We start from the raw sequence: 227,757 nt of genomic DNA, 5'->3' as shown, positions 1-227,757 counted from the left end.
GCCCCGGGTACGACCGCCTCATGTCCTTCGGGGAGCGCTCCATCATGACGTGGCATGTCCACGGCTCCTGGACGCAGGCGCTGGTGTCGGGCCGTCATCGCTACCTGATCCCCGTGAACGAGGCGAAGGACGCCGACGGCCGTGGACTGCTCGGCCGCGACTGGCCGCGCGCCCGGGAGGTCGACGTCGAACGCCTGCGCGACGAGCACATCGATCTGGTGGTGCTGCAGCGCCCCGAGGAGATCGATCTGACCGAACGGTGGACCGGGCGCCGTCCCGGGGTGGACGTGGCCGCAGTGTTCGTCGAACACAACGCGCCGCGGCCGTTCGCGGTCGACAGCGTCCACCCGCTTGCCGACCGCGGCGACATCCCCGTCGTCCACGTCACGGACTTCAACCGGCTGATGTGGGACACCGGCAAGGCGCCGACGCTGGTCGTCAACCACGGCATCGCCGACCCGGGACTGCGCTACACCGGTGAGATCGCGGCGGCGGCGACGATGATCAACGAACCGGTGCGGCGGTGGCGAACAGTCGGCACGGACCTGCTGGCGCCGCTGGGCGCGCGGGTGCCGATCGACGTGTGGGGGATCGCGACCCCCGCACTGGCCGACCGGAACTGGCCCGGCGTCCGCGCGCAGGGAGACGTCCCCGGGCCGCAACTGTGGCAGGACGTGGCACGCCGCCGCGTGTACCTGCACACGGCGCGCTGGACGTCGCTGGGGCTGTCGCTGCTGGAGGCGATGTTCCTGGGGATGCCCGTCGTGGCGGTCGCCTCGACGATGGCTCCCCTGGTGGTGCCCGCCGAGGCGGGCGTGGTGAGTGCCGATGTCGAGACGCTGGCATCGGCCTTGGAGAGGTTCGTGTCCGATCCGCCCGCGGCAGGTGCCGCGGGGAAGGCGGCGCGAGATTTCGCGATGGCGCACTTTTCGCTCGACCGGTTCCTCGGCGACTGGGACCGGTTGATCGACGACTGCTGCAGATGACGTCGCGGGGAGGGAAGCCGATGAAGATCGCAATGGTCTCTGAACATGCCAGCCCGCTGGCGGCGCTCGGGGGCGTGGACGCGGGCGGTCAGAACGTCCACGTGGCCGAACTGTCGGCCGCGATGGCACGCCGCGGCCACGACGTCAGCGTATACACCCGCCGAGACGACCCGGATCTGCCCGAAAGAGTGACCACCGCAAAGGGTTACACCGTGGTGCACGTACCCGCCGGGCCTGCGCGCCGACTGCCCAAGGACGAACTCCTGGTCCACATGGGCCCGTTCGCGCAGTTCCTCGACGAGCAGTGGAGTGCCGACCGGCCCGATGTGGCCCACGCGCACTTCTGGATGTCGGGTATCGCCACCCAGTTGGCCGCCCGGCATCTCGATCTGCCCGCGGTGCAGACCTTCCACGCCCTCGGTGTGGTGAAACGCCGTCACCAGGGCGCACAGGACACCAGCCCCGAGGACCGGCTCAAGCTGGAGGCGATGGTGGCCCGCACCGCCACCTGGGTGGCTGCCACATGCACCGACGAGGTGTTCGAGCTCATGCGCCTCGGCCGGTCACGCAACCGGATCTCGGTGGTGCCGTGCGGGGTCGACCTCGACCTGTTCACGCCGGACGGTCCGCGTGCCGAACGCGGCGCGCGGCACCGCATCGTCAGCGTCGGAAGATTCGTGCCGCGCAAGGGTTTCGACGTGGTGGTCCGTGCGCTGCCCGCGATCCCCGACGCCGAACTCGTCCTGGTCGGCGGGCCTGACCGCAGCGAGGTGGAGGCCGATCCCGAGGCCCGCCGGCTGCGGGAACTCGCCGAGCGGCTCGGTGTCGGCGACAGGGTGGTATTCCAGGGGGCGGTGGCCCGAGCGGACATGCCCGCTCTGCTGCGCTCGGCCGACGTGGTCGCCTGCACCCCGTGGTACGAACCGTTCGGCATCGTGCCGCTGGAGGCGATGGCGTGCGGGGTGCCCGTGGTGGCCGCCGCAGTCGGCGGGATGCTCGACACCGTCGTCCACGACGTCACCGGGCGGCTGGTCACCCCGAAGCGCCCGGGGGAGGTCGCCGATGCGATCAACACCCTGCTGCACGACGAGTTCCTCAGGCAGAGCCTGGGCGCCGCGGGACGTGACCGTGCCAGGGCCCGGTACTCGTGGGACCGCATCGCCGCCGACACCCTGCGCATCTACGACCGGCTGGTGCCCGCCGCCTATCAGCCGCAGGCATCCAAGACGTCCGCGACGACCGCGTCATCGGTATGAGGGCGTCACCGGGACTCCAGCAGCTCGAGCGCCCGCTCGATCCGGTCGGGCAGACGTCGGCGCCCGCGCAGCACGGCAGGCAGACGGAGTACGGCTTCGCCTGCGGCCCTGGCGTGTTCGGTGTCGCCCAGCGCCGCGGCGAGCAGCGTTGCGCCGGCCCGCAGACAGTGGCCGACGGGTCGACGGAGCCACGTGGTCAGGACGTCGTTGCGCGTGACGCGGGCGGCCTGCGCGGCGGTGGTGGCCCGGACCTGCGACGGCTGGTGGACCGCCACCAGCGCCGGGCAGTAACACAGGTCCCACCCGAGCGTCGCCATGTCGACCGCCAGGAGCATCTCCTCGCCGCGGAAGTGCAGGATGCCGGAGAAGCCGCCGGCCTGTTCGAACGCGGCCCTGCGCACGATCGCAGCACACGACATGAACCCGAGGATCGCGGGGCCAGGCAGATGCGGCGGGTGACCCAGCGGACTCTCGGCGAGCATCCGGCTGAAGTCGTCCTCCTCGTCACGAGGCAGCACGATCGTGCGGGCCGCGAGCAACCCCACACCAGGATAGGAGTCGAAGGTCTGCTCGGCGATCACCGTCGCGTCGGGCTGCCACCACGAATCATCGTCGCAGAACGCCACATACGGGGTGTCGCTCGCCGCGACGCCGGCATTGCGCCCCACCGCGCCGCGATTCTCGTCCAGCGCGACGAGCCGTACCCGGCCCGCGGCGCGGGCTGCGATCCGCGAGATCCGGGCGACCGTGTCATCGCGGGAATCGTTGTCCACCACGGTGATAGGGCACTCGGTGGTGTCCAGCAGTCGGGTCACGACGGATGTCAGCTCGTCAGCCCGGTCCCGGCTGGCGATCACGAACGTGGTCCGCGGCGGATTCCGTCGACCCATGGCCGCTGTCCGTACCCGCCGGGGCGCACGGCAAACGGCGTTTTCCCGACTACTCCGGGGGTATTGCGCCGTGGTGTATGACATGACCCGGGCCCTGGTGCTGGGTGGCTGCGGATTCGTCGGTGGCCACCTGTGTGAACGGTTGCTCGCGAGTGGCGTCGAGGTCGTCTGCGTCGACGATCTGTCGACCAGTGCGCCGAATGCGGAGAACCTGCTGCGGGATCATCCGGGATACCGGTTCGTGCGCCACGACATCACCGAACCGTTCACGGGGCCGGGTCTACAGGATCCGGTCGACGTCGTGTTCCACCTGGCCTCACCCGCCTCGCCGGCGGATTACCTGCGCCTGCCGGTGCACACGCTGCACACCGGAGCGATGGGGACGGCCAACGCCCTCGAGATCGCCGAACGCCACGACGCACGGCTGGTGCTGGCGTCGACCAGCGAGGTGTACGGCGACCCGCTGGAACACCCGCAGACCGAAACGTATTGGGGCAACGTCAATCCCGTCGGTCCGCGCAGCGTCTACGACGAGGCCAAGCGGTACGCCGAGGCGCTGACGTTCGCGCACCGCCGGGAGCGGGGCGCCGACGTCGGTGTGGCGCGGATCTTCAACACCTACGGCCCGAGGATGCGGTCGCACGACGGCCGGATGGTGCCCACCTTCATCCGTCAGGCGCTCGCCGGTGAGGCGATCACCGTGACGGGATCGGGCCGGCAGACCCGGTCGTTGTGCTTCGTCGACGACACGGTCGAAGGCCTGCTCGCGCTTGCCCGTTCGGGCTATCCCGGCCCGGTCAACCTCGGCAACCCGCACGAGGTGACGGTGCAGCACGTCGCCGAACTCATCCGCGACCTCGCCGCGGCCGAGTCGGCCATCGAATTCCTGCCCGCCGTCGAGGACGACCCCCAGCGCCGCTGCCCCGACATCGCGGTGGCGCGCGAGCACCTCGGGTGGGAGCCGCGGGTGCCCTACCGGGACGGGCTGGCCCAGACGATCGGGTGGTTCCGGTCGGCGGATGCCGCGTCGCAATACGCGGTAGCGCAGTCGAAGACAGCGAGTTGAGGGAGCGACGGATGCGAATTCTCGGCATCAACGCGGTATTCCACGATCCGGCCGCCGCCCTCGTGGTGGACGGCGAGATCGTGGCGGCCGCAGAGGAGGAACGGTTCTCCCGCCGCAAACACGGTAAGCAGGCCGTTCCGTTCTCCACCTGGGAGATGCCGGTGCAGTCCGCCCGCTGGTGTCTGGAACAGGCCGGGCTGACACCGGGCGACCTCGACGCCGTCGGGTACTCCTACGACCCAAGCCTGATGGACGAGTCGACGACGGGGATGGCCGGACTCGACCGGGACTGGGAGTACCTGCGCACGCTGTATGCCGAACGGGCTCCGCGGTTCCTGCAGTCGGCGCTGCCCGGGCTCGACCCGAGCATCGTGCGCCACGTCCGCCACCACGTGGCGCATGCGGCGTCGAGTGCGCTGGCCTCACCGCATCCCGACTGTGCCGTGCTCGTGGTCGACGGCCGCGGTGAGCGGGCCTCCATGCTGGCCGGCACCTACCGCGACCAGAAGATCGACGTGCTCGCCACCCAGTCCCTGCCGCATTCGCTCGGGCTGTTCTACGAGGAGCTCACCGAGCACCTCGGGTTCGCCCGCTCCAGCGACGAGTACAAGGTGATGGCGATGGCGTCCTACGGCACGCCGAGGTTCGCCGATCGGTTGCGGGAACACGTCTACGCCACCGGCGACGGCGGGTTCCGCACGGAGCCGATCGACTGGGAGTCCTTCACCCCCAAGCGCCGCGCCGGTGCGGGCAAGGGCCATGCGCTGGACCGGCCCGAACCCGACCACGCGGACCTGGCGTGCAGCGTGCAGCACGTGGTGGAGGAGGTGCTGTTGGAACTGGTCGGCTGGCTGCGCGCGCGCACCGACTCCGACAGCCTGTGCATGGCGGGCGGCGTGGCGCTCAACTGCGTCGCCAACTCGAAGATCTTCGCCCGCGGTGGATTCGACCACGTGTGGGTGCAACCCGCCGCCGGGGATTCGGGGACCGCGCTGGGTGCCGCGCTCTCACTGGCCGGTGAGGCAGGCGAACCCATCAGGCCGATGCGGTCGGCTGCGCTGGGCCGCGGCTTCTCCGACGAGGAGATCGAGGCGACGCTGCGCGAGGCGGCGGTGCCGTTCGAACGTCCGGACGGCTACGCCGCCGCCGTCGGGGACGCCCTGGCCGACGACAAGCTCATCGGCTGGTTCCAGGGCCGGGCCGAGTTCGGGCCGCGCGCGCTGGGCAACCGGTCGCTGCTGGCCGACCCGCGCCGCATCGAGAACCTGGAGCGGCTCAACACCGTCAAGGGCCGCGAGCAGTTCCGGCCGGTCGCGCCCATGGTGCTCGCCGAGCGGGCCGCCGAGATCTTCTCGGACGGGCCGATCCCCAGCCGATACATGCTGTTCGTGCACGAGGTCGCCGAGCACTGGCGCTCCCGTATCCCCGCGGTCACCCACGTGGACAACACCGCGCGCATCCAGACCGTCGACGACAGTCAGCCGCTCCTGCACGCCACCATCAGCCGGTTCGCCGAACGCACCGGTGTGCCGGTGGTCGTCAACACCAGCTTCAACACCGCGGGGCGTCCGATGGTCGACAGCCCGCGCGATGCCCTCGAATGCTTCGGCAGCAGCCCCATCGACGTGCTGGCGATCGGGCCGTACCTGGTGCGGAGGCCGGTGTGACGTCCGCCAAGACCGCCTCCTTCTCGATCGTCGTCCCGACCATCGGCCGGGAGTCGCTGCACCGGCTGCTCAGCGCGCTCGAGGCCGAGCAGGGGCCGCACCCCGAGTCGGTGGTGATCGTCGACGACCGGCCGGCCCCGGCACCCGCCCTTCAGGTCGACAGCGGCCTCCCGCTGACCGTGCTGCGCAGCGCCGGCCGCGGTCCGGCGGCGGCGCGCAACACCGGATGGCGGGCCACGACCACCCGATGGGTGTGCTTCGTCGATGACGACGTGGTGCCCCAGCCAGGGTGGCTGGCCGCCCTGGCCGCGGACCTGCGCGGCGCCGACGCCTCGGGCGCCGCGGGCACCCAGGCGGTCATCGAGGTACCCGTCACCGAGGGGCGGCCGGCGACCGACGACGAGAAGCGCACGCTGCGGCTCGCCGATGCACGGTGGATCACCGCGGACATGGCCTACCGGCGCGACGTCCTGGTCGAGGTCGGCGGATTCGACGAGCGCTTCCCGCGTGCCTACCGGGAGGACTCCGACATCGCGTTGCGAATCACGCTGCGTGGCAACATCATCACCCAGGGCGCCCGGCGGTCCACCCACCCCGTCGCCCGGGCCACGCTGATGAGCAGTGTGCGGGCGCAGATCGGTAACCGCGACAACGCGCTGATGCGGCGTAAACACGGCAGGCGCTGGCGGGAGGCGGTCGGCGAGGGGCGCGGCCGGATGCCCGCGCACGTCGCCACGATCGCCGCGGCCGCCGTCGCCGCGATCGGCGCGCTGACCGGCCGACGCAGTACGGCGGGGTTCGGCGCCGCCGCGTGGGCGGCGCTGACCCTCGAGTTCACCGCCCGCCGCTTTTTCGCGGGGCCCCGCACGCTGCCGGAGGCCGGGCGCATGCTCGTGACGAGCGCGCTGATCCCGCCCGCGGCCGTCGGCCACCGCCTGCGCGGCGAGTGGACGTTCCGCGGTGCGCGGCGAGACCCGCCGCTGGCGGTACTGCTGGACCGCGACGACACCATCATCGAAGACGGCCCCTACCTCAACGATCCGGCAGGCGTGAAACCGATGCCCGGTGCCGCGGACGCCCTGGCCAGGCTCCGCGGTCGCGGCCTGCTGCTCGCCGTGGTGACCAACCAGTCCGGCGTCGCCAAGGGGTTGATCACCGACGACCAACTGGCGGCGGTCAACGCGCGCGTCGACGCCGAACTCGGGCCGTTCGACTCGTGGCAGGTCTGCGTCCACGACAACGGCGACGGTTGCGGATGCCGCAAACCGGCGCCCGGCATGGTGCAGGCCGCGGCCGAGGCGCTCGGCGTCGACCCGGAACGGTGCGTGATGATCGGCGACACCGGCGGTGACGTCGACGCGGCGCTGTCCGCGCGCGCCGATGCTGTGCTCGTACCCACAGAACGCACACTGCCACAGGAGGTTTCGGAGGCGCGCACGAAGGCGCGGGTGGCCGCGACGTTGACCGATGCGGTCGAGATGGTCCTGAGGGACACCCGATGAGCGCTTGCGCGAAGAGGAGACGGTCCCGTTGAAAGCTCTGGTCGCCCGACTCGACAGCGCCGGTGACGTGTTGATCACCGGCCCCGCCGTGCGCGCGGTCGCCGACCACCACGATTCGGTGACGTTTTTGGCAGGCCCCCGCGGCCGGGCCGCCGCCGAACTGCTGCCCGGTGTCGACGAGATCGTCGAATGGCAGGCGCCGTGGGTCGATTTCGACTCACCCGAGCTGACCGCCGGCCACGTCGAATCGCTGATCAAGCAGCTGCGCGACATCCGGCCGGACCGAGCGTTCGTCTTCACGTCATTCCACCAGTCGCCGCTGCCGCTCGCGCTGATCCTGAGGATGGCCTCCGTGCCGTGGGTGGGCGCGATCAGCGAGGACTATCCGGGCACCCTGCTCGACCTGCGTCACCACGTCGAACCCGGCGTCCCCGAGCCCGAACGCGCCCTGTCGCTGGCCGTCGCCGAGCGCTGCGGACTGCCCGCCGGCGACGACGGCGCGCTGCGGCTCCGGCCACCCGCACCGCTGCGCGGCGAACTCGCCGAGATCATCGCGGCGGGGCCGTATGTCGTCTTCCATCCCGGAGCGGCGGTCCCAGCCCGCCGCCCGAGCGCGCACCGCAGCGCCGAGATGGTCGGCGCGCTCACCGCCGCCGGACACCGGGTCGTCGTCACCGGGGACGCGGCGGAGAAGGATCTCACCGCGTCCGTCGCCGCGGGCCTGGCCGTCGACCTCGGCGGCCGCACCACGTTGCCCACGCTGGCCGCGCTGTACGCGGCGGCCCGGGTGGTGGTGGTGCCCAACACCGGGCCGGCGCACCTCGCCGCGGCCGTCGGCGTGCCGGTGGTGTCGCTGTTCGCACCGGTCGTCCCCGCGTCGCAGTGGGCACCGTACGGACGCAACGTCGTTCGGCTCGGCGACCAGGAGGCGCCGTGCCGGCTCACTCGCGCCCGCACCTGCCCCGTGCCCGGCCACCCCTGCCTCGACGGCATCACCGACACCGAATTGCTCACCGCGGTCGATCGTTTGGGAGGACCACCATGATCGAGACCCACATCTCCGCACTCGCGCATGCGGTGGACCGGATCGGCGTCGAGGCGCCCCGGCTCACCAGGTGGGGCCGTCACCTCGCCGAAGTGCTCCCGGCCGGTGGCCGGTTGCTGGCCTGTGGCAACGGCGGCAGCGCCGCCGAGGCGCAGCACCTGACCGCCGAACTCGTCGGACGGTTCCGCGACGAACGAATGCCGATGTCGGCCATCTCGTTGCATGCGGACACCTCCGCGCTGACCGCGATCGGCAACGACTACGGCATCGAGGAGATGTTCGCCCGCGGGGTGCGCGCGCATGGCCGCCCCGGTGACGTGCTGGTCGCCCTGTCGACCAGCGGCACCAGCCCCAACGTCCTGGCAGCCGTCAAGGCCGGCCACGAACTGGGCCTGACATCGTGGGCGTTGACCGGTCCGGCACCGAACCCGTTGGCCGCCATGTGCGACGACGCGGTCTGTGTCGAGGCGGGCACCACGGCGACGGTGCAGGAGATCCACCTGCTCCTGGTCCACGCGCTGTGCATCGCCCTCGACGACGTCCTGCTGGGCAGCGACCTGCTCGACACCCACGGCCGGCTGGAGGCTCCTCATGGCTGAACCCCTCGTCATCATCGGCGACTCGATGCTCGACGTCGACATCGAAGGCAGCGCCACCCGACTGAGCCCGGAGGCGCCGGTGCCCGTCGTCGACGCCGAACGGGTCTGGCACCGCCCCGGCGGCGCCGGCCTGGCCGCCGTGCTCGCCGCTCGTGTCGACCGCGACATCGTCCTGGTCACCGCCCTGGCCGACGATGCCGACGGGCACGCGTTGATGGCGCTGCTCGAGGAGGCCGGGGTGCGGGTGGTGGCGCTGCCGCTCACCGGGACCACGGTGTGCAAGACCAGGATCCGCGCCGAAGGCCAGTCGATGCTGCGGCTCGACCACGGCGACGGCACCGCCGCGGGCGGTGAGCTGCCCGACGAGGTGGCCGCGGTGGTGCAGCAGGCGCGTGCGGTGTGCGTGGCCGACTACGGCCGCGGTGTCTGCGCGCATCCCGGTGTGCGGCAACTGCTGACCGAGGTGGTCGAGCGGGTGCCGGTGGTGTGGGATCCGCATCCACGCGGGGCCGCGCCGATTGCCGGCTGCTGGCTGGTGACGCCGAATCAGTCCGAGGCGGAACGGTTCTCCGAGCGAGGCGACAGTGACGCGCACTCCGCCGAAAGGCTGCGTCAGCGGTGGCGGGCCCACGCGGTGTGCGTCACCCTCGGCGCCGGGGGAGCGGTGTTGGCCAGCGAGGCGGGCAGCGTGCACATCCCGGTGCCCGTGGCGGCGGGGGTGTCCACCGGTCGCCGGGACCCCTGCCGTGCCGGCGACCGGTTCGCGGTGGCGGCGACCCAGGCGTTCGGCGTCGGCGACGACGCCGCGGCCGCGGTGGCCGCAGCCGTCGAATCGGCAAGCCGGTTCGTGGCCACCGGCGGCGCCGTCGGCGTCTCGCGCGCGGTCGCGGTCGGTGGACACCGCCGCGGCGCAGGCCAATCCAGCGCGCTCACCGGCGACGTCACCGAGGTACGTGACCGGCTCCGCAGGCGCGGCGGCACGCTGGTGGCCACCGGCGGATGCTTCGACCTGCTGCACACCGGCCACGTGCGGCTGCTGCACCAGGCCGGTCAGCTCGGCGACGCGCTGGTGGTGCTGCTGAACTCCGATGAGTCCGTGCGGGCGCTCAAAGGGCCGAGCCGGCCCGTGATGGCCGCCGAGGACCGCGCCCGGGTGCTGGCCGCGCTGGCGTGCGTCGACGCGGTCGTGATCTTCGGCGAGTCCTCACCCGAAGAGGCGCTCGAACGGCTCCGGCCCGACATCTGGGTCAAGGGCGGCGATTACACCGAGAACGATCTGCCCGAAGCCGGCGTCGTGCGCAGGCATGGCGGTGAGGTGGTGCTGTTGCCCACCGTCGCCGGCTACTCCTCATCAAATCTGATCGCGGCCGCCAACTCGACGCACGCGGCGCGGTCGTGACCCGAAAGGACCACGCATGACCTCACAGGAGCTCGGCAACATCCTCATCACCGGCGGCGCCTCCGGCCTCGGCGCCGCCACCGTGAAAGCCGTACGGCGACACGGTGGCACACCGCTGGCGATCGACGTGAACCCGTTACCCGCGGAGCTCGGCGAGGACATCGCGTTCGCGCAGTGCGACCTGGCCGACACCGGCGCGGTCGACGCCGCGGTGCGCGAACTGGCCGAGCGGGTCGACGGCCGACTGCACGGGGTGTTCACCGCCGCGGGCACCGACGCGTGCGGCAAGCTCGGCGACGTCCCGGTCAAGGACTGGGAACGGGTCATCCACGTCAACCTGCTCGGCACCGCCGCGGTGGTGCGTTCGGCGCTGCCGTACCTGAGGACCACCCACGGCCGCATCGTCACGGTGGCGTCCACCCTCGGCATCAAAGCGGTCAGCGACGCCACCGCCTACTGCGCGTCGAAGTTCGGTGTCATCGGCTTCACCAGGGCGCTGGCCGCCGAGCTGGCCGGTGAGGTGGGCGTCACCACGCTGATCCCCGGCGGTATGCACACGGCGTTCTTCGACAACCGTGACGAGCAGTACAAGCCGCCGCCGGACGCCAAGCTCAACCAGCCCGAGAACGTCGCGGAGACAGTCGTGTTCGCGCTCACCCAGCCCGTCGGGTGCGAGGTACGGGAGTTGGTGGTGTGTGCCCCGACGGAGTCGTCGTGGCCCTGAACCACCCCGCCGCGGGCGACACCATCCTGGTGTTGCGGGCGCTCGGTCTGGGCGATCTGCTCACCGCGGTGCCCGCGCTGCGGGGTCTGCGCCGGGCCTACCCGGACGCGCACATCGTGCTGGCCACCCCGGAACGCTTCTGCGGTCTGGTCAAGCTCATCGGAGCGGTCGACGCGGTCGAGCCCACCCCGGGTCTGGGCCGGCTGCATCCGTTGCGCACCCCACCCGCGCTGGCGGTCAACCTGCACGGCAGTGGTCCGGAGAGCACCCGCGATCTGCTGGCCGTCAACCCGCGTTCCATCCTGACCCACCGCCACGACGCCTTCCCGGGACTGCAGGGGCCCGCGTGGAAGGCCGACACGCACGAGGTCGACCGCTGGTGCGGGCTCCTCGAGTGGGCCGGGATACCGTGCGACTCATCGGATCTCACGATCTCGCGGCCCCACGGCCACCCCGACCGCACCGGCGTCGTCGTCATCCACCCCGGCGCGGCGTTCCCCGCCCGCCGCTGGCCCCCCGAGCGGTTCTCCGCCGTCGCGGCCGCGCTGCACGCCGAGGGGCACGAGGTGGTGATCACCGGCGATGCAGGCGAACTCGACCTGGCCCGCGCAGTGGCTTCGGGCGCCGGTCTGCCCGCCGGCGCGGTGCTCGCGGGCACGGTCGGGCTGCTCGGCATGATCGCGCTGATCAGCGACTGCCGGCTGCTGATCTGTGGCGACACCGGTATCGGCCACATCGCCACCGCAACGGGAGCGCCGTCGGTGCTGCTGTTCGGACCGACTCCACCGAGCCGTTGGGGCCCACGGGGTTCGGGCCCCCACGTGGCGCTGTGGGCAGGCAGCGAAGGGGACCCCCACGGCGGGCAACCGGATCCGGGGCTGCTGGCGCTCACCGAGACCGACGTCCTCGACGCCGTCGGCACGCTTCTGCGGGAGCGGGTGTGACCACGCTCCGGGTCGGGGTGATCGGCGCCGGTTACGTCGGGCTCACCAGCGCGGTGTGCCTGGCCGAGCGGGGCCACGACACCGTCTGCGTCGACGTCGACGACGCCCGGGTGCGCCACCTCGCCGCGGGCGTCCCGCTGATCGACGAACCGGACCTGCCCGAACTGCTCGAGCGGGGACTGCGGACCGACACCCTGCACTTCACCACCCGCTATGCCGAGCTCGCCGACCGCGACGTCGTGTTCGTCTGTGTCTCCACTCCGAGCCTGTCCGACGGTTCGGCCGATCTGCGCGCGGTCGAATCCGCCGTGGACGGGCTCGTCGGCGTTCTGCGGCCCGGCGCGATCGTCGCGCTCAAGTCCACGGTGCCGGTCGGCACCACCAGGCGGGTGGGCGAACGTCTGCGCCGCAGCGGAATCGACGTCGTCTCGAGCCCGGAGTTCCTGCGGGAGAGCCATGCCATCGGTGACTTCCGCCATCCCGACCGCATCCTGATCGGCTCCGACGACGCCCGCCCGGCCGACGCGGTGGCGTCGCTCTACCCGCCGGGCCGGGTGCTGCGGACCAGCCCCGAGAGCGCCGAACTCGCCAAGTATGCGAGCAACGCGTTCCTGGCGGTCAAGATCTCCTACGCGAACTCCCTGGCCCGGCTGTGCGCACAGGTCGGCGCCGACGTCGCCGAGGTCACCCGCTGCGTGGGCGCCGACGTGCGCATCGGCCCGCACTTCCTGCAACCCGGCCCCGGCTGGGGCGGCTCGTGCCTGCCGAAGGACACCGCCGCGCTGCTCCACACCGGACGCGAATACGGCGTCGCGCTGCCCGAAGTGGAATCCGCCCGCGCCACCAACGCGGCCCAGTCGGTGCGCATCGCCGACACGATCGATCGCGCCGTCGACCCGCCGATCACCGAGGCGCGCGTGACGGCACTGGGGCTGACGTTCAAGGCGAACACCAGCGACGTACGCGACTCACCCGCGCTGACCGTGTGCGCCGAACTGGTCGCCCGCGGTGCGCAGGTCACCGCCTACGACCCGCGGCTCGCCGGGATCGACACCGAGATGCTGCGCCGCGCGACCGTCGTCGGTGTCGACGATCCCTACCTGGCGACCAAGGGTGCCGACGCGATCGTCGTGCTCACCGAGTGGCCGCAGTTCCGCGACCTGGACTGGGTTCGGATCGCAGAACAGGCGCCGGGCGCGGTGGTCGTCGACACGCGCAACCTGCTCGACGCCGCGGCGCTCACCGAGGCGGGGCTGACCTGCCTCGGCAACGGCACCCGCGGCGGCTACTGACTCTTCGCGACCCGGCGGATCAGCCGTGCGGTCGCCCGTTCGAGGACCGCCTGACGCTCGTCGGGGCGGGTGGCACGCTCGGCCCGCCGGGCGGCCGCGGCGATGGTCAAGCCCGACTCGTAACCGTTGACCACCCGTGGATCCACATATGAGGCACGCGCCACCGCGGGGGTGTTGCCGAGCGCTTCGGAGACCTCTTTCATCACCGCCGATTCCACGCGTTTGATCACGGTCTTGTTGACCGGCGGGTCGGCGTCGACGAACGCGGCGGCCGCCAGCACGGTGCCGTGCCAGGTGCGCAGGTCCTTCACCGAGTAGTCCGCACCCACCAACTCCTTGAACCGGGTGTTCAGGTCGTCGGAGTGGATCTCGGCCCACCCGTCGCCGTTACGGCACGCCAGCAGACGCTCGGGCCGGTCGGGGTGACGCAGCAGCGCCCGTACGGCTTTCACCACCTCCGGGTCGTCGATGACCAGGGTGCGGCGCACCCCGCTCTTGGCGGGGTAGTCGAACTCCACGGCCTGACGCTGCAGCTTGACGTGTTCGCACAGCAGGGTCGCGATGCCGAACGAGTTGTTCTCCTCGGCGTACTGGTCACCGCCCGCGCGGAAGTAGCCGAGGTCGAGCAGGTGCAGTGCCAGCCCGAGAACCCGGTTGCGTCGCCAACCCCGTCCCCCCAGATCCGCGGCGATCTGCCGCCGCATCTCGGGTAGGGCCGACGACATCTGCAGCACCCGGTCGAACTTCTCCTCGTTGCGTTCCTCCTGCCACCGCTGGTGGTAGAGATACTGACGGCGGCCCGCCGCGTCGGTGCCCACGGCCTGGATGTGTCCGTTGGGATACGGGCAGATCCACACCTTCTTCCACGCGGGCGGGATCACCAGGGCGTTGATCCGGTCGACCGTCTTCTGATCGGTGACGGTCTCACCGTTCGCATCCTGGTACGAGAAGCCCTTGCCGCGGCGCACCCGGCGCAGCCCGGGGCCGTTGACTACGCTGCGCCGGAGTCGCATCGGCACCTACCTGTGATCGGCGTTACGGGTTTGGCACCGGCGGTCGCCGGGGTATGGAAGGCAGACCATGGTGAGCACGAGGCCGGCGCGCGCGAGGATGCGGTCCCCGCGACAGTCGCAACTGCAGCCGTCACGGCATCGTCGGTGCGAGCATCAGGGACACCGTCGTCGCGACGGCGCTGTCATTCGGCTTCACGACCGGGTATTACCCGGTGAAATGCGGAGTCACACGTACGTACCTGCGACTTCCCCCAACGCCGATGGCTAGCCGGCGAAACGGCTGGGGTAGTCTCGCTTCGATATTGCCGGGAGGTCAGATGGCCGAGGTCGACAACCAGCGCAACGGGCAGGCCAATGCCGACCGTTCGGTGGAGCTGCGTGTTGCGGCGACGCTGGAGAATCTTGCGGTGCTGCGCACCCTTGTCGCCGCCGTGGGCACGTTCGAAGACCTCGACTTCGACGCGGTCTCCGACCTGCGGCTCGCGGTCGACGAAGCCTGCACCCGGCTGATCCGGTCGGCGGTGCCGAAGTCCACTCTCGTCGTCGTGGTGCACCCCAACGATTCCGAGGTCGTCGTCGACGCGTCGACGACCTGTCAGAACACCGACATCCTGGCGCCGGGGAGCTTCAGCTGGCATGTGCTGAGTTCGCTGACCGACGAGGTGCGGACCTTCTCCGACGGCCACGCCCTCGGCGACGGACAGGTATTCGGCATCTCGATGACGACGAGACGAGCGAGTTCGCTGCGGTGACGCCATCGTCGGCACAGGGTTCGTCGCCACGACAGAACTCTGAGTACTCGGACGTGGCCGCCATGTTCCGGGAGCTACAGGGGATCACCCCGGACACACCGCAGTTCCAGCGTCAGCGGGACCGGATCGTCGAACGCTGTCTGCCGCTGGCAGATCACATCGCCCGACGCTTCGACGGTCGCGGTGAACCGCGCGACGACCTCGTCCAGGTCGCCCGGGTCGGGTTGGTCAACGCGGTGATCCGCTTCGACGTGGACGCCGGGTCGGATTTCGTGTCGTTCGCGGTGCCCACCATCATGGGCGAGGTTCGGCGGCACTTCCGGGACAACAGCTGGTCGGTCAAGGTGCCCCGCCGGCTCAAGGAATTGCACCTGCGGTTGGGTTCGGCCACCGCCGAGCTGTCCCAGCGGCTGGGCCGCGCGCCGACGGCCAGCGAGCTCGCCGAGGAACTGGGCATGGACCGCGACGAGGTGGTCGAGGGCCTGGTCGCCGGCAGCTCCTACAACACCCTGTCGATCGACAGCGGCGGCAACAGCGGGAACGAGGATGCGCCCGCGATCGCCGACACCCTCGGCGACGTGGACCTCGGGCTCGACCAGATCGAGAACCGCGAGGCGTTGCGACCCCTGCTGGCGGCGTTACCCGAGCGCGAGCGCATGGTGCTGCTGCTGCGCTTCTTCGAGAACCTCACCCAGACGCAGATCGCCGAACGGGTCGGCATATCGCAGATGCACGTGTCCAGGCTGCTGGCCAAGTCGCTAACTCGGCTCCGCGACCAGTTGCAGTAGCGGACGCGTCCGATCCTGGAGGGCGGTGCGTGCCGCCTCGACGGTCTCCGCACACGGCAGCGTGGCGTCCGGATCGCAGATCCGTAGCAGCCGGCTCACCGCGGCGCTGGGCACCAGGACCCACGTGATGTCCGCTTCCGCGCAGCGGACGTTGAGCGTGTGCAGCGCGGAAAAGCCTGCGGTGCCGAAGAATTCGACTTCGGAGAGGTCGAGTATCAATGCGTCGGCGGCATGCTGCAGCGCGAAGTCGGCGAAGAGCTGGGCGTTGGCGGCGTCGAGTTCCCCGCGGGCCGTCACGACCGCGGTGGACGGCGGCAGGGCCGCGGCCTCGAAGCCGGCGGTATGGCAGGTGGCGGTGTGGCGGATCGCGGGCTCGGGAGGCGATTCCGTCTGGGTGATCGAAGAGGACGTCGAAGAGGACATTGTGACTCCATCAGTCAAGAATTCGTACTGTGGCTCACGTCAGGGAAATCGGCCCTGCTGTCTCAAAACCTTGGGTGCCAGAGCCGAGTCCGGCCCCGCTCCTACGTCGATGACGTTTGTAGCCGGCTGTGAACTCAACCTGCTCCGAACAGTACGCCGGTAGTCGCGCCTTAGACCGAATGTCGGGCATTTCTTAATCAACGCTTCATCGTCGTGGGGAGACTGTTCGTATGTCCCAGTCCTGGTCGGCCACCGGCGTGCTGCTCGCGGCCGGGGCCGGCACCCGGTACGGGAAGCCGAAAGTCCTTGCGGAGGAAGGGGAGTGGCTGCGTCGGGCGGTCGACGCGCTGGCCCGGGGCGGCTGCTCCGACGTGGTCGTGGTGCTGGGTGCGGCGATCGTGGGCGTGCCGCCGCCGGCACGGCCGATCGTCGCCCCGGATTGGGTCGAGGGCCTGAGCGCATCGGTCCGGGCCGGCATCGCCGCGGTCGGCACCGCGGCCGACGCCGTCGTTCTGCACACCGTGGACACCCCCGACGTGGGGGCGGACGTGGTGTGCCGGGTGATCGATGCGGCACGCACCGCCCCGGGGGGTGTCGCGAGGGCCGTCTATCACGGGAGCCCCGGTCACCCGGTGGTGGTGGCGCGGCGGCACTGGCCGGCGCTGCTCGCCTCCCTCGCCGGTGACGACGGTGCCCGGTGGTTCCTCCGGCAACGTGATGACGTGGTCGCCGTCGAGTGCGGCGACCTCGCCACCGGCGCCGACATCGACGAGGCGTGAGGCTCGGCGGTGTTTGCTGGCCGCGGCCGGCCGCCGGTCTAGCTGCAGCTGGAGTTGGGCCGCCGGACGCCGACCACGATGCTGGTCTTCGCCCCGATCGATCCACCGGCACGCGGTGACTGTGAGCACACGATCCAGTTGGTGAGGTTGATCTGTTTCTGGGGAGCGCCGGTGAGGTTGATCGAGTTGACCATCAGATCCTTCTCGTCGGTAACGCCTTTGATGGTGTCGGTCGCCTGCTGCAGGTTCATCCCCCGGACGTCGGGCATCGCCCACGGCGGCGCCGCCGCGGACGGGGCGGCCAGGGTGATCGCAGCAGCGGCGGCCATCGACACAACACCGGCAACAGCGCCGATCTGACGTTTCATACGTGAACACTCCCTCGGTCGGGGTTCACGATAACCGAGCTGATGGTTGCTCGGGCGCCGCCATCCGAAAGCTATCAAACCGTTACCAAACCGGGGTTCGCGTGCGCACCGATCCAGCCAGCAAACAACGGGGTAGCGTCATTCAGGCCGGGTCAGGGCGTCAATCCCCGAGATGGAGTGCGCTGGCGAACCGGCGGACGGCCTCGGCCGCGGCGCCGGCGGCCGCCTCGTGCCCTGTGCGGGCCCGGGAGGAGACCTCCCCGGTGGCCGGACGGAGCGCCACCTCGGCCAGCAGTTCACCAGTCGTGGGCTCACACACCGCCCACCGGTAGCGGCTGTCGGCCGACCACTCGGCGGCGGCTACGTGGACGTGATCGGGATCGGTCTCACCGAGTTCGGCCAGTGCCGGGCGGTCGTCCATCAAGGCATCGGCGCGCAGCGCCCGTAGATACCACGCACCCGCGTTGATCTCGACCGGTTCCACATCCTCGCCTTCCGGGACGCCCCGCGTGCACTGTAGCGAGCGCGTCAGGCCGTCAGGAACTAAGTTCCCCTCGGCGGCGTTGCTGCCGATGCGCGCGGCGGCCTGCCGTCCCGGAGAACGAGGAGAAGTGCAATGCCCACCATCACCACTGCCGACGGCGTCGAGATCTTCTACAAGGACTGGGGTTCGGGCCAGCCGATCGTGTTCAGCCACGGCTGGCCGCTGTCCGCTGACGACTGGGACACCCAGATGCTGTTCTTCCTCGGCCAGGGCTACCGCGTGATCGCCCACGACCGCCGGGGCCACGGCCGCTCCACCCAGACGGCCGACGGCCACGACATGGACCACTACGCCGACGATCTCGCGGCCGTCGTCGAACATCTCGACCTGCACGACGCCGTCCACGTCGGCCACTCCACCGGCGGGGGAGAGGTCGCCCACTACCTGGCACGACACGGCGAGAGCAGGGCGGCCAAGGCCGCGCTGATCAGTGCGGTCCCGCCTCTGATGGTGCAGACCGAGAGCAATCCGGGTGGCCTGCCCAAGTCCGTGTTCGACGATCTGCAGGCGCAGTTGGCCGCCAACCGCTCGGAGTTCTACCGGGCGCTGCCGTCGGGACCGTTCTACGGGTTCAACCGACCGGGTGTGGAGCCCTCGGAAGCCCTCATCCAGAACTGGTGGCGTCAGGGGATGATGGGCGGCGCCAAGGCCCACTACGACGGGATCGTCGCGTTCTCGCAGACCGATTTCACCGACGACCTCGCCAAGATCGGCATCCCGGTCCTGGTGATGCACGGCGATGACGACCAGATCGTCCCCTACGAGGACTCCGGGCCGCTGTCGGCGAAGCTGTTGCAGAACGGCACGCTCAAGACCTACGCCGGGTTCCCGCACGGAATGCCCACCACGCACGCCGAGACGATCAACGCCGATCTCCTGGAGTTCATCCGGGCCTGAGCCGCTGAGGCGTGGTGCGTGGCGGCGCCCCGCTTCTCCGGCTCTCGCCGGAGAAGCGGGACCGCTCCCCCTCGGATGGTGAGGCGAATTGTCCCTTTCCCGCCTCGTCACCTGGTGCCTGACGACGGAGTACCGCCGTCAATGACCATGTCCCTGCCTGGCCTCAGGCATGTAGCAAACTGTACCTGAGTGCAACCTAAGAGGCAATTGGGAAGATCCATTGTTAACTTAGTGCGTGCGAATGACGCTGAAGCAAATTTTTCCACGCGCTGTCGTTATTCGCTGAGGCAACGTTTACGAGCGGGGAACGGGTCGAGTCGGCAAAAGATCGATCCCCCGGCCCGTCGATGCGGAGTGGAGTGCTTCGCTCCCCGCGGAGGCGCACGGGGAGTTCGCCGCGATCCTCGTCCACCGGCATTAAGGCGCACTCTACGTGCTTCGCTGCTCTAACTGGAGGTTGCCGAAGAGGTGTCGAAGTGCCGTGCTGTCGGCGCGGTGGCACCGCGTCACCGCGCACGGCGGGAGCGCTGGCAACGATTTCCGGTACCAGCGGGCGGGGTTAGATTTGTAGTCCGTCTTACCTTTGCCCGTGTAAAGAGCACATTGCGAAATATGGGGTCATCAATTCGGTGAAGAGTGCGCTCGGGGGGCGGATCCCACCTCGAGATGGCCGTGGACGCAGCAAAATCCAGTAGTCCAAGTGGTGTCTGGCGGCCGACGGCACGGTGCATCACGGGCCGTGTCGGCGAGCCCACCGCAGGGGTTCTCGGCGGCACAAAAAGACCCGGCGCAGTCGTTCGGCCTGGGCCGGACGACTGCGCCGGGGGTGAGCGGAAAGGGTTACTCGCTGTCGCTCTTGATCTCGGCCAGCACGGTCCCCTGCGTGACGGCGGCACCCGCCTCGACCGCGAGTCCGGTGATGGTGCCGTCCTTGTGGGCGGTGACCGGATTCTCCATCTTCATCGCCTCGAGGACGACGACCAGGTCGCCGGCGGACACCTGCTGACCCTCTTCGACGGCGACCTTGACGACGGTGCCCTGCATCGGCGCCGTCACCGAGTCACCGGACGTGGCCGCGCCGCCGTGGGCGCCGCGCTTACGTGGCTTCGGCTTCTTGCGGACCACGCCGGCGGGGGCCGCACCGCCGCCGTTGCCGAGGACCAGATCGCCCGGCAGCGACACCTCGAGGCGCCGGCCGCCGACCTCCACGACCACGGTCTGCCGCGGTGCGGTGTCCTCTTCGTCGATCGGGTCTCCACCGGTGAACGGTTCGATGGTGTTGTCCCACTCGGTTTCGATCCACCGGGTGTGCACGGTGAAGCCGTTCTCGTCACCGATGAACGCGGGATCGCTGACGACCGCGCGGTGGAACGGGATGACCGTGGCCAGTCCTTCGACGTTGAACTCTGCCAACGCGCGCCGCGAGCGCTCCAGGGCCTCCTCGCGGGTGGCGCCGGTGACGATCAGCTTGGCCAGCATCGAGTCGAACTGACCGCCGATCACCGATCCGGACTCCACACCGGAGTCCAGCCGGACACCGGGGCCGGTGGGCGGCTCGAACTTGGTCACCGGGCCGGGGGCGGGCAGGAAGCCGCGCCCGGCGTCCTCGCCGTTGATGCGGAACTCGATCGAGTGTCCACGCGGGGTCGGGTCCTCGGTGATGTCGAGGGCCTCGCTGTTGGCGATCCGGAACTGCTGACGGACCAGGTCGATGCCGGAGGTCTCCTCGGTGACCGGGTGCTCGACCTGCAGGCGCGTGTTGACCTCGAGGAACGAGATCAGGCCGTCCTGACCCACCAGGTACTCGACGGTGCCCGCACCGTAGTAGCCGGCCTCCTTGCAGATGCGCTTGGCGGACTCGTGGATCTCCTTGCGCTGCGCGTCGGTCAGGAAGGGTGCGGGCGCCTCCTCGACGAGCTTCTGGAAGCGGCGCTGCAGCGAGCAGTCGCGGGTGCCCGCCACGACGACGTTGCCGTGCTGGTCGGCGATCACCTGCGCCTCGACGTGGCGCGGCTTGTCGAGGTAGCGCTCGACGAAGCACTCACCGCGACCGAACGCGGCCACGGCCTCGCGGGTGGCCGAATCGAACAGCTCAGGGATCTCCTGGATGGAACGCGCCACCTTCATCCCGCGACCGCCGCCGCCGAAGGCGGCCTTGATCGCGACCGGGACGCCGTACTCCTCGGCGAACGCCACGACCTCGTCGGCGTCCTTGACCGGATCCGGCGTGCCGGGGACCAGGGGCGCCTTCGCGCGTGCGGCGATGTGGCGGGCGGTCACCTTGTCACCGAGGTCGCGGATCGACTGCGGGCTCGGCCCGATCCAGATGAGCCCGGCGTCGATGACGGCCTGCGCGAAGTCGGCGTTCTCGCTGAGGAAGCCATAACCCGGGTGGATCGCGTTCGCGCCCGACTTCTCGGCTGCGTCGAGCAGCTTCTCGAACACGAGGTACGACTCGGCCGAGGTCTGTCCGCCCAGCGCGAAGGCCTCGTCCGCGAGCCGGACGTGCGGTGCGTCGGCATCGGGTTCGGCGTAGACGGCCACACTCTGCAGCCCGGCGTCCTTCGCCGCCCGGATGACCCGGACGGCAATCTCTCCTCGGTTGGCGACAAGCACCTTGGAGATCTTCGAGCTGGCGTGACTGGCCACTTCGCCTCCTGCTGATATGCCTTTCGGGCACTCACTTAAGAACGTCTTGAGAAACTAATGGGGGAGTTTAAGCGCCAGCCCTGTGGCGGTCGGTAACCGGTATCGGTTACTCGCAAGTAAGTTGCGCGTCGCCGCCGTTCGGGATGCTCAGCCGTCCCGCAGCCGGCGTTTGATCCGCGTCAGCATCGCCGACATCCCCCGCAACCGCAGCGGGCTGATCAGCGCCGCCAGGCCGAGTTCGCTGTAGAAGTCGTCGGGCACGCCGAGGATGTCGTCGGCCGGCTGCTCGTCGAGCCCGGTCGCCAGGATGGCCGCGAAACCCCGCGTGGTCGGCGCCTCCGCCGGCGCGCTGAAGTACAGCCGGACGCGGTCGCGGTCGGCGGCGTCGACGTGCAGGAAGAGCGGCGACTGGCATTCGGGCACCGGTTCCATCGCCGCCTCTTCGAGTTCGGAGGGCAGCGTGGGCAGGTCGTCGGCGAACTCCAGCAGCAGCCGGAGCTTGTCCTGCCCCTGCACTTCCTGGAACTCGGAGACGACCTCGGCGAGCGGAGCGGGCATCGTCATGACGACGCGGGGGCCTCGCCCGGATCGGGGCCGACCGCCACGGGCACGCGCACCGCGTTGCCCCATTCGGTCCACGAGCCGTCGTAATTGCGCACCCCGGGCAGGCCGAGGAGGTGGGTGAGCACGAACCAGGTGTGGCTCGAGCGTTCCCCGATGCGGCAGTAGACGACGGTCTCGTCGTCGGGGGTCAGGAAGCCGTAGAGCTCCTCCAGTTCGGCGCGCGGGCGGAACTGGCCGTTGTCGCGGGCGGCCTTGCTCCACGGGATCGACCGGGCGGTCGGGATGTGCCCGCCACGCAGCGCACCCTCTTCCGGGTAGTCGGGCATGTGGGTGCGCTCGCCGGTGTACTCGGCGGGTGAGCGGACGTCGATCAGCGGCTGCTCACCCAGGATCGCCAGCACGTCGGCGCGGTAGGCGCGGATCGGGGCGTCGTCACGTTCGACTACTGGGTACCCGCTCGTCTGCTTGGACGGCACGTCGAGGGTCGTGTCGCGACCGTCGGAGATCCACAGGTCCCGACCGCCGTCGAGCAGTCGAACGTCGGGATGCCCGAACAACGTGAACACCCACAGCGCGTAGGCCGCCCACCAGTTGCTCTTGTCCCCGTAGATGACCACGGTGTCGTCGCGGCTGATGCCCTTGCGGTCCATCAGCGCGGCGAACTGCTCGCCGTCGATGTAGTCGCGGACGTTCGGATCGTTGAGATCCACATGCCAGTCGACCTTCACCGCACCGGGGATGTGACCGGTGTCGTAGAGCAGGACGTCCTCGTCGGACTCCACGATGGCCAGGCCCGGGCGCCCGAGGTTGCTGGCCAGCCAGTCGGCGGTGACCAGCCGTTCCGGGTGGGCGTAGTCGGCGAGCTTGGGGCTGGGATCAGGTGGCAGCGGCACGGAATCGAGCCTACCGCCGACCGGGTTGCGCTGCGGCCGTGGTCAGTGCGTCCACAACTGCGCGACCGACAGGTCGATGCGCTCCAGCATGCGGCGCACGAGCGGAAGGCTCAGCCCGATCACGTTCGACGGGTCGCCGTCGACGCCGTCGAGGAACCAGCCGCCGAGTCCGTCGAGCGTGAAAGCGCCTGCGACGCCGAGCGGTTCGCCACTGTCGAGGTACGCGTCCAGATCCGCGGGAGACGGGGTGCCGAACCGGACGGTGGTGGCGGACGCCTCGTGTTCGCGTCGCTCGGCGACACCGTCGCGGACCCGGACGACGCAGTGGCCGGTGTAGAGCTCGCCGCTGCGCCCGGCCATCAGCTGCCACTGTGCCCGCGCGGCGGCCGCCGTGCCGGGTTTGCCCGTCAGGCGTCCGTCCAGCATCAGCATCGAGTCGCACCCGAGGACCACACAGTCTTCCGCGACATCGGCAGACAGGGCGTCCACGACGCTGGCGGCCTTGGCCGCGGCCAGCGCGCACACCACCTGGCCGGCCGGGGCCGCCGCGCCCAGGGCCGCGACGATCGCGTCCTCGTCGACCCCGGAGACCACGACGAGCGGGTCGATACCGGCCTGGCGCAGCACCTTCAGCCGGCCCGTGGAGGCCGATCCGAGGACGACTCGCGTCAAATCAGCGCCGCATGTTCTTCGCGCAAGCGCTCATCAGCGCCCGTGTTCTTCGCGCAAGCGCTCATCAGCGCCGCATGTGGGTGCGCTCCAGCAGCGTCACCCGCTGCCAGCTCGTCACGTCGTAGCGCAACTTGTCCACCGGATGACCCCACGGGTTGAACTCCTGCGGGCCCGGTTCGGCGTGCCCGCCACCGGCGCCGGCGAGCACGGCGGCCAGCGCGGCGATCTCCTCGTCGGACGGCTTCCCCTTGAGGATGTGAATGTGGGGATCGGCGGCGGGGGGTAGGTCGATGGTCAGCTGGCGGTGATCGCTGACCTCGGTGATGTCGGTGTCCTGCGACATGTGGGTTGCTCCTCTGGCGCGACTGCAGCTGAGATCTAGAGGGGAATATTGCCGTGCTTCTTGGGTGGCGTCTGGGTGACCTTGCGCTCGAGCAGCCGCAGCGCGGTGCCGATGTAACCGCGGGTGTGCGACGGCGGGATCACCGCGTCGACGTATCCGCGCTCGGCCGCGATGTACGGGTTGACCAGGGTGTCCTCGTACTCCTGCTGCAGCTGCAGGCGCAGGGCGTCGACGTCCTGCCCCTCTTTGGCCGCTTCCTTGAGCTGCTGGCGGTAGACGAAGCCGACTGCACCCGAGGCGCCCATGACCGCGATCTGCGCGGTCGGCCACGCGACGTTGACGTCACAGCCCATGTCCTTGGAGCCCATGACGCAGTACGCGCCGCCGTAGGCCTTGCGGGTGATGACGGTGATCTTGGCGACCGTGGCCTCGCCGTAGGCGTACAGCAGCTTCGCCCCGCGGCGGATGATGCCGTTGTACTCCTGCTCGGTGCCGGGCAAAAAGCCCGGGACGTCGACGAGCATGACGATCGGGATGTTGAAGCAGTCGCAGGTCCGCACGAACCGCGCGGCCTTCTCGGAGGCGTTGATGTCCAGGCAGCCGGCGAACTGGGTCGGCTGGTTGGCGACGATGCCCACCGGGCGGCCGTCGATGCGCCCGAAGCCGACGACGATGTTGCTCGCGTAGCCCTCCTGGATCTCCAGGAACTCGTCGTCGTCGAGGATGCGCGTGATGACCTCGTGCATGTCGTACGGCTGGTTCGGCGAGTCCGGGATCAGCGTGTCCAGCTCGAGGTCCTCGTCGGTGAGGGTCTCCTCGATCGGGCCGGCCGGCGCGGGCGAGGGGTAGCGCGGCGGATCGGCGTAGTTGTTCGGGGGCAGGTAGCTCAGCAGGTCCCGGACGTAGTCGAACGCGTCCTGCTCGCCGGAGGCGACGTAGTGCGCCAGCCCGGACTTCGCCATGTGGGTGTGGCCGCCGCCGAGTTCCTCCATGGTCACTTCTTCGCCGGTGACGGTCTTGATGACGTCGGGACCGGTGATGAACATCTGGCTGGTCTTGTCGACCATGATCACGAAATCGGTGAGCGCGGGGGAGTAGACGTGGCCGCCCGCGGCGGCGCCCATGATCAGCGAGATCTGCGGGATGACGCCCGAGGCCTTGATGTTGTTGTGGAAGATGCGGCTGTACAGGCCGAGCGAGACGACGCCCTCCTGGATGCGCGCACCGGCGCCGTCGTTGATGCCGATGAGCGGACGGCCGGTCTTGATGGCCAGTTCCTGCACCTTGACGATCTTCTCGCCGTAGACCTCACCGAGGCTGCCGCCGAACACCGTGGCGTCCTGGCTGAAGATGCAGACCTCGCGACCGTCGATCGTGCCGTAACCGGTCACCACGCCGTCGCCCGACGGGCGGTTGGCCTGTAGGCCGAAGTTGGTGCTGCGGTGCTTGGCCAGCGCGTCGAGTTCGACGAACGAATCCTCGTCGAGCAGCGCCAGGATGCGCTCGCGTGCGGTCAGCTTGCCCTTGGCGTGCACCTTCTCGACGGCGGCCTCACCGACCGGATGCTGGGCCTCTTCCGTGCGCTTGCGCAGGTCGGCCAGCTTGCCGGCGGTGGTGTGAATGTCGATCTCATGGGCGCCGGAGGGCGCGGAAGGATCAGTCACGCTCGTCATGAGGGTTGATGCTATGCGACCTGTCCGCGGCACTTTCACGATCCCCTTAGAAAACGGATCTGCCCGGGTGTCGCTGCGTTCTCGCGGCCGGCCGGAGGGCCGCCGGGGGCCAGCAAACCGATCGGGGGGTGGTGGAGCACAGTGGGCGGGCAACGCCAAAACCGGAGAAGTCGCAGAATCGGCCGTTACTTGAATGAATATTCGTAAACGCTCGCGGGTACGGGAAATACATGGCGCGCAGATTTAGCGAACGGACCGTTGACGGGCGCGTCGAATTGTGCCATTGACGGCAACGTAAGTCAACCTAGGCGGGTCGACGGTCGGAAATGGCGCAGCGTGGAGGCGTCTTTTGGGCTCGTCACGGCGCTGCCGCGAGCCGTAGGCCAAAACGGAAACATGAATTTACAAATTCATCGGTCGACTGCCGAGCGGTTCCGTGATCATCTTGAGATGATCGTGTGAGGTCGGTTAAAGTCGGGCGGGAGCAATTGAACATCGGGGGGGACCGCATGACCGCGGTGAATGACGATCTTGATCTGACAGCAAAGGTGGTAGCCGAGCCGGGGCGGGTGCCGCTCTGGCAGCGTGGCTACGCCCGCCGTCTGGTCGTGCTGGATTTCACTGCCGTCGCCCTCGCTGTCGGCGCCGCTCAGTGGCTTCGTTTCGGGAGCCTGCCCGGCGAGACCAACACCTACCCGAACTTCGCGTACTCGATCCTGTCGGTCATCATCGCCGTCGCGTGGATGCTGGCGATGTCGATCAACCGGGCCCGTTCCCCCCGGGTGATCGGTTCGGGCGCCGAGGAGTACCGGCGGGTGTGGCTGGCCACCCTCGCGGTCTTCGGCGGTGTGGCGATCGTCTCGATGCTGTTCAAGCTCAACATCGCCCGCGGCTACCTGATGATCGCGCTGCCGGTCGGCCTGGTGGCGCTGATCCTCTTCCGGTGGATCGCCCGCCGCGTCGTCGCCTCGGTGCGGGAGAAGTACGGTCGGTGCATCACCCGGCTGCTCGTGGTCGGCAACCCGCACGTCATTCGCGACCTCACCAAATCGCTTGCCCGCGAGACGAAGTCGGAGTACCTGGTCGTCGGCGCATGCGTCCCCAGCGGGTTCGCCAAATCCGAGCTCGAGGTGCCCGGCGTCGGCTCCATCCCGACATTCGGTGACGAGACGAACGTCGTCGGCGCCGTCACCGCCACCAAGAGCCACGCCGTCGCCGTGACCGCCACCGAACGGCTCGACGGCCGCGGGATGCGCAACCTGTCCTGGGAGCTGGAGAAGCTCGACATCGACCTGCTCGTCGCCCCCGGGGTCGTCGACGTCGCCGGTCCCCGTCTGACCATGCGGCCGGTGGCCGGGCTTCCGCTGATCCACGTGGAGAAGCCGCAGTACAACGGCGCGAAGCGTTTTCAGAAGCGGCTGTTCGACATGGTCTTCGCCGGCGCCGTCCTGCTGCTCGGTGCGCCGGTTCTGATCGCGGTCGCTATCGCGGTCAAACTGACCAGCCGGGGCCCGGTCTTCTACCGCTCCGAGCGCATCGGCCTCGACGGCCGGCCGTTCGAGATGATCAAATTCCGCACCATGGTCCAGGGCGCCGACACGATGCTGCCCCAGCTGGCCGCGCTGAACGAGAGCGACGGCGGAGTCCTGTTCAAGATCCGCGAGGACCCCCGGGTCACCCCGCTCGGCCGGTTGCTGCGCAAGTACAGCATCGACGAGCTGCCGCAGTTCATCAACGTGCTCAAGCGCGACATGAGTGTGGTCGGCCCGCGACCGCCACTGGCCAGCGAGGTCAAGACCTACGACGACCACGTCAAGCGCCGGCTGCTGGTCCGGCCGGGGATCACCGGTCTGTGGCAGGTCAGCGGACGTTCGGACCTGTCGTGGGAGGACTCCGTCCGGCTCGATCTCTTCTACGTCGAGAACTGGTCGATGATCTCGGACCTGCAGATCGCGTTCAAGACCGTCAAGGCGATGCTGCGCCATTCCGGCGCCTACTGAGCCGAAACCGCCGCCGCGCCCGCGCGCCTGAGTACAGTGCTGCCGTGGGTTATCCGGACAACGTGCTGGCCAGGGACGAGCAGGTGGTCCTGCACCGGCATCCGCACTGGAAACGGTTGATCGGCGCGGTGCTGGTGCTGCTGTTCACCAGCGCGGCCGCCGCCTTCGTGGCCGGTTACGTCAACACACTCGCGTGGGACGCCTCCGCCAAGAACGTCATCTTCCTCGTCATCGGCGGGATCTGGCTGGTGCTCGTCGGTTGGCTGTCGTTGTGGCCGTTCCTCAACTGGTGGACCACACATTTCGTCATCACCGACCGGCGGGTGATGTTCCGGCACGGCCTGGTCACCCGGGCCGGTATCGACATCCCGCTTGCGCGGATCAACAGCGTCGAGTTCCGGCACGGCCTGCTCGACCGGATCCTGCGCACCGGCACGCTCGTCATCGAGTCAGCGGCGCAGGACCCGCTCGAGTTCCACGACATTCCTCGCGTGGAACACGTGCACTCACTGCTGTATCACGAAGTCTTCGACACCCTGGGGTCCGACGAGTCACCGAGCTGATCGGGCCGGGTGCGCCTGCGGGACCGTCGCAAGGGGGTGACGGTGCCCTCGGTCCGGCTGGCGTGTTCGGCGACATCCTCCATCGCCTCGGCGATGCCGCCGCTGGTGAACGTGGACTCCAGCGCCTTGTCCGGGTTGCGGCCGAACTCGTCCGGGAACACCCAGCGCCGGAAGGCCCAGAACCGGAACGCCATCTGCAAGAGATTGCCCAGGATGTAGGCGGAGACGAAGTCGGCGATGTTCTCGATGGTCAGCGACACCTCGGGCACGCGCAGGCCCAACACGTAGCTCGAGAAGTACAGCGGGAGCATGCTCAGCAGCACGCCGACACCGCTGAACCCGAAGAACAACAGCGCCTCGTGATGTCGCTCACGTCCACCGCGATCGCGGAAGCTCCACTCGCGATTGAGGATGTATGAGGCGATCACGGCGACGATCCCGGCGATGATCTTCGCCGTCACCGGCTTGGGCTCGAGGATCGTCAGCTTGAGGGTGAAGAAGATGACCGAGTCGATGACGAACGTGGTCGCGCCGACGATCGCGAACTTGATCAGCTCATGATGCTGCTCGGCGTACGGCCGGATGGGCCGCGGCAGCCGCTTGATCGTCGCATCGGCGAAAGACACAAGGAAGAAGTCTACGGAAGACAGGGGCCCCCTGTCGTATCGCAGTCGTATCGCCGCTTCGCTCCTGGTCAATGTGGGCACGTCGGCCATGACACGATAGGCGGCGTGCCGAGTACTACCTCTTCGCCACCAGTGGTGGCCATGATCGGCGGGGGTCAACTCGCCCGGATGACCCACCAGGCGGCGATCGCGCTGGGCCAGAGCCTGCGCGTGCTCGCCACCGGTCCGCAGGAACCGGCCGCCCAGGTGACCCCTGACGTGGTGATCGGATCACACACCGATCTCGACGCGCTGCGGCGCGCGGCCGCCGGCGCGACGGTGCTGACCTTCGACCACGAACACGTCCCCACCGAGGCCCTCGAGGCGTTGGTGGCCGAGGGGGTGAACGTGGCGCCGCCGCCCACGGCGCTGGTGCACGCCCAGGACAAGCTGGTGATGCGCAGGCGTCTCGAGGCGATGGGAGCGCCGATTCCGCGCTACACCACCGTCGACACCGTCGACGACGTCGTCGCCTTCTCCGCCGAGGTCGGCGGACCCGTGGTGCTCAAGACGGTCCGCGGCGGATACGACGGTCGCGGCGTGGTGCTGACCGCCGATGCCGACGAGGCCCGCGATGTCGCCGCCCGCTACCTCGCCGACGGCGTGCCGATCCTGGCCGAGGAACGCGTGGAGATGCGCCGCGAACTCGCGGCCCTGGTGGCCCGGTCGCCGTTCGGCCAGGGCGCGGCCTGGCCGGTGGTCGAGACCGTGCAGCGCGACGGCATCTGCGTGGTGGTGCTGGCGCCGGCGCCGGAGCTGTCCGACGAACTGGGTTCGAGCGCCCAACAACTGGCGCTGAAGCTGGCCGCCGAACTCGGCGTGGTCGGGGTCCTCGCCGTCGAACTGTTCGAGACGGCCGACGGCCGGTTGCTGGTCAACGAACTCGCGATGCGCCCGCACAACTCCGGGCACTGGAGCATGGACGGCGCGGTCACCGGCCAGTTCGAACAACACATCCGCGCGGTGCTGGACTATCCGCTCGGGGACACCGCGTTACTCGCCCCGGCCACCGTGATGGCCAACGTGCTCGGCGCGCCGCAGATTCCGGCGATGGCGATGGACGAACGCGTGCACCACCTGTTCGCCCGCATGCCGGACGCCAAGGTGCACCTGTACGGCAAGGGGGAGCGCCCCGGCCGCAAGATCGGCCACGTCAACCTCACCGGGGACGATCCGGGGATGCTGCGTGAGCGGGCCGAGCGGGCGGCGCACTGGTTGTCCCACGCGGAGTGGACCGACGGATGGGATCCGCACGGCGAGGTCAGGGAAGGACTCTCGAGGTGAACGCACCCGCCCCACGTGTCGGGGTCATCATGGGCAGCGACAGCGACTGGTCGGTGATGGCCGACGCCGCCGAGGCCCTCGCCGAGTTCGAGGTGGCCTTCGAGGTCGGTGTGGTGTCCGCGCACCGCACCCCCGGTCGCATGCTCGACTACGCGCGCACCGCCGCCGACCGCGGCATCGAGGTCGTCATCGCCGGGGCCGGCGGCGCGGCTCACCTGCCGGGCATGGTGGCCGCGGCCACGCCATTGCCGGTGATCGGCGTGCCGGTGCCGCTGGCCCGCCTCGACGGATTGGACTCGCTGCTGTCCATCGTGCAGATGCCTGCCGGTGTCCCGGTGGCGACGGTGTCGATCGGCGGCGCGCGCAACGCCGGTCTGCTGGCCGTGCGGATCCTCGCATCGGCCGACCCCGCGCTGCGCGCCCGCATGGTCCGGTTCCAGGCGGACCTCGAACAGATGGTGCTCGAGAAGGATGAAGCCCTGCGGAACCGGCTACTCGGTGCGGACTGACCGCAGGTAAAGTTACCGGTGAGTAGCAAGGAGGCCACGATGGCTGGTTGGACCGGAAACCCGTCCTTCGACGTGTTCGGATTGCCCGAGGAGCACCAGGAGTTGCGCGCGGCGATCCGCGCACTCGCCGAGAAGGAGATCGCCCCGTACGCGGCGGATGTCGACGAGCAGATGCGGTTCCCGCAAGAGGCTCTCGACGCCCTCAACGCCTCGGGATTCAACGCCGTACACGTGCCCGAGGAGTACGGCGGACAGGGCGCCGATTCCGTAGCGGCCTGCATCGTCATCGAAGAGGTCGCGCGTGTCGACGCGTCGGCGTCGCTGATCCCCGCGGTCAACAAGCTCGGCACCATGGGCCTGATCCTGCGCGGCTCCGATGAGCTCAAGAACAAGGTGCTGCCGGACCTCGTGAACGGGCAGCTGGCGTCCTACGCGCTCTCCGAGCGGGAGGCAGGCAGCGATGCGGCCTCGATGCGCACCCGGGCCAAGGCCGACGGCGACGACTGGATCCTCAACGGCGCCAAGGCCTGGATCACCAACGGCGGCAAGTCATCCTGGTACACCGTGATGGCGGTGACCGATCCCGACAAGGGCGCCCACGGCATCTCGGCGTTCATGGTGCACATCGACGACGAGGGTTTCACCGTCGGACCGAAGGAGCGCAAGCTCGGCATCAAGGGTTCGCCGACCACCGAGTTGTACTTCGAGAACTGCCGCATCCCGGGTGACCGGATCGTCGGCGAGCCGGGCACCGGCTTCAAGACCGCGCTGGCGACGCTCGACCACACCCGCCCGACCATCGGTGCGCAGGCCGTCGGCATCGCCCAGGGCGCGGTGGACGCGGCGATCGCCTACACCAAGGACCGCAAGCAGTTCGGCACGTCGATCAGCGACTTCCAGGGTGTGCAGTTCATGCTCGCCGACATGGCCATGAAGGTGGAGGCCGCCCGGCTGATGGTGTACTCGGCCGCGGCGCGCGCCGAACGTGGTGAGGGCAATCTCGGCTTCATCTCCGCGGCGTCGAAGTGCTTCGCCTCCGACGTGGCGATGGAGGTCACCACCGACGCGGTGCAACTGTTCGGCGGCGCCGGCTACACGATCGATTTCCCGGTCGAGCGGATGATGCGCGACGCCAAGATCACCCAGATCTACGAGGGGACGAATCAGATTCAGCGCGTGGTGATGTCGCGCGCGCTGCTGCGCTGACGCGGCCGGCTCAATAGGCGCCCTGGCCGCGGGCGACGGTCAGCGCCGTCCTGGCCAGGATCCGCAGGTCCTGATCCATCGACCAGTTCTCCACGTAGTACAGGTCGAGGCGGACCCGGTCCTGTTCGCTGATGTCCGAACGACCGGACACCTGCCACAGGCCGGTCATCCCCGGTTTCACCAGGAGCCGGCGCTGGACGAACCCGGGGAATTCGGCGCCTTCGCCGTCGACCATCGGCCGGGGCCCGATCAGGCTCATCTCGCCGACGATGACGTTGACGAGTTGGGGCAGCTCGTCGAGGCTGGTGCGGCGGAGCCATCCACCGACCCGGGTGACCCGCGGGTCGCGGGCCCACTTGTAGAACGCGTCGTCGGACTTGCCGGACAGTGCGCGCACCTCGGCCAGGCGGGCGTCGGCGTCGGGGTGCATCGAGCGGAACTTCCACATCCGGAAGGGTTCTCCGTGCCTGCCGACGCGGGCGGGCCGGTAGAACACCGGACCGCCGTCCTCCAGTTTGATCAGCGCGGCGACGACGACGAACAGCGGTGCGGCGAGCACGAGGAGGACGAAGGCCAGGACCCGGTCGAACAGCGCCTTGCCCAGCGCGGACAACGACGAGTAGCCCGGCTCGTCCACCCGCAGCAGCGAAAGTCCGTTCAAGCGTTCCAGACTCAACTTCGGCTGGGCGATCGCGGCCACCCCCGGCACCACCATCAGGTCGATACCGTAGGGGTGCAGCGCCCAGCGCAGGTCACGCAGGCACTCGTCGCTCAATCGGTCGGCTGAGGTGATGACCACCGATTGCGCTCGACGCACCCGGGCCAGGTCCGTGATCTCGGCAGTGTCGACCGCAGGCTCGTCGACTCCGTCCGCACATACGGATCCGCCTGCGGCGCCGACCAATTGGGAGGTCCGCACGCCCAGCGCGTGGAACGCGACCACCTCGTAGCCGGCTCGCGCATCGCTGGCGACCGCCGCCGCGACACGGTCCGCCTCGGCGCGGGTGCCGACCAGCAGCAGGCGGGTGCGTTGTCCGTGCGGCCGGGTGCGCTGCCGCACCAGCACCACGGTGCTCAGCAGATGCGCCGCCACACATCCGCCGAGTCCGGTGGCGATCGCGATCAGCAGGGTCTGGCGAGGCAGCGGGCTGCCGGTGACCAGCAGAACCACGGCGACGAGTCCGAGGAGCTTGCCGGTGGCCACCAGGACGCGTTTGAACTCCTCGAACCCGCGGCCCAAGATCTTCGGGTCACTCGATCTCTGCGCGGCCAGCAGCACCGCCCACGCCGCCACCATGCCGACCCCGAAGGTGACGCGCACCCAGGTCTCCTGGTGTACGGCCACATCGGAGCTGACCGCGACCGCGAATGCGGTTCCGCCGGACACACTGAGGATCTCGGCGGCCTGCACCTTGGCGCTGCTGTCAAGCATTGGCCACCGTCCGGCGCGGGGCCGACTCACGGGTGTCGATCACCTCATGCACCACGCGGTCGGCCAGTCCCACCGACGAGTTCCAGCTCGTGACGTCGGGATAGATCTGCGCCGTGGTGGCCAGAAACACGTTCGTGCCACCGACCCGGCTCGCCGGCATCCGTTCGTGGTACCCCAGGGTCGGAATCGGTTCCACGAACGGCGCTTTGAACACGCGCACCTCCTCGACGGCCGCCGCATCGGCCAATCGGTCGGGGTAGAGCGCGCGCAGCTGAGCGGTCCAGCGGCGCGCGATCTCGGTGTCCGATTCGGCGAACAACGCCGAATCCCGCCCGCAGTAGTGCATCACGTACACCAGCGACCGTCCGTCGTGGCGCTCGGTGCCGGTGAGCGCCGACATCTCCACCACTCCGTCGAAGTCGGTGCCGCAGTTGATGACCGGCGCCCAGTAGTGACCGTCGAGCGGCCGGTCGAGCAGGAATACCGCGTTGACCACACCTTGGTAGTCGAGCCGGATCTGCGGCAGCGCCGACCGGAGCGGCTCGGCGGCCAGCGAACGCAGCAGCGGAATCGGCACCGTCGACACGACCGACTGCGCGACGATATCCTCGCCGGTGGCCAGACGGACGGTCGCACCGTCTTCGTCGGCCGCGACGCTTTGCACCCCCACGCCCAGATGAATGCGCCCACCGCCCGATTTGATGGCCGCCCGCAACCGGTCGACGATCGCGCGGTACGTCCCCGTCGGATATCCGCGGGTGGCGACGTTGCTCTCCCGGCCGAGGCGCTGATACAGGTACCGGGCAGGCACCTCGCCGAAGGCGTCGCCGAACTTCGCGCCGAACAGCGGTTTGAGCAGACGCTTCCACACCGTGGGCCCGTACACGCTGCGGAGCCAGTCCTCGGTTCTGGTGTTGTCGAGGTCCTTTCCGCGGCCGAGGCGGCGCAGCAGCAGCGAGACCGCTCCGAACCGGATCCGGTGGGTGAACCGCAGCGGGGTGAAGCGCAGCAGGTCCACGGCGCTGTTGAAGTCGAAGCGGTGACCGTCGACGTTCATGCCCATCGTCGTCTGCTGCCACCGGATGTCGCCGGCGAGCCCGAGTTCCTCGAGCAGGGGCAGCAGATGTTCGTCGGTCGGCATCACACAGTGGTAGAAGCGTTCGATCTCGACACCGCCGATCTCGCCGCCCATACCCAATCCGCCGAGCCGGCCGGCACTTTCGACGAGGTGGACCGGTACCGACGCGCGGGTCAGCCGGTAGGCGGCCGTCAGACCCGATATCCCGCCGCCGATGACCACCACGGGTCTCGGCTCGACCGCTGTGGACATCTAGACCTGCCGGTAGGGCGCGGGGGTGAAGGACTCGCGCACGAGCAGTTTGAAGTACTGCTTGAGCGTGCGTGCCAGCTTCAACTTGCTCGCGCCCTGCTTGCGGTCGTACTGCAGGACCAGGGGCACCTCGGCGATCCGCGGATTGCAGTGCCGCAGCTTGAGCAGCAGTTCGACCATGCAGGCGAAACCCTGCTCGACGACGAGCCGCTCACCCCAGTGGCCGGTGGCGCGGCGCAGCAGCGAGACCCGGTACGCGCGGTAGCCACTGGTGAAGTCGCGGACTCCGTCGACCTTGGCGACCGCGCGGAACATGTGAGCGGCCCCCCGCGACATCAGACGCCGCAGGGGCGGGGCCGTGGTGTCGTCACCCCCGTCGGTGAACCGTGAGCAGATCGCGATGTCGGCGCCGTTGTCGATCTCGCGCACCAGCGCGCCGACGAGCGTGGGGTCGTGGGTGTCGTCGGCGTCCATCACGACCAGCACGTCGTCGTCGGCGGCGACCGCGAGGACCGACCGCAGGCCGGTCTGAATGGCCTGTCCCAGGCCGAGGTTCACCTCGTGGGTCACCACCTTGACGTCGAGACCTGCCGGACCGCTCGCGGCGACCGCCGCGGTGCCGTCGGCAGAGCCGTCGTCGATGACCCAGACGGTGAGCGGCTGAGACGCCGCCAGCCGGTCGATGCGCTCGAGGAGCGGGCGCAGAGACCCCTCTTCGTTGTAGGCCGGCAACACGATGTGCACCTGCCCGAGTCGGACCGCGGTGTCGACGTGGTCGCGAACGAGCGTGTCTGTCATGGGAATCCTTCGGTGTTCGGCGCCACGCGCGGACGTGACGATGCGGGTGGGGTTCGTGTCGGGCGCGTGCGCGCGGGTGGTTCGGGGCGTCCTCGCAGACTCGGTGTCGCCGGGCCGCTCGGCTGACGTGCACCGGCCGTGGCAATGATCAGCGCTGTCAGCAGAGAGCTCCGTCGCCGGTGCCGAGGCCGTCCGTCGGCGCAGGCGGCGGCCGCCCGTGCCGGAGGGCAACCGTGGGTACCGACCGTGTTGGTGCTCGCATAGTTGTGTTCGCTCGCGCGAATACAGCTAATAAGTACACCAACCGAAGCGTCATCGCACAGCGGTGAGACTCATGTCACAGAATCACCTGGCAAGTTCTTTGCGTGTGAGGCGCTTTCCTGGCCATAAAACGCAGTGAAGTGCAGTTTATTGACGAGATCGGCCCGATGACGAATTGCCGAAATCACACGGACGCGTCAATTTCCGGCCTGGTGGCGCAGGCGACTTTCGATGACACGCGGCCGAGGAATCTAGCCTCAGCATCGATTTACGAGAGTGCTGGACCGGCGTCGGCCGATTGTGCGAGGGAAACCGGCCGGAGAGCTGGGAGTTTACAACCTCAAGGGAGTGACATCAGGCGTGCGTCGGAAACGTGACGCCGAGGTACGATTTCAGCAAATCGGTGCGGTGATGCGGGAAGGTCAGCCGTCGTGGGTGCCGGGGCTCGGACGCAGGTGGGTGATGTCCCCGGCGGCGACGGTGACCGACTCGCCGCCGACGGCAAGCGTCAGCCTGCCGAGATCGTCGATGTCGCGGGCCGTTCCTTCCAGGCGTCGATCACCCGGCAGAGTGGCGGTCACCCGGCGGCCCAGGGTCAGGCTGTGCCTGCGGTAGTCGGCGGCGATGGTCTCGTCGGCGCCTCCGGCGCGGCGCCACTGGGCGATCCGATCGCCGAGGTTGCGCAGTATTGCCGCGGCGAGCGCATTGCGGTCGTGATTCCGGGCGCCGAGCATGGCCAGCGACGTGGCGCGCGGATCGGGCGCCTCGGTGGCGCTCAACGTGACATTGAGTCCGATACCCACGATCACCACCTGCTGCGGGGCGGCGACTTCGGCCAGGATGCCGGCTAACTTGCCCTCGCCGACGAGTACGTCGTTGGGCCACTTGAGGCCGGCGTCGAGGCCGGACACCTCCGCGACGGCGTCGCGGACCGCCACGCCCGTCAGCAGCGGCAGCCACCCCCAGGCGTCGGGCGGGACACCGTCGGCATCCACCGCGACCGACATCGCCACCTGTGACCGCGGGGGAGCGGTCCACTGGCGACCGTGCCTGCCGCGCCCGGCGCTCTGGTACTCCGTGAGCAGCACGCGGCCGGCGACGTCCTCCCCGGCTGCCGCGCCCGCGAGGAGGTCGGCGTTGGTCGAGCCCGTCTCGTCGACGACATCCACCGTCCGCCAGCCTGGGCCGAGGGAGGCCCGTAGCAGGCCGACGTCGAGCGGCGGTCGAGCGGACTCGATGTCCATGGCGGGAGCCTAGCCGAGGGGGGCCGCCTGCTTGCGCGGCGACAGCGGCCCCGCCGAAGCGTTGTCGTCCGGGGGCCGGTCCGCGGGCGGGCGATGGGGGAACCGCCACGTGGCGGCGACGAGGAGTGCGATGCCCACGACGACGAGTGCCCGCATGATCCAGATCGTCGAACCATCCCCGAACGACAGCTCGAGGCGGTGCCATCGAGATGCCCAGCAGGCCAGCGCCAGAGCCGCGAGCCCGGGTGCGGCCAGGGCGGCGGCCCGCCGCCCGCCGGTCCGCAGCATCTCCGTGGCCGCCAGCGCCACCGGCGCGAGCAACCACATCGCGTCGTAACTGATGTGGTAGAAGGCAATCAGGCCGATGCTCAATCCGACGAGCACCGCGGTGTGGGGCAGCATCCGGCGGTGCAGCCGGCCTGCGAGCAGATAGGCGCCCGCCAGCCCCGCCAGCAGGACGACGAACGACGTCCAGCCCGGAACGGGCACGCCCGCGTCCAGCAGCGCCCCCACCAGGTCGACACGTTCGCCGAGGTAGTCGACGGTGCGAACCGCTTCGGCCGAGCTCGCGTTACCGAGCAGCGTCTGCACCCACGCGCCGAAGCCGCCGCCGCGGGCGAGGAACAAGGCCGTGGCCACCGACACACCCCCGGCCAGCGACACCGCGACAGCGGCGACGCGCCATCTTCGCTGGGCGAGCAGGATGACGATGACGAACACGCCGATCTGGGGCTTGAGGCAGGTGACGGCGGCGAGCTGCGCCGCCACCCAGGGCCGTCGGGTCAGCAACGCCGGCGCGGCCAGCAGCGCATAGACCACCGACGGTTGGCCGTGACTCGCTCCGTCGGCGGCGGTGCGGGCGAGCCAGACCAGGGCGACCCCGAGCGATCCGGCGCCCAGGAGTTCGGTCCGGCTCGGGGCGACGGGCGCTGACCACAAGCGCCTCACACGGATACCGGCCCAGGCGCCCACCGCGGCGACGACGGCGACGTTGACGAGGACGTCGGCGGCGGCCGCGACGTCCCAGGGCAGACCACCGAACGGTGACCAGAGCGCCAGGTGGGCCGGCGCGTACGTCGGATAGTCCTGCGCGTAGGGGAATTGCGCCGAGTACAGCGCGGTGTCGTACGGGTCGTGACCGGTGAGGAACCATCGGGTGGGCAACCACACCGTGTCGCGGAAGTCCACCAGGGTCCCGTCGAGGCACCCCGGCGTCCGGCACGGCGCGAGGGTGGTCGCGGTGATGCGTTCGGTCCACAATTTCGCCGCGTAGAACATGCTCAACGCGGTGGCCAAGGCGATGCCGACGACCGCCGTGAGGGTGCCCGGTGGCGGGCGACGAAGCACGTTGGGCACTATCGGGTCCTTCGCACATCGGGCGCCGGCGGGTGACGGTGCCTCGTTCAACATGAGCGGCTCCGCCGCGCGCTGTTCGCTCTCGTGCCTGACGGCAAAAGCTCCAATCGGCGATGCGGTCCGTGAACTGCGTGAGGAACACCTCGCGGCGCAGAGCAGCTTACCAATGATATTTTGCTCGAATGGCCGAAGAGTCCCGAACCGGCGGTGGACCGCTCATCTCGCTGGTCTGCTCCACCATCGGACGGCCGGACGCTCTGCGCCGGCTGCTCACGTCGGTGGCGGCCGCCGAGCTCGCCGAGCGCGTGGAGTTCATTCTCGTCGATCAGAGCCCGGACCAGTCCTGCGCGGCCCTCGTCGACGGCTTCGGGCTGCCGGGGCCGCACCGGGTGACCACGAGCGGCCTAGGCGTGTCGACCGGTCGCAACGCCGGCACACCCCTCGCGCGGGCACCGATCGTCGCCTACCCGGACGACAACTGCTGGTACCCCCCGGGCACCTTCCGGTCGGTCATCGAAAAGTTCGCAGTGCGAACGGATCTCAGCGGTGTCACCGGCATGCAGGTGACGGAGGCAGGTGTGCCGTCGATGCTGCGATGGCTGCCGGAACCCACGACGGTGACGCGGCGCAACTTCATACGGACTTCGGTCAGTTCGACGATCTTCCTGCGTCGCGACGCCCTGCCCTCGCCCACTCCGTTCGACGAGGGAGTCGGTGTCGGATCGCCCGGCCGACGGGGCGCCGGTGAGGAATCCGATCTGTTGCTGCGGTTGATCGCGTCCGGGCACACGGTCGAATACCGTCCGGAGATCCGGGTCCTCCAGGACGACGACCGCGACCAGATCACTGCCGCGTTCGTCGACAAGATGGCGAAATACGGTGTCGGACAGGGGTATCTGTGGCGACGTCACTCGCTGCCGGTCAGTGCCCTGGCCTACTACTCCGCGCGCAAGATCGCCGGCGCCGGTGTGCGTGCCGCCCGGGGGCAGACGCTGCACGCTCGCGCGGACCTGGCCTTCGTCCGCGGTCAGGTCGCCGGGTGGTTGGGCGTCGGAGGGTGACCGTCGCCGTCGGTGCCGCCACGTCGGAGATGCGCCGCAGTTTCGGGTGGCGGACCGCCGCCGCCGGGGCGGGTCTGCTCTCGACACTTCTGCTGACCATCGTCGTCTACCGCACCCTCGACGCAAGGGACGCGGCGGTCTTCTTCGCCATCCTGGTCGCGCTGTCGATAGGACCGCTGGTCGGCCGATTGGGTCTCGGTCCCAATGTCATTCGGCTGGTCGCAGCCGAACCCAGCCGACTCGGACGACGCGCGATCGCGTCGTCGCACCTGAGCGCCACCGGCGCGCTGTCGGTGATCAGTGCGCCGGTGATCGCGGTGTTGGCCACCTGGGCGCTGCGTGGTTCAGAGCACTACCTGCCCGTGGTGTTCCTCACGACCGCCGGGATCGTCGCGGAGTCGCTGCGCCTGACACTCAGCGACATCTTCGCCGCCACCGGCCGCGTCGGTGCGTCGGTGGCCACCACCCACCACATCCGGAGCATGCTCGTGCTGCCGGTGGTCGGCGCGATCGCGCTCACGGTGTCCGACCCGACGCTGCTGGAGGTGATGGTCACCTACACCGTCGTGTCGTGCCTGCAACTGGCCGTGGCGCTGGTGTCCGCCCGCCGCGACATCGCCGTGCGGGTCGCAGGAAGCGCGGCGACGATACGGCAGGCGCTGTCCGCGGGGGCGAGGCTCTTCACGCTCGACCTCGCGGCGTTCCTGTGTCTACCGGGCACCGTCTGGTTGGCCAACGTCGTCTTCGCGCCACAGACTGCTGCGCTGTACTCCGCAGCGGCGACACTGGCGCTGCAGGTGACCGTCGTCGAGAGCCTGGCCGCGCTGGCGGTGACGCCGGCGGCCGCGGGCCTGTGGGCCGCCGGAGAACGCGATCAGGTGGTGCGCGTGTTGTCGGCGGTCGCCACGCTCAGCACAGCGGTGACCGTTGCCGCGGTCGGCGTGCTGGCGGTGGTCGGCGCGCCACTGCTCGACGTCGCCTACGGGCCCACGATGCGCGGGGCCGCCGTCCTGCTGGTGATCATGGCCGCCGGCGGTATCGCCAAGACCGCGTTCGGCGTGAACATCACGCTCTTGATCATCAGCGGCCACATCGCCGAGGCCGCCCGGACGGCGCTGCTCGTCCTGGCGGCGTCGGTTCCGGTCGCCGTCACGGCCGGTGTGGCCGGCGGACCGGTGTGGCTGGCGGCGGCTTCCGGGGCGGCGACGACCGCGGTGGCCGTGACGCAGTGGTGGTCCGCCCGCCGGGCGGTCGGCGCCGGCCCGCGGGCGGGATGGCGTATCGGCCCAGCATGGCAAAGTATTCGACATTCGCCATGACGACATACGAACGCTCACGACCACGCGATGAATGCGGGAGTTACGACGATATACGGGTTTTTCAGGGGCGAGGTAGCCAGCCAGTCGCCAGTGGCATAGTATGCGGCGTGACAAACCAGCAATGACCCGAGAACCGTGGGGTCGACGCATGCCGATCCGTTGAGGAGCGCGAACCCGTGGCTGTCCAGCTTTCCCCGATCCAGTCGTCAGTCCTCTCGGCGATCACCCGGAGGTCCTCCCGGACGTGGCTTGTCGTGCTCGCGGTGGGCACGCTGATCGGCGTCGCGCTGGGTGCGCTCGCCGGAGGCGCGGTATACCTCAACCGAAACGCGGATCCGACCTCGAGCGCGCAGATCAGGGTGACGCCACCGGTCGACCTGGTCGCCATGGTGACCGGTGCGCGCATCGACTTCACGCAGAGCCACATCAGCGACTACGTCTCGGGTGAGGTGGCCTACCTCGACGGCGCCGGATTCGCCAGGGCGGTGAACAACCGGCTTCGCCGACCGGGCGCCGCGCACCTGACGATCACCCAGAACGGCACGTCACAGGTCCTGACGATCTCCTCGACCGGCGCGACCGCCCTCGAATCGACCAACACGGTGCGGACCGCTCTGAACCTCTACGAACAGCGGCTCCGCCAGCTCACCGACCAGCAGTTGGACAGCGCCCTCGGCGCGATCGACGAGCGCATCAAGGCGGTCAGGGCGACCCGCGACGTCGGTCGGCTCAACGACTTGACGCTACTGCGGTCCAACGTCGAACTGCAGGCCGCGCAGCCGACCGGGATGCAGATCCTCAACGCCCCGCTGACCGATTCCTCGGTCGGGTCGGATCGATGGCCGCTCGGAGCGCTGTTCGGCGGGCTCCTCGGTGGACTGCTCGCGCTCGTGGCGTTGGGCCTCTACCGGAGCCGCTCGGGCCGGGTCGTCGCCGTCACCGACATCGCCGACGCGGTCGACGGCATCCTCACCCCCGAGGTCAGCCTGCGCGGCAGCCGGGGCGCGAACGCCGCGGGCGCGCAACGACACGTGGCGCGGACGCTGTTCGCGCAGTGCCCCGATACGGCGCCCAACCGGATCATCGCCGTCATCGGGGCGTCCCGGTCCTCGGGCTCCGGACTGGTCGCCGCGCTGCTGGAGACGGCGGCCGCGGAACAGGGGCCGACGGTGCTGGCCACGTTGGCCGAGGGCTCGGTCACGCTCCCGACCGGATCCGAGCACGATCACACACTGATCCTCGACATCGGCGCGCTCGGCGACTCCCCCCTGGCCACCCAGGCCATCGCCGCGGCAACGGATCTGATCTTGGTGTGCCGCCTGAACGTCGACTCCGTGGCGGCGGTGTCCGCGGTCCGCGCCGCGACCGCTTCGAGCGCCGTGCCGTTGCGGGCGGTGGTCACCTACTGGCCCCTGTTCACCGTCGGCGGTCCGGCCGAGCCGCCGCGCGCCACCGGACACGCGAACACACCGGGCCACAGTGCGGCCGACCCCGCTGTCGAATCGGCCGCGGCCACCGCCCCGTGAGGAACGACGTCACCGCCCGTCGCACCAGGGTCTGGTGGGTCGGGCCCACGCCGGTGATCCTCATGGTGGCGACCATGTCGATCCTGCTGACCGCGGCGGTCGGTGACCAGCGGTTCCGCGCGCTGTGGAACACCCCCAAGTCGGTGACCGGCCATGTGCTGCTCCTGATGTTCTGCGGGGCGCTCGCACTGGCCGTCGGCGCCAGCGCGGTCGGGGCGCTGCGTCCGGTGCAGATCCCCGCGCAGCGGTGGCCGAACCTGAGCCCCGGGTCGGTCGCGCTGCTGTGCCGGGCCAGTTCGGTCCTGGTCGCGCTGACGGCCCTCGGTTACCTGGGGTTCGGGTATCTCCTGGCCCGGGCCGGCATCGGCTGGGCACAGATCGCCGGCGCCTCGGGCTACTCCGGTTCCGCCCCGATCAAGACTCTCGTCGGCACCATCCCCGGGGTGACCACCATGACGCAGTTCGGCATCGCCGCGGTGATCATCTCCAGCATCGTCCTGGCGCAACAGAATTCGCGGGCCGAACTCCTGAAGATCGTCGCCGTCGTGGGGATGTCCGTGCCGCGGGCCTTCATCTTCGCCGAACGGCTGGCCATCCTCGAACTCGTCGTCCCGATCGCGGTCGTGGCGTGCTACCGCGCCGCCGAGACGCCCCGCCTGCGGTCGCTCGTGCGGCTGGTGCCGGTGGTGGCGCTGCCCGCGGTGGTCGTCGTCTTCTCCGTCTTCGAGTACTTCCGCAGCTGGGAGTTCTTCCGTGGCACGGGGCAGAGCTTCTGGCAGTTCTCCTTCGAACGTGTCGCCGGCTACTACGCCACCGCGGTGAACAACGGCTACCTCGAGCTGAACCATCTCAACGTGGCGGGCAGGGAGCCCCTGACCACACTCGAATTCCTCTGGGACGCACCGGGTGTGCGTCAACTTCAGCTCTACGATCAGCTGGCCGGGAACTTCCCGGGGCGAAACGGTGTGGTGACCGACGCCGACTACGTCGCGATGCTCACCGACTACGGCAACCCGGAGTTCAACAACGCCACGGGCTTCTCGATCCCGTATCTCGACTACGGCACGGCGGGCGGGCTGGTGTTCTTCCTGGTCGCCGGGGTGATCGCGGGACTGCTGTACCGGTCCTTCCGCGAGGCCTCACCGGCCGGCCTGCTGATGTATCCGCTGTTCTTCGTCGGGCTGATCGAACTCCCGCGGTACATGCACTGGACGCAGGGACGGTCGCTGCCGTCGTGGGTGGCGCTGGGCGTCGTCGCCCTGCTGGTCGTCCGCGCCGATCGTCGGTGGCGCAGCACCCGACGAGGCGATGTTCAGGAACCGGTCGCCGCACTGAGCGCAGCAGCGGGCACGCCCAGCACCCGCGTCAGCACCGTCTCCGCCGAACGCTCCCACGAGTAGCGCTGCGCGTTGACGAGCCCCCGCTCCCGCAGGTCGCTCGCCAACGCGTCGTCGCGTTCGAGTTCGTCGAGTCGCTCGAGCAGGGCAGCGCTGTCGTCGGGGTCGAAGTACAGGGCGCCGCTGCCGCCGACCTCGGGGAGGGAGGCCGCCGACGAGCTGACGACCGGACACCCCAGCACCTGCGCCTCCAGCACCGGCAGTCCGAAACCCTCGTATCTCGACGGGAACACCAGCGCGCGTGAATTGCGGTACAGCCACACCAGTTCGGCGTCGGTGAGACGGCCGGCCACGGTCGCCGCCGATCCCAGATCGGACATGGCGGAGAAGACCTGGTCACGGCCGGCGGCTCCGACGACCACCACGTCGCGCCCGGACCCGGTGAGCGCGGCCACGGCGCCCGTGAGGTTCTTGTGTCTGGCCAGGGTGCCCACGACGAGGTACTGCCCGCCTGCGATGTCGAGGTCGGGGCGCACGGGTGCGATCTGCGCCAAACCGTCCGCGGCGCAGGGGGCCACGAGGAACCGCCGCCGGTCGACCCGCAGCACCGCGGCCAGTTCGTCGGCGCTGAATTCGGATACGGTGAGCAGCTGCCGTGCCGTGCGGGACAACAGCAGGTACATCACGAGGTAGAACGCGACGAACGTGCGCCGGAAGGTGCGCGGGTACCGGAACGCGGTCGCATCGTGCATCGTCACCAGCTGCCTGCGCTTGAGAAGCGGTGCGGGACCGGCGAAGTTGAGCAGCATCCGGCCCAGTGTCACCACCGGCAGGTACAGCTGCTCGAACACCACGCCGCCCACCGGGGCGCGGCGGATCTCCACGCGCCGCGCCGACGCCCACTCGGGCGCGTCGGCGCCGCTGGGCACATGGAGCACCAGATCCACCGCGCCCGCCGTGACGAGGCGGCGCACCATCTCGGTGGCGTACCGCTGTGTGCCGGTCAGGGGTTGGGCCAACCACTTGCCGTTGACGTGCACCGGATCCATCAGCGAGCCCCGGCGTACGGGCCGTAGAGCTCCTTGAGCGCCACCTGCTGGCTGCCGTCGCAGTTGTCGGCGAACGCGACCCTGGTCGCGTCGCGGGCGGCGGTCCGCGCGTGCGCGGTGTCGAGCGAGGTCAGCACGTCGGCGAACTGGGAGGGCGCTCCGACGGTCAACGGCAGCCGCAGCCCGTCGAGGTAGGGCCGTGCGCGCGCGACGACCGGGAGACCGGCCGCGTCGGCCTCGAGGATCGAGATCGGGAGTCCCTCCCACACCGCGGTGTGCAGATACACGTCCCCGCGGGCGAGTTCGGCGAGCGCCTGCGATCGGGGCAGCCACCCCGTCACCTCGATCTGGCGGTCGGTGAGGTACTGGACGTACTCGGCGTCACCGTCGCCGATCCACACCGCCCGCAGGTCGGGGTGCGCCATCCTGGCGTGCGCCACCGCGTCGGCGAAGAATCCGGGGTCCTTCTGAGGTCCCAGCCTGCCGTTGCCGACGACGCACAGGCCCTGCGCCGGCGCGGATCTCGTGCCCGACGGGACCGTGCACGGTCCGGCGACGTTGGGCACCGTCACCACCCGGGGCCGGGCCAGTGGCCAGCGGGACAGGGCCGCTTCGCGCGGCGAACAGACGCCGAAGCCGCTGGTGTTCAGCGACAGCGCCCATTCGGCGGCCCGGAAGGCCGTGCGCACCGGCATTCCGACGTCGCGGCGTTCGAAGGCGTAGCAGTGGGGGGAGTAGACGATCGGACGCCGGGCGGAGCGGCGCAGCGCGACGCGCGCATACACCCCGCCCTTGCTGGAGTGGGCGTGGATCACGACCGGCCCGCGCAGTCCCTTGGCGTAGCGGCGGAGGAACCGCAGTCGGGCGACGTGCCCGTCGGGCAGTTCGGCCACCGCGGCGAAGCCGACGAACTCCGCCGGGCTGACCGACGCCTCCGCACGGCGGGCGTACACGAGTCGGTGTTCGGCCGCGGGGTAGTTGCGCGCGAAGTCGCGGATCGCCGCCGCGGTGCCGCTGGCGAACGACTCGGTCACGTGCACGACGGTCAATGCTGTTGTCACGGTGCTCCTGGTGGGTCGGCTGGTCATCGGACGTCGACCGGTTCGCCGTTGACGGTGAAGTCGGAGGCCCGGACGGCTCCGGCGGGCGCGTCGACGAGAAGGGGTCGCAAGTCGCTGTCGCGCACTTGGATTCGGCTGAACGTGACGGCGTCGACGGACCCCGGCCGGGCGATCACGCCGACATTGCGTTCCGCGCTGGGCGACGTCGCGGTGATGGTCAGACCGGAAATCGATACGTCACTCACCGACCGGCCGGCGTTGCCCGAGTAGACCAGCACGGCGCCGTGGATCACGGCGGGGTCGGTGTTCGCGCCCGTGATCGTGCCGCCGGTGACGCGGACCCCCGCGACGGAGTCGGTGAAGTACGGGGCTCCCTCGGAGGCGACGTAGACCCCGGCGCCGCTGGTGCCCGACACCGTGAGGTCGCGTACCGACACGTCGCGGCCGCCGACGACGGAGATGCCTCGGCCCCAACGGGTTCCGGCCACCACGGGCGCGGTGATGGTGATGCCCGCGCACGGGGCGTCGGTGCCGTAGGAGACCACGGCCACCCCGTCGTCGCCGGTGCGTTCGGTCCTCGGGTTCTCGAGCGTGCCGTTGGTGGCGCCGTCGGTCATGTGGATGCCGTCGGCGAGGGTGTCGCGAACGGCGACGCGGGTGAGGCGGAAGCCGTCGGCGCCGTCGACGAACACCCCGGCGGCGGCCGAACCGTCGACCGTCACGTCGGTGAGCGAGACCCCGTCACCACTCACCACGAGCTTGTGCTGCTCGAGGCCTGTCAGTCGGGGGCCGTCGGTGGGTGCGCTCAGGGTCACGTCGGTCAGGCTGACCCCGGGGGCGTCGATCTGCAGCGCCGAGGCCGGCGCGTTCGTGGCGGCCAGCGTCGCCCCGTTGCCCTCGATGCGCACTCCCGGCACCGTGACGCGGATGACCCCGGCATGGGCGTACGTGCGCCGGTCCAGGCGGAGGGTCTCCCCGGGCCGGAGCTGGTCGAATTGTGTTTGCAGAGTGGCTGTCTCGTCCGGTGGCGCGCTGTGGGCCGCCTGTACGCCTGCGGCGACCAGGACGGTCACCACCGCGGCGGCGACGACCGCCGCGGGCACCGATCCGGTCGGTGTCCGCCGGGGGTCACGCCGCTGACGCATGGGGGTGTCCCGTTTCGAGCGCGTGGATGACGTGGTCCCGGGTCCCGAGCACGGTGAATTGGCGTTGCATGGTCGCCAGCACCCATTGCATGAACGCGTACTTCTCGCGGGCCGGTACCGACATGCCGGGGAAGAAATCGAGTGCGGGCGCGTCGCCGCGGTCGAGCAGGTGGTGGGGGTGCAGCAGCATGGTCAGCCCGATGCCGCGCGCGCGGCACAGCCGGACGGCGGTCCTGAAGTAGAGCCGAGCCACCTTCGGTGAGATCGAGTACAGCTGCATCAGGTAGGACCCGTGGATCGGGATCCGCAGCAGCGGCATGGTGGTGACCGGCAGTTCGGCGATCCCGCTGGTCGACCGGTGAGGGCGCAGGGGCAGCAGCGCCTGGTCCAGCCCGCCGAACAGGTGTGCGCGCTCCTCGCGCTGTGCGGTGCTCAGGTGCGCGGTGCGCAAGTGGTGGGCTCGTGCCAGCGGCCCGATCCAGGTGGGAAAGCTGCTGGCGTCGTAGGTGTATCCGCGCTCGACGAGCAGTCGCTCCAGTGTGGGGCTGGTGCTGTAGCCGGGTCCGCGGAACCCTGTTGGTGCCGGTGCGCCCGCGGCGACGATCGCCGCGTGCGTGCGGTCGATCTCGGCGGCGAGGTCCTCGACGCTGTAGCGCTGCAGCCACGGTTCGTGTTCGTAGGAGTGGTTGCCGATCTCGTGCCCGGCGGCGGCGAACGCCCGCACCGCCTCGGCGCCGTCGTCACGGTCGGCATCCGCGCCGATCACGAAAATCGTTGATCGCAAATGTATCTCACCGAGGAACTCGACGATCCGCGGTGTCGCGACCTCGAGGTAGCTGGGCCGGGACTCCCAGGACGAGTCGCCGTGGGTCTTGAGGAACGACCACACGTTGTCGAGGTCGAACGACACGCTGGCGACGGGGAGTGAAGACGTCATCGGGTTCCCTGGGTGATCGGTTGGTCGGACGGTGCGAGATCCGTGCGGCCCTCGGTGACGACCGTGCCGACACGGCCCATGGCCAGTACCCCGGCGACGATGAGGAAGAGCCCGGCGACCAGCCAGGCCGCCCGGCCGTCGGCGATCCGATCGCCGACCAGCGCGATACCGGCGGCGGACGCCACCACCATGGTCACGGCGTCCATCGCCGCGCCGGCCGAGGTCGTCGACCCGCGCTGCAGGGCCGCGGCCAACATGACCTGCCCGACAGCGGCGGACGCCAGCGTCAGCCAGGCCAGCGGATGCACCAGCAGGGCCGTCCACTCGAGGGATGGCAGCGGACGACTCGCCACCGCCAGGACGGCGAAGGCCGCACCGGCGAGGCCGGCCAGCGGCACCGCCCCCCTGGCCCGCCAGGCCGCGGGCGCGAGGCCGACACAGGCTGCCAGCACCGCGGCGAGCACCCAGCCCGTCGACGGCGGCACCGAGGTGATCCGGGACGGTTCCGCGGCCCCGGCGAGCAGGGCCAACGCCACGGTCAGCACTGCGAGCACGGCAAGTTCGGGGCGAGTGACCCGCCAACCGAGGATGACCGCGCCCAGCGCCGCCGCGACGCCGACCGCGGCGCAGGCGCCGGCCTGCACCAGGTACACCGGCAAGGTTTCGCGGGCGAAGAAGGCCAGCAGGAAGCCGACCACCTGGGCGGCCAGCCCGGCGGCATAGCACCGGTCGGTGGCGAGGCGCCTCACGAGGGTCAGCCCAAGTGTGTTGCTGATGGCGATACGGCGAGCAGCCATACTTTGCAGAATCAGCCCAGTAGCGTACGAAAAAGTCGACAGGACGAGCAAGAGATGGGCGTACATCGGTCTAACCTGCCGTTTCTGGTAGTCACGGGTGGGTGCGGGCGCTGCTCGCCGAGAACAGCCTGCACTTTGCTAAGCGAATTTACAACACTTCACTGAATCAGGCATAGTGGGCGGCGTGACCGAAGTCCACCTGGTGGCGGGGACCCGCCCCGAAGCCATCAAGCTGGCGCCGCTGGTGCCCGCCCTGCGGGCACAGGGCATGACGCCGGTGTTCGTCGCCAGCGGCCAACATCCGACGATGGTTCATCAGGCGCTCGACGCGTTCGGCCTCGAACCGGACGTCACGCTGAGCATCGACCGCGGCAGCGGCAGTCAGGCCGAACTCATGGCCGCGCTGACCGTGCAGCTCGAAACCCATTGGCAGCAGCGAACACCCGCGGCCGTGGTGGTTCAGGGGGACACCACGACGGTGTTGGCCGCGGCGATGGTCGCCTTCTGGGCGAAGGTGCCGATCGCCCACGTCGAGGCGGGTCTGCGGTCACACGACCTGGCGGCGCCGTTCCCCGAGGAGGGCAACCGCAGGCTGGTCGGACAGATCAGCAGGCTGCATCTGGCGCCCACCGTGCAGGCGCGGGCCAACCTCGAACGGGAGGGCACCCGGCCTGGCGACATCGTCGTCACCGGCAACACCGTGATCGACGCGGTCCTCGGCATCGCCGCACGAAGCGGGCCCGTCGCCGACGCCCGCGTGGCGGAGTTCGTCGAGCGGGCCAGAGCCGGCCGCAGCCGGCTGGTGCTCGTGACGGCACACCGTCGCGAATCCTGGGGTGAGCCGCTCGACCGCGTACTGACCGCGGTCGCGCTGCTGCTCGACAAGTACTCCGACGTCGAGGTGGTGCTGCCTGCTCATCCCAATCCCGCTGTCGCGGCTCAGGTCCGGTCCGCGCTCGGCGCGCATCCCCGGGTGCTGGTCACCGAACCCCTGTCGTATCCGGTGCTCGTCGCGACGCTCGCCGCGGCCACCCTGGTGCTGTCGGATTCCGGGGGGATCCAGGAGGAGGCACCCAGTTTCGGTGTCCCCGTGATCGTCCTGCGGGAGGTCACGGAGCGGATGGAGGCCGTCGACGCGGGGTGCGCGGTACTCGTCGGCACCGACCGCGATGCGGTGCTGGGCAACGCCTGCCGTCTGCTCGACGACCCCGAAGAGCGGGCGGCGATGGTCTCGAAGGGAAACCCGTTCGGAGACGGGCGCGCGGCGGAACGGTCTGCCGCGGCGATCGCCTGGATGCTCGGGCGGACCGACCGGCCCCCGACGGAATTTCGCTTCTGACCGCCGCGGCGACGATTGTCAGGACGTGCGGTCGGCGGCCGGGGCGAGGGTCTCGATCGCCCGGGACGCCGACTGCTGCCGTCGCGGCACCGCGTTGAGCGCGTTGAACCCGCAGACGAAGGACGCCATCGACACGATGGTCCAGGCGTTGCCCACTGCCCAGCGGGAGCTCAGTTCAGTCCGCGGGTCACCTTCTCCATCGCCCGGCGGCGTTCCAACGCAGCCGGATCCGGATGCGCGACCTGGACCAGGGACCCGCCGACGGAGTAGACCGCCAGCAGCCGCTCGACCACGTCGTCGGCGCTGGCCCAGTCGGCGGTGGACAGCACCCGGTCCCGCGGCTGCAGACCGGCGGCGGTGGCGGCGCCGGCGGCCGCGGTGAGCACCTCGTCGACCGAACGTCCGCTCAGCGCCGGGCCCGGTGCGCGTTCGGGGGTGATCTGGTCGCCGTGCACCCGCACCGCCGTGGCGTAATCGGTGAGGCCCACCGGCAGATCGGGCACCGGCCTGCCGAACGGATCCAGCGACAACACGGCGATCTCACCCATCCCCGCCGCCGCGTCCGCCTCGTCGATGCGTTCGGCGGTGCACAGCGCGACGTCGGCCCCGTCCAGCTCGGGCGCGGCACCCACCAGCGCCTCCGCGCCGATCCACCACAGGCCGAACAGCACCGCCGCGGTCTGCCAGTGCGCGGGCAGCAAAATCGCCACCCGGCTCGCCGGCCCCGCCCCGAGTTCGTCGCGAAGGAGGTTGCCGGTCTTGGCCGCCCAGTTGGCCAGCGTCACATGGGAGACCTCGATGCGTTCGCCGGTCGCGTCGTCGTAATAGGTGATGCTCGGCCCGGCCGGGTCGGCGTCCAGCAGCGGCCCGAGCAGTGCCCCGGTGACAGTCAGTTCACACACTCCGGATCGTCGGAACCGGCGGTGATGATCTGCGGGGGTGGCGGCGGCGCGGCCGGATCGGTGGCCCCGGCGGCGACCGGGTCGGCGGTCAGCATCGTCGGGTCGGTGCCGTCGAGTCCGGAGCCGGGGCCGGTGTAGTCGTCGGCGAGCACGACCCGCACCGTGCCCGGTGCCACGGAACCGTCCTCCACAACGGTGAGCCCGCCCAGATCCTTCGAAACCGCTTGTGCGCCCAGGTCATCCGCCTTGGCGGCCTGAACCTGGCTGCCGTTGACGGCGGCGCCGCCCTCGAAGTTGCCCGTCGCGCCGGGGGTGAACCCCTTCTGCGACAGCACCGCCGACACCGAGGCGGCCAGACCGTTGATGTCGGTGGCGTTGACGACCTCCACGGTCGTCTTGTCCGGGGTGTACGCGAGTTCCTCGGTCTTGCCTTCGTCCTGTTCGTTGAGCAGGCCCGTCACCCACTCCTGAACGGCCGTGGGATCGACGCGCACCACACTCTGCATGCCGTCGTCGCTCCAGCCGTCCTCACGCAGCACCGGGATCGTGGCGAACGCGACGTTGCCGGCGGCCAGCTTCTGCAGCTGGTCCACGAAATCCATGATGTCCCAGCCGTCGGAGAGCACCACCGACCGCTGCACGGCCGCCTCCAGCCGGCTCAGCGTCGCAGGGCTGGACAACGTCTTGCTGGAGATCACCTCGTGGGCCAGCGACGCCATCACCGCCTGCTGGCGCGTCACCCGGTCGAGATCGCCGCGCGGCAGGTCGTGGCGCTGGCGCACGAAGCTCAAAGCCTGCGGCCCGTTGAGCTTCTGCCACCCGGCCGGGAAGTCCGCACCCGAAAGGGGTTCGTAGACAGGTTCTTTGAGGCAGACATCGACACCACCGAGGGCGTCGGTGATCAACGCGAAGCCCAGCAGCCCGATCTCGGCGTAGTGGTCCACGGTGACCCCGGTCAGGTTCGCCACCGTCTTGATCAACGCCTCCCGGCCGTCTTCGATCGCGAGCGGTTCGGCCTCGGCCGGGTCCATGCCCTGTACCTCGACGAGCTCCTTGAGCTTCTCGAGGTGCACCGACCCGTAGACACCGTTGATCTTCATCTTGCCCAGGTCGGGAGCCTGGACGTACGAGTCGCGCGGGATCGAGATGGCCGTGGCCGACTGCCCGTTGTTCGGGATGCGGATCAAGATGATCGTGTCGGTGTTGGTGGACACGTCGTTACCGGCGCGCAGGGTCGCCAGCTCCTCCTGCGACAGCGGGTTGCCGTGAGCGTCGGTCCGGCTGTCGGACCCCACCAGCAGGACGTCGATCGCACCGTCCTCGCCGCCTTCGCCGAGCGCCGGAGAGCTGATGTGGTTGATGCCCTCTTCGAAAGACCGAATCCGGCTCCAGGCCACACCGGTCCCGAGCACCACGGCAAGGGCGACCGTCACGGCGACGGCACGAAGGACTCGAGCGGGCATCAGCCCAGGTTACTGGCGAGGGCAGCGCAGACGGGGTAGCGATCGTCGGCGCGCCAGGCCGCGTGTCAAACTCACACGCATGCCGCAACGACTCGTGATCACCGGTGCCGGCGGCATGGTCGGGCGCATCCTGGCTGCTCAGGCCCGGCGCCAGGGGCGTGACGTGCTGGCGCTCGCGTCGGCCGACTGTGACATCACCGATCCCGGCGCGATCGCGCACCGGGTCGCCGAGGGCGACGTGGTGGTCAACTGCGCGGCGTTCACCGACGTCGACCGCGCCGAATCCGAGCCCGACCGGGCGCATGCGGTCAACGCCGTCGGCCCGGGCAACCTCGCGACCGTCTGCGCGCGCGTCGGCGCCGGCCTGGTCCACGTGTCGACGGACTATGTGTTCAGCGGCGACTTCGCCGGGGCGCCGCCGCATCCCTACGAGATCGACGATGCGCCGGACCCGCTGAGCGTGTACGGGCGCACCAAGCTCGCCGGCGAGCGTGCGGTGCTCGACGCGCTTCCGCACGGTCACGTGGTGCGCACCGCGTGGGTCTACGAGGGCGCCGACGGCACCGACTTCGTCGCCGCGATGCGCCGCAAGGCCCTCGGTACGGACACCGTCGAGGTGGTGGCCGACCAGATCGGTTCACCCACCAGCGCGCACGACCTCGCCGGGGCGCTGCTCGAGATCGCCGACGGGGGAGTCCGCGGGCCGGTGCTGCACGCCGCCAACGACGGCCAGGCCAGCCGCTTCGACCAGGCCCGCGCGGTCTTCGAGACCGTGGGCGCCGACCCCGACCGGGTGCGGCCGGTCGGTGGTGACCGCTTTCCGCGCCCGGCCCGACGGCCCGCGTATTCGGCGCTGTCCGGCTCCGGGTCGGCGGCGTGTGGCCTGACCCCGCTCCGCCCGTGGCGTGAGGCGCTGGTCTCTGCCCTGCACGAGGGCCGGTGACGTGCCGCTACCCTCTACGCCGTGCTGCGTGAACGGGTGGTCGCCGGATGAGTGACCAATTGGTCGTCATCACGGTGACGTACTCACCGGGCCCGCACCTCGACCGGTTCCTGGCCACGCTGGCGCATGCCACCGATCGGCCGGTCTCGGTCGTGATGGCCGACAACGGGTCCACCGACGGCGCTCCGGAGCAGGCGCTGCAGCGGTATTCCAACATCCGGCTGCTGCGCACCGGCGGCAACCTCGGCTACGGCACCGCGGTCAACCGGGCGGTCGCCTCGATCGAACAGGGCGTCGACCCCGACTGCTCGGAATTCCTGATCGTCGCCAACCCGGATGTGCAGTGGGGTCCGCGCTCCATCGACCTGCTGCTGGAGGCCGCGGACCGGTGGCCGCGGGCCGGCGCCCTCGGACCGCTGATCCGCGACCCCGACGGTTCGGTGTATCCGTCGGCGCGCCACCTGCCCAGCCTCATCCGCGGCGGGATGCACGCCGTGGTGGGCCCGTTCTGGCGGTCCAACCCGTGGACCGCGGCCTACCGCCAGGACCGCGCCGAGCCCAGCGAACGTCCGGTGGGCTGGTTGTCGGGGAGCTGCCTGCTGCTGCGCCGCTCGGCGTTCGCACAGATCGGCGGGTTCGACGAGCGGTACTTCATGTACATGGAGGACGTCGACCTCGGTGATCGACTCGGCAAGGCCGGGTGGCTCAACGTGTACGTGCCGTCGGCGGAGATCCTGCACGACAAGGGGCATTCGACCGGTCGGGACCCGGCCCGCAACCTGGCCGCCCATCACCGCAGCACCTACACTTTCTTGTCTGATCGGTACCCTCGCCGGTGGCAGGCGCCGCTGCGGGGAGCGATGAAGGGCGCGCTGGCCGTGCGAGCGGGTCTGGTGGTGCGCAAAGCTCGGCGAGCTCAGGCCAAGGGGGGTACGTCATGGTGAATCCGGCGCAGGTCGACGCCGTCGTGCTGGTGGGCGGGCAGGGCACCCGCCTGCGCCCGCTGACGCTGTCGGCGCCCAAACCGATGCTGCCGACGGCCGGGCTGGCGTTCCTGACCCACCTGCTGTCCCGCATCGCCGCGGCGGGCATCGAACACGTCATACTCGGGACGTCCTACAAGGCGGACGTCTTCGAGGCCGAGTTCGGCGACGGGTCGAAGCTGGGCCTGCAGATCGAGTACGTCTTCGAAGCCGAGCCGATGGGCACCGGCGGCGCGATCGCCAACGTCGCCGAGAAACTGCGCTACGACACCGCGATGGTGTTCAACGGCGATGTGCTCTCGGGGTGCGATCTGCGCGCGCTGCTGGACAGCCACGTGAGCAAGGACGCCGACGTCACGCTGCACCTCGTGCGGGTGGGTGACCCGCGGGCGTTCGGATGCGTGCCGACCGACGGCGACGGCGTGGTCACCGCGTTCCTGGAGAAGACGCAGGATCCGCCGACCGATCAGATCAACGCCGGCTGTTACGTCTTCAAGCGTTCGGTGATAGACCGCATCCCGCGCGACCGCGCCGTGTCGGTGGAGCGTGAGGTGTTCCCCAACCTGCTCTCGGACGGTCTGCGCGTCTGCGGTTACGTCGACGCGACGTACTGGCGCGACATGGGCACCCCGGAGGATTTCGTGCGTGGTTCGGCCGACCTGGTGCGTGGCATCGCACCGTCGCCGGCCCTGCAGGGGCACCGCGGCGAGGAACTCGTGCACGACGGCGCGGCCGTCGGGCCCGGCGCGCTGCTGATCGGCGGCACCGTGGTGGGTCGCGGCGCCGAGGTCGGCGCGGGTGCCCGCCTCGACGGTGCGGTGATCTTCGACGGTGTGCGGGTGGGTGCCGGTGCGGTGATCGAGCGGTCCATCATCGGGTTCGGCGCGCGGATCGGCCCGCGCGCCCTCATCCGCGATGCCGTGATCGGCGACGGCGCCGACATCGGCGCACGCTGTGAGTTGTTGCGCGGGGCGCGGGTGTGGCCGGGTGTGAAGATCCCCGACGGCGGCATCCGCTACTCCACCGACGTCTGACCCCGCCGCCGCGCCTCCGCGGCCAGCTGCGCCAGCCCGAAGTCGGTGTCCGGTGGGAGCCCGTCGAGGGGCCACCACCGCAGGTCCAGGGACTCCTCCGAGCGGGCGATGCGTGCGCCCTGCGGTGCGCGCACCAGGAACTGCAGGTCGAGGTGACGGGTGGGCACGCCGAGCGAGCAGGTCACCGGATGCACGTGGACGGCCGCGAGGCGCGGATCGATGTCGAGCCCGGTGATCCCGGATTCCTCGGCGGCCTCGCGCAGTGCGGCGGCGACGATGTCCGGGTCGTCGGGCTCACAGTGTCCGCCCAACTGCAGCCAGCGGCCGAAGCGCGGGTGCAGCGTCAGCACCGCATGGGTGCCGGTGTGGTCGAGCACCAGCGCGGAGGCGGTGACATGGCCGGGCACGCAGGAACGCAGGCACCCGTCGGGGCGCGCGGCGAGGAACGCGATCACCGCGTGCCGCAACGAATCCTGCGCCGGGTCGGGAGCGGCCCAGTCGGTCAGGATCTCGACCGTCGACGCGTGCAGAGTCACCGGCGCACCAGAAGTCCTTCTGGGAGAACAGGATCGCGCGGGCCCTGCGGTTCGGCGGGGTAGCCGACCGCCACGGCTCCCAACGGTTCCCACTCTGCGGGCAGGTCCAGTTCCTCACGCACCACGTCCGCGGCGAAGATCGTCGAGCCGACCCAGCAGCTACCCACCTCCCGGACCGCCAGTGCGACGAGGAACGCCTGGACGGCGGCCCCCACCGCAACGGTGAACATGGTGTGTTCGGCGGCGGTCCTGGCCGCGTCGGGGTATTCGTGCGCACCGTCGGGCACCAGGAACGGGATGACGAGTTCCGGTGCGTCGTAGAGGATCTGACCGCGAGCCAGCCGGCGCTCGACGGCATCGGCGGACAGGCCGTCGGCCTGCAGATCGCCGCGCCAGCGGTCTCTCATCCGGTCGAGCAGCCGGGTCCGCACGGTGTGTTCGGCCACCCAGACGAAGCGAACGGGCCGGGTGTGGTGCGGGGCCGGTGCGGTGAGCGCTTCGGCGACGGCGTCGGTGACGATCTGCGCGGGAACCGGGTCGGCGGTGAACCGGCGCACCGAACGGCGCAGGAGCTGCGCCTGGGCGCGCCCCAGGGCCATCGCCTCCTCGGTGCCCAGCCAGAAGAGGTCGTCCTCGCCGGGGCGAAGCAGATCGCGTGCGGTGGATCCGTTGTCCGCCAACGTCAGTCCGCGGACCACGGCCACGGGGATGCCGGTGAGTTTTCCCTTGACCAGGTCCGCGGCGGCGGCGATCTCGTCGGCGACGGCGACTTCGGTGACCAGCAGCTCGTTGCCGTGGGCATCGCGGGCGCCGGCGTATCCGTGCAGCACGCTCAGGCCCGCGGCGCCGATCGCCGCATCGATCTGGCCGTTGCGCCACGCGCGTCCCATGGTGTCGGTGATGACGATTCCGACCGTGACGCCGAGTCGTTCGGCGAGGCCGGTCCGCAGACGCGCGGCGCTTCCGTCCGGGTCGACCGGCAGCAGGGCGAGTTCGGTCGTCTCGACGTTGGACCCGTCGACTCCGGCCGCCGCCTGGATGAGACCGATGCCGTTCTCCGTGATCAGTGTGCGTCCCTTGCGGGCGAGCACACGCACCGCCTCGTCGTCGACGAGTCTGCGGCGCAACGCATCCCGCTCCTCGGGATCTTCCGGTGCGGTGACGATGCGGCCCTCGCACTTGGACACCACCTTGCTGGTGACCACCACGACGTCACCGTCGCGCAGCCACGGTGCCGCGGTCGCCAGCGCCGCGGCCAGGTCGTCGCCGGGCCGGAACTCCGGCAACCCGGGCACCGGCAGGAGTTCGACCGCCGCGGCCGAGCCGTGGTCGGTCCCTGCGGCGGAGTCCGGCCGGGTCACAGCGGCACCCCGGCCAGTCGCACCCCGGCGCGCACCATGTCGGCGGTGGTCGCCGGATCCGTCATCAGCAGCGGTACCGCGGCGACCTCCACGCCGTCGATCTGCGCGGTGTCGCCCTCGTGCACCAGCCATCCGTCGAGGATGCCGGTGCCCGACCGGGCTCCGTAGTGACGGCCGACCGCTTCGGAGGTCGATGCGACGCCGATCACCGACAGGCACTCATCGGCCATGCCGCGCAGGGGTTTTCCGGCGACGATGGGTGAGTAGCCGATGATCTTGGCCGGTGTCGACCGCAGGGCGCCTCGGATGCCGGGGATGGCGAGGATGGAGCCGATGCTGACCACCGGGTTCGAGGGCGCCAGCAGTACCACGTCGGCGCCGGCGATGGCCTCGGTGACGCCGGGCGCGGTGGCGGCCTTCTCGGCTCCGACGAAGGCGAAGCTGTGGGTGGGCACCTTCGCCCGGTACCGCACCCACCACTCCTGGAAGTGGACGGCGCGCCGCTCACCGGTATCGGGGTCGGTGATCACCACGTGGGTCTCGCTGCGGTCGTCGCTGGCGGGCAGCAACCGGGCACCCGGCTTCCATCGGGCACACAACGCCTCGGTGACCTCGGACAGCGGAAAACCCGCGCGCAGCATCTGGCTGCGCACCAGATGGGTGGCCAGGTCGCGGTCGCCGAGTCCGAACCAGTCCGGTTGGACGCCGTAGGCGGCGAGTTCTTCCTTGGCGTGCCAGGTTTCGTCGCGATGGCCCCACCCGCGCTCGGGGTCGATACCGCCGCCCAGGGTGTACATGCAGGTGTCGAGGTCCGGACAGATCCGCACACCGAACATCCATGTGTCGTCACCGACGTTGACCACCGCGGTCAACTCGTGGCCGGGGGAGTCCTGCGCACCGTCGGGGGCGAACCGGCCCAGACCGAGCAGGTGCTGCACGCCGAGCAGGAACCGTGCCCCACCGACGCCGCCGACCAGAACCGTCACCTTCACATCGAACGAGACTAGGCGCTCGCCCGCCGCGAGGTGGCACCGCTGTCCGCACCCGGGTGGCGGGCAACGTCACGGGCGGGACACGCCGAGATTTCCGACGCGCCGCAGAAGTGTCACGAGGTGGTATGAATTCCTGTTCCAGCGCTTGACCGCAGCCTCCCGCCCGTGTGTAATCACACCAGTGTCATTTCCCGGTTGGCCAGCCGATTTCGGTGTCGCAGACCGAGATTCGATCACTTGTTCGAATTGAGCCGGCCCTTCAGTACCGAGTGGGGCCACGTGGATCTACGACACCGAGTGAGGAGGGGCGGGAAATGTCTTTTGAGCAAAGCGAATTCGATCGCGTAGTCCGGTTCGACAGCCGGCTACTCGGCTCCGTCGGCGGGGCGCCACACACCGACACCGGAGCCGCACCGATCGAGGCCATGGGAAGGCCTCAGCTGAGTCTGGTTCCGGAACGCGTCGAGGCCGAACCCGAGGACGCCGACGATCTGTGGCAGGAGCGCGCCCTGTGCGCTCAGACCGATCCCGAGGCGTTCTTCCCCGAGAAGGGTGGTTCGACTCGCGAGGCGAAGCGGATCTGCATGGGCTGCGAGGTCCGGGACGAGTGCCTCGACTACGCGCTGGCCCACGACGAGCGCTTCGGGATCTGGGGCGGGCTCTCCGAGCGCGAGCGCCGTCGCCTCAAGCGCGGCATCATCTGACCCCTCCTGCGGGGGGCGCCTCAATCGTCGTCGATCGTCGGGTCGATGACGGAGGGTTCGACCCCCAGATATGTGGCCACCTGAGCCACGAGCACCTCATGCAATAGCTCGGCGAGTTCGTCGGAGTCCTTGGCCCGACGCTCGATCGGCTTCCTGAACAACACGATTCGCGCCCGCGTGGAGTTACCGCGGACATCGACGCCGGCCGGTATCAACCGGGCCAGCGCCACCGGCCCATCGGCCACCACCTCGGGCGGCCACTGCACACTCTCGGGATCCTTCGGCGCCATGCGCGGGATCTCGTCCACGGCGACGTCCAGTCCGGACACCCGGTCCTGCCACCGCCGCTCGATCGGTTCGTAGGCCTCCAACACCGCCATGTCGAACCGCTCGGCCCGGCTGCGCCACCCGGGCACCGTCGGCGGGAGAAGCGGGCCGCGCATCTCGCGACCGCGGCGTGATCTCCAGCGGTTGGGCTCGGCCACGGTCACCGATCGTAACGGTTGGCTATCGGCGGGTCCGCCGCTGCGCGTGTCCGGCACCACGCGGCGTTTGTCCCGCGATAGCCTTCCGTTCGTGAATGTTCCCCGTCGCTGCTGCAGGCCCGGGTGCCCCCACTATGCGGTGGCGACGCTGACGTTCGTCTACTCCGACTCCACCGCTGTCGTCGGCCCGCTGGCCACCGTGTCCGAACCGCACTCCTGGGACCTGTGTGTGGGCCACGCCGGCCGGATCACCGCGCCGCGCGGGTGGGAACTGGTCCGCCACGCCGGACCGTTGCCCTCGCACTCCGACGACGACGAGCTCGTCGCCCTGGCCGACGCGGTCCGGGAGGGCCGCGACGCGACGGCACCCGCCCGCGGCGGAGTCGTCCCCGGATTCTCCGACCCCACGAGCGGCGCCCAGAGCGGGGCGTTGCTGGCGCCCCCCGTGCGGCGGCCCGAGCCGACCGGACGCCGACGCGGCCACCTGCGCGTGCTCCCCGACCCCGCCGAATGACTCCGAACCGCCCCGCATAGGGCGTCATAGCTTCGCGAACGATCCCTCCGGTGCGGATAGGCTGACGGAAACGTCCCCGACTCCAAGGAGTTGTATGTCTAGGCCGGCTGCGGCGGTGCATCGCGTCATCAAGGCGTATGACGTACGTGGCCTGGTCGGCGAGGAACTCGACGAGGCCTTCGTGGCCGACGTCGGCGGAGCGTTCGCACGGCTGGTCGCCGACGGCGCCCACCAGGTCGTGATCGGCCACGACATGCGGTCGAGTTCTCCCGCGCTGTCGGAGGCCTTCGCCGAGGGTGTGCTCGCGCAGGGCCTCGACGTGGTCCGCATCGGGCTGGCGTCCACCGATCAGCTGTACTTCGCCTCGGGGTTGCTGGACTGCCCCGGGGCCATGTTCACCGCCAGCCACAACCCGGCCGCCTACAACGGCATCAAACTGTGCCGCGCGGGGGCCAAACCGGTCGGCCGTGACACCGGGCTCGCGCAGATCGCCGAGCAGGTCATCGACGGCGTACCCGCCCATGACGGGCCCCGCGGCAGCGCATCCGAGCGCGACGTGCTGTCCGACTACGGCACATTCCTCCGGTCGCTGGTGGAGATCTCCGGGCGGCGTCCCCTGCGCGTCGCCGTCGACGCCGGTAACGGGATGGCCGGGCATACGACGCCTGCGGTCCTCGGCCCCATCGAGGCGGTCACCCTGCTGCCGCTGTTCTTCGAACTCGACGGCACCTTCCCCAACCACGAGGCCAACCCACTGGACCCGGCCAACCTGATCGACCTGCAGGCCTTCGTGCTCGAGACCGGCGCCGACATCGGACTGGCCTTCGACGGTGACGCCGACCGCTGCTTCGTCGTCGACGAGAAGGGGCGGGCGGTGTCGCCCTCGGCGGTGACCGCGCTGGTGGCCGGCCGCGAACTCCGCCGGGAGATCGGCGCGACGGTCATCCACAACCTGATCACCTCGCGTGCGGTCCCCGAACTGGTCGCCGAACGCGGCGGCACTGCGGTGCGCTCGCGCGTCGGGCATTCCTACATCAAGGGACTGATGGCCGAGACCGGGGCGATCTTCGGCGGCGAACACTCCGCCCACTACTACTTCCGGGACTTCTGGGGCGCCGACTCCGGAATGCTCGCCGCGCTGCACGTGCTGGCCGCGCTCGGCGAACAGGATCGTCCGCTGTCGGATTTCATGGCCGACTACCAGCGTTACGAGGCGTCCGGCGAGATCAACTTCACCGTCGCCGACGCGCCCGCGTGCGTGGAGGCGGTGCTCAAGTCCTTCGGCACCCGCATCCACTCGATCGACCACCTCGACGGGGTGACGGTCGACCTCGGCGGGGGCCGGTGGTTCAACCTGCGCACCTCCAACACCGAACCGTTGCTGCGCCTCAACGTCGAGGCGCGCACGGCCGAGGAGGTCGACGAGGTGGTCGGGCAGGTCTCCGAGACCGTTCACGCCCAGAACGCCGAACAAGGCGGGACATCGACGTGACCGGATCATCGGCTGCCGTGGTGGACCTCGACGACGGCGAGGCCCTGCTGGCCGCCGACCGCGACGGTCTGCTGAGGGCGGCCGCGATGGCCGGTGCACAGGTGCGCGCGACGGCGGCCGCGCTCGACGAGGGCCTGCTCGAGTCACTGCGCTCGGGTCAGCCGCCGCGCACCGTGATCTGGGTTGCGGGTCGTGGCACGGCCGAGACCGCCGGCGCGGTGCTGGCCGCCGCGTTCGGCGCCGTCGTCGCCGCCCCGATCGTGACGGTGGCCGCGGCGCCGCCCTGGATCGGCGCGCTCGACGTGATCGTGGTCGCCGGTGACGACCCCGCCGATCCCGCGCTGGTGTCGGCGGCCGCGACAGGCGTGCGTCGCGGGGCCCGCGTGGTGGTGGTCGCTCCCTACGAGGGGCCGCTGCGTGATGCGACGGCCGGGCGCGCGGTCGCGCTCGCACCACGTCTGTGGGTGCCCGACGACTTCGGGTTGTCGCGTTACCTCGCGGCTGGCCTGGCCGTCCTGCAGGTCGTCGACCCCGGCCTGCGGGTGGACCTCGGCGAACTCGCCGACCAACTCGACGCCGAGGCGCTGCGCAACAGCGCGGGCCGTGACCTGTTCACCAATCCCGCCAAGGCGCTGGCCGAACGCATCTCGGGACGCGACGTCGTCCTCGCGGGTGACACCGCGACCACGCTCGCGCTGGCCCGGCACGGCGCGGCGGTGCTGCTGCGGGTCGCGCAGGAGACGGTGGCCGCGGTCGGCCTCGGCGACGTGCTGGTGGCGCTGCGGAACGGATTCGGCGCGGCCGGGGCGGGCGGCGCCGGAGCGTCGCTGTTCCACGACGAGGAACTCGACGGGCCACTGCCACGACGCGTGCGCACGGTCGTGCTGACCACCGATGCGGAGCGCCCGACGGTGTCGGCGCGGGTCAGCGGATACGACGACGTCGACGTGATCAACGCCGAAGACGTACCCGACGGACCGGAGCCAGGAGGGGCTGCGGCCGTCGGCAGGGGGATGGAACAGGAATTGGCGAAACTGGCGGTGCGGTTGGAGATGACCGCGGTCTACCTGCGACTGGTTCGAGGTTGATCGGGTGCATCTGCTGAGGGGAGCGGTGCGGACCTATGCCTGGGGTTCGCGGACGGCGATCGCCGAATTCACCGGAAGGCCAAGTCCGACAGCGCATCCGGAGGCGGAGCTGTGGTTCGGCGCCCACCCTGGGGATCCGGCCTATCTCCAGGACGAGGGCGGCGAGGTCTCGCTGCTCGAGGCGCTGCGCGACGACCCCGACGGCCAGCTGGGCGCCGCGGTCGTCGACCGGTTCGGTGAGACGCTGCCGTTCCTGGTGAAGGTGCTCGCCGCCGACGAGCCGTTGTCGCTGCAGGCTCACCCGAGCGCGCAGCAGGCCGCCGAGGGCTACGACCGCGAGGAGCGGCTCGGGATCCCGGTGTCGGCGCCGATGCGCAACTACCGCGACCGCAGCCACAAACCCGAGTTGCTGGTCGCCCTCGACCGGTTCGAGGCGCTGGCCGGGTTCCGTCCGGTCCCGCGCACCGTCGAGCTGATGCGGGCACTCGGAGTGCCCGAACTGGACCCGTTCGTCAACCTGCTGCACGGGCAGTCCGAACCCGACGGACTGCGTGCCCTGTTCACCACCTGGATCACCGCACCCCAGCCGCACCTCGACGTGCTGGTGCCCGCGGTGCTCGACGGGGCGATCGACTACATCCGCGCCGGGCAGACCGAATTCGCGGCCGAGGTCAAGACGGTGCTCGAACTCGGCGAACGCTATCCGGGGGACGCCGGAGTGCTCGCCGCGATGCTGCTCAACCGGATCACGCTGAGCCCGGGGGAGGGGATATACCTGCCCGCCGGGAACCTGCACGCCTATCTGCACGGTGTGGGTGTGGAGGTCATGGCCAACTCCGACAACGTGTTACGCGGTGGGTTGACGCCCAAGCACGTCGACGTCCCCGAACTGCTTCGGGTCCTCGACTTCACGCCGACCCCCGACCTCGTGCTACGGCCCGAGATCGCCAGGGAGGGAATCGAATACGAATACCGCACCCCGGCGCCGGAGTTCGCGGTGTCGGTGCTGCGCCTTCACGGTGAGAACGTCGGCCACGAGGTGGACGCACCGTCGCCGCACGACGGCCCCCAGGTGCTCGTGTGCACTGAGGGCGGCGCGGAGGTGCACGCCAAGGGCGGCGACGTCCTGACCCTGCAGCGAGGTGCGGCGGCCTGGGTGACCGCCGACGACAGCCCCGTCCAGTTGCTCGCCGCCGTGCCGACGACCGTATTCCGGGTCACCGTCGGGATCTAGCGGGTCGCGACGAGTTCGCGCTCACGCGCGCGCCGCGTGGTGGCCCGCTTCTCCGCCAGCCACAACCGCATGTTGTGGCCGATGGTGCGTCCGACCAACCGCGGCGAGGGAACCATGTAGAGACTGTCGAGCAGGCTGAACCGCCGCAGGAACCACTCCGCCAGCACCGGATCGGTCTCCGCGGCGCCGAGGAACTGATCGAACAGGGCGCCCACCGGTCCGTACCACTTGGGCATCGGGCCGCTCGCGCGGTGCAGCGTCAGATCGCCGATCGCGTTCATCTGCCATACCGGGAACGTGGTCTTGGCCGTCGCCTTGCTCAGTGCACGCGCCAGTTCCGGCTCGGGGCGCTGCAACGCCCGGCGCAGATGACCCGCCTGCAGCGAGGTCATCGTCATGCCCTGACCGAAGGTGGGGTTGAAGCTCACGACCGCGTCGCCGAAGGGCACGATGCCCGCGGGAAACCGGTCCAATTTGTCGTAGCGACGCCAGCGACTGGTCGGGTACTTGTGAAAGGCCATGTCGCCCAGTGGAGTCCCGGCGCGCACGGCGGAGGCGACGTGTGCGGGCAGCATCGTGTCGACCAGGTCGCAGATCTCGGCGAAGTTCTGCGGGGGCGCCACCTTGCCGACACCGAACGTCGTGATGTTCCAGTTGCCGTCCTCGTAGAACAGCATTCCGACGCCCACCGGCCGTTCGGTCGACGCGCCTGCGACCACCACCTTCTCGGCCAGCAGCCCCTCGGGGATGTGGACCTGCTGGGTGGCGTAGGCGATGCCGACGTCGACGGTGTCCTCGGGCGGGCGCTCGAAACCCCACTGCGTCAACCACACCGGCAGCCGGGTGCCGCGACCGGTGGCGTCGACGACGAGGTCGGCCGCCACCTTCTCCTGCGCGCCGTCGGCGTCGAGCAGCACACCGGTGACGCGCTGGGCAACGGGATCGAAGACCGGTTCGCCGACCGACCGCTGTTCGACGGTCACGTTCGGGATCGCCATGGTGCGCCGACGGATCTGCCATTCCAGCTGCGGGCGGCTGGGGACGTAGGCGGTGAACTCGTCGCGCAACGTGTGCCGGGTGCCCAGCACATGTCCGGCCGCGCCGAAGTGGATGCAGTCCGGCCGGTTCTCCAGGATCGGCACGCCCTCGGCGACCATGCCGTCGAGCAGGCCCGGATACAGGCTCTCGAACTCCTGGGCCCCGCGGGCCATGAGCAGGTGGACGTGGCGACCCTGCGGCACCGCCGCCCGGTTGACCGGCTGGTCCGGCAGGTCGTCGCGTTCGTAGACGGTCACCCGGTCGTAGAAATCGGACAGCACGCGCGCTGCGCACATTCCCGCGATGCTGCCCCCGACGACGATCGCGTGTTTAGTACTCCGCCCCATCGGTGCACAGTACTCGGTACTGTCCCCGAATCCAGGCCCTCAACTCGCATCGCGACCCATCCGAAAGGGAAACGTCATGGCCGGTAGATGGCGCACGAAATCCGTCGAGCAGTCGATCGCCGACACCGACGAGCCGGGGACCAGGCTTCGCAAGGACCTGAGCTGGTGGGATCTGACGGTTTTCGGCGTGTCGGTCGTGATCGGCGCCGGCATCTTCACCATCACCGCGTCGACGGCGGGCAACCTCACCGGCCCGGCGATCTCGATCTCGTTCGTGATCGCCGCGATCGCGTGCGGGCTGGCGGCGCTGTGCTACGCCGAGTTCGCCTCGACGGTGCCCGTGGCCGGCAGCGCGTACACGTTCTCGTACGCCACCTTCGGCGAATTCATGGCCTGGATCATCGGGTGGGACCTGATCCTGGAGTTCGCCGTGGCCGCCGCGGTGGTGGCCAAGGGCTGGTCGAGCTACCTCGGGACGGTGTTCGGCTTCGGCGGTGGGGTCGCGAACTTCGGCGGGTTCGAGGTGGACTGGGGAGCGCTGGTGATCATCGCCGTCGTCACGCTGTTGCTGGCCCGTGGGACCAAACTCTCCGCGGAAGTCAGCCTGATCATCACCGTCATCAAGGTGGCGGTCGTGCTGTTGGTGGTCGTCGTCGGGTCGTTCTTCATCAAGGCCGCCAACTACTCGCCGTTCATCCCGCCCGCCGAATCCGGTGAGGGCGGCACCGGTTCGGAGCAGTCGTTGTTCTCGTTGATCACCGGCGCGGAGGGCAGCTCCTACGGCTGGTACGGCCTGCTCGCCGGCGCGTCGATCGTGTTCTTCGCGTTCATCGGCTTCGACATCGTGGCCACCACCGCGGAGGAGACCAAGAACCCGCAGCGCGACGTCCCCCGCGGCATCCTCGCCTCGCTGGCGATCGTCACCGTCCTGTACGTGGCCGTCGCCGTGGTCCTGTCCGGCATGGTGTCCTACACGCAACTGCGCGATGCGGGCAGCGGGGCGAACCTCGCGACGGCCTTCGAGGCCAACGGCGTCGACTGGGCGGCGACCGTCATCTCCATCGGCGCGCTGGCCGGTCTCACCACCGTGGTGATCGTGCTCATGCTGGGGCAGACGCGGGTGCTGTTCGCGATGTCGCGCGACGGTCTGCTGCCACGTCAGCTGGCCCAGACCGGTGAGCACGGCACCCCGGTGCGTATCACCGTGATCGTCGGTGTGGTCGTGGCGGTCGCCGCGACGGTGTTCCCGATCGGCAAGCTCGAGGAGATGGTCAACATCGGCACGCTCTTCGCGTTCGTGCTGGTGTCGGCCGGGGTGATCGTGCTGCGGCGCACCCGCCCGGACCTCAAGCGCGGTTTCAAGGCGCCGTTCGTGCCGGTGCTGCCGATCGCCGCGATCATCGCCTGCGTGTGGCTGATGCTGAACCTGACCGGCCTGACCTGGATGCGGTTCCTCATCTGGATGGCGATCGGCGTGGTCGTCTACTTCCTCTACGGCCGTCGGCATTCGCTGCTCGGACAGCGGGAGCGGGAAGCGGTCACCGAGTAACCTGTTTTACAAAAAGATGCTCTGTGTCTAGACAGCGGACAAACCCGCTTCTATAGTCAAGTCATCGCCGTGATGACTCACTTGGAGGTGGCTGTGACCGCAGACCCGCAAGCCCTCGACACCGCCCAGTGGCGTGACCGCAAGCGCTACCTGTGGCTCATGGGCCTGATCGCCCCGACCGCACTGTTCGTCATGCTGCCTGTGGTGTGGGCGCTCAACCAGCAGGGATGGCACGCGGCCGCCGCCGCCCCGTTCTGGATCGGGCCGATCCTGCTGTACGTCCTGCTGCCCGCCCTCGATCTGCGGTTCGGCCCCGACGGGCAGAACCCGCCCGACGAGGTGATGGAACGGCTGGAGAACGACAGGTACTACCGCTATTGCACCTACGCCTACATTCCCTTCCAGTACGCCAGCGTGGTCCTCGGCGCCTACCTGTTCACCGCCCCGGACCTGGGATGGCTGGGCTTCGACGGCGGCCTGGGCTGGCCGGCGAAGATCGGCCTGGCGCTGTCGGTCGGTCTGCTCGGCGGCGTCGGCATCAACACCGCACACGAACTCGGCCACAAGAAGGACTCGCTGGAACGCTGGCTGTCGAAGATCACGCTGGCGCAGACCTGCTACGGCCACTTCTACATCGAGCACAACCGCGGACACCACGTCCGGGTCGCGACGCCCGAGGACCCCGCCTCGGCGCGGTTCGGTGAGACGTTCTGGGAATTTCTGCCGCGCAGCGTCTTCGGCTCGCTCAAGTCGGCGTGGGAGCTGGAGGCGAAGAGGCTCGAGCGCAGCGGGCGGAGCAGGTGGCACTGGTCCAACGACGTCCTCAACGCCTGGGCGATGTCGGTGGTGTTCTACGGCGCGCTGGTCGCGGTGTTCGGCTGGGCGGTGCTCCCGTACATCGTCATCTCGGCGGTGTTCGGCTTCACGCTGCTCGAGACGGTCAACTACCTCGAGCACTACGGGCTGCTGCGGCAGATGACCGCGAGTGGTCGCTACGAGCGCTGCGCGCCGGTGCACAGCTGGAACTCCGACCACATCGTGACCAACCTGTTCCTCTATCACCTGCAGCGGCACAGCGATCACCACGCCAACCCCACCCGCCGCTACCAGACGCTGCGCAGCATGGAAGGCGCGCCGAACCTGCCGAGCGGGTACGCGTCGATGATCGCGCTGACGTACTTCCCGCCGCTGTGGCGCCGCGTGATGGACCACCGGGTGCTCGAGCACTACGGCGGCGACATCACCCGGGTCAACGTCCATCCCCGCGTGCGCGACAAGGTACTGGCCAGGTATCGCGACGAGCGCGTGCGCGAGGAGCCGGCAGGTGGGGCGGCCGGGGACGCCCGGTGAGCGCCTACCGGTGCCCGGGCTGCGGCTACGTCTACGACGAGGTCAGCGGCGCTCCCCGGGAGGGCTTCGCGGCGGGGACGCCGTGGAGCGAGATCCCCGAGGACTGGGGCTGCCCGGACTGCGCGGTGCGCGAGAAGGTCGACTTCGAACCGGTGCCCTGAGCGCAGGGCCGACGGATACGAGAGGAAATACCATGGACTACAAGCTGTTCGTCTGCGTGCAGTGTGGATTCGAGTACGACGAGGCCAAGGGATGGCCGGAGGACGGCATCGCCCCGGGCACCCGTTGGGACGAGATTCCCGACGACTGGAGCTGCCCGGACTGCGGCGCGGCGAAGTCGGACTTCGAGATGGTGGAGGTCGCCCGGGGATGACCGCTAGGGTCGCGCGTGTGGTTTCCCGCGCACGCGTGCCCTACGCCGAGGCGTCGAGGGTGCTGCTGCGCGACTCGATCCTCGACGGAATGCGCGAACTGCTGGGCACCCGCGACTGGTCGTCCATCACGCTGACCGACGTGGCCAAGGCGGCCGGGATCAGCCGCCAGACCATCTACAACGAATTCGGCTCGCGGCAGGGGCTGGCCCAGGGGTACGCGCTGCGCCTGGCGGACCGCCTCGTCGACGCGGTCGACGACGCCATCGAAAGCAACGTCGGCGAGGTGTACGCCGCCTTCCTCGAGGGGTTCCGCGCCTTCTTCACCGAGTCGGCCGCCGATCCGCTGGTGATCTCGCTGCTGTCCGGGGACTCGAAGCCGGACCTGTTGCAGATCATCACCACCGACAGCGGGCCGATCATCACCCGGTGCTCGGACCGGTTGACGTCGACCTTCCGGCACAGCTGGGTCAAGGCCAGCGACGAGGACGCCGGAATCCTCGCCCGCGCGATCGTGCGCCTGGCCATGAGCTACGTCTCCATGCCCCCGGAGGCCGACCACGATGTGGCCGGTGACCTGGCCCGGCTCATGACACCCTTTGCGGAGCGCTACGGTGTTATCGAGCAGGATCCGCGGCTGGCGAAGACGCACCGCCCCGATCGCTAATCTGAAACTCAGCTAAGTAATTGCGACGCGCGCACGAAAAGGAAACACATGACCACGACTGAGCAGCGACTGACGGTCGAGAGCCGCAACGGCATCGACTACAAGGTCGCCGACCTGTCCCTGGCCGAGTTCGGCCGTAAAGAAATCCGCCTGGCCGAGCACGAGATGCCGGGCCTGATGGCGCTGCGGCGCGAATACGCCGAGGTGGCGCCGCTCAAGGGCGCCCGCATCTCCGGATCCCTGCACATGACGGTGCAGACGGCGGTGCTCATCGAGACCCTGGTCGCCCTCGGTGCCGAGGTCCGCTGGGCGTCGTGCAACATCTTCTCGACCCAGGACCACGCGGCCGCCGCGGTCGTCGTCGGGCCGCACGGCACCCCCGAGGAGCCCAAGGGCACCCCGGTCTTCGCCTGGAAGGGCGAGACGCTGGAGGAGTACTGGTGGGCCGCCGAGCAGATGCTGACCTGGCCGGGCGAGCCGGCCAACATGATCCTCGACGACGGCGGTGACGCCACGATGCTGGTGCTGCGCGGTGCGCAGTTCGAGAAGGCCGGCGTGGTCCCGCCCGCCGAGGACGACGACTCCGCCGAGTACCGGGTCTTCCTCAACCTGCTGCGTGAGCGGTTCGAGACCGACAAGACCAAGTGGACGAAGATCGCCGAGTCGGTCAAGGGTGTCACCGAGGAGACGACCACCGGTGTGCTGCGGCTGTACCAGTTCGAGGCCGCGGGTGAGTTGCCTTTCCCGGCCATCAACGTCAACGACTCGGTGACCAAGAGCAAGTTCGACAACAAGTACGGCACCCGCCACTCCCTGATCGACGGCATCAACCGCGGCACCGACGTGCTGATCGGCGGCAAGAAGGTGCTGATCTGCGGCTACGGCGACGTGGGCAAGGGCTGCGCGGAGTCGCTGGCCGGCCAGGGCGCCCGCGTGCAGGTCACCGAGATCGACCCGATCAACGCGCTGCAGGCGCTGATGGACGGCTTCGACGTGGTGACGGTGGAGCAGGCGATCGGCAGCGCCGACATCGTCATCACCTCGACGGGCAACAAGGACATCATCACCCTCGACCACATGAAGGCGATGAAGGACAAGGCCATCCTCGGCAACATCGGCCACTTCGACAACGAGATCGACATGGCGGCCCTGGAGCGTTCGGGTGCCACGCGGATCAACATCAAGCCGCAGGTCGACGAGTGGACCTTCGACGACGGCCACTCGATCGTCGTCCTGTCCGAGGGCCGTCTGCTGAACCTGGGCAACGCGACGGGCCACCCGTCGTTCGTGATGAGCAACAGCTTCTCCAACCAGGTGATCGCGCAGATCGAGCTGTGGACCAAGAACGACGAGTACGACAACGCGGTCTACCGGCTCGCGAAGCATCTCGATGAGAAGGTCGCCAAGATCCACGTCGAGGCGCTCGGTGGCACGCTGACCAAGCTCACCAAGGAGCAGGCGGAGTACATCAACGTCGACGTCGAGGGCCCGTACAAGCCGGAGCACTACCGGTACTGAGTTCACTGCGCCGAACGTGCGCTCACGGCGAGAATCTTCAAGATTTCTCGCGGTGGGCGCACGTTCGGAGTTAGGGTCTGCCCGTGGGGCGGGGAATCCGGATCGTTTGCGTCGTGCTGTGCCTGCTCACCGTCGCGATGACGGCGTCGCCCGTGGCGAATGCCGACGATCCGACGATCGACGACCATCACCCGTACTTCAACGAGGACGAGTACCAGGCGTTCTACACCCCACCGGACCCGTTGCCGCCGGGTGCCCCCGGCGATCTGATCCGCACCGAGCCTTCGCGGCTGGTACTCGAACCGTCCGGCGCGCTCGGCATGATCATGGCGAACGGTACGCGAATCATGTACCGCAGCAACGACGCTCGAGGCAACCCGGTGGCCGTCACCGGAACGTACTTCGAACCGCACAACCCGTGGCCCTTCGGTGGACCGCGCCCGCTGATCGTCTACGGGCCGGGCACCCAGGGCCAGGGTGACCAGTGCGCGCCGTCGCGACAGTTCAACCAGGGCATCCACTGGTCGCCCTATCTGGACATCGCGTTCAACTACGAGGAGTTGTTCGTCGCGACCATGGTGGCGCGGGGGTTCGCGATCGTCATGACCGATTACGAGGGCCTCGGCACACCGGGTCTGCACACCTACGTCAGCCGCGTCTCGCAGGGCCATGCGATGCTCGACGCGGCCCGGGCGGCGAAGCGGCTACCCGACACCTCGCTGAGTCCCGATGGGCCCGTGGCCTTCTGGGGCTATTCGCAGGGTGGGGGAGCGGCCGCATCCGCCGCAGAGATGGCACAGGGATACGCACCGGAGGTCGACGTCGTCGGAACCTATGCGGGCGCGCCGCCGGCCGACCTCAAGGCGCTGTTCCCCTTCGCCGACGGCAGCATGCTGGTCGGCGTCGTCGGCTATGCGCTGAACTCGGTGATCACCGCCTACCCCGAACACGAGGCGGCGATCCGGGCGACACTCACGCCGCGCGGCGCGGACATGCTGTTCAAGGTGCAGGACCAGTGCATCGCCGAGACGATCACGAAATTCATGTTCCGGCACCTGCAGCCGTACTTCAACCAGGACATCCACCAGCTGGTCGAACAGGAACCGTTCAGGTCGCTGTTCGACGAGCAGAAGTTGGGGCGGTCCAAGCCCAACGCGCCGGTGTTGATCAACGCCAACAGGTTCGACCCGCTGGTGCCGTGGGCGCCGGCGATGCAGCTCGGCCGGGACTGGTGTGCGCAGGGCGCCGACGTGGAGGCGCGCACGAACGAGCAGCCGCCGTTTCTGAACAAGGCCGTGGTCAACCACGGGCTGCCGATGTTCGTCGACGGTGAGCCCGCGATGCAGTGGATCGCCGACCGGTTCAAAGGCGTGCCGACGGCGCCGAACTGCGGGCGGATCTGACCCGCGAACTGACGCGGATCTTACGGGTGGGTGAACGCCGTTTCGTGCCGAGAACCCCGGGGTACTGAGAGCTCACATTCATTTGCGGAGAGGGCGTGGGATGGCCGACGTGCATATCGGTGACGAGCAGACGTTCGACGAGTCGGCGCTGGTGGCGCCGATCAATCTGATCTCGCACGCCGTCGTGCGCAACGCCGTCACCCGGCTGCAGGACGACCATGAAATCATCAACGCCGATACGGCTTTTCGTGCGCTGCTGACCGTGTCGAAGCGCTACGACGTGAAGCTCCGGCATCTGTCGGCAGCGGTCGTCAACGCTGACGCGGGAACCCGCATCCCCGCGAGCGCGCCGGCGCTGTCGTTCTCGCTGCGGGGCCGCGGTACGGCTCCGAGGCGGTCCGACGTATTCGCCGATCTCGTCACCACCGCCGTCGAGCTCTTCTCCGCCACGTCGGCGGCCGTGCAGTTGCGAGACGCCGCGTTCGGTGGGGTGTGCATCGAGAGCCACACCGGTCTGCCCGAGCAGTTCCGCCACCACTTCAGCTTCGTGGAGGACGAGGGCTCGGCCGCCGGGTACGCCACCGCGCACTGCGAGGTCGTGCGGGTCGACGACGTCGCGGTCTCCCCGCTGTACGGCTTCACCGACATGGAGGTGCTCGCTGCCTCCGGTGTGCAGGCCGAGATCGCGGTGCCGATGTGCGACGAGGACGGCCGCAACTGGGGTGCGGTGACGGTGATGTTCGATTCCCGCCGCCCGCGTATCGACCCGTTCGCCGTCGAAATGTTGCACGGGCACGCCGATTCGTGCGCGCAGTGGCTGCGGTGGTACGACAGCGCGGTCATGCCGAAGCTGGTCGCGGCCGTGCACGACGTCGCGGTGTCGCTCGTCGCCGGGGCGGGTGCGGTCTCGGCGTAGACCGCAGAGGTGCCGTAGAGTCGGCTGTCGCGAAAGCGGTTGTTGGGCGCTCGATCCGCGTGCTCTTCGGGCGGAATTGGTGGGAGTCGCTTCGCAAAAGTGATATCGCCGGCGATAGCTGATATCACCGGTGATATCGGATCCCAGGACCGCCTAGTGGCTTGGTCATCTGACGGTTGTGACTGCCGTCGCCGGTCAAGGTGGAACGCGTCTTGACGCGGTTCGGCTATCTGAGTGCGATAGCGTCGGCCAAGAGTTGGCTGTAGGTCAAGCGGCCGAGCAGTTGGAAACAAGCTTCTGTTTCCGTCGCCAGACGGACGAGGTTGTTCTTCGTTCCACGCTCGTACCAGTACACCTCCCACATCCCGTCGGATGACTGTTCCAGACACCAGGAATAATCTGCGTGGCCACCGAGTGCCAGGACCTCGCGAGATATGCCGATCGCGGCGAGCGCACGCGCCAACTCGGCCTGGTTCATAGCCGAACCTCCCTCAGGTAGCCCGCGTTGAGCAAGTCAACTATGGGTTGTGTGAAGTAGTACTGCGTCCCCCCGCCGGGTTGGCCCATTGCGGGCGCAATCTTGCCTTCCCAAATCGGCAAGGGACGGACTACCTCGTAGCGATGGTAGCCAGCGTCGAGGCTGTGTGCGGGCAGCGCCCGCTCGGGAAAAGGGGTTCCGACCGGCGAACCGAACTGACCGAATCCCGGGCCGAAGCGATCGAATTCGTCGCCCGGGTTCAGCACGGTCGGCGTTCGACCTTCGGGCGTGTTGAATCCCTGGGGGTGGGCTTGCGAATCCGGCCAGACCAGATCCGGGTTCCCGTGCATGTCCCGGTCACCGCTAGGCCAGTACTCGCGCTTCCACGCGTCCTCGCCCATTCCACCCATTGGGTCATAGCTGTCAGGAACCAAATCCCGTACCTCCGGATGACTGCTCGGTAAGCCTGGCGACATTGCGTCGCTGACGCGAGTCGGATTCGACGCGGCGTCAGCCAGTAGATCGTGGGTGAGAAGGCCGGCGTCCGGATGAACCAGCTCGTTCGTCGGTATCGTTCGCCCGTCGGCATCGTAATCGCGCACAAGTTCGGCCGAATCATTCGGCACGTCGTGCCCGCGAAGGGTCGCCGGCGGTGGGCTGCTCTCGTGCGGCCTGTCGCCGCCGATCTCCGGCCGCGACCCTGGCCGTTCAGACCCCACAGGTGTGGGCTGGCCGGCCGCGGCCGCCGTGTGGTTCGATGCGCCCGCAGTCACCGGCGCCGTCGGCGTATGCCCAGGCGCCGGACCGGCAGCCGAAGCCTGTTGCGCACGCGGGGTTTCCGGTGATGCGGTGTGTGACGCCCTGGTCTCCGGCCCCCGCGCTTCAGGTGTCCTCGCGGGCGCGTCCGGAGTAAGTGTCGCGCTCGGAGCGTGCGTTGCCCCCGGTACATGCGGGGCCATGGGTCCAACCTCGGCCATCCCCACCGGCGGCGGTGCACTGCCACTGCTCGAGTCGTGTCGCCCGGCATTGCCGTCACTGGGCGTATGCGTCTGCGCGGCAGGGTAATTCGAGTCCACGGCCGGCCCGTTGTGTTGATCCGCCGGGGGAGCGTGCGTGGGCGCATCTGCCGGCGTGTCCGCCCGGCCGTTGTACTCGACTGCGCTCGAGCCGTTGTGGCTCGGCGCACGATCTCCGGTGTGCGTGTTCGTCGGCGGAGCCGTACCGGCCTCGGCGTGGCCCCCACCCGCGGGTGTCTGGTTGGCTTGCGGAGCGTGAGACTCGTGGGTGCTGGGCGCGTGCGACGGCGCGTCATGCGGCGCCGCCGGGCTCGGCGAATCGAACGGGTGTCTCGGTCCATCTCCGGGCGGTGGCGGTGGTGGTTCGTCGCCGCGCCCGTGCGTTGTCGGTCCGTCACCGCCGCCACCCGGAATGGCCGCAGGTCCCGGCGGGTTGGGCGGGCCTGCCGGCCCCTCGAGACCACGCGGAGCCGACGGTCCGTCGACTCCGTGCGGCATGGTCGGGCTCAGCACCGACTCCGGGATGCCCGGCGGCCGCACTTCCGGAACGCTCGGCACCCCCGACGGAACACTCTCGAGATCGGGCATGGTGTCGAGATTCGGTGTACCGTCGCTTGATCCGAGGCCGCGCAGGCCGGGGATCTTGCCGTCGTTCAGCAGCCCCCTGGTCGTCCGTAGGCCCTTTGCCAGCGTGCCCGTCTTCGACAACGCACCACCCGGCACGAACAACGACCCGATGTTGAAGGCCGCCTCGCCCGCCGCCCGGCCAGGGTGGTCACCGGACCACTTGTCCCACGCGACGAACTCCTTGCCCATGTTGGCCAGGACTGCGGGCGCCGTCGACGGATCCCTCGCGACCGACAGCGCCACATTGGCCATCTCCTTCCAGGTGTCCGGGTCCGCCAGCGCGACGGTGCTCGCCACCGTGTTGATCAACCCCGTCGTCAACCCCACCTGGAAATCGGTGTACAGGGTGAACACGTCGGCGAGGGCGTTACCGACGTCATCGCCGAGCAGTTCGACCAGGTGCGGCCGTACCCATTCCTGCAATGACGTGACCGCATCACCGATGGCCGACGTGAGTTGTCCGAGCAGGCCGACGATGCCCTTGACCTGATCCTGGAAGTTGTTGAGGACGGTGCCGACGTCGTTGGCGACCTCGCGCAGGATGTCGTCGGCCTCGCCGGTGAAGATGCCCTTCACCATGTCCCACGCCCCGCCGAGTGAGATCCTGTCGAGCAACCGCCGGATGGCGTTCTGGGTCTCCTCGACGCCTCTGGCGAAATCATCGATCTGCTCGGCGAGGATCCCAGCAGACGTCGACAACTTCGACACCGCACCGCCCAGCTTGTCGAGCGCTTCGCCGATCCGGCCGCCTTCTGGGATCTGCTGCTGGCCGACAACGGTTTTCATGGGGGTGAGCAGGTCGTCGAAGATCGACAAACCTGTCCCGATGTTCTCCCACTGCCGGGCGGCGAGCCGCAGCCGCCCGGGACTGCCCGACGGCCACGTCAGGGCGGCGCCGGCGAACATCCCGCCGGGAATGACGTTGAGGAACGGCACGATCAGATGCCACTTCGTCGGCGGTGGAACGCCGGTCCCATCAGGCCCGGTCGCGGCGTCGGCCGCCTTGGTCTCCGCCGGCGGGTTACCGGCGCTGCCCGTCGGACCCGAACCGCCCACCGTCGACGAGACGTCGGCGTTCGTGTAGTTGAAGCCCGTCGCCACGAGCATGTAGCCCACCGACGTGAACGCGTTCGCCGCCTCGGCCACCGCGTTGGCGAACTCCTGCGCCTGATCGCCGTATTCCAGCCCGAAGTTCAATCCCGCCGGGTCGGTGCCCGACGCGATGCCCGACGACACGATCTGCCCCACGGCGCCCGACAGAGCGTCCAGTTGCTCACCGAGGGAACCGATCCGCTTGCCCGCGTCGATCAGCGCGTCCGGTTCGACCTCGATGCGCACCCCGGAGCCCGAGTGTCCTACGCCCACATCTGACCGTTCTTCGCGACCGCGTCCAAGTAGTTCTTGCGCGCCGTGTCCGCGATCGTCTGTAACTGCGCCAGCGCCTTGTTCATCTGTTCGGCGCCGTCCTCCCACTGCTGCTGCGACTGGGCCTGCGCCTCCGACGCCTCACCGTGCCACGTCGCGCGTAGTGCGGCCATCGTGCGGTCGACGTCCTCCAGGGTCTCGACGACATCCCGATGGAACTCGCGCATGTGGTCGATCGCCGCCTGCAGCTTCGAGAAGTCCACAACCAGCTGTGTCACAGCTCCCGACCTTCCTCGCCCGGCGCCGGGGCGGCAGGATCCTCCGCGTCGCCCTGTCGCGCGAGCCCGACAATCTCCTGGGCCAGTGCGGCGGCCTGTTGTGCCAGCCCGCCCGCCAACTGCGTCGACTGCCCGGCCGCCCCCTGCACCGCCTCGGCCACCGTCGGTAGCGCCTGGCCGGGTTGTGCGGCCGGCGCCGCCGCTGCTACCGCCGTCGCCGACTCCGTCAGGTTCATCTGCTGCGCCAACTCGGCGACATCCTGGCCGCCCGCCGCGCCATTGGCACTCGTCGTGGCCGCACCACCGCCCGACGCACCACCGGCGGCGCCTGTCGCCTGCATCGACGAGCCGAGTGCTCCCGCGGCCTGCTCATCCGTCTTCGCGTACTCCCGGCCCGCGATCCGCAGCAGATCCGACATGGTCTGCAACCCGCGGACGACCTGCCCCGCGCCGCTGTGCCACTTGTCCCACTCACCGCCGAACGCCGACGCCGCGCCGCCCTTCCAGCCCGACCCCAACAGCTGGTCGACCTCCAGGTCCACACTCGACAGCCCGTCCTGCAGGCGCTGCCCAGCATCGGCCAGACGCACCGATGCCGAATTCAGCTCCGAGACGACGACTTCAACGGATTGCCCCATTCGGCGAACCTCCAGTCTGTGTGCGGTTGACTCGACGCAGACGTCGATGGGTCCCGCGACGATGCGGCGGCGAGACGGGGTGCCCGGCGGCGACCGAGATAGCTCCTCCCCACAGCAAACTCCCGACACGCTGAGTAGAGCCTATTTGGGCTCGCGGTGGGTCGGGTGCACCAATTCGTCCCTCCGCCCGAGCCCGCGGCCGCCCGCGGTTACGCTCGCCGCGTGCTCATCGCGATCGAGGGTGTCGACGGCGCCGGCAAGCGGACGCTGACCAACGGTATGCGGTCGGCGTTCGAGGGGACCGGTCTTTCGGTTGCTACGCTGGCCTTTCCGCGCTACCACCGCTCGGTCACCGCGGACCTGGCCGCGGAGGCGCTGCACGGCGGGCACGGCGACCTCGCCGAATCGGTGTACGCGATGGCGGTGCTGTTCGCGCTCGACCGGGCCGAGGCCCGGGACGAGATCGGCCACCTGACCGCCGCCTACGACGTCGTGATCCTCGACCGTTACGTCGCCTCCAATGCCGCCTATAGCGCCGCCCGCATGCACCAGTCGGGCGATGGCGAGGTGGTCGAGTGGGTGCGCGCCCTGGAGTACGACCGGTTGGGTCTGCCGCGCGCCGATTGGCAGATCCTGCTCGACGTACCGACGGAGCTCGCGGCCGAGCGCGCCGAACGTCGGGAAGCGCAGGAGTCCGACCGGACCCGTGACGCCTACGAACGCGACGATGGGCTGCAGCGGCGCACCGGCGAGGTCTACCGCGCGCTCGCCGAAGCCGACTGGTGCGGGCGCTGGATCACCACGGGTGCCGACGCCGACGCGGCCGGGCTGGCCGACCAGCTGACCGCCTCCTGAGGCCGACAGGAGAAACGCCCTGCGTGGTAGCCGGGTTTTATCGCGATCTGGTGACACCATGGACACCATGAGGCAAAGGATTCTGGTCGTCGACGACGATCCCTCGCTGGCCGAGATGCTCACCATCGTGCTGCGCGGGGAAGGGTTCGACACCGCCGTCGTCGGCGACGGCACCCAGGCGCTCAGCGCCGTGCGGGAACTCCGCCCGGATCTGGTGTTGCTGGATCTGATGCTGCCCGGCATGAACGGCATCGACGTCTGCCGCGTGCTGCGTGCGGACTCCGGTGTGCCCATCGTCATGCTCACCGCGAAGACCGACACCGTCGACGTCGTCCTCGGCCTGGAGTCCGGCGCCGACGACTACGTGATGAAACCGTTCAAACCCAAGGAGCTCGTCGCCCGTGTGCGAGCCCGGTTGCGTCGCAACGAGGACGAGCCCGCGGAGTTGCTGTCGATCGGCGACGTGGAGATCGACGTGCCCGCCCACAAGGTCACCCGGCAGGGTGAGCAGATTTCGCTGACTCCGTTGGAGTTCGACCTGCTGGTGGCGCTGGCACGCAAACCGCGCCAGGTGTTTACTCGAGATGTGCTGCTCGAACAGGTGTGGGGATACCGTCACCCCGCTGACACCCGTTTGGTGAACGTGCATGTCCAGCGGTTGCGGGCCAAGGTCGAGAAAGACCCGGAGAACCCGCAGGTGGTGTTGACCGTTCGAGGAGTGGGATACAAGGCCGGACCCCCGTGATCCAGCGCGGCTCGCCCGTGGCCGTGATGACCACCGCTCGGCGGTCTCCGTGATCTGGGGCGCGAGACGGCGTATCCGGGGCGGCTTCTGGCGGTCGGGACCGCTGATCCGCGGCCTCGCCGCACTCGGGCGAGCGCTGAGCCTGGTGTGGCGCCGCTCGCTGCAACTGCGGGTGGTCAGCCTGACGCTGGGGCTCTCGCTGGCCGTCATCCTGGTGCTCGGCTTCGTGCTGACCAGTCAGATCACCGACCGCATCCTCGAGGTCAAGGTCAAGGCCGCCACCGAGGAGATCGAACAGGCCCGCAACACCGTGGGCGGCATCGTGGGCGGCGAGGAATCCCGCTCCCTCGACAGCAGCCTGCAACTGGCCAGGAACACGCTGATCGACCGCAAGGCCGACGCGGGCAGCGGGCTCGCCGGCGCCTACGACGCCGTGCTCGTCGTCCCGGGTGACGGACCCCGTGCGGCGACGGCCGCGGGACCCGTCAGCCAGGTGCCGGAGGCGTTGCGCGACTTCGTCAAGGCCGGACAGGTCAGCTACCAGTACGCCACGGTGCAGGCCGACGGCTTCGCCGGCCCGGCGCTGATCGTCGGCAGCCCGACGTCGTCGGAGGTCACCAACCTCGAGCTGTACCTGATCTTCCCGCTGACCAACGAGGAGTCGACGATCGCGCTGGTGCGCGGCACGATGGCCACCGGAGGCGTCGTCCTGCTGGGCCTGCTGGCCGCGATCGCGCTGCTCGTCGCCCGGCAGATCGTGCTGCCGGTGCGGTCGGCGTCGCGGATCGCCGAACGGTTCGCCGAGGGGCACCTGTCCGAACGCATGCCGGTGCGCGGCGAGGACGACATGGCCCGCCTGGCGGTGTCGTTCAACGACATGGCCGAGAGCCTGCAACGCCAGATCACCCAACTCGAGGAGTTCGGGAATCTGCAGCGCCGCTTCACCTCCGACGTCTCCCACGAGCTGCGGACACCGCTGACCACGGTGCGCATGGCCGCCGACCTCATCCACGACCACAGTGACGACCTGGATCCCGCCCTGCGGCGGTCGACCGAGCTGATGGTCAGCGAACTCGACCGGTTCGAGACCCTGTTGAGCGATCTGCTCGAGATCTCCCGCCACGACGCCGGTGTCGCCGAACTGTCGGTGGAGTCGGTGGATCTGCGCAGCACCGTGCGAAGTGCCCTCGACAACGTCGGCCACCTCGCCCAGGAGGCCGACATCGAGTTGATCGTGGACCAGCCCGCCGAGGAGGTCATCGCCGAGGTGGACCCGCGGCGGGTGGAACGCATCCTGCGCAACCTCATCGCCAACGCGATCGACCACGCCGAACACAAACCGGTGCGGATCCGGATGGCCGCCGACGAGGACACTGTCGCCGTCACCGTCCGCGACTACGGTGTCGGGTTGAGGCCCGGCGAGGAGAAACTCGTGTTCAGCCGGTTCTGGCGGTCCGACCCGTCGCGCGTACGCCGTTCCGGCGGAACAGGTCTCGGGCTGGCGATCAGCATCGAGGACGCCCGGCTGCACCAGGGTCGCCTCGAGGCGTGGGGCGAGCGCGGCAACGGGGCCTGCTTCCGCCTGACGCTGCCGCTGGTCCGCGGTCACAAGGTGACGACGAGCCCGCTGCCGCTGAAGCCGGTTCAGCCCGACCGCACCACGCGCCGGGGTGGGCGCGAGCGGCAGCCGGCGGGGGAGACGGTGTGAGACGACTGGTGGCGGCGGTGTGGCTGCTGGTGTTGGTCGCCGCGTCGGGATGCGCGGGGGTGCCGAACTCCTCGGCGCCGCAGGCGATCGGAACCGTCGAGCGGCCGGCGCCGCCGAGCCTGCCCAAACCGACGCCCGGTATGGATCCCGACGTGCTGCTGCGCGAATTCCTCAAGGCCACCGCCGATCCGGCGAACCGGCACCTCGCGGCGCGCCAGTTCCTCACCGAGTCGGCGTCGCAATCCTGGGACGACGCAGGCAGCGCCCTGCTGATCGACCGGGTGGTGTTCGTCGAAACCCGTGAGCCAGAACGCGTCTCGGTGACGATGCGCGCCGACATCCTCGGCTCGCTCTCGGATGTGGGCGTGTTCGAGACCGGCGAGGGCGCGTTACCGAACCCCGGCCCGATCGAACTGGTGAAGACCTCGGACGGGTGGCGCATCGACCGGCTGCCCAACGGGGTCTTCCTCGACTGGCAACAGTTCCAGTCCACCTACAAACGCAACACGCTCTACTTCGTCGACCCGACCGGCACCACCGTCGTCCCCGACCCGCGCTACGTCGCGGTGTCCGACAGCGATCAGCTGGCCACCGAACTGGTGTCCAAACTGATCTCCGGGCCACGGCCCGAGATGACCAATACGGTGCGAAACCTGCTGGGCTCGCCGCTGACCTTGAGCGGACCGGTGACCCGCGCCGACGGCGGCAAGACCGGCGTGGGGCGCGGGTACGGCGGTGCGCGCATCGAGTTGGAGAACCTCTCGACGACGGATCCGCACAGCAGGCAACTACTTGCCGCGCAGATCATCTGGACCCTCAACCGGGCCGGCATCAACGGCCCGTACGTGATCAACGCCGACGGCGCTCCGCTCGACGACCGGTTCACCGACGGGTGGGAGACCTCCGACGTCGCGGCCACGGACCCGGGGGCGTTCGCCGGCGCCGCCGCCGGGCTGCACGCGCTGATGAACGGCTCGCTGGTGTCGTTGGACGGCCAGCGGGCCCCGCGGGTCCCCGGATCGTTCGGTCAGGCGCCCAACCAGGTGTCCGCGGCGGTGTCGCGCAGCGGTCAGGACGCCGCCTCGGTGGTGGTGCTGCGGACCGGCGCGCCCGACATGCAATCCACGTTGTGGATCGGGCCGCTCGGCGGGCGCGCGGGCCAGGCGCTGGAGGGCAGGAGTCTGTCGCGGCCCAGCTGGTCGCTCGACAGCGCCGTGTGGGTGGTGGTCGACGGGGCCAACGTCGTGCGGGTGATCCAGGATGCGTCCGGTCAGCCGGCGCGCATCCCGGTCGACGCCGGACCGGTGGCGCTGAAGTTCCCCGGCCCGATCGCCGAACTGCAACTGTCGCGCGACGGCACCCGGGCGGCCATGGTGATCGGCGGGCAGGTCATCCTCGCGTCGGTGGAGCAGACCCAGGGCGGGCAGTACGCGCTGACCTATCCGCGGCGTCTCGGCTTCGGACTGGGTGAGACGGTGGTGTCGTTGGCCTGGCGCACCGGCGACGACATCGTGGTCAGCCGCAAGGATCCCCAGCATCCGGTGTCCTACGTCAACCTCGACGGGGTGAACTCCGACGGGCCGAGCCGCAACCTCGCCATGCCGGTGACCACGGTCGCGGCCAACCCTTCGACGGTGTACGTCGCGGATGCGCGCGGGGTGGTCCAGCTGTCGCCCTCCACGGCCGAGGGCGACCCCACCTGGACCGAGGTGCGTCCGCTCATGGTCGCCGGAACGGTCCCGGTGCTGCCGGGATGACCTCGACGCCACGCGACCGCGGTGTGACGGCTGAAACGGTTGTAGCGCAAGTTGTTTCGAGGATCCCGTGAGCGTGCGCAAACTGCTGTGAAATCCACGGCGCGTCGGGTGCAGACACGCACGCTCGCGGATGACGGGGAGGGCGGTGCCCGGGTTCAGCGCTCGCTCGTCGAGGTGACCCCCGGGATGCGCCCGTCGCGGAACGCGTCGACGAACAGACGGTGGTCGTCGCGGACCTGCGCTGCGTACTCCAGGCCGAAGGTGACGATGTCGTCGACGAACTCGTCGGCGCGGTCGCCGATGACCGACACGATCGCCTCCTCGGTCTGGAACTGCACCAGCGACTGGTCGCTGTCGCTGTCGCCGACGCAGTGCACCTTGGCCACCGCCCGACCGAGCTGCTCGATCACCTCGCCCAGCTCGTCCGGCTCGGTCAGCTCCTCCCACTCCAGATCCGCCTCGTACGGCGACAATTCGCTGACCACGAAGCCCACCCCGTCGATGTCGGTGTAGCCGAGCAGCGGGTCGGCATGCGCCTGCAGGGCGCGCTGCGACACCGCGGTGCGGTGCCCGTGGTGCTCGAAGTAGTCGTGGACCTCGTGGTCGCCGAGGACCCGGCTCGGGGCGGCGACGTTGCCCTGCTTCATCGACAGCACCACGTCGTTGTCCAGCGCCTGGTTGAACCCCTCGATGAGGATCGTGTAGGTCGGCAATCCGGCGCTGCCGATCCCGTGTCCGGTCTTGCCGACCACATCCTTGATGTCATAGGCGATGCCGTGGAACCGCTTGGCGCCCGGGATCGTGGTGAGGTAGCGGTCGAAGGCGTCCTGCACCTTCTCGCGCTCGGCGTCGTCGAGCCGGCGGACCCCGGCGCCGTCGCGGAACGTGCGTTCCCAGTCGTCCACCTTCGTCATCCGGTCGAGCATCTCCGAGCGGGTGGACAGCAGCGCCGACCGCAGGGCCGACAGCACCGCGCCGCGGGCGGTCTCGAGGTTCAGCGAGTACGAGGAGTCGTCGTCGGTCTGCAGGAACCACTGCACCTGCTCGAGGTAGGCGCGCACGAACGTCTCGATCAACCCCGCGATCTCCCCGTCCGAGAGCGCCTTCTGCCAGCAGATCAGGGCCACGCTCGCGGCGAACCGCTTCAGATCCCAGGTGAAGTGACCGACATAGGCCTCGTCGAAGTCGTTGACGTCGAAGATCAGCTTTCCCGCACCGTCCATGTAGGTGCCGAAGTTCTCCGCGTGCAGGTCGCCCTGGATCCACACCCGGCTGGTGCGCTCATCGGCCCACTTGTCCTCACGGGCGGCGACGTCGGCGTAGAACAGGCATGCGCTGCCGCGGTAGAACGCGAACGGTTCGGCGGCCATCTTGCGGAACTTGGTGCGGAAGGCGTCCGGGTCGGCCTTCATCAGCGCTTCGAAGGCCTGTACCAGGCAGTCGACGATGGTCGACTGCCGCTCGTTGTCCGCCATGGGTCCATCCAACGCCGGATGAGGGATCGGCGCACCGGACTACGGCGAATCGGACTGTCACACCCCGCGCCGACACTGCGGACATGCTCGACCTCGTCCTCCCGCTCGAATGCGGCGGCTGCGGCAGGCCATCGACGCGGTGGTGTGAACAGTGCGCCGCGACGCTGACCGTCAGGGCCGACGAACTGCACCTGGTCAGCCCGCGGCTCGATCCGGGCGTTCCCGTGTTCTCGCTCGGCCGCTACGCCGGGCCGCGTCGACGGGCGATCCTCGGCGTGAAGGAACGCGGCCGCACCGACCTGATCGCCCCGCTCGCCCACGCCTTGGGCGAGGGCCTTGCGCACCTGGCCGCCTGGGGCATCGTCGACCGGCGCGCCACCCTCGTCCCGGCTCCCACCCGCCGGATCGCGGCCCGCCGCCGCGGCGGTGACCCGGTGACCGCGATGGCGCGCGCCGTCTCGCCCGACGTCGTCGCGGCGCTGCGCTCCAAGGCGTTCACGCGGGATTCGGTCGGCCTCTCGGTGCCGGACCGGCAGCGCAACGTCGCCGACCGGATCCGGCTCGTCCGGCCCGTCGCCGGGCCCCTGGTGCTCGTCGACGACATCGTCACCACCGGCGCCACCGCCGCGGAATCGGTCCGTGTGCTGCAAACGGCCGGCGCCGCAGTGTCCGCCGTACTCACGCTGGCCTACGCCTGATCATGAGGACATCCGTCGCGGCCGCGTCAAAGCGCTGTGAAGAACTTGAAACAGTCTCGGGAACCACTGGCCGACCGGGTGAACAACGACTACCGTCGCCCTTAACCACCCGTGAATTCACGGCCGGCGCTCAGAACGAAGCGCCACTTCGCCGCACAACGGTAGGAGGTGACAGTCGACACCTTGCGCCGGTGGGCTGCGGCAATCTCGGAGAAGATGCGACTGCTCTCGGCGCGTTTCGTGACAACCCCCGGCACGCACCTCGCGTGCGACGCGAAAGAGAAACGAGTTGCCAAGTATGTCAACGCATTCCACGGAAACTGACCGCACGATGGTGATCGAGGAGGAACCGCACGCGGAGGCGCCGAACGCCGAGGTCGTCGTCAAGGGCCGCAACGTCGAGATCCCCGACCATTACCGAACCTACGTCTCCGAGAAGCTCACGCGCCTGGAACGGTTCGATCGCAGCATCTACCTCTTCGACGTCGAACTGGACCACGAGAAGAACCGCCGCCAGCGCAAGAACTGTCAGCACGTGGAGATCACCGCGCGCGGACGTGGTCCCGTGGTCCGCGGCGAGGCGTGTGCGGACAGCTTCTACGGCGCCTTCGAGGCGGCCGTGAGCAAACTCGAGAACCGGCTGCGCCGGAGCAAAGACCGTCGCAAGATCCACTACGGGGACAAGCGGCCGGTGTCGGTCGCCGAGGCGACCGCGGCGACCGCGGCGATCGAGGAGGAGGCGCCGGCGCCCGCCGAGGACACCGCCCTGCTCGACAACCTGACGCTCGACGATCACGAACCGGGGCGCATCGTCCGCGTCAAGGAGCACCCCGCCACGCCGATGACCGTGGACGACGCGCTGTCGCAGATGGAACTCGTCGGTCACGACTTCTTCCTCTTCCACGACAAGGAGACCGACAAGGCCACGGTCGTGTACCGCAGGCACGCCTACGACTACGGGTTGATCCGGCTGGCCTGATCCGGCCCGCCTGACCGTCCTTCGACAGCCCCGCGACGCCGCGCCGTCGCGGGGCTCGTCGTGGCGGACACGCATCCGGGACTGCCACGACGGCGGAGTTGCCAGCTTGGACCTCTACCATGGGACAGGTCTGATACCTCAACCCACAGGGGAAAAAGCGTGCTCGATAAGTTGCTCCGTCTCGGTGAAGGCCGCATGGTCAAGCGCCTCAAGAAGGTGGCTGACTATGTCAACACCTTGTCCGACGACGTCGAGAAGCTGTCTGACGCCGAATTGCGAGCCAAGACCGACGAGTTCCGCAAGCGCATCGACGGCGGCGAAGACCTCGACGACCTGCTGCCCGAGGCGTTCGCGGTGGCCCGCGAAGCCGCCTGGCGGGTGCTGAGCCAGCGCCACTTCGACGTCCAGGTGATGGGCGGTGCGGCGCTGCACTTCGGCAACGTCGCCGAGATGAAGACCGGTGAGGGCAAGACCCTGACCTGTGTGCTGCCCGCCTACCTCAACGCCCTCTCCGGCAAAGGCGTCCATGTCGTCACGGTCAACGACTACCTGGCCAAACGCGACAGCGAGTGGATGGGCCGTGTGCACCGCTTCCTCGGCCTGTCCGTCGGCGTCATCCTCTCGGGCCTGACCCCTGATGAACGCAGGGTGGCGTATCACGCGGACATCACCTACGGCACGAACAACGAGTTCGGCTTCGACTACCTGCGCGACAACATGGCCCACCGGCTGGAGGACCGCGTGCAGCGGGGCCACAACTTCGCCGTCGTCGACGAGGTCGACTCCATCCTGATCGACGAGGCCAGGACGCCGCTGATCATCTCCGGCCCGGCCGATGCCGCGTCGAACTGGTACAGCGAGTTCGCCCGCCTGGCGCCGCTGATGGAGAAGGACGTGCACTACGAGGTCGACCTGCGCAAGCGCACGGTCGGCGTGCACGAGGTCGGCGTGGAGTTCGTCGAGGATCAGCTCGGCATCGAGAACCTCTACGAGGCCGCCAACTCGCCGCTGGTCAGCTACCTGAACAACGCGTTGAAGGCCAAGGAGCTGTTCCAGCGCGACAAGGACTACATCGTCCGCAACGGCGAGGTCCTCATCGTCGACGAGTTCACCGGGCGCGTCCTGCTCGGCCGGCGCTACAACGAAGGTATGCACCAGGCCATCGAGGCCAAGGAGCACGTCGAGATCAAGGCCGAGAACCAGACGCTGGCCACGATCACCCTGCAGAACTACTTCCGGCTCTACGACAAGCTCGCCGGCATGACCGGTACCGCCCAGACCGAGGCGGCCGAGCTGCACGAGATCTACAAACTCGGCGTCGTGCCGATCCCGACCAACCGCCCGATGGTCCGCGAGGACAACACCGACCTCATCTACAAGACCGAAGAGGCCAAGTTCATCGCGGTCGTCGACGACGTGCAGGAGCGCTACGAGAAGGGTCAGCCGGTCCTGATCGGCACGACCAGCGTCGAACGCTCGGAGTACCTGTCCAAGCAGTTCACCAAGCGCAAGATCCCGCACAACGTCCTCAACGCCAAGTACCACGAGCAGGAGGCGAACATCATCGCCGAGGCCGGCCGGCTCGGCGCGATCACCGTCGCCACCAACATGGCCGGTCGCGGTACCGACATCGTGCTCGGCGGCAACGTCGACTTCCTCGCCGACAAGCGCCTGCGCGAACAGGGCCTCGACCCCGTGGAGACCCCCGAGGAGTACGAAGCCGCCTGGGAGGCCACCCTCAACCAGATCAAGGACGAGGCGGACGAGGAAGCCCGCGACGTGCGTGACGTGGGCGGGCTCTATGTGCTGGGCACCGAACGCCACGAGTCCCGCCGCATCGACAACCAGCTGCGCGGCCGCTCCGGCCGCCAGGGCGACCCGGGCGAGTCCCGCTTCTACCTGTCGCTCGGTGACGAGCTCATGCGGCGGTTCAACGGCGCCACCCTCGAAGCGCTGTTGACCCGGCTGAACCTGCCCGACGACGTGCCGATCGAGGCGAAGATGGTCACCCGCGCGATCAAGAGCGCGCAGACCCAGGTCGAGCAGCAGAACTTCGAGGTCCGCAAGAACGTCCTCAAGTACGACGAGGTGATGAACCAGCAGCGCAAGGTCATCTACGAGGAACGTCGCCGCATCCTGGAGGGCGAGGACCTCGCCGAGCAGGCCCACAAGATGCTCGTCGACGTCGTCACCGCCTACGTCGACGGTGCCACCGCCGAGGGGTATTCGGAGGACTGGGACCTCGAACAGCTGTGGACCGCGCTCAAGCAGCTCTACCCCGTCGGTGTCGACTACCACGACCTGGTGGACTCCGACGCGGTCGGCGAGGCCGGTGAGCTCACCCGCGAGGAACTGCTCGACCTGCTGATCAAGGACGCCGAACGGGCCTACGCCGAACGCGAGCGGGAGCTCGAGGAGCTGGCCGGCGAGGGCGCCATGCGTCAGCTCGAGCGCAACGTGCTCCTCAACGTCATCGACCGCAAATGGCGTGAGCACCTCTACGAGATGGACTACCTCAAGGAGGGCATCGGCCTGCGCGCCATGGCGCAGCGCGATCCGCTCGTGGAGTACCAGCGCGAGGGCTACGACATGTTCGTCGGCATGCTCGAGGCGCTCAAGGAGGAGTCGGTCGGCTTCCTGTTCAACGTCACCGTCGAGGCGGCGCCCGCCGCGCCGTCGAACCGGGTGGCGCCCGTCGCGGCACCTCCGGGGCTGTCGGAGTTCGCGGCCGCCGCGGCGCAGGCCCAGGCGCAGAGCGGCCAGGGCGGCGTGGCCACCAAGGAGCGGGAGACTCCCGCACCGACGTTGCGCGCCAAGGGAATTGACAACGACGACGCCCCGCCGCTGACCTACGTCGGCCCCGGCGAGGACGGTTCGGCGGAGGTGCAGCGGTCCAACGGCGGTCCACGCCACGCCGCACCCGGCGGCACCACGCGCCGGGAGCGCCGGGAAGCGGCCCGCAAGCAGGCCAAGTCCGCCAAGCCCACCCGGCGCCGCGGCTGAGTCAGCCGATCTGCAGCGCCACCAGCTGCCAGCGGCGGTCACCGACGACCTCCACGCGCGCGGCGATCGCGCGGACGCGTTCGCCGCGGGTGTAGGTCGCCCACACCTCCGCGGCCGACGGGCCCGCGCTGCGCAACCGCACGCGGCGCAGCCTGGCGGGGTGTCCGTGGCGCTCCCGGCACAGCGTGCCGACGGTGTCGAGCAGGGGCGGGGCCAGCAGCGGTTTGAGGTGGCCCACGGGCCTGCGGCGGTCGAGGACCTCGAGCACCCGGCGCAGTGCCACGTCGGCGAACATTGCGGCCGCTCGCGGCGCCGCATCCTGGACGGGCCGTGGGGCCGGGCGCAACATGCGCGGGGTGCGCCGGTGCAGAGCGGCCGGTGACGGCGCCGGGCACGCCTGCACCGCAGCGTCGGTGGGGGCGGGTTCGTAGTCGACGACCGGCGAGGTGAACGACGGACGCCCGGCGGGGGCGGGCGATGACGGCGATGACTGGGTCACGGCACTCTCCAGCTCGGCGGGACAGGACGACCGTCTGCTGGAGAGGAACAGACGTTAGACATCGTCGCACGATTCGCGGCAGGTCCTGAGCACCCGTGATGCGGCTGCACAGACAGGGCCGCTACCGTGACGTGGACATTGCGGGATTCGACGAAAGGGGAGGCGTCGGATGGTGACCCGGCTGTCGGCGTCGGATGCGGAGTTCTTCCGGTTGGAGAACACCTCGACGCCGATGTACGTCGGAACTCTGTCGATCCTGCGCAAGCCGCGTAGCGGCCTGAGCTACGAGACCCTGCTGCACACCGTGGAGCAGCGGCTACCCCAGATCCCGCGGTACCGGCAGAAGGTCCGCGAAGTCACGATGGGCCTGGCGCGGCCGGTCTGGATCGACGACCGCGAGTTCGACATCACCTACCACATCCGTCGCTCGGCGCTGCCGTCTCCGGGCAGCGATTCCCAGCTGCACGACCTGGTCGCCCGCCTCGGCTCCCGGCCGCTCGACAAGTCCCGGCCGCTGTGGGAGATGTACCTGGTCGAGGGGTTGGCGAAGAACCGCGTCGCGATCTACACCAAGAGCCACCAGGCGCTGGTCAACGGTATGACCGCGCTCGAGATCGGCCACGTCATCGCCGACCGCACCCAGAGACCGCCCGAGTTCGGTGAGGACATCTGGATCCCCGCGCGCGAGCCCAGCGACCGGGCGCTGCTGCTCGGGGCCGTCGGCGAGTGGGTCACCCGCCCCGCCGAACAGCTCGCGGCGGTGCGGTCCGCGGTCACCGACCTCGCCAACACCGAACAGCTCGTGGCCGCCGGCCACCGCGTCGCCGGCCTCGCCCGCACGTTCGCCCGGGGCACCGCACCGAGCAGCCCCCTGAACACCACCGTGTCCCGCAACCGTCGGTTCACGGTGGCCGGGCACCGCCTCGAGGACTATCGCAGCGTGCGGGCGCGCTACGACTGCGACATCAACGACGTCGTCCTCGCCGTCGTCGCCGGCGCGCTGCGCAACTGGCTGCTCTCGCGTGGGGAACCGGTCACCCCGACCGCCACCGTGCGGGCGATGGCGCCGATGTCGGTGTACCCCGACGCCGACATCGACTCCTCGGGTCCGGGACAGGCGATCAGCCAGGTGTCGCCGTTCCTGGTCGACCTGCCGGTGGGGGAGAGCAATGCGGTCGTGCGGCTGTCGCAGATCGCCCACGCCACCGAATCCCATCCGACCGCGCCCAGCCTGGTGGACGCCCGCACGATCGTCACGCTGTCCGGTTTCGCGCCGCCCACACTGCACGCCATGGGGATTCGCGTCGCGACCACGTTCCCCGCCCGGCAGTTCAACCTGCTCATCACCAACGTGCCCGGTGCCCAGAAACAGATGTTCGTCGCGGGGACGAAGTTGCTGGAGACCTATGCCGTGCCGCCGCTGCTGCACAACCAGGTGCTCGCACTCGGCGTCACCTCCTACAACGGCGAGCTGTACTTCGGGATCAACGCCGACCGCGACGCGATGAGCGATGTCGACGTCCTGCCCGGTCTGCTGTCGGAGTCGCTCGATGAACTCAAGGCGGCCGCTCGGTGACCGGATCGTGGCCGACGAGGGATTGACGCGACACGGTCGCCGGGGTCTCATGGTCAGACCATGACGGTCAGCTCCGAGAAGGACAACGAAAAGCCGCGGCGGCACAACATCGACGCGATCAAGTCGCCCACCGACGAGGCGATCCCGCATCCCGTTCTCGACGTCCCGGTCCGACACGAGGCCTACACCGGCTCCCGGGGTCTCGACTGGGTCGTCTTCGGCGTCACGGCCGTCATCGCCGTGGCGTTCCTCGCCTGGGGGTTCATCAGCACGGATTCGCTGGCGACGGCGTCGGGCAACGCCCTGGCCTGGGTGATGGACAACACCGGGTGGCTGTTCGTGCTCACCGCGTCGGGGTTCGTGGTCTTCGTGCTGTGGCTGGCGCTGGGCCGCTACGGCAACATCCCCCTCGGCCGCGACGACGAGGAACCCGAATTCCGCAGCGTGTCGTGGGTCGCGATGATGTTCAGCGCCGGGATGGGCATCGGATTGATGTTCTTCGGTGTGGCCGAGCCGCTGACCCACTTCGCGACCCCTCCGCCCGGCGTCGGGCCCGAGGGCGGCTCGGAAGCGGTCCAGTCCGCGATGGCGACGACGCTGTTCCACTGGACGCTGCATCCGTGGGCGATCTACGCCGTCGTCGGCCTGGCCATCGCGTACGGCGTCTACCGCAAGGGCAGGCTGCAGCTGATCAGCGCGGCTTTCGAACCCCTGATCGGAAGTCGCGCCAACGGGCCGTGGGGCAAGGTCATCGACATGCTGGCGATCTTCGCCACGCTGTTCGGGTCGGCGGCCTCGCTGGGCCTGGGAGCGTTGCAGATCCGCAGCGGCCTACAGATCGTCGGCGGCATCGGCGAGACCGGCAACGCCGTCCTGATTGTCATCATCACGGCCCTGACGGTCGCGTTCGTGCTGTCGGCCGTCTCCGGGGTGGCGCGCGGCATCCAGTGGCTGTCGAACATCAACATGGTGCTCGCCATGCTGCTGGCGTTGTTCATCTTCGTCGTCGGCCCGACGGTCTTCATCCTCAACCTGTTGCCGACGTCGATGGGCAGCTACCTGGCCGACCTGGCGATGATGTCCGCCCGCACCGGCGCCGAGGGTCCCGATGTGGACACCTGGCTGCAGTCGTGGACGATCTTCTACTGGGCGTGGTGGATCTCGTGGACACCGTTCGTCGGCATGTTCATCGCCCGCATCTCGCGCGGGCGCACCATCCGGCAGTTCGTCACGGGCGTGCTGCTCGTGCCCAGCCTGGTGTCGCTGGTGTGGTTCTGCATCCTGGGCGGCGCGGCGATCAACACCCAGGAGGGTGGGGTGGACCTGGCCGGTCAGGGCAGCAACGAGGAGCAGCTGTTCACCCTGCTCGAGCAGTATCCGATCGCGACCGTCGCCAGCGTCCTGGTGATGGTCCTGGTGGCGATCTTCTTCGTGTCCGGCGCCGACGCCGCGTCGATCGTGATGGGTTCGCTGTCCGAACGCGGCACCATCAGACCCACCCGCGGTGTGGTGATCTTCTGGGGTGTGACCACCGGTGCGGTGGCCTTGGTGATGCTGCTCGTCGGCGGTGCGGACGCCCTGACGGGTCTGCAGACCATCACGATCATCGCCGCGCTGCCCTTCGTGCTCGTCATGGTGGGCCTGGCGGTGGCGCTGGTCAAAGACCTGCGGCACGACCCGATGGTGGTGCGGAAGAAGTACGCCGCGGAGGCGGTGGACGAGGCGGTCATCCACGGCGTCACCGAACACGGCGACGACTTCATCATCTCGGTGGAGAAGGATCCCGGCGCCAGGTAGTTAGTCTCGCGGGATGCGCGTCTACATCCCGGTGACCCTCGCCATGCTCGCCCAGCTCGTCGCCGACCGGTCGTTGCGCGCGGTGAACGGCACCGCCTTCGCGGTCACGCCGACCCTGCGCGAGTCCTACGCCGAGGGTGACGACGAGGAACTGGCCGAGGTCGCGCTGCGCGATGCGGCGCTGGCCTCCCTGCGGCTGCTGGCCGCCGACGACGGCGCCTCGAACCTGCCGCCGCGGCGGGCGGTGCTCGTCGCCGACGTCGAGGGTGCGGCCGCCCGGCCGGACCTGGACGAGGCCGTGGTGCGATTGACCGGCGCCGTGGAGTATTCGGACGTGATCGCGGCCTATGTGGACAACGCGGACGCGGAGAGCGCGGTCCGGCTCGCCATCGACGCCGTCGACGTCGCCGACTTCGGTGACGAGGACGCCGAGCTCACCGTCGGCGATGCGCAGGACCACGACCTGGCGTGGTACGCCCCGCAGGAACTGCCCTTCCTGCTCGACCTGCTCTGAAACTGGATACGGAACCGTAAGTTACGGTACCGTAGGTTCATGGCCAAGAGTCAGATCAAAGTCTCTGCCAAAGTCGTCGACACCGTGCGCCCCCGCGTCGCTGCGAAGCACCCCGCTCTCAACGCGCTGCGCAACATCGCCGCCCGGATCACCACACCGCTGCTGCCCGACGACTACCTGCAACTCGCCAACCCGCTGTGGTCGGCGCGCGAGTTGCGTGGTCGTGTCATCGACGTCCGCCGCGAGACCGAGGACTCCGCAACGCTGGTGATCAAGCCGGGGTGGGGTTTCACGTTCGACTATGAGCCGGGCCAGTACATCGGCATCGGCCTGCTGGTCGACGGGCGCTGGCGCTGGCGCAGCTATTCGCTGACCTCCAGCCCGCGCAGCGGGGGCCGCACCATCGCCATCACGGTCAAGGCCATGCCCGAGGGGTTCCTGTCGACGCACCTCGTCGGCGGGGTGGCGCCCGGCACGATCGTGCGGTTGGCGGCCCCGCAGGGCAACTTCGTCATGCCCGACCCGGCTCCGGCCAAGGTGCTGTTCCTCACGGGCGGCTCCGGCATCACGCCGGTGATGTCGATGCTGCGCACCCTCGTGCGGCGCGATCAGATCACCGACGTCGTCCACGTGCACTCCGCGCCGACCGACGCCGACGTCATGTTCGGCGCCGAGTTGGCGGCTCTGGAGGGCAGCCACGACGGCTATCGGCTGCAGGTGCGGACCACGCGCACACAGGGGCGTCTCGACCTGTCCCGGCTCGACGAGATCGTGCCCGACTGGCGGGAACGCCAGACGTGGGCGTGTGGGCCCGAGGGCATGCTCGACGACGCCGAGAAGGTGTGGAAGCAGGCCGGGATCGCCGACGAGCTGCACCTGGAGCGGTTCGCGGTCACCAAGGCGGCGCCGCACGGCGAGGGCGGCACGGTGTCGTTCGCCCGCAGCGGCAAGACCGTCGACGCGGATGCGGCCACCTCGCTCATGGATGCGGGGGAGAAGGTCGGTGTGCAGATGCCGTTCGGCTGCCGGATGGGTATCTGTCAATCGTGTGTCGTCGGCCTGGTCGACGGCCACGTGCGCGACCTGCGCACCGGTGTGGAGCACGAGGCCGGCACCCGCATCCAGACCTGCGTGTCGGCGGCGTCCGGCGATTGCGTTCTGGACGTTTAGCAGTTACCCACTGGTAACCTACGATCTCGTAGGTTACGCTACCGTAGGTAGAGGAAGGAGGCGCCAAGATGGCAATCACAGACGTTCCTGAATTCGCACATCTCACCGACGCCGACATCGAGAGCCTGGGTGTCGAACTCGACACGATCAGGCAGGACATCGAAGACTCCCTCGGTGAGCGCGACGCGCGCTACATCCGCCGCACCATCGCGGCGCAGCGCGCACTCGAGTTGGCCGGCCGGCTGATGCTGGCCGCGAGCTCCCGACGGTCGGCCTGGTGGGCCGGCACCACGACGCTGGGCGTGGCCAAGATCATCGAGAACATGGAGATCGGCCACAACGTCATGCACGGTCAGTGGGATTGGATGAACGATCCCGAGATCCACTCCTCGTCATGGGAGTGGGACATGGGTGGCTCCTCCAAACACTGGCGGTTCACCCACAACTTCATGCACCACAAGTACACCAACATCCTCGGGATGGACGACGACGTGGGCTACGGCCTGCTGCGCGTCACCCGCGATGCCAAGTGGAAGCCGTTCAACCTCGGCAACCTGCTGTACAACGCCATCCTCGCCATCGGGTTCGAGTGGGGCGTCGCGCTGCAGCACGTCGAGCTCGGCAAGGTCTTCAAGGGTCGCGACAACCGCGACGAGAGCAAGGTCCGGGCAGGCGAATTCGCCGCCAAGGCGGGCACGCAGCTGGTGAAGGACTACGTGGCCTGGCCGGCCGTGACGGCGCTGTCGCCGGGTGCGACCTACCGGTCGACGCTGACGGCCAACGCGGTGGCGAACGTCATCCGCAACGTGTGGTCGAACGCGGTGATCTTCTGCGGTCACTTCCCCGACGGCGCGGAGAAGTTCACCAAGACCGACATGGTCGGCGAGTCCAAGGGGCAGTGGTACCTGCGCCAGATGCTCGGCAGTGCCAACTTCGAAGGCGGCTGGCTGCTGCGCTTCATGAGCGGCAACCTGTGCCACCAGATCGAACACCACCTGTACCCGGACCTGCCCAGCAACCGGCTGCACGAGATCTCCAAGCGCGTGCAGGAGATCTGCGACAAGTACGACCTGCCCTACACGACAGGTGCGTTCCTGGTGCAGTACGGCAAGACCTGGCGCACGATCGCCAAGCTGTCCCTGCCGGACAAGTACCTGCGCGACACCGCCGACAATGCGCCCGAGACCCGCAGCGAGCGGATGTTCGCCGAACTCGAGCCGAGCCAGCGGCGCGGTCTGCGGTCGTCGATCGCCGCCGTGCGGGCCCGCCGTCGCGAGAAGCGCGAGTCCCGCGGGACGCTGGCCGCGTAGAGCCGGAAACCGAGCGCACCGAAACTGCGGGGAGATCGCGATTTCATCGAAATCGTGGATCTCCCCGCAGTTTTCGGCGTCGGGGGTCAGTCGGGGATGTAGTCGAACGTGTCCGGATTCGGCCCGATGCGGCCCTGCTCGCCCTTGTCGAGAGCGGACAGCGCGTCGACGTCGGCACCACCGAGCTCGAAGTCGAACAGGTCGAAGTTCTCCTGAATGCGTTGCGGTGTAACCGATTTCGGGAAGATGATGTCGCCACGCTGGATGTGCCAGCGCAACACGACCTGCGCGGGTGACTTGCCGCTCGCCTCGGCGATGCGGGTGACCGTGGAATCGTCGAGCACCTGCCCCTGGGCGATCGGCGACCACGCCTCCGTGGCGATACCGTGTTCGTTGCCGTAGGTGCGCACCGCGTCGTTGACGAAGTACGGGTGCACCTCGATCTGGTTGACCGCGGGCACCGTGTCCGTCTCGCGGGCGAGGCGCTCGAGATGGTCGACCTGGAAGTTCGACACGCCGATGCTGCGGGCGCGGCCGTCCTTCTTGAACTCCTCGAGTGTCTGCCACGTCGAGACGAAGTCGCCGTCGTACAGGGTCGGCAACGGCCAGTGGATGAGGAACAGGTCGACGTGATCGAAACCCAGCTCGCTCAACGTCGTGTCGAACGCGCGGCGGGCGTCGTCGGGACGGTGGAACCCGTTGTTGAGCTTGCTGGTGATGAAGACCTCGTCGCGGTCGACACCGGAGTCTCGGATGCCCTCGCCGACCCCGCGCTCGTTCTGGTACATCTGCGCGGTGTCGATGTGGCGGTAGCCGATGTCCAGCGCCGTCTTCACCGCGTTCGCGGTCTCGTCGGGTTTGATCTGGTAGACGCCGAACCCCAACTGGGGAATCGAGGCGCCGTCGTTCAGGGTGACTGTGGGAACGGTGCTCAAGGTCGAGCCTCCTTCTGACGTAGTTGCTTCGACGTGGTGTGGGTGCCCGGTTCCTGCAACCCCACACACGCCACGGGACTTCCGTTACGGTCCTGTCAGGTCGCTGTGGGTGTGCGAAACGGTCACGCCTCGTTGAGCGCACCGAGCAGGTGACGGGCGGCGCTCACCCGGCCGGCGGCCGCACCGGTGAGGTGGTCGAGTGCACATTCGGGGTCGGCGGGCGGACCCATGTGCCCGCAGCCGCGGGGGCATTCGGCGATGGCCTCGGCCAGGTCCGAGAACGCCAGCAGCACGTCGTCGGGGGCGATGTGGGCCAGGCCGAAGGAGCGGATGCCCGGCGTGTCGACCACCCAGCCGTCCTCCGCCAGCGGCAGGGCGACCGACTGCGTCGAGGTGTGTCGCCCCTTCCCGACGCCGCTCACCTCACCGATGGCCCGGTGTGCCTGCGGCACAAGACGATTCACCAGTGTCGATTTGCCGACACCGGAATGGCCGAGCAGCACGGTGACCTTCCCGATCAGCAGCGGCACGACATCGTCGAGCGCGTCGTCGCGCCCCGCGGTGATCACGGTGAGGTCGAGGTCGGTGAACTGGGCGGCGAACGGTTCGGCCGGGGCGAGATCGCTCTTGGTCAGACACAGGATCGGCGTCAACCCACCGGCGTAGGCCGCGATCAGGGAGCGTTCGACGAACCCGGTCCGCGGCGGCGGATCCGCCAGCGCCACGACGACGAGCAGTTGATCGGCGTTGGCGACCACCACCCGTTCGGTCGGATCGGTGTCGTCCGCGGTGCGCCGCAACACGCTTCGGCGTTCGCCGCGGCGCACGATGCGCGCCAGTGTGTCCGGTCGCCCCGTCAGGTCGCCGACCACCTCGACGTCGTCGCCCACCACGATCGGGGTGCGGCCCAGTTCGCGGGCCCGCATCGCGGTCACCACGTGCTCCGGGTCGCGGTCGAGCGCGCACCCCCAGCGGCCCCGGTCGACGGTCACCACCATGGCGCTGCGGGCGTCGGCGTGCTCGGGCCGGGTCTTCGTCCGCGGACGCGAGCCCCGACCCGGCCGCACCCGGACGTCGGACTCGTCGTACTCGCGAGGGCTCAAGCGCCTGCCTCGGGGTCGGTGGTCGTCTGTCCCGCCAGCATGTCCGCCCACATCTGCGGGAACTCGGGCAAGGTCTTGCCGGTGGTGCCGATGTCCTCGACCTCGACACCCGGGGTGCGCAATCCGACGATCGCGCCGGCCATCGCCATCCGGTGGTCGGCATAGGAGTGCCAGACGCCGCCGTGCAGGGGCGCGGCGGTGATCACCAGTCCGTCGTCGGTCTCCTCGCACTGCCCGCCGAGGCCGTTGATCTCGGCGCTCAGCGCCGCGAGCCGGTCGGTCTCGTGGCCGCGCAGGTGCGCGACGCCGCGCAACCGGGACACGGCTCCGGGAATGGCCACCGCGGCCAGCGCCGCCACTGCCGGGGTGAGCTCACCGACGTCGTGCAGGTCCGCGTCGAACCCCTCGTACAGCCGGGTGCCCTGCACCTCGAGGTACGAGTCGGTCCGGCGCACCGCCGCGCCGACCTTCTCGAGGATCGCCAGGATCGCGTCGGCGGGCTGGGTGCTCACCGCCGGCCAGCCGGTGACCCGGACCGCGCCGCCGCTGACCACGCCCGCGGCCAGGAACGGCACCGCGTTGGACAGATCCGGTTCGATGGTCCAGTGCCGGGCGGCGACGGGCCCGGGCCGCACGGTCCACCGGTTGGCCTCGGTGTCGTCGACCTCGACACCGGCGTCGCGCAGCATGCTGACGGTCATCGCCACGTGCGGCGCCGACGGGACCGATTCACCGGTGTGCACGATGGTCAGGCCGTCGCGGAACGCCGCCCCCGAGAGCATCAGCCCGGAGACGAACTGCGACGACGCCGAGGCGTCGATCTCGACGGTGCCGCCGGCCACCGATCCCTCGCCGCGCACGCGGAACGGCAGCCCGTCGCCGTCGATCCGCACGCCGAGGGCCTTCAGCCCGGCCAGCAGCGGGGCGATGGGGCGGGTGCGGGCCTGCTCGTCGCCGTCGAATTCCACGGTCTCGGTGCTCAGCGCCGCCACCGGCGGAAGGAACCGCAGCACCGTGCCCGCCAGCCCGCAGTCGACGCGGGCGCCGGCCGCCGGGGAGAGGCCGCCGCGGACCTCGAACTCACAGTTCGGGGCGTCGACGCATTCGATGTCGAAGCCGAGCGTCTGCAGGGCACCGATCATCAGGTCGGTGTCGCGGCTGCGCAGTGCGCCGCTGATCGTCGACGTGCCCTGCGGGGTGGCGAGCGCCGCGAGCACCAGGGCGCGGTTGGTCTGGGATTTCGAGCCGGGGATGGTCACCGTCGCGTGCACGGGGGTCGGCGTCGACGGGGCCGGCCAGTTGTTCACGGCACCCATCCTGCCTTGTCGGTTCGGCGTGCCACTATCGGAGGTATGTGTGGACGATTCGCAGTCACCACCGACCCGGCCCTGCTGGCCGAGAAGATCAAGGCGATCGACGAGACCACCACGGCGCCGAACGAGTCCGGCCCGAATTACAACGTGGCGCCGACCACCACCATCAGCACGGTGGTGAAGCGGCACAGCGACCCCGAGGACGAGGCGACGCGCCGGCTGCGGTCGATGCGGTGGGGGCTCATCCCGCCGTGGGTCAAGAGCAGTGAGGACGGCGCACCGGACAACAAGGGCCCACTGCTGATCAACGCGCGTGCCGACAAGGTCACCACGTCGCCGGCGTTCCGCAGCTCGGCCAAGAGCAAGCGCTGTCTGGTGCCGATGGACGGCTGGTACGAGTGGCGACCGAACCCGGCCGACGGCGGGAAGAAGAAGGCGGCGAAGACCCCGTTCTTCATGTACGGCGCTGACGGTGAACCGCTGTTCATGGCGGGGCTGTGGACCACGTGGCGGCCCAAAGACGCGCCGAGAGACGCGCCGCCGCTGGTCAGCTGCGCGATCATCACCACCGACGCGGCGGGACCGCTCGCGGAGATCCACGACCGCATGCCGCTGACCATCAGCGCCGACGACTGGGACCGTTGGCTCGACCCCGACGCCCCGATCGACGAGGGGCTGCTGCGCGGCCACGGCGACCTCGACCGCATCGAGGTCCGCGAGGTGTCCCGGCTGGTGAACAGCGTGCGCAACAACGGTCCGGAGCTGATCGCACCGGCCGAGCCGGAGCCCGAACAGGCCACGCTGCTTTGAGCGGGCCGCCGGGTCCGCTGCACTCCACCGCCGTCGTCGACGCCCTCGGCGCCGACCTGCGGGCCGCGGGGTACACCACCGACGGGGTGGCGGGGTTGCTGGGTGCCGATGCCGACGCGGCGTTCGCCCGGGGGGTGTGGTGGCCCGCGCTGCGGGTGACCGAGCGGGCCGCACCGCAGCAGCAGGCGCTGGCGGTGCTGGTGCGGCTGTTCCTGCTCGGCGCCGACGAACCGCGAAACCGGGTCGAGGCGGCCTTCCCGGCCGCCGGGGTCGACGCGCTCGTCGCCAACGGTGTCCTGGCGAGCACATCGCAGGGTTCGGTGCGGGCCGCCCTGGACATCCGTCCGCACGGCGACGGGCAGCGGGACCTCCTGGTGGTCTCCGACCTCGATTCCGCATTGCGCGCGGGCGCCGTGCGCCGCGATCACGTCCTCGGCATCGGCGGCGCGTCGGTGTCGCTGGTGCGTGCGGTGGTGCGTCAACCAGTAACTCGCGCATTGGATCTCGGCACCGGTTGCGGTATCCAGGCGCTGCACCTCGACGCGCACTGCGCCGAGATCGTCGCCACCGACACCAACCAGCGGGCGCTGGCGCTGGCCGCGGCGACCGCACGGCTGAACGGGATGTCGTGGGATCTGCGGTGCGGCAGCCTGTTCGAGCCGGTCGCCGGCGAGCGTTTCGACCTCATCGTGTCCAATCCGCCGTTCGTGGTGGGCGCCGGCGCCCGCGACTACATCTACCGCGATTCCGGGATGGTTGCAGACACGTTGTGCCGCAACCTGATCGAGCAGGTCGGTGACCACCTCGAACCGGGCGGCACCGCGCACGTCATGGCCAACTGGATCGTGCGCGACGGCCAGGACTGGCGTGAGCGCGTGCGCGGCTGGCTCGCGGACACGGGTCTGCATGCGTGGGTGGTGCAGCGCGAACTCGCCGATCCGGTCAGCTACGTCACCCTGTGGACCTCCGACGCCGGCGAATCCGCGCAGGACGCGGCCCGTCGGGGCGGGGAGTGGCTCGACTGGTTCGCCGCCGAGGACATCACCGCGATCGGCATGGGCGTGATCTCCCTGCGCGCCCCGCGCGCCGCCGACCGGCGTCCGCCCGAGCACGTGCTCGAGGAGATCACCGGCGCCGACGAGATCGTCACCGGCGCGGAGGTCGACGCGTTCTTCGCCCGTCGGGAGTACCTGCACCACAACAGCGATGCGGATCTGCTCGCCGCCCGGTTGTCCACCGCGCCGGTGTTCCTGGAAGAGCAGTCACTGCCCGGACCCGACGGCTGGCAGGTGGTCGGCGCGGCGGTCCGCCGTCCGGGTGGGCCGGGCGCGGTGCTCGGCGTCGACGAGGTGTCGCGAGCGCTGCTGGCGGGATGCCGCGGTGAGGTGCCGCTGGGCACGCTGATCGACCTGCTGGCCGCCTTCCACGACGTCGACGCCGAGGCGTTGGCCACCGCGGCGCTGCCGGTGGTGCGGGAGGCGATCGGGCGCGGGATCGTCTACCAGGCGACCTGACCGCGCCCGCGTCGCGCAGATTGCGCTCACGGTCGCGCGGGAGCCGAGATCAACGACCGTGGAAGCAATCTCGACGTCAGGATGCGGTGTAGCCCGGCGGGTTGGGGGAGTCCACCCACAGGTCGACGCCCAGTTCCGAGCCCGGGATGCAGTCGTAGACCGACAGATCGGTGACGCCGGATTCGAGCAGGACGTCCTCGCACAGCAGGGTCTGCCCGGTGTATCCGCGCGCCGGTTTCGTCAACACCGCGTACGCGGCGTCGGCGTACACCTCGGGTTTGCGGGCGCGGGCCATCGCCTCGTCGCCGCCGAGCAGGTTCTGCACCGCGGCGGTGGCCACCATCGTGCGCGGCCACAGGGTGTTCGACGCGATGCCCGCCTCCCGCATCTCCTCGGCGATACCCAACGCGCACAACGTCATCCCGAACTTGGCCATCATGTAGGCCGTCGGGGTCAGCCACTGCGGCTCCAGCCGGATCGGCGGTGACAGCGTCAGGATGTGCGGGTTGTCGCGGCCCTTCATGTGCGGGATGCAGGCCTGCGTGACGGCGTAGGTGCCGCGCACCTGGATGCCGTTCATCAGGTCGAAGCGTTTGAGCGGCACCTCCTCGACGGAGCCCAGGTTGATCGCCGACGCATTGTTGACGCACATGTCGATGCCGCCGAACTGCTCGACGGTCTGGGCGACCGCGGCGGTGACCGAATCACCGTCGCGGATGTCGCCCACGATGGGCAGCGCCCGACCGCCGGCCTCCTCGATCTCCTGGGCCGCGGTGTAGATCGTGCCGGGCAACTTGGGGTGCGGTTCGGCGGTCTTGGCGACCAGCGCGATGTTGGCGCCGTCGGCGGCGACACGCTTGGCGATGGCCAAACCGATACCGCGGCTGGCGCCGGAGATGAACATGGTCTTTCCGGACAAGGGCTTGTCTGCCATGGCCTCACCCTATGTCGGGCCGCTGCTGGGTTCGGGCGACTCGGCGCAAGACCTCCAGCACGCGTTCGACCAAGGGGGAATAGGCCCGCGTGGCGTGCGCGGCCAGCAGGTCGACGGTGACGGGCCGCCCGCCGGACAGCGGACGGTAGCGGACGCCCGTGACGCCCAGCGCGGCGGTGGGTTCGGGCACCACCGCCACGCCCAACCCGGCGGCGACCATCGTGACCAGGGTCGAGGTCTCCTCGACCTCATGGCGCACGCGTGGGACGTACCCCGCGTCCGCGCACAGCGCGGTCACCACGCTGTTCATCACCGAATGCCCGTGTCCGGCGTGGACGACGAACTCGTCGCCGCGCAGGTCGGCAATGTTCACCTCGGTCGATGCGGTCAGCGGGTGGTCCTCGGGGAGCGCCACCAGCAACCGGTCGCTGCGGATCGTCTCCGCGTGGACGGCCGGATGCTCGACCGGCGGCCGCAGCAGCGCCAGGTCGATCTCGCCGGCGACCAGTGCGGTGATCTGAGCGGGCGCCAGCATCTCACCGCGCACGTTGACGTCGACGCCCGGCAGCGCCTCGCGCAGCGCGCGTACGAGGGCGGGCAGCAGCGAATAGGTGGCCGATCCGACACAGCCGATCACCAACCGTCCCGCCGACCCGCCGGCCACCCGCTGCGCCAGTTCGGTGGCGTCGTCGACGGCGTCGAGGATCGCCACCGCGCGGTCGAGGTAGGCGGCCCCGGCCGGTGTCAGTTCGACCCGGCGGGTCGAGCGCGACAGCAGCGCCACCCCGAGTTCACGCTCGAGTGCCCGGATCTGCTGGGACAGCGGCGGCTGCGCGATGTGCAGTCGCTCGGCCGCGCGCCCGAAGTGCAGCTCCTCGGCGACCGCACGGAAGTAGCGAAGGTGCCGCAGCTCCATTCCATACCTCCCATGTCTCAATCCGATGCAAACGGATATTTCTCAATATAAGAGCACGTCAGTACCCTCGAAGGCATGACTTCGGTGGATGTTCACGCACTCGTCAGCGGCCGTGACGACGGGCCGGCCGTGGTCCTCGTCAACTCGCTGGGTTCCACCCACCGAATGTGGGATCCACAGCTCGCCGAGCTCGAAGCGCGCTTCCGCGTCGTGCGCTACGACACCCGGGGCCACGGCGCCTCACCGACGCCGGCCGGCCCGTACCGGATCGACGACCTGGCCGACGACCTCGTCGCACTGCTGGATCGCCTCGGCATCGAGCACGCCCACCTCGTCGGCCTTTCCCTCGGCGGTATGACGGCGATGCGGGTGGCCGCCCGCAACCCCGAACGCGTCGACCGGCTGGCGGTGCTGTGCACCGGCACCGCGTTGTCACCGGCGTCGACCTGGCTCGAACGCGCCGAGGTCGTGCGCACGCGAGGCAGCGGCGCGGTGGCGGGCGCCGTCGTCGAGCGCTGGTTCACCCCGGCGTACCGGGCGGCTCATCCCGCGGTGCGGGCGGGGTGCGAGGCCATGGTGGCCGCCACCCCCGCGGAGGGCTACGCGGGCTGCTGCGAAGCCATCGCCGCACTCGACCTGCGCGACGATCTCGCCTCGATCGTCGCGCCGACACTGGCCGTCGCCGGCAGCCGCGACCCGGCCACGCCCGTCGCGAAGCTGCGCGAGATCGCCGACGGTGTCAAGGACGGCCGGCTGCTGGTGGTCCCCGACGCGGCGCACCTCGCGAACGCCCAACAGCCCGGCGTCGTCACCCCCGCCCTCATCGAACACCTGGAGCAAGCGTGACAGTCGACAAGGTCGTGGGCTCGGCCCGCGAGGCGGTCGCCGACATCCCTGCGGGCGCCAGCCTGGCCGTGGGCGGTTTCGGCCTCGCCGGCATCCCGTGGTTCCTCATCGAGGCGCTACTCGACCAGGGCGCCGACGGCCTGACCATCGTCTCCAACAACTGCGGGGTCGACGGCGCCGGACTCGGGTTGCTTCTCGAAGCGGGCCGGATCAGCCGTGTCATCGCCTCGTACGTCGGCGAGAACAAGGAATTCGGCAGGCAGTACCTCGCCGGGGAACTGACCGTGGAACTCACCCCGCAGGGCACGCTCGCCGAGCGACTGCGCGCGGGCGGCAGCGGGATCGGCGCGTTCTTCACCCCGACCGGGGTCGGCACACTCGTCGCCGAGGGCGGTCTGCCGTGGCGCTACCACCCCGACGGCAGTGTCGCTCTGGCCTCCCCACCCAAAGAAGTCCGCACCTTCGGCGGTCAGGAGATGGTGCTCGAGGAAGCGATCGTCACCGACTACGCGCTCATCCGGGCCGCCGTCGTCGACCGCGCCGGCAACTGCCGGTTCCACGCCGCCGCACGCAATTTCAACCCGCCCGCCGCGATGGCCGGCCGGATCACCCTGGTCGAGGCCGAGGAGGTCGTCGAGGTCGGCGAACTGTCGCCCGACGAGATCCACCTGCCCGGCATCTTCGTGCAGCGCATCGTCGAGCTCACCCCGATCCAGGCGCTGCGCAAGGACATCGAGAAGCGCACCACCCGCGCCCGACCCAAGGAGACGATCCGATGAGCTGGACCCGCGACCAGATGGCCGCCCGTGCGGCGGCCGAACTGCGCGACGGCGACTACGTCAACCTCGGGATCGGGCTGCCCACACTCATTCCCGACCACCTGCCCGACGGTTCACAGGTCACCCTGCACACCGAGAACGGCATCCTCGGTGTGGGCCCGTTCCCGTACGAGGACGAAGTCGACCCGGATCTGATCAACGCGGGCAAGCAGACGGTCTCCGTCGTGCCCGGGGCGTCCTACTTCGACTCGGCGACCAGTTTCGCGATGATCCGCGGCGGCCACGTCGACGTCGCCGTCCTCGGCGGGATGCAGGTGTCGATGGCCGGCGACCTCGCCAACTGGATGGTCCCGGGTGCGATGGTCAAGGGCATCGGCGGCGCGATGGACCTGGTCAACGGGGCAGGCCGGGTCGTGGTCCTGATGGAACACGTGACCAAGGGCGGTGCCCCCCGGCTGGTCGCCACCTGCGACCTCCCGCTCACCGGCCGCCGGGTGGTCAGCCGGGTGATCACCAACCTGGGCGTGCTCGACGTGACCGGTTCGGGATTCGAGCTCGTCGAACTGGCACCGAAGGTGTCCCTCGGCGACGTCGCGGCCGCGACCGCGGCACCGGTCACCGACGGGCGCGCTCAACTGCGCAAAGCGGCGAGTTCTGTGCGTGAGCGCACGCCGAGTTTGGCGTAGATGCGAGTCAGGTGGTACTGCACGGTCTTCGGTGAGACGTACAGTTCGGCGGCCACCTCACGGTTCGAAAGTCCCTGCGCGACAAGCCTCGTCACCGCATCCTCCTGCGGGGTGAGCTCCGCGTGGCCGCGCGGGCCGCGCACGACGTGCACACCACCGGCCTTCAGTTCCCGTTCGCAGCGGGCCACGTAAGTCTGTGCACCGAGGGACAGGAAGAGGTCCCGCGCCGTGCTGATGACCGCGTCGGCGTCGCGGCGTTTACCGGCCCGGCGCAGCGTCTGCCCGTAGGCGAAGTTGACCCGGGCCCGGTCGTAGCGCAGTGGGAGACCGTCGAGCAGGGCGAGTGCCTCGTCGAAGGCGCGCCGGGCGGCCGTGATGTCGCCCGCGGCGCCGAGGATCCGTCCGCGGACATACCCCAACCGGGCCCGGGTCGACCGCTGGGCACGACGGTCGGCGCGCTGGCGGTGCGGGCCGATGAACGCGTCGGCGGCGTCGGGGTGCCCGTCGAGGACCATCGCATTCGCCAGCACGTCGACCCACGGCCACAGCGCGGGTTCGGTCGTGACGTGCCCCGACGTCCTGGTCAGCGGCTCGAGCGCCCGGCGTACCCCGGCGTAATCCGCCTCGGCCTCGGCGATCTGCGCCCGCCCGAGACACGTTGCCAGATGCATCATCTCGTATCCCTGGGTGACGGCGTCCGCGGCCAGGACCGCGGCCTGCGCGGCCTCGAAGTCGCCGCGCAGGGCGTGCACCTGCGTGGCCGTCCACTCCAGGAGTGGCGTCACCAGCACGATCCCGCTGGATGCGGCCGTGAGGCGCCCACGTTCGACGGTGCCCAGTGCCTGGTCCCAGTCGCCGGTCAGGAACTGCACGCGAGCCAGCCACCCCAACGCCCACAACGCGATCCGGGCAGAACCGCCCGACTCGGCGGTCGACACGGCCCCCTCGAGGCTGCTGCGGGCGCCGTCGAGGTCGTCGCCGGCCAACTGCAGCCAGCCGCGTCCCATCGCGATGCGTTGGGCCTGTGCGCCGTAACGGATGCGCGAGCTCAACTCGTCGTAGGCGGCCGCGGCGCGGGCCGAATGGCCGACCGCCGACAACCCGAGCCCGCGGATGGCGGCGGCCTCGACGCCGGCCGGGGAGTCGTCACCGGACAACGCGATCGCCCTGTCCGCCCATTGCACAATTTCGCTTCCGCGACAACGCATCAACGCGTGCAGGACATACCGGCCCGCGATCAGTGCGGCCGCCTCGGGGTCGCGGTCGGCGTTGACGATGCTCCACGCCCTGCGCAACCGGACGTCCGCCTCGGCCGCGCGGCCGCGCACGATCGCCAGATAGGCCAGCGCGGCGTCGCGCAGCGGTGTCTCGCGCAGGCTCTCGACCGCGGGCACCAGCGCGGCGGCCCCTGCGGTGTCGCCGGCGGCGACGAGAGCGTCCACCGATCGGGTAAGCCTGTCGTCGCGCAGCAGCGGATCGGGGGTCAGCCTTGCGGCCTCGCGGAACAGGGTCGCCGCTTCCGCCCACGCGCCCTCGGCGCCGCGATCGCGCGCCATCGCGTCGACGTCGTCGGCCAACGCGGCATCCGGGAGGGGGCTGGCCGCCACCAGATGTCGCAGCCGGCGGACCCGGTCGGGGACGATCTCGGCCGCACGCCGGTGGGCCAGGCCCGCTGCGCGCACACCCATCACCTCGAGCACCGCCGCCCGGATCAGACCTGAGCGGACGGCGACGTCGAAACCCGTTGTCGTGGTGATCAATCCGGTGGTCACGGCTTCGTCGACCGCGCTCAGCGGATCGTCGAGACCGGCGAGTCGCGCCGCCTCACCGAGTGATCCGCCGTCCCCGAGCACCGCCAGCGCCTCCACCAGGGCCCGGCCACGCGGGCCGCAGGCCTCGAGACCAGAGCGCACCGCGGACACGGTGTGCGCCGGCGCGGGCAACTGCGCGTCGGGGCGCGACCACACCGGCGCAGGCACCTCGTCGAGCAGGGCCAGGGCGTCCCGGGGATTGCCGCCAGTGTGCCGGGTGAGCGCCGCCACCATGGTCGGATGCAGGACCCGTCCGCGCCGCGACGCCAGTTCCGCGATGCCCGCGGTGTCCAGGCCGGTCAACCGCATCTCCGCCGAGACCAACCGCGTCAGTGCGGGTTTCGGGTCCGCCGTCGCGAGCACCACCAGCAGAGGGTGGGTGCGGTGGTGGCGCACCGCGGTCTCGAGCACCTGCAGAGACAGCGCGTCGGAGTGCTCGGCGTCGTCGACGATCACCAGCGCAGGACGGTGCGCCGTGACGCGAGCGAGGAACCGGGCGGCCGGGTCGGCGGACGCGTCGTCCTGCAGCAACTGGGTGAGCACCGCGCCCGGGATATCGGTCTCCCATGGCAGTGCCCGTGCGGTGTGGGCATCGGGGTGGTCGGCGGCCAATCGGGTGACCAGCGCCGTCTTACCGATCCCGGGCGGTCCGAGCACGGCGACGACGTCGGCGCCCGACGTCACGGTCGCCGCGCAGCGGGCGGCGAGTTCGGCCAGTTCGCGGTCGCGCCCGACGCATGCCCCGGACACGATCATCACGCTCACATCGTAGGCGCGCGCCGCCCGTGGCTAGCCCTGATCGCCGCCGGCCACCGGCAGGACCGAGCCCGTGATGTAGGACGCCTCGTCGGAGGCGAGGAAGCAGATGGCCGCGGCCTGTTCGTCCAGGGTGCCGTACCGCTTCATCAGTGACGAGTCGACGGTCTGGTCGATGTGGGCCTGGAACCAGGCGCGCTCGGTGTCGGTGCCGAAGTCCGGTGTGCCGCGCGAGATCCGGCGCGGCGGTGCGTCCGTCCCGCCCGGCGCCGCGGCGACCACGCGGATGCCGTCGCCGGCGTACTCGACGGCCAGCGAGGCGGTGATCGCGTTGATACCGCCCTTGGCCGCGGAGTACGGGATGCGGTGGATGCCGCGGGTCGCGGCGGACGAGACGTTGACGATGACGCCTGCGCCGCGCGCCACCATCGACGGCAACGCCGCCCGGCAGGCGTACAGGGTCGTCATCAACGAACGGTCGACCTCGGCGCGGATCTCGCGGTCGGTGAACTCGGTGAACGGTTTGAAGTTGATGGCGCCGCCGACGTTGTTGATCAGCACGTCGATGCGGCCGAACGCCGACAATGCCTGCGCCACCATGGCTTCGGCGCCCTCGGCGTGTTCGAGGTCCGCCGTGACCGCCAGCGCGTCCGGTCCGCAGGCGGCCAGCTCGTCGGCCAGTTCCTTGACCAGCTCCGAACGGTCGACGAGCACGAGGCGACCGCCTTCGGCGCTGATGCGGCGGGCGGTCTGCTCTCCGATGCCCTGTGCGGCGCCGGTGACCAGCACGACCTTGTCGGCGAACCGGCCGGGTGTGACGAACCGCGGGCGCCGCGCCGCCTGGGCGTCGGCCATGGCGCGCCGCATCGTCTGCTTGGAGCGCTCGGCGTGCGCGGCGATCAGCGATCGTGCCGCATCCCGGTCACCGGCGTCGAACGCCGCGACGATGTCGACATGGTCCTGCGCGCACAACGGGTGACACCAGGTGGCGTTGCGCAGTACGTCGCTCATCCGTGCCTTCACGCCCAGGGCCTGGTAGGCCTGCAGCAGGTGGTCGTTGCCGGTCAGGGTGAACAGGTAGTCGTGGAAAGCCGCGTTGGTCTCGGTGTACTGGGCGGCGTCGACGAATCGGTCGCCGTCGACGTAGGGCAGCGTGGATTCGGCGAGCAGCCGGTACCCGGTCAACTGTGATGCGCTCAAGCGGCCGATCGTCAGCTCGAGGGCGCCCAGCTCCAGCGCTTCACGGGCCTGGAAGATCGCGTCGGACTCGTGCACCTCGGGGTGCTCCCCGCCGATCTGATAGCCGTCGGCGGCGATCTCGGCGGGCGCGGGTTCGGTCCGGGTGGGGGTGGGAGAAGTCTGGGCGGAGAAGAGGAGTTGGCCCGCCACCGACCGGCCCGCGCCGGTGATCAGGGCGGTGTCGTCGTCGAGTGGGGTGACCGGGCCGGTCCCGGCGCCTGCGACGCCGATCGACTGACCGGCGATCCTGCGGGCGGTGTCTCCGTCATCGGGGCCGGCGACGCGGCGCGGGGCCGGCCCGATCGCGATGTCGCGGAACAGGGTCTGGCCGGCCAGCGATCGTGCGTCCGGGCTGAGCCCCAGCTGTTCGCGCGGTGCGGTGCCGGCGGGAGCCGGCGCGGTGGATCGTTCGCCTGCCGGCGCGCCGCCGGGCGCGGCCAGCGCGAACTTCTCGTAGTAGAAGCCGAACGGTTCGATGCCGTCGGCGGCGACGTGCTTGCGCACCGACTCGACCATCGGCGGGGGCCCGCACAGGTAGACCGCGACGTCGCCGTCGTAGAGATGCTCGGGCCGGATCAGGCTGGTGACGTAGGCCCGGTCGGGGCCTTTGTTGGCCGCGGTGCTGGCCGGGTCGGCGACGCAGTGGTCCCAGGTGAACCCGGGCAGGTCCGCGGCGACTGCGCGCAGCGTGTCGAGTTCGACGAGGTCGGCGTCCGAGCTCACGCCGTAGACGAGGTGCGCCTTGCGGGGGCTGCGCGCCGCGCGCAGGGTGCGCAGCATCGACAGCACGGGCGCCAGGCCGGTGCCACCGGCCAACAGCAGGATGGGCCGCTCGGTCTCGCGCAGGAAGAACGAGCCGTGCGGTCCGGTGAAGGTGATGGCGTCGCCGACCGCGGCCCGCTCGGCCAGGTAGCCGGACATGGCGCCGCCCGGGGTCAGCTTCACCAGGAACGTCAGCCGTGACTCGTGCGGGGCGTTGCTGAACGAGTACGAACGCACCACATCGGTTCCGGGCACCGCGACGTTGACGTACTGGCCCGGCAGGAAGGCGAGGTCGTCGCGGTTGGGGATCTCGACACCGAACGCCACGGTCGTCGGCGACACCCGGTCCAGGTCGACGAGCGTGCCCTCAAATGTGGCGGCGGCGGTCTTGGCCACCTCGGAACTGCTGGCGATCTGCAGGACCAGATCCGACCGGGGCCGCATGCTGCAGGGCAGCACGTACCCGGCCGCCGCCTCGTCGGCGGGCAGGGCGTCGTCGATGTAGCTGCCAGCGTCGTACGTGCCGGATTCGCAGAGCGCCTTGCACGTTCCGCAGGCGCCGTCGCGACAGTCCAGGGGGATGTTGATGCGCTGGCGGTAGGACGCGTCGGCGACGGTCTGGTCGTCACGGCAGCTGATGAACCGCGTGACGCCGTCCTCGAACGACAGCGCGACCTGGTGGGTACGGGACTCGGTGGATGTCATGGCGGGGCCCTCAGAAGTGGTAGATGTCCACGACGTGGTGGATGTAGTCGTTCTTGAGCACCACGGTCTTGCGACGGATCAGCGGGGCGTCGCCGGAGAAGTCGATGGTGTAGAACGACGTGCCGTAATACGGGTCGATGGTCTTGTAACGGAAGTACATGGTGTGCCAGTTGAACCGGACGTCGACGAGATCGCCGCGGCGTTCGATGGTCTCGACGTTGCTGATGTTGTGGCTCGTGCGCGGCTCGGGAAGCGAAGTGGCCGAGGAGCGTTCGGTGCGGATCCGGAAGACCCGGTCCTCGAGGCCACCCTTGTTCGCGTAGTACACCAGCGAGATGTCGCGCTGCGGATCCTCGACCAGTCGGTCGTCGTCGTCCCACGAGGGCATCCAGTAGACGACGTCGTCGGCGTAGCACGCCAGCCACTTCTCGAACTCGCGGTCGTCGAGGTAGCGGGCCTCGAGGTAGAGGAACTGCTCGATCAGGTTCTGGGTGATGAGTTGCGGTGCCTCGGTGGCGGTCTGGTTCGTCATGGTCACTTCTCCGATCCGGTCTCGTCCTGCGCCAGGGCGGCGCGCATGGTCTGCAGCCAGTAGCTGTGCTGGACGGGGTAGAGGCCCTCGTCCTCGTTGCGCACCCCGGCGGAGATGACGCCGTGCATGCCCAGCGATTCGGCGACCTCGTCCGGTCCCGACAGCCAGTGCTGGGCGCCGCGGCTCATGTCGTTCCACGGGGCGGCGGCGGCCTGATAGGTCAGCTGGCAGGAGCGGAACTCCTCGAGATCGTCGGGGGTCGCCATGCCCGAGGCGTTGAAGAAGTCCTCGTACTGGCGGATACGCCGCGCGCGGGCGTCGGCGCTCTCGCCCTTCGGGGCGATGCAGTAGATGGTGACCTCGGTCTTGTCCGGCGCGATCGGCCGGAAGTGGCGGATCTGCGTCGAGAACTGGTCCATCAGATAGACATTGGGATACAGGCACAGGTTGCGCGAACCTTTGACCATGAACTCGCCCTTGGCCTCGCCGTGGACGGCCTTGAGGTCGTCGAGCCGGTCCCACAGCGGACGGTCCTCGGGGTTGGCCGCCCATGTCCACAGGCAGAGGTGACCGTTCGGGTAGGACCAGTAGCCGCCGCCGGACTTGCCCCAGCTGCCCGCGTCGAGCGCCTTGGTGTCGTTGGCCGACTCGCCGGTGTTGCGGCGGGAGGTGGTCGCGGCGTAGTTCCAGTGCGTCGCGGTGACGTGGTAGCCGTCGGCGCCGTTCTCCGCCTGCACTTTCCAGTTGCCGTCGTAGGTGTAGGTCGACGACCCGCGCAGCACCTCCAGCCCGTCGGGGGACTGGTCGACGAGCATGTCGATGACCTTGGTGGTGTCGCCGAGGTGCTCGCCGAGCGGGGCGACGTCCGGGTTCAGGCTGCCGAACAGGAACCCGCGGTAGCTGTCGAAGCGGGCCACCCTGGTCATGTTGTGCGAGCCGTCGACGTCGAAGCTCGCCGGATAGCCGGCGCCCTCCGGATCCTTGACCTTGAGCAACGTCCCGTCGTTGCGGAAGGTCCAGCCGTGGAAAGGGCAGGTCAGCGTCATCCGGTTGTCGGTCTTGCGGCGGCACACCATCGCCCCGCGGTGGGCGCACGCATTGATGAGACAGTGCAGTTCACCGTCGCGGCTGCGGGTGATGACGACGGGCTGACGCCCCATGTACGTGGTGAAGTAGTCGCCCGGCGCGGCGACCTGACTCTCGTGCGCCAGGTAGATCCAGTTGCCCTCGAAGATGTGGGTCATCTCGAGTTCGAAGACGTCCTCGTCGGTGAAGATCCGCCGGTTGGTGCGGTAGACGCCGGCCTCGCGGTCGTCGATCACCGCGTCGGCCAGGACGGTCTCGAGGTGACCGCGGTGTTCTGCTGTGGGTGCGCTCATCGGTGCCCTCCATGTGACGTGTTCCCTGCACACTGGCATCACGTGTCTGCCGTCACACTAGGGCGATGCCCAGTCCTGACCTAGGTACTCATTGATCGGTCATGTCGATCAATGAGGCGAAAACGGATCCTTGTCCTGTATGTATCCCGGTCCTACTCTGGGCCGTGGCGCCGGTCACATCCGACCGGGGCTGTGACTGGAGGAACGAGAGACACCATGGAGTTGCGTCATCTGCGGTACTTCGCCGCCGTCGCCGACACGTGCCACTTCGGCCGTGCCGCCGAGCACCTTCACGTGGCTCAGCCGGCGCTCTCGTACTCGATCCGCCAGCTCGAGGACGAACTGGGCGTCACGCTGTTCAACCGGACCACCCGCCAGGTGTCGCTGACCGCGGCGGGGGAGTTCCTGCAGTCCGAGGCGGCCCGAATCCTCACCGGGGTCGACGATGCCGTTCGAGGGGTACGACGCATCGCGGCCGGGCGCAGCGGGCTGGTCCGCCTGGGGGTCACCGGTACCGCCGCCTTCTCGCACCTGCCCCGGATCGCCAGGGTGGTCAAGCGGGAACTCCCCGACGTCGCACTGCAGATCCGGGCCGATCTGTTGACCCCGGAGCAGTGTGACGGGTTACGCAGCGGCGCATTGGATCTCGGGGTCCTCCGACCGCCGGCCGTGGGGCAGGACATCGAGCTGCGCACCATCGACATCGAGCCGCTCGTCCTCGCCGTCTCGGTCGACCACCGGCTCGCCGTGGAACCCGTGGTCTCACTGGCCGATCTGCGCACGGAGCCGTTCATCGCTTACGGCAGCCGCGATTCCGCGGTCAACGAGGCCGTGATCCGCAGCTGCCGACAGGCCGGTTTCGTCCCGCACCGCGAGCACGAGGCGCCCGGTACCGCGGTTCTGCTCTCCCTCGTCGCCGCCGGCCTCGGGGTGGCGGTGGTCCCGCGGTCGGTGCGGGCACTTCCCCTGGAGGGGCTGGTCTTCCGCGACCTGCTCGACGCCCAGACCATCGAGTTGGCGCTCGCCTGGCGCAGCGGTGAGGACAACCCGCTCGTCGAGGCGGTGGTCGGCGTGCTCGACGCCGCCTTCGCCGCCCACTCGATCCCGAACTCCCTACCCACCGGAGGAGCGCTGTGAAGATCACGCATGTGGAAGCGATCCCGTTCGCGATCCCCTACGTCAAACCCCTGAAGTTCGCCTCGGGCGAGGTCACGGTCGCCGAGCACGTGCTGGTTCGGGTGCACACCGACGACGGGGTCGTCGGGGTGGCCGAGGCCCCTCCGCGGCCGTTCACCTACGGCGAGACCCAGGCCGGAATCGTCGCGGTCATCGAGCAGATCTTCGCGCCGCAGGTCGTCGGGCTCACGTTGACCGAACGCGAGGTGGTCGGGGCGCGCCTGAGCCGCACCGTCGGCAACCCGACCGCCAAATCCGCGGTTGACATGGCGATCTGGGATGCGCTGGGCCGCACCCTCGAGCTTCCTGTCGGCGATCTGCTCGGCGGGTTCACCGACCGTATGCGCGTCAGCCACATGCTGGGCTTCGACAGCCCGGCGGCGATGGTCGCCGAAGCCGAGCGGATCAGGGACACCTACGGCGTCAACACCTTCAAGGTCAAGGTCGGCCGCCGTCCGGTCGCCCTCGACACGGCGGTGGTACGCGCGCTGCGTGAGCGTTTCGGCGACAGCGTCGAGCTCTACGTCGACGGCAACCGCGGCTGGACCGCATCGGAGTCCCTGCGGGCGATGAAGCAGATGGCCGACCTCGACCTGCTGTTCGCCGAGGAGCTGTGCCCCGCCGACGACGTTCGCCGCCGGCGCCGCCTCGTCGGGCACCTCGACATGCCGTTCATCGCCGACGAATCCGTGCCGACCCCCGCCGACGTGACCCGCGAACTGCTCGCAGGGTCGGCCACCGCGATCAGCATCAAGACCGCGCGCACCGGCTTCACCCAGTCGCAACGGGTCAACCACCTCGCCGAGGGCCTCGGGGTCGAGACGGTGATCGGCAACCAGATCGACGGGCAGATCGGCACGGCCTGCGCCGTCACGTTCGGATCCGCGTTCGCCGCCACCTCCCGCCACGCCGGTGAGCTGTCGAACTTCCTCGACATGAGCGACGACCTGCTCACCGAGGCGCTGCAGATCCGCGACGGCGTCCTGCGCCGGCCCGCGGGCAACGGCCTCGGCATCGAGATCGACCCCGACAAACTCACCCGCTACCGCACCGACCACTGACACCAGCCCACCACCACCACCCAGGAGTACGACCATGACCACGTTCGACACCCCCGCCCCGGTCCAGGCCAGCGCCGCCGCGTCGGGCGCCTCGGCAACCGACCGCTTCCGCACCGACAAGTCGCCCTACGACGCCGTCCGGGACACGCCGCGTGAGCGCGTCGACCTGCTGGCCCGCGAAGTGCTTTCGGCCGTGCACGAGACGGTCCGCAAGCACAAGGTCACCTACGACGAGTACAACGCGCTCAAGGCGTGGCTGATCGGCGTGGGCGAGGACGGCGAATGGCCGCTGTTCCTCGACGTCTGGGTCGAGCACGCGGTCGAGGACGTGGCCACCTCCCACCGCAGCGGCAACCGCGGAAGCATCGAGGGCCCCTACTACGTGCCGGGCTCACCCGACCTCGGCGCGGACGGCACCATGCCGATGCGGCCCGACGAGCAGGGCACCCCGCTGGTGTGGGACGGCACCATCACCTCCACCGACGGCACCCCGCTCGCCGGCAAGGTCGAGCTGTGGCACGCCGACGCGGACGGCTTCTATTCGCAGTTCGCGCCGGGCATGCCCCAGTGGAACCTGCGGGGCAGCTTCAGCACCGGACCCGACGGCGTCTTCCGCATCCGCACCATCCGTCCCGCGCCGTACCAGATCCCGACCGACGGTTCGTGCGGCAAGCTGATCGCCGCCGCCGGTTGGCACGCCTGGCGCCCGGCCCACCTGCACGTCAAGGTGTCCGCGCCCGGCCACGAGCTGCTGACCGCCCAGCTGTACTTCCCCGGCGATCCCCACAACGACGACGACATCGCCACCGCCGTCAAACCGGAACTCGTGCTGGCGCCGGTGCCGCAGGCCGACGGCAGTGAGGCCGTCACCTACGACTTCGTCCTCGACCCGGTGCGGGGCTGACCGCCGATGCTGTTCCACGTACGAATGGACGTGCGGATCCCGCACGATCTGGACTCCGAGGTGCGTACCGATCTGGTCAGCCGGGAGAAGGCCTACTCGCAGGAGTTGCAGCGTTCGGGCAAGTGGCCGCAGATCTGGCGCATCGTCGGCGAGTACTCGAACTTCTCGATCTTCGACGTCGAGTCGAACGACGAACTCCACGAACTGATCTCGGCGCTGCCGCTGTTCCCCTACATGGACATCCGCGTGACGCCGCTGGCGAAGCATCCCTCCGACGTCAAGTGACGGCGAGCGTCACACCGCGATGTCGGCGGTCACCGCGCCGGTGAGCCGAACGAGATCCGCCGGCGCCACGGCGATCTCGAGTCCCCGCTTACCGGCGCTGCACAGCACCCGGTCCCACTGCAGCGCCGACGCGTCGATCACCGTCGGCAGCCGCTTGCGCTGACCGAGCGGGGAGATGCCGCCGAGGACGTAGCCCGTCGACCGCTCCGCGGCAGCCCGTTCGGCCATCGCCGCCTTCGGTACACCGAGCGCCGCGGCCGCCGCCTTGAGCGACAACTTGGCCGGGACCGGCAGCACCGCCACGGCGAGGCCCTTGGGAACGGCGATCACGAGTGTCTTGAAGACCTGCCGCGCGTCGACGCCCGTGGCGGCGAGTTCCTCCACGGCCTCCTCGCCGAACGAACCGGCCCGTGGATCGTGCTTGTACTGCAGGACCTCATGCGGTGCCCCGTCGGAGACCAGAGCCGCGATCGCCGGCGTCGCTGCGCGCACGCCGGTCAGCTTAAGGGCGGTCGGGAACAACAGCGCTCGGTCCTGCTGTTGACACAGACGACTTCGGCGGCAACACGCAGCCGAGAACGTGTCGGTCACTACCACTAGGATCATGGGAGGACTTCGGTGCCAACGGCCTGCCTGGAACGTCCGGTGGATCTGCCGGGCCTGTTCGAGGGCGCCGCGACAGAAGGGACGGTGTCGACCACGATGACCGACATCGACGCATCGGCGGCCGAACGACACGAATCCGATGCCGAGCTGACCGCACGCTTCGAGCGCGACGCGATCCCGCTCCTCGACCAGCTCTACGGCGGTGCGCTGCGCATGACGCGCAATCCTGCCGACGCCGAGGACCTGCTGCAGGAGACGATGGTCAAGGCGTACTCGGGGTTCCGGTCGTTCCGTGAGGGCACCAACCTCAAGGCGTGGCTGTACCGGATCCTGACCAACACCTACATCAACAGCTACCGCAAGAAGCAGCGCCAGCCGTCGGAGTACCCCACCGAGGAGATCACGGACTGGCAGCTCGCCGCGAACGCCGAGCATTCGTCGACGGGTCTGCGATCTGCCGAGGTGGAGGCGCTCGAAGCGTTGCCCGACACGGAGATCAAGGCGGCGTTGCAGGCTCTGCCGGAGGAGTTCCGGATGGCGGTGTACTACGCCGACGTCGAAGGATTCCCGTACAAGGAGATCGCGGAGATCATGGATACGCCCATCGGGACCGTGATGTCCCGGTTGCATCGTGGCCGCAAGCAGCTGCGTGAGTTGCTCGCCGATGTCGCCCGAGACCGCGGGTTCATCCGCGGTGCGCAAGCGCCCGAGGAGGTGTCGTCGTGAGTGACGAAGAGCGGTGGACGCCGCCGGTCGGCCCGGTCGACCCGGAGCATCCCGAATGCGCCGCCGTCATCGCGGAGGTGTGGACGCTGCTCGACGGCGAGTGCACCGCGGAGACGCGCGACAAGCTCAAGCACCATCTCGAGGAATGCCCCGCCTGCCTGCGCCACTACGGCGTCGAGGAACGGGTGAAGCGGTTGATCGCCGTCAAATGCGGTGGTGAGAAGGCGCCGGACCGGCTACGCGAGCGGCTGCGCATCGAGATCAGCCGCACCACGATCTACCGCAGCTGACGCGAAGACGACGACACCGCGGCTGTCGACGGGATTCCTGTGATCCCCGTCGGCAGCCGCGGTGTCGTGTCGGCTAGACCCTGCTGGTCAGCGCACTGACTTCGACCCGGCGTTGGGTCGCTTGCCGTGGTTCGCCTTCGAGTGCTTGCGGTCGCGCTTCTTGCGGCCTCGCTTGGCCATGGGGGTCCTCCATACGGTCTCGGGAATGGTCTGGGAAATCTCCGACCCGCATCACGCGGGCGGTCGCCTGCCATTGTCTCACGGCCCGGTGGGTGCTCCGACGACGCGGGGTTGTGGTTCGATAGAGCGGCAACAGCAGACACTGAGTGGGGTGAAGATGGCCGAGGATGTTCGCGCGGAGATCGTGGCCAGTGTGCTCGAGGTCGTGGTCCACGAAGGCGATCAGATCGGCGAGGGTGACACCGTGGTGCTGCTCGAGTCCATGAAGATGGAGATTCCGGTGCTCGCCGAGGTGGCCGGCACGGTGACCAAGGTCAACGTGGCCGAGGGTGACGTCATCCAGGCCGGTGACCTCATCGCGGTGATCAGCTAGCGCGTTCAGCGCCCCCGGGTAGAGCGATATGTCGACCCTCGGTGATCTGCTCGCCGAGCACACCGTGCTGCCCGGCAACGCCGTCGACCATCTGCACGCCGTGGTCGGGGAGTGGCAGCTGCTGGCCGACCTGTCCTTCGCCGATTACCTGATGTGGGTGCGCCGCGACGACGGCGTGCTGGTCTGCGTCGCGCAGGTGCGGCCCAACACCGCAGCCACCGTGCTGCTGGCCGATGCGGTGGGCACCACCGCGATCCCCGAGACCATGCCGTTGGTCACGGCCACCTTCGAGTCGGGCATCATCGGCCGGGAGGGGCCGGCCGCGCAGAACGACGCGCCGGGCCTGAACGTCGAGGCGGTGCCGGTGCGGTACCGCGAGCATGTCGTCGCGGTGCTCACCCATCAGACCGCGCTGGCGGCCCGGCGGACCGCGAGCCCGCTGGAGGTCGCCTATCTGGACTGTGCGGGCGATCTGTTGCTGATGCTCTCCGAGGGCACCTTCCCCAACGTCGGTGATCTGGCCATGTCCCGCTCCAGCCCCCGGGTGGGGGACGGGTTCATCCGCCTCGACGGCGCCGGCAACGTGGTCTTCGCCAGCCCCAACGCGATCTCGGCGTATCACCGGATGGGGCTCAACGCCGACCTCGAGGGCCACAACCTGGTGACGGTGACGCGTCCGCTCATCTCCGATCCGTTCGAGGCCCAGGAACTGGCCAATCACGTGCGCGATTCGCTCGCCGGCGGCTCCAGCATGCGGATGGAGGTCGACGCCGGCGGCGCGGCGGTACTGCTGCGCACGATGCCGCTCGTGGTGCACGGGGCGGCGGTGGGCGCCGCCGTGCTGATCCGCGACGTCACCGAGGTGAAGCGGCGCGACCGCGCGCTGCTGTCGAAGGATGCGACGATCCGCGAGATCCACCACCGGGTGAAGAACAATCTGCAGACGGTGGCGGCGCTGCTGCGCCTGCAGGCCCGGCGCACCAACAACGCCGAGGGCCGCGAGGCGCTGATGGAATCCGTGCGGCGGGTGTCCTCGATCGCCCAGGTGCACGACGCGCTGTCGATGTCGGTGGACGAGGAGGTCAACCTCGACGAGGTGGTCGACCGCATTCTGCCGATCATGAACGACGTGGCCAGCGTCGGCCCGCCGATCCGGATCAAGCGCGAGGGCGATCTCGGCGTGCTCGACGCCGACCGGGCGACGGCGCTGATCATGGTGGTCACCGAATTGGTGCAGAACGCCATCGAGCACGCGTTCGACGCGAACACGGCGCAGGGCAGTATCACGATCCGGGCGGAGCGTTCGGCGCGCTGGCTCGACGTGGTGGTGCACGACGACGGGCGCGGCCTGCCGGCCGGGTTCAGCCTGGAGAAGTCCGATCGGCTGGGGTTGCAGATCGTGCGGACGCTGGTGTCGGCGGAGTTGGACGGCTCACTCGGGATGCACGACGTGCCGGGCGGGGGGACGGATGTGGTGTTGAGGGTCCCAATCGGCCGCCGCGGCCGAGCCGCGCAGTAGGGCACGGCGGCCGAGCCGCGCAGTAGGGCACGGCGGCCGAGCCGCGCAGTAGGGCACAGCGGCCGAGCCGCGCAGTAGGGCACAGCGGCCGAGCCGCGCAGTAGGGCACCTAGCCGGAATACGAATTCACGGAAATGGATCCGCGGCGTCGAATTGTGTTTCCGGACACAGTGAAGGCCCCGACTTTCGCCGGGGCCTTCACTGATCCTGCGGAGCGGTCAGACTCCGCTGCGGGCCTTGGTGCGGGCATTGCGACGCTTGAGGGCGCGACGCTCGTCCTCGCTCATGCCACCCCACACGCCGGCGTCCTGGCCGGACTCCAATGCCCAGCTCAGGCACTCGGTGGTGACGGGGCAACGGTTGCAGACGAGCTTCGCGTCGGCGATCTGCGCGAGCGCCGGCCCGCTGTTCCCCACCGGGAAGAACAGCTCGGGATCCTCGTCGCGACAGACGGCCTTGTGACGCCAATCCATTCTTTTTAACTCCTCACTATGTGCGCAGCAGGGCGCACGAGCTTTTCTTCGGCTGTTAACGCGTGCACACGAATTGTTTCTGCACTGTTGCATCCGATGTTTTCACAGGCTCGACGGATGTCAAGAGAAGCGCGTTAACACGTGGGCAATGTCACTAGGGAGCCGCGTTAGAGGTCCGCTTACCCCTTCGTACTACACTCAACACACTTACGCCCAAAAATTTTCCGGCGGAGTCGGCCGCCGCAGCTCAGAGCGGTTTTGCCGCCGGCGCGACCACGCCGAGCGCGTCGGGCACCGAGGTGAACGTCATCGTTTCGCGCGGGCCGACGTAATCTCCGTCGATCTGGCAGGCCACCGGTACGTCGGACGTGATCCGGATCCACTCCAGGTCGTCGTCGCGGATGAGGTGGCGGGCCACCGGGTCGGGTACCCGGGCGAACATCTGCCGGGCCAACCGCAGATTGGCCCAGGCGTTCATGCTGGTGGTGGCGAACACTCCCAGCCCCGTCTCGAACGTGGTGCCCGGGTTGGTCCAGATGGGCCTGGCGTTCGCGTAGGTCCAGGGGCTGGCGTTCGACACGAAGGCGAAGTGCACGCCGGGGACCGGTTCGTGGTCGGGCATGTGCAGCGTCAAGGTCGGCTCTTTGCGCACGCTGGCGAGCATCTCGCGCACCGCGACCCGGATGTAGCGCGACGCGGACACCGTGCGGCCCTTCGCCCGCTGCGCCTCCACGGCGGCCACGACGTCGCCGTCGACGCCCATGCCCGCGGTGAACACCGCCCAGCGCTCCCCGCAGTCCATCAGCCCGATCCGGCGCCACACCCCGGTGCGGCGGTGCTCGCCGAGGAGGTCGACGAGCTGGTTGGTGGCCTCGATGGGGTCGGGGCTGATGCCCAGCGCGCGGGCGAAGACGTTGGCCGATCCGCCGGGGACGACAGCGACGGCCGGTGCGTCGGCGTCACGCCCGCGTTCGCGCAGGACGCCGTTGACGACCTCGTTCACGGTGCCGTCGCCGCCGTGCACGATGAGCACGTCGACGCTGTCGGCGGCCGCCTCCTGGGCGATCTCGATGGCGTGGCCCCGGTGGTCGGTGTGGACGACCGTGAGCTCGGTGCGGCTCTCGAGGGCGTGGGCGAGCAGGTCGCGGCCTGCCGCGGTCGTCGACGTGGCGTTGGGGTTGACGATCAGCACGGCACGCACGAGGCATGAGCCTAACCGCGAACATCTAGGCTTGACGTCGTGCCCGTTCCCTCGCCCTCAACCGTGCGTCAGGCCGCCGTGCTGGTGGCCCTCGAGGGAGCCACCGGTGTGGTGGCCGCCCTGGTCTATCTCGTCAGCGGCTTCTCCCGCGCCGAGGAGGCCGGGCTGAACAAGTTCGGCACGGCGGCGTGGTTCGCGATCGTCGGTGGCGGGGTGGTGGCCGCCGGGTGGGCGCTGTGGACCGGGCGGCGGTGGGGCCGCGGCATCGCGGTCTTCGCCCAACTGCTGCTGCTGCCGGTGACGTGGTACGTGGCGGTGGGGTCGCACCAGTGGTTCTTCGGCATCCCGGTCGCCGTGGTCGCGATCACCGCGCTGCTGTTGTTGTTCAGCCCCTCGGCGTTGCAGTGGCTGGGCGCTCAGGACCCCGCCAGTGCCGACAACTCCGGACCCGACACCCGGTAGGTGATCCAGTCGGTCTGGGGTTTGCCTCCGACGGCGTCGTAGAGCGCGATCGCGTTCTCGTTCCAGTCGAGTACCGCCCAGGACAGTCTGCTGTAGCCGTTGGCCACGCATTCCCGGGCCAGGGTCGACAGCAGGGTGCGGGCCAGCCCGTGGCGGCGGTACTGCGGTCTGACGAACAGGTCCTCGAGGTAGATGCCGGCCACCCCGTCCCAGGTCGAGAAGTTGTAGAACCACAAGGCCCCGGCGGCAGCCTGACCGTCGACCTCGACGAGGTGACCGTACACGCGGGGCTCGGCGCCGAAAAGCGCGTCGTGCATCTGCTTTTCGGTCACGGTGCACTCCGCGGACGCGCGTTCGAACGCGGCCAGTTCGTGCACCATCGCGGTGAGCTCCACCTCGTCACCGGGCTCGACCCGGCGGATGGTCACTGTCATGGCGCAACCCCCAGTGCGGACAGGATGGTGGTGAATTTCGTTGTGGTCTCGGCGACTTCGTCGTCGGGATCGGATTCGGCGACGATGCCGCCCCCCGAGTGGGCGGCGGCGCTGAGACGGTCGGCGGCCAGTTGTGCGCACCGGATGGACACCACCCAACGGCCGTCGCCTGCGGCGTCGCACCACCCGACGGCGCCGGCATAGAAGCCGCGGTCACCTTCGAGTCGCTTGATCAGTGCGGCGGCCATGTCGGTGGGGACACCGCCCACCGCCGGGGTCGGGTGCAGCGCGACCGCGAGATCCAATGCGGTGGTTGATGTTCGGCGCAGGCGGCCGGTGATCTGCGTGCTGAGGTGCCAGACGGCGGCGGTGGCGCTGAGATGCGGTGTCGGCGCGATCTGCAGGTCCAGGCACAACGGGTCGAGGGCCTTGCGCACCTCGTCGATCACGATGGCGTGCTCGTGGCGGTTCTTGGCCGAGTCGGCGAGGGCGGCGCCGCTGGCCCGGTCGGCCGCGGGGTCGGCGAAGCGCGGCGCCGAACCGGCGAACGGTTGGCACGTCACGATGTCCCTGCGCCGGGCCACCAGGAGTTCGGGGCTGGCGCCGATCAGGGCCGCACCGCGGTAGGAGTTCCCGGCGGCGCTGAGATCGACCAGGTAGGCGTTGGCGCTCGCGTCGTCGGCGACCAGGCGCCGTAGCAGGGTCCTCGCGTCGAGCGGTCCGTCGGCGGCGAGGTGCAACGCCCGCGCGAGCACGACCTTGTGCAGTCCGGAGGCAGGGTCGTTCAGCGCGCTCACCGCCGACGCGACGCGCGCGCGGTGCTCGTGAGGTGCGGGCCGGAACTCGGCGATCCGCACGTGCGGAAGGTCCGCGGTGGGCCAGTCCGGCAGCGATTCGACGAACCGGACCTCCTGCGGCCGGAACAGTGCCGTCGGGGCGGTCAGGTCGAAGGGCAACGCGCCCAACACCATCGGTGTGTCACCGGCGGCCAGAGCGGCGCGCGCGTCACGCAGCGCGGGGTACGCCGTGTGGACGCCATCGGCCAGGACGACACCGTCGGCGCCGGTCAGGGCGAAGGCCGGCTCGGCGCCCGCGGGCCCGGTCACGTCGGCATGCACGGATGCGGGTAACCGGTCAGCGCCAGTGCGCTGATCTGGCGGACTCCGTGCTCCCATCCGCACACCGCGATCGACGCCGCGACCATCGCGAACCGGATGCCGTCGGTCAGCGGCAGTTCCGCCCAGCGGGTGATCACCGCCCGGGAGAAGTGGCCGTGCCCGACGAAGATGACGTCGCGGGTCTTGAGGTGTTCGCAGGCCATCTCCACCGCGCGGTCGGCGCGCTCGCGGACCGCCTCGACGCTCTCGCCGCCGGGGCAGCCGTGCGTCCAGACCAACCAGTCGGGGTCGAATTCGCGGATCTCGGGCGTCGTGCGGCCCTCGTAGTCGCCGTAATCCCACTCGGTGAGCAGATCGGAGACCTCGTCGACGGCGAGGCCCGCCAGTTTCGCGGTGTCGAGCGCCCGCCGTCGTGGGCTGCTGATCACCAGCGGGTCGTCCAGCGTGAGCCGGTCCAGCGCTTCGGCGGTCCGGGTGGCCTGGTCACGGCCGGTTTCGGTCAGTTCGAGGTCGGTGCGGCTGGTGTGGCGTCCCGAACGCGACCACTCCGTCTCGCCGTGCCGGATCAGCAGAAGTCGATGGTCGGTCAGGCCCACACCTGCCGATTCTGCCGCACGTCCGTGTGTCTCGGCCCTGCGCGTGTCAGGATGGCACCCGTGACGCGAGTACTTGCGGTCGCCAATCAAAAGGGTGGGGTCGCCAAAACAACGACGGTTGCGTCGCTCGGCGCAGCGATGGCGGAAAGCGGCAAGCGGGTGCTGCTGGTCGATCTGGACCCTCAGGGGTCGCTGACGTTCTCGATGGGCCACGACCCCGACAAATTGCCGGTCTCGGTGCACGAGGTGCTGCTCGGGGAGGTGGAACCGGATGCGGCGCTGGTGGACACGCCGGAGGGGATGACGTTGCTGCCGGCCAACATCGACCTGGCCGGCGCCGAGGCGATGCTGCTGATGCGCGCCGGCCGCGAACACGCGCTCAAACGCGCGCTGGCCAAGGTGACCGGCACGTTCGACGTGGTGCTGATCGACTGTCCGCCGTCGCTGGGCGTGCTCACGCTGAACGGGCTGACCGCCGCAGGCGAGGTCATCGTGCCGTTGCAGTGCGAGACGCTGGCGCATCGCGGGGTGGGCCAGTTCCTGCGGACGGTGTCCGACGTCCAGGCCATCACCAACCCGGACCTGAGGCTGCTTGGCGCGCTGCCGACGCTGTACGACTCCAGGACCACCCACAGCCGTGACGTGCTCTTCGACGTCGTCGACCGCTACGAACTGCCGGTGCTGGCGCCGCCGATCCCGCGAACCGTGCGGTTCGCCGAGGCCAGCGCGTCGGGGTCGTCGGTGCTGGCGGGCCGCAAGAACAAAGGCGCGCTCGCCTACCGGGAGTTGGCCGGGGCGCTGCTCAAACACTGGAAGAACGGCAAGGACCTGCCGACCTACACCCCGGAGTTCTAGCAGTCACTGCGGCAGCGGATTGTTCACCACGAGGTCGACGAGGTCGACGCGGGTGAAGTCCGGGTCGAAGTGGGCCAGCACATCGTCGTTCATGGTGCCGAAGGTCGTCTGCGGCCGGTCTTTCAGACCGGCGTGGAAGGCGTTCAGCATCCCGTCGGCGAAGTGGGTACGCGGGTGTGCGGCGCACACTTCTGCGATCTGGTCCGCGGTCAGCGTGTCGATTCCGGCGCCCACCACGTCGGTCGAGACTCCCGCGATGAGCAGCGCGATCTCGGGTTCCAGGCGGTCGGGGATCTCCGGGGTGGTGTGCAGGGCGATGGCGAGCCAGACGGTGCGGACAGTCGCCTGCGGGTAGCCGTGGTCTGCCAGGAAGTCACGCGCCGCGTCGGCCCCGTCGAGTTCGAATCGCTGGTCGACGCTGCGATACCGCGGGGTGAGACCGAGGTCGTGGAACATCGCCGCGACGTACAACAGCTCCGGATCGGGTTCGAGGCTGCGGCGGCGAGCATGGAGCATGCCCCACAGATACGAACGGCGCGAATGGCCGAAGAGCACGTCGTCCGCCGCGTCGCGCACCAGTTCGGTCACCTCTCGCGCCATGTCTGATTCCGGGATAGGGATGCCCGCAATGCTTTTCGTCATGCCCTCACCTCGTGAAAGGAGTCCCCGGCCACGCCGACGACGACTTTGCCCGCCGGGCGCCGGGCCGGGTCGAACGCCGCGGGCGCCTCGTCGAGCGCGCACGACGTCACCGGTGGCGGGCGCAGCCGGCCTTCGCGGACCCGCCGCTGTATGCGGTCGAGAACGTCGCGGTCGGGTTCCACCACGAAGAAGACGGTCCGTCCGCGATCGGGTACGACCCTGGGCGGTGCGGCGATGCTCACCAGCACGCCACCCGGCCGCACGACCGCGGCCGATCGGTCCTGGACCTCACCCCCGATGGTGTCGAGCACGACGTCGACCGCGCCGACGTCCTCGAGGGAGTCTCGTGTCAGGTCGGCGAAGGCGTCGGCACCGAGGCCGAGCACGCTGTCGCGGTGGTTCGGGCGTCCGGAGCCGATGACGCGTGCGCCTGCCTCGCGGGCGAGTTGCACCGCGAGCCACCCGACCGCACCGGCGGCTCCGTGGATCAACACGGTCTGCCCCGCAACCAGGTGTCCGTGGTGGAACAAGGCCTGCCACGCGGTCAGCCCGGAGACGGGGAGGGCGGCCGCCACCGAGTGGTCGACATCGGCTGCGAGCGGGGCCAGATTGCGTGCCTCCACCGCGACGTATTCGGCGAGCGTGCCGTTGCGGGTCCAGTCGGTGACCCCGAAGACGCGCTGGCCGACGGTCAGGCCGGTCGTGCCGTACCCCAGCTCCGCGACGACACCGGACACCTCGTGGCCGGGAATCGTCGGTGCACGGTCCCGGCCGGCGCGGTCGAACCATGTCCCGGGCCAGTCGAGTTCACCGGGAGTGAAGCTCGCGGCGTGCACCCGGACGATGACGTCGTTCTCGGCCGCATGCGGGTACGGCATGTCGGCCATCGACACACCGTGCACACCGGCGGCGCGGTCACGCGCGACGATCGCTCGCATCGGCGGTCAGCTGTGTAGAGGCGAAGCGGGCACGACAACGACGCTAACCCCGGTACGGACGCGTTGGCGGGCCATTCATGAACCGGATACGTGGGCCAGTCGGTCAGGTCGAGCCGGCCCCGCGGTATCAGCCCAGCCCGGCCAGTTCGCCGTCGCGCAGTTCCACGACGTGGTCGCCGACCACCGCGGGGATGACCGCACCGTCGACCGGGGGACGGGCCAGGGGGATGTGCCGTTCGCCGGTGCCCGACCCCGGGTCGAAGACGTCGTACCCGTCGGTGACCGGTACCAGCAACCGATCGGCCATCTCGGCCGCGGGCCCGAGCGGCAGACTCGGTCCCGACGGCGTCACCGTGAACTTGTAGCGAAGGCCGGACCCGTCGAACACCATCACCGAGTCCCCGGTCCACCACGTGATCAGGTCACCCGCGCGCGTCGCGACGGCGTCCGGGGACGCGGGCGTCGTCATCAAGGTGCTGGCGACCGTCGTCCCGGTCTCGTCGATGACGTTGACGGTCGGTTTCGGCGTCGGCAGGTACACCGCCGTCGTGGTGTCCGAGACGGCGATGACGCGGGCGTCGGAGTCGGCGGCCACATCGGGCAGTTCGACGTATTTGATGTCCGGTACGTCCTCCTCGTCGGACGGCCGCAGCAGGGTCAACCGCAGGTCGGGTTCGTTCGGGCACGCCTCGAGCACCGAGACCGCGGAGGAACTGGCGGCCGCGGACGTCAGGCGGCACAGGGGCGCGACGGGCACGTCGGGTTTGATCCGGGCGTCCAGGGCGCCGTAGCTGAGCATGCGGACCATGTCCGAACGCCACAGTTCGAGTCGGCTCTCGCCGACCGACAGCACCGTGGTGCCGTCGCTGCTCAACGTCACCTCCGGGTCGGCGAACCCGGTGCGCGCGTTGCCGCGCTTGCCGGTTCTGCCGTTGATCGTGCTGACCTGACCGCAGCCCCGCGGGTCCGGGTACACGGCCACCGCGTAGTGGTAGACCGACGTGACACCGCACAGGTCGACACCGCGGGCGTAGCTCCACACCGTGTTCCCGCTGGCGGGTTCGTGGCCCTGCACGGTCTGACCGTCACCGGTCACGACGCTGCCGCCGACGATGACCGGCAGCCGCGTCTTCGGGCTGGCGGCGCTCCACAGTTCCCGAAGGGCCTGCGGTACCTCGGTCGCGGGGTCGGGATCGGCCACCGCCTGCGCGGCGGGCCGACTGATGGTGGCTCTGGCGTCGCTGGTCCACCAGACCACGGCCGCGACCACCGCGATCACCGCGGCGATCGCGACGGCGGCGATCACGTCACCGCGGGTGCGGCGCTCCGGTTTGACCACTGATGCGGTTGGCCGTCGGGTCAGCTGGTCGTGGACGCGGCCTTGCGCGGACGCCGACGGCGACGGCGGCGCCCGGCCTGGCCGGGCTCACCGCCGGCCTCGGTGTCCGAGTCTCCGTCACCGGGCGTGGCCTCGGTGGCCGGCTGCTCGGCCGAACCCTCGACGTGGCCGGTGACCGGCTTGCCCGCGCGGGTGCGACGACGGTTGCGGGACCGGCTGCGCGTGGGCTTGTCGTCCCCGTCGCGGTCACCGTCACGCTCGCCGCGGGCGGCGCGTTCGGGACGCTTCGCGGCCCTGGCCTTCGGCTCACCCACCGATCCGCCGGCGTCGGTGGGGATGCTGAGCTCCTCGTAGAGGTGGGGCGAGCTGGAATAGGTCTCGGCCGGGTCGGGGGTGTTCAGGCCCAGCGCCTTGTCGATCATCGACCAGCGGGGGAGTTCGTCCCAGTCGACCAGCGTCACCGCGACACCGGTCTTGCCCGCGCGGCCGGTCCGGCCGATGCGGTGCACGTAGGCCTGCTCGTCCTCGGGGATCTGGAAGTTGATGACGTGGGTGATGTCGTCGATGTCGATGCCCCGCGCCGCGACGTCGGTGGCGACCAGCACGTCGACCTCGCCGGTGCGGAAGCTCTTGAGCGCCTTCTCGCGCGCGCCCTGCCCCAGGTCACCGTGGACGGCGCCGACCTTGAAGCCGCGCTCGGCGAGTTCGTCGGCCACCTTCTGCGCGGTGCGCTTGGTGCGGGTGAAGATCATGGTCGCGCCGCGGCCGTCGGCCTGCAGGATGCGGCTGACCATCTCGACCTTGTCCAGCGCGTGGGCGCGGTAGGCGAACTGAGCGGTGGTGTCGTGCGTGGCGGCCGAATGCGGCGCCTCAGCCCGGATGTGGGTGGGCTGGTTCATGAAGGTGCGCGCCAGCGTGATGATCGGATCCGGCATCGTGGCGGAGAACAGCATCGCCTGCCGGGTGTCGGGGGTCTGGCGCAGGATGCGCTCGATGTCGGGCAGGAAGCCCAGGTCGAGCATCTCGTCGGCCTCGTCGAGCACCAGCACGTTCAGGCCGCCGAGCTGCAGGTGACCCTGCTGGGCGAGGTCGAGCAGGCGGCCGGGGGTGCCGACCACGACGTCGGCGCCCTTGCGCAGCGACTCGATCTGAGGCTCGTAGGGGCGGCCGCCGTAGATCGACACGACCGAGAGCTTGCGGTCGCCTGCGGTCAGGTATTTGGCCGCCAGCGACAGGTCGCTGTGGACCTGCAGGCACAGCTCGCGGGTCGGAACCACGATCAGGGCACGCGGGATGCCGGTGAGGGTCTTCTCGGTGTCGGTGGTGACCCGCTGCAGCAGCGGGACGCCGAAGGCATAGGTCTTGCCCATGCCGGTGCGGGCCTGACCGATCAGGTCGTCGCCGGCCAACGCCATGGGCAGCGTCAGTTCCTGGATGGCGAACGGCTGGTGGATGCCTTCCTCGGCCAGTGCGCGACAGATCTCGTCGCGTACGCCGAGGCTGGCGAATGTCATGTCAACAGGAGTTGTCAAAGGAGTCATGCGAGGTGAACGTGGCCTTTCATAGTCGACTCAAAGTCGGACCTCGTGGTTTTCCACGCGCACACGAGTCTGACGATGAAGCGGCCTCGTCGCCCGTCACGGGGCGGTGCCGATCCGTTGGGCCCTGCACTTTCGGAGGCGGGCCAACGCGTGCACGCACATTTCTTTAGGGAGCGGCCCGTCTCGAATGAGCCGCCGCCTGGAGCCATCATACCCTGGATGCCTTTGCCGACGTGGATCGGCGCTCGTCGGCCATTACAGTTGGGCCATGAATTCGACGCCGCCTGCAGCTTCGGGAGAACAGATCGTCACCCCGCAAACGGCAGGTGTGTCGGCCGATCATCCCGGCGTCGACAAGCTGTTCGCGCTGCTCGCCTACGGTGAGGTGGCCGCGTTCTACCGGCTGACCGACGAGGCGCGGATGGCGCCCAACCTGCGCGGACGGATCAACATGGCCTGCATGGCGGCCGCGGAGATGAACCACTACGAGTTGCTGCGGGAGGCGATGGAGCGCCGCGGCGTCGACGTGGTGCCCGCCATGACGAACTACGCGTCGGCGCTGGAGAACTACCACCGGTTGACCACGCCCAGCACGTGGCTCGAAGCGCTGGTCAAAACCTATGTCGGCGATGCGCTCGCCGCGGATTTCTACACCGAGATCGCCGCCGCCCTGCCCGACGAGGTGGCCGCGGTGGTGCGCGGTGTGCTGGCCGAGACGGGGCACTCGCAGTTCGTGGTCGCCGAGGTGCGTGCCGCGGTGACCGCCAGTGACCGGCAGCGGCACCGCTTGGCACTGTGGTCGCGGCGGCTGCTGGGCGAGGCGATCACCCAGGCGCAGTACGTCCTGGCCGATCACGATGAACTCGTCGACCTGGTGATGGCCGGCGGTGAGGGGCTGACGCAGGTGGCCGGGTTCTTCGACCGGTTACAGCAGACCCATCGCGCCCGGATGCAGGAACTCGGCCTGGCCTGAGGCGCTACTGCGTGCAGGTGGCGATCATCGAGTTGTTGTTCTGTGCCACCAGCGCCGTGCCCGCGGCATCGGTGATCGCGCAGTTGAGCTGACCTCCGACGCTGGTGGCGGTGACCGACTTGAGTTCCACGCCTGGGTCGAGCACCACGGTCTTCGACCACGGCAGCGACACGTTGACCTCGGTCTGCAGTGCGCCCTGCCGGTCGGTGTAGATGACCGTCACGAAGTCGATGAGCTGGCGGTTGCCCGTGACGGTGTAGGTGATCGCGCGAGGGGTCGCCGCGGGCGGCGGTGGGGGAGCGACGGCACTCGGCGCGGGGTCCGGGGTGGCGCTCGCCGAGGGCGACGGAGGCGCGGTCGGTGTCACGGTGGTGATGGTCTCGGGGGCCAGCGAGGCGACCGGGGGCGGTAGGGCCGCCGAGGTGTCCTGCGGCGCGGCGGTGGCCGGTGGCCGGCCCTGCACCGAGGAGTCGACCGTCGCCGAGACGGACCCACTGTCGCCCCCACCGAGGATCACCATCGTGCAGATCACCGCGACGAGCAGGATTGCGCCCGCGACGCCGGCGATCCACTTCCAGCGGGTGTCGAGGGCCGTCGCGTACGCGTCGTAGTCCTCGTAATCTTCGTAGTCCTCGTAGTCGGCGTCCTCGAGGTCCGTTCCGGTGTATCGCGCGGAATCCCAGCTCTGGTCGTAGCCGGTGTGACCACCGGGGTCGCGGTGTTCCGGCCGGGCGCGGTAGGTGTGCGCTCCGACGGCGGTGTCGGCGTACTGGCGGTATCCCGGGTGGTCGGTGCCGGTGTACGGCTCGTAGCTCGGGCGGCCGCCCGGGTCCGGATGGTCGGCGCGATGGCGGTCCAAGCGTTCGGTCCGCGCGGATGTGTACGGCGAATGCGGCGAATAATGCCTGGTCATGATGGCTTTCCGGTAGCTTGCAGCGGCTCTGTGTCCGATGCTAGCGGGGCGGAAGTGACAGATGAGGTCTCGCGGCATCCGATTCGGTCACGGTCCTGCGTCGGTTCGGTCGCCGGCCCGTCTCTCGCGCGAAACAGCCTGGCCGCCCGCCTTCGCGCAGCGCGTAATCACCGGGGCGGCGACGGTGACGCGGCGTCCACTAGCCTTTCCGGTGAGCGACAGGAGTGAGCGACTCCTACGACGAAAGGGTGCAAGCGTGGAGGTCAAGATCGGTGTTTCGGACAGCCCACGCGAACTCGTCCTCAACAGCGCGCAGACGCCCGGTGAGGTCGAGAAGCTGGTGACCGACGCCCTCGCCGAGGGTGCGGGCGGCGTGCTGGCGCTGTCGGACGAGAAGGGTCGGCGTTACCTGGTGCAGACCAGCCGGATCGCCTACGTGGAGATCGGCGCCGCCGACGTGCGGCGGGTGGGCTTCGGTGTGGTCGGCGCGGAGGCCATCAAGAACGGGTGAGCGGTACGTGTGACAGCCCGCCCCAGGCGAAGTGCACCGTGCCGTCGACGGCGTCGTCCTTCGAGATCGGCCGCTCGGCGTCCAGCCAGTAACGGGCACAGTCCACGCTGATGGCCACGAGGCCCACCGCGATCATCCTGGCCCGGTGGGCCTCCAGGCCGGAGTCCCTGCTGATCAGGTCGAACACCGCATCGGTGCAGGCCTCGGTCGCCACTTTCACCTGTGCGGCGACCTGCGGTTCGGTGGTGTAGTCGTTCTCGAAGATCAGCCGGTAGCCCTGGCTGTCGTGTTCGATGAAGTCGAAGAAGGCCTGCACGGCGGCGCGCAGCCGCTGCCGGTTGTCGGTGGTGGTGCGCAGCGCCTGACGCACGCCGGAGACCATGTTGTCGACGTGGCGTTGCAGCACAGCGAGATACAGCTCGAGCTTCGACGAGAAGTGTTGGTAGAGAACCGGTTTGCTGACTCCGGCGCGATCTGCGATCTCGTCCATACCGGCGGCGTGGTAACCCCGGTCGACGAAAACCTCACTGGCGGCGATCAGTAACTGCCCGCGGCGCTCGTCGCGAGGGAGTCGATTGCCGCGCCGGTTGTTCTTCGGCAGCCCGGTGCCGTTGGCCGGCTTGTCGCCACTCCTCTCAGCGGTGTTGGTGAGATCGCTCATCAAGTCCTCAATCCGGATTCGGCTGGCGCGCTTGGCGGTGGTGGCCCGAGGCGCTCATCGCCCCGACATTACTACCGATCGCGTGGCCCACGCGTCCCGACACCTGCCGGGGCGGCGGTGGCGCGCCGGAAACTCAAGTCCACCGGTCTGTGCCATCCTGTTTTCGTGACCTACGACTCCCGCTCGCGTGGAGGACGCATGGGTCCAGAGCGTCGCGGCGACGGTCGGGTCCCGGCCGTGCGCACCGAGTGGCAGGAGCCGCAGCGCGGCAGGCGGGATCCGCTGCGCGCCCAGCGCGACCCGCTGGCCGCCGAGAGCGGGCGCGTCCGGTCCAACCGGGACGACCGGCGGCAGTGGCGCAAACAGACCTGGCTCGGCCGTTTCGTGTCGACCTACGGCTGGCGCGCGTACGCGCTGCCGGTGCTCGCCGTGCTCACCGTCGTCGTCATCTACCAGACCGTGACCGGGACGAGCGCGCCCCAACAGGTGGCCGACGAGGAGGGGCCGGTGCAGGGTCCGCCCACCATCGGCGTGGCCAGCACGGCGATCGTCGGCGCACCGCCCAAGGGGCTCACCCAGTTCGACGCGAACCTGCCGACCGGCATCCTGCCCGCGGGCGGTCCCTTCACCGAGGCGGGCGCCAGGACCTGGCACGTGGTGCCCGGCACCACACCGCAGGTCGGCCAGGGGACGACCAAGAACTTCACCTACACCGTGGAGGTCGAGGACGGCCTCGACACCACGGGTTTCGGCGGTGACGAGGGCTTCGCCCGCATGGTCGACGAGACGCTGGCCAACCCGAAGAGCTGGACCCACAACCCGCAGTTCGCGTTCACCCGCATCGACGCCGGCGCCGGCGTCCCCGACTTCCGGGTGTCGCTGACCTCACCGCTGACCATCCGCGAGGGCTGCGGCTACGACATCCAGCTCGAGGCGTCCTGCTACAACCCGGCCTACCTCGGTGACCAACCGCGGGTGTTCATCAACGAGGCGCGCTGGGTGCGCGGGGCCGTGCCGTTCCAGGGCGACATCGGGTCCTACCGGCAGTACCTCATCAACCACGAAGTGGGCCACGCGATCGGCTATCAGCGTCACGAATCCTGCATCGAGAACGGTGCGCTCGCACCGATCATGATGCAGCAGACGTTCTCCACCTCGAACGACGACGCCTCCCGGTTCGACCCCGAGACCGTGCGGGCCGACGGGCTGACGTGCCGCTTCAACCCCTGGCCGTATCCGATCGCCTGACGGGAAGCCTGCGGGGCTCTGCGCTGTTGTGTCAGGTGCCTATTGTGAAGGTGACTCGACTGCCGACCGCGGTCGACGCACCGCAGACTTGAGGAGATACCGGTGTCCGGGAATGTGGGAACGCTCCCTCAACAATCATTGCCTCCGCTGGTGGAGCCGGTTGGCGAACTGACCCGCGAAGAGGTCGCTCGCTACAGCCGCCACCTGATCATCCCCGACCTCGGGCTCGACGGTCAGAAGCGCCTCAAGAACGCCAAGGTGCTGGTCATCGGCGCCGGCGGGCTGGGTTCGCCGACCCTGCTGTACCTGGCCGCGGCCGGTGTGGGCACCATCGGCATCGTCGAATTCGACGTCGTCGACGAATCCAATCTGCAGCGGCAGATCATCCACGGACAATCCGACATCGGCCGGTCCAAGGCGCAGAGCGCGCGCGACTCGATCCTCGAGATCAACCCGCTGGTGACCGTCCGCCTGCACGAGGACCGCCTCGAGCCGGAGAACGCGGTCGAACTGTTCGAGCAGTACGACCTCATCCTCGACGGCACCGACAACTTCGCGACCCGCTATCTGGTCAACGATGCCGCGGTGCTGGCGCACAAGCCGTACGTGTGGGGGTCCATCTACCGCTTCGAAGGCCAGGTCTCGGTGTTCTGGGAGGACGCGCCGAACGGCCTGGGCCTGAACTACCGCGACCTGTACCCCGAACCGCCGCCTCCGGGCATGGTCCCGTCCTGCGCCGAGGGCGGTGTGCTGGGCATCCTGTGCGCGTCGATCGCGTCGGTGATGGGCACCGAGGCGATCAAGCTGATCACCGGCATCGGCGAGCCGCTGCTCGGCCGGCTGATGGTCTACGACGCACTCGACATGACCTATCGCACGATCAAGATCCGCAAGGATCCGGAGACGCCGAAGATCACCGAGCTCATCGACTACGAGGCGTTCTGCGGTGTGGTCTCCGACGCGGCCGCCGCAGCCGCCGCCGATTCCACCGTCACCCCCCGTGAGCTGCGCGACCTGATCGACGCGGGTAAGCCGGTGGCCCTGATCGACGTACGCGAGCAGGTCGAATGGGACATCAACCGGATCGAGGGCGCCGAGCTCATCCCGAAGTCGGCGATCGAGGCCGGCGACGGGCTGGCCAAGCTGCCGCAGGACCGGATCCCGGTGCTGTACTGCAAGACCGGCGTTCGCTCGGCCGAGGCGCTCGCGGCGGTGAAGAAGGCCGGGTTCTCCGACGCCCTGCACCTGCAGGGCGGCATCGTGGCATGGGCGCGGCAACTCGAGCCCGACATGGTCATGTACTGACCGACTCTTAGGTCTCAGCACGGCAACGGCTCGGCGACACAGCAGGTCAGCGCGTCAATTGTCGGCACCCTCACCGGTAACCTGACCTGGTGACCACCGAGCGACCGCCCGACCATGTCCTCGCGGCGTTCGGGCTGGTCGGCGTGCGTCCCGTACCGCTCGGATCGAGCTGGGAGGGCGGCTGGCGCTGCGGCGAGGTGGTGCTGTCGATGGTTGCCGACCACGCCCGCGCGGCCTGGTCGGCGAAGGTCCGGGAGACGCTGTTCGTCGACGGGGTGCGCCTGGCGCGGCCCGTGCGGTCCACCGACGGGCGCTATGTGGTGGCCGGTTGGCGGGCCGACACGTTCGTCGCCGGCACCCCCGAACCCCGGCACGACGAGGTGGTGTCCGCGGCGGTACGCCTGCACGAGGCCACGGCCAAGCTCGAACGGCCACGTTTCCTCACCCAGCCGCCCGTCGCTCCCTGGGCCGACGTCGACGTGTTCATCGCCGCCGACCGCGCCGCCTGGGAGGAGCGTCCGCTGCACTCCCTGCCGCCGGGCGCGCGCGTGGCGCCCGGCTCTTCCGACGGCCAACGGTCGGTCGAGCTGATCAACCAGCTCGCGACCCTGCGCCGGGCCACCAAGAGCCCGAGTCAGCTGGTGCACGGCGACCTCTACGGCACGGTGCTGTTCGCGGGCGCGGCCGCCCCGGGGATCACCGACATCACGCCGTACTGGCGGCCGGCGTCCTGGGCGGCCGGGGTGGTCGTCGTCGACGCCCTGTCCTGGGGTGAGGCCGACGACGGGCTGATCGAACGGTGGGCATCGCTGCCCGAATGGCCGCAGATGTTGTTGCGCGCCTTGATGTTCCGGCTCGCCGTCCATGCGCTGCATCCACGGTCGACGGCGGCGGCGTTCCCCGGGTTGGCGCGCACCGCCGCGCTGGTGCGGTTGGTGCTCTAGAAGACGTACCGCACCTCGCGTAACCGCACCCGCCCGTCGGTGGCCAGAACCCCCTCGGCGCGCAGCAGTTCGAGTTGGCGGGTGGCCAGATGAGGTGCGGGGCGGCCGGATGCGCCGATCACGCGGTGCCACGGCAGATCCGACGAGTCGGTGCGCATGATCCAGCCGACGATCCGGGGACTCGACAACCCCGCCGCGTCGGCGATGTCACCGTAGGTGGCGACCCGGCCCGGCGGGATCTGCGCCACCAGGGCGCGCACGGCCTCCACCTGCTCGTCGGTGATGGCCGCCACGGTCAACGCCGCTCGAGGTGTCCGCGGATGACCGCCGCGGTCTCGGCGGGCTTCGCCTGACCCACCATGTGGTCGCAATCCCACTGCAGCACAGTCAGATCCGACCCGAGGGCGGCATCCAGCGCCGCGATCAGCTCATCGGTCGCGTACGGCGGGTCGGTGCGCGCGGCCCGGACCAGCGTGGTGGGCGTGCCGTCGCGGGGGACGGTGACGGGTCGGGCCAGTTCACTCCAGTACGACATCATCGCCGGGATGCTGATCCGCCACCCACTGCGGCCGTTGGGCAGGGCGATGAGGTGTTCGTCGAGTTCACGGTCCAGCTCGGCGGGATCCACCTCGCCCCACGACCCCGACACCTTTTCCTCGCGCGCCTCGGCCCGATCGGTGTAATCGGGTGAGGCGAACATGTCGTCGGCGATCTCCCGCATCCACTGCCCGTCCAGGCCGACCGCCGGGTCGAGCAGCACCAGCCCCGACACCAGATCCGGCCGCGCCGCCGCCAGCGCGAGGGCGACCGCGCCACCGAAGGAGTGCCCCACCACGACGGCAGGACCGCCCCCGTCGGCGTCGAGCAGGGCGGCGAGCGCGTCGGTGTTGGCGTCCAGGGTCCACGGCGCCGCCCACGAGGACCGGCCGTGACCGATCAAGTCCGGTGCGGCGACGGAGAACTCGGGCAGATGCCGGGTCGCCAGGGTCTGCCAGCGCTGACCGTGCCCGGTCAGTCCGTGCACAGCCAGCAGCTGGGCGGGTTCCGGCGGACCGTAGCGGTGCACGTGCAGGCTCACGTCGACGATGGTGCCAGCCGGCACCGACGGTGGCTTGTCGGACCCCCGTGGTGTCATGCCCTCATGACCGCACCGGACGTCGAATCGACCACCGCCGAGCAGACCGAGCCGCGCACGCTGCTCGAGCCCGGGCGGCGCGGCGTGGTGCGCCTGCTCGGAGGTCCGGGGACCGGGAAGTCGACACTGCTCGTCGACACGGCCGCCGCGCACATCGCCGCCGGCGTCGATCCGGAATCGGTTCTGCTCCTGACCGGTTCGGCGTCGCTGCGGTCGGCGGCCCGCGCGGCGGTGACCCGCAGGCTGCTCGAGGGCGGCGCCCGTCAGGTGGTGCGCGAACCGCTGGTGCGCACCGTCCACTCGTACGCGTTCGCGGTGCTGCGGCTGGCCGCCCAGCGCAACGGCGATGCCCCGCCGCGGTTGATCACCAGCGCCGAACAGGACGGCATCATCCGCGAGCTGCTCGCCGGTGATCTCGAGGACGGTGACCGTTCGGCGGTGGCCTGGCCCGCCGCACTGCGGCCCGCACTCACCACCGCAGGCTTCGCCACCGAACTGCGCGACCTGATGGCCCGCTGCACCGAACGCGGGGTCGATCCCGTTGCGCTGCAACGCCTCGGCCGCCTGTCCCGCCGTCCGGAGTGGGCGGCCGCCGGCCGGTTCGCGCAGGCCTACGAGCAGATCATGCTGCTGCGCTCGGCGGTGGGCATGGCCGCCCCCCAGGCGACCACACCCGCACTCGGGGCGGCCGAACTCGTCGGCGCCGCGCTCGAGGCGTTCGCCACGGACGCCGACCTGCTGGCGGCCGAGCGCAACCGCATCGGCCTGCTTCTGGTCGACGACGCCCAGCACCTCGACCCGCAGGCCGCCCGCCTGGTGCGGGTCCTGGCCGCGGGCGCCGACCTGACGGTGCTCGCCGGTGACCCGGACCAGTCGGTGTTCGGCTACCGCGGCGCCGATCCGGCGCTGCTGCGCATGGAGGAGGGCAGCACGATCGCGCTGACCCGGTCGCACCGGTGCGCACCCGCGGTGGCGCGCGCGATATCCGGTATCGCGCGGCGCCTGCCGGGGCAGCGCCGCGAGGTCGCCGGCACCTCCGACGACGACGGTTCGGTCGCCGTGCGAATCGCCGCCACGGCACATGCCGAATCCGCGCTCATCGCCGATGCGCTGCGGCGCGCGCACCTCGTCGACGGCGTGCCGTGGTCCGAGATGGCCGTCATCGTGCGTTCGCTGCCGCGCGCCGGGGCGCCGCTGGCGCGTGCGCTGGCCGCCGCCGGGGTGCCCGTCGACCTGCCCGCGGCGGCGCCGTTGGTCGAGGAGCCCGCCGCGCGAGCCCTGCTGACGGTGCTCGAGGCCACCGCCGACGGTGTGACCGGCGCCCAGGCCGAGGCGCTGCTCGCCGGACCGATCGGCCGGGTCGATCCGGTCACGATGCGCCAGGTGCGCCGGGCGCTGCGCCGCGCCGACGGCAGCCGGCCACCGCGGGAGTTCACGGACCTGCTGGTCGGCGCGCTCACCGGACCGCCGCCGGAGGTGTCGGCGGAATTGCAGCGGCCGCTGCGCCGGGTGCGGTCCGTGCTGGCGGCGGCGCGCCGCAGCGTCGACGACGGCCTCGACCCGCGGCACACGCTGTGGCAGGCCTGGCACCGCAGCGGTCTGCAGCGGCGGTGGCTGGCGGCCGCCGAGCGCGGCGGAGCCGCCGGCGCGCAGGCCGACCGCGATCTCGACGCCGTCACCGCCCTGTTCGATGTCGCCGACCAGTACGTCACCCGCACCGCGGGCGCGTCGGTTCGGGGCTTCCTCGATCACGTGGCGGCGCTCGGCCTGCCTCCGGGCCGCCGCGGCGAGCGGCGGGACCCGCAGGCCGTCGCCGTGCTCAGCGCCCACGCGGCACTGGCCGGCGAATGGGACTTCGTCGTCATCGCCGGCCTACAGGAAGGGTTGTGGCCGAACACGATTCCGCGCGGCGGCGTGCTGGGCACCCAACGCCTCGTCGACATCCTCGACGGCGTGACCGATTCCGCCTCGGACACCGTGTCGACGCGCGCACCGCTGCTCGCGGAGGAACGCCGGCTGCTGGTCGCCGCGCTCGGCCGCGCCCGGCGCCGGGTCCTGGTGACCGCCGTGGACAGCGACTCCGGCGCCGAGGCGATGTTGCCGTCGCCGTTCTGCCAGGAATTGACCGCACTGGCCACCGATGAGGATGACGGTCCGCAGGCTCCCGTGCGGGCCCCGCGCGTCCTGGCGCCGTCCGCGCTGGTCGGCCGGCTGCGCGCGGTGGTGTGCGCACCCGACGGCGCCGTCGACGGCGCGGCCCGCGACTGTGCGGCCGCCCAGCTCGCGCGGCTCGCCGCGGCGGGAGTCCCGGGTGCGGACCCCGGCCAGTGGCATGCCATGACCGCGCTGTCCACCGACGAACCGCTGTGGAGCGACGAACAGCAGGTGGTCACGTTGTCACCGTCGACGTTGCAGACTTTGACCGACTGCCCGCTGCGCTGGTTGCTCGAGCGCCACGGCGGCCGCGACGGCCGCGACGTGCGGTCCGCGGTCGGATCACTGCTGCACGCGCTGGTGTCGGAATCGGGGCGGACGGAGAGTCAGCTGCTCAACGACCTCGAGCGGGTGTGGGAGGACCTGCCGTACGAGGCGCAGTGGCACGCCGCCAACGAGCTGACCCGCCATCAGGCCATGCTGTCGGCGTTCGAGCAGTGGCGCGCTCAGACGCGCCGCGAGCTGACCGAGGTCGGCACCGAGGTGGACGTCGACGGCGTCATCTGCGACGCGGCTGACGGCCGGCCTGCGGTACGGGTGCGCGGGCGCCTCGACCGGTTGGAGCGCGACAGCGCCGGCCGGCTGGTGGTCGTGGACATCAAGACGGGCAAGAGCCCGGTCACCAAGGACGACGCTCAGCGGCACGCCCAGCTGGCGATGTACCAACTGGCCGTCGCGGCGGGTCTGCTCGCCGAGGGCGACGTGCCCGGCGGCGGCAAGCTGGTGTACCTGGGCAAGAGCGGCGCGGCCGGGCCGACTGAACGCGAGCAGGACGCGATGACCGCCGACGCGGTCGCGCAGTGGAGGAGCGACGTGGGCGAGGCCGCGGCCGCCACGCAGGGGCCGGCATTCGTCGCACGGGTCAACACCAACTGCACACACTGCCCGGTGCGCAGCAGCTGCCCCGCCCAGTCCGCGGGAGAGCGGGCATGACCGCGCGGTTCAGTCCCGCCGAATTGGCCTCGGCGCTCGGACTTTTCGCCCCCACCGACGAACAGGCGGCGGTGATCGCGGCGCCGCCGGGCCCGGTCGTCGTGATCGCCGGGGCGGGTGCGGGCAAGACCGAGACGATGGCCGCCCGGGTGGTGTGGCTGGTCGCCAACGGCTACGCCACCCCGGGCCAGGTGCTCGGGCTGACCTTCACCCGCAAGGCGGCCGGTCAGTTGCTGCGCCGGGTGCGCACCCGGCTGGCGCGGCTGTCCGGTGCCGGGCTGGTGCCCGGTCTCGACACCGCCGACGACCCGCCGACGGTCAACACCTACCACGCGTTCGCCGGCAGCCTGCTGCGTGAACACGGTCTGCTGCTGCCGATCGAGCCGGACACCCGGCTGGTCGGGGAGACCGAACTGTGGCAGCTGGCGTATCGCGTGGTGTGCGAACATCCCGGCCCGCTCGACATCGACAAGACACCGGCGGCCGTCACCGACATGGTGCTTCGCCTCGCCGGGCAACTGGCCGAGCATCTGGTCGACACCGGCGAACTGCGCGACACCCACGTCGAACTCGAGCGGCTGGTGCACACGCTGCCCGCCGGGCCCTATCAACGCGACCGGGGGCCGAGCCAGTGGCTGCTGCGGATGCTGGCGACGCAGACCGAGCGCACCGAGCTCATCCCGCTGATCGACGCCCTGCACCGGCGGATGCAGTCGGAGAAGGTGATGGACTTCGGGATGCAGATGGCCGCCGCCGCCCGGCTGGCCGCCGCATTCCCTCAGGTCGGCGCCGAGCTGCGGGCCCGGTACCGCGTGGTGCTGCTCGATGAGTACCAGGACACCGGGCACGCGCAGCGGGTGGCGTTGTCGGCGTTGTTCGGTGGCGGTGTGGACGACGGCCTGGCGTTGACCGCGGTCGGCGACCCCATCCAGTCGATCTACGGGTGGCGCGGCGCGTCGGCGACCAACCTGCCCCGCTTCGCCACCGACTTCCCGCTCTCCGACGGCAGCCCCGCCCGCGTTCTGGAGCTTCGCACCAGTTGGCGCAATCCGCCGAGCACATTGCATCTGGCCAACGCGGTGTCCACGGAAGCGCGGCAGCGTTCCGTGGCGGTGCGGTCGCTGCGGCCACGGCCGGGCGCCGAGCCGGGGACCATCCGGTTGGCCCTGCTCAACGACGTTGCTGCAGAACGTGATTGGGTGGCCGACGAGGTGGCGCGGCGCTACCACGCCGGCCGGGCCGAGGACGAGGCCCCGCCCACGGCGGCGGTGCTGCTGCGTCGCAACGCCGACGCGGCGCCGATGGCCGAGGCGCTCACCGCGCGGGGGGTGCCCGTGGAGGTGGTGGGGTTGGCGGGTCTGCTCGGGGTCGCCGAAGTCGCGGACGTGGTGGCGATGTTGCGTCTGGTGGCCGATCCCACCGCGGGTGCGGCGGCGATGCGCACCGTGACCGGACCGCGGTGGCGTCTCGGTGGACGCGACATCGCGGCGCTGTGGCGGCGGGCCGTCGAACTGGACGACGGCGGACCTGGTCCGGAGGCGACGGCGGCCGAGATCGTCGCGCACGACGCGCCGGACGCCGATGCCGCCTGCCTGGCCGACGCGATCTGTGACCCGGGTGCCGCCGAACGGTACTCGCCGGAGGGCTACCGGCGCATCGTGGCGCTCGGTCGCGAATTGACCTTGCTGCGTGGTCATCTCGGGATGGCGTTGCCCGACCTCGTCGCCGAGGTGCGCCGGGTGCTCGGTGTCGACGTCGAGGCCCGCGCCGGTATGCCGGTGCCGTCGGGCTGGTCGGGTACCGAGCATCTCGACGCGTTCGTCGACGTCGTCGCCGACTACGCGGGCCGCCCCGGCGCCACGGTCGGCGGGCTGCTCGCCTACCTCGATGCGGCGATGGAGCGGGAGAACGGGCTGGCGCCCGCGGATCTCGCGGTCTCCACCGAGCGGGTGCAGATCCTGACGGTGCACGCGGCCAAGGGACTGGAATGGCAGGTGGTGGCGGTGCCGCACCTGAGCGGACGGATCTTCCCGTCGACCGCGCAGGCCCGGACGTGGCTGACCGATCCGGCCGATCTGCCTCCGCTGCTACGGGGTGACCGGGCGACCACCACCGAGCATGGCGTACCGGTGCTCGACACCTCCGACGTCAACGACCGAAAGATCCTGTCCGACAGGATCAACGACCACAAGCGCCGCCTCGAGCAGCGCCGCACCGACGAGGAGCGCCGACTGCTCTACGTCGCGCTGACCCGCGCCGAGGACACGCTGCTGCTCTCGGGGCACCACTGGGGTGGGACGGAGGCGAAGCCGCGGGGCCCGTCGGAGTTCCTCGAGGAGCTCAAGGACATCGTCGACCGCGCTGAGCAGGCCGGTCAACCGTGCGCAGTGGTCGACCAGTGGGCGCCGCCGCCCCCCGACGGGGAGAAGAACCCGTTGCGCGACAACGTCACGGAGGTGCCGTGGCCCGCCGACCCGGCCGGTGATCGGCGTGCCGCGCTCGACCGCGGTGCGGAGTTGGTGACCAGGGCGATGGCGGGTGCGGCGGGGCCGGTTGACGATGTGGACGGCTGGGCGGCCGACGTGGACGCGCTGCTCGCCGAACGGGAGCGGGCCGCGCAGAAGCCGTCGCCGGCGTTGCCCGCCGAGGTGTCGGTCAGCACGCTGGTCAGCCTCAGCGACGACCCGGAAGCGGTGCTGGCCCGCCTCAACCGGCGGGTGCCCGCTCGCCCCGACCCGAATGCGTCGCTCGGCACGGCCTTCCACGACTGGGTGCAGCGCTACTTCGGCGCCGAGCGGCTGTTCGATCTCGATGATCTGCCCGGAGCCGTCGACAGCGACATCAGACGCACCGAGGCCGAACAACTCACCGAATTGCAGACCGCGTTCATGGTGTCGCCGTGGGCGTCCCGCACGCCGATCGACGTCGAGGTGCCGTTCGACATGGTCATCGGCGAGACGATGGTGCGGGGTCGCATCGACGCGGTGTTCGCCGACGACGACGGCGGCGCCACCGTCGTCGACTGGAAGACCGGAGCGCCGCCGGACACGCCCGCAGCCGCGCAGCACGCCGCGATCCAGCTCGCCGTCTACCGGCTGGCGTGGGCGCAACTCAGCGGGTGCCCGGTGGAGCGGGTGCGCGCGGCATTCCACTACGTCCGCCCCAACCAGACGGTGCGCCCGGCGGGGCTGCCGGACGTCGAGGATCTGGCGGCGCTGCTGGAGGCGGCGCGGGAACCGGCGCGTCAGGAGGTGCGGTAGATCTTGAGCGCCTGAGTGATCATCGGAACCTGCAGCGGCAGCCGGGCCAGGGCGACGATGCGCATCGGCCACGGCTTGTCCCACCACAGCCGCACCATGTTGACGTTGCCGGGGAAGACCGCCACGTACAGCGCGACGGCGGCCAGCGCTCCCGCCTTACGGGTCTGCGGCGCCGCCAGCGCGGCGGCGACACCGAGTTCGACCACCCCCGAGGCGTAGGTGTAGAACCGCGGGCTGCCGGGCAACTCCGCCGGGATGATCCCGTCGAACGGCTTCGGGGCGACGAAGTGCAGGATGCCGATACCGGTCAGCATGGCCGCCATCCGATTGGCCAGCTTGGACCCGGTGTTGCGCTGCAGTACGGCTGAGGGAGAGGTCATGATTACATTGTGCTGGTGCGGCAGCCCCACCCGGTGACGGACTCTCGTGGCTAAAGGACGTCTGCGGCGCCGGCTCGCCGCCATCGAGCAGGATCTGACGACGCGGCCGGACGCGGCGCTGGTCGACGTGCTGCGCATTCCCGAGCCGTTCATCAGCCCGACCCAGCGCATCATCCGGCGGATCATCTACGCGGCGGGCGCCCTGTTCGCCGCGGTCATCATCGTCTACCTCGACCGGCACGGCTACCGCGACATCGGCGACTCGCCGGACTCGAGCGATCCGCTGTCGTTCCTGGACTGCGTGTACTACGCGACCGTGTCGCTGTCGACCACCGGCTACGGCGACATCACGCCGGTCACCCCGGAAGCGCGGCTGATCAACGTCCTGGTGATCACGCCGCTACGGGTGGCGTTCCTGATCGTGCTGATCGGTACGACGGTGGAGACACTGACCAGCCAGTCGCGCCAGGCGTTGAAGATCCAGCGATGGAGGAGCAGAGTGCGCAACCACACCGTCGTCATCGGCTACGGCACCAAGGGCCGCACCGCGGTGGCCGCCATGGTCGGTGACGAGGTCGCCCCGGCCGACATCGTCGTCGTGGACGAGAACGCCACGGCGCTGGAGCGGGCGAGAAGCGCCGGGCTGGTCACCGTCCACGGTGACGCCACCAAGGCCGAGGTGCTGCGGCTGGCCAGCGCGCAGCACGCCAAATCGATCATCGTCGCCACCGACAACGACGCCAGCGCGGTGCTCGTCACCCTCACCGCACGCGAGCTCGCACCCAACGCGAAGATCATCGCCGCCGCGCGGGAGGCCGAGAACCAGCACCTGCTGCGCCAGTCCGGCGCCGACTCCACCGTGGTCTCCTCCGAGACGGCGGGCCGCCTGCTGGGCATCGCCACGCAGACCCCGAGCGTGGTGGAGATGATGGAGGACCTGCTCACCCCCGATGCCGGCTTCGCGATCGCCGAACGCGAGGTCAGCCCGAAGGAGGTGGGCGGTTCGCCGCGACATCTGCACGACATCGTGCTCGGCGTCGTGCGCGACGGGGGCCTGGTGCGCGTCGACGCCCCCGAGGTCGACGCGTTGGAGACCGGCGACCGGCTGCTCTACATCCGCAGCGCGGACGCCGAACGGTGAGCGACTTCACGTCGCTGCGCAACACCCCGCTGCTGTCGCGTGTCGGCGCCGACCGCGCCGACACGTTGCGGACCGACATCGACGCCGCCACCGCAGGCTGGGCCGATGCGCTGCTGCTGCGGGTGGACCGGCGCAACCAGGTGCTGATCGCCGGGGGGCAGGCGGTGCTGGGGCGGGCGAGTGCGCTGGGCGACGCGCCGCCGGAGCACGCGGTCTTCCTCGGACGCCTGCGCGACGGCCGTCACGTGTGGGGCGTCAGGGCCGCGCTGGAGGCGCCCGAGGACGGCTCCGACGCCGAGGTGCTCGACCTGCGCCGGGCCGGTCAGATCTTCGACGACACGAGCGCACAACTGGTGGCCACCGCCACCGCGCTGCTCAACTGGCACGACCACGCCCGGTTCAGCCCGGTCGACGGCGCGCCCACCAAGCCGGTCAAGGCGGGGTGGTCACGGGTGAACCCGGTCACCGGGCACGAGGAGTTCCCCCGCATCGACCCCGCGGTGATCTGCCTGGTGCACGACGGGCACGACCGTGCGGTGCTCGCCCGCCAGACGCTGTGGCCGGAGCGGTTGTTCTCGATCCTCGCCGGGTTCGTCGAGGCCGGCGAATCGTTCGAATCGTGCGTGGTGCGCGAGATCGCCGAAGAGGTCGGGCTGACCGTGACCGACGTGCGCTACCTGGGCAGCCAGCCGTGGCCGTTCCCGCGCTCGCTGATGGTGGGTTTCCACGCGCTCGGCGATCCGGAACAGCCGTTCGCGTTCAACGACGGCGAGATCGCCGAGGCCGGGTGGTTCACCCGCGACGAGGTGCGCGCCGCGCTGGCCGAAGGCGACTGGAACGCCGCCGCGGGCGGATCGCCGTCGCGGCTGCTGCTGCCCGGCTCGATCTCGATCGCCCGGGAGATCATCGAGTCCTGGGCGTTCGCCACCTAACGCCGAAACGAACACATGGGCGCGGAAGTGCGAGTAGATCGCGCCGTTTCGTCGATCTCGGCGAGGGGTCAGCGGCCGAGTTTGGCCTTGACGTCCTTGATGCTCGGGTTGGTCAGCGCCGAACCGTCGGGGAACTTGACCGTCGGCACGGTCTGGTTGCCGCCGTTGACCGACATCACGAACTCCGCCGCGGCGGGGTCACGTTCGATGTCGACCTCGGTCCACGGGATGCCCTCGACCTGCAACGCCTTCTTGAGGCGGACGCAGTAGCCGCACCACGTGGTCGTGTACATGGTCAAGGTGTCAGCAGCACTCATAAGGTCTGCAACGTTACCGACCCGCTCGACATGCCCGACACGGACCGGGCGGTTGTCGGTGCGCCCTGTCAAGATGGGTCGCATGCCAGTCGAGGTCCCCACCTCGTCGCGGGAGCGGCTGCTTGCCGACCTGGACGAGGAACAGCGCGAGGCCGTCCTGGCGCCCCGGGGGCCGGTCTGCGTGCTCGCCGGTGCCGGCACCGGCAAGACCCGCACCATCACCCGCCGGATCGCCCACCTCGTCGCCGCCGGCCACGTCGCGCCCGGGCAGGTGCTGGCCGTGACCTTCACGTCCCGCGCCGCGGGGGAGATGCGGGCCCGGCTGCGGGCGCTCGACCAGGAGGCCGGCGGCGTCGGCACCGGATCGGTCCAGGCGATGACGTTCCACGCCGCCGCCCGCCGTCAGCTGCGGTACTTCTGGCCCCGCGTCGTCGGCGACACCTCATGGCAACTGCTCGACAGCAAGTTCTCCGTGGTCGCCCAGGCCGCCAACCGGGCCCGCGTCCAGGCGGGCACCGACGACGTCCGTGACCTCGCCGGCGAGATCGAATGGGCGAAGGCGTCGCTGATCAGCCCTGAGGCCTATCCGGGCGCGGTCGCGCAGGCCGGGCGTGACATCCCGATGGACGCCGCGAAGGTGGCCGCCGTCTACGCCGGGTACGAGGCACTCAAGGCCCGCCACGACGGCACCGCGCTCCTCGACTTCGACGACCTGCTCCTGCACACCGCCGCCGCGATCGAGAACGACGCCGCGGTGGCCACCGAGTTCCGCGACCGCTACCGCTGTTTCGTCGTCGACGAATACCAGGACGTGACGCCCCTGCAGCAACGGGTGCTCGACGCGTGGCTCGGCCCCCGTGACGACCTGACCGTCGTCGGCGACGCCAACCAGACCATCTACTCGTTCACCGGGGCCACCCCGCGTTACCTGCTGGACTTCTCGCGCCGGTTCCCCGACGCCGCGGTGATCCGGCTCGAACGCGACTACCGCTCCACCCCGCAGGTGGTGTCGCTGGCCAACCGCGTGATCGCCGCCGCGCGCGGCCGCATGGCGGGTAGCAAGCTGCACCTGGTCGGCCAGCGCCCGCCGGGGCCCACACCGTCGTTCGCGGAGCACTCCGACGAGGTGGCCGAGGCCGCGGCCGTCGCCAAGGACATCCGCAGGCTGCTCGACGCGGGCACCCCCGCCGCGGAGATCGCCGTGCTGTACCGCATCAACGCGCAGTCGGAGGTGTACGAGGAGGCGCTCACCGAGGCCGGCATCGCGTTCCAGGTGCGCGGCGGCGAGGGCTTCTTCAGCCGCCAGGAGATCCGCCAGGCGCTCGTCGCGCTGCAGCGCGCCGCCGAACGCGACGTCGAGGGCGAGGTGGCCGATATCGTCCGGGCCGTGCTCGAACCGCTCGGGCTCACCGCGGAGCCGCCTGCGGGCACCCGCGCCCGGGAACGCTGGGAGGCGCTCAGCGCACTGGCCGAACTCGTCGACGAAGAGGTCGCGCTGCGGCCGGGTCTGGACATCCGCGGTCTGGTCACCGAACTGCGCCAGCGCGCCGATGCCCGGCACCCACCCGTCGTCCAGGGCGTCACGCTCGCGTCGTTGCACGCGGCCAAGGGGCTGGAGTGGGATGCGGTCTTCCTCGTCGGCCTGGCCGACGGCACCCTGCCGATCTCGCACGCGCTGACCCACGGCCCCGACAGTGAGCCGGTGGAGGAGGAACGCCGGCTGCTCTACGTCGGAATCACCAGGGCGCGCGTGCATCTCACGTTGAGCTGGGCGCTGGCCCGGGCGCCGGGCGGACGTCAGGGCCGGCGGCCGTCGCGGTTCCTCAACGGGGTGGCGCCGCAGGCCGCGTCCGAGCCGTCGGCGAACCGGCCGCGCCGCGCCAAGGGGGCGACACCGCGCTGCCGGGTGTGCAACAACGCGCTGACGACGCCCGCGGCGATCATGTTGCGCCGCTGCGAGACCTGCTCCTCCGACATCGACGAACAGCTGCTCGCGGCGCTCAAGGAGTGGCGGCTGCGGACGTCGAAGGAACTCGGGGTCCCGGCCTTCGTCGTGTTCACCGACAACACGCTGATCGCCATCGCCGAGTCGCTGCCCACCGACGAGGCGGCGCTTGTCGCGATCCCCGGGATCGGCGCTCGCAAGCTCGAGCAGTACGGCGCCGACGTTCTGTCGTTGGTCAACGCGCGCGGCTGAGACTGCCACCTACCGCAAAGATCGCGCCAAAACCGCTGGTAGAAAATGAGTTGTGCGTTTTCGCTGCTAGGCTCTAGCCTCAAGATCACACGTTGGGCGGCGAGAAGAAAGGAGGGTGCCCGGATCATGGACAGCAATTTCGTGTTCACCGGCGTAGCCGTTGCCGGCATCGCACGCACCCTTCGGACGGTCGCTCCGATCTCCGTCGCAGCACCGCATCCCGCGTGGGCACCGGCCGGCATTCCGGCTCATGCCGCGGCCATGCGCGCTGCCATTCCCGCGCAGCGCAAGCGCCGTGCCGCTACCGCCGCGACCCGCAGTCCGTGGAACGGGGCCCTACCCAGGTAAGCCCCCAACCAAGCCGAATGGCCACGGACCCGCAGTCGCCGGATCCGTGGCCATGGTCTTTCCAGGGGAACTCCCACCAAAGACCTGGTCTCGGATCCAGCCAAAGACAGATGGCCGAGGAAACACCGACCAGGAAGCAGGAATCTCATGTCCGTGGAGACATGCCTCGAGAGGGTGCTACCCGAATTGCCGTGTCATGTCGGCGATCCCGATCTGTGGTTCGCCGAGAGCCCCGCCGACCTCGAGCGCGCCAAGACGCTGTGTGCGCAGTGCCCGATCCGCCGCGAGTGCCTGACGGCGGCGCTGGAGCGTCAGGAGCCGTGGGGGGTTTGGGGCGGCGAGATCTTCGAACGAGGCACCGTCGTCGCGCGTAAGCGTCCGCGTGGCCGCCCACGCAAGAACGCGGAAGGCGCTGTCGCGGCGTAACTTTCGTCCCGACCCCGGCGCTACACCGCGTCGGGGTCGGCGAATCCCGGCACCATCTGCTCGGCGATGCGTCGGGTGTCCACATGCGCATCCAGCTGGCACGAGATCGCGACGATCGACGCGATCACCCGCATCGGGATCGCGAGCTTGGGCGGGATGTCCATCTGGCGGGCGGCCTTGATCTGCCCGGCCGCTTTGTCCAGCTCGAGCGTCGTCATCTTCTGCAGCCACTTACGGCTGTAGTGGAAGACCGGAACCTCGAGGGGTTCGACGTACTGCTTGAGCATGTCGTCGATCTCGCGGACGGAAACCTGCTGGCCCTTCTGGATGAACCCGGCACGCTCCATGGTCGGCAGCAGTTTGTCGTAGTTCTTGTCCACTGCATAGCGCAGGAGCTGGCCGAGCTCGACCGGCCAGCCACCGGGCATCGGCGCCACCGCGCCGAAGTCGATGATGCCCATCCGGTTACCGGACATCAACATGAAGTTGCCGGGATGGGCGTCGCCGTGGACCATCCCGAGGCGTGTCGGCGCGTCGTCGCAGAATTCGAACAGGCGGGTGGCCATCAAGTCGCGCTGTTCCTGGGTGCCTTCCCGGATGATGTGCGACAGCGGGATCCCGTCGATCCATTCCTGGATGACGACCTTCGGGGCGCTGGCCACCACGTGTGGCACCACGAAGTTCGGATCGCCCTCGTAGGCCTTGGCGAACGCCCGCTGATTGTCGGCCTCGAGCCGGTAGTCGAGCTCCATCTCGGTGCGCTCGATGAGCTCGTCGACGACGCCCTGGACGTCTGCGCCGGGTGCGAGCTGCTTGAGCACACTGACCATGCGCTGCATCGTCTTCAGGTCGGCGCGCAGCGCCTCGTCGGCGCCGGGGTACTGGATCTTGACCGCGACCTCGCGGCCGTCGGCCCACACCGCCTTGTGCACCTGGCCGATGCTGGCCGAGGCGATCGGCTTGTCGTCGAAGGAGGCGAAGCGCTCCCGCCACTTGGTGCCCAGCTGGGCGTCGAGCACCCGGTGCACCTTGGCGGCGGGCAGCGGTGGGGCGTCTTTCTGCAGTTTGGTCAGCGCCTCGCGGTACGGCTTGCCGTACTGCTCGGGGATGGCGGCCTCCATCACCGACAGGGCCTGGCCGACCTTCATCGCGCCGCCCTTGAGCTCGCCGAGCACGGTGAAGAGTTGTTGGGCCGCCTTGTCCATCAGTTCGGCGTTGACCTCGTCGCGGGATTTGCCGGTCAGCCGTTTGCCGAAGCCCAGCGCCGCGCGCCCGGCCATGCCGACCGGCAGGCTCGCCAGCTTCGCGTTGCGGGCGGCGCGCCCGCGCTTGATGTCAGCCACCAGACCATCATCCATGACGGCGCCGGTCCAACCGACAGCGAACGGACCACAACCGGTCCTCAGCAGGTGCAGCGCGGATGCCGCGGCCACCGCCGCACGACGGTGGTGCGGGTGCCGACGTCGAATTCCCAGGTGGTGTCCGTGGCGGCCGGGTCCGCCGCGCTCGTGGGGTCGCCGGTGTCGCGGACCGCCCGCAGCACCCGGTGGATGCGGTCGAGCGCGACGGCCGCGGTGGCCAGCACGGTTGCCCGGTCGGCGGTGCCGACGGTGCCGCGCAGCTGGGCCGCCAGCGCCGGCCACGCCGCGTCGCGGTCACTGCGGTGCAGATCAGCGCAGGCCAGGCAGCTCGTGCGGCCCGGGAACACCAGCGGTCCGATCAGCCCGGTGCCGTCGCGCACCCGGACCGGAAGATGCGCGACGCGCGCGGTGTGCAGATCGCGCACCATCCGGGGTTCGGTCACCAGGTAGTCCGCCAGGACGACGAGGTCGGTGGCCTCGGGCGGGGCGGGCGCCTTCGGGGTGCGGGTGTGTCCGACGCGGGCGCCCGAACACCGCAGGCTCGCGACCAGCAGATCGGACAGCGGTCCGCGGCCGTGGATCCGGACGTTCGGGGTGCGGCGGCGGCGAGGCGGGTCGGTGGTCAGTACGCCCGCGTCCGCGAGCGCGGACGCGAGTTCGGCGAGGTCGGCCGGGTCGGCGGTCCCGTGCCGGTCTGCCTCGGCGCGCAGGTCGGCCATCGTCATCCCGGCCTGCAGCGCCCGCAGCAGATCGGCCAGTGCCGAGGCGGTCAGCCCGGCCGGCGGGCGGACCAGCATCGCGCGGCGTGGATCCCATCCGAGCTGCACCGCGCCGTCCGGGCGCAGGAGCACCGGCAGGGCCGCGTCGAGCACGTACCGGGACGTCGCGGAAGCGGACATCAAAGGACTCTGCCACGCGGCGGCGGCATCACCCCGCGCTCATCCACAGGGCTGTGGACAACTAGCGCTGTTCGTCCTCGGGGCCGTCGTCCTGGCCCTTGTCGAGGTCGGCGTCGAGGTCGCTGAAGGCCTCCTCGATCGCACTGTCGAGACCGCTGGTGTCGCCGCCGACGATCCGGTCGATGAACGCGGCCGGCTCGTCGAGGTCGTCCGACGACGGCAGCAGATCCGGGTGCTGCCACACGCCGTCGCGGGCGTCGGGGCCGACCGCTTCGGTGAGGCGCTCCCACAGCACCGCGGCCTCCCGCAGCTTGCGCGGGCGCAGTTCGAGCCCGACCAGGGTGGCGAAGGTCTGCTCGGCGGGTCCGCCGGTGGCCCGCCGTCGGCGCAGTGTCTCCGACAGGGCACCGGTGCCGGGGATGCGGTCGCCGAGCGCGGCGGTGACCGCGGTCTGCACCCAGCCCTCGATGAGTGCGAGCAGGGTCTCGAGCCGTTCGAGCGCCGCGACCTGCTCCGGGGTGGCCTTCGGTTCGAAGATGCCCTGGTTGAGCAGCTGCTCCATCTGTGACGGATCGGTCAGCGCCGCCGGGTTGATGCCCTGGGCCAGATCCTCGATGCCGCTCATGTCGACCTTCATGCCGCGGGCGAACGCCTCGACCGCCGACAACAACTGGCTCGACAGCCACGGCACGTGGCTGAACAGCCGGTGGTGCGCGGCTTCCCGCGCGGCCAGGAACGTCAGCACCTCGCTGCGCGGTTGCTCGAGCCCCTCCGAGAACGCCTCGACGGCCTCCGGGAGCAGGGCGGCCACACCCTTCGGGCCGAGCGGCAGCCCGATGTCGGTGGACGTCAGCACCTCCTTGGACAGCTTGCCGAGCGCCTGCCCGAGCTGTGAGCCGAACGCCATGCCGCCCATCTGCGACATCATCGCCAGCAGCGGCCCGGCCATCGCGCGGGCCTCCTCCGGCAGCGCCGAGGCCCACACCGTGGAGATCTGCTCGGCCACCGGGTCGCACAGCCGCTTCCAGGTCGCCAGCGTGTTGTCGATCCAGTCGGTGGGTGTCCAGGCGACCGCGCGGGTGGTGCCCGCGGGCAGCGGGGTGACGCCGTCGAGCCAGGTCTCGGCGAGGTGCACCGCGTCGGCGATCGCCGATGCGGTCTGTGGGGGCACCGGCGCGACGAACCCGATCGCGCTGGACGCCAGTTGCCGCGCGAGGTCGTAGTTCACCGGTCCGGACTGGGCGCCGCCGGCGGCCATGTTGCCTGCGCCGCTGAACATCTCACCGAGTTTGGTGAAGATCTGGCCGAGGTCGGACATGTCGAAGCCGGCGCCGCCCTGCCCGAACATCGAGCTGAACGGATCCGACGGCGAATTGCCCGGACCGGACCCCTCGTCGGGGTCCTTCTTGCGCTTGTCTCGCTCCGGGTCGTCACCCGAGGAGAAGCCGAAAGGCAGGTCAGCCATGCCGTCAACGGTACTCACAGGCGGCGGGTGGTGCGGTGCGCCCGGTCACGCCGTCAGTGAACGGAGCCGGTGCTCCCTTACTGTGGGCGGCGTGAACAGGCGGATTCTGACGCTGCTGATCGCGCTCGTCCCGATTGTGGCGTTCGGCGTGCTGCTCTCTGCGGTGACGGTCCCGTTCGTCTCGCTGGGCCCCGGGCCCACCTTCGACACCCTCGGCGAGGTGGACGGCAAAGAGGTCGTCGACATCACCGGCACCGAGGTGAAGCCGACGTCCGGGCATCTGAACATGACGACGGTGTCGCAGCGCGACGGCCTGACCCTCGGCCAGGCGATGACGCTGTGGATGTCGGGGCGCGAACAGCTGGTGCCCCGCGAACTCGTCTACCCGCCGGACAAGAGCAAGGACGAGATCGACGAGGCCAACACCGCCGATTTCCGCAACTCCGAGGACAACGCCGAGTACGCCGCCCTGTCGTATCTGAAGTACCCGCGCGCGGTCACCGTCGAGAGCGTGACCGACCCGGGACCGTCGGCGGGCAAGCTCAAGGACGGCGACGCCATCGACGCGGTCAACGGCAGACCGGTCGCCGACGTCGAGGAGTTCCAGGCGCTGCTGAAGACCACCAAACCCGGCGACGAGCTGGTGCTCGACTTCCGGCGCAAGGACGAGAACGATCCGCTCGGGACCGCCACCGTCACGCTCGGCAAGAACGAGGACAGGGACTACGGGTACCTCGGCATCGGCGTCGTCGACGCCCCGTGGGCGCCGTTCAAGATCGACTTCAACCTGGCCAACATCGGCGGGCCGTCGGCGGGACTGATGTTCAGCCTCGCGGTCGTCGACAAGCTCAGCTCGGGCGAGCTCAACGGCGGCAAGTTCGTCGCGGGCACCGGGACCATCACCGGCGACGGCGAGGTCGGGTCGATCGGCGGCATCACTCACAAGACCCTGGCCGCGCGGGAGGCCGGCGCCACCGTGTTCCTCGTACCCGCCGACAACTGCGCCGAGGCCAAGTCCGAACCGCAGGACGGGCTGGAGCTGGTCAAGGTCGGCACACTGACCGAGGCCGTCGACGCGCTCAACGCGATTTCCGCTGGTGGCGAACCACCACGGTGCTGATCGAACACGAACCGGCCGGTGCGTAGAGTTGGGGCACGTCGGTGACGACGTCCCCCTTTCCCGTGAGTGAAACTGGAGACACCAAGTGGGTATGCGGCCCCCCGCGAGGATGCCGAAGCTGACACGACGAAGCCGGATTCTGATCGGTGTCGCCCTCGCCGTGGTGGTGCTGCTGCTGATCGGACCGCGGTTCATCGACACCTATGTGAACTGGCTGTGGTTCGGCGAACTCGGTTACCGGTCGGTGTTCACCACGGTGCTGTTCACCCGCGTCGTCGTCTTCCTGGTGGTCTCCCTGCTGATCGGGGCGATCGTCTTCGCCGGCCTCGCGCTGGCCTACCGCACCCGGCCGGTGTTCGTCCCGACCGCGGGCCCCAACGACCCGATCGCCCGCTACCGCACGACGGTGATGGCGCGGCTGCGGCTGTTCGGCTTCGGCATCCCGGCGTTCATCGGCATCCTGTCCGGCATCGTCGCGCAGAGCTACTGGGTGCGCATCCAGCTGTTCCTGCACGGCGGCGAATTCGGCGTCACCGACCCGCAATTCGGCCTCGACCTAGGGTTCTACGCCTTCGACCTGCCGTTCTACCGACTGGTGCTGAGCTATCTGTTCGTCGCGACGTTCCTCGCCTTCATCGCGAACCTGTTGGGCCACTACCTGTTCGGCGGCATCCGGCTGACCGGGCGCAACGGGGCGCTGACCCGCTCGGCACGCATCCAGCTGGTCGCCCTGGTCGGCATCCTGATCCTGCTCAAGGCGTTCGCCTACTGGCTCGACCGCTACGAACTGCTCAGCCACACCCGCGGCGGCAAGCCGTTCACCGGCGCCGGCTACACCGACATCAACGCCGTGCTGCCCGCCAAGCTGATCATGCTGGCGATCGCGGTGATCTGCGCGGTGGCCGTGTTCTCCGCGATCGTGCTGCGCGACCTGCGGATCCCCGCGATCGGTGTCGTGCTGCTGCTGCTCTCGTCGCTGGTCGTCGGGGCGGGCTGGCCGATGGTGGTCGAACAGTTCAGTGTCAAGCCCAACGCCGCGCAGAAAGAGAGCGAGTACATCGCGCGCAGCATCGCCGCGACGCGGCAGGCCTACGGCTTGACCGACGACGTGGTCACCTACCGCGACTATCCGGGCAACGCGCCGGCGACCGCACAGCAGGTGGCCGCCGACCGGGCGACCACCTCGAACATCCGCGTGCTCGACCCGAACATCGTCAGCCCGGCCTTCACCCAGTTCCAGCAGGGCAAGAACTTCTACTTCTTCCCCGAACAGCTGGCGATGGACCGCTACCGCGACGAGGACGGGAACCTGCGCGACTACGTGGTCGCCGCCCGCGAGCTCAATCCCGACCGGTTGATCGACAACCAGCGGGACTGGATCAACCGGCACACCGTCTACACCCACGGCAACGGGTTCATCGCCTCGCCGGCGAACACGGTCCGCGGGATCGCCAACGACCCCAACCAGAACGGCGGTTACCCGGAGTTCCTGGCCAGCGTGGTGGGGGCCAACGGCAACGTCGCCTCGCCGGGGCCCGCGCCGCTGGACCAGCCGCGCATCTACTTCGGCCCGGTGATCGCCAACACCCCGTCGGACTACGCGATCGTCGGCGAGAACGGCACTCCGCGCGAGTACGACTACGAGAACAACGTCGAGACCCGCAACTACACCTACACCGGGTCCGGTGGTGTGCCGATCGGGAACTGGCTGACGCGAAGCCTGTTCGCGGCGAAGTTCGCCGAGCGCAACTTCCTGTTCTCCAACGTCATCGGCGAGAACAGCAAGATCCTGTTCAACCGTGACCCCGCCGACCGGGTGGAGGCCGTCGCGCCGTGGCTGACCACCGACACCACGGTGTACCCGGCCATCGTCAACCGCAAGATCGTGTGGATCGTCGACGGCTACACCACGCTCGACAACTACCCGTACTCCGAGTTGACGTCGTTGTCGTCGGCCACGGCGGACTCCAACGAGGTGGCCGTCAACCGGTTGGCGCTCAACAAGCAGGTGTCCTACATCCGGAACTCGGTGAAGGCCACCGTCGACGCCTATGACGGCACGGTGACGCTGTACGCCCAGGACGAGACCGATCCTGTCCTTCAGGCGTGGATGAAGGTGTTCCCCGACACGGTCAAGCCCAAAGCCGACATCTCGCCGGAGCTCCAGGAGCATCTGCGCTACCCCGAGGATCTGTTCAAGGTGCAGCGCGCGCTGCTGGCGAAGTACCACGTCGACGATCCGGTGACGTTCTTCTCGACGTCGGACTTCTGGGACGTGCCGCTGGATCCGAACCCCACCGCCAGCAGCTTCCAGCCGCCGTACTACATCGTCGCGAAAGACCTTGCCGAGAACAACAGTTCGGCGGCCTTCCAGCTGACCAGCGCGATGAACCGGTTCCGCCGTGACTTCCTCGCCGCATACATGAGCGCGAGTTCTGATCCCGAGAACTACGGGCAGATCACGGTGCTGACCATTCCGGGTCAGGTCAACGGTCCGAAGCTGGCGTTCAACGCGATCAGCACCGACACCGCGGTCAGCCAGGACCTCGGCGTCATCGGCCGGGACAACCAGAACCGGATTCGGTGGGGCAACCTGCTGACCCTTCCGGTCGGCCCGGGCGGTCTGCTCTACGTGGCGCCGGTGTACGCCTCGCCGGGCACCAGCGACGCGGCGTCGACGTACCCACGCCTGATCCGCGTGGCCATGTTCTACAACGATCAGGTCGGCTACGGCCCGACGGTGCGCGACGCGCTGACCGACCTGTTCGGTCCGGGCGCCGACGCGACCGCCACCGGCCCCGCACCCGCCAATCTGCCCGACGGTCAGCCGGCCGCCCAGCAACCGGCCGACGGTCAGCAGCCCACGGCGCAGACCCCGAACAATCAGGCCGGCCGCGCGCCGACACCGCCTCCCGCGGGCGCCATCCCGCCGGGGCCGACGGGGCCGCAGCAGCTGTCCGAGGCGAAAGCCGCGGCGCTGCAGGAGGTCCAGGAAGCGATGAGCGGCCTGCAGGACGCCCAGCGCACCGGCAACTTCGCCGACTACGGCGAGGCGCTGCAGCGGCTGGACGACGCGATGAACAGGTACTCCGAGACGCGCTGACCCGACGCGGAACTGCCCGTAAGCTTCTCCGGTGCAGTTTCGTTTGCTGGGACCGCTGCAGGTGACGCAGGCGGACTCCCCGGTCGACATCGGCCCGCCGAAGCAGCGCGCGGTGCTGGCCGTGCTGCTGCTCGCGGCGGGGCGCGTCGTGTCGGTGGACCGGTTGATCGACGCGGTCTGGGGTGATGACGCCCCGGGCAGCTCGACGGCAAGCCTGCAGGCCTACATCTCCAACCTGCGCCGTGCCCTGCGCGACGGGGGCCAGTCGCAGGTGGCGTCGCCGATCGTGCGGCAACCACCGGGGTATTACCTGGACGTCGAGCCCGGACAGGTCGACCTCGCGGTGTTCGCGGCCGGTTGCGCGAGGGCGGCCACCGCCGTCGACAGCGGTAACTGGGACGAGGCGCTGACCGCCGCGGACGACGCGCTGGCCTGGTGGCGTGGACCGCTGCTGGCCGACCTGTCCGACGAGCCGTGGGTGGCCGGCGAGGCGGCCCGGGCGGAACAGCTGCGGTCGGACTGTCTGGACGCCCGGATCACGGCCCTTCTGGCGCTGGGCCGGGTGCCGCGGGCGTTGGCAGCGGTGGCCGAATTACGCTCGGTCGTACCGCTGGCGGACCGCGGCTGCTGGCTGCACATGCTCACGCTGTACCGGGCCGGCCGGGTGGCCGACGCGCTCGACGTCTACACCCGGCACTCCCGGCTGCTCGACGACGAACTCGGCGTCCAGCCCGGGCGGGAGGTCCGCGAACTGCAGACCGCGATCCTGCGGCAGGCGCCCGAGTTGGCGGCGTGGCCGCGGTCCCCGGAGTGGACGGGCGCCGGTGAGGTGGCGACGCCCGCCGCGCCCGCGGTCGAGCAGGACGCGACGCCGGTGGGCCCGCGGCGCGGTCCGCTGATCGGCCGTGGCCGCGAATTGTCGACGGCCGCCGGTGTTCTCGCCGACGTCGCGGCGGGTGCGGCCCGCTGGCTGGTGCTGTCGGGCCCGGCCGGAATCGGCAAGACCCGGCTGGCGGAGGAGATCGCCGCCCGGGTGGTGGGCGACGGCGGGGACACTGTGTGGGTGAGCTGTCCCGACGAGCAGGCGACACCACCGTGGTGGCCGATGCGGCAGTTGGTGCGGGCGTTGGGCGCCGAACCCGACGAGGTGCTGCAGGTGCCGCCCGACGCCGACCCGGACACCGCGAGATTCCATGTCTACGAACGCATTCAGACGCTCCTCGAATCGGCGCCGCGCACCCTGGCGGTGGTGATCGACGACGTGCAGTGGGCGGACACCACGTCGGCGGCGTGCCTGGCCTACATCGCCGGTGCGCTGCGGGACCACCCGGTGGCGATGATCCTGACCGTGCGCGACGGCGACCACAGCGCCGAGGTGTCGCGGCTGGTGACCACCGTGGCCCGCGGCGATCGCAACCGGCACGTGGCGGTTCCGGCGTTGTCCACCGAAGACGTTGCGGCGCTGGCCAATCAGGTCGCCGACGACCCGGTGACCGATGCCGAGGCGGCGCTGCTGGCCCGCCGCACGGGCGGCAACCCGTTCTTCGTCTCCGAGTACGCCCGGCTGCCCCGCGCCGAGCGGGTGGGCAGCGAGATCCCGGTCGCGGTGAAATCGGTGCTGGACCGGCGGCTGGCCGGACTGGACCCGGCCGCCGTCCAGGTGCTGCGCACGGCCGCGATCATCGGCGACACCCTCGACTCCGATGCCGTTCCGGTGCTGGCTCAGGCCACCGGGATGGACGTCGACACGCTGGCCGACCACCTCGACGATGCGGCCGACGAACGGATCGTGATCGCCGCCCACACCGGCGACGGGTACGCGTTCGCGCATGGACTGCTGCGTGACCACCTCATCGCCGGTCTGCCGCCGCTGCGCCGACAACGCCTGCACGCCACGATCGCCGACGTGCTCGACGGCAGCACTGCGGAGGGAGCGCTGACCCGTCGCGCCCAGCACCTCATCGCCGCCCAACCGCTCGTGGACGCCGCAACGGTGGTGCAGGCCTGCCGGCTGGCCGCCGAGGACGCGACCGCGCGGTGGAGTTCCGACATCGCGGCGCGGTGGTGGCAGGCCGCGCTGGACGCCTACGACCGGTTGCCGGCGGCGTCACGCTCAGAGGAGGAACGCGACGGGCTGACGGTGTCGATGCTGGAGGCGCATTCGCGCGCGGGGCGTGGCCGACTGGTCCTCGACACCGTGGCCGAACAGCTCGGCGAAGCCGTCCGCAGTGGACGGGCCGCGACCGCCGGCCGCCTGGCCAGCGCACTGCTGCGGGCCAGCGGCGGCTGGCCGTGGTTGGCGCCGGGCCACGACCCGGGTGAACTGCTCTCGCTGCTGGAACGGGCCGCGGCGCTGGCCGAAGGGGAACCGGCGGCCGGGGCGCGGGTGTTCGCCGCCCTGGCCGTCGGGCACTGCTACCACGCCGACGCCGGGGTGTCGGCCGGGTACCTCGAACGGGCGGCACGGTTGGCCGAGGCCGCCGGTGACCGCGACGTCGTGGCCGACGTGCTGATGGGCCGGTTGATCACCTACTCCGGGGTGGGCGTCTACAGCCATCGGACCGTGGAGTGGGCCGCGGAGCTGAACGCGCTGGGCCACAGCAGATCCCGTGAGGACACCGTGATCGCGCATTCGGTGGCCACCATGGCGGCGGTCAACCTCGCGGATCTCGACGCGGCCAAACTGCATCTGCAGGAGGGCATCTCGGGCAGTGAGGAGCTGCGTCTGCCGGTGCTGCGGGCGCAGCTGCGCTGGATGGAGGCGGTGCTGGCGGTGTGGCACGGAGACTTCGCGGAGGCGGAGCGCCACCACCGGATCGCGGCGGAGGTCCACGAGCAGACCGAACTGTACGAGGCCGGCAGCGGATTGGTGGCCGCGGTGACGTTGATCCGCGAGAAGGGTGAACCGGTCGCACCGGGCTGGCCGGGGCTGCGGGCCGACTCCGAGAGTGGGGGCCAGGGGATGGTGGGGCTGGTCCACACCGCGTTGCTCACCGTCGACCGCGGGGACGACGCGCGGGCGCAGGCGCTGGCCCGGTTGCAGGAGTGGCACGCCGCGCCGTACCGGCCGCACGTGTGGACCGCGCTCGGCCACGCGGTGCTGCTGGCGCATCTGGCGTGCGACTACGGGTTCGCCGAGTTCGCACCGACGCTGATGGACCGGCTTGTTCCGTTCTCCGACCGGGTCGCGGTGATCGGGCAGGTCGGTGTGGTCGGGCCCGTCGCCCTGGCCACGGCGCGCCTGCACGCCCTGATGGGCGACACCGACCGCGCACTGGGTGACCTCGCCGAGGCGGAGGACATTGCGGCCAGGACCGGGGCGGCCCCGGCACTGCTGCGCTGCCGCCTGTTGCGCTGCGAACTCACCGACGCCGGTCCGCAGCGGCAGGCGGCGGCACGGGCGCTCGCCGCCGACGCCGATGCGCTGGGCATGCGCGGGGTCGCCGAATCGGCACGTCGGCTCGCGTGAGCGGGCTTGGAGGCCACTTGGCACGGCGCTCCAAGCCGACACCAAGCACCTTCCCGCACGGTGGGCACCGACTTCGAGCACAGTGCCGTGAAAGGACCATCGAATGACCATGACCGACGTCGCCCGCGACGACCTCGCCGACCCCGTGGCCGCCATCCGGGACCATGTGTCCGCGCCGGTGGCGATGCCGGGGGAGGCGGGCTACGAGCGGTGCACTCCGTGGAACGTCGCTGCCGACGTGCGGCCCGCCGCGGTGGTCCTCGCGACGTCGACGCCGGATGTCGCCGACACCGTCCGGTTCGCCGCCGCGCACGGTCTGCGGGCGACGGTGCAGGCGACCGGGCACGGGGCGACCGTGGTGGACCCGAGCACGATCCTGATCGTCACCGCGGGGATGACCGCCTGCGCCGTCGACGCGTTGAACCGCACCGCGCGGGTCGGGGCGGGGGTGCGGTGGCAGCAGGTGCTGGACGCGGCCTGCCCGTACGGCCTGGCGCCGGTGGTCGGATCGGCGCCCGGGGTGGGGGTCGTGGGCTTTCTGACCGGTGGCGGTATCGGACCGCTGGTGCGCACGGTGGGGGCGTCGTCGGACCACGTGCGGGCATTCGAATTGGTCACGGGCACAGGCGAGGTGCTGCGGGTGACGCCCGACGAGCATGCCGACCTGTTCTGGGGTCTGCGTGGCGGCAAGGCGACGCTGGGCATCGTCACCTCGGTGGAGTTCGACCTGCTGCCGATTCCCGAGTTCTTCGGCGGGGCAATTTACTTCGACGGCGCTGACGCGCCCGCGGTGCTGCGGGCGTGGGCGGACTGGTGCGGCGGTCTGCCCGAGACCGTGAACACCTCGATTGCGCTGCAACAGCTTCCGCCCCTGCCGGGGGTGCCGGAGCCGTTGGCGGGCCGGTTGACGGTGGCGGTGCGGTATGCGGCGCTCGGTGACTTCGCGGAGGCCGAGCGCATCCTGGCGCCGATGCGAGCGGTGGCGCCTGCGTTGATGGACACCGTCGGGGTGCTGCCGTATGCGGCGATCGGTGCGGTGCACGCCGACCCGGTCGATCCGATGCCAGTGCACGAGGATCACACGCTGCTGCACAGCTTCGACCCGGCGGCCGCCGCGGCGCTGCTGGCCGTCGCGGGGCCGGGTTCGGAGTCGGTGCAGGTGATCGTGGAGGTGCGCCAGCTCGGTGGGGCGCTGACGCGCGAGCCGCAGCACCGCAGCGCGCTGTGCCATCGCGACGCGGCGTTCGCGCTGACGACCATCGGGGCGCTGATGCCGCAGATCGCCGGGGTGGTGCCAGCACACGCCGCGGCGGTGATGACGTCGCTGGCGCCCTGGTCGACGGGTGGACAGCTGCCGAACTTCGCACCGTCGAGCGATCCGGGCCGCGCGGCACGCGTTTACACCGACGACGTCAGGCACTGGCTAGCCGCGCTGGCCGAGCGCTACGACCCGGCAGGGGTGTTCCGCACCGGCCAGGTCGTCCGCACCTAGCCTTTGACCGCGAGCGTGCGCGTCTGCTCCGCGACGCGCCGCTCGCGGTGCGCACTCTGCGCACGGTCGCGGCCGGGCGACGGTGCTCAAAGTGCTGGTAGGCGCCCGATTTGGAATACCAAGCCGGGCTTGGGTAACCTCTTGTTCACCAACGCGGGGTGGAGCAGCTCGGTAGCTCGCTGGGCTCATAACCCAGAGGTCGCAGGTTCGAATCCTGTCCCCGCTACCAGGTAAAACGGCCCCCGGAGACCACTCCGGGGGCCGTTTTCACATCGTGGCCTCGTTCCCCCCGATAGCGGTGCCCGTATCTAGGCAGTCCGGGCCTGAAACTCCTCCAGTCGCCGCTCGATGACCGTCCCGGCTGGGAACGCCGAAGCGATCGTCAGGTTGTCGTCGACGACGTCTGCGGCCCATTCCTGTGGCCACCCGCCATCGGCCAGGCTTGTTTGCATCGCAATGATCAGTTCGTCGCGACTGAAACCGACCTCCACCACCTCCGCCGTTGTCGTCGCGCGGTGGGACGCCACGCCGGCGAAGCCACGGCCGCATCCGCAGCCGCCGTCAGGGTTACGCCGGTCGCGGTCGCACGGTTCTTGGACCCACACGAGTTCGCCTGGGACGCAGTAGTCGTAGTCGTTGCTGCGGGTGCCCTGCGTAAGTTTTGTCGCCACCAAAATCTTCATTCTCCGACCTCCTGCGCGGTTTGTGCCGACGTTACGAGTCCCCACCGACAGTTCGGGTCAGGGCGAAGCCCATGCATCGCCGCGACGGCATCTAACGTGGCGTCGCCGCCGAGATCGCGCTGGAACAGGTCGAGAACTCGATCGGCTACATCGTCGGCACGAGGGCGGGCTTGCCCGACGGCAAGAGCCTCACGTTCGACCTCACCGGCCCACGGACGGGCCGCGCGGGTCGACCACGTCGAGCGCCCGGACGTCACAGTGACGACGGACGACTCCACGACGTTCATTCAGCTCGCGTGTGGACGCATCGACCCGCAGCCCCAGATCGACTCCGGTGCGATCAGCTGGACGGGCGACGACGAACTCGGCGACCGCGCCGCCCGCAACTGAGGTTCACGATGTGACCAATCATCCTGTCTCCGTCGACTTCCACTTCGACGTGATGTGTCCGTTCGCGTACCAGACTTCGCGGTGGATACGCGAGGTGCGCGCGCTGACCGGCCTGGGCGCTAGCAGAAGGCTTTTTGTGCGCCCGGCTGCGATCGAAATGCGCTGCGCGTCAAGCCGGCGGCAAAGGTGGCGGCGGCGGTGGCGGTGGCGGTAGCGGTGGCGGCGGAGGTGGGGGTGGCGCCGGCCACGGCACCATTATCGGCGGCAGTCCCGGGATCTCGATGACGTTGGGCGGTGGGACCGACGGGGGCGTTGCCTCCACTGGAGGGGGCGCGCTCGGAGCAGCGGGCGCGCTCCGGGGCGGCGGCTGGTACACCGGCGCGGGGACGTATCCGGTGCTGGTGTTGATCGTGATGATCGTGCCGGGAATTGTCCTGCCCCTCGGGGTCGTACCGACGACGCTTCCCTTCGCGGAGGAGCTGTTCACCGCAGTCGGTTCGGCTGCGACCTGAAAGCCTGCGTCTGACAACTTCTTTCGCGCTTCGTCGAGCTTCATTCCGGCGACACTCGGTACCTCGCTGCCGGGGCCGCCGTCGACGTAGCGCGGATCGGTGGGTGGCATGGCGATCGGGCCGAAATCATTGGCGATCGGCTTCATCGCCTTGAACCAGGTGAGGGCCGGTTCCGTTCCGCCGTAGAGGTTTCCGTCACCACACTCACGCAAAGGATACGAGCACAGACCCGACGGAGTCGGGGAGTCGTCGAAGATGTAATTCGCGGCGGCGTACTGATTGGTGAAGCCGAGGAATGCCGACGACCGGTGCGACTCGGTGGTGCCGGTCTTGCCCGACATCGGCAGGTCCCATCCGACCGAGCCCGCGGCGCCGGTGGCGGTTCCGCCGGTGTGATCCTTGCCCAGCGCATTGGCCATCGTGTTGGCGAGCCCCTCGGGGACGACCTGCTCGCATGGCGCCGCTGCGAGGGCCACCTCATGGCCGTTGCGGTCGAAGATCTTGTCGATCGGGCTGGGCGGGCACCATACTCCTCCCGAGGCCAGTGTCGCGGCCACGTTGGCCAATTCGAGCCCGTCGAGGGGCAGCGGGCCGAGCGTGAAGGATCCGATGTTCTGCCGCTTCACGAAATCGGCGAGGCTCTCGTGGCTCTCGGGGTCGTAGACGCGGGCGGAGCCCGGCTCGGCGTAGGACCGCAGCCCCAGCCGGACCGCCATGTCCACCGCGCGGGGGACACCGATCTGCGAGATCAGTTTGGCGAACGCGGTGTTGGGTGATTTCGCCAGCGCATCGGTCACGTTCATCTGGCCGGCGTACTGGGACACGTTCCTCACACACCAGGTTTTCGCCGGACATCCGGGTTCGGTGGTGTCGCCCAGGCCGGTGGCCCGGAACGTCTGCGGCACATCGAGGGTGGCGTTGATGCCCAACCCCATCTCCAGCGCCGCGGCCGTGGTGAAGATCTTGAAGATCGAGCCGGCGCCGTCGCCGACGAGAGAGAACGGCTGCGGCTGCACCGTCTGGGCGGCGTCGGCGTCCAGCCCGTAGCTGCGGCTGTCGGCCATCGCGGCGAGGCGGTGCGCGTCTTTGCCCGGCCTGAGCACGCTCATCACGCTGGCGACGCCGACGGCGGTGGGGTCGGCGAATTGGTCGACGGCGTTCTTGACGCTGTCCTGGACCTTCGGGTCGAGGGTGGTGCGGATCAGGTAGCCGTTGCGGGCCACGTCCTCCACGCTCAGACCCGCTCCGGCCAGGTACTGCAGCGCGTATTCGCAGAAGAACGCGCGATCACCGGCGGCGATGCAACCCTGCGGCAGCGCCGCGGGTTGCGGCAGTATGCCCAGCGGTGCGGACTTGGCGGCGCGGAGTTCCTCGGCCTTATCGGGCAGGTTCTCGATCATGGTGTTGAGCACCAGGTTTCGCCGTTCCATCGCGGCATCGGGATGTGTGTACGGGTCCAGCGAGCTGGGGGAGCGGACCATCCCGGCCAACAGCGCAGCCTGCTGCCAGTTGAGGTCGCCGGCATCGATGCCGAAGTAGGTCTTCGCGGCGTCCTGAACACCGAACGCGCCGTTGCCGAACGACACCAGGTTCAGGTACCGGGCCAGGACCTCCGCCTTGGGGAGCGCGGCGTCCATGGCCAGGGCCGCCCGGATCTCGCGGAGTTTGCGGGCCGGGGTGTTCTCCACCGCGGTGCGCCGGTCCGCGCTGGTCTGCGCCTTCACCAGGAGGTTGAAGTTCTTGACGTACTGCTGCTCGAGCGTCGACCCACCGCGGGTGGTTGCGGCGCCCTGCAGATAACCCGCCAGGCCGGTCAGGGTGCCCTGCCAATCGACGCCGTTGTGCTCACTGAAACGCTTGTCCTCGATCGAGATGATCGCCAGTTTCATCGTGTTGGCGATCCGATTGCTGGGAACCACCCAGCGGCGCTGCTCGTACAGCCATGCGATGGGGTTCCCTGCTTCGTCCACCATGGTGGAGACGATCGGTGCCGCACCCTCGAGCAGTTGCGTGAATTCGTCGGTGGCCGAATCGGATACGCGCAGGATAGCCGTCCCGGCGCCGCCGACGAACGGGAACATCAACGCCGCGGCGAGCAGCCCGGCGGCGAGGCAGCAGCCCGCCAGTCTGGCGAGCGCTTCCCACTTTGCCCGGCGCTGGGCGCGCATAGCGTCAGCTTAGGACGGTTCACGGGAGCTGACAGCGGATTGCAGCGGTCCATTGGTGTCGTTGAGCCCGGCACCCGCCGGTGCCACAATCGACGTATGGACTCGGGCCCGCTGGGCCGGAGACCGGTTGGACTCCGCTTCGAGCTCGACACGCTGACAGCGACGTGCCGCGTACCCCGTCGGCTTCCGCCCGATGAGCGATCAACCGTGACAACGAACCCATCGTGGAGAGCCTGCGGCCGCCGATGCAATGCCGCAAAGGCGCCGCCGGGCGGAATGGAGTCATCATGATCACCCTCTACGCGGTGGCCGGCGCCGTCGCGCTGTTACTGCTTTGTCTCATGTCCAACGTGCGCGTGATCCAACAGTTCGAACGCGGCGTGGTGTACCGGTTCGGGCGGGTGCAATCCCGGGTGCGCGAGCCCGGGCTCACACTGCTGGTCCCGGTCGCTGACCGCCTGCAGAAGGTGAACATGCAGATCATCACGATGCCGGTACCCGCGCAGGACGGCATCACGCGCGACAACGTGACCGTCCGGGTGGATGCGGTCATCTACTTCAAGGTGGCCGATCCTGTACGGGCGGCCGTCGACGTCCAGGAGTACATCTCGGCCGTCGGGCAGGTCGCGCAGACGTCGCTGCGGTCGATCATCGGCAAGAGCAACCTCGATGACCTGCTGTCCAATCGGGAGCACCTCAATCAGGGCCTGGAGTTGATGATCGACAGCCCGGCGCTGGGCTGGGGAATCCACATCGACCGCGTCGAGATCAAGGACGTGGTTCTGCCTGACTCCATGAAGCGGTCGATCGCCCGCCAGGCCGAGGCCGAGCGGGAGCGACGGGCCAGGGTCATCACCGCTGACGGCGAACTGCAGGCCTCGCAGAAGCTGGCCGCCGCGGCCGGCGTGATGTCCGAGAAACCCGCGGCACTGCAACTGCGGCTTCTGCAGACCGTCGTGGAGGTGGCGGCGGAGAAGAACTCGACCCTGGTGCTGCCCTTCCCCGTCGAACTGCTTCGCTTTCTGGAACGGTCGACGCCGCAGGCGCAGGGCGCGGGCTCGGCCGAGGATGACGCGTCGCACTCGGACGCCGACGTTCAGGCTGCGCTCACGGCGTCGCTTTCCGACATATCGTCGGCACTGACCCAGTCTCAACGCGAGGCCAGAATGGCGACCTGACGGTTGCAAACCCTGGGCTGGACGAGGGCGTGTTCTATTATCTGCGTATGGATGCAGATAGCGCGCGATGTGGGCGACGCCTACCCGAGGACGAGGCCAACCTCGTGGCCGAGGTCTTCCGGATGCTGGCCGACCCCACGCGCGTGCAGATCCTCTGGGCGCTGGCCCACAGCGAGAAGTCCGTCAACGACCTCGCCACCCACGTCGGCAAGGCGGCCTCCTCGGTGTCGCAGCACCTGGCGAAACTGCGCATGGCGCGTCTGGTCCGCACCCGCCGCGAGGGCACCACGATCTTCTACAGCCTGGACAACGACCACGTCGCGCAGTTGGTCACCGACGCGGTCTTCAACGCCGAGCATGCCGGACCCGGCGTCCCCGCCCATCACCGCGATGCGTCCGATCTCGCCGCCCTGCACGCCGACGTCCCCGCGGCGAAGGCCTCGAAGAACGGGCGGCGGAGATGACCCACGAAGCCAGGCGTGCGAACCACCACCACCATCACCATCACGACCACTCACACGACGGTCGCGGCGGCAAGGTGGGCGCCGCGCTCCGCGAGGTGTTCGCACCGCACAGCCACGACGCCTCCGACAGCATCGACGACGCCCTGGAATCCAGCGCCGCAGGCATCCGGGCCGTCAAGATCAGCCTGCTCGCACTCGGCGCAACGGCGTTGGCGCAGTTGGCGATCGTCACGGTCTCCGGGTCGGTCGCACTACTCGCCGACACCATCCACAACTTCTCCGACGCGCTGACCGCCATCCCGCTGTGGATCGCGTTCGTGGTCGGCACCAGGGCGGCCACCCGCCGCTACACCTACGGATTCGGGCGAGCCGAGGACATCGCCGGACTGTTCGTCGTCGCGATGATCGCCCTGTCGGCCATCGTCGCCGGGGTCGAGTCGGTCCGCCGCCTCATCAACCCCGTGCCGATCGACCATGTCGGCTGGGTGGCCGCTGCCGGTCTGGTCGGGTTCGTCGGCAACGAACTCGTTGCCCTGTACCGCATCCGCGTCGGGCGCCGCATCGGCTCGGTCGCGCTGGTCGCGGACGGACTGCACGCGCGCACCGACGGATTCACCTCGCTGGCAGTGCTTTTCGGGGCCGGCGGGGTCGCCCTGGGATTCCCGCTGGCCGACCCCATCATCGGCCTGGTCATCACCGCGGCCATCCTCGCCGTGCTGCGGACCGCGGTGCGGGACGTCTTCCGCCGCCTCATGGACGGGGTGGAACCGGAACTGGTCGACAAGGCCGAGGCCGCCCTGGCCGCCGAGCCCGGCGTCACCGAGGTGCGTGCCGTGCGGATGCGGTGGATCGGCCACCGCCTGCACGCCGACGCCGAACTCGACATCGACCCCGCCACCAGCCTCGCCGACGCCCACCGCATCGCCCACGAGGCCGAACACACGCTCACCCACGCCGTGCCGAAACTCTCCTCGGCCTTCGTGCACGCCTACCCGGCGAATCGGGACCGCTAGCGCGTCAACCCCAGCAGCGGGGGAACCAGGTAGCGGCGCGCGAACGACCGGGCGGCGTCGTCGTCGCCGAGTGCGACGTTCTGCGACGGCGTCAGCACGAACGAGACAATGATCCGGACGGTGACCTCGGCGACCTCGAGCAGCTCGATCTGCGTGCGGCTGTCGTCGGGCAGCGCCACCGCCAGCTGGTGGGCCAGGAACGACGAGGCCGTCCGGACGACGCCGTCGCCCTCGACGGTCAGGAACGGCAGCACGGTCTCGGGTTCGGTGGCGAGCAACCGTTGCAGCAGCGCATGGTCGCGCAGCGTCGTGAGCGTGAACACGAACCCCTCGGCCAGCTTGTCCTCCGCGTCGGCGTAGCCGCCGGCCTCGGCGGCGAGGTCGGAGAGGAACCGCTCGAGTTCGCGCAGCAGCACCGCCTCGACGATGGCGTCCTTGTTGGCGAAGTTGCGGTACAGCGTGACCCGGGCGAGCCCGGATCGGCGGGTGATGTCCTCCACGGTGGAACGACGAATCCCCAGGAGCTCGAACTGCTTCAGCGCCGCGTCGAGGATGCGCTCGGCGTTGCCTTCGGCCGTCGGCGACCCGAAGCGTTGCACCGCCTTGGCGAGCAGCCCGCTGTACTTCATCGGTGTCTCCTCGACATGCGCCCGGCTGGGAAGGGTGGTGCTACGTCGAAGTGTAGGGCCTGGGTCGTTCGGTATTGATACAAACGAACCAAGAATGTATCTTCTGTTCACATAACACTGCGGTGCCCTGGACAACCGCGATCGGTAGGAGGCTTCTGATGGCCATGACTTCTTCGACGGGAACCGCTCCCAGTCGGGACGAATTCTCTGAGCGGCTGCTACGGGGGTCGGCCAAGAAGTCGTACGCCCCGGTCGTCGACATCGACTGGGATACGCCGGTCATCCCCGACACGTTCTTCATTCCACCCCGCATGGTGTCGCTCTACGGCACGCCGATGTGGGCGCAGATGACCCATGAGCAGCAGCTCGAGTTGTCGCGTCAGGAGTTCATCAACCTGCTGTCGGCCGGGGTCTGGTTCGAGAACATCCTCAACCAGGCGCTGCTGCGCGGCCTCATGCACGCCGACGTCACATCGCCGTCGACCCACTACTCGCTGACCGAACTCGGTGACGAGACCCGTCACATGGTCATGTTCGGCCGCGCCATCGAGGCCGTCGGCGGAAAACCGTTCCAGCCCAAGCGCGTTCAGCGCATGATCATCAACACGCTGCCCCTGGTGTTCCAGAAGTCGGTGCTGTGGATCGCCGCACTCGTCGGAGAGGAGATCTTCGACGCGCTGCAGCGGCAGATCCTCGACGATCCCGACGTGCAGCCGATCGTCCGCCGCATCATGCGGATCCACGTCACCGAGGAGGCGCGACACATCCAGTTCGCGCGCGACGGCGCACGCCGGGCCGTCCCCCGGATGCGGCCGGTCAATCGCTACCTGCTGGCCACGATTCATGGTGCGGGCGGACCGTTCTATCGCTACTTGTTCACCAACCGCGCGGTATATCGCCGCGTCGGGCTCGACGCCCGGGAGGCCCGCAGGCAGGCCCGCCGCAACCCGTACTTCCACGAGACCATGCGGTCCGGATTCGCACCGCTGGCGGCGTTCCTCGACGAGGTCGGGCTGATGAGCCGGATCGGCCGCCGGATGTGGAAGCGGAGCAACTTCCTGTGACCGTGGACGCCGACGGCGTGTTCGACGGTGCTGCCGAACTGGACATCTCCGGCGTGCGCTGTCCGGTCCGGGTCCGCCTCACCGGTCACCTGAGCCCCATCGACGGCCGGTACCACTGGCAGGGTCTCGCCTACGGCGCGCCGGACGACGTCCAGGCGGGCAAGCAGGCGCAGCTGTGGATCGGAAACCGCAGCACCGCAGTGCGTCTCGTGGAGAAGGTCCCGTCGGGGCAACTCATGGTCAGCGGTGTGGGAGCGCCTCCGTACGACCTCGCGGACCTCTGAAATCGCCGCGATTATCGTTTCCGCGCCGCGACAAATAAAATCGCGGGCAATGACCGATACCGCCACCGGTGTGTCGACGCTGGCCACCGGGCCGCAGGCAGACCGTATCTCCGCCGAAGCCCGACGTCGCAGGACGTTCGCGGTGATCAGCCACCCCGACGCCGGCAAGTCCACCCTGACCGAGGCGCTGGTGCTGCACGCCAAGGCGATCACCGAGGCGGGTGCGGTCCACGGCAAGGCCGGCCGCCGCGCCACGGTCTCGGACTGGATGGAGATGGAGAAGGCCCGCGGCATCTCGATCACCTCGACGGCCCTGCAGTTCCCATACCGCACCCAGGGCGGGGACACCTGCATCATCAACCTGCTCGACACCCCGGGCCACGCCGACTTCTCCGAGGACACCTACCGCGTGCTGACCGCGGTCGACTGCGCGGTGATGCTGATCGACGCCGCAAAGGGTCTCGAACCGCAGACGCTGAAACTCTTCCAGGTCTGCCGCCACCGGGGCATCCCGATCATCACCGTGGTGAACAAGTGGGACCGTCCGGGCCGCCACGCGCTGGAACTGATGGACGAGATCCACGACCGCATCCAGTTGCAGACCACGCCGTTGACCTGGCCGGTCGGTATCGCCGGCGATTTCAAGGGCGTTCTCGACCGGCGCAACGGCAACTTCATCCGGTTCACCCGCACCGCGGGCGGCGCCACCGCCGCCCCCGAGGAGCACATCGACGCCTCGCGTGCCCACGCTGCCGCGGGTGACGACTGGGACAACGCGGTGGAGGAGTCCGAGCTGTTGAGCGCCGACGGCGCCGACTTCGATCGGGATTCGTTCCTCAAGTGCACCTCGACGCCGGTCCTGTTCACCTCGGCCGTCCTCAACTTCGGGGTCAACCAACTCCTCGATGTGCTGGCCCAACTCGCGCCGTCACCGAGCGGTCAACTCGACGTCGACGGCAATCGGCGTGACGCCGCCGCACCGTTCAGCGCGTTCGTGTTCAAGGTCCAGGCGGGCATGGACTCCGCGCACCGCGACCGGATCGCCTACGCCCGGGTGTGCTCGGGCACCTTCGAGCGCGGCGAGGTCCTCACCCACGCCGCCACCGGGAAGCCGTTCGTCACCAAGTACGCGCAGTCGGTCTTCGGGCAGCAGCGCTCCACGCTGGACACCGCCTGGCCGGGTGACGTCATCGGGCTCGCCAACGCCGCCGCGCTGCGTCCGGGCGACACCCTGTACCGCGACATCCCGGTGCAGTACCCGCCGATCCCGAGCTTCTCTCCGGAACACTTCGCTGTCGCGCGGGGCACCGACCCCAGCAAGCACAAGCAGTTCCGTAAAGGCATCGAGCAGCTTGACCAGGAGGGCGTCATCCAGGTGCTGCGTTCGGACCGGCGCGGTGACCAGGCGCCGGTGTTCGCCGCCGTCGGTCCGATGCAGTTCGAGGTCGCCAGTCATCGGATGGCCGGTGAGTTCAACGCGCCGATCACACTCGAACCCCTGCCGTACACAGTGGCGCGCGTCGCCGACGCCGCCGACGCCGAGATCCTGCAGAAGCAGGCGTCGGTGGAGGTGTTCACCCGCACCGACGGGGTCGTCATCGCGGTGTTCTCCACCAAGTGGCGCCTCGAGAACGTCGAGCGCGAACTGCCCGGCGTGCGCCTGCGCTCACTGGTCGCCGCGGGCGACTAGACGTCCTGGCAGCGGCGTATCGTCCGGCCATGGCCGCAGAAGAAGTACCTCTGCTCGGTGCGGTGCGCCAGGCGCTCGACAGCGGGCATCCGCTGGACCTCCTGGGGCTGGCCAGCATGCTGATCCTGGCGACCACGTCCGGACCGGTCATATTGCCGCCGGAGTCCGAGGAGAAGCCGGCCGGCATCGGGGAACTCGTCGCGTCGCTCATCGACGTGGAGGTGCCCGAGACGACGGCGCTGCTGACCGTCCTCGGCGAGATGCTGGGTGAGGGCGACGCACTGGGCGCCCGCTGCAGGAACGCGGCCGCCGCGCGCCGCGACGCTGTTCCCGGTTGGCTCGCCGCGCTCGGGAGAACCTCCGTCCACCGGGCCGTGCGGATGACCCATGTGCTCGGTGACGGCGACGAGCTGCTTCTCGGTGTCCGGTTCGCCGACGGGCAGGAGATGACGTGCGTGGTGAACATCGACCACCTGGCGGGGTCGTCGGTCGGCGATGCGTTCTTCGTCCCGGACTCGGTCGCTGCCGTCCTGTCGGTCGCGGAAGCCGCGAACACCGATCCCGACACCACGTTCGACGACATCACCGTCGCCGATGCCCGGGCCGGCTTGCACGAAGCACTCGAACGTCCGCTGTCGGGACTCGAGTCGGCGGAGTCGGACACCTGGCCTGCCTGCCGTGCGCTGGTGCAGTGGCTCGGCCGGCTGATGCCGCCCGGCGGGTCGAGTTTCCTTGTCACGCAATGGAGTCCGGAGCAGGCGCGGGACGTCTGCACCCGCTTCCTCCGCTCTCCGGCCGGTGCGCCGTTCCGCGATCTGGAGCACCGCGTGCTCCTGTTGCACTGCCTGCAGGACGGGGACCCGTTGCGGTGGAGTGCGGCCCGGTTGAGCCGCCTTCTGGAGTCGGCGGTCGCCGAAGACGCCGTGCCGAGCGAAGCCCGGCTGGATCTGCCGGAGATGATGGCCGCGTTCGTGCCGTTCGCCCACGCCGAGGCAGGGATCAGCGACGAGTTGACCGCCGAGTCCGTCGCCGCCGTCGTGGAGGCGGCCGAGGACTACCGAACGGCCATCCGGCCTTGACGGCAGGCGCCCACGTCGGACCCGGCCGCTTGAGACTGCGAAAACGGGCTACCCGTCGAGGCAGCCATCGGATGCCCCCGCCGGTCAGGAGACGCGCATGAAGTTCGGAATCTCGACCTTCGTCAACGACGACAGCATCGACCCCGTCTCGCTGGCGCGCGCGGTCGAGGAACGGGGCTTCGCCTCGCTGCAGGTCGCCGAGCACACGCACATCCCCGCGAGCCGCGAGTCGCCCTACCCGGAGGGCGGGGACCTGCCCTCGGTCTACTACCGCACGCTGGACCCGTTCGTCACGCTCGCTGCCGCCGCCGCGGTGACGCAGAGAATCGAACTCTTCACGGGTATCGCGCTCCTCATCCAGCGGGATCCGATCATCACCGCCAAAGAAGCGGCCAGCATCGACCTGATCTCCGGCGGCCGGTTCGTGTTCGGCGTCGGCGCCGGCTGGAACATCGAGGAACTGCGCCACCACGGCACAGACCCGAAGACGCGCGGTGCCCTGCTCGACGAGCGCATCGAGGCCATCAAGGCGCTGTGGACCGACGAACCCGCCGAGTACCACGGCCGGTACGTCAACTTCGAACCGTCGTTCAGTCGCCCCAAACCGGTGCAGAAACCGCACCCGCCGATCTACATCGGCGGCAACTCCGATGCGACGGTCAAGCGGGTCATCCGGCACGGGGCCGGATGGATCTCCAACCCGCTGCCCGTCGAGCAGCTCACCAGACGCGTCGAGCAGATGCGCGACGGCGCGGGCCGCGACGTCCCGTTGGCGATGTTCGGCACACCACCCAAGCAGGAGTACTGGCGCGCCGCCGAGGATCTCGGGTTCGGTCAATTGGCGCTGCTGTTACCGACCAAGCCGCACGACGAATCATTGAGGCGGCTCGACGAATTCGCCGCGCTGGTCGAGCAGTACCGCGGCGGTCGCTGAACGGTCAGGCGTCGACCAGCACCGACGCCGCGCCGGCCATGTGCGCGCACACGGTGGCTGCCGCACTCTCCCCGTCACCGGCTTCGATCGCGTCGACGATCTCCAGGTGGCGTCGGGCGTCCATGTTCTTCAGCGCGCGGTCCACTCCGGCGAACATGATGGACATGCGGATGCTGCCCTCCAACGACGACCACGAGTGCAGCAGTGTCTCGTTGCCTGACAGATGACACAGCGTCCGGTGGAACCGTAGGTCGGCCTCGATCCGGTCCTCGAGATTGGAAGCGGCCCAACGATCCATCTCCTCGACCGCGTGCCGCAGAGCGGCGACCGCCTCGTTCCTGTCGGCGCGCGAGGCCAACGTCCTGGCGGCCACCGACTCCAGCGCGGCGCGCACCTCGAAGATGTCCCTTATCTCCTTGGCGTCGAGATGCCGCACCGACAGCCGGCCGCGGGCGCCCGCCGAGATCAGGCCCTCCTGCTGGAGCTGGCGCATCGCCTCGCGCAACGTGCCCCGACTGATCTGCAACGCCTCGGACAGCTCGGTTTCCACCAGGTGGGTGCCGGGTGTCAGCTGCCCGGTGGTGATGGCCCGGCGCAGCGCCGTCAGGGCCTGCTCACGGAGGCTGGTCTTCTCCAGCCGCAGCAGCGACGTCCCATCGACGGACATGATGCACTCCCTGACTGTCAACATTTGGCTGTCGACATCAAATGCTACAGCCGGGCACGTACCGTGGCCACGATCTGCGCGGTCGACAGGCCGTATCGGTCGTGCAGCGTCGGCAGAGCGCCGGCCGCGAGGAACTCGTCGGGCAGCGCGACAGGGGTGATCGATCTGCCGACTCCCCGCCTCACCGCGGCCGATGCCACCGTCTCGAAAAGGCCGCCGACGACGGTGTGGTTCTCGCACGTGAGTATTAGACGGTCGGTGTCGACCTGCGCGAGAACGGTTTCGGTGTCGAAGGGTTTGATCGTCGGGGTGTGCACCACGGCCACGTCGACGTTGTCGCCGGCCAACCGCTCCGCGGCCTGCAGCGCGCGCATCGTCATCAGGCCCGACGAGATCAGCACGACGTCGTTGCCGCCGCGCAGCACCTTCGCCTTACCGAGCTCGAAGCGGTAGTCGTACTCGTCGAGCACCGTCGGCACGTTGCCGCGCAGCAGCCGCAGATAGGTGGGTCCGGGATGGTCGGCCAGCTGTGGGACGGCTTGTTCGATGTCGACCGAATCGCAGGGGTCGACGATCGTCAGGTTCGGCATTCCCCGGAAAATCGCGATGTCCTCGGTCGCCTGGTGCGACGGACCGTATCCGGTCGTGAGGCCGGGCAACCCGCCGACGACGTTGACGTTGAGATTCGGTTCGGCGATGTCGAGGCAGATGAAGTCGTAGGCGCGGCGGGCGGCGAACACCGCGTACGTCGACGCGAACGGCACCAAACCCGTCTCGGCCATCCCCGCGGCCGCCCCGAACAGCAACTGCTCGGCCATCCCCATCTGGAAGAACCGCCCGGGGAACGCCTTCGCGAAGATGTGCATATCGGTGTACTTGCCCAGATCCGCGGTCAGGCCGACGATCCGGTCGTTCTCCTGGGCGGCGCGGACCAGTGCGTGACCGAACGGTGCTGGTGCGGTCTTCTGGCCCGGGTCGGCGAACGACGCGATCATCGCCGACGTCTTGAGCTTCTGTGGCGCAACGGATGTCATGCGGGCACTCCTCGGAAACCTTCGGTGAGCTGATCGCGGCAGATCTGCCACTCGTCAGCGTCGATGCGCATGAAGTGCGCTTTCTCTCTGTTCTCCAGCAGCGGCACACCGCGGCCGATCCTGGTGTCGCACAGGATGACCGACGGGCGGTCGGCCTCGGCGGCGATGCGGTCGAAGGCCCCCAGCAATTGCTCGACGTCGTTGCCGTCGACACGCTGGACGTACCAGCCGCACGCCGCCCACTTGTCGGCGACGGGTTCGGTGCGCAGCACCCCGGCGGTGGGCCCGTCGGCCTGCAGCGCGTTGATGTCGACCATGGCGATCAGGTTGCCGAGCCGATGGTGGGAGGCGCCCATCGCGGCCTCCCACGTCGACCCCTCGTCGAGCTCCCCGTCGGACAGGAAGTTGATCACCCGCGCCGGCGAGCCCTGATGCCGTAGTCCGAGGGCCATCCCGACCGCCACCGTCAGACCGTGGCCCAGCGACCCGCCGGAGATCTCCATACCCGGTGTGTAACTGGCCATTCCGGACATGGGCAGCCGCGAGTCGTCCGACCCGTAGCTCTCCAGTTCCTCGACCTCGACGATGCCGGCCTCCGCGAGGGCCGCATACAGGCCGATGGCGTAGTGCCCGGTCGAAAGCAGGAACCGGTCGCGTCCCTCCCAGTGAGGGTCGTCCGCTCGGTAGTTGAGCTGATCGACGTAGACGGTGGCGAGCATGTCGGCGGCTCCCAGTGCCTGGCCGACATAGCCCTGGCCCTGGGCCTCGCCCATGTTGAGGGCGTGGTGACGCATCCGGTAGGCAGCGTCGGCCACTCGTTGAGCCCGCATCACGCGGCCAGCGCGTGTGACTGGGCGTCGACGGCCTTGTCGGCGGCCTTGCGTTCGGCGGGACCCCATGTCTCGCGCGTCGCGAGTGCGGCCCACAGTCCGATCGCGGCGTAACCGGAGAACAGCAGCGCCGGACCCACCCAGCCGAACCCCTCGTACAGCAGGGTGGTGATGAACGGCGTGAAGCCGGAAACCATGGCCGAGATCTGGTAGGCCAGTGACGCCCCCGAGGCGCGGGTGTTGGCGGTGAACAGCTCGGGGAACCAGGCGCCCTGCGCGCCGGCGAGCGCGTTCTGGCAGACGCCGTACGAGACGGCGAAGGTGGCGATGATGAGCAGCATCAGACCGGTGTTCACCAGGACGAACATCAGCACGCCGAACGGAATCGCGAACGCGCACACGCCGATGTAGACGGGGCGGCGGCCGATCCGGTCGGTCAACCGGGCCCACGCCATCGTCGCGAAGATCCCGAGGAACGAGGCGATGCACAGCGCCACAAGGGTTTCCGTGGCGGTGGCAACGCCCGCGCTCTTGAGGTAGCTGATCATGTAGGTGATGGAAACGGCGTAGCCGGCCGTCTCCGCGATGCGCAGGCCGATACCGCGCACGATGTTGCGCCAATCCTTCTTGACGACCTCGACGATCGGCGCCTTGACGACCTTGCCCTCGTTCTTGACGTCCTCGAAGACCGGGGACTCGGGAACCTTGGCACGGATGACCAGGCCGACCATGACGAGCACGATGCTCGCGAGGAACGGTACGCGCCAGGCCCAGTCGCCGCCGAGGTGAACGCTGACCAGGAAGACCAGGTTGGCCAGCAGCAGTCCGACCGGGAACCCGGCCTGCACGATGCCGGTGTAGCGGCCCTTCTGCTTCCACGGCGCGTGTTCGTAGCTCATCAGGATCGCGCCGCCCCATTCGGCACCGAACGCCAAGCCCTGGATGATGCGGACGGTCACCAGAAGGATCGGGGCGAGGACGCCGACCGCGGCGTAGGTGGGCAGCAGGCCGATCGCGAAGGTGGCCAGGCCCATGACGATGAGCGAGGCGACCAGCACGGGCTTGCGGCCGACCTTGTCGCCGAGGTGACCGCCGATGATGCCGCCGAGCGGACGAGCGGCGAAGCCGACACCGAGCGTGGCGAAGGCGGCGAGCGTTCCGGCGACCGGACTGGAGTTGGGAAAGAAGGCGGTGCCGAAGTAGAGGGCGGCCGCGGTGCCGAACCCGATGAAGTCGTAGGTTTCGATCACTGCGCCGACACCGGAACCGATCGCGACCCGCTTGGCATCCGGTGTGCCGTTCACCGGGCCTCGCATCGTCAGAGCGTCATCGCTCATGGTGGTCATCCTTTCAAATGCTGCGCTAGCTGGTCTTGCAACCGGCGATCCACATCACTGTCGACGGTCAACAGTGCGATACGTCTCCTAGTGTGACCACGCGCACACCTCACTGTCAACAGTCAACACGCTGTGGATGTTGTGAGTTGACTGTTAACAGTCAACGCAGCTAGTGTGGTCACCATCACAGGAGGTGACATGACCCCGACAACGCTCCACTCGCGTCTCGGCTGCTCGACGATCAGCTTTCGGCACCAGGCCCTACCGCAGGCTCTGGAGACCATCGCCGGCCTGGGCTTCACCGAGATTGACCTCGGTGCGCTCCCCGGCGTCTGCGACCACGTGCCCTACGTCCTCGATGAGTCCGCCGTCGCCGACGTCGCCGCGGTGGTCGCAGCCTCAGGGCTCCGCGTGCGGTCCATCAACGGCGACGTCGGAGACCTCAACGCCGCGTTGACGCCGGCCGAACAGCGGGCCCGCACGCGCCACCTGGACATGCTCATCGCACTCGCCGCGGGGACCGGCGCCCGGGCGGTGGTGCTGCCCTGCGGCGCGCTCAGCCACGAACCGCTGCGCTCACTCGACGAGGACCTGGACCGGGTCGCCGACGGACTCGTCGCAGCCGCACATGTGGCCGCCGCCGGACGCGTCGAGCTGTGGACCGAGTCATTGCACTTCCATCGCCTGTGCTGCGACGTCGATCGGGCGCATGCGCTCACGAACCGCTTCGGACCGGAGGTGGGCATCGTGATGGACTTCAGCCACATCGTGGCCTCCGGTGCGGACCCCGTCGACTTCGTCGACCGGTTCGGGCCCCGCATCGCCCACGTCCACATCCGCGACGCGGTGCCCGGCAACATCAATTTCTCGGTCGGCAACGGCGCGGTGGATTTCGCCCGGGGGCTCAAGGCCCTCGCCGACGCCGGCTATCACGGGCATTTCTCGCTGGAACTCGAGACGCGCGACATCACCCATGACGAACGCCCCGCCGCGGCGATCCGCGCCGGGCGCTTCATTTCCGAACTGATCTGAGGAGACCCCATGCAGAACAAGACCGCCGTCATCACCGGAGCCACCTCCGACAAGGGCATCGGCATGGCCGTCGCCGAGCGCTACGCCCGCGAGGGCTGGGCCGTCGTGGTCCTCGACCTCGACGGGGAGAAGTCGGCGAAGGTGGCCGCCGAGATCGGCAACCGGTACGCGGTGCCGGCGTTCGGCCACGCCGTCGACGTGACCTCCGAGGACTCGGTCACCGCGGCGTACGACGCCGTCGCCGCCGAAGTCGCCTCGGGGAACCTGCCCCCGGTCGGCGCGCTGGCCAACATCGCCGGGATCACTTCGCCCGTCCCGTTCCTGGAGACGACGCTCGAGCTGTGGAACAAGGTGATGGCCGTCAACGCCACCGGTACCTATCTCGTCTCCAAGGCCTTCCTGCCCGCCATGGTCGACCAGGGCTGGGGCCGCATCGTCAACATGTCGTCGGTGTCCGCGCAGCGCGGCGGCGGGGTGTTCGGCAAGGTGCCGTATTCGTCGGCCAAGGCCGCGATCCTGGGCTTCACCAAGTCACTGGCGCGCGAGATCGCCGACACCGGCGTGACGGTCAATGCCGTCACACCAGGTGCCGTCGACACCAACATCCGCGTCGGCTCCACCGACGAGCAGGAAGCCAGGCTGGCCGCCGACATCCCCGTGGGTCGCACCGCCACCACTGACGAGGTGGCCGCGGTCATCACGTTCCTGTCCAGTCAGGACGCCGGCTACCTGACCGGGACGACCGTGGACATCAACGGCGGGAGCCACATTCACTAAGGCTCGCCGTCAGCGGCAGCGCAGCTGCCCATTCTTCGTCCGCCGAGTCGCCGGCCCACGCGATGTAGCCGTCGGGGCGCACCAGCACGGCCGGGCCGTCGTCGCTGCGTTCGGCCTGCTGTCCGTCGAACGAGTCCACGACGGCGGCACCTCTTTCGCGGACGAGCACGAAACCCGGTCTGCGGAGTAGTTCGGTGAGCCGTCCCCCGGACAACGGGATCTGGGTGGCACGGGTACCGACCAGACCGGTGCCGGGGTAGCGCAGGCCGGTTCCGGCGAAACTGCCCGCCACGGTGTCACGAATCGCCGGAATCCGAAGCAGCCCCGGCGCCAACAGGTTTCGGAGCCACCGCGCCGCCCGTGGGCGCAGCGTGATGCCCCGCGCCATCAGCCCGGACTGCCGCAGCACCCGTCGGCCGATCGGATGCCGTTCGGCGTGGTAGGTGTCGAGAAGGGCATCGGCCGCGCCGGCGAGGACCGCGTCGATCTTCCACGCGAGGTTTGCCGCGTCCTGGATGCCGGTGTTCATGCCCTGCCCGCCCATGGGGGAGTGCACATGCGCGGCGTCGCCGGCCAGGAACACGCGCCCGTGTCGGTACTGCGTGACCTGCCTTTCGTCGCAATGGAAGCGCGACGTCCAGCTGACATCCACCAGGCCCGGGTCGGCGCCGAACGCCCGCGCGAGCACCCGGCCGACCTCGGCGCCGTCGGCGGGCACGTCGTCGGGAACCTGATGGTGGCGGTCCCACACCATGGCCCGATACCAGGACTCGTCGGTGTCGCGGCGGTCGTAGGGGGCCAGGAATCCGAGCGCGTCGCGGGTGCTGCCCACGGTGAGACCCCTGCCGGCGGGGCCGTCGGCCAGCTTGACGTCGGCCAGAACGAGCGAGGACAGGATGGTCTTCCCCGGGAAGTCGACACCCAGCAGCGTGCGCACCGCGCTGTGGGCTCCGTCCGCGCCGACGACATAACCTGCGCGCCAGTGCAAGTCGTCTGCGGACTCCGGCGTCCGGGCGGTGACCGTCGCACCGTCGGCGTCCTGATCGATGCCCACGACCTCCACGCCCCGACGAATCGCGGCGCCGTGGTCCCGCGCGTAGCCCTCGAGGGCCCTGTCGATGTTGGTCTGCGGCGTGACCAACACGAACGGATACGGCGAGTCCAGGTGGCCGAGGTCGATCCGCGCGCCGGCGAAGAGCGACACCCCCGGCGCCCGGTGCCCGCGCGCGATCAGGTCGTCGGCGAGGCCCCGTGCGTCGAGAACCTCCAATGTCCGCGCCATGGTGGCGAACGCCCGGCTCGACGGGTTCGGCGCGGGGCGCTTCTCGAGCACCACGACGGTGCGGCCGGCGCGCGCGAGATCCCCCGCCGCGGTCAGGCCGGTCGGCCCGGCGCCGACGATGACGACGTCGACCGTGGCGGTCACCGGAGTTCCCCCTCCGGGTCGGGGTAGTACCGGCGGATGTCGTCCGGGGTGGCCTTGGCCTCGCGGTTGAAGACGAACCGACAGCCGGGCTGGCTGACGTGGGCCGCGTTCACGATCGCCTCGAACAACAGGGTGTTGCCTGCGACCAGGCGCACCCCGGCGCCGATCAGCACCGCGTCATAGTGCCTGGCGCTCAGCCAGATCCGGGCCTTGTCGGCTCCCGCATCGCCGAAGCCGATCAGGCAGTTGTCGACGCGGTATCCGGCGGCGCGCAGCTCGTCGACGTTTCTGTCGTTCGCGGCGCGCAGCGTCTCCTTCGACAGGTTCGGGAACTGGGCGAAGTCCGGAGAGGAGTAGTCGATCAGCTCGGGGTCGAGCCCGATCTGGATGGCGGTGACGGTCATCGCGGAATCCCCCGACAGGTAAGTCAACAAGTGTTGACAACGACGGTAGGCGGGGCGCGGCGTCGTGTCAACAAGTGTTGACAACGGCGGTGTATAGGTGGCCGCGCAGCGCTCAGAACGCGGCGTCGGGGACCTCCATCAGGCCCAGATCGATCGATTCCACGGCGCCGCGCAGCGCCGTGAGGTGGGGGAGAACGTTCGCCGCGAAGAACGCCGCGGTGGCGATCTTGCCTCGGTAGAAGGGTTCATCCGGCAGATGGTGGGCCAGGGCCTTCTGCGCCGCGTCCGCCTGCACGAGCAACCTCCAGCCGATGAGCAGGTCGCCGACGGCAAGCAGGTACGGCACCGACTGCATGCCGATCTTGTAGATCTGCGGCGGATGCTCGGACGCCGAGAGCAGGTAGCCGGTGAGCGCGGTCGTCATCGCCTGCACGTCTTCCAGTGCGATGCGGACGCTTTCGGCCTGCTTCTTCAGGCCGGTGTCGGCCGTGTCGACGGTGTGGCTGATCTGAGACGTCACATGCGCCAGCGCCGCGCCGCCGTCGCGGACGACCTTGCGGAAGAAGAAGTCGAGGGCCTGAATGGCGGTGGTGCCCTCGTAGAGCGAGTCGATCTTGGCGTCGCGGACGTACTGCTCGATGGGGTAGTCCTGCAGGTAACCGGATCCGCCGAGGGTCTGGAGTGACTCGGTGAGGATGCTGTAGGCCCGCTCCGAGCCGACACCTTTGAGGATCGGCAGCAGCAGATCGTCGACGCGGTGGGCCATTCCGGGATCCGCACCCGAGACATGCTGTGCCACATCGGCGTTCTGGTGAGCGGCCGCATACAGGTACAGGGCCCGCAGCCCTTCGGCATACGCCTTCTGCGTCATCAGGCTGCGGCGCACGTCGGGATGCCTGATGATGGCGACCCGCGGCGCGGTCTTGTCGGTCATATGCGTCATGTCGGCGCCCTGCACTCTGGCCTTCGCGTAGGCGAGTGCGTTGAGGTAGCCGGTCGACAGTGTGCCCGCCGATTTGACGCCGATGGTCATCCGGGCGTGCTCGATGACGGTGAACATCTGCGCGATGCCGTTGTGGACGTCGCCGACGAGGTACCCGACAGCCGGTATGCCGTGCGCACCGAAGGTGAGTTCGCATGTGGGCGAGGACTTCAGGCCCATCTTGTGTTCCAGCCCGGTCGCGAAAACGCCGTTACGCGGTCCGAGTTCGAGCGTATCGGGATCGAAGAGATACTTCGGCACGTAGAACAGGCTCAGTCCCTTGGTGCCCGGCCCGGCGCCCTCCGGTCGGGCCAGCACCAGGTGGAAGATGTTCTCGGCGGAGTCCCCGACATCGCCGCCGGAGATGAAGATCTTGACGCCCTCGATGTGCCAGGTGCCGTCCGGTTGCGCTGTCGCCCGGGCACGACCCGCGCCGACGTCGGAACCCGCGTCGGGCTCTGTGAGCACCATGGTGGCAGCCCAGCCGCGTTCCAGCCCGCCTGCGGCCCAATGCCTTTGCTGTTCAGTGCCCTCGACGGCGAGCGCCTGGGCCATGGTCGGCCCGAGGGCCCAGAAGAACGCTGCCGACGGGTTCGCGCACACCAGCATCTCCTGGATCGCCCAGGCCAGCGCGGCGGGAGCGGGAACGCCGCCGATCTCCTCGGCGAGGCCGACGCGCCACCATTCGGCGGCCTTGACCGCCCGCACCGATGCGGCCAGGGGCGGAGGTACCGACACGGTGTGGGTCACGGGGTCGAGCACCGGTGGATTGCGGTCGGCATCGGCGAACGAGTCGGCGAGCGGGCCCTCCGCCAGTCGGGCCACCTCGTCGAGCATCGTCCGGGCCGTTTCCTCGTCGAGGTCGCCGTAGCCACCGGAGTCGAGGATCTCGCCGAGGCTCAGCACCTCGAAGAGGTTGAACGCGATGTCGCGCACGTTGGCGATGTAGTGGCCCATGGGTCATCCCCGATCCTGCGAGATGGGGATAAGTGTCGGTGACCACGGAAGACGTACGCAACCGTAACCTACGGTGACGCAACCGAAGGGTCCCAGGTCGCGCCAGGGCGCTGTGATGCAGATCACATTGGCCGTGGGTCGCGCCCGCTCCGCTTGGGATCCCCACCCGCCGGGTACAGGCGTGCGAACACATGACTGCGGAGGGGTGGCGTTGTCGACGGACCTGCACTGTCCCAAACGCATGGAGTTCGGCCCCTGCGGCGGTGTCCGGCCCGACGGGCAGTGCGAGATGCGCGACGGCCCCTGTGCGTTCCCCGATGTCGTGCCGTGGTCGGGCGTCGAACCGGCACCGCGTCCGGCGCAGGCCCCGCTGGTGCTCACCGACTTCAGTTGCGCACCGTTCGACGAGTCCGACGTCGCGGCGACCGCCGCCATCCTGGCGCAGTCGTGTGACGCCGTGCTGGTGGGCGAGCACCAGAACCGACCGGATTTCCCACCCACTCTGATGGGCCGCCTGCTGCTCGAAGCCGGGGTGACGCCGTGGATCACCCTGTCGTGCCGCGACCGCAACCGCGTGGTCCTCGAGCAGGAGCTGCGCGGTCTGCGCACGCTCGGGGTCGGCACCGTGCTCTGCGTGACCGGTGACGGCCGCGGCTACGACGTGCGGCCGGACGTCACCCAGACCTTCGACCTCGACGGCCCCCGCCTGGTGTCGCTGGCCGCGTCGGTCGGCATGGTGCCTGCCGTCCCGGAGACGCCGACCGCACCGCCGGTGCATGCCCGGCCGGCCCGCCTGGTCGAGAAACAGCGGGCCGGAGCGAGCCTCGCCGTGCTCAACCACGTGCCGTTCCCCGAGTCCATCGCCGAGTTCATGACCACGGCAGGGGCGGCCGGATTGTCGATTCCGGTGATCGCCGCGGTGGCGGTGTTCACCGACGTGGTGTCCGCCGCGGTCCTGCAGGGGCTGCCGGGCCTCGAACTCGACCAGTCGGTGGTCGACGAGGTCCTCGGTGCCGCCGATCCGGTGGCGGCCGGCATCGCGGCCGCCGTCGCCGAGGCGCGGGCGCTGCTGTCGATCGACGGTGTCGAGGGCGTCAACGTCTCCGGACTGGCGTCCGCCTCGGGCACCCGGGTGGGCGCGGAGATCAAGGCCGAGGTCGGCCGGCTCGTCAAAGCTGAGGTGGGGGCATGACGGAAGCGATGGACGCCGAATTCGACACGGTCGCCGAGTGGACGGCGCAGGTCGCCGCGGACCTGGGCCCGGACTACTACATCCCGGCCGGGTGCCGCGGCAGCGGCAGCCCGGCCGCCCTCGACTGGCTCATCGAGCAGTTGCAGTTGACGTCGGACGATTCGCTGCTCGACTGCGGGGCCGGTGTCGGCGGACCGGCCGCCTATGCCGCGGAAGCGGTGTCGCTGCGACCCCTGCTCGTCGAACCGGAGGCGGGCGCCTGCCGCGCCGCGCGAACCCTGTTCGGGTATCCCGTGATCCGTGCGGTCGGGTCGGCGCTGCCGCTGGCCGATGCCAGCGTCGACGCCGCCTGGTCGCTGGGCGTGCTGTGCACGACCCCGCACCAGCTCGAGCTGCTCTCCGAGATGCGCCGCACCGTGCGGCCGCCGGGCCGCATCGCGCTGCTCGCCTTCGTCTCGCGTGAGCCTTTGTTGACCAAACAGCCCGAGGGCAACCACTTCCCGGCGCGCGCAGAACTCATCGAGCTGATCGCCGGGGCCGGCCTCCGGATCGAGAAATGGCGCAGCACAGCCGATCTTCCCGCCATCCCGCAGGGATGGACCGACCGCGTCGACGCGGTCACCGACGCGCTCGCCGAGCGGCACGGGGAATCGCGGGCCTGGCAGCTGGCCGAACGGCAGAGCGGCCGGATCGCCGACCTGCTGGCCGAAGGCGCCGTCACGGGCGAGATGCTGGTGCTACGGCACGCGTGAGTGTCCGCGACTGATCCCGGACACGGCCGCCGACAGCTGCCCGTAGCGCTCCAGCTCCGTTCGCAGCGGCGCCAACACCAGTTCCTCGGCGACCCCGTCGACGCGTCGGTGCAACTCGGAGGCCACCTTCCGTCGCCGCCGCGCCGCACCCACTGCCACGAACGGCCGCACGAGGATTCGTAAGGCGAGTCCGAGGGCGAGCCCGCCCAGGAGCAGGACCGTCGGCAGCGCGAACGGACCGAGCGACGGAGCGTCCAGGTCGATCTGCAGGTACGCCAGCACGGCGAGCGCGCCCAGCCACACGCCTCCCGCGACGGCCACCGCGACGAGCAACCACTGCAGCGCCCCCACCAGCCGCCACCAACGCGGTGGCCGGGTCATCCCGAGATCGGCCCCGCCGACCGCCCGGTCGAGGGCGTCGGGGACCGATTCGGTGTGAGATCGCGCCGCCTCCCGCATGATTCGCGGCCACGGTGCGGGCAGCTGGTCCGACGCGGTGTCGGCCAGCGCGCGCACTGCGCTGTCGACGCCGGCGCGCGACGCAGCGGACCCCGAGGGCATCGACGTCCGCCGCAGGATCTCGCGCTGGGTGTCGGGGGCGTCGAGACCGAGACGGCGCAACGGATCCGGGCGGAGCTTGGGGATCCAGCGCACCGGCGGCCATCCCGTCGCGGCCAGACCGCGGCGGGTGTGGGCCCGGCCGACGGCGTCGACCACGGTGGGGACCGCCGCCGCACCGGCGAGGGCGTCGCGCAGATGCCGCTCGGCGTCCCGCAGAGCGGGTTGGGAGCCACGCGCGGGCACCAGCGGTGTGAGCCGGGCGGCCATCGCGTCGAGATCCGCGCTCACCCGAGCCGTCCTGGCCCGGTGGTCGGCCACGGTCGAGACGAGGAACTCGTGCAGTTCCGAGGCGCCGTCCGGTTTCACGGCGGAGGTGGCCAGTACCGGCACGCCGGTGAGGCCGTCCTCCGCGAGCAGTCGGTGCAGATCGTGCATGCACGATGCCAGATCGGGCAGGGCGAGTCGGTCGGCCTGGTTGAGCACGACCACCATCACCTCGCGGTGCGGCGCCAACGGACGCAGATACTCGTCGTGCAGCACGGCGTCGGCGTACTTCTGCGGGTCGAGCACCCAGACGAACGCGTCGACGAGCCGGATCAGCCGATCGACCTCGGCGCGGTGCGCCGCCTCGATGGAGTCGTGGTCGGGCAGATCGAGCAGGACGAGCCCGGACAGGTGTGGGTTGGCCGAGTCGCCGCCGGCCTGGCGGTTCCGAATCTCCAACCAGTCGAGGAGTTCCGTGGCGGGCGACGGTCCGAAGACGACGGCCTGTGTGGCAGACGTGGTCGGCCGCCGGATGCCCACCTGGGCCAACGGCGCGCCCGCCATCGCGTTGAACAACGACGACTTGCCGCTCCCGGTCGCACCCGCCAACGCCACGACGGTGTGCTCGCCGGACAACCGCAACCGGGTTCCGGCCCGCGCGTCGAGGTTGTGGACCTCGGCGAGCACGTCCTCGGGCAGCCGGCCGGCACCGAGCTCCGCCACCGACGACAGCGCGGCCAGCCGTTCGACGAGGCTCATTGCAGCACCGCGGCAACGTGATTCGCGGCCGCCCGCAGGTCGTCACCGCTCACCGCCGACGCCGCCGAGTCCAGTATCCAGTGATACCGCCCGGAATCCTCGGCCAACAACTGGCCGACGCGGGCGAGGAGTTCGTCACGCGCCTGGCGGGCCAGTCCGCGCACGGCCTGCTCGCCGAAGATCGCCTCCAGCACCTTCTGACTGGCCACGGTCGTCCCGCCGGCGACCGCGATCTCGGCACCGGTCAACCCGGCCGTCTGGCTGAACACGGCCAGCATCACGACCAGCCCCGCGCCGTTGACGCCGTAGGACGCCAACCGGGCCCCCGAGCGCTTCGACGCACCCTCGGTGCGGACGAGTTCGAGCACGAACCCCTCCCAATCGCGCACGAGCCGCTCGACGGCCTCGTGCAATCCCGGTGCGGGCCGGGCCAGTTCGTCGGTCAACAGCAGTGCGCCGGCCTGGTGCCGCGCCCAGCACGCGTAGGCCGCTTCGGCGGCGTCCTCGACCGCTGCGCGCACGACCGTGGCGATGCCGCTTTCCAGCGCCGACCCCAATTCCTCCACCGGGGTGGACCGGCCGGTGATCGCGGACACCATCCGGTCGCGGACGCGGCCGACGCGGGATTCCAGTCGGCGCAGGAACTCCCCGGTGCCGACCACGTCCTGCCAGCGCGCCAGCACCTCGCCGCGCAGCATCGCGCCGTCGCGGATCGCCTCGTCGACCCGTCCGAGGGCGCCGTCGTAGGACGACCGCACGCACGACTCCAACTGCGCGCGGACCTCGGCCTGTTCGTCGGCCGCACCGGCCAGGGCGTACGTTCGCGGGGCCAGGCTGCGCAGCGCACCGTCGAGGGTGTAGCGGACCACCGATGCCCGTTGCTCGGCGTCCGCGGTGAGCCCGCCGAGCCAGGCGCGGATCGGCGCGATCGACTTCTCCTTCAAGCGCCCGTTCCGAAGCGACTGCTCGGCGATCACGAACAGCGGCGCGCCGTTGAGCCCGCCCGCGGCGAGCATGTCCTGCAGATGGCTCGCCACGTCGTGGACGGCCTCCGGTGGGCAGCGGTCAAGAACGACGGCGATCGCCGTGCCCCGGTCCCGCGCTGTGTGCAGCAGGTGCCACGGGACGGCGTCGGCGTAGCGGGCCGCGGTGGTGAGGAAGATCCAGAGGTCCGCGGCGGCCAGCAACGTGGACGCGAGTTCGCGATTGCTGCTCACGACGCTGTCGATGTCCGGGGCGTCGAGCAGCGCGAGGCCGGGTCCGATGCCCGGGTGGGGCGCCAACCGCAGCCCGTCCGGACCGGCCGACCGCGGTAGCTGCGGAAGGATCCGGTCGTCGGTGAACCACTGCAGATCCGTCGGATGGCACACGATCACCGGGCCGCGGGTGGTCGGACGCAGGACGCCCGACTGGCTCACGTCGGCGCCGACCAGTGAGTTGATCAGCGTCGACTTGCCCGCGCCCGTCGACCCGCCGACCACCGCAAGCAGCGGGGCGTCGATACTGCGCAGCCGCGGGATCAGGTAATCCGAGAGCTGCCCGCTCAGCTGCCTGCGGTCGCGGTCCGCGGGCCATGCCGACGGCGCGGGGAGGGGGAACGTGGTGCGCTCGAGCGCCGCGCCGAGGGCGACCACCGCATCGAGGAGAGCCGTGGCCGCCGTCATCCCTTCAGCGTGCCTCACTCGGCCGTCGAGCGGACTGCTTTGACCGACCGGAACCCTTGCCGCATATACCCCCTGGGGGTATGGTGCGGGCTATGCACACACACGACCGCCACGACGCCGAGGGCAGCGTCAACACCATGGCGCTCAGCGCGACACTGCACTGCCTCACCGGGTGTGCCATCGGCGAGATCCTCGGCCTGATCATCGGAACCGCCGCCGGGTTGAGCAATCTGGCCACCATCGGACTCGCCGTCGCGCTGGCCTTCCTGTTCGGCTACGCACTGTCGACGTTGCCGCTGCTCAGAGCCGGTCTCACGGTCGGCGCCGCACTGAGTGTGGTGCTGGCTGCCGACACCCTGTCGATCCTGACCATGGAGATCGTCGACAACCTCGTCATGGCAGCCATCCCCGGTGCGATGAACGCCGGGTTGGTCAACGCGGTGTTCTGGGTGAGCATGATGATCGCCCTCGGCGCGGCCTTCCTCGCCGCCTACCCGGTCAACCGTTTCCTGCTCCGCCGAGGTAAAGGCCATGCGCTGACCCACGAGTACCACCACGGCGCAACGCACCCCAGCGGTGCCCGCCGGTTCATCCCGTCGTTCGGCACGGGCGCCCTGGCCGCCGCGATCATCGCGTTCATGCTCGGCGGTCTGGTGGTGTCGATCGCCGACCAACTCGGCGCCTCCGACGCAGGCGCGCACGCGCAGGCGGTCCGCCACGACACGAATTGACGCCCGTGTTTGTCCAGCTCAGAGGCGGTGCGGGAAGGTTTATCGCGGGTGAAGCGGTTTGCATGAACGAGCGCAGGGGTAGAGACCCGTCAGACGCACAACATCGTGGAGCTGAGAGGTATGAGTGGAAGACACCGGTCCCCCGAACCGATGACCCGACACCGCACGACGAACTGGCCCGTTGTCTTGGGCGGCTCACTGTCGTTCGCCGTGGCCTCGGCAGGCGTCCTCGCCGGTGCGATCGTGCACTTCTCGTCACCCGAACCGGCCGCCCCCGCGCCGCAGGCGCCCCAGGCCGCAGACAGCGCACCGGTCACCCAGAACGGAACGGTCATCGCCGTGACCGCCGATTCGGTCACCACCCGTAGCGACGACGGCCTCATCCAGACCTACCGGCTCACGCCGGACACCTATGCCGTGACGGCCGATCGCCGGCAGCCCGCCAGCCCGGCGGCGTCGTTCGCGGTCGACGATCGCGTATCGGTCTTCGCGACGGTGGAGGCCGGCCAGCAGGTCGCGACCGCGGTCGCCGACCAGGCCGCCGTCGGCCCGGACGGTCCGCCGATGGACTACCTCGCCGCCTCCTGAGCGCTCACCGCAGGGTGATGACGACTTTGCCCTTCGCGGTCCGGTCCTCCAGCGCCGCAATCGCTTCCGCGGCCCGTTCGAGCGGGTAGACATCGGGTTGTGGCGCCGACACCGCGCCGGAGGCCAGCAGCGGCTCGAGTTCGTCCCACTGTTCGCGCACATAGCCGGGATGCGCGAATGTCCAGGCGCCCCAACCCACTCCGACGACATCGACGTTGTTGAGCAGCAGCCGGTTCACCTTCACCGTGGGAATGTCACCGCCGGTGAAGCCGATCACCAACAGGCGTCCGCCGGGGGCGAGGGAGCGCAGTGAGTCGGTGAACCGGTCGCCGCCCACCGGGTCGACCACGACGTCGACACCACGGCCGCCGGTCAGTTCCTTGACCGCATCCTTGAAACCGTCGGCCAGCACGACCTCGTCGGCGCCCGCGGCTCGCGCCACCGGGATCTTCTCCTCGGTGCTGACCACGGCGATGGTGCGCCCGGCGCCGAACGCCGGAGCCAAACGCAGTGTCGACGTGCCGATTCCGCCGGCGGCACCGTGGACGAGGACGGTCTCGCCCTGGGCCAGCCGACCACGGGTGCGCAGCGCGCAGTGCACCGTCAGATCGTTGAACAACAGACCCGCGCCCGCCTCGAACGAGACGGCGTCGGGCAGCGGGAACACCCGATCCGGCGCCAGCGCAACGACTTCGGCCATCCCGCCGGACAGCATCGTCAGACCCGCCACCCGGTCGCCCGCGGACACCCCCGAATCGGCAGGCGCGCTACGCACCACACCGGCGATCTCCGCGCCCGGCGTGAACGGCAGATCCGGCTTGTACTGATAGAGCCCCCGGGTGAGCAGCGCGTCCGGGAACGCCACCCCGGCGGCGTGCACGTCGATCAGCACCGAATCCGCGCCGTCGGGCTCGTCGACATCGACGACCTGGACCGAACCCGGACCGTCCAACTGGGCAATCTGAACCGCGCGCATGGTCGCCTTCCTTCCGTCGACGGGAACCATTTAACATCCCGGGGTGATCGACGCCCGTGCCGCGGTACTGCTCCGAGCCGGGGCAGACCCCACCCTGGCCGATGTGGTCATCCGGCCGCCCGTCGGCGACGAGGTCCTGGTCCGCATCGACGCGGTGGGCATCTGCCACACCGACGTCAGCGTGGCCGCCCGCTGGCCGGACAGACGCCTGCCCATGGTGTTCGGTCACGAGGGCGCGGGCACCGTCGTGGCCTGCGGACCCGAGGCCGACCTGCCCACCGGACAGCCGGTGGTGCTCACCTTCGCCAGTTGTGGCCGGTGCTCCTTCTGCGCGGCGGGACAGCCCGCGTACTGCGAACGATCCACCGAACACAACATGCGCGGCGACGGGGCGGGGGAGTCGAGCGCCCTGCGTTTGGACGGCCAACCCGTCGCCGGCGGCTTCTTCGGGCAGTCCAGTCACGCCACCTATGCCCTTGCGCGCCAACGCAACACCGTGGCCGTCGACGGCGATCTCGATCCGGCGCTGGCCGCACCGCTCGGGTGCAGCGTGCAGACCGGGGTCGGCACCGTCCTCAACGCCCTGGCCGCGGGTCCCGAGGACACCGTGGTCGTGTTCGGCGCCGGCGCGGTCGGCCTGTCCGCCGTGATGGGTGCGCGCATCGCCGGGTGCCGCGCCATCGTCGCCGTCGACCCGGTCGCGCGCCGGCGGGAACTGGCCGCAGAACTCGGTGCCACCGCGACCGTCGACCCCGCCGGCGACGGCGTCGCGGCCGCCGTACTCGACGTGACCGGTGGCGGTGCGCACGCCGCCGTCGACACCACCGCGGCGCCCGACGTGCTCTCCGCCGCGCTCACCGTGCTGCGCCCGCGCGGCGCGCTGGCACTCGTCGGACTCGGCGCGCCCGTCGCACCGCTGCCGGTCGGGCTGATCATGGGTCGGGGTCTGACGGTGCGCGGCGTCGTCGAAGGCGACAGCGAACCCCACGCCTTCATCCCGCGTCTGGTCGCCCTCACGAGGTCCGGCGAACTGCCGCTAGACCGGTTGGTCACGACCTTCCCGTTCGAGAACTTCGATGCCGCCTGGTCGGCCGCCAAATCCGGGCGCGTTATCAAGCCGGTGCTCGTCACCGAGAGCTAGGCTGTAAAACCCGGCGACGTTGCCGGCACTGATGGGAGCACCCGTGAGCGGCGTACGACCAACCACCCGATTCGCTGCCGCGCGGGCCTTGCCGCCGAGCCGGGTGGTCCCCGTGCGCTCGGTCGACGGGGTGCGGTTGCACACCGAGGTCTTCGGGCCCGACGACGCTCCGCCGGTCGTCCTCGCCCACGGCATCACCTGCGCGATCCGGGTCTGGGCCTATCAGATCGCCGACCTCGCGCGCGATCACCGGGTGATCGCCTTCGACCATCGCGGACACGGGCGCAGCGGGGTACCGCCGCGGCGCGGCAACTACAGCCTCGACTATCTGGCCGCCGACCTCGACGCGGTGCTCGACGCGACCGTCGCCCCCGGCGAGCGGGCGGTGGTCGCGGGTCACTCGATGGGCGGGATCGCCATCACGAGCTGGGCCGAACGCTTCCCCGAGCGGGTGGCGCAACGTGCCGCGGGCGTCGCGCTGATCAACACCACCACCGGAGACCTGCTGCGCGACATCCAGTTCCTCCCCGTGCCGCACCGGCTGTCGGCGACGCGGGTCCGCGCCGCAGGCACCGTGATCAAGACGTTCGGCGCGGCACCCCTGCTCGCCGCGGCGCACCGGCCGGGCCGCCGCTTCGTCTCCGAGCTGGCCGTCGGCCGTGCCGCCGACCCCGCGGTCGCCGCGTTCGTGTTCGAACTGTTCGCCGGCACACCCGCCGCGGGTCGGGGCGGCTGGGCCAGGGTCCTGGTCGAATCTCTGGGTCCGCGCCACATCGGCCTGGAGAACCTGCACGTGCCGACGCTCGTGATCGGCAGCGACAAGGACCGCCTGCTGCCGATCACCTCCGCGAAGCGGATCGCCCAGACGGTGCCCAACCTCGCGGCGTTCCTCGAGCTGACCGGCGGCCACTGCGCGATCCTGGAACGCCCGGACGAGGTCAACGGCGCCCTGCGCAACCTGGTGGAGTCCGTGAGCGCGCCGCGCCGCGCCACGTCCTAACGCGACAACCGCTCGTGCACCTCGGCGGCGGCCCGCTGCCCCGAGCGCACCGCACCGTCGAGGAAGCCCGTCCACCGGTCCGCGGTTTCGGTTCCCGCCCAATGGATTCCGTCGGCCGGTGTGCGCAGCCACTGACCGTACGCCGTCCACGCGCCCGGTGGCACCGCCGCTGTCGGGCCGCCCGGCGCGAATGCCTCGGCACCCCACAGGTGGTCGACGTAGTCGATCGGCGCCGCGGCCGCGTCGCCGAACAGCGCCGCGAACCCGGCGAGCGCACGGGTGCGGCGCTCCTCGGGCGAGAGTACGTCGAACGCGGCGGCGTCGGTGAACCCGAGAAGGATCCCGGGCCCGTCGTCGGACGGGCTGACGTCGAAGGTGATGAACACCGGCCCCTCGTCGGACAGGGCCTCACCCGAACAGCCGCCCTCGCGCCAGAACGGTCGGTCGTAGGCCGCGTAGGCCTTGCTCAACCGGCCCTGCGGCCAGTGTGCGGCCAGGTCGGTGTAGCCGGCCGGTAGCCGCGGCTCGAACGTGATCGCCTCGCGGTGGGCGGGCGCGATCGCGACGATCACCGCGCGCGCCGTCGTGCGGCCGGTGTCGGTGTGCACGTGCAGCGTCCCGTCGGCGTCGCGCTCCACACGGCGCACCGGCGCGCCGGTCCGGACCCGGTCGCCCAGCTCCGCGGCCATCCGGGATGCGATCTCCTGGACGCCGCCCGGGAAGCGGTCCTGCTGCGCGCCGCCCTCGACGTCGAGCATGCATCCGATACCGCCGGCCGCCTTGACGTAGCGCGCGGCGTGCAGCATCGACACGGCATCGGGTTCGCACCCCCATGTCACCCGCGACATGATCGCCATCAGGTCGCGGGTGGAGGCACTCGCGTGCACCGAGCGCAGCCACTGTTCGAGGCTGAGGTCGTCGAGCCGGTGCGCGCTCGCCGCGGTCCACGGCGCGGCGAGCGGGATCTGCTTGCACAGCCGTTCGAAGCGCCATTGGATGCGGCTGACGTCGAGCAGTTCGATGATCGACAGCCGCGGGACCGTGCTGCGGTAGGAGCGCACCCGCCCGCGCCAGCGGATGAGGTTCTTGCCGCGGCTGTACGTGCGGACGGTGTCGCAGCCCAGCTCGGCCGCCAGCGCGGTGACCGCGTCCTGGGTCGGGCCGATGAACGTGGCGCCCAGGTCGACGGGGATGCCCGCGACCGTCGTGGTGTACGCCCGGCCGCCGACCCGGTCGCGTCCTTCGAACACCACGACGTCGTGGCCGCGGCGGGTGAGTTCGCGGGCCGCCGTGAGCCCGGCGAACCCGGCCCCCACCACGACGACGTCGGCGCCGGCCGGTGCAGTCATCCGACTAGGCTCTCACGTCGTGCAGGTGATGACGGCGCTGTTCGGGCCGACAGATGCGATCGAACGGGTCCACGCCCTGCGCGAGGCGGGCGCCGCCGGGGTGTTCACCTTCGAGGGACCCCACGACGTGTTCACCCCGCTGACGCTCGCCGCGACGGCCGGCGGGCTGGACCTGATGACCAACGTCGCGATCGCGTTCCCACGCAATCCGATTCACCTCGCGCATCAGGCCGTCGACCACCAGATTCTGTCCGGCGGGCGGTTCACGCTCGGTCTGGGCACCCAGATCCGCACGCAGATCGAGAAACGGTTCGGCGCCGAGTTCGACCGTCCGGTCGCGCGGATGACCGAGTTGATCGGTGCGCTGCGGGCGATCTTCGCGACCTGGTCGACCGGGGAGCGGCTGGAGTTCCGCGGGGAGTTCTACCGGCACACGCTGATGACACCGAACTTCACGCCGCGCGGCAACACCTTCGGACCGCCGCCGATCTACGTGGGGGCGCTCGGCCCCCGGCTGACCAGGGCGACCGCCGAACACGCCGACGGGCTGCTGGTGATGCCGTTCGGCACCAAACGCTTCCTGCACGAATCGACGATGTCGGCGGTCGCCGATGGGCTCGCCGCCGCGGGACGCGATGCCGCGGAGTTCACCGTCGTCCCGGAGATCATCGTGTCCGTCGCCTCCGACCAGAATCCCGACCACGCCGCCACCCGACAGTTGCTGGCGTTCTACGGGTCGACGCCGGCCTACCGTCCGGTGCTGGACCTCCACGGGTGGGGCGATCTTCAGCCGGAACTGCATGCGATGTCCAAACAGGGCCGCTGGCAGGAGATGGCCACGCTCATCCCCGACGAGGTGCTGCACACCATCGCGGCGTGCGGCAGTCCGGTGGAGATCGCCGCGCACATCCGCGACCGGGTGGCCGGCGTTGCCGATCGCATCTGCCTCTATCAGCCCCGGCCGATCGACGTGGATTCGTTGGCCCAGATCGTCGACGCGCTGCGTGGGTGAGCCCTATGGTGGGGGTCGGTACGTAAGCGGACCAATGGAGGTTCCATGGGCAGCGTCGACGCTGATCACACCGATGTCTTGATCATCGGTGCCGGTATTTCGGGCATAGGCGCGGCCTACCGCCTGCAGGAGAGGAACCCGGGGCTGACGTACACGCTGCTCGAGCGCCGGGCGCGGATCGGCGGCACGTGGGATCTGTTCCGCTATCCGGGCATCCGCTCGGACAGCGACATCTTCACGCTGAGCTTTCCGTTCGAGCGGTGGACCAGGCCGGAGAACGTCGCCGACGGCGCCGACATCCGCGAATACCTGACCGCTACCGCCCGCAAGCACGGCATCGATCGCCACATCCGGTTCAACACCCACGTGCTGTCGGCGGACTGGGATTCGGCCACCGACACCTGGACCGTGCGCACCGAGCAGGACGGGCAACAGCGGACCTACTGCAGCAGGTTCCTGTTCTTCGGCACCGGCTACTACAACTACGACGAGCCGTACCGCCCCGTGTTCCCGGGCATCGAGAAGTTCGGCGGCGAGGTCGTGCATCCGCAGCACTGGCCGGAGTCCCTCGACTACGCCGGCAAGAACATCGTGGTGATCGGCAGCGGCGCCACCGCGATCAGCATGGTCCCCGCGCTGGCCCGCGACGCCGGCCGCGTCACGATGTTGCAGCGCTCGCCGACCTACGTGCTGTCGTCGCCGCGGATCAACCCGGTGGTGCAGGCCATCCGCAAGGTGTTCCCGGCGCGGATCGCCTTCCACCTCGTGCGGTTCTACAACCTGGCGTTCATCGTCTCCACTTATGCGCTGTCCCGGAAGGCGCCTCGCCTGGTGCGGCGGTTCATCCGCAGTCAGGCCGCCAAGACGCTGCCCGAGGGCTATCCGGTCGACGTGCACTTCAACCCGCGCTACGACCCGTGGGATCAGCGGATGTGCCTGAGCCTGGACGACGACCTCTATTCGGCGATCGCCGAGGGGCGGGCCGAGGTGGTGACCGACCACATCGACACGTTCGACGAGCACGGCGTTCTGTTGCGTTCGGGTGAGCGGATCGACGCCGACGTGATCGTCACCGCCACCGGACTCGAGTTGCAGGCCCTCGGCGGGATCACGCTGAGCATCGACGGTGCGGAGATCAAACCGCAGGACCGGTTCGTGTTCAAGGAGCACATGCTCGAAGACGTGCCGAACCTGGCCTGGTGCGTGGGCTACATCAACGCGTCGTGGACGCTGCGCGCGGACCTGACCGCGCGGGCATTCGCGCGACTGGTCGCGTTCATGGACGAGCACGGCTACACGCATGCCTACCCGCACCTCGGCGACAAGCCGATGGCGGAGAAGCCGGCGTGGAACATCAACGCCGGCTACGTCCAACGGGCACCGCATGCCCTGCCGAAGTCGGGCACGCACCGGCCGTGGAACGTGCGGCACAACTATGTGCTCGACGCGATCGACCACCGCTTCGACCGGATCGAGGAGTCGATGGTGTTCGGGCGCGTGCCGGCGCAGGAGCCCCAACCCGCCTGAACCCCCGCTGGCGGGCTTGATCGACACGTGTTGTCGGGACGGCGTTGGCGGGTGGTCGTCATCGGCGTCAACGTTTGTTGACGGGCTCTGTCAACACGTGTTGTCGGAAGCCGATCGCACAATGTCGTCAACAGCGTCATCACGTGCTGACGCGAGACGGCGGGAGGCCTGATGGAGCAAGCAAAGCCACCGTGGTGGGCGACCGACCCCGGCCTTGCGGAGGTCCTCCGCCGCTCGGGTGAGGAATTCGAGCGAGCGCTCGAATCGCATGCGCCCGAACCCGATTCGGATGCCACGGGAGTACCGGACAGATCTGACCCGGTGCTCATCGACATCTGGTCCGGGGCGGGCATACGCGCACTCGCCACAGCGCGCGATGATCTCGCCCGCGCCCGGGTCCGCTACGACGAAGCAGTGCTGACCGGCCGCGAGGTCGGCCTCTCCTGGGGTGAGATCGCCCGCATCCTCGGCGTGTCAAAGCAGCTGCTGCACCGCCGTTTCGCTAAGGGGCCAAGGTGAGCCAGTCGGCGAACCCCGATGGGTCGTGGCGGCCGAGCGCGCCGTGCTCGAACAGCCCCCACCCTTCGACGGTGCGGCCGTTGACCGAACAGGTCGCCCGGCCGACGTGGTCGATCACGCCGAACATCGCCCGTCCCGACACCGACGGGTCGCTCAGGTCGTAATCACGTCGCTCGGTGAACTTCTCGCCCTTCCACACTCCGTGCAGCCAATCGGCGTCACCGCCGTAGCCGCCGCCGATGTGGATGGGCACCGGCAGCTTGGACTCCACGTCGAACACGATCGGGGAGCCGTCACCCGTCGTGGCTTCGATGGTCGCGCCGTAGGGGATTCGTGTTCCGGACGTGTAGTGGATCTTCACCCTCGGCCACCCCAACTGCTCGACGCGCCCGTCGCGCCACACCCTGGTGCAGTCGTTGAGTGAGCGGAAGCCGCTGGGGTCCTCCTGGATGATCAGCACGATCGCGAAGTCGTCGAACGCCATCGGGACGTACAGCCACCACATGCCTTCGAAGGGCGGATCGGCCGGGCGGCCGGCGGGTTCGGCCTCGCCGATCGGCCGGATGCCCCACGACCGGTCGCGGCTGCCGATCCACGTCTGTGGGTCGACCGCGATCTCCTCACCGTCGAGCAGGATTCGTCCGCTCCAGGCGCCCACCTGGGCGAACCGCTGCGCGTCCAGGGTGACCCGGTTACCGGTCCGCATGATGTGCGGCTGTTCCTGCACGACGTCGAACAGGCCCTCCCAGGTCAGATCGACCGCGACACCCTCGGTTTCGTCCATCACGATGCGCAGTTTGCGCAGCGGTTCGATGACCTCCACGCGGTAGTTGCCGACGTGCTGGTTCAACCGGTCCTGGTCGATTCCGTCCGACAGATGCACGGCGGTGTGCGTGTCGCCCAGCAGGCCCTTCTCGCCGCCGCGCCGGGACACCAGCACGAAGGCGTCCTTGACGCCGAGGTTCGGGTAGTAACCGATGCCGGTGATCAGGAAGATGTCGCCGCTTCGGTCGTGGGCGTTGAAATAGGAACGGTCGTAGAAGTTCCGGTCCGAGGACCCCGGCCACGCGATCGGCTGCGGGATCTGGTGTACCGGGAATTCGTCCATGGGTCCGAGCATTACGCATCCTCTCCGATGAGGCGGCGCAGCAGCGCGCCGTGATAGAACAGCGATTCGACGTCGGTGGGCTGTTCGATCTCGCCGAACCGCACACGGCGCGCACTGGTGCGCATGAACACGCATGCCCAGATGGTCCCGGCGTACACGAAGAACCAGTGCAGGTCGTCGAGTTGCACGCCGGTCAGGTCGGCGTAGGTGGCTTTCACGTCCTCCTCACGCATGAAGTGCGGCATGCCCTCGAGCCCTGCCAGACCGGTGAGCTCCTGGAACACCATGTGCGAGAACACCATCCAGGCCACGTCCATCTCGCGCGGGCCGAGCGTGGCCATCTCCCAGTCCAGCACGGCGACCGGCCGGAAATCGCGGTAGAGGACGTTGCCCACGCGGCTGTCGCCCCACTGGAGGACAGGGTCGGTCGCGGCGACGTCGGCCGGCCAGTGCGCCTCCAACCACTCCAGCGCCCGCTCGACGAGTGCGGCGCGGCCGATGTCGGCGGCGGCGAACTCGTACCAACCCTTGAGCCAGTCGAGGTTTCGGCGCAGCGCGTTGTCCGTGGAGCCACCCGCGAGGAAGCCGAACGTGGTCAGCGGGTCGGGGATGGAGTGCAACTTCGCGAGCACTTCGACGGTGCTGTCCTGCAGTCGGCGTTGCTGTTCGGGGGTGGCGTCGTAGAGCCAGTTGCCGCCGAAGGTGTAGGGCATGATGTCGGGCGGCACCACGCCGTCGATGTGCTCCATGAGGAAGAACGGCGCACCGAGGACCTCGCCGGTCGGCTCCAGCCACCGCACCGGCGGGACGGGTACGTCGGTCAACTCGGCCACCAACCGCAGGAGCTCGAACTGGTGGTCCATCTGGTACTCCGAGAACACCGGTACGTCCTCCGCGGTCGGGGCGACGCGGGCCACGAAGCGCTGCGGTGTGCCGTCGAGGACGACGGTCAGCACGATGGTCTCCGAACTCATCCCGTTGGCGTCGATACCACTCTCGACACGCACTTCGGGCGCGGCACCGTCGGGCAGGTGGGTGGCCAGCCAACGCGACATGATCTCGGGAAGCGCGGCGACGTCGCGGCTGGAGTGTTGGAGGCGGCTGACGTCCGTCTCGACCGTCGGTTCAGGTGTCATGCGATCTTCCTCCGGCCGAATTACGATACGATCAGTAGCGTTATGAAATCAGACACACCTGCGGTTGGCAAGGTCCAGGCCGCGGGCCGTCCGCGTGACCCGCGAATCGACGCTGCCATACTGCAGGCCACTGCGGATCTTCTTGTGCAAAACGGTTATTCGAGTCTGACGATGGCCGCCGTCGCCGACCGCGCCGGCACCACCAAGACCGCGATCTACCGCCGGTGGTCGAGTAAGGCGGAGCTGGTGCACGAGGCGGCGTTCCCCGCCGCGCCGACCGCGCTCGTCACCCCGGCCGGCGACATCGCCGCCGACGTGCGCGCGATGATCAGCGCCGCCCGCGACGTGTACGTCAGGCCGGTCGTCCAGGCGGCGCTGCCCGGGCTGATCGCCGATATGGCCGCTGACCCCGAACTCAACGCGCGGGTGCGGGAGCGGTTCACCGACACGTTCGCGGCGGTGCGCACCCGGCTCGCAGATGCGGTTGCGCGCGGTGAGGTGCAGGCCGACGTCGACCCCGACCGCCTGATCGAGGTGATCGGTGGCGCGACCATGCTGGGACTGTTGCTGCGTCCCGACGGCGGCCTCGACGACGAGTGGGTGGAGCAGACGAGCGCGATCGTCACCCGCGGTGTGGTGGCCTAATCGTTTGCGATCTGTGCGCGGTTGCGGGCAGTGACGTTGTCGAATCGCGCACTGAGCCCGGTGAAGTCGCGGGCCTGCGACCCCGCGATGTCCTGTTCGGCGGCCAGGGCGGGGGAGATGACGGGCTCGGTACCGCGGGTGTAGATCTCCTTGAGTCCCGCCATGGTCGGCGCGGGCACCTCGGCGATCTGGGTGGCCAGTTCGATGGCCCGGTCGAGCAGCCCGTCGTGGGGCACCACCTCGGTCACCAGGCCGATCCGCTCCGCCTGCTCGGCGCCGACCACCTCACCGGTCATCGACAGCCGACGCGCCATCGCGGCGCCGACCACCTGCGGCAGCCGCGCGGTCATCCCGCCGCCGGGCAGGATGCCGACGCGGGCGTGCGTGTCGGCGAACACCGCGCGCTGCGAGGCGATCAGGAAGTCACACCCCAGCGCCATCTCCAGCCCGCCGGTGAACACCGCACCGTTGACCGCCCCGATGATCGGGGTGCGCATCTGAGCGACCCGGGTGATGCAGCTCTGCGATTGGAACTCGGCGAAGTACTCTGTGCCGTCGCGGGCGGCCTCTTTGAGGTCGACGCCCGCGCAGAAGGCCGGGTCGGCCCCGGTGAGCACCACGGCGTGCACCGACTCGTCGTCGTCGGCCTCGGACAGCGCCGCGTAGAGCCCGCGAATGAGGTCGCGGCTGAGCGCATTGCGTGCCTCGGGGCGGTTCATGGTCAGCAGCCGAACGTGGTCGATGTCGGCCACCTGGACGAGCGTCATGGTGTCCATCCTCTCGCCGGATTCGACGTTTCGGCCGGATTCACTCGCACTTTCGCGCCCAAACGTTCGTTTGGGCGAAAACCGGATGCTAGTGGAGGAACTGGTCGGCGCCGTTGGCCAGGTCGAGCAGCGGTTGCGGCAGCGCGCCGAGCGCCAGCGTCACCGCGGCGGTCACGGTGACCGCGGCCGTGGTCAGCCCACTGGGCACGACGATCTGCGGTGCGTCGGCGGGCGGATCGGTGAAGAACATCAACACGATCACCCGCACATAGAAGTAGGCGGCGACCGCGCTGGCGATCACGCCGACCACGACCAGCGGTATCGCCCCGCCCTCGCCGGCCGCCTTGAACACCGCGAACTTGCTGACGAAGCCGCTGGTCAGCGGGATTCCCGCGAACGCCAGCAGGAACAGCGAGAACACCGCGCCGACAAGCGGATTGCGCCTGCCCAGCCCCGCCCAGCGGGTCATCGCGGTCTCCTCCTGCCCGTCTGCGTCGCGCACCAGGCTCACCACCGCGAACGCCCCCACCGTGGAGAACCCGTACGCGAACAGGTAGAACAGCACCGACGACAGGCCCGGCCGGTTCTCGGCGATCACGCCGGTGAGGATGAATCCGGAGTGGGCGATCGCCGAGTACGCGAGCATCCGCTTCACGTCGGTCTGGGTCACCGCCGTCACGGTGCCCACGACCATGGTCAGGATCGCCACCGCCCACAGCACCGGGCGCCAGTCGTCGCGCAGTTCGGGCAGGGCCACGTAGAAGATCCGGAGCAGGGCGCCGAACGCCGCGATCTTGGTGGCGGCCGCCATGAACGCGGTCACCGGGGTCGGCGCACCCTGGTACACGTCGGGGATCCACGAGTGGAACGGCGCCGCCCCCACCTTGAACAGCACCCCGACCAGGATCAGGCCCGTACCGGTCAGCGCCAGCGACGTCGTGCCGGTGTCCTCGGCGACCGCGGCGGCGATCCCGCGAAGGTCGAGCGTTCCCGCGTAGCCGTACAGCATCGCGACGCCGTAGAGGAAGAACGCCGAGGAGAACGCGCCGAGCAGGAAGTACTTGAGCGCGGCCTCCTGCGACAGCAGGCGACGGCGGCGCGCCAGCCCGCACAGCAGGTACAGCGGAAGCGAGAGCACCTCGAGCGCGATGAACATGGTGAGCAGGTCGTCGGCGGCGGGGAACAGCAGCATGCCCGCGACGGCGAACATGGTCAGCGGGAACACCTCGGTCTGCGCCACCCCGGCGCGGGTCGCCACCCGCTCGGCGACGCTGCCCGGCACCGCCGAGGCCTGCGGGGTGAACGCGTCGAGTCCGCCTGCGGCGCCGCCGTTCTCGGTGTTCACCGGAATCTGGCGTTCCGCGATCAGCAGGATGCCGAGGACGGCGACCAGCAGGATGGTGCCCTGCAGGAACAGCGCCGGCCGGTCGATCACCACCGACCCCATCACGGCGGGCCGGCCGATCTCGCCGGGCATCTGCCGGACCACCACGACGACGGCAGCGATCGCGGCGACCGTGGCGCCCAGGGCGAGCGTGAGCTGTGCCGCGTAACGGCTGCGCCTGGGCAGGAACGCCTCGATGAGCACCCCGGCGATCGCGGCGCCCACCACGATCAGCATGGGGGAGATCAGGCCGTATTCGACGGTGGGGGTGGGGATCACGGTGCGCCCTCCGCGAATGTCGGCGTCGGGTCCGGTTGGTTGATGGTCGTCAGCGTGTGCCCGACCGCCGGGTCGATCACGTCCAGCGCGGGTTTCGGATACACACCCAACACCAGCAGGAGCACGATCAACGGTGTGACGACGACGAGTTCACGCGGCACCAGGTCGCGCAGCCGCTCGTTGCCTTCGGTCACCGGGCCGGTCATCATCCGCTGATACATCCACAGCACATAGACCGCGGAGAGCACCAGTGCCGTGGCCGCCAGCACCGCCAGGACGGGATAGCGGGTGAACGTGCCGATGAGCACCAGGAATTCACTGATGAACGGCGCCAACCCGGGCAGCGACAACGTCGCCAGACCCGCGACGAGGAATGTGCCGGCCAGCACGGGCGCCACCTTCTGCACGCCGCCGTACGAGGCGATGAGACGCGAACCGCGCCGCGACACGAGGAAGCCCGCGATGAGGAACAGCGCCGCGGTGGAGATGCCGTGGTTGACCATGTAGAGCGCCGAACCGGACTGCCCCTGGCTCGTCATCACGAAGATGCCGAGGATGATGAACCCGAAATGCGAGATCGAGGTGTAGGCGATCAGCCGCATCACGTCGGTCTGGCCGATCGCGACCACCGCGCCGTAGACGATGCCGATCACCGCGAGCGTGATGATCACCGGACGGAACAGCGTTGCGGCGTCGGGGAACAACTGCAGGCAGTACCGGAGCATGCCGAACGTGCCGACCTTGTCCATCACCGCCATCATCAGCACGGCACTGGCCGGGGTGGCCTCGACCGCGGCGTCGGGCAGCCAGCGGTGCAGCGGCCACAGCGGTGCCTTCACCGCGAACGCGAACATGAACCCGAGGAACATCAGATTCAGTAGCGCGGGATCGACCACGAAATCCCCGGCGGCGACGGCGCCGACGATCGCCCGGAAGTCGAAGGTGCCGGCCTCGAATGCGTCGCTGGCCGCCGTGGTGACGTACAGCCCGATCACCGCGGCAAGCATGATGAGGCCGCCGAACAGGTTGTACAGCAGGAACTTCACCGCCGCCCTCGACGACACCGCACGATCGGTACCCATTCCGAACCCGCCGATGAGGAAGTACATCGGGATCAGCATGGCCTCGAAGAACACGTAGAACAGCAGCACGTCGAGCGCCACCAGCGACATGAAGACCATGCCTTCGACAGCCAGGGTCAGCGCGAGATAGGTGTGCACCGAGCGGTTCTGCGGCGCGCTGTCGGCGTCGTTCCATCCCGCGACGATCAGCAACGGCACCAGCACCGCGGTCAGCACGATCAGCGCCAGCGCGATCCCGTCGACGCCGAGGATGTAGCCGGTGCCGAACGACGGTATCCAGCGCCGGGATTCGACGAACTGGTACTGCTCACCGCTGGGATCGAATCCGACGGCGATGACGGCGGTGACCGCGAGCGCCACCAGCGACACCGTCAGCGCCACCCACTTCGCCGGCGCCCGCCGGGGCATCAGCATCACCGCTCCGGCGCCGACGATCGGCGCCGCCCACAGCACGCTCAGCCAGGGAATCACCACAGGTTCACCGCCAGGATCGCCGCCACCACGAGCGCCGCGCCGCCGAGCATGCCCAGCGCATAGGACCGCGCGAATCCGGTTTGCACACGGCGCAATCCGTCCGATGCGCGGGCCACCAGTGCGGCGAGGCCGCTCGCCGCGCCGTCGACCGCCCGGTCGTCGAACCCGACCATGCCCGCCGTCACCGCCTGACCGGGCCGCATGAACACGGCCTCGTTGAGCGCATCGCCGTAGAGATCCCGGCGCGCGGCGACGGTCAGCGCCGAACCCGCGGGGACGTCGGCGGCCACCTCGCGTCTGGCGTACATGCGGTAGGCGATCGCGATGCCCACCGCGACGACCGACAGGATGATGATGGTGGCCACGACCACGGGCACCGCGTGCGCCTCCTCGTGGGTGCCGACGACCGGTTCGAGCCAGTGCGACAACGTGCCGCCGACCGCCAGCAGCCCACCCGAGACCACCGAGCCGACGGCCAGCACGATCATCGGCGCGGTCATCACGACGGGCGCCTCATGCGGATGCACGATGGTCTCGGCCCAACGCTTCTCACCGAAGAACGTCATCAGCATCACGCGGGTCATGTAGAACGCGGTGATACCGGCGCCCAGGATCGCGGCGCCGCCGAGGATCCAGCCCTTCACGCCACCGGCACCCAGCGCGGCTTCGATGATTCCGTCCTTGGAGAAGAAACCGGCCAGCGGCGGCACCCCGATGATCGCGAGATAACCCAGCCCGAACGTGGCGAACGTGATCGGCAGCGCCTTGCGCAGACCGCCGTAACGGCGCATGTTCACCTCGTCGTCCATCGCGTGCATGACCGAGCCGGCGCCGAGGAACAGTCCGGCCTTGAAGAAGCCGTGCGTCAGCAGGTGCATGATCGCGAACGCGTATCCGGCCGGGCCGAGCCCGGCGGCGAGCACCATGTAGCCGATCTGGCTCATCGTGGACGCGGCCAGCGCCTTCTTGATGTCGTCCTTGGCGCAGCCGATGATCGCGCCGAACAACAGCGTGACGGTGCCGACGATGACGACGCCGAGCTGCGCGGTCGGCGCCAGGTCGAAGACCGGCCCGGACCGCACGATCAGATACACGCCGGCGGTGACCATGGTGGCCGCGTGGATGAGCGCCGACACCGGCGTCGGGCCCTCCATTGCGTCGCCCAGCCAGGACTGCAGCGGCACCTGCGCGGACTTACCGCAGGCGCCGAGCAGCAGCAGCAGGCCGATCGCGGTGAGTGTGCCCTCGCCGAGTTGCGGTGCGGCGCCGAACACCTGAGCGAACGACACGGAACCGACGGTGGCGAACATGACCATCAACGCGATCGCCAACCCCATGTCGCCGACGCGGTTGACGATGAACGCCTTCTTCGCGGCGGTCGCCGCCGACGGTTTGTGCGACCAGAACCCGATCAACAGGTACGACGCGAGGCCGACACCCTCCCAGCCGACGTAGAGCCCGAGGTAGTTGTCGGCGAGAACCAGCAGCAGCATCGCGGCGAGGAACAGGTTGAGGTAGGCGAAGAACCTCCTGCGGCCGGGGTCGTGGGCCATGTACCCGATCGAGTACACGTGGATCAACGAGCCCACTCCGGTGATCAGCAGCACGAAGCACATCGACAACTGGTCGAGTTGCAGCCCGAAGTCGACCTGCAGCTCGCCGACCGGCACCCATGAGAACAGCGCCTCGTGCAAGGCGCGGTCCTCGGCGGGGCGGCCGAGCATGCCGGTGAACAGGACCGCCCCCACGACGAACGACGCCACCGCCGCTGCGGTGCCCAGCAGGTGACCCCACCGGTCCGACCGGCGCCCGGACAGCAGCAGCACGACGGCACCGGCCAGCGGCAGCGCGATCAGCAGCCACACCCCAGTGGTCATCGGCGCCTCAATGCAATCTCTTCTTCGCGCAAGCGCTCATCAGTGCCTTCTCTTCTTCGCGCAAGCGCTCATCAGTGCCTTCTCTTCTTCGCGCAAGCGCTCATCAGTGCCTCAGCAGGTTGGCGTCGTCGACCGAGGCCGACCGGCGGGCCCGGTAGATGGTCATGATGATGGCCAGTCCGATGACCACCTCGCACGCTGCGACCACCATGGTGAAGAAGGCCACCACCTGGCCGTCGAGGTGGCCGTGCATGCGCGAGAACGCCACGAACGCGAGGTTCGCCGCGTTGAGCATCAGCTCCACGCACATGAACACCACGATGACGTTGCGCCGCAGCAACACCCCGGCCGCGCCGATGGTGAACAGCAGCGCGGACAGGTACAGGTAGTTGTCGGGGTTCACCGGTGGCCGTTCCTTCCGTTCTCCGACGGTGGCACCTCACGTGGCTGCAGGATCGTGCTGACCGACGACTTCGCACCGCTGCCGTCCGGCAGCCGACCGGGCATGTCGACGGCGTTGTGGCGGGCGTACACACCGGGATTGGGCATCGGGGTGGGGTGACCGCCGTCCTGGAAGCGTTCGATGGACAGTTCCCGCTGCGTCTTGCGGTGTTCGAAGCGTTCCCGGTGCGCGAGCACCATGGCTCCGAGTGCCGCGGTGATCAGCAGCGCACCGGTGAGCTCGAACGCCCAGAGGTAGCGGGTGAAGATCAGCGCCGCCAACCCCTCGACGTTGCCGCCGCTGTTGGCGTCGGGCAGACCGGTGAATCCGGCTGTCGAGACGGTGCCGATGCCCGCGATCAGCAGGACGCCGAACCCGATGCCGACCACGATCGCCGCAACCCGTTGTCCGCGAATGGTTTCCACCAGCGACTCCGACGAGTCCACGCCGACGAGCATCAGCACGAACAGGAACAGCATCATCACCGCGCCGGTGTAGACGACCACCTGCACGACCCCGAGGAACAATGCCTCCTGGGCGATGTAGAGCACGGCCAGCGCGATCATCGTGGTCGCGAGGAAGATCGCCGAGTACACCGCCTTAGGCGCCGAGACCACACCGAGCGCCCCGATCAGTGCGATACCGCCGACGACCCAGAACACGACGGCCTCGCTGGTGGAGGTGCGTGACGCGCCGTCCGCGGCGAGCAGCATGACCTCCGGGCTCACCGGATGTCCTCGGTGACTGGCCCGATGCGACCCAGGTAGTAGTCGTCGTCGGTGGCGCCGGGCGCCATCGGATGCGGCGGCGCCAGCATGCCTTCGCGCAACGGTGCGAGCAGTTTGTCCTTACCCCAGATCAGGTCCGCCCGGTTGTCGTCGGCCATCTCGTAGTCGTTGGTCATCGTCAGGGCGCGGGTCGGGCACGCCTCGATGCACAGACCGCATCCGATGCAGCGCAGGTAGTTGATCTGGTAGACGCGGCCGTAACGCTCGCCGGGGGAAAAGCGTTCGTCGGCGGTGTTGTCGTCACCCTCGACGTAGATCGCGTCGGCCGGGCAGGCCCAGGCGCACAGTTCGCAGCCGATGCACTTCTCGAGACCGTCGGGGTACCGATTGAGTTGGTGACGACCGTGATAGCGGGGAGCGACCGGACCGGGTTTCTCCGGATACTCCTCGGTGATCGGTTTCTTGAACAGCGTGCCGAACGTCACGGCGAAGCCGGCGACGGCGTCCCACAGCTTAGGCATCTGTCGTCTCCCTGCTGTCGGCCGCGCGCGTGGTGGGCGCGCCGCCGGGTATCGGCGGAATCGGGAACACGTCCGCGGCGGTGCGCTCGGGCACCGTCCGGTCGGCACGGAATCGCATGGTGCGCCACAGGATGGCGGCGAGCACGAACGTCAGTCCCGTGCCCGCGATCAGCAGACCGCTCGCCCAGCCGCCGTGGCCGGTGCTCCGCAGGCTGTGCGTCGTCGCGACGATCATGATCCAGGCCAGCGACACCGGGATCAGCAGCTTCCACCCGATCGCCATGAACTGGTCGTAGCGCAGCCGCGGCAACGTGCCCCGCAACCAGATGTAGAGGAACAGGAACGCCCACACCTTGGCGGTGAACCACAGCAGGGGCCACCATCCGCTGTTGGCGCCGTCCCACAGGCTGATCGGCCACGGCGCGTGCCAGCCGCCCAGGAACATGGTGGTGGCCAGCGCCGAGACCGTCGTCATGTTGACGTACTCGGCGAGCATGAACATCGCGAACTTCAGCGACGAGTACTCGGTGTGGAAACCGCCCACCAGTTCGCCCTCGGCCTCGGGGAGATCGAACGGCGCACGGTTGGTCTCGCCGACCATCGACGTCACGTACACCAGGAACGACGGCAGCAGCAGGAAGACGTACCAGGTCGAGCTCTGGGCGGCGACGATGCCCGAGGTGGACATCGTGCCTGCGTAGAGGAAGACCGTCGCGAACGACAGCGCCATCGCGATCTCGTACGACACGACCTGCGCGCTCGAGCGCAGGCCGCCCAGGAGCGGGTACGTCGACCCCGACGCCCACCCGGCGAGCACGATGCCGTACACCCCGACGGAGGTGACGGCGAGAATATAGAGCACCGCCACCGCGAGATCGGTCAGCTGCAGCGCCGTGCGGTGCCCGAACACCGACACCTCTCCGCCCATCGGGATCACCGCGAACGCGAGGAACGCCGGGATGACCGAGATCACCGGGGCCAGAAGGTAGATCGGCCTGTCGACGCCCGCGGGGGTGATGCCCTCCTTGAGGGCCAGCTTGATGCCGTCGGCCAGGGACTGCAGCAGACCCTTGGGGCCGACCCGGTTGGGACCGAACCGCATCTGCATGCGGCCCAGCACCTTCCGCTCGATCAGGATCGCGGCCAGCACCGTGAGAACCAGGAACGCGAAGACGCCGACGGCCTTGGCGAGGATCAGCCACAACGGGTCGTTGCCGAAGAGCGTGGGGTCGGGGTGGGTCACGGGGCGGCCCGCCCGATCGAGACGACGGCGCCGGTGCTCACGCCGAGTTGGCGGTGCACCTGCGAGCCGGGGGAATTCAGCGGCAGCCAGACGACGCCGTCGGGCATGTCGGCGACGGCGAGTGGGAGCGTGATCTGTCCGCGCTCGGTGCCGACGGTGACCAGCTCACCGGGCGCCGCGCCGATGGCGTGCGCGGTGGGTCCGGACAGCCGGACGACGGCGGGCGGCGCGGTGCCCGCCAGATACGGTTCCCCGTCCTGCATCCGCCCGAGGTCGAGCAGCAGCCGCCATCCCGTCAGCACCGCCTGCCCGGCCCCGATCTCCGGCGGCGCCGCCGCCTCGTGTTCGCACGGCGGCCGTGGACCGTCCCACCAGCCCAGCCGGGCCAGCTCCTCTCCCGCGGCCTGCGCATCCGGCAGGCCGAGGTGCACGCCCATCTCGTCGGCCAGGAAGTTGAGCACCCGCAGGTCGGGGATGGCGTTGGTCTGCAGCGCCGGACCGAACGAGCGCAGACGGCCCTCCCAGTCGAGGAACGCCCCGGCCTTCTCGGCCACCGGCGCCACCGGGAACACCACGTCGGCGGCGCGGGTGACGTCGCTGTCGCGCAGTTCGAGGCTCACCACGAACGGTACGGCCGCCAGCGCGGCGAGGGCGGCGTCCGGATCCGGCAGATCGGTCACGTCGACGGCGCCGCACACCAGCGCGCCCAGCTCGCCGGAGCGCGCGGCGTCGAGTATCGCGCCGGTGTCGCGTCCGGGGATGTGCGGCAGGTCGTCAATGTGCCAGGCGGCCGCCAGCTGGGCGCGAGCGGTGCCGTCGGTGACCGGACGTCCGCCGGGCAGCAGGGTCGGCAGCGCGCCGGCCTCGACGGCGCCGCGCTCACCTGCGCGGCGCGGGATCCACGCCAGACGGGCCCCGGTGGCGGCGGCCAGCCGGGCGGCCGCGGTCAGCGCACCCGGCGCGGTGGCCAGGCGTTCACCGACGAGGATCACCGCACCGGGCAGACGCAGCAGCGGCTCGTCGGTCAGCCCGGCGAGCGCGGCGGATTCACCGCCGGGCGCGGCGGCGACGAGGCGGCCGGACAGCTTCGTCAGTCCGCGGCCGGCGAACGGCGCGACCGAGAGCACCTGCAGTCCGTGTTTGCGGACGGCCTTACGCAGTCGCAGGAACACGATCGGCGACTCGTCCTCGGGCTCGAACCCGGCCAGCAGGACCGCGGGTGCGTTCTCCAGGTCGGCGTAGGTGACCTGCATCGGCCGGGCCGCCACGTGGGCGGTGAGGAAATCGGCCTCCTCGCCGCTGTGCGGCCGCACCCGGAAGTCGATGTCGTTGGTGCCGAGCACCATCCGCGCGAACTTCGCGTAGGCGTACGCGTCTTCGACGGTGGCCCGTCCACCCACCACCACACCGGCCCGGCCGTCGGCGGCGGCCAGCCCGGCGGCCGCGACGGCGAGCGCCTCCGACCACGACGCCGGCCGCAGGGCGCCGTCCGCGTCGCGGACCATCGGCGTGGTGATGCGGTCACCGACGGAGGTGTAGGTGAACGCCCAGCGGCCCTTGTCGCAGTTCCACTCCTCGTTGACCTGCGGGTCGTCGCCGGCCAAGCGGCGCAACACCTTTCCGCGGCGATGGTCGGTGCGCTGCGCGCAGCCCGAGGCGCAGTGCTCACACACGCTGGGGGTGGACACCAGATCGAACGGCCGCGCCCGGAACCGGTACGCGGTCCCCGTCAGCGCGCCGACGGGACAGATCTGCACGGTGTTACCGGAGAAGTAGGACTGGAACGGTTCCCCTGGGGCGATACCGACCTGTTGCAGCGCACCGCGTTCCAGCAGGTCGATGAACGGGTCACCGGCGATCTGCTGGGAGAAGCGGGTGCAGCGCGCGCACAGCACGCAGCGTTCCCGGTCCAGCAGGACCTGGGAGCTGATGTTGATCGGCTTCGGGAACGTGCGTTTGACGTCGGTGAAGCGGGTCTCGGCGCGGCCGTTGGACATCGCCTGGTTCTGCAGCGGGCATTCGCCGCCCTTGTCGCACACGGGGCAGTCGAGCGGATGGTTGATCAGCAGCAGTTCCATCACACCGCGCTGGGCCTTGTCGGCGGCTTCGGAGCTGAACTGCGTGCGCACCACCATGTCCTGACTCACCGCGGTGGTGCACGACGCCATCGGTTTGCGCTGGCCCTCCACCTCGACGAGACATTGGCGGCACGCGCCGACCGGGTCGAGCAGCGGGTGGTCGCAGAACCGTGGGATCTGGATGCCGATCAGCTCGGCGGCCCGGATCACCAACGTGCCCTTGGGCACACTGACCGTGACACCGTCGACGGTGAGCTCGACCATGTCGACCGGCGGTGCGCTCGGCGTTCCGGTGTCGGCGGTCTGCGTCATCGGCGGCACCTCATCGCTCGGGGATACGCCGAGCGTGCGCTCAGTGCGAATTTCGGGCCGGAATGTCGCAGTGGCTGCACGTTCGGCGACACGAGGACGCTCACACCCCCACCTCCTGTCCTGCCATCAGCGTCGAGGCGTGGGGATCGAACGGGCATCCGCCCCCGAGGTGGGCGAGGTACTCGTCGCGGAAGTACTTGATCGACGAGATGATCGGGCTGGCCGCACCGTCCCCCAACGCGCAGAACGACTTCCCGAGGATGGTGTCGGAGATGTCGAGCAGTTTGTCGACGTCGGCCTCGGTGGCGTCGCCGCTTTCCAGGCGGGCGTAGATCTGGGCGAGCCAGTAGGTGCCCTCGCGGCACGGTGTGCACTTACCGCAGGATTCGTGGGCGTAGAACTGCGTCCAGCGGCGTACGGCGCGCACCACGCAGGTGGTCTCGTCGAAGATCTGCAGCGCCTTGGTGCCGAGCATCGATCCCACCGAGGCCATGCCCTCGTAATCCAGTGGCACATCGAGATGCTCACCGGTGAGCAGTGGCGTCGAAGACCCGCCGGGGGTCCAGAACTTCAGCTCGTGACCGGCCCGGACGCCGCCGGCGTAGTCGAGCAGTTCGCGCAGGGTGATCCCCAGCGGCGCCTCGTACTGACCCGGGCGGGTGACGTGGCCGGACAGCGAATACAACGTGAAGCCGGGCGATTTCTCCGAACCCATCGAACGGAACCAGTCGATGCCGCCCTGCAGGATCGGCGGCACGCTGGCGATCGACTCGACGTTGTTGACCACCGTCGGGCACGCGTACAGGCCGGCGACGGCCGGGAACGGCGGGCGCAACCGGGGTTGGCCGCGGCGGCCTTCCAGCGAGTCCAGCAGCGCCGTCTCCTCACCGCAGATGTAGGCACCCGCCCCGGCGTGCACGATCAGGTCGAGGTCGAAACCGGATCCGCGGATGTCGGCGCCCAGATAGCCGGCCTCGTAGGCCTCGGCGACCGCGGCCTGCAACCGGCGCAGCACCGGCACCACCTCACCGCGCACGTAGATGAACGCATGGTGGGCGCGGATCGCGTAGGCGGCGATGATCGCACCCTCCACCAGGAAGTGCGGCGTGGTGAGCAGCAGCGGAATGTCCTTGCACGTACCCGGTTCCGACTCGTCGGCGTTGACCACGAGGTAGTGCGGTTTGGCTGCCGGTCCGCTCTCGCCCTGGGGGATGAACGACCACTTCGTGCCGGTCGGGAAGCCCGCCCCGCCGCGTCCGCGCAGTCCCGAGTTCTTCACTGTGGCGATGACGTCGTCGGGAGGCGTGCCGAGCGCCTGTTCCAGCGCCCGGTACCCACCGTGGCGCCGGTAGGTCTCCAGCGTCCAGGGTTCGGGCTCGTCCCAGAACCGGCTCAGCACCGGGGTGAGCGCGGTCATGACGCCGGTCCCGAACCGTCTCCGGCACGCGGCACCGTCGCCGACGGAGCGGGGGCGGGTTCGTCCCGCGTCGAGTCGGCCGCCTCGGTGATCTCCGGATCCGGCTGTGTTCCTTCGTTTTCGGCCTCGGCGGGATCCGGCGCCGACATGCCGTTCGCGCGGGCCACCCGCAGACCGGCCAGCGTCGCGTCGCCCGTCCCGCCGGGGTTGGTGACCGCACGGGGGTCGCCGAGTCCGGCGAGGGTGCGCGCGGTGTCCCGGAACGTGCACAGGGGCGCGCCCCGGGTCGGCGTGGCCGGTGTGCCCGCCCGCAGGGAGTCGACGAGGTCGCGGGCCGAGGCGGGCGTCTGGTTGTCGAAGAACTCCCAGTTCACCATCACGACCGGGGCGTAGTCGCACGCGGCGTTGCATTCGATGTGCTCGAGGGTGACCCGCCCGTCGGCGGTCGTCTGCCCGGCGGGTACGCCGAGATGCTCTGTCAGCGCGTCGAGGATCTCGTCGCCGCCCATGATCGCGCACAGGGTGTTCGTGCAGACCCCGATCAGGTAGTCGCCGGTCGGCGTGCGCCGGTACATCGAGTAGAAGGTCGCCACCGCGGTCACCTCGGCGGCGGTCAACCCGAGCACGTTGGCGCAGAACGCGATTCCCGCCGAGGTGAGGCAACCGTCCTCGCCCTGCGCCAGGTGCAGCAGCGGCAGCAACGCCGACCGGGCCTGCGGATACCGCGCGACGATGCGGGCGGCGTCGTCGGTCAGGCGTGCCGCGACGTCGTCCGGATAGGTTGTGGGGCCGCCGACCGGCGGGCCGGGTTCCTCCGGCCGCTGCCCGAGTTCGAGGAAAATCACCTGTCCACCCCGCCCATGACCGGGTCGATCGACGCCACCGCCGAGATCGCGTCGGCGACCATACCCCCCTCGCACATCGCCGCCACCGCTTGCAGATTCGTGAACGACGGATCGCGGTAGTGGACGCGGTAGGGCCGTGTGCCACCGTCGGAGACCATGTGTACGCCGAGTTCGCCGCGCGGCGATTCCACTGCCGTGTACACCTGTCCGGCGGGCACCCGGATGCCTTCAGTCACCAGCTTGAAGTGGTGGATCAGGCCTTCCATCGACTGGCCCATGATGCGGGCGATGTGGGCGGGCGAGTTGCCGAGACCGTCGGGCCCCAGTTCGAGATCGGCCGGCCAGGCCAGCTTCTTGTCCTCGATCATCACCGGTCCGGGCTCGAGGCGGTCCACACACTGTTCGACGATCTTGAGCGATTCCCGCATCTCCTTGACCCGGATCAGATAGCGGCCGTAGGCGTCGCACCCGTCGTCGGTGATCACGTCGAATTCGTAGTTCTCGTAACCGCAGTACGGCTGGGCCCGGCGCAGATCGTGCGGCAGCCCGGTCGAGCGCAGCACCGGCCCGGTGATGCCCAGCGCCATGCAACCCGCCAGGTCGAGGTAGCCGATGCCCTGCGTGCGGGCCTTCCAGATGTAGTTCTCGTTGAGCAGGTTCTCCAGGTCACGCAGACGTCCCGGCAGCAGCGCGAGCAGGTCGCGGATACGCGCGACGGCGCCGTCGGGCAGATCGGCGGCCAGACCGCCGGGCCGGATGTACGCGTGGTTCATCCGCAGTCCGGTGATCATCTCGAACACCGACAGGATCTCCTCGCGTTCCCGGAAGCCGTAGAACATCGCGCTCATCGCCCCGAGTTCCATACCGCCGGTGGCCAGCGCGACCAGATGCGAGGAGATGCGGTTGAGTTCCATCAACATCACCCGGATCACGTTGCTGCGCTCCGGGATCGCGTCGGTGACCCCGAGCAGCTTCTCCACACCCAGGCAGTAGGCCGTTTCGTTGAAGAACGGTGACAGGTAATCCATCCGGGTGACGAAGGTGACGCCCTGGGTCCAGTTCCGGTACTCCAGATTCTTCTCGATGCCGGTGTGCAGATAGCCGATACCGCAACGGGCCTCGGTGATCGTCTCGCCCTCGATCTCGAGGATCAACCGGAGCACACCGTGCGTCGAGGGGTGCTGCGGCCCCATGTTGACGACGATGCGTTCACCGGCTTGCGCCTGTTCGGCGGCGGCCACCACCTGTTCCCAGTCCTCACCGCCGACGACCACCACGGTGTCGGAGCGCGCGTCACCGCCCGCGACGGGCGGGTCAGGGGGAGTGTTCATCAGTTGTAGGCCCTCCGCTCGTCGGGCGGTGGGATCCGGGCGCCGTGGTACTCGACGGGGATGCCGCCCAGCGGGTAGTCCTTGCGCTGCGGGTGCCCGACCCAGTCGTCGGGCATCTCGATCCGGGTCAGCGACGGGTGGCCGTCGAAGATGATGCCGAAGAAGTCGTAGGTCTCCCGCTCGTGCCAGTCGGTGGTGGGATACACCGCGAACACCGACGGGATGTGCGGATCATCGTCGGGGGTGGCCACTTCCAACCGGATTCGCCGGTTGTGGGTGATCGACATCAGCGGGTAGACGGCGTGCAGTTCGCGGCCCGCGTCGCCGGGATAGTGGACGCCGCTGACGCCGAGGCACAGTTCGAACCGCAGGGCCGCATCGTCGCGCAGCGTCCTGGCGACCACCGGCAGCCGGGACCGCGTGACCTCCAGCGTCAGTTCGTCGCGGTACACGACGACGCGCTCGACCGATGCGTCGTAGTCGTCCTGGCCCAGGGCGGCGGCCAGCCTGTCGACGACGTCGTCGAAGTAGCCGCCGTACGGCCGCGGTGAACCGCCGGGCAGCGTGACCGGCCGGATCAGCCTGCCGTACCCCGACGTGTCGCCAGAATCCCTGGCGCCGAACATCCCTCGGCGCACGCCGATGACCTCGGGGTCGGCCGTACCGTTCGGGGTGGTGTGGTGTGCCTCCGTCACCGCAGCAGACCCTTCAGCTCGATCGTGGACGGCACCGCCAGCGCCGCCTGTTCGGCCTCCCGGATGGCCTCGTCGCGATTGACGCCCAGCGGCATCTGCTGAATCTTCTCGTGCAGCTTGATGATTGCGTGGAGCAGCATCTCCGGCCGCGGTGGGCAGCCGGGCAGGTAGATGTCCACCGGGACGACGTGATCGACGCCCTGGACGATCGCGTAGTTGTTGAACATGCCGCCCGACGACGCGCACACCCCCATCGCGAGCACCCATTTCGGCTCGGCCATCTGGTCATAGATCTGCCGCAGCACCGGTGCCATCTTCTGGCTGACCCGGCCGGCGACGATCATCAGGTCCGCCTGCCGGGGAGTCGCCGAGAAGCGCTCCATGCCGAACCGGGAGATGTCGAACCGAGGCCCGGCGGTGGACATCATCTCGATCGCACAGCAGGCGAGGCCGAACGTCGCGGGCCACAGCGAACCGCTGCGGACATAACCCGCGACCTTCTCGACCGTCGACAGCAGGATGCCGCCCGGCAGGCGTTCCTCTAGTCCCAATTGAGGCCTCCCCGGCGCCACACGTAGGCGTACGCGACGAACACGGTGAGCATGAACAGCAGCATCTCCACCAGGGCGAACAGGCCGAGGCTGTCGAACGCGACCGCCCACGGGTAGAGGAAGACGATCTCGATGTCGAAGACGATGAACAGCATCGCCGTCAGGTAGTACTTGATCGGGAACCGCTGGACGTTGACCGCCGTGCGTTCCGCCCCCGGCGCGGCCTCCGGCAGGGGTTCGATGCCGCATTCGTAAGCCTGCAGCTTCGCCCGGTTGTAGCGGGTCGGCCCGACGACTCCGGCGATCACCACCGACACCACCGCGAACACCGCCGCGATGGCGCCGAGTACCAGGATCGGCGTGTACAGGTCCATACCGGCCAAACGCTCCCTCGGGGCTGTCGATGTGAGCTAACCCACAGCCTAGCCATGTTTGGGATCTGCGCCACACCTTTTGGTTAGTATCGTTCACCAGTGCGGCGCGTGTCCTCGGCCTGCCCGGACATGCGTGAACGCCGCAGGGCGACAGTGGTTTTCGGAAATCCGCTACTACGCGGAAAGCCGCAGCAGCGACACGACCGCCTCGCCGAGGCGGATGGGGTCGATCGGGTGCGGTACGGCTGCTTCGGCGCGTGACCAGGTGGCCAGCCAGGCGTCGTCCGGGCGGCCGGTCAACACCAGGATCGGCGGGGGGTCGGTGATCTCGTCCTTGATCTGCTTCGCCAGGCCCATCCCGCCGGCGGGGGTGGCTTCGCCGTCGAGGATCGCCAGGTCGAAACCGCCCGCGTCGAGCTGTTTGATCACCATCGGGGCGGTTGCCACGTCGAGGTAGTCCAGCTCCGGCAGTTCCGGGTGGACCCGCCTGCCGAGCGCCAGCCGCACCGCCTCCCGCGTCTGCGGATTGTCGCTGTAGACCAGGAGCCGCAGCGTACGGGGCGGTGCTGCCATGGCGCCGATGCTAGCGGCTGCGCCCGCCCCGGCGATCCACTCGGGGAATTTGTCTGTCGCGCCGTCTACTCGGGCGTGTCGCCGAGCAGCGGTGCCATGTCGGCCGGGTCGAAGTACTCGTCGATACGGGTGATCAGACCGTCGCCGCGCACGATGATCACGATGCACACCCGCAGCGCGATGGAGTTGCCGTTGGTGCCGGTGGCGTGCAGGACGTGCTGCTGGACGAACCCGTCCCCGAACAGGCGCCGGTCGAGGATCTCGTACCGCCGCTCCGTGGTGTGGTCGATGAACCAGAAGATCACCCGCAGTGCGCGGGCGCGGTCGTTGTCCCGCCGGTCACCGGAGTGCCACACCAGCACGTCGTCGGCCCACATCGCCTCGACGGCGGCGGTGTCGCTGCGCTCGATGGCGTCGAAGAGGCGATCGGCCACCCCGACGACGATGTCGACCGGCACGTCAGCCATGTCGCATCCTTCCGCTTGACCTGAAGTTCTCTTGAGGTACGAGACTGCGGACATGCCTGAGACGACACCCCCGAAGTCCCTGTTCGACGAGGTCTATGCCGGCGGAGCCGCGCCCTGGGTGATCGGCGCGCCGCAACCCGCGATCGTCGAGCTCGAACGGCGCGGCGGCATCCGTGGCGCCGTCCTCGACGCCGGCTGCGGGGCCGGCGAACACACCATCCTGCTGACCGGCCTCGGCTACGACGTGCTGGGCGTCGACTTCTCCGCCTTGGCGGTCGAGATGGCCCGGCGTAACGCGGCCGAGCGCGGGGTGGCGGCCCGCTTCGAGGTGGCCGACGCCCTGCACCTGGACGGCGGCCCGCGGTTCGACACCGTCGTCGACAGCGCTCTCTTCCACGTCTTCGATGCGACCGACCGGCGGCGCTACGTGCAGAGTCTGGGCACGGTCTGCCGTCCCGGCGCCGTCGTCCACATCCTGGCGCTCTCCGATGCCGGCCGGGGGTTCGGACCGCAGGTCAGCGAGACCGACATCCGCACCGCGTTCACCGACGGCTGGCGGATCGAATCGCTCGAGAGCGCCACCTACCGCGGCGTGGTCGGCCCCGCGCACGCCGAGGCGCTGGGACTGCCGGTGGGCGCGCAGGTCGACGAACCGGCGTGGCTGGCCCGCGTGCGGTTCGGCTGACCGCATCGCGCGCTCAGCCCTCCTGGTCATAGCCCGGATGCGCGACGCCGAGCCGGTGTCGCACGATCGCGCGCAGCGCCGGGAGCAGTTCCCGGGCCCGGTCGTCGAACTCACCGCCACGGATCGCGGCCGCCAACTGTGTCTCGTCGTCGAACCCCAGGCGGGCCAGCGCCCCGACGGCCTCCCCGGAGGACGCGTCGGCGAGTTCGCGTTCGACGGTGCGCAACACATTGGTCGCGACCCGGAGGTGGAACCCGACATGACCGTCGATGGCGGGCCGGACCTCGTCGTCGAGGAAGTCGGCCACCGCGGCGACGAGTTCGGCCGCGGTCGGTCTGCCGTACAGCCACTGAGGTCCGGTCATCGCGGCCCACCGCCTTCGAGGAGGTCGAGCAGATCCCATTCGGTCTCGCAGACGCGGCGCCCGATCGCCGCCAGTTCGACCGACGGTGTCTGCCCGCTGAGGTGGCGTTCGGCCTGGAAGCGGCAGATGACGCCCCACCGCAGCGTCGCGACCGTCAGCCACCAGCGGAACGCCGACCGGTCCAGGGTCTCGCCGCTCGCCGTCTCGTAGGCGCTGAGGAACTCCTCGACGCTGCCCAGACCGCCGGCGCCGAGCCGCTCGGAGGCGCCGAAGCGCCACGCCCGGATGCAGAACCAGGCGAGGTCCTCGTAGATCTCCCCGACGTGCACGAGTTCCCAGTCGAGGACCGCCGCAAGCCCGGTATCGTCGACGATCAGGTTGCCCATCCGGAAGTCACCGTGCACCAACCGGTGTGGCGTCGGCGGTGGCCGGTGGGCAGCCAGCCAGCGGAACGCCCATTCGAAAGTGGCTGTCGTGTCGCCTATCTCGTCGAGGCGTTCACGCCACTCGGCGATCTCGTCGGTCTCGGTGAGCCCGACGTCCCGCGGATCGGCGCGGTGGATGGCCGCCAGCGCCTCGGCGCACTGGGTGAGCAACCGGGTGCGTCCGGTGTCGTCGAGCGACCGGTAGATGCGGCGGACGATCGTCTCACCGCCGATCGCCTCGCAGATGAGATACGGATTGCCCAGTGCGGCAGGGTTGTTGTCGGCGGTCAGGATGTGGGGGACCGGTGCGCCGACGGCGGCGGCGCGCTGTTGGGCGCGGGCCTCGAGTTCCATCCCGGCGTGTACCTCGTCGGGCGGACCGGTGCGCAGGATGAGTGGGCTCCTGGAGTCCGCGGACACCGCGTCGAAGGCCCACGTGGTCCGGCTCGCACCACCGGTCAGCGTGGTCAGGTTCTCGACGGTCACCTCGCCGAGGATGGGGCGCAGCACCGCCTCGAGTTCGGACTTCACTTGCGTCCGAAACCGAACAGCCGTTGGGCCACCCGCCGGATCTGGATCTCCTCGGCGCCCTCGGTGATCCGGTAGCGCCGGTGATGGCGGTAGATGTGTTCGAACGGTTCGTGCCGGCTGTAGCCGACGCCACCGTGCACCTGCATCGCGCGGTCGGCGGCCTCGCACACCAGGCGGTTGGCGCGGTAGTTGGCCATCGAGACCTTGTCCGAGACCTCCATGTGGTGGCTGCGGTCGAGTTCGGTGGCCGCGTAGTACACCAGCAACCGCACCATCTGCGCCTCGGTCTGCAGTTCCACCAACGGCCACTGCACGGCCTGGTTCACCGCGAGCGGTTTCCCGAACACCATGCGCTGCCCGGCGTAGTCGACCGCCCGGTCGATGCAGTACTGGGCGGCACCGAGACTGCTCGCCGCCTGGCGAATCCGGTTCTCGTGCAGGAACGTCTGGCCCACCTCGAGTCCGCGGTCCACCTCGCCGAGGACGGCGTCCTCGGGCACCCGCACGTCGGTGAGCACCACCTCGCCGTGGTCGGTGGGCATGTTGAACGTCCACCAGTAGTAGGGCACCTCGAAACCCGGCGTATCGGTCGGGACGAGGAACGCGGTGATCCCGCGGGCCTGGCCCGGTTCGCCGGAGGTGCGGGCGAAGATCAGGTCGTGGGTCGCGCGGTGCACACCGGTGTTCCACCGCTTGGTGCCGTTGATGACCCACCCGTCACCGTCGCGCTCGGCCCGGGTCTCCAGCCACGTCGCGTCCGAACCGTGATTCGGTTCGGTCAGACCGAAGGCCATCGACCGCTTCCCGGTCAGCATGGCCTCGATCCACTCGGCCTTCTGCGCTTCGGTGCCGAAGCGGTCCATCATGATGACCTGGGGGAAATTGCCGACGATCGACGACTCGTCCTGCAGGTCGTTGTGCAGGCCGAGGCCCTTGTGTGCCAGGTGTTCCCGGATGACGGCCATGTCGATGTTGGACCCGCCGCGGCCGCCGAACTGCTCGGGCAGCCCGTACCGCAGCCATCCTGCCGCATCGGCGCGGCGGCGCATCTCGTCGAGTAGATCCTCCCACGCACGCTGCGGGATACCGCCGTTCTCCCAGTCGGTGCGGGCGTATTCGCGGTGGCGGTCGAAGTACTGGATGTGTTCGCGTTCCAGCGGTTTGATCTCCGCTTCGATGAACGCGTCCATCTCCTCGAGTACGCCGGGTAGGTGGTCCGGAAGGGTGAAGTCCATTTCTCTCCTCAGGGGCGTCGGTTCAGAAGCCATACAGCGTCTTCTTCCAGATGGTCGACAGCGTGGAGATCGCGTCGGCGTCACTCATCTGCAACCCGAGACCCGAGGTGCCGACCATCACGACCGTGAAGTTCTCGAACAACAGGGCAATCGCCGCGGCGGTGTACTCCGCGTTGAGTTCGGCGCCGTACCCCTGGTCCTGGGCGTGCCGTACCGACGCGGCGACGACGTCCATCCCGACTCGGCGGAATTCGTGCTGCAGGTCGGCGAATCGCCGCTGGGCTGTGGCCAGTTGCGCGACGGCGATCATGATGCCGATGTTCTGTTTGAAGGTGTTCCAGTAGCCGGTGACCACCGTGGTGAAGAACGCGCCGTCGTCGGGGGAGGACGGCAGCGGCACACTGGAACCCGACGGTGCGACGACATCGTCGAGGAAGGACTGCGCCAGCGCGGCGAGCAGATCCTCCTTGTCGTCGAAGTAGCGGTAGAACACCGCGGGCGACTTACCGGCCGCCGAGGTGATGTCGGCCAGGGTCGTACCGTGAAAACCCCGCTCGGCGAACAGCTTCCGGGCTGCCAGCTCGATGGCGTGCCGGGTCTGGCGGCCCTTGCTGCTCAGCGTCGACGACTCCGGGGCCATACGTGCTCAGCCGGTGATCCGGTCCCCGGCGCGCAGCAGCGCGCTGGGCAGGTCGTGTCCGACGACCGTGCGGGCGACGCCGGCGGCGGCGATGGCGCTCTGCAGGTCGACGTCGCTGTCGATACCGCTGTCGCGCAACAGGTAGACCAGATCCTCGGTGGCGATGTTGCCGCTCGCGCCCGGTGCGAAGGGGCAACCACCCAGACCGCCCACCGAGGCGTCGAGCCGGGTGATCCCCGCCTGGACGGCCGCGTACGCGCTGGCGAGCCCCGCACCGCGGGTGTTGTGGAAGTGGGCGCCGAGCGGCAGGTCGCCGATGCGGGGACGCACCAGCGCGACGAGATCGCTGACGCGCCGCGGGGTGGCGGTGCCGATGGTGTCGGCGATCGCCAACCGGTCGGCGCCGAATTCAACTGCAGCGTCGACGATCTCGACGACACGATCCGGTGGTGTCGGCCCGTCGAACGGACAATCCCATGCGGTCGCGATGATCACCTCGACGGTGGCGCCGCTGTCGTGGGCGATCGCGACGATGTCGGGGATGGCCGCGACCGCCTCCTTGCTGGACCGCCCGACGTTGGCGCGGCTGTGCCCGTCGGCGGCCGACACCACGTACTCGAGCGAGCGCAGGCCCGCCGCAATGGCCCGTTTGGCGCCGTTCGGGCTGGCGACCAGCGCCGAGAACTCGACCTGGTCGAATCGGCCGAGTTCGGCGGCCAGTTCGGCCGCGTCGGCGAGTGCGGGCACCTTCGACGGCGAGACGAACGCGGTCGCCTCGACCTCACGGACACCGGTCGCCACCACCGCTTCGAGCAGTTCGAGCTTGGCCGACAACGGAATCGGCGTCTCGATCTGCAGGCCGTCGCGCAGCGAGACCTCGCGGATGTCCACCTTGGCGGGCAACGTGCTCACAGCACCCCCTCGGCCCGGAGTTCGGCCAGTTCGTCGGCGGTCTTGCCGAGTATCCCGGCATAGACCTCCTCGTTGTGCTGACCCGGCCGCGCGGGCCCCGCGTTGCGGATGCTGCCCGGCGATTCCGAGAGCACCGGAACGATGCCCGGGCCGAGCACGACCCGGTCGACTCTCTCGTCGAAGTGTTCGGCGATCATGCCGCGCGCCTGCAGTTGCGGGTCGTCGACCACCTCGGCGACGGTGTTGATCGGTCCCGCGATCACCCCGGCCGCCGACAGCGTCTCGATGATGTCGCCGGGCTGACGTTCGGCCGCCCAGTCGCCGATGATCTTGTCGAGTTCGTCCTGATTGCGGCCCCGCGCACCGTGGTCGGCGAACCGGCCGTCGGCCGCCAGTTCGGGTTGCCCCATCGCGGCGCACAACCGGCGGAACACGGTGTCCTGGTTGGCTGCGATGACGACCCAGCTGTCGTCCGCGGTGCGGTAGATGTTCGACGGGGCGATGCCCTCGAGCCGGGTGCCCGACGGTCCGCGCACCACGCCGCCGACGTCGTAGTCGGGGATCGTCGACTCCTGCACCGCCAGACAGGATTCGGTGAGGGCGGTGTCGACCACCTGACCTTCACCGGTGACGGTGCGCCGGTACAGCGCCGCCAGTGCGCCCTGCGCGGCGAACATGCCGGCGAGGCTGTCGCCCAGCGAGAGGGCCAACCGCGGCGGGGGGCCGCCGGGGAACCCGTTGAGGTGGCGCAGACCGCTGGCGGCCTCGGCGACCGACGCGTAGCCGGCGCGATGTGCGTCCGGACCGGTCTGGCCGTAGCCGGACACCCGCACCAGGATGATGCCCTTGTTCCGCGCCTTGAGGACGTCGTAGCCGAGGTCCCAGCGCTCGAGTGTGCCGGGCCGGAAATTCTCGACGATGACGTCGGTCCGCTCGACGAGGTCGAGGAAGATGTCCCGGCCACGCGGCGTGCGCAGATCAAGCGTGATCGCCTTCTTGTTGCGGGCGTGCACGGTCCAGAAGAAGCGGTGGCCGTCGAGTTCGGCCTGGCCCCAGGTGCGCAACGGGTCCGGCGCCCCCGGCGGTTCGATCTTGAGCACCTCGGCGCCCATGTCGCCGAGCAACCGACCGGCGAACGGGCCGGAGATCAGTGTGCCGACCTCGATGACCCGAATACCGTCCAGCGCACCTGCCGTCATTCGCCCTCCGAAGTGAATCCGTGGCGGTGCAACCAGTCCGTGCAGATGCCGACCGCCTCCCGCAGCGTCTCACGTTGGTCGGGCCCGGAGTAGTAGTGGTTGGCGCCGGCGATCTCGTGCATCTCCTTGTCGGGATGGCCGATCGCCTCGAACAGCCGCCGGGTGTGGCTCGGAGTGCAGGCGTCGTCGGCGAGGTTGCCGATCACCAGGGCGGGCACGGCGATGTCGGGGCCGGCCTTGACCGCGTCGCCGTTCGCGTCGTCGTAGCTCCACTGAGACAGCCAGCTGCGCAGTGTGCAGAAGCGGGCCAGCCCGACCGGACTCATGTTGACCACCCTCGGGTCACCGAGGTAGCAGGTGCCCGGCGCGCGGTCGTTGGGATCGACGCTCGGGTCAAGCCAGCGCGGGTCGGCCATGGTGCCATGGACGACGAAGGCGAATTCGTCGTCCGGGCGTCCGCTCGATCGGAGCTCGGCCAGTTTGTCCTTGACCCATGCGGTGATTCGCCGGTTGCGGGCGATCTGGGCGGCGCGGTAGCGCTCGAGGAATTCGGGCGTGTACGGCGGCTGGTTGGGGTTGTCCGGGTTGTAGAGGTCGAGTTCGGGGTCCCGGTCGGTCGGATCCGACTCGTCGAGGATGGAGGCGTCGAGCCACTCGGTGAGCGTGCCGTGGCGGCTGATGTGGGCGGCCAGGAGCATGATGCCGTCGGCCGGGATCAGACCGAGCCGGGTGAGGTCGGGCCCGTCGCCGGACGGGCTCGCGGTCACGGTCGGATGCTGGGCCTGCTGCTGGTAGAACACCGACAGCGACCCGCCACCGCTCCACCCGGCGAGCACCACCTTGGAGTAACCCAACCGGTTCTTGGCGTCCTTGATCGCCTCGCCGAGGTCTTCGACGACCTTCTCCATCAGCAACGCCGAATCGGTCCCGCGGAACCGGCTGTTGCAGTAGATGACGTGGTGGCCGGCCTTGGCCAGCGCGTTCATCATCGGCAGGTACGCGCCGCCGCCGATCGGGTGCATGAACACCAGCACCGTGTCGGAGGGTCTGTTACGCGGCCGCAGCAGGTGGCTCTCCAGCACGACCAGTTCGGCGACACCGCCGTAGACGTCCCGCACTCCCGACGTGTTCTGGTAGGCGACGAGATACGGGATGCGGTCGTATTCGTACTTGATCGCCGTCGTCACGAGTGCTGGCCCAGGTCGTTGGCGAGCACCTCGGGTGAGGGGATCAGCCGCCTGCGGGTGTCGACGGCGATCACCTGCCAGTCCACCCGCTGGAACTCGTCGAACTTGCGGCGGGCGCGTTCCCGTGCCTTCTCCGGAGCGCCGTGGTGCACACCCTGGGGCGCGTGGGAGATGAGCCCCGGCGGCATCGGGATGCCGTACAGCGTGCCGCCGTGGAAGAACGCGATCTCGTCGTAGTCGACGTTGCGGTGATACCACGGTGTGCGCTCGGTGCCGGGGACGCCTTCGGCCGGCTTCGGCAGGAAGTTCATCACATACACCCCGGTGGCCTGCATGAACAGATGTGCGGTGGCGGGCAGGTGCACGCTGTCGGAGGTGATGACGTGGTAGTCGCTGATGTTGAACGTGAACGCGAAGTTGTCGCCGCGCCAGCCCTCGACGTCCAGTGGATGGTGTTGGTAGAACAGCGAAGTCGGGCCGCCCTCGTGGAAGAGCCGCACCTCGTACTCACCGTCGACCTGCGGGCCGACGCCGTCGTCGATGGGTTCCGGGTCGGGGATGGCGGCCTGGGTCGGGTCGAAGGGGAAGTGACGGCCGAGCGGGCCGGGCGGCGGTACCCGGAACTCGTCGGTGGACTGGATCATCAGCAGCGTGGTCTCGGCGTCGGGGATCTGCCGGAACGTGCACGCCTTGGGGATGTAGACCCAGTCGCCGGCGCGGTAGCGCAGCGGGCCGAACTCCGTCTCGAGCAGACCCGAACCGGTGTGGACGAACGACAGGAGGTCGCCGTCGACGTAGCGGGCGAAGTAGGGCATCTCGTCGGCGCGCCGGGACAACAGCACCTGGCAGTCGGCGTTGGAGAACATCAACAGCGGCGCGCCGTCGGCGTCGGTGGCGTCACTGGGTTTGAGCTGGTCGCTCAGCACGTCGAGGGGCCGCAGCGGTCCGACTGTGCGGAACGCGGTGGGGTCGTTGCGCCGGTACATGTTGGCGGTGCGCCCGGTGAAACCGCCGCGCCCGAGTTCGTCGTCTTTCTGGCCGTCGAGGTCGGCGTGCGGCCGTCGCGGCGTCTTGCCTTTTCGGAGGTGAACGAACGATTCCATCGGAGTCTCCTCGGACAGCGGTCACAAACTAAAACTGACGTTACTTTTATCTCCCACTCGGCACAAGAGTCTCCGATGACTTCCGGAGCCCCGCACGGTCTTCTCCCTCACACGACACCACGAACGAGGAGTGGCCGAATGCCGAATGACGTCATGACCGCGAGAACGACCGTCGACGCCCCCGCGGACGCGGTGTTCGCGGTGCTCGCCGACCCCGCGACCCACGCCGCGATCGACGGCACCGGATGGGTGCGCGAACCGCTTGATGCCGCCCCATTGACCGCCGAGGGGCAGATCTTCGAGATGGCGATGTACTTCGACAGGCCTCCGGACGGCCACTACCGGGTGGCAAACAGGGTGATCGCGTTCGACCCGCCCCGCGTCATCGCCTGGGAACCGGGCCAGCGCAACGGCAGTGAACTCGAGTTCGGCGGCTGGACCTGGCGTTACGATCTGGTGCCGCTGGCTCCGTCGCGCACCGAGGTGACGCTGACCTACGACTGGTCGGCGGTCCCGGCGGCGGTCCGGCGAGAGATTTCGTTCCCGCCCTTCGGACAGGACCACCTCGACAACTCGCTGCGCCACCTGGGCGATCTGGCCCGCCTCAGTCGGTCAGGTCCACCCGCACCGTGAGCAGGTCGGTGCCGAACGTGCGGACACCGAAGCTGTTGAACTGGGGGAGTTCTCGCAACCGGGCGCGCGGATCGTCGTCGGGCATCAGGTGGGCGACGCCGGCATGCCAGCGACCGCCCAGCCGCACCCGCACATGCGGGTCGGCCTTGATGTTGCGGATGTACTGCGAACGTTCGCCGAATTCCGAGACGAACCAGAACTGATCGCCGATCCGCCTGCCGCCCAGCGGTGTTCGACGCGGCTGACCGGAGGTGCGGCCGGTGGTCTCCAGCAGTGTCTGGAACGGTAGTCGGCGCATCACCGGATTGGCGATGCGTCTCTGGAACGTGTGGGTCACCGTGTCACGCAGGCCGGTCATTCAAGGGCTCCTCTCGGTCGTCGGTCCTCACACCATCGCGAACCCAGGGATCTGCGCGCCGATCGACAGCGCGCCCGCCAGTTCGCGGCTGGTCTCGTAATCGAAGATGACATGACCGGCGAGCACGTCGACGTCGCGTCTGGCACGTTGCAGCGGATTCGTGAGGGAGTGTGCGCTCGCACCCGATGCGGCCGCAAGGCGGAGGGAACCTCACCCGCGGCGAAGTGCGGGTGTGGTGTCGACGATCTGCGGCGCTTAGGCCGCCCGGCTTTCCGGGGGTGCGGGGCCGCCGGGTTCACCGGTGTTGTCGGCGGACCGGGTGGGTGAGTCGGGTTCCGCGGGGCTGGTTTCGTGGAAGTCGGCTAGCGATGCGGTGGCTTCCTCCGAGCGAACGGTCTGGTTGACCTCGTCGGCCACCGGGGCAGCGGTCTTCACGTGACCGGTCGTGTCGCGGTCGGCAGTCGGCGCGGCGTTGAGCTGTGTGTCGCCGGTGTCGTCAGCGACAGCGGGCTTTGTTGATGCAACGGTGTCGCCGCGGACGTCGGGGTCATCTGGCGGGCGCAGGAGGCGTTCGGGCCGGTGGTAATAGTTCAGCCGGGCCTGGCCGGTGTCCAGCCGTGGTGGCGGGATCCATTCGACCTCGTGCTGGTCGTTCATGCGGGTGGACCAGCCGCCGTCGTCGTCGACGCTGCGGTTGTCCGGCCCGCACGCGAGCCCGAGTTCATCGACGTTGGTGTTGCCGCCGTCGGTCCAGTCGGCGACCACGTGATGCACTT

Annotated in this window: 212 protein-coding genes, 1 tRNA gene and 3 pseudogenes; 108 read left to right on the top strand and 108 right to left on the bottom strand. The window is 69.6% G+C overall.

Going from position 1 to position 227,757, the window contains the following annotated elements; genetic code table 11:
* Positions 1–44: 44 nt before the first annotated feature.
* Together AU195_RS14210 and AU195_RS14205 are read left to right on the top strand one after the other, a co-directional pair.
* Positions 45–986 carry a glycosyltransferase gene (locus AU195_RS14210; protein ID WP_286149248.1) on the top strand — a complete coding sequence of 314 codons (942 nt, stop codon included), beginning with the start codon at positions 45–47 and terminating at the stop codon, positions 984–986.
* Positions 987–1,006: 20 nt separating this feature from the next.
* Positions 1,007–2,242, top strand: a complete 1,236-nt coding sequence (locus tag AU195_RS14205) for a glycosyltransferase (RefSeq protein ID WP_059159740.1) — start codon at positions 1,007–1,009, stop codon at positions 2,240–2,242.
* Between the two features lie 5 nt (positions 2,243–2,247).
* On the opposite strand, the gene AU195_RS14200 is transcribed toward AU195_RS14205, so the two are convergent.
* The gene (locus AU195_RS14200; protein ID WP_059159687.1) at positions 2,248–3,132 is read right to left on the bottom strand and encodes a glycosyltransferase family 2 protein; all 885 of its coding nucleotides are present in this window, start codon (positions 3,130–3,132) and stop codon (positions 2,248–2,250) included.
* Between the two features lie 73 nt (positions 3,133–3,205).
* Between AU195_RS14200 and AU195_RS14195 the strand changes: the two genes are divergently transcribed.
* The 9 genes from AU195_RS14195 to AU195_RS14155 are packed head-to-tail and all read left to right on the top strand — an operon-like array spanning position 3,206 to position 13,370.
* Positions 3,206–4,198: a UDP-glucuronic acid decarboxylase family protein gene (locus tag AU195_RS14195; RefSeq protein ID WP_286149252.1), complete on the top strand. Its 993-nt coding sequence runs from the start codon at positions 3,206–3,208 to the stop codon at positions 4,196–4,198.
* Positions 4,199–4,209: 11 nt separating this feature from the next.
* Positions 4,210–5,865 (top strand): carbamoyltransferase family protein, encoded by a 1,656-nt coding sequence (locus tag AU195_RS14190; protein WP_059159685.1) that lies wholly within the window; start codon positions 4,210–4,212, stop codon positions 5,863–5,865.
* Positions 5,862–7,367 (top strand): HAD-IIIA family hydrolase, encoded by a 1,506-nt coding sequence (locus AU195_RS14185; protein WP_059159684.1) that lies wholly within the window; start codon positions 5,862–5,864, stop codon positions 7,365–7,367. The genes AU195_RS14190 and AU195_RS14185 overlap by 4 nt, the downstream gene beginning before the upstream one ends.
* Before the next feature lie 37 nt (positions 7,368–7,404).
* Positions 7,405–8,412, top strand: a complete 1,008-nt coding sequence (locus AU195_RS14180; RefSeq protein WP_059159739.1) for a glycosyltransferase family 9 protein — start codon at positions 7,405–7,407, stop codon at positions 8,410–8,412.
* Positions 8,409–9,011 carry a D-sedoheptulose-7-phosphate isomerase gene (locus tag AU195_RS14175; RefSeq protein ID WP_059159683.1) on the top strand — a complete coding sequence of 201 codons (603 nt, stop codon included), beginning with the start codon at positions 8,409–8,411 and terminating at the stop codon, positions 9,009–9,011. Before AU195_RS14180 ends, AU195_RS14175 begins: the two co-directional genes overlap by 4 nt.
* On the top strand, positions 9,004–10,410 hold the full coding sequence (locus AU195_RS14170; RefSeq protein WP_059159682.1) for a PfkB family carbohydrate kinase: 1,407 nt from the start codon (positions 9,004–9,006) through the stop codon (positions 10,408–10,410). The genes AU195_RS14175 and AU195_RS14170 overlap by 8 nt, the downstream gene beginning before the upstream one ends.
* A gap of 16 nt (positions 10,411–10,426) precedes the next feature.
* Positions 10,427–11,134, top strand: coding sequence for an SDR family oxidoreductase (locus AU195_RS14165; protein WP_059159681.1), 708 nt, complete (start codon positions 10,427–10,429; stop codon positions 11,132–11,134).
* Positions 11,125–12,078 (top strand): glycosyltransferase family 9 protein, encoded by a 954-nt coding sequence (locus tag AU195_RS14160; protein WP_286149247.1) that lies wholly within the window; start codon positions 11,125–11,127, stop codon positions 12,076–12,078. Before AU195_RS14165 ends, AU195_RS14160 begins: the two co-directional genes overlap by 10 nt.
* Entirely contained in the window at positions 12,075–13,370 is a 1,296-nt protein-coding gene (locus AU195_RS14155; RefSeq protein WP_059159680.1) for a UDP-glucose dehydrogenase family protein, read from the top strand. The genes AU195_RS14160 and AU195_RS14155 overlap by 4 nt, the downstream gene beginning before the upstream one ends.
* Here the strand turns inward: AU195_RS14155 and AU195_RS14150 are convergent.
* Positions 13,364–14,383, bottom strand: a complete 1,020-nt coding sequence (locus AU195_RS14150) for a DNA topoisomerase IB (RefSeq protein ID WP_059159679.1) — start codon at positions 14,381–14,383, stop codon at positions 13,364–13,366. The two genes, AU195_RS14155 and AU195_RS14150, sit on opposite strands and share 7 nt — an antisense overlap.
* Before the next feature lie 317 nt (positions 14,384–14,700).
* On the opposite strand from AU195_RS14150, the gene AU195_RS14145 reads away from it, so the two are divergent.
* Together AU195_RS14145 and AU195_RS14140 are read left to right on the top strand one after the other, a co-directional pair.
* Entirely contained in the window at positions 14,701–15,135 is a 435-nt protein-coding gene (locus tag AU195_RS14145) for an ATP-binding protein (protein ID WP_059159678.1), read from the top strand.
* The gene (locus AU195_RS14140; protein ID WP_059097636.1) at positions 15,132–15,923 is read left to right on the top strand and encodes an RNA polymerase sigma factor SigF; all 792 of its coding nucleotides are present in this window, start codon (positions 15,132–15,134) and stop codon (positions 15,921–15,923) included. Before AU195_RS14145 ends, AU195_RS14140 begins: the two co-directional genes overlap by 4 nt.
* Here AU195_RS14140 and AU195_RS14135 read toward each other — a convergent pair.
* A complete protein-coding gene (locus tag AU195_RS14135) occupies positions 15,894–16,346 on the bottom strand; it encodes an STAS domain-containing protein (protein ID WP_059159677.1) in 453 nt (150 codons plus the stop codon). The two genes, AU195_RS14140 and AU195_RS14135, sit on opposite strands and share 30 nt — an antisense overlap.
* Before the next feature lie 230 nt (positions 16,347–16,576).
* On the opposite strand from AU195_RS14135, the gene AU195_RS14130 reads away from it, so the two are divergent.
* Positions 16,577–17,125, top strand: coding sequence for a nucleotidyltransferase family protein (locus AU195_RS14130; protein ID WP_059159676.1), 549 nt, complete (start codon positions 16,577–16,579; stop codon positions 17,123–17,125).
* 38 nt (positions 17,126–17,163) lie between these two features.
* On the opposite strand, the gene AU195_RS14125 is transcribed toward AU195_RS14130, so the two are convergent.
* On the bottom strand, positions 17,164–17,454 hold the full coding sequence (locus AU195_RS14125; protein ID WP_286149246.1) for a PASTA domain-containing protein: 291 nt from the start codon (positions 17,452–17,454) through the stop codon (positions 17,164–17,166).
* A 199-nt stretch (positions 17,455–17,653) separates the two neighbouring features.
* A complete protein-coding gene (locus AU195_RS14120) occupies positions 17,654–17,977 on the bottom strand; it encodes a hypothetical protein (RefSeq protein ID WP_059159674.1) in 324 nt (107 codons plus the stop codon).
* A gap of 132 nt (positions 17,978–18,109) precedes the next feature.
* Here AU195_RS14120 and AU195_RS14115 point away from each other — a divergent pair, with 132 nt between their 5' ends.
* Positions 18,110–18,934 carry an alpha/beta fold hydrolase gene (locus AU195_RS14115; protein ID WP_059159673.1) on the top strand — a complete coding sequence of 275 codons (825 nt, stop codon included), beginning with the start codon at positions 18,110–18,112 and terminating at the stop codon, positions 18,932–18,934.
* 840 nt (positions 18,935–19,774) lie between these two features.
* Here AU195_RS14115 and AU195_RS14110 read toward each other — a convergent pair.
* The 6 genes from AU195_RS14110 to AU195_RS14085 form a co-directional block, all read right to left on the bottom strand.
* On the bottom strand, positions 19,775–21,583 hold the full coding sequence (locus tag AU195_RS14110; RefSeq protein WP_059159672.1) for an acetyl-CoA carboxylase biotin carboxylase subunit: 1,809 nt from the start codon (positions 21,581–21,583) through the stop codon (positions 19,775–19,777).
* A gap of 147 nt (positions 21,584–21,730) precedes the next feature.
* A complete protein-coding gene (locus AU195_RS14105; RefSeq protein ID WP_059159671.1) occupies positions 21,731–22,147 on the bottom strand; it encodes a SufE family protein in 417 nt (138 codons plus the stop codon).
* On the bottom strand, positions 22,144–23,040 hold the full coding sequence (locus AU195_RS14100; protein ID WP_059159670.1) for a sulfurtransferase: 897 nt from the start codon (positions 23,038–23,040) through the stop codon (positions 22,144–22,146). Before AU195_RS14100 ends, AU195_RS14105 begins: the two co-directional genes overlap by 4 nt.
* A 42-nt stretch (positions 23,041–23,082) precedes the next feature.
* Entirely contained in the window at positions 23,083–23,712 is a 630-nt protein-coding gene (locus tag AU195_RS14095) for a Maf family protein (protein ID WP_059159669.1), read from the bottom strand.
* A gap of 64 nt (positions 23,713–23,776) precedes the next feature.
* The gene (locus AU195_RS14090) at positions 23,777–24,055 is read right to left on the bottom strand and encodes an acyl-CoA carboxylase epsilon subunit (protein ID WP_059159668.1); all 279 of its coding nucleotides are present in this window, start codon (positions 24,053–24,055) and stop codon (positions 23,777–23,779) included.
* 35 nt (positions 24,056–24,090) lie between these two features.
* Entirely contained in the window at positions 24,091–25,728 is a 1,638-nt protein-coding gene (locus tag AU195_RS14085) for an acyl-CoA carboxylase subunit beta (RefSeq protein WP_059159667.1), read from the bottom strand.
* A gap of 509 nt (positions 25,729–26,237) precedes the next feature.
* Between AU195_RS14085 and AU195_RS14080 the strand changes: the two genes are divergently transcribed.
* Together AU195_RS14080 and AU195_RS14075 are read left to right on the top strand one after the other, a co-directional pair.
* The gene (locus tag AU195_RS14080; protein WP_059159666.1) at positions 26,238–27,728 is read left to right on the top strand and encodes a sugar transferase; all 1,491 of its coding nucleotides are present in this window, start codon (positions 26,238–26,240) and stop codon (positions 27,726–27,728) included.
* Positions 27,729–27,772: 44 nt separating this feature from the next.
* On the top strand, positions 27,773–28,291 hold the full coding sequence (locus AU195_RS14075) for a PH domain-containing protein (protein WP_059159665.1): 519 nt from the start codon (positions 27,773–27,775) through the stop codon (positions 28,289–28,291).
* Here AU195_RS14075 and AU195_RS14070 read toward each other — a convergent pair.
* Positions 28,246–28,917, bottom strand: a complete 672-nt coding sequence (locus AU195_RS14070) for a GtrA family protein (protein WP_059159664.1) — start codon at positions 28,915–28,917, stop codon at positions 28,246–28,248. The two genes, AU195_RS14075 and AU195_RS14070, sit on opposite strands and share 46 nt — an antisense overlap.
* 141 nt (positions 28,918–29,058) lie before the next feature.
* Between AU195_RS14070 and AU195_RS14065 the strand changes: the two genes are divergently transcribed.
* From AU195_RS14065 to AU195_RS14055, 3 genes are read left to right on the top strand one after another with little or no spacing between them, the layout of a single operon-like run.
* A complete protein-coding gene (locus AU195_RS14065) occupies positions 29,059–30,240 on the top strand; it encodes a 5-(carboxyamino)imidazole ribonucleotide synthase (RefSeq protein ID WP_059159737.1) in 1,182 nt (393 codons plus the stop codon).
* Positions 30,198–30,749, top strand: coding sequence for a 5-(carboxyamino)imidazole ribonucleotide mutase (gene purE / locus AU195_RS14060; RefSeq protein ID WP_172800571.1), 552 nt, complete (start codon positions 30,198–30,200; stop codon positions 30,747–30,749). Before AU195_RS14065 ends, purE begins: the two co-directional genes overlap by 43 nt.
* A gap of 39 nt (positions 30,750–30,788) precedes the next feature.
* Complete coding sequence (locus AU195_RS14055; protein WP_059159736.1) at positions 30,789–31,955, top strand: acyl-CoA dehydrogenase; 1,167 nt, start codon at positions 30,789–30,791, stop codon at positions 31,953–31,955.
* Positions 31,956–31,965: 10 nt separating this feature from the next.
* Here the strand turns inward: AU195_RS14055 and AU195_RS14050 are convergent, their stop codons facing one another.
* From AU195_RS14050 to AU195_RS14030, 5 genes are all read right to left on the bottom strand, one after another.
* Positions 31,966–33,387, bottom strand: a complete 1,422-nt coding sequence (locus AU195_RS14050) for a sugar transferase (RefSeq protein ID WP_059159662.1) — start codon at positions 33,385–33,387, stop codon at positions 31,966–31,968.
* Entirely contained in the window at positions 33,380–34,717 is a 1,338-nt protein-coding gene (locus AU195_RS14045) for an FAD-dependent oxidoreductase (protein ID WP_059159661.1), read from the bottom strand. Before AU195_RS14045 ends, AU195_RS14050 begins: the two co-directional genes overlap by 8 nt.
* The gene (locus tag AU195_RS14040; RefSeq protein ID WP_059159660.1) at positions 34,718–35,515 is read right to left on the bottom strand and encodes a glycosyltransferase; all 798 of its coding nucleotides are present in this window, start codon (positions 35,513–35,515) and stop codon (positions 34,718–34,720) included.
* Between the two features lie 683 nt (positions 35,516–36,198).
* On the bottom strand, positions 36,199–37,020 hold the full coding sequence (locus tag AU195_RS14035) for a biotin--[acetyl-CoA-carboxylase] ligase (RefSeq protein WP_059159659.1): 822 nt from the start codon (positions 37,018–37,020) through the stop codon (positions 36,199–36,201).
* 9 nt (positions 37,021–37,029) lie between these two features.
* The gene (locus AU195_RS14030; protein WP_172800570.1) at positions 37,030–38,376 is read right to left on the bottom strand and encodes a glycosyltransferase family 87 protein; all 1,347 of its coding nucleotides are present in this window, start codon (positions 38,374–38,376) and stop codon (positions 37,030–37,032) included.
* A 182-nt stretch (positions 38,377–38,558) separates the two neighbouring features.
* Between AU195_RS14030 and AU195_RS14025 the strand changes: the two genes are divergently transcribed.
* From AU195_RS14025 to AU195_RS14010, 4 genes are all read left to right on the top strand, one after another.
* Complete coding sequence (locus AU195_RS14025) at positions 38,559–39,437, top strand: glycosyltransferase family 2 protein (RefSeq protein WP_059159657.1); 879 nt, start codon at positions 38,559–38,561, stop codon at positions 39,435–39,437.
* On the top strand, positions 39,434–40,756 hold the full coding sequence (locus AU195_RS14020) for a lipopolysaccharide biosynthesis protein (RefSeq protein ID WP_286149243.1): 1,323 nt from the start codon (positions 39,434–39,436) through the stop codon (positions 40,754–40,756). Before AU195_RS14025 ends, AU195_RS14020 begins: the two co-directional genes overlap by 4 nt.
* A gap of 176 nt (positions 40,757–40,932) precedes the next feature.
* Positions 40,933–42,282: a GumC domain-containing protein gene (locus tag AU195_RS14015; protein ID WP_157531131.1), complete on the top strand. Its 1,350-nt coding sequence runs from the start codon at positions 40,933–40,935 to the stop codon at positions 42,280–42,282.
* Entirely contained in the window at positions 42,279–43,682 is a 1,404-nt protein-coding gene (locus AU195_RS14010; protein ID WP_286149242.1) for an O-antigen polymerase, read from the top strand. Before AU195_RS14015 ends, AU195_RS14010 begins: the two co-directional genes overlap by 4 nt.
* Here AU195_RS14010 and AU195_RS14005 read toward each other — a convergent pair.
* From AU195_RS14005 to AU195_RS13985, 5 genes are read right to left on the bottom strand one after another with little or no spacing between them, the layout of a single operon-like run.
* Positions 43,595–44,668, bottom strand: a complete 1,074-nt coding sequence (locus tag AU195_RS14005) for a glycosyltransferase family 4 protein (RefSeq protein WP_286149240.1) — start codon at positions 44,666–44,668, stop codon at positions 43,595–43,597. The two genes, AU195_RS14010 and AU195_RS14005, sit on opposite strands and share 88 nt — an antisense overlap.
* The gene (locus AU195_RS14000; RefSeq protein WP_059159655.1) at positions 44,668–45,729 is read right to left on the bottom strand and encodes a glycosyltransferase; all 1,062 of its coding nucleotides are present in this window, start codon (positions 45,727–45,729) and stop codon (positions 44,668–44,670) included. The genes AU195_RS14005 and AU195_RS14000 overlap by 1 nt, the downstream gene beginning before the upstream one ends.
* Before the next feature lie 23 nt (positions 45,730–45,752).
* Positions 45,753–46,874 carry a right-handed parallel beta-helix repeat-containing protein gene (locus tag AU195_RS13995; protein ID WP_059159654.1) on the bottom strand — a complete coding sequence of 374 codons (1,122 nt, stop codon included), beginning with the start codon at positions 46,872–46,874 and terminating at the stop codon, positions 45,753–45,755.
* Positions 46,858–47,811 carry a polysaccharide deacetylase family protein gene (locus AU195_RS13990; protein WP_059159653.1) on the bottom strand — a complete coding sequence of 318 codons (954 nt, stop codon included), beginning with the start codon at positions 47,809–47,811 and terminating at the stop codon, positions 46,858–46,860. The genes AU195_RS13995 and AU195_RS13990 overlap by 17 nt, the downstream gene beginning before the upstream one ends.
* Positions 47,808–48,608, bottom strand: coding sequence for a hypothetical protein (locus tag AU195_RS13985; RefSeq protein WP_286149238.1), 801 nt, complete (start codon positions 48,606–48,608; stop codon positions 47,808–47,810). Before AU195_RS13985 ends, AU195_RS13990 begins: the two co-directional genes overlap by 4 nt.
* A 184-nt stretch (positions 48,609–48,792) precedes the next feature.
* On the opposite strand from AU195_RS13985, the gene wecB reads away from it, so the two are divergent.
* Positions 48,793–49,947 carry a non-hydrolyzing UDP-N-acetylglucosamine 2-epimerase gene (gene wecB / locus AU195_RS13980; protein ID WP_286149237.1) on the top strand — a complete coding sequence of 385 codons (1,155 nt, stop codon included), beginning with the start codon at positions 48,793–48,795 and terminating at the stop codon, positions 49,945–49,947.
* Positions 49,948–50,117: 170 nt separating this feature from the next.
* Here wecB and AU195_RS13975 read toward each other — a convergent pair whose 3' ends face one another.
* Together AU195_RS13975 and AU195_RS13970 are read right to left on the bottom strand one after the other, a co-directional pair.
* Positions 50,118–50,849, bottom strand: a complete 732-nt coding sequence (locus tag AU195_RS13975; RefSeq protein ID WP_059159650.1) for a TIGR03089 family protein — start codon at positions 50,847–50,849, stop codon at positions 50,118–50,120.
* The gene (locus AU195_RS13970; RefSeq protein ID WP_059159649.1) at positions 50,837–52,312 is read right to left on the bottom strand and encodes an LCP family protein; all 1,476 of its coding nucleotides are present in this window, start codon (positions 52,310–52,312) and stop codon (positions 50,837–50,839) included. The genes AU195_RS13975 and AU195_RS13970 overlap by 13 nt, the downstream gene beginning before the upstream one ends.
* Before the next feature lie 79 nt (positions 52,313–52,391).
* Here AU195_RS13970 and rfbD point away from each other — a divergent pair, with 79 nt between their 5' ends.
* From rfbD to manB, 3 genes are read left to right on the top strand one after another with little or no spacing between them, the layout of a single operon-like run.
* Complete coding sequence (gene rfbD / locus AU195_RS13965) at positions 52,392–53,255, top strand: dTDP-4-dehydrorhamnose reductase (RefSeq protein WP_059159648.1); 864 nt, start codon at positions 52,392–52,394, stop codon at positions 53,253–53,255.
* A gap of 47 nt (positions 53,256–53,302) precedes the next feature.
* On the top strand, positions 53,303–54,199 hold the full coding sequence (locus AU195_RS13960) for a glycosyltransferase family 2 protein (RefSeq protein ID WP_059159647.1): 897 nt from the start codon (positions 53,303–53,305) through the stop codon (positions 54,197–54,199).
* A complete protein-coding gene (gene manB / locus AU195_RS13955) occupies positions 54,193–55,272 on the top strand; it encodes a mannose-1-phosphate guanylyltransferase (RefSeq protein WP_059159646.1) in 1,080 nt (359 codons plus the stop codon). The genes AU195_RS13960 and manB overlap by 7 nt, the downstream gene beginning before the upstream one ends.
* On the opposite strand, the gene AU195_RS13950 is transcribed toward manB, so the two are convergent.
* Genes AU195_RS13950 through cofD form a run of 3 tightly spaced genes read right to left on the bottom strand, consistent with a single transcriptional unit; the run spans position 55,254 to position 58,161 of the window.
* Entirely contained in the window at positions 55,254–55,808 is a 555-nt protein-coding gene (locus AU195_RS13950) for an NUDIX domain-containing protein (RefSeq protein WP_059159645.1), read from the bottom strand. The two genes, manB and AU195_RS13950, sit on opposite strands and share 19 nt — an antisense overlap.
* On the bottom strand, positions 55,805–57,169 hold the full coding sequence (locus AU195_RS13945) for a coenzyme F420-0:L-glutamate ligase (protein ID WP_059159644.1): 1,365 nt from the start codon (positions 57,167–57,169) through the stop codon (positions 55,805–55,807). The genes AU195_RS13950 and AU195_RS13945 overlap by 4 nt, the downstream gene beginning before the upstream one ends.
* On the bottom strand, positions 57,166–58,161 hold the full coding sequence (gene cofD / locus AU195_RS13940) for a 2-phospho-L-lactate transferase (RefSeq protein WP_059159643.1): 996 nt from the start codon (positions 58,159–58,161) through the stop codon (positions 57,166–57,168). The genes AU195_RS13945 and cofD overlap by 4 nt, the downstream gene beginning before the upstream one ends.
* 425 nt (positions 58,162–58,586) lie before the next feature.
* On the opposite strand from cofD, the gene AU195_RS13935 reads away from it, so the two are divergent.
* Positions 58,587–58,865, top strand: a complete 279-nt coding sequence (locus AU195_RS13935) for a WhiB family transcriptional regulator (protein WP_172800576.1) — start codon at positions 58,587–58,589, stop codon at positions 58,863–58,865.
* Between the two features lie 20 nt (positions 58,866–58,885).
* Here the strand turns inward: AU195_RS13935 and AU195_RS13930 are convergent, their stop codons facing one another.
* A complete protein-coding gene (locus AU195_RS13930; protein WP_011855006.1) occupies positions 58,886–59,308 on the bottom strand; it encodes a metallopeptidase family protein in 423 nt (140 codons plus the stop codon).
* Between the two features lie 133 nt (positions 59,309–59,441).
* On the opposite strand from AU195_RS13930, the gene AU195_RS13925 reads away from it, so the two are divergent.
* The 4 genes from AU195_RS13925 (at position 59,442) to manA (ending at position 63,678) form a co-directional block, all read left to right on the top strand.
* Positions 59,442–59,864 (top strand): DUF3499 domain-containing protein, encoded by a 423-nt coding sequence (locus AU195_RS13925; protein ID WP_059159641.1) that lies wholly within the window; start codon positions 59,442–59,444, stop codon positions 59,862–59,864.
* Between the two features lie 94 nt (positions 59,865–59,958).
* The gene (locus tag AU195_RS13920) at positions 59,959–61,356 is read left to right on the top strand and encodes a phosphomannomutase/phosphoglucomutase (protein ID WP_059159640.1); all 1,398 of its coding nucleotides are present in this window, start codon (positions 59,959–59,961) and stop codon (positions 61,354–61,356) included.
* Complete coding sequence (locus AU195_RS13915; protein WP_059159639.1) at positions 61,353–62,444, top strand: hypothetical protein; 1,092 nt, start codon at positions 61,353–61,355, stop codon at positions 62,442–62,444. The genes AU195_RS13920 and AU195_RS13915 overlap by 4 nt, the downstream gene beginning before the upstream one ends.
* Positions 62,445–62,448: 4 nt before the next feature.
* A complete protein-coding gene (gene manA / locus AU195_RS13910) occupies positions 62,449–63,678 on the top strand; it encodes a mannose-6-phosphate isomerase, class I (RefSeq protein WP_059159638.1) in 1,230 nt (409 codons plus the stop codon).
* On the opposite strand, the gene AU195_RS13905 is transcribed toward manA, so the two are convergent.
* Complete coding sequence (locus AU195_RS13905; protein ID WP_059159637.1) at positions 63,675–65,063, bottom strand: FAD-dependent oxidoreductase; 1,389 nt, start codon at positions 65,061–65,063, stop codon at positions 63,675–63,677. The two genes, manA and AU195_RS13905, sit on opposite strands and share 4 nt — an antisense overlap.
* Before the next feature lie 76 nt (positions 65,064–65,139).
* Between AU195_RS13905 and AU195_RS13900 the strand changes: the two genes are divergently transcribed.
* From AU195_RS13900 to AU195_RS13865, 8 genes are all read left to right on the top strand, one after another.
* Positions 65,140–66,612: an amino acid permease gene (locus AU195_RS13900; protein WP_059159636.1), complete on the top strand. Its 1,473-nt coding sequence runs from the start codon at positions 65,140–65,142 to the stop codon at positions 66,610–66,612.
* Between the two features lie 72 nt (positions 66,613–66,684).
* Positions 66,685–67,962, top strand: a complete 1,278-nt coding sequence (locus AU195_RS13895) for an alkane 1-monooxygenase (RefSeq protein WP_059159635.1) — start codon at positions 66,685–66,687, stop codon at positions 67,960–67,962.
* The gene (locus AU195_RS13890) at positions 67,959–68,123 is read left to right on the top strand and encodes a rubredoxin (protein WP_059159634.1); all 165 of its coding nucleotides are present in this window, start codon (positions 67,959–67,961) and stop codon (positions 68,121–68,123) included. The genes AU195_RS13895 and AU195_RS13890 overlap by 4 nt, the downstream gene beginning before the upstream one ends.
* A gap of 32 nt (positions 68,124–68,155) precedes the next feature.
* Complete coding sequence (locus AU195_RS13885) at positions 68,156–68,335, top strand: rubredoxin (RefSeq protein WP_059097680.1); 180 nt, start codon at positions 68,156–68,158, stop codon at positions 68,333–68,335.
* Complete coding sequence (alkX, locus tag AU195_RS13880; protein WP_059159633.1) at positions 68,332–69,000, top strand: TetR family transcriptional regulator AlkX; 669 nt, start codon at positions 68,332–68,334, stop codon at positions 68,998–69,000. The genes AU195_RS13885 and alkX overlap by 4 nt, the downstream gene beginning before the upstream one ends.
* A gap of 48 nt (positions 69,001–69,048) precedes the next feature.
* The gene (gene ahcY / locus AU195_RS13875) at positions 69,049–70,518 is read left to right on the top strand and encodes an adenosylhomocysteinase (protein ID WP_059159632.1); all 1,470 of its coding nucleotides are present in this window, start codon (positions 69,049–69,051) and stop codon (positions 70,516–70,518) included.
* 137 nt (positions 70,519–70,655) lie between these two features.
* Positions 70,656–71,921: a lipase family protein gene (locus AU195_RS13870; RefSeq protein WP_157531135.1), complete on the top strand. Its 1,266-nt coding sequence runs from the start codon at positions 70,656–70,658 to the stop codon at positions 71,919–71,921.
* Between the two features lie 100 nt (positions 71,922–72,021).
* Positions 72,022–72,837, top strand: coding sequence for a GAF domain-containing protein (locus tag AU195_RS13865; RefSeq protein WP_059159631.1), 816 nt, complete (start codon positions 72,022–72,024; stop codon positions 72,835–72,837).
* A 226-nt stretch (positions 72,838–73,063) separates the two neighbouring features.
* On the opposite strand, the gene AU195_RS13860 is transcribed toward AU195_RS13865, so the two are convergent.
* The 4 genes from AU195_RS13860 to AU195_RS13845 all read right to left on the bottom strand — a co-directional run bounded on the left by AU195_RS13860 (position 73,064) and on the right by AU195_RS13845 (position 77,239).
* Complete coding sequence (locus tag AU195_RS13860; RefSeq protein ID WP_059159630.1) at positions 73,064–73,315, bottom strand: hypothetical protein; 252 nt, start codon at positions 73,313–73,315, stop codon at positions 73,064–73,066.
* Entirely contained in the window at positions 73,312–75,894 is a 2,583-nt protein-coding gene (locus tag AU195_RS13855; RefSeq protein WP_157531130.1) for a glycohydrolase toxin TNT-related protein, read from the bottom strand. The genes AU195_RS13860 and AU195_RS13855 overlap by 4 nt, the downstream gene beginning before the upstream one ends.
* 419 nt (positions 75,895–76,313) lie before the next feature.
* On the bottom strand, positions 76,314–76,601 hold the full coding sequence (locus tag AU195_RS26205; RefSeq protein WP_286149236.1) for a WXG100 family type VII secretion target: 288 nt from the start codon (positions 76,599–76,601) through the stop codon (positions 76,314–76,316).
* Positions 76,598–77,239, bottom strand: a complete 642-nt coding sequence (locus tag AU195_RS13845) for a WXG100 family type VII secretion target (protein WP_059159628.1) — start codon at positions 77,237–77,239, stop codon at positions 76,598–76,600. Before AU195_RS13845 ends, AU195_RS26205 begins: the two co-directional genes overlap by 4 nt.
* Before the next feature lie 222 nt (positions 77,240–77,461).
* On the opposite strand from AU195_RS13845, the gene AU195_RS13840 reads away from it, so the two are divergent.
* From AU195_RS13840 to lpqB, 4 genes are read left to right on the top strand one after another with little or no spacing between them, the layout of a single operon-like run.
* Positions 77,462–78,094 carry a dTMP kinase gene (locus AU195_RS13840; protein WP_059159731.1) on the top strand — a complete coding sequence of 211 codons (633 nt, stop codon included), beginning with the start codon at positions 77,462–77,464 and terminating at the stop codon, positions 78,092–78,094.
* Positions 78,095–78,152: 58 nt separating this feature from the next.
* Positions 78,153–78,839: a two-component system response regulator MtrA gene (mtrA, locus tag AU195_RS13835; protein ID WP_059159627.1), complete on the top strand. Its 687-nt coding sequence runs from the start codon at positions 78,153–78,155 to the stop codon at positions 78,837–78,839.
* 49 nt (positions 78,840–78,888) lie between these two features.
* The gene (gene mtrB, locus AU195_RS13830; RefSeq protein ID WP_059159626.1) at positions 78,889–80,547 is read left to right on the top strand and encodes an MtrAB system histidine kinase MtrB; all 1,659 of its coding nucleotides are present in this window, start codon (positions 78,889–78,891) and stop codon (positions 80,545–80,547) included.
* A 5-nt stretch (positions 80,548–80,552) separates the two neighbouring features.
* The gene (gene lpqB / locus AU195_RS13825) at positions 80,553–82,304 is read left to right on the top strand and encodes an MtrAB system accessory lipoprotein LpqB (RefSeq protein ID WP_502687342.1); all 1,752 of its coding nucleotides are present in this window, start codon (positions 80,553–80,555) and stop codon (positions 82,302–82,304) included.
* A 155-nt stretch (positions 82,305–82,459) separates the two neighbouring features.
* Here lpqB and AU195_RS13820 read toward each other — a convergent pair whose 3' ends face one another.
* The gene (locus AU195_RS13820) at positions 82,460–83,779 is read right to left on the bottom strand and encodes a DUF2252 domain-containing protein (protein WP_059159624.1); all 1,320 of its coding nucleotides are present in this window, start codon (positions 83,777–83,779) and stop codon (positions 82,460–82,462) included.
* Positions 83,780–83,862: 83 nt separating this feature from the next.
* Between AU195_RS13820 and AU195_RS13815 the strand changes: the two genes are divergently transcribed.
* From AU195_RS13815 to secA, 3 genes are all read left to right on the top strand, one after another.
* Positions 83,863–84,477 carry a ComF family protein gene (locus tag AU195_RS13815; protein ID WP_059159623.1) on the top strand — a complete coding sequence of 205 codons (615 nt, stop codon included), beginning with the start codon at positions 83,863–83,865 and terminating at the stop codon, positions 84,475–84,477.
* Between the two features lie 331 nt (positions 84,478–84,808).
* Positions 84,809–85,456: a ribosome hibernation-promoting factor, HPF/YfiA family gene (hpf, locus tag AU195_RS13810; protein ID WP_172800575.1), complete on the top strand. Its 648-nt coding sequence runs from the start codon at positions 84,809–84,811 to the stop codon at positions 85,454–85,456.
* 159 nt (positions 85,457–85,615) lie between these two features.
* On the top strand, positions 85,616–88,459 hold the full coding sequence (gene secA / locus AU195_RS13805) for a preprotein translocase subunit SecA (RefSeq protein WP_059159621.1): 2,844 nt from the start codon (positions 85,616–85,618) through the stop codon (positions 88,457–88,459).
* A 1-nt stretch (position 88,460) separates the two neighbouring features.
* On the opposite strand, the gene AU195_RS13800 is transcribed toward secA, so the two are convergent.
* A complete protein-coding gene (locus tag AU195_RS13800; RefSeq protein WP_059159620.1) occupies positions 88,461–88,958 on the bottom strand; it encodes an Rv3235 family protein in 498 nt (165 codons plus the stop codon).
* A gap of 169 nt (positions 88,959–89,127) precedes the next feature.
* Between AU195_RS13800 and AU195_RS13795 the strand changes: the two genes are divergently transcribed.
* From AU195_RS13795 to AU195_RS13775, 5 genes are all read left to right on the top strand, one after another.
* A complete protein-coding gene (locus AU195_RS13795) occupies positions 89,128–90,534 on the top strand; it encodes a WS/DGAT/MGAT family O-acyltransferase (protein WP_059159619.1) in 1,407 nt (468 codons plus the stop codon).
* A 60-nt stretch (positions 90,535–90,594) separates the two neighbouring features.
* The gene (locus AU195_RS13790; RefSeq protein WP_059159618.1) at positions 90,595–92,331 is read left to right on the top strand and encodes a BCCT family transporter; all 1,737 of its coding nucleotides are present in this window, start codon (positions 90,595–90,597) and stop codon (positions 92,329–92,331) included.
* A 13-nt stretch (positions 92,332–92,344) separates the two neighbouring features.
* Positions 92,345–92,845 (top strand): DUF6912 family protein, encoded by a 501-nt coding sequence (locus AU195_RS13785; RefSeq protein WP_059159617.1) that lies wholly within the window; start codon positions 92,345–92,347, stop codon positions 92,843–92,845.
* Positions 92,846–92,884: 39 nt separating this feature from the next.
* Positions 92,885–94,015 (top strand): ferredoxin reductase, encoded by a 1,131-nt coding sequence (locus AU195_RS13780; RefSeq protein WP_059159616.1) that lies wholly within the window; start codon positions 92,885–92,887, stop codon positions 94,013–94,015.
* Positions 94,016–94,083: 68 nt separating this feature from the next.
* Positions 94,084–95,325: a fatty acid desaturase family protein gene (locus tag AU195_RS13775; protein ID WP_059159615.1), complete on the top strand. Its 1,242-nt coding sequence runs from the start codon at positions 94,084–94,086 to the stop codon at positions 95,323–95,325.
* A gap of 86 nt (positions 95,326–95,411) precedes the next feature.
* On the opposite strand, the gene AU195_RS13770 is transcribed toward AU195_RS13775, so the two are convergent.
* The 3 genes from AU195_RS13770 to aroA all read right to left on the bottom strand — a co-directional run bounded on the left by AU195_RS13770 (position 95,412) and on the right by aroA (position 98,679).
* On the bottom strand, positions 95,412–96,260 hold the full coding sequence (locus AU195_RS13770; protein WP_059159614.1) for an aldo/keto reductase: 849 nt from the start codon (positions 96,258–96,260) through the stop codon (positions 95,412–95,414).
* A 122-nt stretch (positions 96,261–96,382) separates the two neighbouring features.
* Positions 96,383–97,363: a ribosome small subunit-dependent GTPase A gene (gene rsgA, locus AU195_RS13765; protein ID WP_059159613.1), complete on the bottom strand. Its 981-nt coding sequence runs from the start codon at positions 97,361–97,363 to the stop codon at positions 96,383–96,385.
* The gene (gene aroA, locus AU195_RS13760; protein ID WP_059159612.1) at positions 97,360–98,679 is read right to left on the bottom strand and encodes a 3-phosphoshikimate 1-carboxyvinyltransferase; all 1,320 of its coding nucleotides are present in this window, start codon (positions 98,677–98,679) and stop codon (positions 97,360–97,362) included. Before aroA ends, rsgA begins: the two co-directional genes overlap by 4 nt.
* A gap of 36 nt (positions 98,680–98,715) precedes the next feature.
* On the opposite strand from aroA, the gene AU195_RS13755 reads away from it, so the two are divergent.
* Positions 98,716–99,486, top strand: a complete 771-nt coding sequence (locus AU195_RS13755) for an SOS response-associated peptidase (protein WP_059159611.1) — start codon at positions 98,716–98,718, stop codon at positions 99,484–99,486.
* Positions 99,483–101,000, top strand: coding sequence for a DUF7782 domain-containing protein (locus AU195_RS13750; RefSeq protein WP_059159610.1), 1,518 nt, complete (start codon positions 99,483–99,485; stop codon positions 100,998–101,000). The genes AU195_RS13755 and AU195_RS13750 overlap by 4 nt, the downstream gene beginning before the upstream one ends.
* Before the next feature lie 76 nt (positions 101,001–101,076).
* Here the strand turns inward: AU195_RS13750 and AU195_RS13745 are convergent, their stop codons facing one another.
* Complete coding sequence (locus AU195_RS13745; protein WP_082703058.1) at positions 101,077–101,934, bottom strand: SDR family oxidoreductase; 858 nt, start codon at positions 101,932–101,934, stop codon at positions 101,077–101,079.
* Between the two features lie 4 nt (positions 101,935–101,938).
* Positions 101,939–102,850 (bottom strand): LysR substrate-binding domain-containing protein, encoded by a 912-nt coding sequence (locus AU195_RS13740; RefSeq protein ID WP_059159609.1) that lies wholly within the window; start codon positions 102,848–102,850, stop codon positions 101,939–101,941.
* A 75-nt stretch (positions 102,851–102,925) separates the two neighbouring features.
* On the opposite strand from AU195_RS13740, the gene pcaD reads away from it, so the two are divergent.
* Genes pcaD through AU195_RS13725 form a run of 3 tightly spaced genes read left to right on the top strand, consistent with a single transcriptional unit; the run spans position 102,926 to position 105,161 of the window.
* Complete coding sequence (gene pcaD, locus AU195_RS13735) at positions 102,926–103,696, top strand: 3-oxoadipate enol-lactonase (RefSeq protein WP_059159608.1); 771 nt, start codon at positions 102,926–102,928, stop codon at positions 103,694–103,696.
* Complete coding sequence (locus AU195_RS13730; RefSeq protein ID WP_059159607.1) at positions 103,693–104,475, top strand: CoA transferase subunit A; 783 nt, start codon at positions 103,693–103,695, stop codon at positions 104,473–104,475. Before pcaD ends, AU195_RS13730 begins: the two co-directional genes overlap by 4 nt.
* Positions 104,472–105,161: a 3-oxoacid CoA-transferase subunit B gene (locus tag AU195_RS13725; RefSeq protein ID WP_059159606.1), complete on the top strand. Its 690-nt coding sequence runs from the start codon at positions 104,472–104,474 to the stop codon at positions 105,159–105,161. Before AU195_RS13730 ends, AU195_RS13725 begins: the two co-directional genes overlap by 4 nt.
* Here the strand turns inward: AU195_RS13725 and AU195_RS13720 are convergent.
* From AU195_RS13720 to benA, 4 genes are read right to left on the bottom strand one after another with little or no spacing between them, the layout of a single operon-like run.
* Positions 105,107–107,728: a helix-turn-helix transcriptional regulator gene (locus AU195_RS13720; protein ID WP_059159729.1), complete on the bottom strand. Its 2,622-nt coding sequence runs from the start codon at positions 107,726–107,728 to the stop codon at positions 105,107–105,109. The genes AU195_RS13725 and AU195_RS13720 overlap by 55 nt on opposite strands.
* Positions 107,729–107,761: 33 nt before the next feature.
* A complete protein-coding gene (gene benC, locus AU195_RS13715; RefSeq protein WP_059159605.1) occupies positions 107,762–110,434 on the bottom strand; it encodes a benzoate 1,2-dioxygenase electron transfer component BenC in 2,673 nt (890 codons plus the stop codon).
* A gap of 10 nt (positions 110,435–110,444) precedes the next feature.
* Entirely contained in the window at positions 110,445–110,966 is a 522-nt protein-coding gene (benB, locus tag AU195_RS13710) for a benzoate 1,2-dioxygenase small subunit (RefSeq protein ID WP_059159604.1), read from the bottom strand.
* Between the two features lie 2 nt (positions 110,967–110,968).
* On the bottom strand, positions 110,969–112,345 hold the full coding sequence (gene benA, locus AU195_RS13705; RefSeq protein ID WP_059159603.1) for a benzoate 1,2-dioxygenase large subunit: 1,377 nt from the start codon (positions 112,343–112,345) through the stop codon (positions 110,969–110,971).
* 216 nt (positions 112,346–112,561) lie between these two features.
* On the opposite strand from benA, the gene AU195_RS13700 reads away from it, so the two are divergent.
* From AU195_RS13700 to catC, 4 genes are read left to right on the top strand one after another with little or no spacing between them, the layout of a single operon-like run.
* Complete coding sequence (locus tag AU195_RS13700) at positions 112,562–113,482, top strand: LysR family transcriptional regulator (RefSeq protein WP_059159602.1); 921 nt, start codon at positions 112,562–112,564, stop codon at positions 113,480–113,482.
* Positions 113,479–114,582, top strand: a complete 1,104-nt coding sequence (locus AU195_RS13695) for a mandelate racemase/muconate lactonizing enzyme family protein (protein WP_059159601.1) — start codon at positions 113,479–113,481, stop codon at positions 114,580–114,582. Before AU195_RS13700 ends, AU195_RS13695 begins: the two co-directional genes overlap by 4 nt.
* Positions 114,583–114,616: 34 nt before the next feature.
* Positions 114,617–115,486 (top strand): catechol 1,2-dioxygenase, encoded by an 870-nt coding sequence (catA, locus tag AU195_RS13690; RefSeq protein ID WP_059159600.1) that lies wholly within the window; start codon positions 114,617–114,619, stop codon positions 115,484–115,486.
* A 6-nt stretch (positions 115,487–115,492) separates the two neighbouring features.
* On the top strand, positions 115,493–115,771 hold the full coding sequence (gene catC, locus AU195_RS13685; RefSeq protein WP_059159599.1) for a muconolactone Delta-isomerase: 279 nt from the start codon (positions 115,493–115,495) through the stop codon (positions 115,769–115,771).
* Between the two features lie 9 nt (positions 115,772–115,780).
* Here catC and AU195_RS13680 read toward each other — a convergent pair whose 3' ends face one another.
* On the bottom strand, positions 115,781–116,293 hold the full coding sequence (locus tag AU195_RS13680) for an aminoacyl-tRNA deacylase (RefSeq protein ID WP_059159598.1): 513 nt from the start codon (positions 116,291–116,293) through the stop codon (positions 115,781–115,783).
* A 180-nt stretch (positions 116,294–116,473) separates the two neighbouring features.
* On the opposite strand from AU195_RS13680, the gene AU195_RS13675 reads away from it, so the two are divergent.
* The gene (locus AU195_RS13675) at positions 116,474–117,103 is read left to right on the top strand and encodes a sigma-70 family RNA polymerase sigma factor (RefSeq protein WP_172800574.1); all 630 of its coding nucleotides are present in this window, start codon (positions 116,474–116,476) and stop codon (positions 117,101–117,103) included.
* Positions 117,100–117,393, top strand: a complete 294-nt coding sequence (gene rsrA / locus AU195_RS13670) for a mycothiol system anti-sigma-R factor (RefSeq protein WP_059159596.1) — start codon at positions 117,100–117,102, stop codon at positions 117,391–117,393. The genes AU195_RS13675 and rsrA overlap by 4 nt, the downstream gene beginning before the upstream one ends.
* An 87-nt stretch (positions 117,394–117,480) precedes the next feature.
* Here rsrA and AU195_RS26470 read toward each other — a convergent pair whose 3' ends face one another.
* Positions 117,481–117,573 (bottom strand): 50S ribosomal protein bL37, encoded by a 93-nt coding sequence (locus AU195_RS26470; protein WP_003882799.1) that lies wholly within the window; start codon positions 117,571–117,573, stop codon positions 117,481–117,483.
* 157 nt (positions 117,574–117,730) lie between these two features.
* Here AU195_RS26470 and AU195_RS13665 point away from each other — a divergent pair, with 157 nt between their 5' ends.
* A complete protein-coding gene (locus AU195_RS13665; protein WP_059159728.1) occupies positions 117,731–117,946 on the top strand; it encodes a biotin/lipoyl-binding carrier protein in 216 nt (71 codons plus the stop codon).
* 28 nt (positions 117,947–117,974) lie between these two features.
* Complete coding sequence (locus AU195_RS13660; RefSeq protein WP_059159595.1) at positions 117,975–119,465, top strand: sensor histidine kinase; 1,491 nt, start codon at positions 117,975–117,977, stop codon at positions 119,463–119,465.
* A gap of 218 nt (positions 119,466–119,683) precedes the next feature.
* Here the strand turns inward: AU195_RS13660 and whiB1 are convergent, their stop codons facing one another.
* Together whiB1 and AU195_RS13650 are read right to left on the bottom strand one after the other, a co-directional pair.
* Entirely contained in the window at positions 119,684–119,938 is a 255-nt protein-coding gene (gene whiB1, locus AU195_RS13655) for a transcriptional regulator WhiB1 (RefSeq protein ID WP_011558794.1), read from the bottom strand.
* Positions 119,939–120,185: 247 nt separating this feature from the next.
* Entirely contained in the window at positions 120,186–121,139 is a 954-nt protein-coding gene (locus AU195_RS13650) for a diacylglycerol/lipid kinase family protein (RefSeq protein ID WP_059159594.1), read from the bottom strand.
* A gap of 39 nt (positions 121,140–121,178) precedes the next feature.
* Here AU195_RS13650 and AU195_RS13645 point away from each other — a divergent pair, with 39 nt between their 5' ends.
* Complete coding sequence (locus AU195_RS13645) at positions 121,179–121,601, top strand: hypothetical protein (protein ID WP_059159593.1); 423 nt, start codon at positions 121,179–121,181, stop codon at positions 121,599–121,601.
* Here the strand turns inward: AU195_RS13645 and AU195_RS13640 are convergent.
* From AU195_RS13640 to AU195_RS13630, 3 genes are read right to left on the bottom strand one after another with little or no spacing between them, the layout of a single operon-like run.
* A complete protein-coding gene (locus AU195_RS13640; RefSeq protein WP_059159592.1) occupies positions 121,556–122,035 on the bottom strand; it encodes a GNAT family N-acetyltransferase in 480 nt (159 codons plus the stop codon). The genes AU195_RS13645 and AU195_RS13640 overlap by 46 nt on opposite strands.
* Complete coding sequence (locus AU195_RS13635; protein WP_059159727.1) at positions 122,032–123,141, bottom strand: isochorismate synthase; 1,110 nt, start codon at positions 123,139–123,141, stop codon at positions 122,032–122,034. The genes AU195_RS13640 and AU195_RS13635 overlap by 4 nt, the downstream gene beginning before the upstream one ends.
* Positions 123,138–123,749 (bottom strand): acid phosphatase, encoded by a 612-nt coding sequence (locus AU195_RS13630; RefSeq protein ID WP_059159591.1) that lies wholly within the window; start codon positions 123,747–123,749, stop codon positions 123,138–123,140. The genes AU195_RS13635 and AU195_RS13630 overlap by 4 nt, the downstream gene beginning before the upstream one ends.
* A 51-nt stretch (positions 123,750–123,800) precedes the next feature.
* Between AU195_RS13630 and AU195_RS13625 the strand changes: the two genes are divergently transcribed.
* A complete protein-coding gene (locus AU195_RS13625; protein ID WP_172800569.1) occupies positions 123,801–124,604 on the top strand; it encodes a ParA family protein in 804 nt (267 codons plus the stop codon).
* Positions 124,605–124,607: 3 nt separating this feature from the next.
* Here AU195_RS13625 and AU195_RS13620 read toward each other — a convergent pair whose 3' ends face one another.
* From AU195_RS13620 to AU195_RS13605, 4 genes are all read right to left on the bottom strand, one after another.
* Positions 124,608–125,246, bottom strand: a complete 639-nt coding sequence (locus AU195_RS13620; RefSeq protein WP_059159590.1) for an HD domain-containing protein — start codon at positions 125,244–125,246, stop codon at positions 124,608–124,610.
* Positions 125,243–126,184 carry an NADP-dependent oxidoreductase gene (locus AU195_RS13615; protein WP_059159589.1) on the bottom strand — a complete coding sequence of 314 codons (942 nt, stop codon included), beginning with the start codon at positions 126,182–126,184 and terminating at the stop codon, positions 125,243–125,245. Before AU195_RS13615 ends, AU195_RS13620 begins: the two co-directional genes overlap by 4 nt.
* Positions 126,185–126,311: 127 nt before the next feature.
* Entirely contained in the window at positions 126,312–127,523 is a 1,212-nt protein-coding gene (locus AU195_RS13610; RefSeq protein WP_059159588.1) for an Rv3212 family protein, read from the bottom strand.
* A gap of 20 nt (positions 127,524–127,543) precedes the next feature.
* Entirely contained in the window at positions 127,544–129,064 is a 1,521-nt protein-coding gene (locus tag AU195_RS13605) for a DEAD/DEAH box helicase (protein ID WP_059159587.1), read from the bottom strand.
* Positions 129,065–129,332: 268 nt separating this feature from the next.
* Here AU195_RS13605 and AU195_RS13600 point away from each other — a divergent pair, with 268 nt between their 5' ends.
* Positions 129,333–130,037, top strand: a complete 705-nt coding sequence (locus tag AU195_RS13600; protein ID WP_059159586.1) for a ferritin-like fold-containing protein — start codon at positions 129,333–129,335, stop codon at positions 130,035–130,037.
* 4 nt (positions 130,038–130,041) lie between these two features.
* Here the strand turns inward: AU195_RS13600 and AU195_RS13595 are convergent, their stop codons facing one another.
* A complete protein-coding gene (locus tag AU195_RS13595) occupies positions 130,042–130,950 on the bottom strand; it encodes a hypothetical protein (protein WP_059159585.1) in 909 nt (302 codons plus the stop codon).
* Between the two features lie 256 nt (positions 130,951–131,206).
* Here AU195_RS13595 and AU195_RS13590 point away from each other — a divergent pair, with 256 nt between their 5' ends.
* Positions 131,207–131,461, top strand: a complete 255-nt coding sequence (locus AU195_RS13590; protein WP_059097728.1) for a DUF3107 domain-containing protein — start codon at positions 131,207–131,209, stop codon at positions 131,459–131,461.
* Here AU195_RS13590 and fasR read toward each other — a convergent pair.
* A complete protein-coding gene (fasR, locus tag AU195_RS13585; protein ID WP_059097729.1) occupies positions 131,448–132,122 on the bottom strand; it encodes an HTH-type transcriptional activator FasR in 675 nt (224 codons plus the stop codon). The genes AU195_RS13590 and fasR overlap by 14 nt on opposite strands.
* Positions 132,123–132,320: 198 nt before the next feature.
* Here fasR and AU195_RS13580 point away from each other — a divergent pair, with 198 nt between their 5' ends.
* The 3 genes from AU195_RS13580 (at position 132,321) to AU195_RS13570 (ending at position 135,619) form a co-directional block, all read left to right on the top strand.
* Complete coding sequence (locus AU195_RS13580; RefSeq protein WP_059159584.1) at positions 132,321–133,370, top strand: DUF3152 domain-containing protein; 1,050 nt, start codon at positions 132,321–132,323, stop codon at positions 133,368–133,370.
* 138 nt (positions 133,371–133,508) lie between these two features.
* Positions 133,509–134,675 carry an adenylyltransferase/sulfurtransferase MoeZ gene (gene moeZ, locus AU195_RS13575; protein ID WP_172800572.1) on the top strand — a complete coding sequence of 389 codons (1,167 nt, stop codon included), beginning with the start codon at positions 133,509–133,511 and terminating at the stop codon, positions 134,673–134,675.
* Positions 134,676–134,764: 89 nt separating this feature from the next.
* Positions 134,765–135,619: a TIGR02569 family protein gene (locus AU195_RS13570; RefSeq protein WP_059159582.1), complete on the top strand. Its 855-nt coding sequence runs from the start codon at positions 134,765–134,767 to the stop codon at positions 135,617–135,619.
* On the opposite strand, the gene AU195_RS13565 is transcribed toward AU195_RS13570, so the two are convergent.
* Together AU195_RS13565 and AU195_RS13560 are read right to left on the bottom strand one after the other, a co-directional pair.
* Positions 135,616–135,912 (bottom strand): MGMT family protein, encoded by a 297-nt coding sequence (locus tag AU195_RS13565; protein ID WP_059159581.1) that lies wholly within the window; start codon positions 135,910–135,912, stop codon positions 135,616–135,618. The two genes, AU195_RS13570 and AU195_RS13565, sit on opposite strands and share 4 nt — an antisense overlap.
* Positions 135,913–135,914: 2 nt before the next feature.
* Positions 135,915–136,754, bottom strand: coding sequence for an alpha/beta fold hydrolase (locus AU195_RS13560; protein WP_059159725.1), 840 nt, complete (start codon positions 136,752–136,754; stop codon positions 135,915–135,917).
* A gap of 6 nt (positions 136,755–136,760) precedes the next feature.
* On the opposite strand from AU195_RS13560, the gene AU195_RS13555 reads away from it, so the two are divergent.
* Both AU195_RS13555 and AU195_RS13550 read left to right on the top strand, forming a co-directional pair.
* Entirely contained in the window at positions 136,761–139,901 is a 3,141-nt protein-coding gene (locus AU195_RS13555; protein WP_059159580.1) for an ATP-dependent helicase, read from the top strand.
* Positions 139,898–143,161, top strand: coding sequence for an ATP-dependent helicase (locus AU195_RS13550; RefSeq protein ID WP_059159579.1), 3,264 nt, complete (start codon positions 139,898–139,900; stop codon positions 143,159–143,161). Before AU195_RS13555 ends, AU195_RS13550 begins: the two co-directional genes overlap by 4 nt.
* Here the strand turns inward: AU195_RS13550 and AU195_RS13545 are convergent.
* Positions 143,146–143,541, bottom strand: a complete 396-nt coding sequence (locus AU195_RS13545) for a DoxX family protein (RefSeq protein ID WP_059159578.1) — start codon at positions 143,539–143,541, stop codon at positions 143,146–143,148. The genes AU195_RS13550 and AU195_RS13545 overlap by 16 nt on opposite strands.
* Before the next feature lie 46 nt (positions 143,542–143,587).
* Here AU195_RS13545 and AU195_RS13540 point away from each other — a divergent pair, with 46 nt between their 5' ends.
* Both AU195_RS13540 and nudC read left to right on the top strand, forming a co-directional pair.
* Positions 143,588–144,682 carry a potassium channel family protein gene (locus tag AU195_RS13540; protein ID WP_059159577.1) on the top strand — a complete coding sequence of 365 codons (1,095 nt, stop codon included), beginning with the start codon at positions 143,588–143,590 and terminating at the stop codon, positions 144,680–144,682.
* Positions 144,679–145,614, top strand: coding sequence for an NAD(+) diphosphatase (gene nudC, locus AU195_RS13535; RefSeq protein WP_059159576.1), 936 nt, complete (start codon positions 144,679–144,681; stop codon positions 145,612–145,614). Before AU195_RS13540 ends, nudC begins: the two co-directional genes overlap by 4 nt.
* Before the next feature lie 68 nt (positions 145,615–145,682).
* On the opposite strand, the gene AU195_RS13530 is transcribed toward nudC, so the two are convergent.
* The gene (locus AU195_RS13530) at positions 145,683–145,931 is read right to left on the bottom strand and encodes a mycoredoxin (protein ID WP_059097740.1); all 249 of its coding nucleotides are present in this window, start codon (positions 145,929–145,931) and stop codon (positions 145,683–145,685) included.
* Between the two features lie 82 nt (positions 145,932–146,013).
* On the opposite strand from AU195_RS13530, the gene AU195_RS13525 reads away from it, so the two are divergent.
* Together AU195_RS13525 and AU195_RS13520 are read left to right on the top strand one after the other, a co-directional pair.
* A complete protein-coding gene (locus AU195_RS13525) occupies positions 146,014–148,128 on the top strand; it encodes an ATP-dependent DNA helicase UvrD2 (RefSeq protein ID WP_172800568.1) in 2,115 nt (704 codons plus the stop codon).
* 495 nt (positions 148,129–148,623) lie between these two features.
* Complete coding sequence (locus AU195_RS13520) at positions 148,624–148,902, top strand: WhiB family transcriptional regulator (RefSeq protein WP_059159574.1); 279 nt, start codon at positions 148,624–148,626, stop codon at positions 148,900–148,902.
* Between the two features lie 20 nt (positions 148,903–148,922).
* Here AU195_RS13520 and AU195_RS13515 read toward each other — a convergent pair whose 3' ends face one another.
* The 3 genes from AU195_RS13515 to AU195_RS13505 all read right to left on the bottom strand — a co-directional run bounded on the left by AU195_RS13515 (position 148,923) and on the right by AU195_RS13505 (position 152,645).
* Complete coding sequence (locus AU195_RS13515; RefSeq protein ID WP_059159724.1) at positions 148,923–150,260, bottom strand: macrolide-binding ATPase MABP-1; 1,338 nt, start codon at positions 150,258–150,260, stop codon at positions 148,923–148,925.
* A 44-nt stretch (positions 150,261–150,304) separates the two neighbouring features.
* On the bottom strand, positions 150,305–151,162 hold the full coding sequence (locus AU195_RS13510; RefSeq protein ID WP_059159573.1) for a hypothetical protein: 858 nt from the start codon (positions 151,160–151,162) through the stop codon (positions 150,305–150,307).
* A gap of 61 nt (positions 151,163–151,223) precedes the next feature.
* Positions 151,224–152,645: a zinc-dependent metalloprotease gene (locus tag AU195_RS13505; protein WP_172800567.1), complete on the bottom strand. Its 1,422-nt coding sequence runs from the start codon at positions 152,643–152,645 to the stop codon at positions 151,224–151,226.
* Between the two features lie 73 nt (positions 152,646–152,718).
* Between AU195_RS13505 and AU195_RS13500 the strand changes: the two genes are divergently transcribed.
* The 5 genes from AU195_RS13500 to AU195_RS13480 all read left to right on the top strand — a co-directional run bounded on the left by AU195_RS13500 (position 152,719) and on the right by AU195_RS13480 (position 162,040).
* Positions 152,719–153,747 (top strand): YlbL family protein, encoded by a 1,029-nt coding sequence (locus tag AU195_RS13500; protein ID WP_059159723.1) that lies wholly within the window; start codon positions 152,719–152,721, stop codon positions 153,745–153,747.
* A gap of 85 nt (positions 153,748–153,832) precedes the next feature.
* Positions 153,833–156,850, top strand: a complete 3,018-nt coding sequence (locus AU195_RS13495; protein ID WP_059159571.1) for a UPF0182 family protein — start codon at positions 153,833–153,835, stop codon at positions 156,848–156,850.
* 31 nt (positions 156,851–156,881) lie between these two features.
* A complete protein-coding gene (locus tag AU195_RS13490; RefSeq protein WP_502687341.1) occupies positions 156,882–160,319 on the top strand; it encodes an ATP-binding protein in 3,438 nt (1,145 codons plus the stop codon).
* Between the two features lie 103 nt (positions 160,320–160,422).
* Positions 160,423–161,811 (top strand): FAD-binding oxidoreductase, encoded by a 1,389-nt coding sequence (locus AU195_RS13485; RefSeq protein ID WP_059159570.1) that lies wholly within the window; start codon positions 160,423–160,425, stop codon positions 161,809–161,811.
* Between the two features lie 152 nt (positions 161,812–161,963).
* Positions 161,964–162,040, top strand: a tRNA-Met gene (locus AU195_RS13480).
* 79 nt (positions 162,041–162,119) lie between these two features.
* On the opposite strand, the gene AU195_RS13475 is transcribed toward AU195_RS13480, so the two are convergent.
* Complete coding sequence (locus tag AU195_RS13475; protein WP_059159569.1) at positions 162,120–162,494, bottom strand: DUF7715 family protein; 375 nt, start codon at positions 162,492–162,494, stop codon at positions 162,120–162,122.
* 258 nt (positions 162,495–162,752) lie between these two features.
* Here AU195_RS13475 and AU195_RS26200 point away from each other — a divergent pair, with 258 nt between their 5' ends.
* Both AU195_RS26200 and AU195_RS26465 read left to right on the top strand, forming a co-directional pair.
* Positions 162,753–162,884 carry a hypothetical protein gene (locus AU195_RS26200; RefSeq protein ID WP_286149235.1) on the top strand — a complete coding sequence of 44 codons (132 nt, stop codon included), beginning with the start codon at positions 162,753–162,755 and terminating at the stop codon, positions 162,882–162,884.
* Between the two features lie 10 nt (positions 162,885–162,894).
* Positions 162,895–162,997 (top strand): annotated as a pseudogene (locus AU195_RS26465) (mycothiol-dependent nitroreductase Rv2466c family protein); the annotation flags it as partial.
* Positions 162,998–163,053: 56 nt separating this feature from the next.
* Here AU195_RS26465 and ponA2 read toward each other — a convergent pair.
* The gene (gene ponA2, locus AU195_RS13465) at positions 163,054–165,564 is read right to left on the bottom strand and encodes a transglycosylase/D,D-transpeptidase PonA2 (protein ID WP_059159568.1); all 2,511 of its coding nucleotides are present in this window, start codon (positions 165,562–165,564) and stop codon (positions 163,054–163,056) included.
* Positions 165,565–165,851: 287 nt separating this feature from the next.
* On the opposite strand from ponA2, the gene AU195_RS13460 reads away from it, so the two are divergent.
* The 3 genes from AU195_RS13460 to AU195_RS13450 are packed head-to-tail and all read left to right on the top strand — an operon-like array spanning position 165,852 to position 168,219.
* A complete protein-coding gene (locus AU195_RS13460) occupies positions 165,852–166,742 on the top strand; it encodes an SPFH domain-containing protein (RefSeq protein ID WP_059159721.1) in 891 nt (296 codons plus the stop codon).
* Between the two features lie 47 nt (positions 166,743–166,789).
* Complete coding sequence (locus tag AU195_RS13455; protein ID WP_059159720.1) at positions 166,790–167,206, top strand: ArsR/SmtB family transcription factor; 417 nt, start codon at positions 166,790–166,792, stop codon at positions 167,204–167,206.
* A complete protein-coding gene (locus AU195_RS13450; RefSeq protein ID WP_059159567.1) occupies positions 167,203–168,219 on the top strand; it encodes a cation diffusion facilitator family transporter in 1,017 nt (338 codons plus the stop codon). The genes AU195_RS13455 and AU195_RS13450 overlap by 4 nt, the downstream gene beginning before the upstream one ends.
* On the opposite strand, the gene AU195_RS13445 is transcribed toward AU195_RS13450, so the two are convergent.
* Entirely contained in the window at positions 168,216–168,848 is a 633-nt protein-coding gene (locus tag AU195_RS13445; protein WP_059159566.1) for a TetR/AcrR family transcriptional regulator, read from the bottom strand. The genes AU195_RS13450 and AU195_RS13445 overlap by 4 nt on opposite strands.
* Before the next feature lie 164 nt (positions 168,849–169,012).
* Here AU195_RS13445 and AU195_RS13440 point away from each other — a divergent pair, with 164 nt between their 5' ends.
* The 5 genes from AU195_RS13440 to AU195_RS13420 all read left to right on the top strand — a co-directional run bounded on the left by AU195_RS13440 (position 169,013) and on the right by AU195_RS13420 (position 173,899).
* The gene (locus AU195_RS13440) at positions 169,013–169,912 is read left to right on the top strand and encodes an AurF N-oxygenase family protein (RefSeq protein ID WP_059159719.1); all 900 of its coding nucleotides are present in this window, start codon (positions 169,013–169,015) and stop codon (positions 169,910–169,912) included.
* Positions 169,909–170,196 (top strand): DUF4873 domain-containing protein, encoded by a 288-nt coding sequence (locus tag AU195_RS13435; RefSeq protein ID WP_059159565.1) that lies wholly within the window; start codon positions 169,909–169,911, stop codon positions 170,194–170,196. Before AU195_RS13440 ends, AU195_RS13435 begins: the two co-directional genes overlap by 4 nt.
* A gap of 49 nt (positions 170,197–170,245) precedes the next feature.
* Positions 170,246–171,886 (top strand): peptide chain release factor 3, encoded by a 1,641-nt coding sequence (locus AU195_RS13430; protein ID WP_059159564.1) that lies wholly within the window; start codon positions 170,246–170,248, stop codon positions 171,884–171,886.
* Between the two features lie 29 nt (positions 171,887–171,915).
* A complete protein-coding gene (locus AU195_RS13425; RefSeq protein ID WP_059159563.1) occupies positions 171,916–172,965 on the top strand; it encodes a hypothetical protein in 1,050 nt (349 codons plus the stop codon).
* A 97-nt stretch (positions 172,966–173,062) separates the two neighbouring features.
* Positions 173,063–173,899 (top strand): LLM class F420-dependent oxidoreductase, encoded by an 837-nt coding sequence (locus tag AU195_RS13420; RefSeq protein WP_059159562.1) that lies wholly within the window; start codon positions 173,063–173,065, stop codon positions 173,897–173,899.
* Positions 173,900–173,903: 4 nt separating this feature from the next.
* Here the strand turns inward: AU195_RS13420 and AU195_RS13415 are convergent, their stop codons facing one another.
* Genes AU195_RS13415 through AU195_RS13400 form a run of 4 tightly spaced genes read right to left on the bottom strand, consistent with a single transcriptional unit; the run spans position 173,904 to position 177,767 of the window.
* Positions 173,904–174,566, bottom strand: coding sequence for a GntR family transcriptional regulator (locus tag AU195_RS13415; RefSeq protein ID WP_059159561.1), 663 nt, complete (start codon positions 174,564–174,566; stop codon positions 173,904–173,906).
* Between the two features lie 44 nt (positions 174,567–174,610).
* On the bottom strand, positions 174,611–175,600 hold the full coding sequence (locus tag AU195_RS13410) for a transketolase family protein (RefSeq protein WP_059159560.1): 990 nt from the start codon (positions 175,598–175,600) through the stop codon (positions 174,611–174,613).
* On the bottom strand, positions 175,597–176,430 hold the full coding sequence (locus AU195_RS13405; RefSeq protein WP_059159559.1) for a transketolase: 834 nt from the start codon (positions 176,428–176,430) through the stop codon (positions 175,597–175,599). The genes AU195_RS13410 and AU195_RS13405 overlap by 4 nt, the downstream gene beginning before the upstream one ends.
* Positions 176,430–177,767: an MFS transporter gene (locus AU195_RS13400; RefSeq protein ID WP_059159718.1), complete on the bottom strand. Its 1,338-nt coding sequence runs from the start codon at positions 177,765–177,767 to the stop codon at positions 176,430–176,432. Before AU195_RS13400 ends, AU195_RS13405 begins: the two co-directional genes overlap by 1 nt.
* 198 nt (positions 177,768–177,965) lie before the next feature.
* Between AU195_RS13400 and AU195_RS13395 the strand changes: the two genes are divergently transcribed.
* Positions 177,966–178,799 carry a sugar phosphate isomerase/epimerase family protein gene (locus tag AU195_RS13395; protein ID WP_059159717.1) on the top strand — a complete coding sequence of 278 codons (834 nt, stop codon included), beginning with the start codon at positions 177,966–177,968 and terminating at the stop codon, positions 178,797–178,799.
* Between the two features lie 9 nt (positions 178,800–178,808).
* A complete protein-coding gene (locus AU195_RS13390) occupies positions 178,809–179,576 on the top strand; it encodes an SDR family NAD(P)-dependent oxidoreductase (RefSeq protein ID WP_059159558.1) in 768 nt (255 codons plus the stop codon).
* On the opposite strand, the gene AU195_RS13385 is transcribed toward AU195_RS13390, so the two are convergent.
* From AU195_RS13385 to AU195_RS13375, 3 genes are all read right to left on the bottom strand, one after another.
* A complete protein-coding gene (locus AU195_RS13385) occupies positions 179,551–181,002 on the bottom strand; it encodes an FAD-dependent oxidoreductase (protein WP_059159557.1) in 1,452 nt (483 codons plus the stop codon). The two genes, AU195_RS13390 and AU195_RS13385, sit on opposite strands and share 26 nt — an antisense overlap.
* The gene (locus AU195_RS13380) at positions 180,999–181,406 is read right to left on the bottom strand and encodes a hypothetical protein (RefSeq protein ID WP_059159556.1); all 408 of its coding nucleotides are present in this window, start codon (positions 181,404–181,406) and stop codon (positions 180,999–181,001) included. Before AU195_RS13380 ends, AU195_RS13385 begins: the two co-directional genes overlap by 4 nt.
* Before the next feature lie 112 nt (positions 181,407–181,518).
* The gene (locus tag AU195_RS13375; protein WP_059159555.1) at positions 181,519–183,345 is read right to left on the bottom strand and encodes an acyl-CoA dehydrogenase; all 1,827 of its coding nucleotides are present in this window, start codon (positions 183,343–183,345) and stop codon (positions 181,519–181,521) included.
* 241 nt (positions 183,346–183,586) lie between these two features.
* Between AU195_RS13375 and AU195_RS13370 the strand changes: the two genes are divergently transcribed.
* Together AU195_RS13370 and AU195_RS13365 are read left to right on the top strand one after the other, a co-directional pair.
* Entirely contained in the window at positions 183,587–184,537 is a 951-nt protein-coding gene (locus tag AU195_RS13370) for a methylenetetrahydrofolate reductase (RefSeq protein ID WP_059159554.1), read from the top strand.
* Positions 184,534–185,289, top strand: a complete 756-nt coding sequence (locus AU195_RS13365) for a class I SAM-dependent methyltransferase (protein ID WP_059159553.1) — start codon at positions 184,534–184,536, stop codon at positions 185,287–185,289. Before AU195_RS13370 ends, AU195_RS13365 begins: the two co-directional genes overlap by 4 nt.
* Here AU195_RS13365 and AU195_RS13360 read toward each other — a convergent pair.
* Both AU195_RS13360 and AU195_RS13355 read right to left on the bottom strand, forming a co-directional pair.
* Positions 185,275–186,873, bottom strand: coding sequence for a GTPase family protein (locus AU195_RS13360; protein ID WP_059159552.1), 1,599 nt, complete (start codon positions 186,871–186,873; stop codon positions 185,275–185,277). The genes AU195_RS13365 and AU195_RS13360 overlap by 15 nt on opposite strands.
* Entirely contained in the window at positions 186,870–188,537 is a 1,668-nt protein-coding gene (locus AU195_RS13355; RefSeq protein ID WP_286149233.1) for a dynamin family protein, read from the bottom strand. Before AU195_RS13355 ends, AU195_RS13360 begins: the two co-directional genes overlap by 4 nt.
* Before the next feature lie 92 nt (positions 188,538–188,629).
* On the opposite strand from AU195_RS13355, the gene AU195_RS13350 reads away from it, so the two are divergent.
* Together AU195_RS13350 and AU195_RS13345 are read left to right on the top strand one after the other, a co-directional pair.
* On the top strand, positions 188,630–189,268 hold the full coding sequence (locus AU195_RS13350; protein WP_286149232.1) for a DUF4396 domain-containing protein: 639 nt from the start codon (positions 188,630–188,632) through the stop codon (positions 189,266–189,268).
* Between the two features lie 120 nt (positions 189,269–189,388).
* Positions 189,389–189,856, top strand: a complete 468-nt coding sequence (locus AU195_RS13345; protein ID WP_059159551.1) for a hypothetical protein — start codon at positions 189,389–189,391, stop codon at positions 189,854–189,856.
* Between the two features lie 4 nt (positions 189,857–189,860).
* Here AU195_RS13345 and AU195_RS13340 read toward each other — a convergent pair whose 3' ends face one another.
* Positions 189,861–190,832, bottom strand: coding sequence for an NADPH:quinone oxidoreductase family protein (locus AU195_RS13340; protein WP_059159715.1), 972 nt, complete (start codon positions 190,830–190,832; stop codon positions 189,861–189,863).
* 43 nt (positions 190,833–190,875) lie between these two features.
* Here AU195_RS13340 and AU195_RS13335 point away from each other — a divergent pair, with 43 nt between their 5' ends.
* Positions 190,876–191,973, top strand: coding sequence for an NAD(P)-dependent alcohol dehydrogenase (locus tag AU195_RS13335; RefSeq protein WP_059159550.1), 1,098 nt, complete (start codon positions 190,876–190,878; stop codon positions 191,971–191,973).
* A 31-nt stretch (positions 191,974–192,004) separates the two neighbouring features.
* The gene (locus AU195_RS13330; RefSeq protein WP_172800566.1) at positions 192,005–192,973 is read left to right on the top strand and encodes an alpha/beta fold hydrolase; all 969 of its coding nucleotides are present in this window, start codon (positions 192,005–192,007) and stop codon (positions 192,971–192,973) included.
* Here AU195_RS13330 and AU195_RS13325 read toward each other — a convergent pair.
* Entirely contained in the window at positions 192,970–194,322 is a 1,353-nt protein-coding gene (locus AU195_RS13325) for a flavin monoamine oxidase family protein (RefSeq protein WP_059159548.1), read from the bottom strand. The genes AU195_RS13330 and AU195_RS13325 overlap by 4 nt on opposite strands.
* Before the next feature lie 28 nt (positions 194,323–194,350).
* Between AU195_RS13325 and AU195_RS13320 the strand changes: the two genes are divergently transcribed.
* The 3 genes from AU195_RS13320 (at position 194,351) to AU195_RS26195 (ending at position 197,380) form a co-directional block, all read left to right on the top strand.
* Entirely contained in the window at positions 194,351–195,334 is a 984-nt protein-coding gene (locus tag AU195_RS13320) for a TIGR03617 family F420-dependent LLM class oxidoreductase (RefSeq protein WP_059159714.1), read from the top strand.
* A gap of 45 nt (positions 195,335–195,379) precedes the next feature.
* Positions 195,380–196,861: a flavin-containing monooxygenase gene (locus tag AU195_RS13315; protein ID WP_059159547.1), complete on the top strand. Its 1,482-nt coding sequence runs from the start codon at positions 195,380–195,382 to the stop codon at positions 196,859–196,861.
* A gap of 171 nt (positions 196,862–197,032) precedes the next feature.
* Positions 197,033–197,380, top strand: coding sequence for a hypothetical protein (locus tag AU195_RS26195; protein WP_286149231.1), 348 nt, complete (start codon positions 197,033–197,035; stop codon positions 197,378–197,380).
* Here AU195_RS26195 and AU195_RS13305 read toward each other — a convergent pair.
* Together AU195_RS13305 and AU195_RS13300 are read right to left on the bottom strand one after the other, a co-directional pair.
* A complete protein-coding gene (locus tag AU195_RS13305) occupies positions 197,364–198,500 on the bottom strand; it encodes an Rv3169 family protein (RefSeq protein WP_059159545.1) in 1,137 nt (378 codons plus the stop codon). The genes AU195_RS26195 and AU195_RS13305 overlap by 17 nt on opposite strands.
* Positions 198,500–199,624, bottom strand: coding sequence for a phosphotransferase family protein (locus AU195_RS13300; RefSeq protein ID WP_059159544.1), 1,125 nt, complete (start codon positions 199,622–199,624; stop codon positions 198,500–198,502). The genes AU195_RS13305 and AU195_RS13300 overlap by 1 nt, the downstream gene beginning before the upstream one ends.
* Before the next feature lie 42 nt (positions 199,625–199,666).
* Here AU195_RS13300 and AU195_RS13295 point away from each other — a divergent pair, with 42 nt between their 5' ends.
* Entirely contained in the window at positions 199,667–200,269 is a 603-nt protein-coding gene (locus tag AU195_RS13295) for a TetR/AcrR family transcriptional regulator (protein ID WP_059159543.1), read from the top strand.
* On the opposite strand, the gene AU195_RS13290 is transcribed toward AU195_RS13295, so the two are convergent.
* The 17 genes from AU195_RS13290 to AU195_RS13210 all read right to left on the bottom strand — a co-directional run bounded on the left by AU195_RS13290 (position 200,266) and on the right by AU195_RS13210 (position 217,709).
* A complete protein-coding gene (locus AU195_RS13290) occupies positions 200,266–201,036 on the bottom strand; it encodes an enoyl-CoA hydratase (protein WP_059159713.1) in 771 nt (256 codons plus the stop codon). The two genes, AU195_RS13295 and AU195_RS13290, sit on opposite strands and share 4 nt — an antisense overlap.
* A gap of 88 nt (positions 201,037–201,124) precedes the next feature.
* Positions 201,125–202,657 (bottom strand): NADH-quinone oxidoreductase subunit NuoN, encoded by a 1,533-nt coding sequence (gene nuoN, locus AU195_RS13285; RefSeq protein ID WP_059159712.1) that lies wholly within the window; start codon positions 202,655–202,657, stop codon positions 201,125–201,127.
* A 38-nt stretch (positions 202,658–202,695) separates the two neighbouring features.
* Entirely contained in the window at positions 202,696–204,255 is a 1,560-nt protein-coding gene (locus AU195_RS13280; RefSeq protein WP_059159542.1) for an NADH-quinone oxidoreductase subunit M, read from the bottom strand.
* On the bottom strand, positions 204,249–206,132 hold the full coding sequence (gene nuoL / locus AU195_RS13275) for an NADH-quinone oxidoreductase subunit L (protein ID WP_059159541.1): 1,884 nt from the start codon (positions 206,130–206,132) through the stop codon (positions 204,249–204,251). The genes AU195_RS13280 and nuoL overlap by 7 nt, the downstream gene beginning before the upstream one ends.
* 103 nt (positions 206,133–206,235) lie before the next feature.
* A complete protein-coding gene (nuoK, locus tag AU195_RS13270; RefSeq protein ID WP_059159540.1) occupies positions 206,236–206,535 on the bottom strand; it encodes an NADH-quinone oxidoreductase subunit NuoK in 300 nt (99 codons plus the stop codon).
* Positions 206,532–207,287, bottom strand: coding sequence for an NADH-quinone oxidoreductase subunit J (locus tag AU195_RS13265; protein WP_059159711.1), 756 nt, complete (start codon positions 207,285–207,287; stop codon positions 206,532–206,534). Before AU195_RS13265 ends, nuoK begins: the two co-directional genes overlap by 4 nt.
* Positions 207,288–207,298: 11 nt before the next feature.
* The gene (gene nuoI / locus AU195_RS13260) at positions 207,299–207,823 is read right to left on the bottom strand and encodes an NADH-quinone oxidoreductase subunit NuoI (protein ID WP_059159539.1); all 525 of its coding nucleotides are present in this window, start codon (positions 207,821–207,823) and stop codon (positions 207,299–207,301) included.
* On the bottom strand, positions 207,816–209,066 hold the full coding sequence (gene nuoH, locus AU195_RS13255) for an NADH-quinone oxidoreductase subunit NuoH (RefSeq protein ID WP_059159538.1): 1,251 nt from the start codon (positions 209,064–209,066) through the stop codon (positions 207,816–207,818). Before nuoH ends, nuoI begins: the two co-directional genes overlap by 8 nt.
* A complete protein-coding gene (locus AU195_RS13250; protein WP_059159537.1) occupies positions 209,063–211,456 on the bottom strand; it encodes an NADH-quinone oxidoreductase subunit G in 2,394 nt (797 codons plus the stop codon). Before AU195_RS13250 ends, nuoH begins: the two co-directional genes overlap by 4 nt.
* Before the next feature lie 100 nt (positions 211,457–211,556).
* The gene (nuoF, locus tag AU195_RS13245) at positions 211,557–212,873 is read right to left on the bottom strand and encodes an NADH-quinone oxidoreductase subunit NuoF (RefSeq protein WP_059159536.1); all 1,317 of its coding nucleotides are present in this window, start codon (positions 212,871–212,873) and stop codon (positions 211,557–211,559) included.
* Positions 212,870–213,715 carry an NADH-quinone oxidoreductase subunit NuoE gene (nuoE, locus tag AU195_RS13240; RefSeq protein ID WP_082703063.1) on the bottom strand — a complete coding sequence of 282 codons (846 nt, stop codon included), beginning with the start codon at positions 213,713–213,715 and terminating at the stop codon, positions 212,870–212,872. The genes nuoF and nuoE overlap by 4 nt, the downstream gene beginning before the upstream one ends.
* A complete protein-coding gene (gene nuoD, locus AU195_RS13235; protein ID WP_059159534.1) occupies positions 213,715–215,049 on the bottom strand; it encodes an NADH dehydrogenase (quinone) subunit D in 1,335 nt (444 codons plus the stop codon). Before nuoD ends, nuoE begins: the two co-directional genes overlap by 1 nt.
* Positions 215,049–215,744 carry an NADH-quinone oxidoreductase subunit C gene (locus tag AU195_RS13230; protein WP_059159533.1) on the bottom strand — a complete coding sequence of 232 codons (696 nt, stop codon included), beginning with the start codon at positions 215,742–215,744 and terminating at the stop codon, positions 215,049–215,051. Before AU195_RS13230 ends, nuoD begins: the two co-directional genes overlap by 1 nt.
* A complete protein-coding gene (locus tag AU195_RS13225) occupies positions 215,741–216,295 on the bottom strand; it encodes a NuoB/complex I 20 kDa subunit family protein (protein WP_059159532.1) in 555 nt (184 codons plus the stop codon). The genes AU195_RS13230 and AU195_RS13225 overlap by 4 nt, the downstream gene beginning before the upstream one ends.
* Positions 216,286–216,669 (bottom strand): NADH-quinone oxidoreductase subunit A, encoded by a 384-nt coding sequence (locus AU195_RS13220; RefSeq protein WP_059159531.1) that lies wholly within the window; start codon positions 216,667–216,669, stop codon positions 216,286–216,288. Before AU195_RS13220 ends, AU195_RS13225 begins: the two co-directional genes overlap by 10 nt.
* 174 nt (positions 216,670–216,843) lie before the next feature.
* Positions 216,844–217,242 carry an Rv3143 family two-component system response regulator gene (locus AU195_RS13215; RefSeq protein ID WP_059159530.1) on the bottom strand — a complete coding sequence of 133 codons (399 nt, stop codon included), beginning with the start codon at positions 217,240–217,242 and terminating at the stop codon, positions 216,844–216,846.
* Positions 217,243–217,307: 65 nt separating this feature from the next.
* Entirely contained in the window at positions 217,308–217,709 is a 402-nt protein-coding gene (locus AU195_RS13210) for a nuclear transport factor 2 family protein (protein ID WP_059159529.1), read from the bottom strand.
* Positions 217,710–217,761: 52 nt separating this feature from the next.
* On the opposite strand from AU195_RS13210, the gene AU195_RS13205 reads away from it, so the two are divergent.
* Complete coding sequence (locus AU195_RS13205) at positions 217,762–218,394, top strand: class I SAM-dependent methyltransferase (protein ID WP_059159528.1); 633 nt, start codon at positions 217,762–217,764, stop codon at positions 218,392–218,394.
* 13 nt (positions 218,395–218,407) lie between these two features.
* Here the strand turns inward: AU195_RS13205 and AU195_RS26190 are convergent, their stop codons facing one another.
* From AU195_RS26190 to AU195_RS13165, 8 genes are read right to left on the bottom strand one after another with little or no spacing between them, the layout of a single operon-like run.
* Positions 218,408–218,758 carry a DUF6285 domain-containing protein gene (locus tag AU195_RS26190; RefSeq protein ID WP_059159527.1) on the bottom strand — a complete coding sequence of 117 codons (351 nt, stop codon included), beginning with the start codon at positions 218,756–218,758 and terminating at the stop codon, positions 218,408–218,410.
* On the bottom strand, positions 218,755–219,714 hold the full coding sequence (locus tag AU195_RS13195) for a phosphotransferase family protein (RefSeq protein ID WP_059159526.1): 960 nt from the start codon (positions 219,712–219,714) through the stop codon (positions 218,755–218,757). Before AU195_RS13195 ends, AU195_RS26190 begins: the two co-directional genes overlap by 4 nt.
* Positions 219,711–220,949, bottom strand: coding sequence for an acyl-CoA dehydrogenase family protein (locus AU195_RS13190; protein WP_059159525.1), 1,239 nt, complete (start codon positions 220,947–220,949; stop codon positions 219,711–219,713). The genes AU195_RS13195 and AU195_RS13190 overlap by 4 nt, the downstream gene beginning before the upstream one ends.
* Before the next feature lie 22 nt (positions 220,950–220,971).
* Positions 220,972–221,589: a TetR/AcrR family transcriptional regulator gene (locus tag AU195_RS13185; protein WP_059159524.1), complete on the bottom strand. Its 618-nt coding sequence runs from the start codon at positions 221,587–221,589 to the stop codon at positions 220,972–220,974.
* A 6-nt stretch (positions 221,590–221,595) separates the two neighbouring features.
* Positions 221,596–222,501 (bottom strand): hydroxymethylglutaryl-CoA lyase, encoded by a 906-nt coding sequence (locus AU195_RS13180; RefSeq protein ID WP_059159523.1) that lies wholly within the window; start codon positions 222,499–222,501, stop codon positions 221,596–221,598.
* Positions 222,498–223,700 (bottom strand): CaiB/BaiF CoA transferase family protein, encoded by a 1,203-nt coding sequence (locus AU195_RS13175; protein ID WP_059159522.1) that lies wholly within the window; start codon positions 223,698–223,700, stop codon positions 222,498–222,500. Before AU195_RS13175 ends, AU195_RS13180 begins: the two co-directional genes overlap by 4 nt.
* Positions 223,697–224,887 (bottom strand): alpha/beta hydrolase, encoded by a 1,191-nt coding sequence (locus AU195_RS13170; RefSeq protein WP_059159521.1) that lies wholly within the window; start codon positions 224,885–224,887, stop codon positions 223,697–223,699. The genes AU195_RS13175 and AU195_RS13170 overlap by 4 nt, the downstream gene beginning before the upstream one ends.
* Complete coding sequence (locus AU195_RS13165) at positions 224,884–225,990, bottom strand: homogentisate 1,2-dioxygenase (protein ID WP_059159520.1); 1,107 nt, start codon at positions 225,988–225,990, stop codon at positions 224,884–224,886. Before AU195_RS13165 ends, AU195_RS13170 begins: the two co-directional genes overlap by 4 nt.
* A gap of 138 nt (positions 225,991–226,128) precedes the next feature.
* On the opposite strand from AU195_RS13165, the gene AU195_RS13160 reads away from it, so the two are divergent.
* On the top strand, positions 226,129–226,623 hold the full coding sequence (locus tag AU195_RS13160; protein ID WP_059159519.1) for an SRPBCC family protein: 495 nt from the start codon (positions 226,129–226,131) through the stop codon (positions 226,621–226,623).
* Here AU195_RS13160 and AU195_RS13155 read toward each other — a convergent pair.
* The 3 genes and pseudogenes from AU195_RS13155 to AU195_RS13150 all read right to left on the bottom strand — a co-directional run.
* Complete coding sequence (locus tag AU195_RS13155) at positions 226,595–226,981, bottom strand: nitroreductase family deazaflavin-dependent oxidoreductase (RefSeq protein WP_059159518.1); 387 nt, start codon at positions 226,979–226,981, stop codon at positions 226,595–226,597. The genes AU195_RS13160 and AU195_RS13155 overlap by 29 nt on opposite strands.
* Positions 226,982–227,008: 27 nt before the next feature.
* Positions 227,009–227,179: pseudogene (locus AU195_RS25215) on the bottom strand (acyl-CoA dehydrogenase family protein); the annotation flags it as partial.
* Positions 227,180–227,236: 57 nt separating this feature from the next.
* Positions 227,237–227,757: pseudogene (locus AU195_RS13150) on the bottom strand (HNH endonuclease signature motif containing protein); the annotation flags it as partial.

This window comes from Mycobacterium sp. IS-1496 (assembly GCF_001499995.1).
GTDB lineage: Bacteria > Actinomycetota > Actinomycetes > Mycobacteriales > Mycobacteriaceae > Mycobacterium.
The sequence above is the reverse complement of the archived record's forward strand: the minus strand, read 5'-3'. Positions and strand labels throughout refer to the sequence as shown.

Bases quoted from the DNA above. Each gene is read 5' to 3' on its own strand.
- AU195_RS14210 (WP_286149248.1), top strand. From the start codon at position 45: ATGACGTGGCATGTCCACGGCTCCTGGACGCAGGCGCTGGTGTCGGGC.
- AU195_RS14205 (WP_059159740.1), top strand. From the start codon at position 1,007: ATGAAGATCGCAATGGTCTCTGAACATGCCAGCCCGCTGGCGGCGCTC.
- AU195_RS14200 (WP_059159687.1), bottom strand. From the start codon at position 3,132: ATGGGTCGACGGAATCCGCCGCGGACCACGTTCGTGATCGCCAGCCGG.
- AU195_RS14190 (WP_059159685.1), top strand. From the start codon at position 4,210: ATGCGAATTCTCGGCATCAACGCGGTATTCCACGATCCGGCCGCCGCC.
- AU195_RS14175 (WP_059159683.1), top strand. From the start codon at position 8,409: ATGATCGAGACCCACATCTCCGCACTCGCGCATGCGGTGGACCGGATC.
- AU195_RS14170 (WP_059159682.1), top strand. From the start codon at position 9,004: ATGGCTGAACCCCTCGTCATCATCGGCGACTCGATGCTCGACGTCGAC.
- AU195_RS14165 (WP_059159681.1), top strand. From the start codon at position 10,427: ATGACCTCACAGGAGCTCGGCAACATCCTCATCACCGGCGGCGCCTCC.
- AU195_RS14150 (WP_059159679.1), bottom strand. From the start codon at position 14,383: ATGCGACTCCGGCGCAGCGTAGTCAACGGCCCCGGGCTGCGCCGGGTG.
- AU195_RS14145 (WP_059159678.1), top strand. From the start codon at position 14,701: ATGGCCGAGGTCGACAACCAGCGCAACGGGCAGGCCAATGCCGACCGT.
- AU195_RS14135 (WP_059159677.1), bottom strand. From the start codon at position 16,346: ATGTCCTCTTCGACGTCCTCTTCGATCACCCAGACGGAATCGCCTCCC.
- AU195_RS14130 (WP_059159676.1), top strand. From the start codon at position 16,577: ATGTCCCAGTCCTGGTCGGCCACCGGCGTGCTGCTCGCGGCCGGGGCC.
- AU195_RS14125 (WP_286149246.1), bottom strand. From the start codon at position 17,454: ATGGCCGCCGCTGCTGCGATCACCCTGGCCGCCCCGTCCGCGGCGGCG.
- AU195_RS14115 (WP_059159673.1), top strand. From the start codon at position 18,110: ATGCCCACCATCACCACTGCCGACGGCGTCGAGATCTTCTACAAGGAC.
- AU195_RS14105 (WP_059159671.1), bottom strand. From the start codon at position 22,147: ATGACGATGCCCGCTCCGCTCGCCGAGGTCGTCTCCGAGTTCCAGGAA.
- AU195_RS14090 (WP_059159668.1), bottom strand. From the start codon at position 24,055: ATGTCGCAGGACACCGACATCACCGAGGTCAGCGATCACCGCCAGCTG.
- AU195_RS14085 (WP_059159667.1), bottom strand. From the start codon at position 25,728: ATGACGAGCGTGACTGATCCTTCCGCGCCCTCCGGCGCCCATGAGATC.
- AU195_RS14080 (WP_059159666.1), top strand. From the start codon at position 26,238: ATGACCGCGGTGAATGACGATCTTGATCTGACAGCAAAGGTGGTAGCC.
- AU195_RS14065 (WP_059159737.1), top strand. From the start codon at position 29,059: ATGATCGGCGGGGGTCAACTCGCCCGGATGACCCACCAGGCGGCGATC.
- purE (WP_172800571.1), top strand. From the start codon at position 30,198: ATGGGATCCGCACGGCGAGGTCAGGGAAGGACTCTCGAGGTGAACGCA.
- AU195_RS14055 (WP_059159736.1), top strand. From the start codon at position 30,789: ATGGCTGGTTGGACCGGAAACCCGTCCTTCGACGTGTTCGGATTGCCC.
- AU195_RS14050 (WP_059159662.1), bottom strand. From the start codon at position 33,387: ATGCTTGACAGCAGCGCCAAGGTGCAGGCCGCCGAGATCCTCAGTGTG.
- AU195_RS14045 (WP_059159661.1), bottom strand. From the start codon at position 34,717: ATGTCCACAGCGGTCGAGCCGAGACCCGTGGTGGTCATCGGCGGCGGG.
- AU195_RS14040 (WP_059159660.1), bottom strand. From the start codon at position 35,515: ATGACAGACACGCTCGTTCGCGACCACGTCGACACCGCGGTCCGACTC.
- AU195_RS14035 (WP_059159659.1), bottom strand. From the start codon at position 37,020: ATGGACATCGAGTCCGCTCGACCGCCGCTCGACGTCGGCCTGCTACGG.
- AU195_RS14025 (WP_059159657.1), top strand. From the start codon at position 38,559: ATGGCCGAAGAGTCCCGAACCGGCGGTGGACCGCTCATCTCGCTGGTC.
- AU195_RS14005 (WP_286149240.1), bottom strand. From the start codon at position 44,668: ATGGATCCGGTGCACGTCAACGGCAAGTGGTTGGCCCAACCCCTGACC.
- AU195_RS13995 (WP_059159654.1), bottom strand. From the start codon at position 46,874: ATGCGTCAGCGGCGTGACCCCCGGCGGACACCGACCGGATCGGTGCCC.
- AU195_RS13990 (WP_059159653.1), bottom strand. From the start codon at position 47,811: ATGACGTCTTCACTCCCCGTCGCCAGCGTGTCGTTCGACCTCGACAAC.
- AU195_RS13985 (WP_286149238.1), bottom strand. From the start codon at position 48,608: ATGGCTGCTCGCCGTATCGCCATCAGCAACACACTTGGGCTGACCCTC.
- AU195_RS13970 (WP_059159649.1), bottom strand. From the start codon at position 52,312: ATGCCCGCTCGAGTCCTTCGTGCCGTCGCCGTGACGGTCGCCCTTGCC.
- rfbD (WP_059159648.1), top strand. From the start codon at position 52,392: ATGCCGCAACGACTCGTGATCACCGGTGCCGGCGGCATGGTCGGGCGC.
- AU195_RS13960 (WP_059159647.1), top strand. From the start codon at position 53,303: ATGAGTGACCAATTGGTCGTCATCACGGTGACGTACTCACCGGGCCCG.
- manB (WP_059159646.1), top strand. From the start codon at position 54,193: ATGGTGAATCCGGCGCAGGTCGACGCCGTCGTGCTGGTGGGCGGGCAG.
- AU195_RS13935 (WP_172800576.1), top strand. From the start codon at position 58,587: ATGGGAAGGCCTCAGCTGAGTCTGGTTCCGGAACGCGTCGAGGCCGAA.
- AU195_RS13930 (WP_011855006.1), bottom strand. From the start codon at position 59,308: ATGCGCGGCCCGCTTCTCCCGCCGACGGTGCCCGGGTGGCGCAGCCGG.
- AU195_RS13920 (WP_059159640.1), top strand. From the start codon at position 59,959: ATGTCTAGGCCGGCTGCGGCGGTGCATCGCGTCATCAAGGCGTATGAC.
- AU195_RS13905 (WP_059159637.1), bottom strand. From the start codon at position 65,063: ATGGGGCGGAGTACTAAACACGCGATCGTCGTCGGGGGCAGCATCGCG.
- AU195_RS13900 (WP_059159636.1), top strand. From the start codon at position 65,140: ATGGCCGGTAGATGGCGCACGAAATCCGTCGAGCAGTCGATCGCCGAC.
- AU195_RS13895 (WP_059159635.1), top strand. From the start codon at position 66,685: ATGACTCACTTGGAGGTGGCTGTGACCGCAGACCCGCAAGCCCTCGAC.
- AU195_RS13885 (WP_059097680.1), top strand. From the start codon at position 68,156: ATGGACTACAAGCTGTTCGTCTGCGTGCAGTGTGGATTCGAGTACGAC.
- alkX (WP_059159633.1), top strand. From the start codon at position 68,332: ATGACCGCTAGGGTCGCGCGTGTGGTTTCCCGCGCACGCGTGCCCTAC.
- ahcY (WP_059159632.1), top strand. From the start codon at position 69,049: ATGACCACGACTGAGCAGCGACTGACGGTCGAGAGCCGCAACGGCATC.
- AU195_RS13870 (WP_157531135.1), top strand. From the start codon at position 70,656: ATGACGGCGTCGCCCGTGGCGAATGCCGACGATCCGACGATCGACGAC.
- AU195_RS13865 (WP_059159631.1), top strand. From the start codon at position 72,022: ATGGCCGACGTGCATATCGGTGACGAGCAGACGTTCGACGAGTCGGCG.
- AU195_RS13860 (WP_059159630.1), bottom strand. From the start codon at position 73,315: ATGAACCAGGCCGAGTTGGCGCGTGCGCTCGCCGCGATCGGCATATCT.
- AU195_RS13845 (WP_059159628.1), bottom strand. From the start codon at position 77,239: ATGGGGCAATCCGTTGAAGTCGTCGTCTCGGAGCTGAATTCGGCATCG.
- mtrA (WP_059159627.1), top strand. From the start codon at position 78,153: ATGGACACCATGAGGCAAAGGATTCTGGTCGTCGACGACGATCCCTCG.
- AU195_RS13820 (WP_059159624.1), bottom strand. From the start codon at position 83,779: ATGGCGGACAACGAGCGGCAGTCGACCATCGTCGACTGCCTGGTACAG.
- AU195_RS13815 (WP_059159623.1), top strand. From the start codon at position 83,863: ATGCTCGACCTCGTCCTCCCGCTCGAATGCGGCGGCTGCGGCAGGCCA.
- hpf (WP_172800575.1), top strand. From the start codon at position 84,809: ATGGTGATCGAGGAGGAACCGCACGCGGAGGCGCCGAACGCCGAGGTC.
- AU195_RS13795 (WP_059159619.1), top strand. From the start codon at position 89,128: ATGGTGACCCGGCTGTCGGCGTCGGATGCGGAGTTCTTCCGGTTGGAG.
- AU195_RS13790 (WP_059159618.1), top strand. From the start codon at position 90,595: ATGACGGTCAGCTCCGAGAAGGACAACGAAAAGCCGCGGCGGCACAAC.
- AU195_RS13785 (WP_059159617.1), top strand. From the start codon at position 92,345: ATGCGCGTCTACATCCCGGTGACCCTCGCCATGCTCGCCCAGCTCGTC.
- AU195_RS13780 (WP_059159616.1), top strand. From the start codon at position 92,885: ATGGCCAAGAGTCAGATCAAAGTCTCTGCCAAAGTCGTCGACACCGTG.
- AU195_RS13775 (WP_059159615.1), top strand. From the start codon at position 94,084: ATGGCAATCACAGACGTTCCTGAATTCGCACATCTCACCGACGCCGAC.
- aroA (WP_059159612.1), bottom strand. From the start codon at position 98,679: ATGGGTGCCGTGAACAACTGGCCGGCCCCGTCGACGCCGACCCCCGTG.
- AU195_RS13755 (WP_059159611.1), top strand. From the start codon at position 98,716: ATGTGTGGACGATTCGCAGTCACCACCGACCCGGCCCTGCTGGCCGAG.
- AU195_RS13745 (WP_082703058.1), bottom strand. From the start codon at position 101,934: ATGGCAGACAAGCCCTTGTCCGGAAAGACCATGTTCATCTCCGGCGCC.
- AU195_RS13740 (WP_059159609.1), bottom strand. From the start codon at position 102,850: ATGGAGCTGCGGCACCTTCGCTACTTCCGTGCGGTCGCCGAGGAGCTG.
- pcaD (WP_059159608.1), top strand. From the start codon at position 102,926: ATGACTTCGGTGGATGTTCACGCACTCGTCAGCGGCCGTGACGACGGG.
- AU195_RS13725 (WP_059159606.1), top strand. From the start codon at position 104,472: ATGAGCTGGACCCGCGACCAGATGGCCGCCCGTGCGGCGGCCGAACTG.
- AU195_RS13720 (WP_059159729.1), bottom strand. From the start codon at position 107,728: ATGATCGTGTCCGGGGCATGCGTCGGGCGCGACCGCGAACTGGCCGAA.
- benC (WP_059159605.1), bottom strand. From the start codon at position 110,434: ATGACATCCACCGAGTCCCGTACCCACCAGGTCGCGCTGTCGTTCGAG.
- benB (WP_059159604.1), bottom strand. From the start codon at position 110,966: ATGACGAACCAGACCGCCACCGAGGCACCGCAACTCATCACCCAGAAC.
- benA (WP_059159603.1), bottom strand. From the start codon at position 112,345: ATGAGCGCACCCACAGCAGAACACCGCGGTCACCTCGAGACCGTCCTG.
- AU195_RS13700 (WP_059159602.1), top strand. From the start codon at position 112,562: ATGGAGTTGCGTCATCTGCGGTACTTCGCCGCCGTCGCCGACACGTGC.
- catA (WP_059159600.1), top strand. From the start codon at position 114,617: ATGACCACGTTCGACACCCCCGCCCCGGTCCAGGCCAGCGCCGCCGCG.
- catC (WP_059159599.1), top strand. From the start codon at position 115,493: ATGCTGTTCCACGTACGAATGGACGTGCGGATCCCGCACGATCTGGAC.
- AU195_RS13675 (WP_172800574.1), top strand. From the start codon at position 116,474: ATGACCGACATCGACGCATCGGCGGCCGAACGACACGAATCCGATGCC.
- AU195_RS26470 (WP_003882799.1), bottom strand. From the start codon at position 117,573: ATGGCCAAGCGAGGCCGCAAGAAGCGCGACCGCAAGCACTCGAAGGCG.
- AU195_RS13665 (WP_059159728.1), top strand. From the start codon at position 117,731: ATGGCCGAGGATGTTCGCGCGGAGATCGTGGCCAGTGTGCTCGAGGTC.
- AU195_RS13660 (WP_059159595.1), top strand. From the start codon at position 117,975: ATGTCGACCCTCGGTGATCTGCTCGCCGAGCACACCGTGCTGCCCGGC.
- whiB1 (WP_011558794.1), bottom strand. From the start codon at position 119,938: ATGGATTGGCGTCACAAGGCCGTCTGTCGCGACGAGGATCCCGAGCTG.
- AU195_RS13640 (WP_059159592.1), bottom strand. From the start codon at position 122,035: ATGACAGTGACCATCCGCCGGGTCGAGCCCGGTGACGAGGTGGAGCTC.
- AU195_RS13625 (WP_172800569.1), top strand. From the start codon at position 123,801: ATGGCACCCGTGACGCGAGTACTTGCGGTCGCCAATCAAAAGGGTGGG.
- AU195_RS13620 (WP_059159590.1), bottom strand. From the start codon at position 125,246: ATGACGAAAAGCATTGCGGGCATCCCTATCCCGGAATCAGACATGGCG.
- AU195_RS13615 (WP_059159589.1), bottom strand. From the start codon at position 126,184: ATGCGAGCGATCGTCGCGCGTGACCGCGCCGCCGGTGTGCACGGTGTG.
- AU195_RS13605 (WP_059159587.1), bottom strand. From the start codon at position 129,064: ATGACTCCTTTGACAACTCCTGTTGACATGACATTCGCCAGCCTCGGC.
- AU195_RS13600 (WP_059159586.1), top strand. From the start codon at position 129,333: ATGAATTCGACGCCGCCTGCAGCTTCGGGAGAACAGATCGTCACCCCG.
- AU195_RS13595 (WP_059159585.1), bottom strand. From the start codon at position 130,950: ATGACCAGGCATTATTCGCCGCATTCGCCGTACACATCCGCGCGGACC.
- fasR (WP_059097729.1), bottom strand. From the start codon at position 132,122: ATGAGCGATCTCACCAACACCGCTGAGAGGAGTGGCGACAAGCCGGCC.
- AU195_RS13580 (WP_059159584.1), top strand. From the start codon at position 132,321: ATGGGTCCAGAGCGTCGCGGCGACGGTCGGGTCCCGGCCGTGCGCACC.
- AU195_RS13560 (WP_059159725.1), bottom strand. From the start codon at position 136,754: ATGACACCACGGGGGTCCGACAAGCCACCGTCGGTGCCGGCTGGCACC.
- AU195_RS13555 (WP_059159580.1), top strand. From the start codon at position 136,761: ATGACCGCACCGGACGTCGAATCGACCACCGCCGAGCAGACCGAGCCG.
- AU195_RS13550 (WP_059159579.1), top strand. From the start codon at position 139,898: ATGACCGCGCGGTTCAGTCCCGCCGAATTGGCCTCGGCGCTCGGACTT.
- AU195_RS13545 (WP_059159578.1), bottom strand. From the start codon at position 143,541: ATGACCTCTCCCTCAGCCGTACTGCAGCGCAACACCGGGTCCAAGCTG.
- AU195_RS13530 (WP_059097740.1), bottom strand. From the start codon at position 145,931: ATGAGTGCTGCTGACACCTTGACCATGTACACGACCACGTGGTGCGGC.
- AU195_RS13525 (WP_172800568.1), top strand. From the start codon at position 146,014: ATGCCAGTCGAGGTCCCCACCTCGTCGCGGGAGCGGCTGCTTGCCGAC.
- AU195_RS13520 (WP_059159574.1), top strand. From the start codon at position 148,624: ATGTCCGTGGAGACATGCCTCGAGAGGGTGCTACCCGAATTGCCGTGT.
- AU195_RS13515 (WP_059159724.1), bottom strand. From the start codon at position 150,260: ATGGATGATGGTCTGGTGGCTGACATCAAGCGCGGGCGCGCCGCCCGC.
- AU195_RS13510 (WP_059159573.1), bottom strand. From the start codon at position 151,162: ATGTCCGCTTCCGCGACGTCCCGGTACGTGCTCGACGCGGCCCTGCCG.
- AU195_RS13485 (WP_059159570.1), top strand. From the start codon at position 160,423: ATGACCATGACCGACGTCGCCCGCGACGACCTCGCCGACCCCGTGGCC.
- AU195_RS13475 (WP_059159569.1), bottom strand. From the start codon at position 162,494: ATGAAGATTTTGGTGGCGACAAAACTTACGCAGGGCACCCGCAGCAAC.
- ponA2 (WP_059159568.1), bottom strand. From the start codon at position 165,564: ATGCGCGCCCAGCGCCGGGCAAAGTGGGAAGCGCTCGCCAGACTGGCG.
- AU195_RS13460 (WP_059159721.1), top strand. From the start codon at position 165,852: ATGATCACCCTCTACGCGGTGGCCGGCGCCGTCGCGCTGTTACTGCTT.
- AU195_RS13455 (WP_059159720.1), top strand. From the start codon at position 166,790: ATGGATGCAGATAGCGCGCGATGTGGGCGACGCCTACCCGAGGACGAG.
- AU195_RS13450 (WP_059159567.1), top strand. From the start codon at position 167,203: ATGACCCACGAAGCCAGGCGTGCGAACCACCACCACCATCACCATCAC.
- AU195_RS13445 (WP_059159566.1), bottom strand. From the start codon at position 168,848: ATGAAGTACAGCGGGCTGCTCGCCAAGGCGGTGCAACGCTTCGGGTCG.
- AU195_RS13440 (WP_059159719.1), top strand. From the start codon at position 169,013: ATGACTTCTTCGACGGGAACCGCTCCCAGTCGGGACGAATTCTCTGAG.
- AU195_RS13430 (WP_059159564.1), top strand. From the start codon at position 170,246: ATGACCGATACCGCCACCGGTGTGTCGACGCTGGCCACCGGGCCGCAG.
- AU195_RS13425 (WP_059159563.1), top strand. From the start codon at position 171,916: ATGGCCGCAGAAGAAGTACCTCTGCTCGGTGCGGTGCGCCAGGCGCTC.
- AU195_RS13420 (WP_059159562.1), top strand. From the start codon at position 173,063: ATGAAGTTCGGAATCTCGACCTTCGTCAACGACGACAGCATCGACCCC.
- AU195_RS13415 (WP_059159561.1), bottom strand. From the start codon at position 174,566: ATGTCCGTCGATGGGACGTCGCTGCTGCGGCTGGAGAAGACCAGCCTC.
- AU195_RS13410 (WP_059159560.1), bottom strand. From the start codon at position 175,600: ATGACATCCGTTGCGCCACAGAAGCTCAAGACGTCGGCGATGATCGCG.
- AU195_RS13405 (WP_059159559.1), bottom strand. From the start codon at position 176,430: ATGCGGGCTCAACGAGTGGCCGACGCTGCCTACCGGATGCGTCACCAC.
- AU195_RS13400 (WP_059159718.1), bottom strand. From the start codon at position 177,767: ATGAGCGATGACGCTCTGACGATGCGAGGCCCGGTGAACGGCACACCG.
- AU195_RS13395 (WP_059159717.1), top strand. From the start codon at position 177,966: ATGACCCCGACAACGCTCCACTCGCGTCTCGGCTGCTCGACGATCAGC.
- AU195_RS13390 (WP_059159558.1), top strand. From the start codon at position 178,809: ATGCAGAACAAGACCGCCGTCATCACCGGAGCCACCTCCGACAAGGGC.
- AU195_RS13380 (WP_059159556.1), bottom strand. From the start codon at position 181,406: ATGACCGTCACCGCCATCCAGATCGGGCTCGACCCCGAGCTGATCGAC.
- AU195_RS13375 (WP_059159555.1), bottom strand. From the start codon at position 183,345: ATGGGCCACTACATCGCCAACGTGCGCGACATCGCGTTCAACCTCTTC.
- AU195_RS13370 (WP_059159554.1), top strand. From the start codon at position 183,587: ATGGAGTTCGGCCCCTGCGGCGGTGTCCGGCCCGACGGGCAGTGCGAG.
- AU195_RS13365 (WP_059159553.1), top strand. From the start codon at position 184,534: ATGACGGAAGCGATGGACGCCGAATTCGACACGGTCGCCGAGTGGACG.
- AU195_RS13360 (WP_059159552.1), bottom strand. From the start codon at position 186,873: ATGAGCCTCGTCGAACGGCTGGCCGCGCTGTCGTCGGTGGCGGAGCTC.
- AU195_RS13355 (WP_286149233.1), bottom strand. From the start codon at position 188,537: ATGACGGCGGCCACGGCTCTCCTCGATGCGGTGGTCGCCCTCGGCGCG.
- AU195_RS13350 (WP_286149232.1), top strand. From the start codon at position 188,630: ATGCACACACACGACCGCCACGACGCCGAGGGCAGCGTCAACACCATG.
- AU195_RS13345 (WP_059159551.1), top strand. From the start codon at position 189,389: ATGAGTGGAAGACACCGGTCCCCCGAACCGATGACCCGACACCGCACG.
- AU195_RS13340 (WP_059159715.1), bottom strand. From the start codon at position 190,832: ATGCGCGCGGTTCAGATTGCCCAGTTGGACGGTCCGGGTTCGGTCCAG.
- AU195_RS13330 (WP_172800566.1), top strand. From the start codon at position 192,005: ATGGGAGCACCCGTGAGCGGCGTACGACCAACCACCCGATTCGCTGCC.
- AU195_RS13325 (WP_059159548.1), bottom strand. From the start codon at position 194,322: ATGACTGCACCGGCCGGCGCCGACGTCGTCGTGGTGGGGGCCGGGTTC.
- AU195_RS13320 (WP_059159714.1), top strand. From the start codon at position 194,351: ATGACGGCGCTGTTCGGGCCGACAGATGCGATCGAACGGGTCCACGCC.
- AU195_RS13315 (WP_059159547.1), top strand. From the start codon at position 195,380: ATGGGCAGCGTCGACGCTGATCACACCGATGTCTTGATCATCGGTGCC.
- AU195_RS26195 (WP_286149231.1), top strand. From the start codon at position 197,033: ATGGAGCAAGCAAAGCCACCGTGGTGGGCGACCGACCCCGGCCTTGCG.
- AU195_RS13305 (WP_059159545.1), bottom strand. From the start codon at position 198,500: ATGCTCGGACCCATGGACGAATTCCCGGTACACCAGATCCCGCAGCCG.
- AU195_RS13300 (WP_059159544.1), bottom strand. From the start codon at position 199,624: ATGACACCTGAACCGACGGTCGAGACGGACGTCAGCCGCCTCCAACAC.
- AU195_RS13295 (WP_059159543.1), top strand. From the start codon at position 199,667: ATGAAATCAGACACACCTGCGGTTGGCAAGGTCCAGGCCGCGGGCCGT.
- AU195_RS13290 (WP_059159713.1), bottom strand. From the start codon at position 201,036: ATGACGCTCGTCCAGGTGGCCGACATCGACCACGTTCGGCTGCTGACC.
- nuoN (WP_059159712.1), bottom strand. From the start codon at position 202,657: ATGCTGATCGTGGTGGGCGCCGCGATCGCCGGGGTGCTCATCGAGGCG.
- nuoL (WP_059159541.1), bottom strand. From the start codon at position 206,132: ATGACCACTGGGGTGTGGCTGCTGATCGCGCTGCCGCTGGCCGGTGCC.
- AU195_RS13265 (WP_059159711.1), bottom strand. From the start codon at position 207,287: ATGCTGCTCGCCGCGGACGGCGCGTCACGCACCTCCACCAGCGAGGCC.
- nuoI (WP_059159539.1), bottom strand. From the start codon at position 207,823: ATGCCTAAGCTGTGGGACGCCGTCGCCGGCTTCGCCGTGACGTTCGGC.
- AU195_RS13250 (WP_059159537.1), bottom strand. From the start codon at position 211,456: ATGACGCAGACCGCCGACACCGGAACGCCGAGCGCACCGCCGGTCGAC.
- nuoF (WP_059159536.1), bottom strand. From the start codon at position 212,873: ATGACCGCGCTCACCCCGGTGCTGAGCCGGTTCTGGGACGAGCCCGAA.
- nuoD (WP_059159534.1), bottom strand. From the start codon at position 215,049: ATGAACACTCCCCCTGACCCGCCCGTCGCGGGCGGTGACGCGCGCTCC.
- AU195_RS13220 (WP_059159531.1), bottom strand. From the start codon at position 216,669: ATGGACCTGTACACGCCGATCCTGGTACTCGGCGCCATCGCGGCGGTG.
- AU195_RS13215 (WP_059159530.1), bottom strand. From the start codon at position 217,242: ATGGCAGCACCGCCCCGTACGCTGCGGCTCCTGGTCTACAGCGACAAT.
- AU195_RS13210 (WP_059159529.1), bottom strand. From the start codon at position 217,709: ATGGCTGACGTGCCGGTCGACATCGTCGTCGGGGTGGCCGATCGCCTC.
- AU195_RS13205 (WP_059159528.1), top strand. From the start codon at position 217,762: ATGCCTGAGACGACACCCCCGAAGTCCCTGTTCGACGAGGTCTATGCC.
- AU195_RS26190 (WP_059159527.1), bottom strand. From the start codon at position 218,758: ATGACCGGACCTCAGTGGCTGTACGGCAGACCGACCGCGGCCGAACTC.
- AU195_RS13190 (WP_059159525.1), bottom strand. From the start codon at position 220,949: ATGGACTTCACCCTTCCGGACCACCTACCCGGCGTACTCGAGGAGATG.
- AU195_RS13185 (WP_059159524.1), bottom strand. From the start codon at position 221,589: ATGGCCCCGGAGTCGTCGACGCTGAGCAGCAAGGGCCGCCAGACCCGG.
- AU195_RS13175 (WP_059159522.1), bottom strand. From the start codon at position 223,700: ATGACGGCAGGTGCGCTGGACGGTATTCGGGTCATCGAGGTCGGCACA.
- AU195_RS13165 (WP_059159520.1), bottom strand. From the start codon at position 225,990: ATGGAATCGTTCGTTCACCTCCGAAAAGGCAAGACGCCGCGACGGCCG.
- AU195_RS13160 (WP_059159519.1), top strand. From the start codon at position 226,129: ATGCCGAATGACGTCATGACCGCGAGAACGACCGTCGACGCCCCCGCG.
- AU195_RS13155 (WP_059159518.1), bottom strand. From the start codon at position 226,981: ATGACCGGCCTGCGTGACACGGTGACCCACACGTTCCAGAGACGCATC.